General features: G+C 60.5%; 204 protein-coding genes, 1 tRNA gene and 1 pseudogene (2 of these 206 cut by a window edge). 120 read left to right on the top strand and 86 right to left on the bottom strand.

The features are described 5' to 3' along the window. From BLU46_RS11125 to BLU46_RS11100, 6 genes are all read right to left on the bottom strand, one after another. Positions 1–4804: the 5' portion of an RHS repeat-associated core domain-containing protein gene (locus tag BLU46_RS11125; RefSeq protein ID WP_172834531.1), read on the bottom strand. Its footprint begins 389 nt before the window's first position; 4804 of the gene's 5193 nt are visible here — the first part of the coding sequence; the start codon lies at positions 4802–4804; its stop codon lies beyond the left edge, outside the window. Positions 4805–5085: 281 nt separating this feature from the next. Next, positions 5086–7932, bottom strand: coding sequence for a valine--tRNA ligase (locus BLU46_RS11120; protein WP_093201562.1), 2847 nt, complete (start codon positions 7930–7932; stop codon positions 5086–5088). Positions 7933–8115: 183 nt separating this feature from the next. Continuing rightward, complete coding sequence (locus tag BLU46_RS11115; protein WP_093201557.1) at positions 8116–10044, bottom strand: hypothetical protein; 1929 nt, start codon at positions 10042–10044, stop codon at positions 8116–8118. Between the two features lie 127 nt (positions 10045–10171). Next, positions 10172–10582, bottom strand: a complete 411-nt coding sequence (locus tag BLU46_RS11110) for a hypothetical protein (protein WP_063033055.1) — start codon at positions 10580–10582, stop codon at positions 10172–10174. Positions 10583–10589: 7 nt separating this feature from the next. Beyond that, a complete protein-coding gene (locus BLU46_RS11105; RefSeq protein ID WP_063033054.1) occupies positions 10590–11018 on the bottom strand; it encodes a DNA polymerase III subunit chi in 429 nt (142 codons plus the stop codon). Positions 11019–11211: 193 nt separating this feature from the next. Continuing rightward, complete coding sequence (locus tag BLU46_RS11100) at positions 11212–12702, bottom strand: leucyl aminopeptidase (RefSeq protein ID WP_093201553.1); 1491 nt, start codon at positions 12700–12702, stop codon at positions 11212–11214. Between the two features lie 282 nt (positions 12703–12984). Here BLU46_RS11100 and lptF point away from each other — a divergent pair, with 282 nt between their 5' ends. The 10 genes from lptF (at position 12985) to tadA (ending at position 23472) form a co-directional block, all read left to right on the top strand. Beyond that, positions 12985–14103, top strand: coding sequence for an LPS export ABC transporter permease LptF (gene lptF / locus BLU46_RS11095; protein ID WP_063033052.1), 1119 nt, complete (start codon positions 12985–12987; stop codon positions 14101–14103). Next, positions 14096–15175, top strand: coding sequence for an LPS export ABC transporter permease LptG (gene lptG, locus BLU46_RS11090; RefSeq protein ID WP_063033051.1), 1080 nt, complete (start codon positions 14096–14098; stop codon positions 15173–15175). The genes lptF and lptG overlap by 8 nt, the downstream gene beginning before the upstream one ends. Before the next feature lie 152 nt (positions 15176–15327). Next, complete coding sequence (gene lepA, locus BLU46_RS11085; RefSeq protein WP_003210439.1) at positions 15328–17127, top strand: translation elongation factor 4; 1800 nt, start codon at positions 15328–15330, stop codon at positions 17125–17127. 5 nt (positions 17128–17132) lie between these two features. Beyond that, the gene (gene lepB / locus BLU46_RS11080; protein WP_017476070.1) at positions 17133–17987 is read left to right on the top strand and encodes a signal peptidase I; all 855 of its coding nucleotides are present in this window, start codon (positions 17133–17135) and stop codon (positions 17985–17987) included. Positions 17988–18134: 147 nt separating this feature from the next. After that, entirely contained in the window at positions 18135–18824 is a 690-nt protein-coding gene (gene rnc / locus BLU46_RS11075) for a ribonuclease III (protein WP_003210434.1), read from the top strand. Continuing rightward, complete coding sequence (gene era / locus BLU46_RS11070) at positions 18817–19719, top strand: GTPase Era (RefSeq protein WP_003210432.1); 903 nt, start codon at positions 18817–18819, stop codon at positions 19717–19719. The genes rnc and era overlap by 8 nt, the downstream gene beginning before the upstream one ends. Before the next feature lie 164 nt (positions 19720–19883). Continuing rightward, the gene (gene recO / locus BLU46_RS11065) at positions 19884–20573 is read left to right on the top strand and encodes a DNA repair protein RecO (RefSeq protein WP_093201548.1); all 690 of its coding nucleotides are present in this window, start codon (positions 19884–19886) and stop codon (positions 20571–20573) included. Between the two features lie 52 nt (positions 20574–20625). Further along, positions 20626–21369 (top strand): pyridoxine 5'-phosphate synthase, encoded by a 744-nt coding sequence (pdxJ, locus tag BLU46_RS11060; protein WP_063033049.1) that lies wholly within the window; start codon positions 20626–20628, stop codon positions 21367–21369. Positions 21370–21595: 226 nt separating this feature from the next. Beyond that, complete coding sequence (locus BLU46_RS11055) at positions 21596–22975, top strand: multicopper oxidase family protein (RefSeq protein ID WP_093201543.1); 1380 nt, start codon at positions 21596–21598, stop codon at positions 22973–22975. Continuing rightward, a complete protein-coding gene (gene tadA / locus BLU46_RS11050) occupies positions 22975–23472 on the top strand; it encodes a tRNA adenosine(34) deaminase TadA (RefSeq protein ID WP_093201539.1) in 498 nt (165 codons plus the stop codon). The genes BLU46_RS11055 and tadA overlap by 1 nt, the downstream gene beginning before the upstream one ends. A 141-nt stretch (positions 23473–23613) precedes the next feature. Here the strand turns inward: tadA and cmoB are convergent, their stop codons facing one another. The 7 genes from cmoB to BLU46_RS11015 form a co-directional block, all read right to left on the bottom strand. Then, complete coding sequence (gene cmoB / locus BLU46_RS11045) at positions 23614–24570, bottom strand: tRNA 5-methoxyuridine(34)/uridine 5-oxyacetic acid(34) synthase CmoB (RefSeq protein ID WP_063033046.1); 957 nt, start codon at positions 24568–24570, stop codon at positions 23614–23616. After that, the gene (gene cmoA, locus BLU46_RS11040; RefSeq protein ID WP_093201534.1) at positions 24567–25310 is read right to left on the bottom strand and encodes a carboxy-S-adenosyl-L-methionine synthase CmoA; all 744 of its coding nucleotides are present in this window, start codon (positions 25308–25310) and stop codon (positions 24567–24569) included. The genes cmoB and cmoA overlap by 4 nt, the downstream gene beginning before the upstream one ends. A 142-nt stretch (positions 25311–25452) precedes the next feature. Beyond that, positions 25453–25884, bottom strand: a complete 432-nt coding sequence (locus BLU46_RS11035; RefSeq protein ID WP_093201529.1) for a hypothetical protein — start codon at positions 25882–25884, stop codon at positions 25453–25455. 145 nt (positions 25885–26029) lie between these two features. Beyond that, the gene (locus tag BLU46_RS11030; RefSeq protein ID WP_063033043.1) at positions 26030–26683 is read right to left on the bottom strand and encodes a lysoplasmalogenase; all 654 of its coding nucleotides are present in this window, start codon (positions 26681–26683) and stop codon (positions 26030–26032) included. Between the two features lies 1 nt (position 26684). Then, positions 26685–27077 carry a protease inhibitor I42 family protein gene (locus tag BLU46_RS11025; RefSeq protein ID WP_063033042.1) on the bottom strand — a complete coding sequence of 131 codons (393 nt, stop codon included), beginning with the start codon at positions 27075–27077 and terminating at the stop codon, positions 26685–26687. A gap of 202 nt (positions 27078–27279) precedes the next feature. Continuing rightward, positions 27280–29700 (bottom strand): endopeptidase La, encoded by a 2421-nt coding sequence (lon, locus tag BLU46_RS11020; protein ID WP_063033041.1) that lies wholly within the window; start codon positions 29698–29700, stop codon positions 27280–27282. Positions 29701–29922: 222 nt separating this feature from the next. Then, complete coding sequence (locus BLU46_RS11015; protein WP_017476082.1) at positions 29923–30912, bottom strand: GntR family transcriptional regulator; 990 nt, start codon at positions 30910–30912, stop codon at positions 29923–29925. A gap of 335 nt (positions 30913–31247) precedes the next feature. Between BLU46_RS11015 and BLU46_RS11010 the strand changes: the two genes are divergently transcribed. The 9 genes from BLU46_RS11010 to BLU46_RS10970 all read left to right on the top strand — a co-directional run bounded on the left by BLU46_RS11010 (position 31248) and on the right by BLU46_RS10970 (position 41518). Continuing rightward, complete coding sequence (locus BLU46_RS11010; RefSeq protein WP_093201524.1) at positions 31248–32591, top strand: amidase; 1344 nt, start codon at positions 31248–31250, stop codon at positions 32589–32591. Positions 32592–32602: 11 nt separating this feature from the next. Beyond that, positions 32603–33481, top strand: a complete 879-nt coding sequence (locus tag BLU46_RS11005; RefSeq protein WP_003234086.1) for a polysaccharide deacetylase family protein — start codon at positions 32603–32605, stop codon at positions 33479–33481. 42 nt (positions 33482–33523) lie between these two features. Further along, entirely contained in the window at positions 33524–34864 is a 1341-nt protein-coding gene (locus tag BLU46_RS11000; protein WP_063033039.1) for an MFS transporter, read from the top strand. Positions 34865–34875: 11 nt separating this feature from the next. Next, complete coding sequence (locus BLU46_RS10995; protein ID WP_093201519.1) at positions 34876–35637, top strand: SDR family NAD(P)-dependent oxidoreductase; 762 nt, start codon at positions 34876–34878, stop codon at positions 35635–35637. 144 nt (positions 35638–35781) lie between these two features. Then, positions 35782–36525, top strand: coding sequence for an SDR family NAD(P)-dependent oxidoreductase (locus tag BLU46_RS10990; RefSeq protein ID WP_093201515.1), 744 nt, complete (start codon positions 35782–35784; stop codon positions 36523–36525). A gap of 13 nt (positions 36526–36538) precedes the next feature. Continuing rightward, positions 36539–36838 carry a hypothetical protein gene (locus tag BLU46_RS10985; protein WP_017476087.1) on the top strand — a complete coding sequence of 100 codons (300 nt, stop codon included), beginning with the start codon at positions 36539–36541 and terminating at the stop codon, positions 36836–36838. Further along, entirely contained in the window at positions 36835–37809 is a 975-nt protein-coding gene (locus BLU46_RS10980) for a CobW family GTP-binding protein (protein ID WP_093201511.1), read from the top strand. Before BLU46_RS10985 ends, BLU46_RS10980 begins: the two co-directional genes overlap by 4 nt. Then, positions 37806–38978 carry an ABC transporter substrate-binding protein gene (locus tag BLU46_RS10975; RefSeq protein WP_063033037.1) on the top strand — a complete coding sequence of 391 codons (1173 nt, stop codon included), beginning with the start codon at positions 37806–37808 and terminating at the stop codon, positions 38976–38978. Before BLU46_RS10980 ends, BLU46_RS10975 begins: the two co-directional genes overlap by 4 nt. Positions 38979–39181: 203 nt before the next feature. Next, the gene (locus tag BLU46_RS10970) at positions 39182–41518 is read left to right on the top strand and encodes a putative bifunctional diguanylate cyclase/phosphodiesterase (protein ID WP_063033036.1); all 2337 of its coding nucleotides are present in this window, start codon (positions 39182–39184) and stop codon (positions 41516–41518) included. A 61-nt stretch (positions 41519–41579) separates the two neighbouring features. Here the strand turns inward: BLU46_RS10970 and BLU46_RS10965 are convergent, their stop codons facing one another. Both BLU46_RS10965 and BLU46_RS10960 read right to left on the bottom strand, forming a co-directional pair. Continuing rightward, positions 41580–43997, bottom strand: coding sequence for a glucose/quinate/shikimate family membrane-bound PQQ-dependent dehydrogenase (locus BLU46_RS10965; protein WP_093201507.1), 2418 nt, complete (start codon positions 43995–43997; stop codon positions 41580–41582). 101 nt (positions 43998–44098) lie between these two features. Then, entirely contained in the window at positions 44099–45436 is a 1338-nt protein-coding gene (locus BLU46_RS10960) for a carbohydrate porin (protein WP_093201502.1), read from the bottom strand. Between the two features lie 293 nt (positions 45437–45729). On the opposite strand from BLU46_RS10960, the gene BLU46_RS10955 reads away from it, so the two are divergent. Continuing rightward, positions 45730–45999, top strand: coding sequence for a hypothetical protein (locus BLU46_RS10955; protein ID WP_017476093.1), 270 nt, complete (start codon positions 45730–45732; stop codon positions 45997–45999). Beyond that, positions 45989–46372 (top strand): DUF1640 domain-containing protein, encoded by a 384-nt coding sequence (locus tag BLU46_RS10950; protein WP_093201498.1) that lies wholly within the window; start codon positions 45989–45991, stop codon positions 46370–46372. The genes BLU46_RS10955 and BLU46_RS10950 overlap by 11 nt, the downstream gene beginning before the upstream one ends. A 44-nt stretch (positions 46373–46416) precedes the next feature. Here BLU46_RS10950 and BLU46_RS10945 read toward each other — a convergent pair whose 3' ends face one another. Together BLU46_RS10945 and BLU46_RS10940 are read right to left on the bottom strand one after the other, a co-directional pair. Next, positions 46417–47667: a 2-aminoadipate transaminase gene (locus tag BLU46_RS10945; protein WP_093201493.1), complete on the bottom strand. Its 1251-nt coding sequence runs from the start codon at positions 47665–47667 to the stop codon at positions 46417–46419. Positions 47668–47756: 89 nt separating this feature from the next. Continuing rightward, positions 47757–48623 (bottom strand): LysR substrate-binding domain-containing protein, encoded by an 867-nt coding sequence (locus BLU46_RS10940; protein WP_207198318.1) that lies wholly within the window; start codon positions 48621–48623, stop codon positions 47757–47759. A gap of 194 nt (positions 48624–48817) precedes the next feature. Between BLU46_RS10940 and BLU46_RS10935 the strand changes: the two genes are divergently transcribed. Continuing rightward, a complete protein-coding gene (locus BLU46_RS10935; RefSeq protein ID WP_063033031.1) occupies positions 48818–49846 on the top strand; it encodes an amino acid ABC transporter substrate-binding protein in 1029 nt (342 codons plus the stop codon). Positions 49847–49851: 5 nt separating this feature from the next. Here BLU46_RS10935 and BLU46_RS10930 read toward each other — a convergent pair whose 3' ends face one another. The 5 genes from BLU46_RS10930 to BLU46_RS10910 form a co-directional block, all read right to left on the bottom strand. Beyond that, positions 49852–50865: a sensor domain-containing diguanylate cyclase gene (locus BLU46_RS10930; RefSeq protein WP_093201488.1), complete on the bottom strand. Its 1014-nt coding sequence runs from the start codon at positions 50863–50865 to the stop codon at positions 49852–49854. Positions 50866–51004: 139 nt separating this feature from the next. Continuing rightward, on the bottom strand, positions 51005–52924 hold the full coding sequence (locus BLU46_RS10925) for an alkaline phosphatase D family protein (RefSeq protein WP_093201483.1): 1920 nt from the start codon (positions 52922–52924) through the stop codon (positions 51005–51007). 113 nt (positions 52925–53037) lie between these two features. Beyond that, complete coding sequence (locus BLU46_RS10920; protein WP_093201480.1) at positions 53038–53244, bottom strand: hypothetical protein; 207 nt, start codon at positions 53242–53244, stop codon at positions 53038–53040. A gap of 112 nt (positions 53245–53356) precedes the next feature. Then, positions 53357–53635, bottom strand: coding sequence for a hypothetical protein (locus BLU46_RS10915; protein WP_093201476.1), 279 nt, complete (start codon positions 53633–53635; stop codon positions 53357–53359). Beyond that, positions 53625–54413, bottom strand: a complete 789-nt coding sequence (locus tag BLU46_RS10910) for an MlaA family lipoprotein (protein WP_093201471.1) — start codon at positions 54411–54413, stop codon at positions 53625–53627. Before BLU46_RS10910 ends, BLU46_RS10915 begins: the two co-directional genes overlap by 11 nt. A gap of 164 nt (positions 54414–54577) precedes the next feature. Between BLU46_RS10910 and BLU46_RS10905 the strand changes: the two genes are divergently transcribed. Next, positions 54578–55288, top strand: coding sequence for a response regulator (locus tag BLU46_RS10905; RefSeq protein ID WP_023659139.1), 711 nt, complete (start codon positions 54578–54580; stop codon positions 55286–55288). Next, a complete protein-coding gene (locus BLU46_RS10900; RefSeq protein WP_063033025.1) occupies positions 55285–56604 on the top strand; it encodes a sensor histidine kinase in 1320 nt (439 codons plus the stop codon). The genes BLU46_RS10905 and BLU46_RS10900 overlap by 4 nt, the downstream gene beginning before the upstream one ends. Positions 56605–56962: 358 nt before the next feature. On the opposite strand, the gene BLU46_RS10895 is transcribed toward BLU46_RS10900, so the two are convergent. The 4 genes from BLU46_RS10895 to BLU46_RS10880 all read right to left on the bottom strand — a co-directional run bounded on the left by BLU46_RS10895 (position 56963) and on the right by BLU46_RS10880 (position 61143). After that, complete coding sequence (locus tag BLU46_RS10895) at positions 56963–59191, bottom strand: ATP-binding protein (protein WP_093201466.1); 2229 nt, start codon at positions 59189–59191, stop codon at positions 56963–56965. Then, entirely contained in the window at positions 59188–59802 is a 615-nt protein-coding gene (locus BLU46_RS10890) for a biliverdin-producing heme oxygenase (protein ID WP_093201461.1), read from the bottom strand. The genes BLU46_RS10895 and BLU46_RS10890 overlap by 4 nt, the downstream gene beginning before the upstream one ends. Positions 59803–59903: 101 nt before the next feature. Next, complete coding sequence (locus tag BLU46_RS10885; protein WP_093201456.1) at positions 59904–60281, bottom strand: response regulator; 378 nt, start codon at positions 60279–60281, stop codon at positions 59904–59906. A 142-nt stretch (positions 60282–60423) separates the two neighbouring features. Beyond that, entirely contained in the window at positions 60424–61143 is a 720-nt protein-coding gene (locus BLU46_RS10880; protein WP_063033021.1) for an SDR family NAD(P)-dependent oxidoreductase, read from the bottom strand. A gap of 85 nt (positions 61144–61228) precedes the next feature. Here BLU46_RS10880 and BLU46_RS10875 point away from each other — a divergent pair, with 85 nt between their 5' ends. The 3 genes from BLU46_RS10875 to BLU46_RS10865 are packed head-to-tail and all read left to right on the top strand — an operon-like array spanning position 61229 to position 62677. Next, a complete protein-coding gene (locus tag BLU46_RS10875; RefSeq protein ID WP_404607097.1) occupies positions 61229–61789 on the top strand; it encodes a GNAT family N-acetyltransferase in 561 nt (186 codons plus the stop codon). A 27-nt stretch (positions 61790–61816) separates the two neighbouring features. After that, positions 61817–62200: a c-type cytochrome gene (locus BLU46_RS10870; RefSeq protein ID WP_003210355.1), complete on the top strand. Its 384-nt coding sequence runs from the start codon at positions 61817–61819 to the stop codon at positions 62198–62200. A gap of 30 nt (positions 62201–62230) precedes the next feature. Further along, positions 62231–62677 carry an NUDIX hydrolase gene (locus BLU46_RS10865; protein ID WP_093201451.1) on the top strand — a complete coding sequence of 149 codons (447 nt, stop codon included), beginning with the start codon at positions 62231–62233 and terminating at the stop codon, positions 62675–62677. On the opposite strand, the gene BLU46_RS10860 is transcribed toward BLU46_RS10865, so the two are convergent. Beyond that, on the bottom strand, positions 62641–63585 hold the full coding sequence (locus BLU46_RS10860; RefSeq protein WP_093201448.1) for an AraC family transcriptional regulator: 945 nt from the start codon (positions 63583–63585) through the stop codon (positions 62641–62643). The two genes, BLU46_RS10865 and BLU46_RS10860, sit on opposite strands and share 37 nt — an antisense overlap. Before the next feature lie 97 nt (positions 63586–63682). On the opposite strand from BLU46_RS10860, the gene BLU46_RS10855 reads away from it, so the two are divergent. Beyond that, positions 63683–64648, top strand: coding sequence for an oxidoreductase (locus BLU46_RS10855; protein ID WP_093201444.1), 966 nt, complete (start codon positions 63683–63685; stop codon positions 64646–64648). Positions 64649–64687: 39 nt separating this feature from the next. Here BLU46_RS10855 and phnX read toward each other — a convergent pair whose 3' ends face one another. From phnX to BLU46_RS10800, 11 genes are all read right to left on the bottom strand, one after another. Next, positions 64688–65515, bottom strand: coding sequence for a phosphonoacetaldehyde hydrolase (phnX, locus tag BLU46_RS10850; RefSeq protein WP_093201440.1), 828 nt, complete (start codon positions 65513–65515; stop codon positions 64688–64690). Positions 65516–65603: 88 nt separating this feature from the next. Then, positions 65604–66476, bottom strand: a complete 873-nt coding sequence (locus BLU46_RS10845) for a LysR substrate-binding domain-containing protein (RefSeq protein ID WP_017476113.1) — start codon at positions 66474–66476, stop codon at positions 65604–65606. A 36-nt stretch (positions 66477–66512) separates the two neighbouring features. Next, positions 66513–67808 carry an MFS transporter gene (locus BLU46_RS10840; RefSeq protein ID WP_093201435.1) on the bottom strand — a complete coding sequence of 432 codons (1296 nt, stop codon included), beginning with the start codon at positions 67806–67808 and terminating at the stop codon, positions 66513–66515. Between the two features lie 93 nt (positions 67809–67901). Beyond that, the gene (psrA, locus tag BLU46_RS10835; RefSeq protein WP_093201432.1) at positions 67902–68993 is read right to left on the bottom strand and encodes an iron-containing alcohol dehydrogenase PsrA; all 1092 of its coding nucleotides are present in this window, start codon (positions 68991–68993) and stop codon (positions 67902–67904) included. A 137-nt stretch (positions 68994–69130) separates the two neighbouring features. After that, positions 69131–69625 carry a hypothetical protein gene (locus tag BLU46_RS10830; protein WP_063033013.1) on the bottom strand — a complete coding sequence of 165 codons (495 nt, stop codon included), beginning with the start codon at positions 69623–69625 and terminating at the stop codon, positions 69131–69133. Positions 69626–69650: 25 nt separating this feature from the next. Continuing rightward, complete coding sequence (locus tag BLU46_RS10825) at positions 69651–70127, bottom strand: ImmA/IrrE family metallo-endopeptidase (protein ID WP_063033012.1); 477 nt, start codon at positions 70125–70127, stop codon at positions 69651–69653. Between the two features lie 276 nt (positions 70128–70403). Then, positions 70404–72422, bottom strand: a complete 2019-nt coding sequence (locus BLU46_RS10820) for an LTA synthase family protein (RefSeq protein WP_093201428.1) — start codon at positions 72420–72422, stop codon at positions 70404–70406. Beyond that, a complete protein-coding gene (locus BLU46_RS10815; protein WP_017476117.1) occupies positions 72422–73021 on the bottom strand; it encodes a hypothetical protein in 600 nt (199 codons plus the stop codon). Before BLU46_RS10815 ends, BLU46_RS10820 begins: the two co-directional genes overlap by 1 nt. Beyond that, positions 73021–74289, bottom strand: coding sequence for a sialidase family protein (locus BLU46_RS10810; protein ID WP_093201423.1), 1269 nt, complete (start codon positions 74287–74289; stop codon positions 73021–73023). The genes BLU46_RS10815 and BLU46_RS10810 overlap by 1 nt, the downstream gene beginning before the upstream one ends. Positions 74290–74312: 23 nt before the next feature. Then, positions 74313–74858, bottom strand: a complete 546-nt coding sequence (locus BLU46_RS10805; protein ID WP_093201418.1) for a cytochrome b/b6 domain-containing protein — start codon at positions 74856–74858, stop codon at positions 74313–74315. Next, positions 74858–75124 carry a PepSY domain-containing protein gene (locus BLU46_RS10800; RefSeq protein ID WP_017476120.1) on the bottom strand — a complete coding sequence of 89 codons (267 nt, stop codon included), beginning with the start codon at positions 75122–75124 and terminating at the stop codon, positions 74858–74860. The genes BLU46_RS10805 and BLU46_RS10800 overlap by 1 nt, the downstream gene beginning before the upstream one ends. Before the next feature lie 146 nt (positions 75125–75270). Between BLU46_RS10800 and BLU46_RS10795 the strand changes: the two genes are divergently transcribed. Together BLU46_RS10795 and BLU46_RS10790 are read left to right on the top strand one after the other, a co-directional pair. Continuing rightward, positions 75271–75933 carry a response regulator gene (locus BLU46_RS10795; RefSeq protein ID WP_063033007.1) on the top strand — a complete coding sequence of 221 codons (663 nt, stop codon included), beginning with the start codon at positions 75271–75273 and terminating at the stop codon, positions 75931–75933. Next, positions 75930–77303 carry a sensor histidine kinase gene (locus tag BLU46_RS10790; protein WP_093201413.1) on the top strand — a complete coding sequence of 458 codons (1374 nt, stop codon included), beginning with the start codon at positions 75930–75932 and terminating at the stop codon, positions 77301–77303. Before BLU46_RS10795 ends, BLU46_RS10790 begins: the two co-directional genes overlap by 4 nt. A 38-nt stretch (positions 77304–77341) precedes the next feature. Here BLU46_RS10790 and BLU46_RS10785 read toward each other — a convergent pair whose 3' ends face one another. The 5 genes from BLU46_RS10785 to BLU46_RS10765 form a co-directional block, all read right to left on the bottom strand. Beyond that, positions 77342–77965: a DUF3916 domain-containing protein gene (locus tag BLU46_RS10785; RefSeq protein WP_093201409.1), complete on the bottom strand. Its 624-nt coding sequence runs from the start codon at positions 77963–77965 to the stop codon at positions 77342–77344. 55 nt (positions 77966–78020) lie between these two features. Next, the gene (locus tag BLU46_RS10780; protein WP_063033004.1) at positions 78021–78275 is read right to left on the bottom strand and encodes a colicin E3-like toxin immunity protein; all 255 of its coding nucleotides are present in this window, start codon (positions 78273–78275) and stop codon (positions 78021–78023) included. A 6-nt stretch (positions 78276–78281) separates the two neighbouring features. Next, the gene (locus BLU46_RS10775; protein WP_093201404.1) at positions 78282–79436 is read right to left on the bottom strand and encodes a colicin E3/pyocin S6 family cytotoxin; all 1155 of its coding nucleotides are present in this window, start codon (positions 79434–79436) and stop codon (positions 78282–78284) included. A 125-nt stretch (positions 79437–79561) separates the two neighbouring features. Then, on the bottom strand, positions 79562–79882 hold the full coding sequence (locus BLU46_RS10770; RefSeq protein ID WP_063033002.1) for a DUF6966 domain-containing protein: 321 nt from the start codon (positions 79880–79882) through the stop codon (positions 79562–79564). A 37-nt stretch (positions 79883–79919) separates the two neighbouring features. Further along, on the bottom strand, positions 79920–80288 hold the full coding sequence (locus BLU46_RS10765) for a PH domain-containing protein (RefSeq protein ID WP_093201401.1): 369 nt from the start codon (positions 80286–80288) through the stop codon (positions 79920–79922). 158 nt (positions 80289–80446) lie between these two features. Here BLU46_RS10765 and BLU46_RS10760 point away from each other — a divergent pair, with 158 nt between their 5' ends. Beyond that, the gene (locus BLU46_RS10760) at positions 80447–81082 is read left to right on the top strand and encodes a LysE family translocator (RefSeq protein WP_093201396.1); all 636 of its coding nucleotides are present in this window, start codon (positions 80447–80449) and stop codon (positions 81080–81082) included. Between the two features lie 8 nt (positions 81083–81090). On the opposite strand, the gene BLU46_RS10755 is transcribed toward BLU46_RS10760, so the two are convergent. Together BLU46_RS10755 and BLU46_RS10750 are read right to left on the bottom strand one after the other, a co-directional pair. After that, positions 81091–81420 (bottom strand): hypothetical protein, encoded by a 330-nt coding sequence (locus BLU46_RS10755; RefSeq protein ID WP_093201391.1) that lies wholly within the window; start codon positions 81418–81420, stop codon positions 81091–81093. Positions 81421–81514: 94 nt separating this feature from the next. Next, positions 81515–81599: transfer RNA gene (locus BLU46_RS10750), tRNA-Leu, on the bottom strand. 108 nt (positions 81600–81707) lie between these two features. Here BLU46_RS10750 and queA point away from each other — a divergent pair. From queA to BLU46_RS10720, 6 genes are all read left to right on the top strand, one after another. Beyond that, the gene (gene queA, locus BLU46_RS10745; protein ID WP_093201386.1) at positions 81708–82757 is read left to right on the top strand and encodes a tRNA preQ1(34) S-adenosylmethionine ribosyltransferase-isomerase QueA; all 1050 of its coding nucleotides are present in this window, start codon (positions 81708–81710) and stop codon (positions 82755–82757) included. A gap of 5 nt (positions 82758–82762) precedes the next feature. Beyond that, the gene (tgt, locus tag BLU46_RS10740) at positions 82763–83878 is read left to right on the top strand and encodes a tRNA guanosine(34) transglycosylase Tgt (RefSeq protein WP_003210314.1); all 1116 of its coding nucleotides are present in this window, start codon (positions 82763–82765) and stop codon (positions 83876–83878) included. Positions 83879–83921: 43 nt separating this feature from the next. After that, positions 83922–84260 carry a preprotein translocase subunit YajC gene (gene yajC / locus BLU46_RS10735; protein ID WP_003175975.1) on the top strand — a complete coding sequence of 113 codons (339 nt, stop codon included), beginning with the start codon at positions 83922–83924 and terminating at the stop codon, positions 84258–84260. Positions 84261–84322: 62 nt separating this feature from the next. Continuing rightward, positions 84323–86191, top strand: a complete 1869-nt coding sequence (gene secD / locus BLU46_RS10730) for a protein translocase subunit SecD (protein WP_093201382.1) — start codon at positions 84323–84325, stop codon at positions 86189–86191. 9 nt (positions 86192–86200) lie between these two features. Beyond that, positions 86201–87115 (top strand): protein translocase subunit SecF, encoded by a 915-nt coding sequence (gene secF, locus BLU46_RS10725; protein ID WP_003210311.1) that lies wholly within the window; start codon positions 86201–86203, stop codon positions 87113–87115. Between the two features lie 123 nt (positions 87116–87238). Then, the gene (locus BLU46_RS10720) at positions 87239–87787 is read left to right on the top strand and encodes a glycine zipper 2TM domain-containing protein (RefSeq protein ID WP_003210309.1); all 549 of its coding nucleotides are present in this window, start codon (positions 87239–87241) and stop codon (positions 87785–87787) included. A gap of 51 nt (positions 87788–87838) precedes the next feature. On the opposite strand, the gene suhB is transcribed toward BLU46_RS10720, so the two are convergent. Beyond that, positions 87839–88654, bottom strand: a complete 816-nt coding sequence (gene suhB, locus BLU46_RS10715; RefSeq protein ID WP_003175971.1) for a type III secretion system regulator SuhB — start codon at positions 88652–88654, stop codon at positions 87839–87841. Between the two features lie 145 nt (positions 88655–88799). Here suhB and trmJ point away from each other — a divergent pair, with 145 nt between their 5' ends. The 21 genes from trmJ to BLU46_RS10610 all read left to right on the top strand — a co-directional run bounded on the left by trmJ (position 88800) and on the right by BLU46_RS10610 (position 107605). Next, entirely contained in the window at positions 88800–89570 is a 771-nt protein-coding gene (gene trmJ / locus BLU46_RS10710; RefSeq protein WP_003210307.1) for a tRNA (cytosine(32)/uridine(32)-2'-O)-methyltransferase TrmJ, read from the top strand. Between the two features lie 2 nt (positions 89571–89572). Further along, on the top strand, positions 89573–90358 hold the full coding sequence (cysE, locus tag BLU46_RS10705) for a serine O-acetyltransferase (RefSeq protein WP_063032995.1): 786 nt from the start codon (positions 89573–89575) through the stop codon (positions 90356–90358). A 303-nt stretch (positions 90359–90661) separates the two neighbouring features. After that, entirely contained in the window at positions 90662–91153 is a 492-nt protein-coding gene (iscR, locus tag BLU46_RS10700) for a Fe-S cluster assembly transcriptional regulator IscR (RefSeq protein WP_003210305.1), read from the top strand. Positions 91154–91203: 50 nt separating this feature from the next. Continuing rightward, the gene (locus BLU46_RS10695; protein WP_088423701.1) at positions 91204–92418 is read left to right on the top strand and encodes an IscS subfamily cysteine desulfurase; all 1215 of its coding nucleotides are present in this window, start codon (positions 91204–91206) and stop codon (positions 92416–92418) included. Between the two features lie 102 nt (positions 92419–92520). Then, positions 92521–92907 (top strand): Fe-S cluster assembly scaffold IscU, encoded by a 387-nt coding sequence (gene iscU / locus BLU46_RS10690; protein WP_003209682.1) that lies wholly within the window; start codon positions 92521–92523, stop codon positions 92905–92907. A 27-nt stretch (positions 92908–92934) separates the two neighbouring features. Beyond that, positions 92935–93258 (top strand): iron-sulfur cluster assembly protein IscA, encoded by a 324-nt coding sequence (iscA, locus tag BLU46_RS10685; protein WP_017478657.1) that lies wholly within the window; start codon positions 92935–92937, stop codon positions 93256–93258. 8 nt (positions 93259–93266) lie between these two features. After that, positions 93267–93788, top strand: a complete 522-nt coding sequence (gene hscB, locus BLU46_RS10680; RefSeq protein WP_008438289.1) for a co-chaperone HscB — start codon at positions 93267–93269, stop codon at positions 93786–93788. A gap of 51 nt (positions 93789–93839) precedes the next feature. Next, positions 93840–95702 (top strand): Fe-S protein assembly chaperone HscA, encoded by a 1863-nt coding sequence (gene hscA / locus BLU46_RS10675; RefSeq protein ID WP_063032994.1) that lies wholly within the window; start codon positions 93840–93842, stop codon positions 95700–95702. Between the two features lie 3 nt (positions 95703–95705). Continuing rightward, a complete protein-coding gene (fdx, locus tag BLU46_RS10670) occupies positions 95706–96047 on the top strand; it encodes an ISC system 2Fe-2S type ferredoxin (RefSeq protein ID WP_003209674.1) in 342 nt (113 codons plus the stop codon). A 14-nt stretch (positions 96048–96061) separates the two neighbouring features. Then, on the top strand, positions 96062–96262 hold the full coding sequence (gene iscX, locus BLU46_RS10665) for a Fe-S cluster assembly protein IscX (RefSeq protein ID WP_017478661.1): 201 nt from the start codon (positions 96062–96064) through the stop codon (positions 96260–96262). Positions 96263–96350: 88 nt separating this feature from the next. Then, positions 96351–96776: a nucleoside-diphosphate kinase gene (gene ndk / locus BLU46_RS10660; RefSeq protein ID WP_003175956.1), complete on the top strand. Its 426-nt coding sequence runs from the start codon at positions 96351–96353 to the stop codon at positions 96774–96776. Between the two features lie 30 nt (positions 96777–96806). Then, complete coding sequence (rlmN, locus tag BLU46_RS10655; protein WP_003209670.1) at positions 96807–97955, top strand: 23S rRNA (adenine(2503)-C(2))-methyltransferase RlmN; 1149 nt, start codon at positions 96807–96809, stop codon at positions 97953–97955. Between the two features lie 12 nt (positions 97956–97967). Beyond that, positions 97968–98726, top strand: coding sequence for a type IV pilus biogenesis/stability protein PilW (gene pilW, locus BLU46_RS10650; RefSeq protein WP_093201378.1), 759 nt, complete (start codon positions 97968–97970; stop codon positions 98724–98726). Continuing rightward, on the top strand, positions 98726–99709 hold the full coding sequence (locus BLU46_RS10645; protein WP_093201374.1) for a RodZ domain-containing protein: 984 nt from the start codon (positions 98726–98728) through the stop codon (positions 99707–99709). The genes pilW and BLU46_RS10645 overlap by 1 nt, the downstream gene beginning before the upstream one ends. A gap of 4 nt (positions 99710–99713) precedes the next feature. Beyond that, positions 99714–100823 carry a flavodoxin-dependent (E)-4-hydroxy-3-methylbut-2-enyl-diphosphate synthase gene (ispG, locus tag BLU46_RS10640; protein WP_017478664.1) on the top strand — a complete coding sequence of 370 codons (1110 nt, stop codon included), beginning with the start codon at positions 99714–99716 and terminating at the stop codon, positions 100821–100823. A 21-nt stretch (positions 100824–100844) separates the two neighbouring features. Then, entirely contained in the window at positions 100845–102134 is a 1290-nt protein-coding gene (hisS, locus tag BLU46_RS10635; protein WP_093201369.1) for a histidine--tRNA ligase, read from the top strand. A 40-nt stretch (positions 102135–102174) separates the two neighbouring features. Beyond that, a complete protein-coding gene (locus tag BLU46_RS10630) occupies positions 102175–102816 on the top strand; it encodes a YfgM family protein (protein ID WP_010176862.1) in 642 nt (213 codons plus the stop codon). Continuing rightward, positions 102809–103960 carry an outer membrane protein assembly factor BamB gene (gene bamB / locus BLU46_RS10625; protein WP_017478666.1) on the top strand — a complete coding sequence of 384 codons (1152 nt, stop codon included), beginning with the start codon at positions 102809–102811 and terminating at the stop codon, positions 103958–103960. The genes BLU46_RS10630 and bamB overlap by 8 nt, the downstream gene beginning before the upstream one ends. 139 nt (positions 103961–104099) lie before the next feature. Beyond that, the gene (gene der, locus BLU46_RS10620) at positions 104100–105569 is read left to right on the top strand and encodes a ribosome biogenesis GTPase Der (RefSeq protein ID WP_003209661.1); all 1470 of its coding nucleotides are present in this window, start codon (positions 104100–104102) and stop codon (positions 105567–105569) included. A 108-nt stretch (positions 105570–105677) separates the two neighbouring features. Continuing rightward, positions 105678–106826: a pyridoxal phosphate-dependent aminotransferase gene (locus BLU46_RS10615; RefSeq protein WP_063032990.1), complete on the top strand. Its 1149-nt coding sequence runs from the start codon at positions 105678–105680 to the stop codon at positions 106824–106826. Continuing rightward, positions 106814–107605: an amidohydrolase gene (locus BLU46_RS10610; protein ID WP_093201365.1), complete on the top strand. Its 792-nt coding sequence runs from the start codon at positions 106814–106816 to the stop codon at positions 107603–107605. The genes BLU46_RS10615 and BLU46_RS10610 overlap by 13 nt, the downstream gene beginning before the upstream one ends. A gap of 202 nt (positions 107606–107807) precedes the next feature. On the opposite strand, the gene leuA is transcribed toward BLU46_RS10610, so the two are convergent. From leuA to BLU46_RS10580, 5 genes are all read right to left on the bottom strand, one after another. Next, complete coding sequence (gene leuA, locus BLU46_RS10605; RefSeq protein WP_063032988.1) at positions 107808–109487, bottom strand: 2-isopropylmalate synthase; 1680 nt, start codon at positions 109485–109487, stop codon at positions 107808–107810. A gap of 399 nt (positions 109488–109886) precedes the next feature. Beyond that, entirely contained in the window at positions 109887–113645 is a 3759-nt protein-coding gene (locus BLU46_RS10595; protein ID WP_197680880.1) for a membrane-targeted effector domain-containing toxin, read from the bottom strand. A 398-nt stretch (positions 113646–114043) separates the two neighbouring features. Beyond that, entirely contained in the window at positions 114044–114865 is an 822-nt protein-coding gene (locus BLU46_RS10590) for a peptidoglycan DD-metalloendopeptidase family protein (RefSeq protein ID WP_017478670.1), read from the bottom strand. A gap of 3 nt (positions 114866–114868) precedes the next feature. Beyond that, positions 114869–116248: an exodeoxyribonuclease VII large subunit gene (xseA, locus tag BLU46_RS10585; RefSeq protein WP_093201360.1), complete on the bottom strand. Its 1380-nt coding sequence runs from the start codon at positions 116246–116248 to the stop codon at positions 114869–114871. A gap of 10 nt (positions 116249–116258) precedes the next feature. Next, complete coding sequence (locus BLU46_RS10580; protein WP_093201356.1) at positions 116259–117149, bottom strand: LysR family transcriptional regulator; 891 nt, start codon at positions 117147–117149, stop codon at positions 116259–116261. Between the two features lie 99 nt (positions 117150–117248). Here BLU46_RS10580 and BLU46_RS10575 point away from each other — a divergent pair, with 99 nt between their 5' ends. From BLU46_RS10575 to guaA, 4 genes are all read left to right on the top strand, one after another. Further along, positions 117249–118013 (top strand): sulfite exporter TauE/SafE family protein, encoded by a 765-nt coding sequence (locus BLU46_RS10575; protein ID WP_093201351.1) that lies wholly within the window; start codon positions 117249–117251, stop codon positions 118011–118013. 144 nt (positions 118014–118157) lie between these two features. Beyond that, on the top strand, positions 118158–118706 hold the full coding sequence (locus BLU46_RS10570; protein WP_003209647.1) for a hypothetical protein: 549 nt from the start codon (positions 118158–118160) through the stop codon (positions 118704–118706). Between the two features lie 250 nt (positions 118707–118956). Continuing rightward, positions 118957–120426 (top strand): IMP dehydrogenase, encoded by a 1470-nt coding sequence (gene guaB / locus BLU46_RS10565; RefSeq protein WP_017478674.1) that lies wholly within the window; start codon positions 118957–118959, stop codon positions 120424–120426. A gap of 82 nt (positions 120427–120508) precedes the next feature. After that, a complete protein-coding gene (guaA, locus tag BLU46_RS10560) occupies positions 120509–122086 on the top strand; it encodes a glutamine-hydrolyzing GMP synthase (RefSeq protein WP_017134673.1) in 1578 nt (525 codons plus the stop codon). Between the two features lie 184 nt (positions 122087–122270). On the opposite strand, the gene BLU46_RS10555 is transcribed toward guaA, so the two are convergent. The 3 genes from BLU46_RS10555 to treR form a co-directional block, all read right to left on the bottom strand. After that, positions 122271–125738, bottom strand: coding sequence for a membrane-targeted effector domain-containing toxin (locus BLU46_RS10555; protein WP_093201346.1), 3468 nt, complete (start codon positions 125736–125738; stop codon positions 122271–122273). A gap of 179 nt (positions 125739–125917) precedes the next feature. Next, a complete protein-coding gene (locus BLU46_RS10550) occupies positions 125918–126541 on the bottom strand; it encodes a DUF1120 domain-containing protein (protein WP_093201341.1) in 624 nt (207 codons plus the stop codon). Positions 126542–126681: 140 nt separating this feature from the next. After that, positions 126682–127386, bottom strand: a complete 705-nt coding sequence (treR, locus tag BLU46_RS10545; RefSeq protein WP_003209636.1) for a trehalose operon repressor — start codon at positions 127384–127386, stop codon at positions 126682–126684. Between the two features lie 236 nt (positions 127387–127622). Here treR and treP point away from each other — a divergent pair, with 236 nt between their 5' ends. The 5 genes from treP (at position 127623) to BLU46_RS10520 (ending at position 134953) form a co-directional block, all read left to right on the top strand. Then, positions 127623–129065 carry a PTS system trehalose-specific EIIBC component gene (treP, locus tag BLU46_RS10540; protein WP_008438268.1) on the top strand — a complete coding sequence of 481 codons (1443 nt, stop codon included), beginning with the start codon at positions 127623–127625 and terminating at the stop codon, positions 129063–129065. A 65-nt stretch (positions 129066–129130) separates the two neighbouring features. Beyond that, positions 129131–130777: an alpha,alpha-phosphotrehalase gene (gene treC / locus BLU46_RS10535; RefSeq protein ID WP_093201336.1), complete on the top strand. Its 1647-nt coding sequence runs from the start codon at positions 129131–129133 to the stop codon at positions 130775–130777. Between the two features lie 71 nt (positions 130778–130848). Continuing rightward, on the top strand, positions 130849–132069 hold the full coding sequence (locus tag BLU46_RS10530) for a maltoporin (RefSeq protein WP_093201334.1): 1221 nt from the start codon (positions 130849–130851) through the stop codon (positions 132067–132069). 48 nt (positions 132070–132117) lie between these two features. Further along, positions 132118–134649 (top strand): phosphoenolpyruvate--protein phosphotransferase, encoded by a 2532-nt coding sequence (gene ptsP, locus BLU46_RS10525; protein ID WP_093201329.1) that lies wholly within the window; start codon positions 132118–132120, stop codon positions 134647–134649. A 1-nt stretch (position 134650) separates the two neighbouring features. Further along, the gene (locus BLU46_RS10520; protein ID WP_093201325.1) at positions 134651–134953 is read left to right on the top strand and encodes a PTS transporter subunit EIIB; all 303 of its coding nucleotides are present in this window, start codon (positions 134651–134653) and stop codon (positions 134951–134953) included. 137 nt (positions 134954–135090) lie between these two features. On the opposite strand, the gene mltF is transcribed toward BLU46_RS10520, so the two are convergent. Beyond that, positions 135091–136551, bottom strand: coding sequence for a membrane-bound lytic murein transglycosylase MltF (gene mltF / locus BLU46_RS10515; RefSeq protein ID WP_063032977.1), 1461 nt, complete (start codon positions 136549–136551; stop codon positions 135091–135093). Positions 136552–136838: 287 nt separating this feature from the next. Here mltF and purL point away from each other — a divergent pair, with 287 nt between their 5' ends. The 3 genes from purL to BLU46_RS10500 all read left to right on the top strand — a co-directional run bounded on the left by purL (position 136839) and on the right by BLU46_RS10500 (position 141493). Continuing rightward, entirely contained in the window at positions 136839–140735 is a 3897-nt protein-coding gene (purL, locus tag BLU46_RS10510) for a phosphoribosylformylglycinamidine synthase (RefSeq protein WP_093201320.1), read from the top strand. A 4-nt stretch (positions 140736–140739) separates the two neighbouring features. Beyond that, entirely contained in the window at positions 140740–141051 is a 312-nt protein-coding gene (locus BLU46_RS10505; RefSeq protein ID WP_093201315.1) for an NGG1p interacting factor NIF3, read from the top strand. A gap of 148 nt (positions 141052–141199) precedes the next feature. Next, the gene (locus BLU46_RS10500; RefSeq protein WP_093201311.1) at positions 141200–141493 is read left to right on the top strand and encodes a DUF6124 family protein; all 294 of its coding nucleotides are present in this window, start codon (positions 141200–141202) and stop codon (positions 141491–141493) included. A 127-nt stretch (positions 141494–141620) separates the two neighbouring features. On the opposite strand, the gene nagE is transcribed toward BLU46_RS10500, so the two are convergent. The 7 genes from nagE to BLU46_RS10465 form a co-directional block, all read right to left on the bottom strand. Next, the gene (gene nagE / locus BLU46_RS10495; RefSeq protein WP_374106783.1) at positions 141621–143279 is read right to left on the bottom strand and encodes an N-acetylglucosamine-specific PTS transporter subunit IIBC; all 1659 of its coding nucleotides are present in this window, start codon (positions 143277–143279) and stop codon (positions 141621–141623) included. Positions 143280–143353: 74 nt separating this feature from the next. Continuing rightward, positions 143354–145861, bottom strand: a complete 2508-nt coding sequence (ptsP, locus tag BLU46_RS10490; RefSeq protein ID WP_093201301.1) for a phosphoenolpyruvate--protein phosphotransferase — start codon at positions 145859–145861, stop codon at positions 143354–143356. Positions 145862–145897: 36 nt separating this feature from the next. Further along, positions 145898–146920, bottom strand: coding sequence for an SIS domain-containing protein (locus BLU46_RS10485; RefSeq protein WP_093201296.1), 1023 nt, complete (start codon positions 146918–146920; stop codon positions 145898–145900). Further along, complete coding sequence (gene nagA, locus BLU46_RS10480) at positions 146901–148007, bottom strand: N-acetylglucosamine-6-phosphate deacetylase (RefSeq protein ID WP_093201292.1); 1107 nt, start codon at positions 148005–148007, stop codon at positions 146901–146903. The genes BLU46_RS10485 and nagA overlap by 20 nt, the downstream gene beginning before the upstream one ends. Positions 148008–148017: 10 nt before the next feature. Continuing rightward, positions 148018–148776 carry a GntR family transcriptional regulator gene (locus BLU46_RS10475; protein WP_003209609.1) on the bottom strand — a complete coding sequence of 253 codons (759 nt, stop codon included), beginning with the start codon at positions 148774–148776 and terminating at the stop codon, positions 148018–148020. A gap of 264 nt (positions 148777–149040) precedes the next feature. After that, positions 149041–149544, bottom strand: coding sequence for a L,D-transpeptidase family protein (locus tag BLU46_RS10470; RefSeq protein ID WP_003209608.1), 504 nt, complete (start codon positions 149542–149544; stop codon positions 149041–149043). Positions 149545–149586: 42 nt separating this feature from the next. After that, positions 149587–150135 (bottom strand): NUDIX hydrolase, encoded by a 549-nt coding sequence (locus BLU46_RS10465; RefSeq protein WP_093201287.1) that lies wholly within the window; start codon positions 150133–150135, stop codon positions 149587–149589. 146 nt (positions 150136–150281) lie between these two features. On the opposite strand from BLU46_RS10465, the gene BLU46_RS10460 reads away from it, so the two are divergent. From BLU46_RS10460 to purT, 5 genes are all read left to right on the top strand, one after another. Further along, positions 150282–150884, top strand: coding sequence for a CoA pyrophosphatase (locus BLU46_RS10460; protein ID WP_003209605.1), 603 nt, complete (start codon positions 150282–150284; stop codon positions 150882–150884). A 39-nt stretch (positions 150885–150923) separates the two neighbouring features. Continuing rightward, entirely contained in the window at positions 150924–151448 is a 525-nt protein-coding gene (locus BLU46_RS10455; protein WP_093201283.1) for a gamma carbonic anhydrase family protein, read from the top strand. Next, positions 151445–151660 (top strand): DUF1289 domain-containing protein, encoded by a 216-nt coding sequence (locus BLU46_RS10450; RefSeq protein ID WP_063032968.1) that lies wholly within the window; start codon positions 151445–151447, stop codon positions 151658–151660. The genes BLU46_RS10455 and BLU46_RS10450 overlap by 4 nt, the downstream gene beginning before the upstream one ends. Positions 151661–151824: 164 nt before the next feature. Then, positions 151825–152292: a hypothetical protein gene (locus tag BLU46_RS10445; RefSeq protein WP_003209599.1), complete on the top strand. Its 468-nt coding sequence runs from the start codon at positions 151825–151827 to the stop codon at positions 152290–152292. Between the two features lie 69 nt (positions 152293–152361). Next, entirely contained in the window at positions 152362–153543 is a 1182-nt protein-coding gene (gene purT / locus BLU46_RS10440) for a formate-dependent phosphoribosylglycinamide formyltransferase (protein WP_026078133.1), read from the top strand. A gap of 89 nt (positions 153544–153632) precedes the next feature. Here the strand turns inward: purT and BLU46_RS10435 are convergent, their stop codons facing one another. From BLU46_RS10435 to BLU46_RS10425, 3 genes are all read right to left on the bottom strand, one after another. Beyond that, entirely contained in the window at positions 153633–154943 is a 1311-nt protein-coding gene (locus BLU46_RS10435; RefSeq protein WP_008438242.1) for an MFS transporter, read from the bottom strand. Between the two features lie 221 nt (positions 154944–155164). Further along, positions 155165–156403 (bottom strand): transporter associated domain-containing protein, encoded by a 1239-nt coding sequence (locus BLU46_RS10430; protein WP_063032966.1) that lies wholly within the window; start codon positions 156401–156403, stop codon positions 155165–155167. Between the two features lie 12 nt (positions 156404–156415). Continuing rightward, positions 156416–157228 (bottom strand): cytochrome C assembly family protein, encoded by an 813-nt coding sequence (locus BLU46_RS10425; protein ID WP_026078135.1) that lies wholly within the window; start codon positions 157226–157228, stop codon positions 156416–156418. 234 nt (positions 157229–157462) lie between these two features. Between BLU46_RS10425 and ffh the strand changes: the two genes are divergently transcribed. The 12 genes and pseudogenes from ffh to BLU46_RS10365 all read left to right on the top strand — a co-directional run bounded on the left by ffh (position 157463) and on the right by BLU46_RS10365 (position 171465). Next, complete coding sequence (gene ffh, locus BLU46_RS10420; protein WP_003209589.1) at positions 157463–158839, top strand: signal recognition particle protein; 1377 nt, start codon at positions 157463–157465, stop codon at positions 158837–158839. 250 nt (positions 158840–159089) lie between these two features. Beyond that, positions 159090–159341, top strand: coding sequence for a 30S ribosomal protein S16 (gene rpsP, locus BLU46_RS10415; RefSeq protein ID WP_003209587.1), 252 nt, complete (start codon positions 159090–159092; stop codon positions 159339–159341). A gap of 5 nt (positions 159342–159346) precedes the next feature. After that, a complete protein-coding gene (rimM, locus tag BLU46_RS10410; protein ID WP_010565276.1) occupies positions 159347–159883 on the top strand; it encodes a ribosome maturation factor RimM in 537 nt (178 codons plus the stop codon). A 43-nt stretch (positions 159884–159926) separates the two neighbouring features. After that, positions 159927–160637: a tRNA (guanosine(37)-N1)-methyltransferase TrmD gene (gene trmD, locus BLU46_RS10405; RefSeq protein ID WP_231988895.1), complete on the top strand. Its 711-nt coding sequence runs from the start codon at positions 159927–159929 to the stop codon at positions 160635–160637. Positions 160638–160682: 45 nt separating this feature from the next. Then, positions 160683–161033, top strand: coding sequence for a 50S ribosomal protein L19 (gene rplS / locus BLU46_RS10400; protein WP_003175895.1), 351 nt, complete (start codon positions 160683–160685; stop codon positions 161031–161033). A gap of 84 nt (positions 161034–161117) precedes the next feature. Then, positions 161118–161530 (top strand): annotated as a pseudogene (locus BLU46_RS10395) (acyl-CoA thioesterase). A gap of 236 nt (positions 161531–161766) precedes the next feature. Further along, positions 161767–162663, top strand: a complete 897-nt coding sequence (xerD, locus tag BLU46_RS10390; RefSeq protein WP_017478700.1) for a site-specific tyrosine recombinase XerD — start codon at positions 161767–161769, stop codon at positions 162661–162663. A gap of 154 nt (positions 162664–162817) precedes the next feature. Continuing rightward, a complete protein-coding gene (dsbC, locus tag BLU46_RS10385) occupies positions 162818–163549 on the top strand; it encodes a bifunctional protein-disulfide isomerase/oxidoreductase DsbC (protein ID WP_063032964.1) in 732 nt (243 codons plus the stop codon). A gap of 126 nt (positions 163550–163675) precedes the next feature. After that, positions 163676–164980, top strand: coding sequence for a homoserine dehydrogenase (locus tag BLU46_RS10380; RefSeq protein ID WP_003209580.1), 1305 nt, complete (start codon positions 163676–163678; stop codon positions 164978–164980). A 67-nt stretch (positions 164981–165047) separates the two neighbouring features. Beyond that, the gene (thrC, locus tag BLU46_RS10375; RefSeq protein WP_003209579.1) at positions 165048–166457 is read left to right on the top strand and encodes a threonine synthase; all 1410 of its coding nucleotides are present in this window, start codon (positions 165048–165050) and stop codon (positions 166455–166457) included. A gap of 109 nt (positions 166458–166566) precedes the next feature. Next, positions 166567–170148 carry a transporter substrate-binding domain-containing protein gene (locus BLU46_RS10370; RefSeq protein WP_093201278.1) on the top strand — a complete coding sequence of 1194 codons (3582 nt, stop codon included), beginning with the start codon at positions 166567–166569 and terminating at the stop codon, positions 170146–170148. Between the two features lie 72 nt (positions 170149–170220). Further along, positions 170221–171465: an EAL domain-containing response regulator gene (locus BLU46_RS10365; protein ID WP_093201274.1), complete on the top strand. Its 1245-nt coding sequence runs from the start codon at positions 170221–170223 to the stop codon at positions 171463–171465. Here the strand turns inward: BLU46_RS10365 and BLU46_RS10360 are convergent. Further along, entirely contained in the window at positions 171434–172087 is a 654-nt protein-coding gene (locus BLU46_RS10360; protein ID WP_093201270.1) for a response regulator transcription factor, read from the bottom strand. The genes BLU46_RS10365 and BLU46_RS10360 overlap by 32 nt on opposite strands. Before the next feature lie 149 nt (positions 172088–172236). Further along, complete coding sequence (locus BLU46_RS10355; protein ID WP_010176820.1) at positions 172237–172437, bottom strand: hypothetical protein; 201 nt, start codon at positions 172435–172437, stop codon at positions 172237–172239. A gap of 292 nt (positions 172438–172729) precedes the next feature. Between BLU46_RS10355 and BLU46_RS10350 the strand changes: the two genes are divergently transcribed. After that, positions 172730–173014, top strand: a complete 285-nt coding sequence (locus BLU46_RS10350; protein ID WP_017478706.1) for a DUF3509 domain-containing protein — start codon at positions 172730–172732, stop codon at positions 173012–173014. 171 nt (positions 173015–173185) lie between these two features. Here BLU46_RS10350 and BLU46_RS10345 read toward each other — a convergent pair whose 3' ends face one another. Further along, entirely contained in the window at positions 173186–174064 is an 879-nt protein-coding gene (locus BLU46_RS10345; protein ID WP_093201267.1) for a TIGR02285 family protein, read from the bottom strand. Beyond that, positions 174064–175263, bottom strand: coding sequence for a CaiB/BaiF CoA transferase family protein (locus BLU46_RS10340; protein ID WP_093201263.1), 1200 nt, complete (start codon positions 175261–175263; stop codon positions 174064–174066). Before BLU46_RS10340 ends, BLU46_RS10345 begins: the two co-directional genes overlap by 1 nt. Positions 175264–175408: 145 nt before the next feature. On the opposite strand from BLU46_RS10340, the gene BLU46_RS10335 reads away from it, so the two are divergent. From BLU46_RS10335 to BLU46_RS10310, 6 genes are all read left to right on the top strand, one after another. Then, complete coding sequence (locus BLU46_RS10335) at positions 175409–175951, top strand: YaeQ family protein (RefSeq protein WP_003209567.1); 543 nt, start codon at positions 175409–175411, stop codon at positions 175949–175951. A gap of 186 nt (positions 175952–176137) precedes the next feature. Then, complete coding sequence (recJ, locus tag BLU46_RS10330; protein ID WP_076017504.1) at positions 176138–177847, top strand: single-stranded-DNA-specific exonuclease RecJ; 1710 nt, start codon at positions 176138–176140, stop codon at positions 177845–177847. 151 nt (positions 177848–177998) lie between these two features. Beyond that, positions 177999–179105, top strand: coding sequence for an NADH:flavin oxidoreductase/NADH oxidase (locus BLU46_RS10325; protein ID WP_093201259.1), 1107 nt, complete (start codon positions 177999–178001; stop codon positions 179103–179105). An 81-nt stretch (positions 179106–179186) separates the two neighbouring features. Next, on the top strand, positions 179187–179687 hold the full coding sequence (locus tag BLU46_RS10320; protein WP_063032958.1) for an AAA family ATPase: 501 nt from the start codon (positions 179187–179189) through the stop codon (positions 179685–179687). Beyond that, a complete protein-coding gene (locus BLU46_RS10315; RefSeq protein WP_093201254.1) occupies positions 179671–180207 on the top strand; it encodes a GNAT family N-acetyltransferase in 537 nt (178 codons plus the stop codon). The genes BLU46_RS10320 and BLU46_RS10315 overlap by 17 nt, the downstream gene beginning before the upstream one ends. A 197-nt stretch (positions 180208–180404) precedes the next feature. After that, complete coding sequence (locus BLU46_RS10310) at positions 180405–180590, top strand: hypothetical protein (protein WP_063034055.1); 186 nt, start codon at positions 180405–180407, stop codon at positions 180588–180590. Between the two features lie 45 nt (positions 180591–180635). Here the strand turns inward: BLU46_RS10310 and BLU46_RS10305 are convergent, their stop codons facing one another. The 9 genes from BLU46_RS10305 to BLU46_RS10265 form a co-directional block, all read right to left on the bottom strand. Then, positions 180636–182261, bottom strand: a complete 1626-nt coding sequence (locus BLU46_RS10305) for a glucan biosynthesis protein D (RefSeq protein WP_093201250.1) — start codon at positions 182259–182261, stop codon at positions 180636–180638. A 361-nt stretch (positions 182262–182622) separates the two neighbouring features. Next, positions 182623–184485: an NAD(P)-binding protein gene (locus BLU46_RS10300; RefSeq protein WP_093201245.1), complete on the bottom strand. Its 1863-nt coding sequence runs from the start codon at positions 184483–184485 to the stop codon at positions 182623–182625. 91 nt (positions 184486–184576) lie between these two features. Next, complete coding sequence (locus tag BLU46_RS10295; protein ID WP_093201241.1) at positions 184577–186001, bottom strand: gamma-aminobutyraldehyde dehydrogenase; 1425 nt, start codon at positions 185999–186001, stop codon at positions 184577–184579. A gap of 178 nt (positions 186002–186179) precedes the next feature. After that, positions 186180–186989, bottom strand: coding sequence for an ABC transporter permease (locus tag BLU46_RS10290; protein WP_093201236.1), 810 nt, complete (start codon positions 186987–186989; stop codon positions 186180–186182). Next, the gene (locus BLU46_RS10285) at positions 186979–187908 is read right to left on the bottom strand and encodes an ABC transporter permease (RefSeq protein ID WP_093201231.1); all 930 of its coding nucleotides are present in this window, start codon (positions 187906–187908) and stop codon (positions 186979–186981) included. Before BLU46_RS10285 ends, BLU46_RS10290 begins: the two co-directional genes overlap by 11 nt. A 1-nt stretch (position 187909) precedes the next feature. Continuing rightward, positions 187910–188944 carry an ABC transporter ATP-binding protein gene (locus BLU46_RS10280; RefSeq protein WP_003209551.1) on the bottom strand — a complete coding sequence of 345 codons (1035 nt, stop codon included), beginning with the start codon at positions 188942–188944 and terminating at the stop codon, positions 187910–187912. Between the two features lie 178 nt (positions 188945–189122). Further along, positions 189123–190274, bottom strand: coding sequence for a putative ABC transporter substrate-binding protein YdcS (gene ydcS, locus BLU46_RS10275; protein ID WP_063032952.1), 1152 nt, complete (start codon positions 190272–190274; stop codon positions 189123–189125). 72 nt (positions 190275–190346) lie between these two features. Next, complete coding sequence (locus tag BLU46_RS10270) at positions 190347–191804, bottom strand: gamma-aminobutyraldehyde dehydrogenase (protein WP_172834529.1); 1458 nt, start codon at positions 191802–191804, stop codon at positions 190347–190349. Between the two features lie 133 nt (positions 191805–191937). Next, positions 191938–192849 (bottom strand): LysR family transcriptional regulator, encoded by a 912-nt coding sequence (locus tag BLU46_RS10265; protein WP_003209548.1) that lies wholly within the window; start codon positions 192847–192849, stop codon positions 191938–191940. 168 nt (positions 192850–193017) lie between these two features. On the opposite strand from BLU46_RS10265, the gene BLU46_RS10260 reads away from it, so the two are divergent. From BLU46_RS10260 to BLU46_RS10185, 16 genes are all read left to right on the top strand, one after another. Continuing rightward, on the top strand, positions 193018–193731 hold the full coding sequence (locus BLU46_RS10260; protein ID WP_063032950.1) for a tellurite resistance TerB family protein: 714 nt from the start codon (positions 193018–193020) through the stop codon (positions 193729–193731). A gap of 950 nt (positions 193732–194681) precedes the next feature. Continuing rightward, positions 194682–196304: a methyl-accepting chemotaxis protein gene (locus tag BLU46_RS10255; protein WP_063032949.1), complete on the top strand. Its 1623-nt coding sequence runs from the start codon at positions 194682–194684 to the stop codon at positions 196302–196304. Then, a complete protein-coding gene (locus BLU46_RS10250) occupies positions 196304–196816 on the top strand; it encodes a chemotaxis protein CheW (protein WP_093201227.1) in 513 nt (170 codons plus the stop codon). The genes BLU46_RS10255 and BLU46_RS10250 overlap by 1 nt, the downstream gene beginning before the upstream one ends. Then, positions 196816–198063, top strand: a complete 1248-nt coding sequence (locus tag BLU46_RS10245) for a CheR family methyltransferase (protein ID WP_093201223.1) — start codon at positions 196816–196818, stop codon at positions 198061–198063. Before BLU46_RS10250 ends, BLU46_RS10245 begins: the two co-directional genes overlap by 1 nt. Then, the gene (locus tag BLU46_RS10240; protein ID WP_093201218.1) at positions 198060–198746 is read left to right on the top strand and encodes a chemotaxis protein CheW; all 687 of its coding nucleotides are present in this window, start codon (positions 198060–198062) and stop codon (positions 198744–198746) included. The genes BLU46_RS10245 and BLU46_RS10240 overlap by 4 nt, the downstream gene beginning before the upstream one ends. Then, positions 198743–201034, top strand: a complete 2292-nt coding sequence (locus BLU46_RS10235) for a hybrid sensor histidine kinase/response regulator (RefSeq protein WP_063032945.1) — start codon at positions 198743–198745, stop codon at positions 201032–201034. Before BLU46_RS10240 ends, BLU46_RS10235 begins: the two co-directional genes overlap by 4 nt. Next, positions 201031–202041 carry a chemotaxis response regulator protein-glutamate methylesterase gene (gene cheB, locus BLU46_RS10230; protein ID WP_093201213.1) on the top strand — a complete coding sequence of 337 codons (1011 nt, stop codon included), beginning with the start codon at positions 201031–201033 and terminating at the stop codon, positions 202039–202041. The genes BLU46_RS10235 and cheB overlap by 4 nt, the downstream gene beginning before the upstream one ends. Positions 202042–202092: 51 nt before the next feature. After that, entirely contained in the window at positions 202093–203094 is a 1002-nt protein-coding gene (locus BLU46_RS10225) for a diguanylate cyclase (RefSeq protein WP_063032943.1), read from the top strand. Between the two features lie 247 nt (positions 203095–203341). After that, a protein-coding gene (prfB, locus tag BLU46_RS10220; protein ID WP_108083577.1) for a peptide chain release factor 2 occupies positions 203342–204437 on the top strand; the annotation gives its coding sequence in 2 pieces (ribosomal slippage) (positions 203342–203413 and positions 203415–204437; 1095 coding nt in all). A gap of 80 nt (positions 204438–204517) precedes the next feature. Then, entirely contained in the window at positions 204518–206020 is a 1503-nt protein-coding gene (lysS, locus tag BLU46_RS10215; RefSeq protein ID WP_063032942.1) for a lysine--tRNA ligase, read from the top strand. Between the two features lie 151 nt (positions 206021–206171). Continuing rightward, complete coding sequence (locus BLU46_RS10210) at positions 206172–206888, top strand: TetR/AcrR family transcriptional regulator (protein ID WP_023659125.1); 717 nt, start codon at positions 206172–206174, stop codon at positions 206886–206888. Positions 206889–206904: 16 nt separating this feature from the next. After that, positions 206905–207453 carry a hypothetical protein gene (locus BLU46_RS10205; RefSeq protein ID WP_093201208.1) on the top strand — a complete coding sequence of 183 codons (549 nt, stop codon included), beginning with the start codon at positions 206905–206907 and terminating at the stop codon, positions 207451–207453. Between the two features lie 21 nt (positions 207454–207474). Then, on the top strand, positions 207475–208752 hold the full coding sequence (locus BLU46_RS10200; protein WP_017479451.1) for a flavohemoglobin expression-modulating QEGLA motif protein: 1278 nt from the start codon (positions 207475–207477) through the stop codon (positions 208750–208752). A gap of 157 nt (positions 208753–208909) precedes the next feature. Beyond that, positions 208910–209815, top strand: coding sequence for an alpha/beta hydrolase (locus BLU46_RS10195; protein WP_093201204.1), 906 nt, complete (start codon positions 208910–208912; stop codon positions 209813–209815). Then, entirely contained in the window at positions 209812–210138 is a 327-nt protein-coding gene (locus BLU46_RS10190; RefSeq protein WP_003219233.1) for a hypothetical protein, read from the top strand. Before BLU46_RS10195 ends, BLU46_RS10190 begins: the two co-directional genes overlap by 4 nt. A 102-nt stretch (positions 210139–210240) precedes the next feature. Beyond that, a complete protein-coding gene (locus BLU46_RS10185) occupies positions 210241–210489 on the top strand; it encodes a hypothetical protein (protein ID WP_063032939.1) in 249 nt (82 codons plus the stop codon). A 96-nt stretch (positions 210490–210585) separates the two neighbouring features. On the opposite strand, the gene BLU46_RS10180 is transcribed toward BLU46_RS10185, so the two are convergent. From BLU46_RS10180 to BLU46_RS10170, 3 genes are all read right to left on the bottom strand, one after another. After that, a complete protein-coding gene (locus tag BLU46_RS10180) occupies positions 210586–211371 on the bottom strand; it encodes an OmpA family protein (protein ID WP_063032938.1) in 786 nt (261 codons plus the stop codon). 55 nt (positions 211372–211426) lie between these two features. Then, entirely contained in the window at positions 211427–211855 is a 429-nt protein-coding gene (locus BLU46_RS10175; protein ID WP_003219226.1) for a DUF4398 domain-containing protein, read from the bottom strand. Positions 211856–212139: 284 nt separating this feature from the next. Further along, positions 212140–212484 (bottom strand): hypothetical protein, encoded by a 345-nt coding sequence (locus BLU46_RS10170; RefSeq protein ID WP_010176787.1) that lies wholly within the window; start codon positions 212482–212484, stop codon positions 212140–212142. Positions 212485–212671: 187 nt separating this feature from the next. On the opposite strand from BLU46_RS10170, the gene ppc reads away from it, so the two are divergent. From ppc to BLU46_RS10135, 7 genes are all read left to right on the top strand, one after another. Next, positions 212672–215317 (top strand): phosphoenolpyruvate carboxylase, encoded by a 2646-nt coding sequence (ppc, locus tag BLU46_RS10165; RefSeq protein WP_093201200.1) that lies wholly within the window; start codon positions 212672–212674, stop codon positions 215315–215317. A gap of 268 nt (positions 215318–215585) precedes the next feature. Further along, positions 215586–216233 (top strand): adenylate kinase, encoded by a 648-nt coding sequence (gene adk / locus BLU46_RS10160; RefSeq protein ID WP_017479444.1) that lies wholly within the window; start codon positions 215586–215588, stop codon positions 216231–216233. Positions 216234–216323: 90 nt separating this feature from the next. After that, complete coding sequence (gene tsaB / locus BLU46_RS10155; RefSeq protein WP_063032936.1) at positions 216324–217010, top strand: tRNA (adenosine(37)-N6)-threonylcarbamoyltransferase complex dimerization subunit type 1 TsaB; 687 nt, start codon at positions 216324–216326, stop codon at positions 217008–217010. A 160-nt stretch (positions 217011–217170) separates the two neighbouring features. Continuing rightward, positions 217171–217482 (top strand): hypothetical protein, encoded by a 312-nt coding sequence (locus BLU46_RS10150; protein WP_063032935.1) that lies wholly within the window; start codon positions 217171–217173, stop codon positions 217480–217482. Continuing rightward, the gene (locus BLU46_RS10145) at positions 217482–218342 is read left to right on the top strand and encodes a DUF72 domain-containing protein (RefSeq protein WP_093201196.1); all 861 of its coding nucleotides are present in this window, start codon (positions 217482–217484) and stop codon (positions 218340–218342) included. The genes BLU46_RS10150 and BLU46_RS10145 overlap by 1 nt, the downstream gene beginning before the upstream one ends. Positions 218343–218369: 27 nt before the next feature. Continuing rightward, on the top strand, positions 218370–219197 hold the full coding sequence (locus BLU46_RS10140) for an isocitrate lyase/PEP mutase family protein (protein ID WP_093201192.1): 828 nt from the start codon (positions 218370–218372) through the stop codon (positions 219195–219197). A gap of 6 nt (positions 219198–219203) precedes the next feature. Then, a complete protein-coding gene (locus BLU46_RS10135; protein WP_063032934.1) occupies positions 219204–219902 on the top strand; it encodes an extensin-like domain-containing protein in 699 nt (232 codons plus the stop codon). A gap of 3 nt (positions 219903–219905) precedes the next feature. Here BLU46_RS10135 and BLU46_RS10130 read toward each other — a convergent pair whose 3' ends face one another. Beyond that, complete coding sequence (locus BLU46_RS10130) at positions 219906–220526, bottom strand: energy transducer TonB (RefSeq protein ID WP_093201188.1); 621 nt, start codon at positions 220524–220526, stop codon at positions 219906–219908. A gap of 96 nt (positions 220527–220622) precedes the next feature. Between BLU46_RS10130 and BLU46_RS10125 the strand changes: the two genes are divergently transcribed. Then, entirely contained in the window at positions 220623–221405 is a 783-nt protein-coding gene (locus BLU46_RS10125) for a class I SAM-dependent methyltransferase (RefSeq protein WP_093201184.1), read from the top strand. 811 nt (positions 221406–222216) lie between these two features. Here BLU46_RS10125 and BLU46_RS10110 read toward each other — a convergent pair. Continuing rightward, positions 222217–222855, bottom strand: a complete 639-nt coding sequence (locus BLU46_RS10110) for a TetR/AcrR family transcriptional regulator (RefSeq protein ID WP_093201173.1) — start codon at positions 222853–222855, stop codon at positions 222217–222219. Between the two features lie 92 nt (positions 222856–222947). Here BLU46_RS10110 and BLU46_RS10105 point away from each other — a divergent pair, with 92 nt between their 5' ends. Together BLU46_RS10105 and BLU46_RS10100 are read left to right on the top strand one after the other, a co-directional pair. Further along, complete coding sequence (locus BLU46_RS10105; protein ID WP_063032931.1) at positions 222948–224048, top strand: efflux RND transporter periplasmic adaptor subunit; 1101 nt, start codon at positions 222948–222950, stop codon at positions 224046–224048. 6 nt (positions 224049–224054) lie between these two features. After that, complete coding sequence (locus tag BLU46_RS10100; protein ID WP_093201169.1) at positions 224055–227120, top strand: efflux RND transporter permease subunit; 3066 nt, start codon at positions 224055–224057, stop codon at positions 227118–227120. Positions 227121–227531: 411 nt separating this feature from the next. Here BLU46_RS10100 and BLU46_RS10095 read toward each other — a convergent pair whose 3' ends face one another. The 3 genes in view from BLU46_RS10095 to plsB are tightly spaced (at most 51 nt apart) and all read right to left on the bottom strand, a layout consistent with a single transcriptional unit that may run on beyond the window. Further along, positions 227532–228221 (bottom strand): DUF4197 domain-containing protein, encoded by a 690-nt coding sequence (locus BLU46_RS10095; RefSeq protein ID WP_093201165.1) that lies wholly within the window; start codon positions 228219–228221, stop codon positions 227532–227534. Positions 228222–228249: 28 nt separating this feature from the next. Then, a complete protein-coding gene (locus BLU46_RS10090; protein ID WP_093201161.1) occupies positions 228250–228651 on the bottom strand; it encodes a YbaY family lipoprotein in 402 nt (133 codons plus the stop codon). A 51-nt stretch (positions 228652–228702) separates the two neighbouring features. After that, positions 228703–230686 carry the 3' portion of a glycerol-3-phosphate 1-O-acyltransferase PlsB gene (gene plsB, locus BLU46_RS10085; protein WP_063032927.1) on the bottom strand. It continues 521 nt past the right edge of the window, so the window shows 1984 of its 2505 coding nt (coding positions 522–2505); the start codon falls outside the window, past its right edge; the stop codon is at positions 228703–228705.

Raw genomic sequence — 230686 nt, 5'->3', positions numbered from 1 at the left:
CGGTATTAGGCATAGGGGGGAGTTTATACTGGCTTTCCATCGCAAAGCCATGGGCGTCAATGAACAAGATGTTAGCGTTCTGGCCGCCGCTGTAAATTTCATAAGTGGAGCTTACGGGAGTTCCCAGAACAGAAGCATTGACAGTGCCGCTCTGGGACACGCCAGGAGGTAAGTTCCCTCTACGAGGGAGGACTTGCTGCACGGTTCTTTCCCAGATAGGGGTCGCCGGCCTTGAGCTAATATATGGCGTAACTCGTGCCGCTGCTTGCGCAGCCGTCCGAGCCGCTGCTACAGCGCCTGTGACAGCAGTTACTCCGCTTGCAATTCCCGTCCCGAATGAAACCCAGCCAAAAATACCAGACAACGCTGGGTCGCTTTCCTGGATGGCTACTGCTGCTATGCCGAACCCGGCGGAAGTGATTGCAAGCCCAGTTGCGACTATTGCCCAACCAATCGATGCGCCTCCTGTAAAGGGCGCCGCAACAACACCTATTATTCCTATGACTGCGGCTGTGACTATGCCTACCCCGATGCGATCCCACATGCCCCCAGGATGAGTGATAACAACCTCCTGATTGAAGATTTCTGATCTCCCGCTTGGGTCGCTATAGTTTACCGGGTCGTTGTGGCAGTAGCTGCGTGTGTTGGCTCCTCCTTGGCCAAAGGGGCTCAAGGTATCCGGGGACTGGAAGTTCTGAGTTTCGGGGTTATAAACCCTTGTCCCGTTGCCCAGATGGTAATTGCCGTTGACACGGTCGATGGGTTGACCGTTGAAACCGATCCAACTGTGGTGCTGCCAGTCATGAGGCCTGTACCCGAATGGCGTATAGGAAAATAATGACGAGCTATTATCGAGTGTGTTTAGGCTGGCAATGACTGTACCTTTGATATCTCTGATTTCGAAGGAATAGCTGACGGTCGCAGCTCCTGCGGAAACGCCAAGCGTATTTTGCTGCAACAAGCAGGCGCTGCTCTTGTTCAGCAGAACAGACAGCCTGTTATGCAACTGCCCCTGAATGTTTATGACGCCTTTGCGGGCATATTGAAAGTCGCCCTGATAGTAGAAAAAGTCGTAATAGTCAGGGCCTGCGCATCCGACGATCTGGCCAATATTATTATAGGAATAATCATAAGAACCTTTCGCCAAGTTCAAGTTGCCCAGGCGCCCACCGGCAGCGTATTTAAGCGTGCCGCTGGCGCCACCGCTCAGATAGCCCTCGCGGTCGTAGGTGAACGTAAATATCTGAGAAGTAGAATCGGGTTTCCAGCGGGTGACACTGATTAACTGATTCGGGTCTGTTGTTGAATACTGGTAAACATCCGGGAACATACGGCCGTTTGCCGTGTTGTCGCATTGTTTCAGGTTGCCGGCCAAGTCATAGGTAAATGACTGCCGATCCAGCACCAGACCTTCGGGCGTTACCGGTTTGCGCGGTCCTTGACATGTATAGGACGCCAGTCGACCTTGGGCGTCATAACCAAAGGTTTCTTCGCGCAAAAGCGTGCCGTCTTCATACAGTGCCATGCTGGCGATCTGATTAGTTCTTCCATAGCTTTGAGTGAGCCTGAGTGTCTTGAAACCGGAGGACTCGAACGTGCGCTCAATCTCTCGATCAGTGTCATCGTACGTATAACGCGTGAGTACCGCTCGACCAACCGCTATGGCAGTAACCGTTTCAGTCGACAGTCGGCCGTTCTCGTCATAAAGGAGGTTAGTTGTTGCATTAGCGCTGCTTGCCCTGATCACGCGTCCTTGAGTGTCGTAGCTCTGTGTTGTGGTATTGCCAAATGCGTCTGTCTCACTCAGGAGTATTCCGCGCAGTGAGCGGGTATATGTCACGGAACTGGTGGCTGAGTTACTGTTACGTTCGATACCACCGGTGATGGTTTCGGTGGCGAGGTTGCGTGTTACGTCATAGTCCGCATTTAGAGTAACCGGAATGGGTTGAGTAGACTCGCTGGCTCGTACAACGCTGGCTTTCGACCATGCGGAAGCGTCTTGGTAAGTAAAGCTCGTCGTCCGCCCACCAATGGTCGATTGGACCACGCGACCCATGCTATCTACTGTTCGTGTGCCCAATGTGATGCTCTGGCCGGCTGACTCGAGACGAGCAGCGCTCGCCGTAGCCGAGAGGGTATGGGGTGGATATTCGTTGACGGTGGTCTCACCTGCGGCGGTAATGCGCGTCATTCTGCCAAAAGCGTCATAGGTGTACAGGCGATCAGGGGCGTTGGATGAGGACTCCTGTGACAAGCGCCCCAGTGCATCGTAAGTACTGCTGTAAGAGTGCGTCAGTTGGCCATTGGCATGCAGATGGGTTTCAAATCGTTGCACTCCACCGCCATCATCACGCCGTGTCGTAGTGCTCGCAACATGACGTGTTCCGTAATTTGTCCACTGGGACTGTTGCAGTGTCACTGGATCATAGTCGAACCCCTGGGTCACGCCGCCAACCCATTCTATTTTGGAGATAGCGCCCCAGTCGTCGTAGCTCAAATTGCGCGTGCGACTTAGAAAAATCGAGCCGTCCGGACGGTAGTCATGTTCGGTGATCGTACTTTCACGGTTCCTGATGTCGTAGGTCATCGTGGCCATTGTCAGCCATCTACGTTCATCCGAGTGCAGTCTTTCACTTTGAATCTTCCGCCCGAGTTGATCAAGAGTCTCACGGGTTTGTTCTCCGAGTGTGCTGGTTCGGGTAACGGTGTTATGTGCCGATGAATTTGAATCGCTGTAAGTAAATCCTGTCGTGATTTTTGATGTGTCGTCCGCATAGCTTGTCTGCTCGGTCACGCGTCCTAGAGCGTCATACTTGTAATCAGTGGTGTTGCCTAGGGTATCGCTGGAGGACAGAAGTCGGTCGAAAAGAGTCAGGCGCGTCTCTTCAGTGGTGATTTCTGGCGAATTCCCCGGGGTCACTCGAGTTGCGGTGGTCAGTTCATTACCGGTGAGTGTGTAATCGAAACGGGTGCTGATCGTGGAGTTGGCAACCGTCTTGCCAGACGAGTCCAGAATACGTTGGGTGGTGGCGCTTACTCGTCCGTGATGTATTGAATTTACGTCCTCGTTATAACGGGTCTCTTCTACCGTCATGCTGCCATTTTGCCAAGCGTTGAGCCTGCCTGCTGGGTCTCCTACAGGATTGAAAATGGTCAATTTAATAGTGGGTTTGACGGTGGGTCCTCTGACCTCAGAGCCCCTTACCGGTACGTCACCGTAACCGTAGAACGTCCACTGCAAATCGAGCCGTTGGCCATTGCGTGTGGTATAGACCTTTTCGGATTCGATGAAGACCTTGAAGTAGTTGGAGTCGCCTGGGCAGCTCACATTCACGGGCAGATTCGCGGTCTGGGTTGTAGTTGTCGTGGGGGTGCGATGTGCAATGGTGGTACGTATTTCCTGAGTTCCCCAAGTAAGCCCTGAATTGCCGAAAAGCAGGCCGCCCCATCCGATAGGATTAACATAGTCGCCGATCCAGTCTCCGGCACTCGCATTCGGGTCTGTATATGTTTCCTTTCGGACTAATATCTCTAACCTGGGCGCACCCTGATAATAGGTCCATTCAGTAGTGACATCATTTTCTGTTCGGCTGAGTGGGTTCCCAAGAGTATCCATCGTTATCGTGCTGGATTCTGTGCGGGACTGCCCTGCTTTGTTTGTGAAGGTAGTACGAGTGGTAGACGTAAATGAAGTGTCGGTATTTGAAATGTCGGACTCTACCGTTTTGGTGTTGCTGCCGGAGGTCTGGACCTCTTTGAATTGGCGTTGGTTATTATCAAAGTAGAATTCTGTTTTCTCAGAAGTGGCACTGTCGATGACAGTGGTTTTGCCGTCAGTGAACGTATAAGTTTTATCGGTATAAGGCTGTGAGTTGAAGGTTTTAGTATGTTGGGATATTTTTTGTTTGTCGGCAGAGTAGCTCAGGGTGTCGTTCAGGCCAGAGTCGCGTGATATTTGGTTAATCCTGGATATCTGGATTGATCCAGGTATTGGGTTTACCGGTTCGTAGCTGTACCGAGCCACGTCGACTGTCCCGTTTTTGGCTGATTTTACCAAGCCTGCCGTAGTGATCTGAAAGTCATATGAATAACTTTGCGCTGTATCAGGATATACGGTGAAGGTCACGGCTCCATCAACCACAGGCCGGCGTGTGTAATTCGCATCGGTGGAGGACCTGTTGTGGTCTGGGTAGGCAATCTTTAATAATACCTGCGAATCATCCGAGACGGAGGTGAGGCGTGGAATGTCCCAATCAACGAGGCCGGAGGGACCTAATTGCTTATAGTCTTCCCAATTGAGCGTGAGCGCGTGACCTGTAGGAGTAATCACTTTTTTAAGGATGTAATAGATCGCATCTTCTCGGTTGTTGAGCGGATCCGGCACAATCAATGTGCTTATGTGTCTCTCAAGAACTTCTACGGTTCCGTCCTTCCAAATGACTTTCATGGTGTTGGAGCCGCCATCGGGAAAGTTGACGGTAAAGTTGGGTGTGCCTTTAAATTCGTTTTCAGAAAAGGACCATGCTTCTCCTCTGGATAAATACATTATTGATGTGGTCCGGCTTAGGCTGGTTGGACTCCATAGTAGGTAGTGACTTAGGCGCATGCTCCAATTTACAAAAGTCAGGTCTTGTAGTTCCGGTGAATAGAACAGGTTGATGTCAAGAGTCGGGCCTAGCCCGTTGTTGCCTTTCAGCTGGGCGATGGGGATGTAAGTATGGAACTTTCCCGACTGTTGAGCTACACCATGAATCATGGGGCTTAAGGTATCAAAGAGTTGATACGCTTCGGTCTGGGTGGTCATGACATTCGCCTCGCTTGAGTGAAAATGAAAGCCAGCCATATTTCTTCGTTTGAAATTTAATGTGGCTGTTTTCATACTACGAGGACAAGCGGGAGCCCTCTACTGTCATAGTTGACAGTTTTTTATAACTGATCGAAGTAATTGCTATGTTATTTAGTTTGTCTATCGTTTGTAGGGCACATGTTGGAAACGCTCAGCGTCCGGCACAAACCAAAAATGCCAAGACCAGATCAAATGATTGATCTGTCTTGGCATTCGGTTTTTCCGTAGATTCAGCTACCTCACAGGCTGGATATACGCGCGTGCTGCTCCGCCAGCTTGCCCAAAGCCTGTTCAGCTTCAGCCAGTTTGGCGCGTTCCTTGTCGATAACTTCAGCCGGGGCCTTGTCGACGAAGGCGGCGTTGGACAGCTTGCCGCCCACCCGCTGCACTTCGCCTTGCAGGCGCAGGATTTCCTTGTCCAGGCGCGCCAGTTCGGCACCTTTGTCGATCAGGCCGGCCATCGGCACCAGCACTTCCATCTCGCCAACCAGTGCGGTGGCGGACAGCGGTGCTTCGGCGCCAGCGGCCAATACGGTGATCGACTCCAGCTTCGCCAGCTTCTTGAGCAGCGCGTCGTTCTCGGTGAGGCGACGCTGATCTTCGGCGCTGGCGTTTTTCACGAACACGGCCAGTGGCTTGCCCGGACCGATGTTCATCTCGGCGCGGATGTTGCGCGTGCCCATCATCAGGGTCTTGAGCCACTCGATATCGCTTTCGGCCGCCTCATCAATGCGGGCTTCGTTGGCCACGGGCCAAGGTTGCAGCATGATGGTCTTGCCGTCTTTGCCCGCCAGCGGCGCGATGCGCTGCCAGATTTCTTCGGTGATGAAAGGCATGAACGGATGCGCCAGGCGCAACGCCACTTCCAGTACGCGCACCAGGGTGTGACGGGTGCCGCGCTGACGTTCGATCGGCGAGTTCTCGTCCCACAGCACGGGCTTGGACAGTTCCAGGTACCAGTCGCAATACTGGTTCCAGATGAACTCGTACAAGGCCTGTGCCGCCAGGTCGAAGCGGAACTGGTCGAGTTGACGGGTCACTTCGGCTTCGGTGCGCTGCAGCTGGGAGATGATCCAGCGATCCGCCAGGGACAGCTCGATGGCCTCGCCGTTCTGGCCGCAGTCTTCGCCTTTATCCAGCACGTAGCGCGCGGCGTTCCAGATCTTGTTGCAGAAGTTGCGGTAGCCTTCGACGCGGCCCATGTCGAACTTGATGTCGCGACCGGTGGACGCCAGCGAGCAGAAGGTAAAGCGCAGGGCGTCGGTGCCGTAGCTGGCGATGCCATCGGCGAACTCGTCGCGGGTCTGCTTCTCGATCTTCTTCGCCAGTTTCGGCTGCATCAGGCCCGAGGTGCGTTTCTGCACCAGGGTTTCCAGGTCGATGCCGTCGATGATGTCCAGTGGGTCCAGGACGTTGCCCTTGGACTTGGACATCTTCTGGCCCTGGCCATCACGCACCAGGCCGTGGACGTACACGGTCTTGAACGGTACCTGCGGCGTGCCGTCTTCGTTCTTCACCAAGTGCATGGTGAGCATGATCATCCGGGCAACCCAGAAGAAAATGATGTCGAAACCGGTGACCAGCACGTCGGTGGAGTGGAATTTCTTCAGGAATTCGGTCTGTTGCGGCCAGCCCAAGGTGGAGAACGTCCACAGGCCCGAGCTGAACCAGGTGTCCAGTACGTCGTTGTCCTGTTGCAGCGCCACGTCCGGGCCGAGGTTGTGCTTGGCACGAACTTCGGCTTCGTCGCGGCCAACGTAGACCTTGCCCGACTCGTCGTACCAGGCCGGAATCCGGTGGCCCCACCACAGCTGACGGCTGATGCACCAATCCTGGATGTCACGCATCCACGAGAAGTACATGTTTTCGTACTGCTTGGGCACGAACGCGATGCGGCCGTCTTCCACGGCGGCAATTGCCGGCTCAGCCAAAGGTTTGGTAGACACGTACCACTGGTCGGTCAGCCAAGGCTCGATGACGGTGCCGGAACGGTCGCCTTTCGGCACTTTCAGGGCGTGGTCGTCGACGCTTACCAGCAGGCCCGCGGCGTCGAAGGCGGCAACGATCTGCTTGCGCGCTTCAAAACGGTCGAGGCCCGCGTATTCAGCCGGGATCTTGCCGTCGATGCTTTCGTTCAGCGTGCCGTCGAGGTTGAACACCTGGCAGGCCGGCAGCACAGCGGCGTTCTTGTCGAAGATGTTCAGCAGCGGCAGGTTGTGGCGCTTGCCGACTTCGTAGTCGTTGAAATCGTGGGCCGGGGTGATTTTTACGCAGCCGGTGCCGAATTCAGGGTCGCAGTAATCGTCCGCGATGATCGGGATGCGACGGCCAACCAGCGGCAGCTCAACGAACTTGCCGATCAGCGCCTGGTAGCGCTCGTCGTTTGGGTTAACCGCGACGGCGGCGTCGCCAAGCATGGTTTCCGGACGGGTGGTGGCGACGATCAGGTAATCATTGCCTTCGGCGGTCTTGGCGCCGTCAGCCAACGGGTACTTGAGGTTCCACAGGAAACCTTTCTCGTCGTGGTTTTCCACTTCAAGGTCGGAAATTGCCGTGTGCAGCTTGGTGTCCCAGTTGACCAGGCGCTTGCCGCGATAGATCAGGCCGTCTTCATGCAGGCGCACGAAGGCTTCTTTCACAGCTTCCGACAGGCCGTCGTCCATGGTGAAGCGCTCGCGGCTCCAGTCGACGGACGAGCCCAGGCGACGGATCTGACGGCTGATGTTGCCGCCGGACTGATCCTTCCATTCCCAGATTTTCTCCAGGAATTTCTCGCGACCCAGGTCGTGACGGTTCTGGCCAGTGGCTTCCAGTTGGCGTTCCACCAGCATCTGGGTGGCGATACCGGCGTGGTCGGTACCTGGCTGCCACAGGGTGTTGCGACCCTGCATGCGGCGGAAACGAATCAGGGCATCCATGATCGCATTGTTGAAGCCATGGCCCATGTGCAGGCTGCCAGTGACGTTCGGTGGCGGAATCATGATGGTGTAGGCATCGCCCGCGCCTTGCGGAGCGAAATAATTCTCGGACTCCCAGGTGTTGTACCAGGAAGTTTCAATGGCGTGCGGCTGGTAGGTCTTATCCATGCGCGGCGGGACCCTATTGGCATTTGCTGAAGAAAAGCCGGTGAGTATAGCGGGGATGTGCCTATGGGCGTAGAGCCAGGTGATGATGAGGGGGGAAAGTCATCTCTGTTCTGTAGCACGTCACGCCATCCTGCTCATGGGATAGTACGAGCGTGATGGCGTGATGGCGTGACGGCGGGCGGCTCAGAAGTTATAGGTCACGGTTGCCCATGGCGACGCCCAGCTGGCGCCGTCGCTGGCGAGTTGAGCCACTATCACCACAGCGGTACCGTCAGGCTCAAGCCTCAGGTCCTGCGTCGGCGGGATACGCCAATTGCCATTGGCGTCTGCTTTTACGTTGCCATACGCCGGGTTGTAGTCTTTGCCATACGCATAGATATCCGTATTGGGGGCGGCCCTGCCTGAGAGCTGCGGCTGTCGAGTCGTCAGGCGTTCGTTGTTGGCGGGACTGTCAACAATGGGAGCGCTGCCGTAGGGCAGGGCTGAGCTGGTTGGTGCGGAAAGGTTATAGGTCACCGTCGTCCAAGGTGACGCCCAGCCAGCGCCGTCGCTGGCGAGTTGAGCCACTATCACCACAGCGGTACCGTCAGGTTCAAGTCTCAGGTCCTGCGTCGGCGGGAGACGCCAATTGCCATTGGCGTCTGCTTTTACGTTGCCATACGCCGGGTTGTAGTCTTTGCCGTACGCATAGATAACCGTATTGGGGGCGGCCCTGCCCGAGAGCTGCGGCTGTCGAGTCGTCAGGCGTTCGTTGTTGGCGGGACTGTCGACAATGGGAGCGCTGCCGTAGGGCAGGGCTGAGCTGGTTGGTGCGGAAAGGTTATAGGTCACCGTCGTCCAAGGTGAAGCCCAGCCAGCGCCGTCGCTGGCGAGTTGAGCCACTATCACCACAGCGGTACCGTCAGGCTCAAGCCTCAGCTCCTGCGTCGGCGGGAGACGCCAATTGCCATTGGCGTCTGCTTTTACGTTGCCATACGCCGGGTTGTAGTCTTTGCCGTACGCATAGATAACCGTATTGGGGGCGGCCCTGCCTGAGAGCTGCGGCTGTCGAGTCGTCAGGTGTTCGTTGTTGGCAGGACTGTCGACTATGGGAGCGCTGCCGTAGGGCAGGGCTGAGCTGGTTGGTGCGGAAAGGTTATAGGTCACCGTCGTCCAAGGTGAAGCCCAGCCAGCGCCGTCGCTGGCGAGTTGAGCCACTATCACCACAGCGGTACCGTCAGGCTCAAGCCTCAGCTCCTGTGTCGGCGGGATACGCCAATTGCCATTGGCGTCTGCTTTTACGTTGCCATACGCCGGGTTGTAGTCTTTGCCATACGCATAGATATCCGTATTGGGGGCGGCCCTGCCTGAGAGCTGCGGCTGTCGAGTCGTCAGGCGTTCGTTGTTGGCGGGACTGTCAACAATGGGAGCGCTGCCGTAGGGCAGGGCTGAGCTGGTTGGTGCGGAAAGGTTATAGGTCACCGTCGTCCAAGGTGACGCCCAGCCAGCGCCGTCGCTGGCGAGTTGAGCCACTATCACCACAGCGGTACCGTCAGGCTCAAGCCTCAGCTCCTGCGTCGGCGGAAGATGCCAATTGCCATTGGCGTCTGCTTTTACGTTGCCATACGCCGGATTGTAGTCTTTGCCATACGCATAGATATCCGTATTGGGGGCGGCCCTGCCCGAGAGCTGCGGCTGTCGAGTCGTCAGGCGTTCGTTGTTGGCGGGACTGTCGACAATGGGAGCACTGCCGTAGGGCAGGGTGCCACCGGTGACTGGAGGCACCGAAGGAGTGATCGGAGGCACTGAAGGGGTGATCGTATCTGTAGGAGGTACTACAGGGGGGCTTGGCGTTGGAGGCTGAACATTCGCCTCGATATAAACATTGGTGTTCGCCGCGTATTCGCCAGTTGACGTTGTATAAGCAGTGAAGGCGTATATGCCGGCCGGCAGCTCTACCGCTGACCGAACCAGCCAACTGCCATTTGTGTCGACTATGGTTTTCGCCAGGCCGATCCCGGTGTTGCTCTGACACACAGTAATTTCGGTACCTGGTGCCCCCTTCCCCAGAAAAATCGGTCTGTTTTGTGGAAAGATTTTTGTGATCGGCGAGAAAACTGTTGGTGCGCTCATGCCGTTTCTCCTGAAGAGTTAAGAGGCTGTTGCCACTTTCTCTCGCAGAAACGGGTTGAATCTACTGTTAGAAATAACAGTTTCGATGAGCGGTCTCGAATTCAAAACCGCTCTGATCTTTTACCGGTCAGGATTGGTACTGGCTCAACAACCGCTCCATGCGCGCATCCAGTCGGCGCTTGATCTCGGTTTCGATATGCGGGGCAAAATCGTCGATCACGTCTTGCATGATCAGTTGCGCAGCAGCGCGCAGTTCGTTGTCCAAGTGCAGCAGCAGGGCGTCGGGCGCTTTCTCCGCGGCAGGCACGGCAACCGCCGGCGCGGGTGCGGGTGCGGCTTGCTCCACGGGCGTTTCGACAGGGTCCGGCGCAACAGGCTTGCCACCGACCATATCGAACAGCAAGGGAATTTGTACGTCACCGTTGACCGCATCGGTCAGCAGCGGCGGTTGCAGGTCATCATCACCGAGCAGCTTGCGGATCGACTCAAGGTCGTCCAGCAGGTGGTCAGGGTCTTTTAGCGGGTTTGGAGTGTCCATCATGTGCTCAAAGTCGTTGTAGCCGGTGATCTTGCAGAGAATAGCCCTGTTCACGGTAGAAACGGAAACTCTCCCGTGCGGCCTGACGAATAGCCGGGTCTTCCACCACCACTTCCGCCACACGGGCGAAACTCTTGGCGAAGGCCGGTACTTTCAGGTCGAGGTTGACCAGCAGGTCTGTGTGATCGCCACAGTTATCGCCCAAACCCAGTACCACCAGGCCTTCCGGCTCTGATTCGGCGGGACCGTGGGGCACGAAGCTTTCGCCCTTGAAGCGCCACAGGCGGGCGTCGAGGTCATCACGCTGGGCGGCATCGCTGCAGTGCAGGTAGATGCGGTGGCCCATGCGCCAGGCTTTTTCGGTGAGCTTGCAGGCAAAGTCCAGGCGCGCGGAAGGATCGGCGCTGGGCAATATATAGAAGTCGACTTGGGTCATTGGGGGTCCTGATAGCCGCGCCGCATGTGTAAATACTGTCTGATCGACCACCACGAAAACCCCGTAGCAGCTGTCGAGCCTGAGCGAGGCTGCGTTGCGGTGTGTCAGATACTCCGCTGACGCAGCCTCGCCGGGGCTCGGCAGCTGCTACGGTCGGGGCGGCGTTGGAATCGCCGCCCCGGGGTCGTCAGTTTCAGGCTTTGGCGCGGTCCAGCAGGTACTGGGTCAGCAATGGAACCGGACGGCCAGTGGCGCCCTTGTCCTTGCCGCCGCTGGTCCAGGCAGTGCCGGCGATGTCCAGGTGCGCCCAGTTGAAGTTCTTGGCGAAACGCGACAGGAAGCACGCAGCGGTGATGGTGCCGGCTTTCGGGCCGCCAATGTTGGCGATGTCGGCGAACGGGCTGTCCAGCTGTTCCTGATATTCATCGAACAGCGGCAGTTGCCAGGCGCGGTCGTCTGCAGCCTGGCCGGCGCTGAGCAGTTGGCCGATCAGTTCGTCGTTGTTGCCCAGCAGGCCCGATGTGTGGGCGCCCAGGGCAACCACGCAGGCACCGGTCAGGGTGGCGATGTCGATCACGGCTTGCGGCTTGAAGCGCTCGGCGTAGGTCAGGGCGTCGCACAGCACCAAGCGGCCTTCGGCGTCGGTGTTGAGGATTTCCACGGTCTGGCCGCTGAGGGTGGTGACGATGTCGCCCGGACGGGTCGCGCCGCCGCTCGGCATGTTCTCGGCGCAGGCCAGGATGCACACCAGGTTGATCGGCAGCTTGAGTTCCAGCACGGCACGCAGGGTGCCGAACACGCTGGCGGCGCCGCCCATGTCGTACTTCATCTCGTCCATGCCCAGGCCCGGCTTGAGGCTGATGCCGCCGGTGTCGAAGGTGATGCCTTTGCCGACCAGGGCAAATGGCTTCTCGGACTTCTTGCCGCCGTTGTATTGCATCACGATCAGGCGTGGCGGCTGGTCGCTGCCCTGGCCCACGGCATAGAACGAGCCCATGCCCAGTTCCTTGATCTTCTTCTCGTCCAGGACTTCGACTTTCAGGCCCTTGAATTCCTTGCCCAGCGCCTTGGCTTGCTCGCCCAGGTAAGTCGGATGGCAGATATTCGGTGGCAGGTTGCCCAAATCACGGGTGAAAGCCATGCCGCCGGCGATGGCCTGGGCGTGGGTCACGGCGCGTTCGACTTCAGCCTGGGCGGCCTTGATGGTCAGCAAGGTGACTTTCTTCAGGGCGCGGGGTTCAGCCTTGGTGCTCTTGAACTGGTCGAAGATGTAGCCGCCATCCAGCAGGCTTTCGGCCAGCAGACGGGTCTTGCCGTAGCTGTCGCGGCCCTTGACCACGATCTCGTCCAGCGCCAGGGCTGCGTCGGTGCCGCCCAGGCCCTTGAGGGTGTTGAGGATGCCGGCGATGATCTTGCGGAACGGACGGTCGCCCAGTTCGGCGTCTTTACCGACGCCCACCAGCAATACGCGGTCGGCTTTAAGGTTAGGCAGGCTTTGCAGCAGCAGGCTTTGGCCGACCTTGCCGGCCAGGTCACCGCGCTTGAGGACTGCGCTGATGGCGCCGCCGCTCAGTTCGTCCAGTTGCTTGGCGGCAACGCCGAGCTTGCGGCCTTCGCCGACAGCGACCACGAGGGTGGCGGTTTTCAACGTTTCGGGGCTAACGCTTTTTACAACCAGTTCCATTTTCGGGTCCCTTATAAAGGTCAGTGAGCCAGGAGTCTGTACTCCGGCTTGTAAGCTTGGCAGCCTGTAGGCCGCCCGCGACAAAGGCCGCAGTTTGAACCTCGCCGCCCGAGCCTGACAACCCTTGTGGGCAGCTTTGTGCACGCGTATGAGCAAGCTCCGTGACAGGTGCGGTCAATCACAGGATAATGCGCCATCTTTTTAGCCGGCCTGCAGCATTGGGTCGACTCGATATGCTTGCTTGTTTGGCCGCCTTAGCCTGACAACCCTGGAGTGTCTGGTTTGATCGTCTTCCGTTATCTGTCCCGCGAAGTCCTGTTGACCCTGAGTGCCGTGAGTGCGGTATTGCTGGTCATCATCATGAGTGGTCGCTTCGTCAAATACCTCGCCCAGGCCGCCTCGGGCGCCCTGGATCCGGGCTCGCTGTTCCTGATCATGGGCTTTCGCCTGCCGGGCTTCCTGCAGCTGATCCTGCCGTTGGGCCTGTTTCTCGGGATTCTGCTGGCCTACGGCCGCTTGTACCTTGAAAGCGAAATGACCGTGTTGTCGGCCACCGGCATGAGCCAGCAACGTTTGCTGGCCATGACCATGGTTCCGGCCACCGGTATCGCGCTGGTCGTGGCCTGGTTGAGCTTGAGCCTGGCGCCCCAGGGTGCCCTGCAGTTCCAACTGGTGCTCAACAAACAGGACGCCATGACCGAATTCGACACCCTGGAGCCTGGCCGCTTTCAAGCGCTCAACGATGGCACCCGGGTGACCTATACCGAGCAAATGACGGATGACCGTGCCAACCTGGGCGGTGTGTTCATCTCTCAGAAAAACCTCGGCCAGAACCAGAAAGACCGTGGTATTTCGATTCTGGTGGCCGACAAGGGACGTCAGGAAGTGCGCCCGGACGGCAGCCGCTACCTGATCCTGGAGGACGGCTATCGTTATGACGGCAGCCCCGGCCAGGCCGATTACCGCGCAATCAAGTACGACACCTATGGTGTGATGCTGGCCCGGCCGGATGTCAGCGACGAGGTCACCGACCGTGACGCGATCCCGACGCCAGACCTGGTCGGCAGCAAGGAATTGCGTTCGATCGCCGAGCTGCAATGGCGGATTTCCCTGCCGCTGCTGGTCTTTATCGTGACCTTGATGGCCGTGCCGCTGTCCCGGGTCAACCCGCGCCAGGGCCGCTTCCTCAAGCTGTTGCCGGCAATCCTGCTTTATATGGCTTACCTGACCATCCTGATTTCCGCCCGTGGCTCCCTGGAGAAGGGCAAGCTGTCGCCGACCCTGGGGTTGTGGTGGGTCCACGGGATCTTCCTGGCGATTGGCCTGGGCCTGCTTTATTGGGAACCGTTGCGCCTGAAGATGAAGAGTCGTCGCAGCATGAAGGAGATGGCTCGTGGTTAAGCTCGACCGCTACATTGGTAGCAGCGTCCTGGTCGCAATCCTTGCGGTATTGGGCATTATTCTGGGGCTTGCCTCGTTGTTCGCTTTCATTGATGAAGTCGGCAACGTCAGCGATACCTACACCGTAACCGACGTCCTGAGCTACGTGGCATTGACGGCACCCCGTCGTCTCTACGACATGATGCCGATGGCCGCGCTGATCGGCTGCCTGATCGGCTTGGGCAGCCTGGCCAGCAACAGCGAGCTGACCATCATGCGCGCGGCGGGTGTTTCCATCGGCCGCATCGTGTGGGCGGTCATGAAGCCGATGCTGTTGCTGATGGCGGTCAGCGTGCTGATCGGTGAATACGTGGCGCCCCCTGCCGAATCCACCGCCCAGGCCAACCGCGCCCTGGCCCAGGGTTCGGGGGATGCCCAAAGCTCCAAGCATGGCCTGTGGCACCGCCAGGGTGAGGAATTTATCCACATCAACGCCGTGCAACCAGACGGCTTGCTGGTCGGTGTCACTCGCTACCGCTTCGATAAAGAGCGTCACCTGTTGTCGTCCAGTTTCGCCAAACGCGCACAGTACAGCGATGAAAAGTGGCAATTGAGCGATGTGACCACCACCTATTTCCGTGAAATCGGCAAGGGCGCGGCGTCGAGTACTGAAGTCATCAATGTGCCGACGGAGCAGTGGGACATTGCCCTCAAGCCCGAATTGCTGAACACCGTGGTGATGATCCCGGAAAGCCTGCCAATCTCTGGCCTGTGGAGCTACATCCATTACCTCAAGGACCAGGGCTTGAACAACGGTCGTTACTGGCTGGCGTTTTGGGTCAAGGTGTTGCAGCCGGTGGTGACCGCTGCGCTGGTGCTGATGGCGATTTCGTTCATCTTTGGCCCGTTGCGTTCCGTAACCCTTGGCCAGCGCGTGTTTACTGGTGTGCTGGTGGGCTTCACCTTCCGTATCGCCCAGGACCTGCTCGGGCCGTCCAGCCTGGTATTCGGCTTCTCGCCGCTGTTTGCGGTGCTGGTCCCGACGGCTATTTGCGCCTTGGCCGGCTTCTGGCTGTTGCGTCGGGCCGGTTGAGCCCGCGCTTATGAACAAAAAATGCCCCGTTCGAACGACCGGGGCATTTTTGTTCTTGGTCACCATGGATGACGTCAGGTCTGCGCATCAGGTACAATTCCCGGCTATTTTTCAGCGGGCAGTCTGCCTGCAGCCTTTTTGAGTGTTGATCCGTGAGTGATTTGAGTCATATCCGCAATTTCTCCATCATCGCCCACATTGACCATGGCAAGTCGACGCTGGCCGATCGATTTATCCAGATGTGCGGCGGCCTTGCCGAGCGTGAAATGGAAGCCCAGGTGCTGGACTCCATGGACCTCGAGCGCGAGCGCGGGATCACCATCAAGGCCCACAGCGTTACTCTGTATTACACCGCCAAAGACGGTATCAAGTACCAGCTCAACTTCATTGACACCCCGGGCCACGTCGACTTCACCTATGAAGTCAGCCGTTCCCTGGCGGCCTGTGAAGGCGCGTTGCTGGTAGTGGACGCGGGCCAGGGCGTTGAAGCCCAGTCCGTAGCCAACTGCTATACCGCCATCGAGCAAGGCCTGGAAGTGATGCCGGTGCTGAACAAGATCGACCTGCCACAGGCCGATCCGGACCGCGTCAAGGAAGAGATCGAGAAGATCATCGGCATTGACGCCACCGACGCCGTCGAGTGCAGCGCCAAGACCGGCCTGGGCGTCGACGAAGTGCTCGAGCGCCTGGTCAAGACCATTCCAGCGCCTACCGGCAACTACGAAGATCCGCTGCAAGCGTTGATCATCGACTCCTGGTTCGACAACTACCTGGGCGTTGTCTCCCTGGTGCGCGTGCGTCACGGCCGTGTGAAGAAGGGCGACAAGATCCTGGTCAAATCCACCGGCAAGATCCACCTGGTGGACAGCGTTGGTGTATTCAACCCGAAGCACACCGCGACCACTGATCTGAAAGCCGGTGAAGTGGGCTTCATCATCGCCGGTATCAAGGACATCCACGGTGCACCGGTAGGTGACACCCTGACCTTGAGCTCCACCCCAGACGTCGACGTGCTGCCGGGCTTCAAACGCATCCAGCCGCAGGTCTACGCCGGCCTGTTCCCGGTCAGTTCCGACGACTTCGAGGATTTCCGCGAAGCCCTGCAGAAGCTGACCCTCAACGACTCGTCGTTGCAGTACACCCCGGAAAGCTCCGACGCCCTGGGCTTCGGTTTCCGCTGCGGGTTCCTGGGCATGCTGCACATGGAAATCATCCAGGAGCGCCTCGAGCGCGAATACGACCTGGACCTGATCACCACCGCGCCGACGGTTATTTTTGAACTGGCGCTGAAGACCGGTGAAACGATTTACGTCGACAACCCGTCCAAGCTTCCGGATCTGTCTTCCATCGAAGACATGCGCGAACCGATCGTGCGGGCCAATATTCTTGTGCCGCAAGAACACCTGGGCAACGTCATTACCCTGTGTATCGAAAAGCGTGGCGTACAGCACGACATGCTGTTCCTCGGTACCCAGGTGCAAGTGACCTACGATTTGCCGATGAACGAAGTGGTCCTGGACTTCTTCGACCGTCTCAAATCCACCAGCCGCGGCTATGCTTCGCTGGATTACCATTTTGATCGTTACCAATCAGCTAATCTGGTGAAGCTGGATGTGCTGATCAACGGCGACAAGGTCGATGCCCTGGCGCTGATCGTGCACAAGGACAACGCGCACTACAAAGGTCGCCAGTTGACCGAAAAGATGAAAGAACTGATTCCGCGCCAGATGTTCGACGTCGCGATCCAGGCCGCCATTGGCGGGCAGATCATTGCACGGACCTCCGTCAAGGCACTCAGAAAGAACGTACTGGCCAAATGCTATGGCGGCGACGTCAGCCGTAAGCGCAAGCTGCTCGAGAAGCAAAAGGCCGGTAAAAAACGCATGAAGCAAGTGGGCAACGTGGAAATTCCACAAGAAGCCTTCCTTGCGGTGCTCAGGTTGGATAGTTAGGTCCTATGTCACTAAATTTCCCGCTGTTGCTGGTCATTGCCGTTGCCGTTTGCGGTCTCCTGGCGTTGCTCGATCTGATTTTCTTCGCCCCGCGTCGCCGGGCTGCCATCGCGGCCTATCAGGGCAGCGTCAGCCAGCCCGATGTGGCGGTGGTCGAGAAACTGAACAAAGAGCCAATGCTGGTTGAATACGGCAAGTCGTTCTTCCCGGTGTTGTTCATCGTGCTGGTGCTGCGTTCGTTCCTGGTGGAACCGTTTCAGATCCCTTCGGGATCGATGAAACCTACCCTGGACGTGGGCGACTTCATCCTGGTGAACAAGTTTTCTTACGGGATCCGCTTGCCGGTGATCGACAAGAAAGTCATCGAGATCGGTGACCCGCAGCGCGGCGATGTGATGGTGTTTCGCTACCCAAGCGACCCGAACGTCAACTACATCAAGCGTGTAGTGGGCCTGCCGGGTGACGTGATTCGCTACACCAGCGACAAGCGCCTGTTCGTCAATGGCGAGTCGGTGGCGGAAAAACTGATCGGTTCCGAGCCAAACACCTTGGGCAGCGCCGAGCTGTACCAGGAAAAACTCGGAGCGGTAGAGCACGAAATCCGCAAGGAAATGAGCCGCTACCGTTCGCCGCCTGACAACCAATGGACAGTGCCTGCCGGGCATTACTTCATGATGGGCGACAACCGCGACAACTCCAATGACAGCCGCTACTGGGATGACCCCAATATTCCCAAGGACCTGCTGGGCATGGTTCCCGACCAGAATATCGTCGGCAAGGCCTTCGCGGTCTGGATGAGTTGGCCGGAACCCAAGCTCAGCCACCTGCCGAACTTCTCGCGGGTCGGGCTGATCAAGTAATCCATGCGGCGCTGTGAACACAGCGCCGAATGCTTTTCTGGGGCTTGGACAAAGTCTGGTCCCATGCAGCAACCACCAGGATTTGAATTTGAACACAGCGTTAATCGTCGCAGGCCACCGGTGCCTCGAACTGAATGTGGGTAAACCGTGAGCGTTTCTCTAAGCCGTCTCGAGCGTCAGCTCGGTTACACCTTCAAGGATCAGGAATTGATGATCCTTGCCCTCACACACCGCAGTTTTGCCGGGCGTAACAACGAGCGCCTGGAATTCCTCGGTGATGCCATCCTCAATTTCGTCGCCGGCGAAGCCCTGTTCAATCGCTTCCCGCTGGCCCGCGAAGGCCAGTTGTCGCGCTTGCGTGCGCGCCTGGTGAAAGGCGAGACCCTGGCCGTACTGGCCCGTGGTTTCGATCTGGGCGATTACCTGCGCCTGGGTTCCGGCGAGCTGAAGAGCGGCGGTTTTCGTCGTGAGTCGATCCTGGCCGACGCCCTGGAAGCACTGATCGGCGCGATCTACCTCGATGCAGGCATGGAGGCAGCCAAAGAGCGCGTCGTCGCCTGGCTGTCGACCGAGATTGAAAGCCTGACGCTGGTAGACACCAACAAAGATCCGAAGACCCGCCTGCAGGAATTCCTGCAGTCCCGTGGTTGCGACCTGCCGCGTTACGAAGTGGTGGATATCCAGGGTGAGCCGCACTGCCGAGTTTTCTTCGTCGAATGCGAAATCACCTTACTGAATGAAAAAAGCCGAGGTCAGGGTGTGAGCCGTCGTATTGCCGAACAGGTAGCGGCCGCTGCAGCACTGATTGCCCTGGGCGTGGAGAATGGCCATGACTGATTCAACCGCAACTCGCTGTGGCTATGTTGCCATCGTCGGCCGTCCGAACGTGGGCAAGTCCACGTTGCTGAACCACATCCTGGGACAGAAGCTGGCGATCACCTCGCGCAAGCCTCAGACCACCCGCCACAACATGTTGGGCATCAAGACCGAAGGCGCCGTACAGGCGGTCTACGTCGACACCCCGGGCATGCACAAAGGCGGCGAAAAGGCCCTTAACCGCTACATGAACAAAACCGCTTCGGCTGCGTTGAAAGACGTCGACGTGGTGATCTTCGTGGTCGACCGCACCAAGTGGACCGACGAAGACCAGATGGTTCTGGAGCGCGTGCAGTACGTCACCGGCCCGTTGATCGTCGCGTTGAACAAGACCGACCGCATCGAAGACAAGGCCGAGCTGATGCCGCACCTGAGCTGGCTGCAGGAACAACTGCCGAACGCCCAGATCATGCCGATCTCGGCCCAGCACGGGCACAACCTCGAAGCCCTGGAGCGCGTGATCGCCGGGTACCTGCCGGAGAACGAGCACTTCTTCCCGGAAGATCAGATCACCGACCGCAGCAGCCGTTTCCTCGCCGCCGAACTGGTACGCGAGAAAATCATGCGCCAGATGGGCGCCGAGCTGCCATACCAGATCACCGTCGAAATCGAAGAGTTCAAGCAGCAGGGCAAGACCCTGCATATCCACGCGTTGATCCTCGTTGAACGTGACGGCCAGAAGAAAATCATCATTGGCGACAAGGGCGAGCGCATCAAGCGCATCGGCACCGAGGCGCGCAAGGACATGGAATTACTGTTTGATTCCAAGATCATGCTCAACCTGTGGGTGAAGGTTAAGGGTGGTTGGTCTGATGATGAGCGCGCGTTGCGTTCGTTGGGTTACGGCGACCTGTAACAGGTCTCCGGAACACCGCAGGACAAATGTGGGAGCGGGCTTGCTCGCGAATGCAGTGGATCAGTCACCAGATGTGTTGACTGACACTCCGCATTCGCGAGCAAGCCCGCTCCCACATTGGATAGTCGTTGTTTTCCAGACCGTGTTCCCGCAGCGAGAACCCAATGTCCCAAACCCCACCCACCGGCCAACCCGCCTACGTCTTGCACAGCCGCGCCTACCGCGAGACCAGCGCCTTGGTGGACTTCCTCACACCTCAAGGCCGCCTGCGCGCGGTCTTGCGCAGCGCCCGCGGCAAGGCCGGCACCCTCGCGCGGCCCTTCGTGGCCCTGGAAGTGGAGTTTCGTGGACGTGGCGAACTGAAGAACGTCGGCCGCATGGAAGCCGCCGGCGCTTCCAATTGGCTCAACGGTGAGGCGCTGTTCAGCGGCCTCTACCTCAACGAATTGCTGATCCGCCTGCTCCCCGCCGAAGACCCACACCCCGGCGTCTTTGATCACTACGCCGCGACCTTGCTCGCCCTCGCCGAAGGCCGTCCCCTGGAACCGCTGCTACGCGCATTCGAATGGCGCCTGCTGGATGACTTGGGCTACGGCTTCGAACTGAGCAACGACCTGCACGGCGACCCCATCGCTGCCGACGGTATGTACCGCCTGCAAGTGGACGCAGGCCTGGAGCGGGTCTACCTGCTGCAACCCGGCCTGTTCCAAGGCACCGAATTGCTTGCGATGAGCGAAGCCGACTGGACCGCCCCCGGCGCCTTGTCTGCCGCCAAGCGCCTGATGCGCCAGGCCCTGGCCGTGCATTTGGGCGGTCGGCCACTGGTCAGCCGCGAGTTGTTTCGAAAGCCCTGACATCCCCGTGTATGCTGTGCAGCGATTCCTTCCCTCTTCAGGAGCGCTTTTCGTGACCACCAGCAATCGCATTCTTCTCGGCGTGAACATCGACCACGTAGCCACCCTGCGCCAGGCCCGGGGCACCCGTTACCCGGACCCGGTCAAGGCCGCGCTGGACGCCGAAGAAGCGGGCGCCGACGGCATCACCGTGCACCTGCGCGAAGACCGCCGCCACATCCAGGAGCGCGACGTGCTGCTGCTCAAGGACGTGCTGCAAACCCGCATGAACTTCGAAATGGGCGTCACCGAAGAAATGATGGCGTTCGCCGAGCGCATCCGCCCGGCGCATATCTGCCTGGTGCCGGAAACCCGTCAGGAACTGACCACCGAAGGCGGCCTCGATGTGGCCGGCCAGGAAGCCCGGATCAAGGCTGCGGTGGAGCGTCTGTCGAAGATCGGCAGCGAAGTCTCGCTGTTCATCGATGCCGACGAGCGCCAGATCGAAGCCTCGCGCCGCGTCGGCGCCCCGGCCATCGAACTGCACACCGGCCGTTACGCCGACGCCACCACGCCGACTGAAGTTGCCGACGAATTGCAACGCATCATCGACGGTGTCAACTGCGGCCTGGGCGAGGGCCTGATCGTCAACGCCGGCCATGGCCTGCACTACCACAACGTTGAAGCCGTGGCTGCGATCAAGGGCATCAACGAGCTGAACATCGGCCATGCACTAGTGGCGCACGCGCTGTTCGTCGGTTTCAAAGGCGCCGTCGCCGAGATGAAAGCCTTGATTCTGGCTGCCGCCAAGGCCTGAAGTAACGAAGATCCAATGTGTGACTTGTGTGGGAGCCGGGCTTGCCCGCGATGGCATCACCTCGGTATTTCAGTTGCACCGAGGTGATGCCATCGCAGGCAAGCCAGCTCCCACACTAAGCCTGCTCCCACATGTGGCAATGCGAACCCTTACTGTTTAGGTGATGCCGGTGTATGGTATCTGCCCTTTGCGGGTCTCGGACCCGCGGCAGATACGTGAGGTTGTTGTGTCCCAATCGTTTTCCCGTCGACAAATCCTGGGTGGTCTTGCCGGTCTCGCGGTAGTGGGCGTCGGTGCCGGTGGCGCTTATCGCTATTGGCTGGGCAAGGTCGCCGAGGCTGAGGCGGGGCACGATTACGAACTGATCGCCGCGCCGTTGGACGTGGAATTGGTGCCGGGGCACAAGACCCAAGCCTGGGCTTTCGGCCCTTCGGCGCCGGGTACCGAGTTGCGGGTGCGCCAGGGTGAATGGCTGCGGGTCCGCTTTATCAACCACCTGCCGGTCGCCACCACCATCCACTGGCATGGCATTCGCCTGCCGCTGGAAATGGACGGCGTGCCTTACGTCTCGCAACTGCCGGTACTGCCGGGCGAATACTTCGACTACAAATTCCGCGTGCCCGATGCCGGCAGCTATTGGTATCACCCCCACGTGAACAGCAGCGAAGAACTGGGCCGTGGCCTGGTGGGCCCGCTGATCATCGAAGAGCGCGAACCCACCGGTTTCAAGCACGAACGCACCCTGAGCCTGAAAAGCTGGCACGTGGACGAAGAGGGCGCCTTCGTGGCCTTCAGCGTCCCGCGTGAAGCGGCCCGTGGCGGTACCGCCGGACGTCTGTCGACCATCAACGGTGTGTCCCAGGCCGTGATCGATTTGCCCGCCGGGCAAATCACCCGCGTGCGCCTGCTCAACCTCGATAACACCCTGACGTATCGCATCAACATCCCCGACGTTGAAGCGCAGATCTATGCGCTGGACGGCAACCCCGTCGAGCCACGCCCGTTGGGCAAGGAATACTGGCTGGGCCCCGGCATGCGTATCTGCCTGGCGATCAAGGCACCTCCCGCCGGTGAAGAACTGTCGATCCGCAACGGGCCGGTACGCCTGGGCACCTTTCGCTCGGTGGCCAGCACCGACACGGCGACCGAATGGCCGCCTGCGTTGCCCGCCAACCCGATTGCCGAGCCAGACCTGGCCAATGCCGAGAAACTCAACTTCAATTTCGAATGGGTTGGATCGGTTTCGGTGAACGTAGACAATAAGCCGCCGAGCCTGTGGCAGATCAACGGCCAGGCCTGGGACATCACCGACAAGACCTGCGCCGACCGCCCGATTGCCAAACTGGAAAAGGGCAAGAGCTACATTTTCGAATTGAAGAATATGACCCAGTACCAACACCCGATCCACCTGCACGGCATGAGTTTCAAGGTCATCGCCTCGAACCGCCACAAGGTGATTCCGTACTTCACCGACACCTACCTGCTGGGCAAGAACGAACGTGCCCGCGTAGCGTTGGTGGCGGATAACCCGGGTGTCTGGATGTTCCACTGCCATGTGATCGACCACATGGAAACCGGCCTGATGGCCGCCATCGAGGTGGCGTGATGCGCCAGTTTCGCCCCACGGCGATTATCGACCGCAGCCGCGACCAGGACTTCATGCGTGAAGCGCTGACCCTGGCGACCCAGGGCGCCGCGCTGGGGGAAGTGCCGGTGGGCGCGGTGCTGGTACAGGACGGAGAAATCATCGGGCGTGGCTTCAACTGCCCTATCAGCGGCAATGACCCCAGTGCGCATGCCGAGATGGTCGCGATCCGGGCCGCCGCCCAGGCTGTCAGTAATTACCGGCTGCCGGGCAGTACGCTCTACGTCACGCTGGAGCCGTGCAGCATGTGCGCCGGGCTGATCGTCCACTCGCGGATTGCCCGGGTGGTGTACGGCGCGCTTGAACCAAAAGCCGGGATCGTGCAAAGCCAAGGCCAGTTTTTTACCCAGGGATTTCTCAATCATCGGGTGCTGTATGAAGGCGGGGTATTGGCTGAAGAGTGCGGGACGGTGTTGAGCGAGTTCTTCAAGGCACGTCGCGCCAAACCAGCACTCTAAAGAACAGCGAGGGCTAATGTGGGAGCGGGCTTGCTCGCGAATGCGGTGTATCAGTCAATACATGTGCTGACTGACACACGGCATTCGCGAGCAAGCCCGCTCCCACATTTTTGATCTCCATTTAGTAAGGGAGAGTGGGGGTTATTTCCTGGCGACAATCACCGCCCGCATCGGCGCCGGCAGCCCTTCGATGGTCTTGCTGTGATCTTCAGGGTCCAGGAAGTCGCTGAGGGACTGATACTTCATCCACTCCGTGCCGCGCTGTTCCTCAATCGTGGTCACGCTCACATCCACACAGCGCACATCACTGAAGCCCGCACGCCGTAGCCACAGCATCAGCGCCGGCACCGACGGCAGGAACCACACGTTGCGCATTTGCGCGTAACGGTCTTCCGGCACCAGCACCTGCTGCTGATCGCCTTCAACCACCAGCGTTTCCAACACCAATTCGCCGCCCTTCACCAGGCAATCCTTCAGCGCCAGCAAATGTTCGATGGGCGAACGGCGGTGGTAGAACACGCCCATGGAAAACACCGTATCGAAGCCCTCCATGTTCGACGGCAGGTCTTCAAACGGGAACGGCAGGTGCCAGGCCCTCGGCTCTGACAGGTAACGCTGCACCGCCTGGAACTGGCAGAAGAACAGCCAGTTCGGGTCGACGCCAATCACGCTGTCCGCCCCGGCGCCGAGCATGCGCCACATGTAATAGCCGTTGCCGCAACCCACATCGAGAATGCGCTTGCCCTTGAGGTCCAGGTGCGGCGCGACCCGCGACCACTTCCAGTCAGAGCGCCATTCCGTGTCCACGTGCACGCCGAACAGGTCAAACGGGCCCTTGCGCCACGGGCACAATCCCATCAGCGCGGTACGCATTTGCGCACGGGTTTCGTCGTCGCAATCGGTGTCGAGCACCAGGCCATTGAGCAGGTCGATTTCGCTGGGCATGATTTTCGGCAGCGCATCCAGCGCACTCTGCCAGCGCTCCAGGTCGCCATGACCTTTTTCCATCTTCGCATCGAGTTGCGCTTGCAGGCCTTGGGCCCAAACGGCCAGGGGAGTGCCGACCAGATGGCGGGCGAGGGGAGACAGATCAATCATGGCAAGGCAATCAACGAGGCAAAGTTAAGACACTGGAACCACGGCACGACTTTGGAGAACCCGGCCGCCAACAGGCGTTCGCGGTGTTCTTCTAGGCTGTCGGGCTTCATGACGTTTTCGATGGCGCTGCGCTTCTGGGCGATTTCCAGTTCGCTGTAGCCGTTGGCGCGCTTGAAAGCGATGTGCAAATCGGTGAGCAGCGCGTGTTCTTCCGGGTCATTGAAGCGCAGCTTTTCCGAAAGGATCAGCGCGCCGCCCGGCAGCAGCGATTGGCGAATGCGCGAGAGCAACGCCAGGCGTTGTTCGGGGGCGATGAATTGCAGGGTGAAGTTCAGCGCTACTACCGACGCCGGCTGGAATTGCAGCGCGAGGATATCGCCCTCGATCACCTCCACTGGCAGCAACTCCTGGAACATCGAGTCCTGGCCATTGAGGTATTCGCGGCAACGCTCGACCATCGCCGCCGAGTTATCCACCGCGATCACTCGACAACCGTCGGTGCGCACGTGACGGCGCAGGGCCTGGGTCACCGCGCCGAGGGATGAGCCGAGGTCGTAGAGCACACTATTGGGCTGGGCAAACTGCGCCGCGAGCACGCCGAGGTTCTCGACGATGGTCGGATAACCGGGCACCGAGCGCTTGATCATGTCCGGGAAAACCCGCACCACGTCTTCGTTGAAGGCGAAGTCCGGCACCTGGGGCAGGGGCTGGGCGAATAGGCGATCGGGTTCTTTGCTCACGGCTGTTCCGGCGACGAAGGGGGAAAAGTCGCGTATTTTAGCGTACCTGCCCGTGGATGCAGTGAGCTTTTAGCCTTATAAATCTGATTTCCGGTCACGATCACCTCACCGTGTAGCAGAGGCGATCATGGGCTTGGAATTTTTAACGCAGGCCTGATTTCAAGTCGTACGCGCAGGTTAAATTAATTGTGTTAGTTGTATTTCCATGCAAGTAGCCGTCGAGGGTAATGCTTCCTTTGAAGTGGCCTTTTGTGAGGTCAAAATTGACGGTGAGTTTTGCCTGGGTCACTTCGTAGGGGCCACCACCGATCAAAGGGTATATGTCCAGGTAATGAATGCCTGGACTCCCCGGGAACTCATGCTCACCGTTCTGAATGTTTTTATCCAGTTGAAGGAATATCTCAGATATCGTACTCGGTGAATATAATTGCACCGCTCTAATGATAATGACGTCTTCGCTGGGGTGTACGTACGCTTCACTATAGTCAGGCACAAAGCTTGTTATAGCCTTGCCATTAAACGATCCGGTCATATGGGTGATTGATGTGATCTTTTTATGTTTGCGCGCAGTCATGATTAATTCCTTTACGTTGGATTAGTCCGTAAGGAAACTACCGAAGCTGGCGGTTGCCGAGAACTGTCATAATTGACAGTTTTTTAGAATTTTTAGTGATTACTTGTAGAGCGTAACGGAATAAACCTTTCTGCCTGGCTGTAAACTAGTGCGTTGTGTGTCTTTCACGAGTTGGTTGAGCAAATGCCGAGGCGGTAATCCCCCACTGCCCCAGCCAATAACTGACGATCAGCAAATACGGCGCCGCTTCAAACGAAACCACAAACCGGTTGATCCCAATCAGCGTGTCGGAAAACACGAACGATACTGCGCCCGCTGCCGCCAGGTACGCCGAGCGCTTGGGCACATCGCTGCCCAATCGCGCCAGTGCTCGCCACAACATGGCGCTGATCACCAGCGCGTAAACCACCACCGGCACCAGCAATGGGCCCAGGCCATGGGAAATCAAGATGCTCAGCAAGATCGCACCCACCGCCAGCGCCAACACCAGCGGCAAAATGGCCGGGCGGCGGCAGTCGCTCAAGTAGGCTTTCAGGTACGCCAGGTGCGCGAACAAAAATGCCCCCAGGCCGAAGATGAACAAGTCGCCGGGCCAGGCCAGCAGCACATCGCCCACCAGGGAAAAAATCAGCCCCAGGCTGATCCAGCGTCGATAGTCGGTGGGCGGCGCATCATGCAGCCAGCCCAGCAGCGCCAGTACCGGTAATGGCTTCACTAACAGGCAGAGCAGGGCTGCGTGGGTGCTCAGGCCGTAGATAAAGGTTACCGCCCCCATCAACGCAAGGATCATCCATGGCATATCAGTTCACCGTAATGGCGCAGTCGAAGGTCTCGGCCGGTTCTGCTTCCGGCTCCCAGGGTTGTTGTGAGGTGAGGCGCAAACGGCCCTGGCCGGCGTTGAAGGCCTGGAAGCGCCAGGTGGATTGACCGCCACTGCCGACCACGCCGGTGCCTTCGGTGTTGCTGTAGACCTCGGGGCTCAGGCTGCGCAGCACGCCGCCGGCGGAATCCTGGATGGCCCAGCGGTAACCGGTGGTGGGATTGCTGGGCAGGGTCAGGATCAGGTTTTGCCCGGTCTTGAGTTGCAGCGGGCAAGCGCTCTGTTTTTCCACGGTGACGTTTTGCTTCGGCGCACTGGCGCAGGCGGCGAGCAGGCAAAGGCTCAGGGGGAGAAGCAGGCGGGCAGCGGTCATGGGGGCTCCGTTGTTTGGCGACGAAGGGCGAGCATAACCGAAGATGAGACAAGGTGTGACAAGCGAGGAAGTTGTGTTGATAGGACGGGCGCCATCGCGGGCAAGCCCGCTCCCACATTTGACCGCGTTGTCATTAACAACACCGATCCCTGTGGGAGCCGGGCTTGCCCGCGATGGCGTCAGTCCAGGCACTACATAACTATCAGAACAACACCTTCGCCACATCCGCAAAGCGCTTGGCAAAGTGCACCGTCATCCCTTCCTTCAGGTACTCCGGCAGTTCCTCAAAACTTCCGCGGTTAGGCTCCGGCAAGATCAGCTCGTGAATCTTCTGGCGCCGCGCCGCAATCACCTTCTCGCGTACCCCGCCAATCGGCAGCACATGCCCGGTCAACGTCAGCTCACCGGTCATCGCCACGCCTTTTTTCGGCGGCTGGTTACGCGCCAGGGACAGCAGCGCACTGGCCATGGTCACGCCCGCGCTCGGGCCATCTTTGGGCGTGGCACCTTCCGGCACGTGCAGGTGTACGAAGGCTTCATCGAAGAACTTCGGGTCACCGCCAAACGACTTCAGGTTCGAGCTGATGTAGCTGTAGGCAATCTCGGCCGATTCCTTCATCACGTCACCCAGTTGCCCGGTGAGCTTGAAGCCACGGTTGAGGGTGTGAATGCGCGTCGCCTCGATCGGCAGGGTCGCGCCGCCCATGCTGGTCCAGGCCAGGCCGGTTATCACACCGGTGCCCGACAGCACTTGCTCGTTACGGAACACCGGCATGCCCAGGGAGGCTTCCAGGTCCTTGTTGCCGATCTTGATCACCGAGTCCGGCTCATCCAGCAGCTTGACCACCGCCTTGCGCACCAGTTTGCCCAACTGTTTTTCCAGCTGACGCACACCGGCTTCCCGGGCGTAGCCATCGATCAGCGCGCGCAGTGCACCATCGCTGATGGACAGGCTGTTTTTCGACACACCGGCTTTTTCCAGCTGCTTTGGCCACAGGTGACGCTTGGCAATCGCGACCTTTTCTTCGGTGATGTAGCCCGACAGGCGAATCACTTCCATCCGGTCCAGCAATGGGCCGGGGATCGAGTCCAGGGTGTTGGCGGTGCACACGAACAGCACTTTGGACAGGTCCAGGCGCAGGTCCAGGTAGTGGTCGAGGAATTCGACGTTCTGTTCCGGATCGAGGGTTTCGAGCAGGGCCGAGGCCGGGTCGCCCTGGTAGCTCTGGCCCATCTTGTCGATCTCGTCGAGCATGATCACCGGGTTCATCACTTCCACATCTTTGAGGGCTTGCACCAGCTTGCCCGGCATCGCGCCGATGTAGGTGCGGCGATGGCCCTTGATCTCGGCCTCGTCACGCATGCCGCCGACGCTGAAGCGGTAGAACGGCCGGCCCAGGGATTCGGCAATCGATTTGCCGACACTGGTCTTGCCCACACCCGGCGGCCCCACCAGCAACACGATGGAACCGGCGACTTCACCTTTGTAGGCACCCACCGCGAGGAATTCGAGGATGCGACTCTTGATGTCGTCCAGGCCAGCGTGGTGCTTGTCGAGCACTTTGCGGGCGTGCTTGAGGTCGAGTTTGTCCTCGCCATACACACCCCACGGCACCGAGGTGGCCCAGTCCAGGTAGTTGCGGGTGACCGCGTACTCCGGCGACCCGGTTTCCAGGATCGACAGCTTGTTCATTTCTTCGCTGATGCGTTTTTGCGCCTGGGTCGGCAGTACCTTGTCCACCAGGCGTTGTTCGAACTGCTCGACGTCGGCGCTGCGATCGTCCTTGGTCAGCCCCAGCTCTTGCTGGATGACCTTGAGTTGTTCCTTGAGGAAGAACTCGCGCTGGTGCTCACCGATCTTGCGGTTCACTTCGGCGGAGATTTCTTTTTGCAGGCGCGCGACTTCGACCTCCTTGCGCAGCATCGGCAAGACTTTCTCCATGCGCTTGAGCATGGGCACGCAGTCCAGCACTTGCTGCAGTTCATTGCCGGTGGCCGAGGTGAGGGCGGCGGCGAAGTCGGTCAGCGGCGACGGATCGTTGGGGCTGAAGCGGTTGAGGTAGTTCTTCAGCTCTTCGCTGTACAGCGGGTTGAGCGGCAGCAGTTCCTTGATCGCATTGATCAGCGCCATGCCGTAGGCCTTGACCTCATCGGTCGGCTGGGTCGGCTGGTGCGGGTATTCGACTTCCACCAGGTAAGGCGGGCGGTGGTGCTTGAGCCAGGTCTTGATCCGCACGCGGGTCAGGCCCTGGGCGACAAATTGCAGCTTGCCGTTTTCGCGGCTGGCGTGATGCACCTTCACCAGGGTGCCGTACAGCGGCAGGCTGGAGGTGTCGAAGTGGCGCGGATCTTCGGGCGGGGTTTCCATGAAGAACAGGGCCAGGGAGTGGTGGTCGGATTTGCTCACCAGCTCCAGGGTTTCGGCCCACGGCTCTTCATTGACGATCACCGGCAACACTTGCGCCGGGAAGAAAGGCCGATTGTGGATCGGGATGATGTAGACCTTGTCGGGCAGGTTTTGCCCTGGCAGGGCCAGGCCAGTGTTGGCGGAAGTGTGTTCAGCGTTTTCCGGGTCGGCGTAGTCGTTGAGGTCTATGTCCGGGAATTCTTGCTGGTCGCTCATGGGGCACCTGCATAAGGAAGTATGCAGGTTAGATGGGGCAGGTCGGCCGTGGTTTCAATGGGTGGGGTGAGATAGCAACATATTGCACAATATTTTCAAAAGCGCCGCTGAACAAATGTGGGAGCGGGCTTGCTCGCGAATGCGGCGCATCAGTCACAGATGCATTGACTGACAGAGCGCATTCGCGAGCAAGCCCGCTCCCACATTTTCGATTGCATTTCGTCAGCTGAGTTTGTGCAAGTAGGCCGGTAAAGGCTGTTCGGGTAGCACCGACAGCACCTTCAAACGCTGCAACATCCGCTGCCGGGCCCGTTGCAGGTGCTCGCGCAGGTTCAGCGCGGCGGCGTCGAAGGCGCCATGCAGCAACAGCTCCAGGATCAACCGGTGCTCGGCCAGCATCGCCGGATCGGCACCAATCCCCAGCAGGCGGTAGAAAATCCGGCTGATGATCATCGGGCTCTGACCCTGGCGAATCAGCGCGGCGATCTTGCGGTTTTGCAGGCCCGCCAGGCAGTGCTGGTGCAGGTCTTCCTCGATTTGCTCGATTTCCTCCAGGCTGCAGTGGGCGCTCTCTTGCGCATCAAGCACCCGCTGCAACATGGCTTGCAGCAGGTCGCGGTCGAGGTTCGGCGCGCTTTGGCGCAGGGCTTCCGGCTCCAGGCAGGCGCGCAGTTCGTAATCTTCGGTGACTTCCCGGGCGGTCAGTGGCCCGGCCAGCCATTGGGAATAGGGTTCCTTTTCCACCAAGCCACGGTCCCGCAGGCGCATCAGCGCTTCACGCACCACCGCGCGGCTGACGTTGTAGTGCTCGGCGGCGGCCTGTTCATCGAGGCGGTAATGCCCGAAGGCGATGCAGGTCGAGAGCGCTGCGCCGATTTCCTCGACGATCCGCTCCCCCAGTGGCCGGGTGTCCACCAGCTCATCTTCACCGTTGAGGCCCAGGTGCGCATGGCTCAGGGGCAGCCGCAGCGGCTCCATGTCCAGGCCGTCGGGGTTGATCAGGTAACCCCGGCCATCGAAGCGGCAGATCAACCCTTCGTCATGCAACAGGTTCAGGGCTTTGCGCACCGGCACCCGGCTGGTGCCGAACAGCTCGGCCAGCGGCGCTTCCAGCAACACCAGGCCATGGCGGGCGGTGCCGTGGGTGATGGCGTCGCGCAAAACCTGATGAATCATCGCGTAACGGGAAGCCGAGGCTGACACTGCTTTCATCGGGTTCTCTGGAGCTAACGGGTCGGTGGCCGGGGATTCTCTCATAGTTGCGCCTGTCACTCTGCGCCACGTCGGTGGCACTTTTTTGGGGCCTTAAGAGGGGGGTTGTTACCTTTCTGCACCAAAATGTACTTATTAATAAAAGATACATTATTTCATTGTGGGCGAGGATTAGAACTCAGCCGATATTTCTTTTGATGTCTGAAACCCATCTAGCCCGTGTATCTGCTCGAAGCTGTCGAATTCGCCCAAAAAGGTGTCCACAAGACTGGCACGAAAGCTGCCTTTGTAAAATGTACATTTTATTAATATGTACGTTTTAGAAGGTCATTCCCATGTCAGACGCCACTTCACTGGCCGAGGATTTTGCCAGCGGCCGCAGCGACCCGGTGCAGGCCCTCGAACAGGCACTTGCTCACGCGAGCCAAGTCCCCAGCGTATTCATCTCCCTGACTGCCGAGCGCGCCCGCCGTGAGGCGGAAGCGTCCGCTGCCCGTTGGCGTGCCGGCCAGCCGTTGAGCGTGTTCGACGGTGTGCCCCTGGCCTGGAAAGATCTGTTTGATGTGGCTGGCAGCATTACCACGGCGGGCGCGGCCTATCGCAGCCACGCGCCAGCCGCCTTGCTGGATGCGCCGAGCGTAGGCCTGTTGTGCCGCGCCGGCATGGTCAGCGTGGGCAAGACCAACCTCAGCGAGCTGGCGTATTCCGGCCTGGGCCTGAACCCGCATTTCGGCACGCCGCACAACCCGAGCAGCGTCGACCAACCGCGGATTCCCGGCGGCTCATCGTCCGGTTCAGCCGTCGCCGTGGCGGCCGGTATCGTACCGATCGCCATGGGCACCGACACTGCGGGCTCCATCCGTATTCCCGCTGCGCTGAATGGCGTGGTGGGGTACCGCAGCAGTTGCCGGCGCTACAGCCGCGACGGCGTTTTCCCGCTGGCTCACACCCTCGACAGCCTCGGCCCGCTGACTCGCAGCGTGCGCGATGCGTTGGCCATCGACGACCTGCTCAATGGTCGCGACCAGCGCCCGCCACGCCAGCCCCGTAGCCTCAACGGCCAGCGGTTCTGGGTCGAGCAAAGTGTGCTGGAAGACGCACGGGTTGAATCTGCGGTGCGCGACAACCTGCAACGTTGTGTGGACCGATTGAAGGCAGACGGCGCGCTGATTGACGTGCGCCCCTCGAAGACTTTCCAGGCCACCCTGGATCTGATCCAGCACCAAGGCTGGCTTGGCGCCTTCGAAGCCTTCGCGCTCCACGAAGCCCTGCTCGACAGTCCTGATGCCGAGCAACTCGACCCCCGGGTACGCCGTCGCCTTGAAGCGGCCCGCACACTACCGGCCAGCCAACTGCTGGCGCTGTACGACGCCCGTCGCCGCCTGCAACAACAGCTTGTCGACGAACTCGACGGCGCGATCCTCATCACCCCCACCGTGGCCCATGTGGCCCCGGCCCTGGCGCCGTTGGAGTCTGATTTTGAACTGTTCGTCAGCACCAACCTCGCCACCCTGCGCCTGACCATGCCCGGCAGCCTGCTGGACATGCCTGGCGTCAGCCTGCCCAGCGGCCGCGATGCCCTGGGCCTGCCCACCGGTCTGCTGCTCAGCGCCCCCAGCGGCGAAGACGCGCGCCTGCTTCGGGCCGCACTGTCAGTTGAAACCGCACTCACTTTTTAAGGAGACACATCATGGCTAAAGACATCCTCTGTGCATTTGGCGTCGACGTCGACGCGGTCGCCGGCTGGCTCGGTTCCTATGGCGGCGAAGACTCCCCGGACGACATTTCCCGTGGCCTGTTCGCCGGTGAAATCGGTGCGCCACGCCTGCTCAAATTGTTCGAGCGCTATGGCCTGCGTACCACCTGGTTTATCCCCGGCCACTCGATGGAAACTTTCCCCGAGCAAATGAAGGCGGTGGCCGACGCCGGCCACGAAATCGGTGTGCACGGCTACAGCCACGAAAACCCGATTGCGATGACCGCCGAGCAGGAAGAAATTGTCCTCGACAAGTCCATCGAGCTGATCACCCAGGTCACCGGCAAACGCCCCACCGGCTACGTCGCGCCGTGGTGGGAATTCAGCAAGGTCACCAACGAACTGCTGCTGAAAAAAGGCATCAAGTACGACCACAGTCTGATGCACAACGACTTCCATCCGTACTACGTGCGCAAGGGCGACAGCTGGACCAAGATCGACTACAGCCAGCACCCCGACACCTGGATGAAACCCCTGGTACGCGGCGAAGAAACCGACCTGGTGGAGATCCCGGCCAACTGGTACCTCGACGACCTGCCGCCGATGATGTTCATCAAGAAAGCCCCCAACAGCCACGGCTTCGTCAACCCGCGTCACCTGGAAGAAATGTGGCGCGACCAGTTCGACTGGGTCTACCGCGAGCACGAACACGCGGTGTTCACCATGACCATCCACCCCGACGTTTCCGGCCGCCCGCAAGTGCTGCTGATGCTTGAGCGGCTGATCGAACATATCCAGAGCCATGCCGGCGTGCGCTTCGTCACCTTCGACGAAATCGCCGATGACTTTATCCGCCGCCAACCGCGGACCTGAGACCCGTACCTAAACCCTGGCCAACCTCCCGAGGCGCGATTCATGTCTATCTACAACAAGCTTGATCTGACTGGCTGGAAACCCCGGCAACTGACGCCCAAGGAAGTGCGTTTCGCCACCTGGATCGCGTTTTTCGCCTGGGTGTTTGCGGTGTATGACTTCATTCTTTTCGGCACCTTGCTGCCGGAAATCGGGCGGCACTTTAATTGGGGTGAAGTGGAGCAAGCGGAGATAGCGACATGGGTGGCGGTAGGCACCGCCGTGGTTGCGCTGGCCATCGGTCCGATCGTTGACAAGCTGGGCCGGCGCAAAGGGATTATTTTCACCGTCGCCGGTTCGGCAATCTGCTCGGCACTGACCGCCATTGGCGGCGCGTGGGGCAAGTCGTCGCTGATCCTGATCCGTTCGCTGGGCGGCCTGGGGTATGCCGAGGAAACCGTTAATGCCACTTACCTGAGCGAGCTGTACGCCGCTTCCGATGACCCGAAACTGGCCAAGCGCCGTGGCTTTATCTACAGCCTGGTGCAAGGTGGCTGGCCGGTGGGCGCGTTGATCGCGGCAGGTTTGACCGCGCTGTTGCTGCCGGTGATCGGCTGGCAGGGCTGCTTTGTGTTTGCGGCGATCCCGGCGATTGTGATTGCGGTCATGGCGCGCAAGCTCAAGGAGAGCCCGCAGTTCCAGATTCACCAGCGCATCAGCGAGCTGCGCAAAAGCGGCTCGGTGAAAGAAGCGCAAAACGTCGCCGTGACCTACGGCGTGGACTATGACGAACACAGCAAGGCCGGCCTCAAGGCCGCCTTCCGTGGCCCGGCCCGCCGTGCAACCTTGGTGATTGGTGCGGCGTTGTTGCTCAACTGGGCCGCGATCCAGGTGTTCAGCGTGTTGGGTACGTCGGTGATCGTCAGCGTGCACCACATCTCGTTCGAGAACTCGCTGATCATCCTCGTGCTGTCGAACCTGGTGGGTTACTGCGGTTACCTCAGCCACGGCTGGATGGGCGACAAGATCGGCCGGCGCAACGTCATCGGCCTGGGCTGGATGCTCGGCGGGCTGTCGTTTGCCGGGATGCTGTTTGGCCCGAGCAACATGGCGATGGTGGTCGGGCTCTACAGCCTGGGCCTGTTCTTCCTGATCGGGCCGTACTCGGCGGCACTGTTTTTCATCAGCGAAAGTTTTCCCACCAGCATTCGGGCCACCGGCGGCGCGATCATCCATGCCATGGGGCCCATTGGTGCAGTGGTTGCCGGGTTTGGCGCGACCCAAGTGTTGTCGGCCGGCAGCGACTGGCAGACCGCTGCGCTGTGGTTCGGCGCGCTGCCGTGCTTCCTGTCCGGTGCGTTGATGTTTGCCGCGCGCCATGTGCGTCCGGAAACCGTCCAGTAAGGAGTCAGTTGATGAGTCGTAAAGTTGCATTGATTACCGGTGCCGCCAGCGGCATCGGCCAGGCCCTCGCGGTGGCGTATGCCCGCAGCGGCGTGGCGGTGGTGGGTGGGTATTACCCGGCCGATCCCCATGACCCGCATCACACGGTTGCGCTGGTGGAAGAGGCCGGCGGTGAATGCCTGATGTTGCCATTGGACGTGGGCGATACCGCGTCGGTGGATAACCTGGCGGCGCAGGCGGTCCAGCACTTCGGTCGCCTCGATTACGCGGTGGCCAACGCAGGATTGTTGCGCCGTGCGCCACTGCTGGAGATGACTGACGCGCTGTGGAACGAGATGCTCAACGTCGACCTGACCGGAGTGATGCGCACCTTCCGGGCGGCGACCCGGCACATGCATGAAGGCGGCGCGCTGGTGGCGATTTCGTCGATTGCCGGTGGTGTGTATGGCTGGCAGGAGCACGCGCACTATGCGGCGGCCAAGGCCGGTGTGCCGGGGTTGTGTCGGTCGCTGGCGGTGGAATTGGCGTCGTTGGGGATTCGTTGCAATGCGGTGATTCCGGGGTTGATCGAGACGCCGCAGTCGCTGGACGCGAAGAACTCCCTCGGGCCGGAAGGGCTGGCGAAAGCGGCGCGGGCGATTCCGCTGGGCCGGGTAGGGCGTGCGGATGAAGTCGCGTCTCTGGTGCGGTTTTTGACCAGTGAAGAATCGAGCTACCTGACCGGGCAGAGCATCGTGATTGATGGTGGCTTGACCGTGCGCTGGCCGGATTGATGCGGTTTCAAGTCTGATGCAATTCAAATGTGGGAGCTGGCTTGCCTGCGATGCATACAACTCGGTCCTTCAGATAAATCGAGGTGATGCCATCGCAGGCAAGCCAGCTCCCACAGGTAACACTCGACCCGTAGAGGAATAACAATGCCCCAACTCGCTAACCGCCGCGCCGTGATCACCGGTGCCGGCAGCGGCATCGGCGCCGCCATCGCCTACGCCGTCGAAGGTGCGCGCCTGCTACTGGCCGACCGCGACGCCGGCACCCTCGCCGAAACCGCCATCACTTGCCGTAACCTCGGCGCCGAGGTCCTCGAATGCGTGGCCGATGTCGGCACCGTCGACGGCGCCCAGGCCAGCGTCGATGCCTGTGTCACCCACTACGGTGGCATCGACATCCTGGTCAACAACGCCGGCATGCTGACCCAGGCCCGGTGCGTCGACCTCACCCTCGACATGTGGAACGACATGCTGCGGGTTGACCTCACCAGCGTGTTCGTCGCCAGCCAGCGCGCCTTGCCTCACATGATCGCCCAGCGCTGGGGCCGGATCATCAACGTCGCCTCGCAACTGGGGATCAAGGGCGGCGCCGAGTTGACGCACTATGCAGCGGCAAAGGCCGGCGTGATCGGCTTCACTAAATCCCTGGCCCTGGAAGTGGCCAAGGACAACGTACTGGTCAACGCCATTGCGCCCGGGCCGATTGAGACGCCGTTGGTAGGCGGCATCAGCGACACTTGGAAACGCGCCAAGGCCGCCGAGCTGCCGCTGGGCCGTTTCGGTCTGGCGGACGAAGTGGCGCCCACCGCTGTGTTATTGGCCAGCGAGCCCGGCGGCAATCTGTTCGTCGGCCAGACCCTGGGCCCGAACTCCGGCGATGTCATGCCATGAGCGGGCACTAAGCATGTGTGGACTTTGCGGCCTGCTGGGCGAAGACCTGCACTGGAGCGATCCCCTGGGGGATGAGTTGCCGCGCCGCCGCGAACGCCTGCGCCGCATCGCGGCGATCAACCAGGTGCTGGCGGTGTTCCGACTCAAGGTCGAAGACTTCCAGGGCGCGTCCTATCTGCTGCTGGGCGCCACCGGCAAACAGGAACTGGCCAGCGGCCTGGATCAACTGTGGCGGGCGGCAGAAACCATGCTCGGTCGGCCGTTGGACCCGTTGGACCCGCGACTGCTGGATCATCTGGAGCAACAGCCATGAGCATCGCCCTCAACGTCATCACCGGCTTCCTCGGCAGCGGCAAGACCACCTTGCTCAAGCGCCTGCTGCAAGGTGAAAGCCTCGGCGACACGGCGTTGCTGATCAATGAATTCGGCGACGTCGGCATTGACCATCTGCTGGTGGAAGAAGTGGCCCCGGACACGGTGCTGCTGCCCAGCGGCTGCGTCTGCTGTTCGATTCGCGGCGAGTTGAAAGACGCCTTGCTCGGCCTGTTGCAGCGTCGTGAGCGGGGCGAGATTCCGGCCTTCAAACGGGTGATCCTGGAAACCACCGGCCTGGCCGACCCGGCGCCGATTCTCGCCACCTTGAATAACGACGTGCAACTGCGCGGGCGCTTTCATATCGGGCTGGTGGTGACGCTGGTGGACGCCAGCCACGCCGCCTTGCAAGAGCGCCTGCACCCGGAATGGCTGGCGCAAGTGGCCGCCGCCGATCGCCTGCTGTTGAGCAAGACCGACCTCGTCGAAGACTGCGGCCCGTTGCGCACGCACTTGCAGGCACTGAACGCCGGTACGCCGATCCTCAATACCTGTGACATCGACAGCGGCGATCAACTGCTGCTGGGCGAAGGCCTGCGCAGCGCCGAACCCGCTGCCGAAGTCAGCCGCTGGAAACTCCATCAAACCACCGCCGCCAACCACGGCGCCGCACAAGTCTGCTGCCTGACCTTCGATCAGCCGCTGGATTGGGTCGGTTTCGGGGTCTGGTTATCGATGCTGTTAAGATGCCACGGCGAACGTATTCTTCGCGTCAAAGGACTGCTCAACGTGAACGCCAGTAACGCTCCCATCGTCATTCATGGCGTGCAGCATTGCCTGCATGCCCCGGTTCACCTGCCTGCCTGGCCGGGGACCGATCGGCAATCACGCCTGGTGTTTATCCTGCGCGGTCTCGACCCGGCGTTGCTGCGTCGTTCCTTCGAAGTGTTCTCCAGAAGGTTCGCCGCATGATCACGCTCCGCGTCCTCGGTACCTCGGTGACCTTGCTTGAATGCCTGCGTGTGCGAGCGGAAAAAGAGCTGGGTATTCGTCTGGTGTACCAAGTGCACGATGTGGAGCAGGCCCAGCGCATCGCGGTGATGCAGCCGGACAGCTACGACCTCTACGACCAGTGGTTTCACAACGTCGATTTCGTGTGGCCGGCCCGGGCGATCCAGCCGATCGACACCCGGCGCATCGCGCTATGGCATGAGATCAACGACCTGCCCAAGCGCGGACGTTTGTCCGCCAACGACCGCCTGGGCAGCGGCAGTGTGCCCAGCGAGCGCCTCTTCGTGCAGCACGATGGCAGCCTCGGCAGCACCGTGACCGAACGCATCAGCATGTTGCCCCTGACCCACAACGCCGACAGTTTCGCCTACCGCCCCGAGCGCTTGCCCGAAGGGTTCAACCGCGCCAATGAGAGCTGGGGCTGGCTGCTCGACCCGGCCTGGGGCGCACGCACTGCGCTGCAGAGTGACGCCGCCATCGGTGCCCTCGACGCGGCGCTGGCCGTGCAAGGCGCGGGGCTCGCGAGCTTCAAGGACATCGGCAACATGAGCATCGAAGAGATCGATGTGCTGGCGGATATCCTTGTACGCAAGCAGAAGGAAGGGCACTTCGCGGCGTTCTGGTCGGATGACGAAGAGGCGGCGCAATTGATGCTCAGCCCGAGCATCGACATCCAGAGTTTGTGGTCACCGACCCTGATGCGCCTGCACCGGGCCGGGGTCAAATACCGCTTGGCGGTACCCCGTGAAGGTTATCGCGCCTGGTTCGGCGGGTTGTCGTTGTCGCGCCATGCCAAGGGCCCGGTGCTGGATGCGGCCTATGCCTACCTCAACTGGTGGCTGTCCGGCTGGCCAGGTGCGGTGATGGCGCGCCAGGGGTACTACATCGGCAACCCGGCCCGCAGCCGTGATCACCTGAGCAGCGCCGAGTGGGATTACTGGTACGCCGGCCTGCCCGCGCGGGAAGAGCTGTTGGGCAGCGATGGCTTGCCGTTGATTGATGTGGGCGAAGTGCGCGACGGGGGCTCCTATGAGCAGCGCATGGGGCACATCGCGGTGTGGAACTCGGTGATGGACGAGCACAACTACCTGGTGCGGCGCTGGGGGGATTTCATGCGGGCGCGTGGCTGAGGCAGAGGCTTGTCGCCAATTTAATGACACCCAAGTTCCCGTATTTATTGGATGCACTTCTTCCTTTGCGCAGCTAGTCTGGATAGTTCGAATGTCCTTTTAAAAAGGACGTTTATTTGACGCCGGTTCAGCTGTCGCGAGGGACGCGTATGACGAAGGGACATTTCGGCTGGAGGGGACAGGCGCTGCCAGAGGGCAACAAAATGAGGTGGCGCCATACATTTCAAACCCGGATCGCCGGGGTGCTGGCGCTGCTGTTACTGGTGGTGGTGGCTGCGGTGTACTTCGCCGTGAAGACCGCGACCAATAGCGCCGTGGAAAACCAGGCCCAGGTGCAATTGGAAACCGGCAGCCAAGTGTTCGAGCGCTTGCTCGACCTGCGTGGCCGGCGTCTGCAATACGGTTTGAACTGGCTCACGGCAGACCTGCCCTTCCGCCAGTCTGTCGCCGAGGGCGAGCCCGCCGAGATTCTCGCTGCCCTGCGCCGGCATGGCACCGGCCTGACGTCCAGTGAAGTGTTTGTGCTGGGCCTCGACGGCAACGTGATGGTCAGCACGTTACAGGCGTTGACCCCCGGCCAGGCCTTTCCCTACAACGACGCCTTGCGCCAGGCCCGGCGCAGCGGCCTGCAAATGTTGATCGTGGCCCTGGATGGCCGGCCTTTTCTGCTGGTACAGCAGGAAGTCGTCGACCCCACACCGATTGCCCTTGTTGTCATGGGCTTGCCTATGGACGAAATCTTCGCCAGTGAATTGCGCTCCATGAGCAACCTGGAAGTGTCGTTCCTCAGTGTGCAGCACGGCCAGCCTGGCGAATTGTTCAGCACTCAGCCCGAGGCATTCCAGACATCAATTACCAGCGACTTGCAGGCTCCGTACATCAATCCTGAGGCGCAACTGAACCTGTTTCACGGCCAGCGTTATCTCAGCCAGGTGTTGCCTTTGGGCAACACCGCAGAGGGCGGTGAGGTGCGGGTGCTGCTGCAAAGTCCTCTGGACCACGCCCTTGAATCCTTCGCGCCGCTGGATCGGCAATTTCTCGCGATCGCCCTGGTGGTGCTGCTGGTGTCGTTGGCGGGCGCTTTGTTTTTGGCGCGGAGAGTTTCGCGTCCACTCAATGCGCTGGTGCAGGCGGCCGAGCGTATCGGTGCCGGCGACTACCGGACGCCGGTGCGGGTGCGCAGCCATGATGAGTTCGGCCTGTTGGCCGAGGCCTTCAACGCCATGCAAACCGGGATCGCGGTGCGCGAGCGGCAACTGGCCCACAACGCGCTGCACGACCCGCTTACCGGCCTGCCCAACCGGGCGCTGGCCATGGAACGCCTCGGCAGTGCCATCAGCGCCGGTCGGCCCGTGGTGTTGCTGTATCTGGGGATTGAGAACTACCGCGTGATTAACGAAGGCTACGGCCCGGAAGGCGTGGAAGAAATGCTCCGCGAAGCCAGCCGCTGCCTGCTGTCGAGCCTCTCGGCCAGTGACACCGCTGCGCGCATCACCGGCAGCGAGTTTTTGCTGTTGCTGGAAAACACCGAGATTGACCGCGTCGTGGCCCTGGCTGACCGCTTGTATGGGCTGCTGACCGAGCCCCAGCGCATTGGCGGTGATGAACTGCGCCATGAAGTGAGCATCGGCATCGCCGCGTACCCGGCCGACGGCCAGCAGGTTGAAGAGCTGATCAGCCGCGCCGCCATTGCCCGTCACGATGCGGCAGCGTTCCCGGGTTATTTACAGATTTACCAACAGGACCGCGACCTCGCTCACCAACGGCAGATCAGCCTGATCCGTGACCTGCGCCGGGCACCGGCGGAGGGCGAGTTGTACCTGTGTTATCAGCCCAAGCTCGACTTGCACCATGGGCATGTGAGCCAGGCCGAAGCGCTGTTGCGCTGGCAACATCCGACCCTCGGGCTGGTATCGCCCGCCGAGTTCATTCCCTTGGCCGAGCGCACCGGCAGCATGGGCAACCTTACCCACTGGGTGATCGAAGAAGCCATTCGTCAATTGGCCGAGTGGGAGGTGCGCGGGTTGCAGGTGCAGTTGTCGGTGAACATCTCGGTGGATGACCTGGCCGATGACAGCCTGGCCCTGCGGGTGACCGAGCTGTTGGCGCACTATGGCGTATCGGCCCGGCGATTGATCTTCGAAATCACCGAAAGCGCGATCATGCACAACCCGGTTCAGGCCCTCAGCGTGCTGGAGCAACTGCGCGGTTGTGGCATCAGCCTGTCGGTGGACGACTTCGGCACCGGCTATTCATCCCTGGCGCAACTGCAACGCCTGCCGGTGCAGGAGCTGAAGATCGATCAGTCATTCATACGCAATCTCGACAGTACCTCCGGCGACGGCGTGATCGTGCGCTCGACCATCGAAATGAGTCACAACCTGGGGCTCAAGGTGGTGGCTGAAGGCGTGGAGTTCGAGCCCAGCCTCAAGCTGCTCAAGCTCTGGAAGTGCGACACGGCCCAAGGCTATTTGATCAGCCGGCCCTTGAACGCCATGGCTTTCGAAATGTGGATGCGCCGCGAACGTGTGCCGGTGTGAAACGCACAAAAAAAGGCGGCTACCCATAAGGTAGCCGCCTTGTTATTACCACCGGTGTTACTTAATCCGGCAGTTTAAACGCCATCACATAGTCGCCCTGCTTGGTGCCCAGGGAACCATGACCGCCGGCCATGACCAGCACGTACTGCTTGCCGTCCTTGCCGGTGTAGGTCATCGGTGTGGTTTGCGCGCCTGCTGGCAGGCGGCCTTCCCACAGTTGCTTGCCGTTTTTCACGTCATAGGCACGCAGGTACTGGTCAAGGGTACCGCTGAGGAAGGACACGCCACCGGCAGTGGTGAAGGTCCCGCCCAGGCTTGGTACGCCCATGGTCAGTGGAATCGGGACCGGCGAGCTGTCACGCACGGTGCCGTTCTTGTGCATCCAGATGGTCTGGTGGTTGGTCAGGTCGACCGCGGCCACATAACCCCACGCCGGCGCCTGGCACGGCAGGCCCAGTGGCGACAGCATGGCTTCGAGGATCACGCCGTACGGCGCGCCTTTGTTCGGCTGCACGCCTTCGGTTTCGCTGACCCGTGGGCCTTGCTTGGCGATGTCGGCGGCCGGGATCAGTTTCGATTTGAACGCCATGTAGCTCGGGTTCACGAAGGCAATCTGGCGCACCGGGTCGACGGAAATGCCGCCCCAGTCGAACACGCCAAAGTTACCCGGGTAAACGATCGAGCCTTGCAGCGATGGCGGGGTGAACGGACCGTCGTAGCGCATGGATTTGAAGTCAATCCGGCACAGCATCTGGTCGAACGGCGTCACGCCCCACATGTCACGCTCCTTGAGGGGCGGTGGCATGAAGTTCAGGTCGGATTTCGGTTGGGTCGGTGCGGTGTGATCGCCGGCCACTGCGCCTTGCGGTACAGGGATTTCATTGATCGGCACCACGGGCTGACCGTTGGTGCGGTCCAGGGTGTAGATGCTGCCTTGCTTGGTCGACGCCATTACCGCTTTTTTCACGCCGTCAGCGGTCTTGATGTCGATCAGCGAAGGCTGGCCGCCCACGTCCATGTCCCACAGATCATGGTGAGTGAACTGGAAGGTCCATTTCACGTGGCCGCTATCGATGTCCAGGGCAGTCAGGCCGGCGCTGTACTTCTCGGAATCCGGAGTCCGGTCGCCGCCGTACTGGTCGGGCATCTGGTTACCCATCGGCAGGTAGAGCATGCCGAGTTTTTCGTCCACCGCGAACATCGACCACATGTTTGGCGAGTTGCGGGTGTAGGTCTTGCCCTCGGCCAACGGGGTAGTGTCGTCCGGGTTGCCGCTGTCCCAGTTCCACACCAGCTTGCCGGTGTGCACGTCGAACGCGCGGATCACGCCGCTAGGCTCGTCGGTGGAGACGTTGTCGGTCACGTGACCGCCGATCACTACCAGGTTCTTGGTAACAGCCGGTGGCGAGGTGGAGTAGTAACCGCCTGGGGCGAAGGTGCCGATGTTGGCACGCAGGTCGACCTGGCCCTTGTCACCGAAGTCTTCGCACATCTTGCCGGTGTCGGCGTTCAGGGCGATCAGACGGGTGTCGGCGGTAGGTACGAAGATGCGTTTCGGGCAGGCATTCGGCGCGGCGGCCGGGCTGGCGCTGCCAGTCGGGCTTTGCTCGGAGGCATACACGGCGTCATCGTGATACGACACGCCACGGCAGGTCATGTGCGCCCAACCTTTGAAGTTTGCAGCGCCTTCGGTGCTGATCTTCGGGTCGAAACGCCAGATTTCCTTGCCGGTGTCTGGATCCAGGGCAATGACCTGGCTGTGAGGCGTGCACACGTAGAGCATGCCGTTGACTTTCAGCGGGGTGTTTTCCGCGGTGGTTTCACCGGGATCGCCTGGGCCAGGGATGTCGCCAGTACGGAACGTCCAGGCTGGCACCAGCTTGTGGGCGTTTTCCGGAGTGATCTGCGCGAGTGGCGAGTAACGATCACCGAAGGCCGAGCGGCCATAGGAGTTCCAGTCACCATCGGCCTGAGCTGGCGCGGCGCTGGCCATGCCTGGCACCGCATCGCGGTCCAGTTGGCCTTTCTTGACCATGGCACCCGGGTCGGTGAATTGGCTGGCCAAGGCGGCGGCACCGGCCAGTACGACGGCGACGCTCAGGGCGCCAGTGCCTAGCGGCGAGGCTTGGCCACGCAGCAATGGACGGCGGAACCATGGGAGCAGCATGACGATGCCGAGGGCGAACAGCAGGGCCAGGCGCGGCACCAACTGCCACCAGTCCAGGCCGACTTCCCACAGCGCCCAGACGGTGCTGGCAAACAGCACCAGTGCGTACAAGCCCAGCGCCGCGCGGCGTGCTGCCAGCAGCAACAGACCGGTGACGGTGATGCCGAGACCGGCCAGCAGGTAATACAGCGACCCGCCGAGCATGCTCAGCTTGATCCCCCCGGCCAACAAGGCCAGGCCCATTATCAGCAGCAAGATCCCCAGTAGCCTGGGCAGCAGGCGACTTGGACTTGAAGCACCATCAGTGCTCATAGTGTGGTTCTCCGTTACGTTTTGAATTGGTTGCGCACAGTTCACTGTAGATGACGTTCCGGCGCAGGCATGGTTCAGGGCAAATTAGGTTTATTCAGAAATCAGAAGGAACTTTGCAGCTTGATCCCGCCAATCAGCGCGTCATCCACCTGGGCAACGGCCCCGGGGTGACGGATGTATTGCAGGTTCGGGCGTATCGTCAGCCAGTTGGTGACGTGCACGCCGTAATAGAGTTCGGCGCTGTATTCGGTGTGTTGCAGGGGCAGGTAGGCCGGGTCATCGAAGTCGAAGACGGCGCGGGCCTGGTTCGTCGCCTCGGCGTTTTTGCGATAGGCCGGGTTGACGTGCACCCGGGCGACGGCAAAGCCGATATCGTCCTTGGCGCGGGCATCGAACAGGCCCTTGTAGACCACACCCGCCTGCACGTAGTTATCCACAGCGTTGGTTTTCTTGTCGTGCATCGTGCCGTTGGCGAACACGCTCAAGCCTCGCGAATGGTCGCTGGCCAGGCTGGTGACTTGCTGCTGCACCCCCAGCCACACCCCGTGTTTACTGGAGGCGCTGCGATAGGCTTCGCCGCTGAGGGCTGCCGGCTGGTCGTTGCGGTCTTTATAGACGTCGCTGGCTTTGGCGCTGCTGTAGTAGTAACCGGCGCGGTATTCGCCGGGCAGACCGTTCAGGGTGGGCGTCCACACCAGTTCCACCGGGAGCAGGGTTCCTTGGGTGCCGCTGCCACTGAGCTTGAAGCCATTGCCGCGATCCAGGTTGGACGGATTCTGTTCATAGGCGCCGACCTGAGCGTACAACTCAGGCGTCAGGTGATACTTGATCCGCAACGCCCACTGGCTCACCGGCCAGTTGTACCAGATGCTGCCCACCCAGTTGCCGACCTGGGAGCCGCAGAACGCGAGGTTCTGGAAGTCGCAGGGGAAGCTGTTGAAATCTTCGCCTTCGCCAAAACGCCCGGCCTTGATGTCGAGTTTCTGGTCGAAGAACTTCTGCTGATACCACATCTGCGTCAGGCGCCAGGTCTGGCCACGGCCCCAGACTTCCTGGGACGAGGTGAACCCGCCCACACGCTGATCGTTAACGCGGTCGTTAGTGATGTTGTTGCCGCTGCGCTCGGTCACCGTCAACTGGAACTCCGCGTCATGCCAGCCGAGGATCTTCTGCAAATCCAGGTGCGTACCCAGGCCGAACTGATCGCTGTAGCGCGCGGTGCGGTCGTGGTCTGAGCCGCCGTGCAGGTTACTGCCCATCTCGCCGGTGTAGTCGAACTTGAAGTCGTAGCCTTGTTGAGACAGCGCTGTCCGAGTGCCGCCGAAATCGCCCAGCATCCACGGTGATTCAGCGTCAAAGGCAGGGCCGGCCTGGGCACAGTTGAACAGGCCGAACGGTAGCAGCGCAGCGCACAGGCGCAGGTTTGAGAAAGCAGGCATAGGCAAAATGGAGTCTTAATATTTATGGTTTTGAAACGCCAACAGCGGCCTGGCGCGTTCGCGCAAAGGCGTTGAACACGGGCGGTCGATGGTCTGATGGAATGATGAAACGTTTCACTTTGTTACTGACAAGGATAAAGCGCTGGCGAGGGGAGAGAAAGGGCTAAACGGAAGATGGATTCTTTCGGATTTGGTAATAGTGGGTTGGGTCGTCGGATTTGGTAGCAAACTGTTCATTGGTTTGCGTTTGAAGGCGTGGTTTTCTGCGTCACCAAAATGGATGGAGGGGCGACATGGACGGCGACGACATGGTGGGTGAGGCAGAGGCCGTAACGGCCCGGGAATTAGTCATTATTCTTGGCCAGTATCACAGTGCAATTGCGAGACTCGGCTCCGGCATCATCAGCCTGGCCGGCGTGCTCAGACGTAGTGAAGACGCCGATGTAAAACAGGCAGCAGATGAAGCATGGGCGAAGCTGAATGAGTTTATCGACTGCATGGAGGGTGTAGCTGATGGATTGAATGCTTTGACCCAGAAGAAGGAGGCCGGAAATGGCGAATGACCTCAAAGATAATGTGAGCTATCTTCGCCAGGAGTACCGTCAAGGTTCGTCATCAGGCTGCGACCGCAAAGGCGGCGCAGGCGGTGGGGGCAACGGAGGAGAAAACGATTTGGAAAAGCGTATTTCGCAAGTTGAGGCAAGGCTGGAGCGCGTCGAGACGAAGCTGGATGGCATGCAAGAGCACATGACTACCAAGTCCGATCTGATGCAGACCAAAATCGACCTGCTTGAAGCGACCTCTAGATTGGATCTTTCAATCGCCAATTTCAGAACGGATATGCAATCGTTGGAAACCCGGCTGTTGAAATGGTTTGTCGGAACGGCTGGAGCCTTGTCTGCCATCGCATTTGGCGTCGCCCGACTCGTTCACTGACGCTTTCCGTTCGAAGCCCGGCTCCCTGCCGGGCTTTCTGGCTTTTAAGCCAACTTCGCCAAACATCCCTCAAGAATATCCAGCCCTTCCTCCAGCACCGCCGCCTCAATCGTCAACGGCGCCAGCAGGCGGATGATGTGCCGTGATTTACCGCTGGGCATCAGCAGCAAACCCGCCTCGCGGGCCAGGGCCAGCAGTTGGGTCAGCTGTTGTGATGCCGGGCTGCCGTCGGCATTGGCCAGTTCGATACCACGCATGGCGCCCACGCCGGTCAAGCGGCCGAGGTACGGCGAGAGCTTTTTCGAATGCCATGATTCATAGCGGCTGACGATGGCTTCCTCCTGCTGCGTGCCCCAACTTTTCAGGTGTTCATCAGTCATTTCACCCAGGGTCGCCAACGCCGCCGCGCAAGCAATCGGGTTGCCGGAATAGGTGCCGCCCAGGCCGCCTTTGGGCAGGTTGTCGAGCAACGTTTTGCGACCGACTACTGCGCCGAGCGGCACACCGCCGGCGATGCTTTTGCCCAGCAGAATCAGGTCCGGCTCGATCCCCAGGCGTGAGAACGCGAAGCGCTGGCCGGTACGGCCGAAGCCGGACTGAATTTCATCGGCAATCAACAGGATATTTTTCTCGTCGCAAAAGCGGCGCAGGGCCTGGGCGAATTCCATGTCCAGGGTCAGGAACCCCCCTTCGCCCTGCACCGGCTCGATGATGAAACAGGCCACGTCGTCGACGTCGATTTCCACGCTGAACAGGCGGTCCATTGCCTTCAGCGCTTCGCCGCAGGTCACGCCGTTGTCGCGACTGGGGAAGGGCAGGTGGAACACCGGCCCCGGCAGTACGCCGACTTTTTGTTTGTACGGCGCGACCTTGCCATTGAGGTTCAAGGTGGCCAGGGTGCGTCCGTGAAACGCCCCGTCAAAGGCAATGACCGCGGTGCGACCCGTCGCGCCGCGGACGATTTTCAAGGCGTTTTCCGCCGCTTCCGCGCCACTGTTGGTGAGCATTCCACTGACCGGGTAGTCCACCGGAATGAACGCGGTGAGGCGGTCCATCAGTTCGATGTAGGGCGCGTGAGGCGCGGCGTTAAAGGCGTAGTGGGTGAGTTTGGTCGCCTGCTCGCGAATCGCCTCGACCACACGCGGATGGCAATGACCCAGGTTGAGCACGCCGATGCCGCCGACAAAGTCGATGTAGCGCTTGCCCGTGGTGTCCCAGACTTCGGCGTTCTTGCCGTGGCTGAGGCTGATGGGGTGGACGATGGAAATCGACTGGCTGATGGTTTCGCGGCTCATGGATCCGGGACTCAAGAATGGGATGCGTCCTTTTATCTAAGCCGTGAGCCGCCTTGTCCCGCAAACGAAATAAAGTCGCCGGGTCATTATTAAAAGTCGGGATGTGCTGTGAGGTACTCCACCATCCAGCTCAAAAAGGCCTTCACTTTCGGAATCTCCCCGGCATGTTCGGCATGGGCGATAAAGTGCGCGCCGGCGCTGGGCATCGTGTAATCCCAGGGGATCATCAGGCTGCCGTTCGCCAATTCCTCGGCCACCAGATACTGCGGCACCAACGCCACACCGTACCCCGATTGGGCTGCGCGAATGCACATGTAGAACGTGTCGAAGCGCGGCCCGTGGTAGCTGTTTTGCGAGTGCAGGCCTTGTTCCAGAAACCACTCGTGCCAGGCTTCCGGACGCGAGGTGCATTGCAGCAACGTGTGACGGGACGAGGCGTCGCTGCCAGCGGCAACAAACCCGGGGGCGCAGACCGGCACCACGGCTTCGCGAAACAGCTCGATGCAGGTCGCTCCCGGCCACGATCCCTGGCCGAAGAAAAACGCGATATCCGCCTTGGCCTGCAACACGTCGAACGGCTCCAGTTCGTTGCGCACGTCCAGGTGGATATTGGGATGGCGCGCGGCAAAATCCTTGAGCTTGGGCACCAGCCAGCGGTCACCGAAGGTCGGCTGTGTGGCAATGCGCAGCACTTCGGTTTCGCCACCGTAGGTCAGGATGTAGCGGCTGGAAATATCCACCTGGTTGAGGATCTTGCGTACTTCCTCCAGGTACAGCGAGCCTGCCGGCGACAGGTACAAACGCTGGCGCACCCGCTGGAACAGCGGGTGACAGAGCATCTCTTCCAGCTGCGCCACTTGCTTGCTCACCGCACTCTGGGTCAGGTGCAGCTCTTCGGCGGCGCGGGTGAAGCTCAAGTGGCGGGCGGCGGCTTCGAAGCACTGCAGGGCGGTCATCGAAGGGGTCAAGCGTTTTGAGATCACGGAATCGCAGATCCTTTCAAATAGCCGAGTTCATTCCAAATCGGAAGGAGCCTAAGCCTAAACGTCGTTTGTGGCCAAGGTGTAAAGCCGTTGATACTGACCGGCAACACTATAAACGGCGCGGGTTTGTGGCGCCGAATAATAAAGACCGACAGGGAGCGCCTTGCATGAAGCACATCAAATCCACGTTGGCGGCATTCACCGCCGCCGCAGTATTGGGCTTGGCCGGCAGCGCGCACGCGGGGGCGACCCTGGATGCGATCCAGAAAAAGGGGTTTATCCAGTGTGGGGTCAGCGATGGGTTGCCGGGTTTCGGCGTGCCGGACGCCAACGGCAAGATGACCGGCATTGATGTGGATGTGTGCCACGCCGTCGCCGCCGCGCTGTTTGGTGATGCGTCGAAAGTGAAGTTCAGCCAGTTGACCGCCAAGGAGCGCTTCACTGCGTTGCAGTCCGGCGAGATCGATCTGATTTCCCGCAACACCACTTGGACCAGTTCCCGTGATGCGGGCATGGGCATGGTGTTCACCGGCGTGACCTACTACGACGGCATCGGGTTCCTGGTGAACACCAAGCTCGGCGTGAAGAGCGCCAAGGACCTGGACGGCGCGACCATCTGCATCCAGGCCGGCACCACCACCGAGCTGAACGTCTCGGACTACTTCCGCTCCAACGGCTTGAAGTACACGCCGATCACCTTCGACACCGCCGACGAAAGCGCCAAGGGCCTCGAAGCCGGCCGTTGCGACGTGCTGACCACTGACCAGTCGGGCCTGTATGCCCAGCGAATCAAGATGGCTCACCCGGATGAGTTCGTGGTGTTGCCGGAAGTGATTTCCAAGGAACCGCTGGGCCCGTTGGTGCGCAAGGGCGATGACGAGTGGTTCAGCATCGTCAAGTGGACCCTGTTCGCCATGCTCAATGCCGAGGAAATGGGCATCACCTCGCAGAACGTCGAAGAGCAAGCCAAGTCCAGCAAGAACCCGGACGTTGCCCGCCTGCTGGGGGCCGACGGTGACTACGGCAAGGACCTGAAACTGCGCAAGGATTGGGTGGTGCAGATCGTCAAGCAAGTGGGCAATTATAGCGAAGTGTTCGAGCGCAACATCGGCCAGGGCAGTGTGCTGAAGATCAAGCGTGGCCTGAATGCGCTGTGGAGCAATGGCGGCATCCAGTACGCGCCGCCGGTTCGCTGAAGGTTTTACTCAGACACGGTGTCCTTGCCCGCCGCCTTGGAGCGATACAACGCCTGATCGGCCCTGGCCATCAGGCTTGTGGGTGATTCACCAATGCTTCGCTCCACCACGCCCAGGCTCAGCGTTACCTTGAAGTTGCCCACGGCGGGCAGCTTCTTGAGCGCACCGCGCATCTGCTCGGCCAATTTCCGCGCGGTTTCCAACGTGCTTTTGGGCACGATCACCATGAACTCATCACCGCCCCAGCGGGCCAGCAAGTCGCCGTGGCGCAAGCAGGCTTCCAGACGTTGCACCACATGCACCAGGGTTTCATCACCGACGGCATGGCCGTGTTGGTCGTTGATCGGCTTGAAGTCATCAATGTCCATGGCAATCAGCGACAGCGGCAGGCGAAAGCGTTGGGCGCGATCGCATTCTTCCAGCAAGACCCGCTCCAGCCGGTAACGATTGGCCACGCGGGTCAACGCGTCACGTTCGGCCAGGGAGCGATTCTCATCCAGTTGCAACTGCAGTTGTTGATTGACCCGCGACAGCTCGCGGGTGCGTTCGGCCACCAGGGCTTCCAGGGATTGATTGCGTCGTTCCAGCTGTTCGATGGACTGTTTGCGTGCCTGAATGCTGCGGTGGGCACCGACCATGCGCGCCACTGAACCGTCGTCGTTACGTGCGATCACGTAGCCACGGTCTTCGATCCACAGGTAGGAGCCGTCTTTCTTGCGGCAGCGGTATTCGGCTTGATAGTGAGTGGTGCGACGGTTGATGTAGTTATCGAACAGCACCATCACCTGAGGGTAGTCATCCGGATGAATCACGTTTTCCCAGGTGAATACGCTGTTTTCCAGGGAGTGATGGGCGTACCCGAGCATTTCGTACCAGCCGGGGTTGCGGTAGACGAAACCGGTGTTGGCGTTCCAGTCCCAGATCCCGTCGCTGACCAGCTCCATGATGGCGTGCAGCATGTCGGCGTTGAGGTCGGTAAAGTCGCTCCTTGAGGGTTCTTGGCCGGATGTATCGTCCATTGCGCGCTCCTTGCGTGGGCTGGCTCTCATGGCCAGTTACTGTTGACGCCGATACTCCGTGGCTGGCGGTACTGTACAACGGCGCTTTGGCGCTTAGAAAGGGGTGCTTTGGTCTAGCTGGGGTTGTGGCCTAGGGCCACTATTTATTGAGCGTCAGCCTTTGATTGGGCGCCACCATCCTCGTTTTGGGCGCCCCATTGGCATTGTGCTGATAGATCGCCTCAGGCTGCCCTTGCTGGTTAAAAAACACCTGGCCGATCCCGGCAGAGTTCCACAGCCGCTCGCCCGCCTCGGCGTGTTCCGGAATATGCGGCACAACCTGCATGGGCCTGCGTCGGGTCAGCCAGTTCAGCGGCGAGCGAGGCGAGTAGAGCCAGCGATTGAGGCGGTCGAACCATTCCAGCAACCGCGGTGGGAATTCATTCTTGATGCCGCTGCTGGTGATCTGCCAGATCTTCGGGCCCGCATTGCGGTGGCGGATCAGTACTTCGTAGACGAACGAGTAGTGCACGTCTCCGGACAGGATCACGTAGTTGCCCGGGGTGCGGGAATGGCGAAAGATGTTGAGGATCACCTGCGCTGCACCGCGATGGGCCATCCAGTTTTCCGCGTCCACCAGCAGCGGGTAGCCGCACCAACTGAAGGCCTTCTGCACGGTCTCGATCAGCTTGACGCCAAAGATGGGCGCGGGTGAAACGATGATCGCCGAAGGGTGATCCAGCAGTTCCTGTTGCAGTTCGCTTAAAGCTTCCCAGTCCAGCAGGCCCGACGGTTGCTTGAGGTTGAACTCACTGCGCCAGCGCCGGGTGCGAGTGTCGAGTACTACCAGCGCAGGCGTGGTGGGCAGCACGTAGTGCCATTGCTGGAACGTTAACAGTTCGTCTACCAGCTCATCCTGAGCGACCGCATCCAGGTAGTTGCCATGGGCTTGGGTGGTCAGGGCCAGGGTTTTGCCTAGCACTGTGTCAAACGCATCCGGGTTATTGCCCCAGCCCTGGCATAGCATGTAAGCCAGCAGCGCGTTGCCGATGATGCGCTTGGAGAACGGGTGGCCGTAGGCCGTTTCTTCCCATTGGGCGCTGAGGTTCCAGTCGTCGGTGATGTCGTGATCATCGAAGATCATCAGGCACGAAAGGTGGGCGAATACCCTGGCCACGCCACCCAGGCCGTCCCGAAACTTGTCGATCTGCACTTGCTCGTGGGCGTAGCGTACGTGCCCTTCGGCGCGCAGTTGAGGCGCTTGCGGGTTGATCAGGCCCCACGGCACGGGCGACCAGGCGAGCAAGTACATTGCCATGACTTCGGCGAAGGTCACCAGGTGGTTATCGGCGCTGCTGCTGGTAAAAATCGGCTTCTTCACGCCGCCAAAAAAACGCTCACGCAAGGTCTCGTTGCTCTCCAGGGCGGGCAACAGATCGGCTCGATGGTAGTAGCTGGCGGCATGCTCATAGAGTGCTGCGCTGTTGTCGACGACGGCACCGTCGAGGTGTTCGTCGAACAGGCCGAGGCGTGTGATCAGCGCATGAATGGCTCGCAGCATTGGCCCTGCGACATCGTCGGCATAGACCTGGTCGCCGCTCATCATCAACAGGGCCGGGCGTTCTTCGACAGTGGTCGACTCGGCCAACAGCCGGTCAACACATAGCAAACCTTCATCGGCGCGGTGGTGAGGCTTACGGCATGAGCCGTGTACCAATTGGTGGATATGGCTGTGCAGGACGAAGTTGGGGCCTGAGGCACCCGGGTAGAGCAGGTGGGGCGCCCACTCTGCGATGCCGGCCCCGTTTACCAGCAGGTCGTAGCCGATGCTCACGTCCTGAGGCAGTGCCTCGGCCAGTGGCACGTCGATCAGGTGGATAAAGGCCTGGCGCCCGACGGGCACGACCTGGCAGCGGCTGGCGTCCAGTTCGATATCCAGCGTCTCGCCCTGGGCGACTTGCAGTCTCAGGGTCAATGCCAGGGCACGACTTCCTACCAGCCACATCACGAGGCGCTGGGGCTCCAGGCGTCGTAGCAGCGGGCCAGCAAGTACGGCAGGAAGGTGGGCGGGTTGTAGCATGAAGGCCACGGCTCATTACAGGTTGGGGGCAAAGGGTAACGCAATGGATGTCAGTGTTTTGTCAAGGCATGAACCCAGTGAGAGGGCAGCGCTGCTGCCCTCCAGTTGGAGAGTCAGGGCAGGCGGCCGCCGCCGAGGTTGTCCAGGCCGCCGGAGTTTTTACGACCCCGGTCGTTGGACGAGGCGCCGTTGTAGTCAAGGGTATCCCTCGCTTCGGCGAACGGTTCAAGGCTTCGCTTGTTTCGTACCGGCGCAGGTTGTTCAGTGGGGACCGAGGGGGTGGGCAATTGTGCATAGGAGCTGTTCATAGCATCGATCATGGCGATGTTCCTTTTTAAAAGAGAGGCTGTCTGCATTGATAGCCAGCGCTATCAAGGAGAGCGAGAAATTACGCATCCCCTGGTTGCCTCGCTATAAACGTCTCGCGTCAAATTATGACGTTGTCAGGTCCACCTTCTTATGGGGTTCATGGGTCGTGACGGATGCTTCTCCCGACGTCATCAGCCAGCGCATTACATCGGCCAGTGCCACGCTGTGTTGGCGCTCGACCCATCGCACACCCTGCGGGCTGTACTGTTCAACATAGCGACTGAGGATCAGCCGATTCTGGTCGCCAGAGAGATGCAAGCGCGTTTCCCGGCAGAGCAGGGCGTTGGCGCCGCGTCTGCGGACCTGATGTTGCAGAATCAGGGAGCTTGAATCAGAAATCATCGCCCGCTCCCTTTGCGCAATCATCGGCCCGGGGCGACGTCGCCCCCTGCTTGCCCTCCAGCACAAAGGCCGCGCGGTGTTCGGCCACCACGTTACGCAAGGCGCTGTAGTAGTCCGGCAACTTTTGCAGGCTGTCGGTCAGCGGCAGCAACGACGCGCGCGTATCCACCGTACCGCCTACCAGGCTGATGGTGTCCAGGGTTTGTACGGTATCGCTGTCGCCCAGCGGCGCCACCAGGAAGTTCAAGACCTTGCCCGCCGCATCGCGGCTGTTGCCGGTGCCCAGCAAAGGCAGTTCCACGATCGGGCCGTTGCCAATCCCCCACACGCCAAAGGTCTGGCCGAAGTCGGCGGTGTGACGGGGAATGCCCAGCGGGTCCGACACATCAATCAACCCGACGATTCCCACGGTGGTGTTCACCGCAAAGCGTCCCAGCGTGTTGACCGAGCGCCGAGGGTTGCCTTGCAGCAGGTCGTTGATAAATACCTTGGGTTCGCTGAAGTTGCTGGCGAAGTTATGCACACCCTGCTGGAAAAAATCCGGCAGGTATCGGTAGCCGCGGGCTACAGGCGCCAGGGCATAGTCGTCCACCGCGCGGTTGAAGGCGAAGACGCCCCGGTTGACCGGCTCGGCGGGGTCATACACCGGGTAGGAAACCTGTGCGCAGCGTGTGGTACTCGCCAGGTTGGCCGGGCTTGCGCAGCCCGTCAGGTAAGACACGGTCAGCAACAGCACGGCCTGGCGAGCCAGGTGCTGGGGGTACGTCAGCGAACGCATAAGCACAGTCTCCGGAAAAAGGAGACCGATGCTGGCATTCGAGGCTTGCGCAAAGATGTCTGCTTTATTGCGCCGTTGACGCTTTATTGCACGATTGAAATATATGACGGGCCGCCTCGAATGGTTTTAGATGGCGCATCCACAAGACCAAGTGATGCCCACCGGTGAGCCATCTTTTAATCGTGGACGATGACCTTGAGGTCCTCGCCCTGCTGAAGAAATTTTTTCTGCAACATGGCTACACGGTCGAGACCGCCGCCAATGGCGCCGAGCTGTGGGCGGCCATGGAGCGTACGCCTGCCGACCTGATCATCCTCGACCTGATGCTGCCGGGGGATAACGGCCTGTTGCTGTGCCAGCGCCTGCGCCAGCAATACGCAACACCAGTGATCATGCTGACCGCCATGGGCGAACTGAGTGATCGCGTGGTGGGCCTGGAAATGGGCGCCGATGACTACCTGAGCAAACCTTTCGATGCCCGTGAATTACTTGCCCGGGTGCGCGCCGTACTGCGTCGGGCGGGTGAAAACCGACCGACGTTGGGCGACGTGTCGCGCCCGCTGATTCGTTTCGCCGGCTGGCAACTGGACCTGACGCGCCGTGAGTTGCGCTCGCCGGACCAGGTGATGATCCCGTTGTCGTCCGGGGAGTTCGACCTGCTGCTGGTGTTCGTCGAACACCCGCAGCGCGTGCTCACCCGCGAGCAATTGCTGAACCTGGCGCGGGGCCATAGCCATGACGCGTTCGACCGCAGCATCGACGTGCAGGTCAGCCGCCTGCGACGCAAGCTGGAGTTCGACACCAAGCGCCCGGCGATGATTCGTACCGTGCGTAACGGTGGTTACCAGTTCACCGTCGCGGTGACCCGCTCATGAGCCGCTTCAAACCCCGGGACACCGTGGCCCGCTGGATTGCCCTGACCATCCTGATTGCGATGCTCACGGCGCTGGCCTTCAACGCCTTGTTCGTGCAACTGGCCGGCGTTTGGGCCAGGCCGCCGTTGAGTGAAACGGGCCTGTTGGAAAAGGTCGCGGTGATCGTACGGATGATCGAAGCCGCGGAGCCTTCCCAGCGCCCACCACTGACACAGGCGGTGGGTGACGACAGTTTCAACGTGAGTTGGTCGGCCACCCGCGCAGGTATTGATGTGCCGATTCTGGAAGACCCGGTTTTTCATTCCGATCAGCTGTTTAAACAGCTACTCAAGGGGCCGGAACGGCGAATGGAGGTCTATGAGCCATCTGATTGGCCAGGCCCCGGCGGGCACTATGTGCTGATGGTGCAGCTGGTTGATCAATCGTGGCTGGTATTCAGCGCGCCGTCCCGCAGTTGGGGCCTGGCGGAGGGCCCGCGCAGCCTGGTGGTGCTGATGCTGGTGCTGATTTCCACCGCGTTGGTCACGCTGATTGCCACCCGGCGTCTGGCCCGGCCATTACAGCATTTCACCCAGGGCGTGCGCCGTTTCGGCGCCGACTTTCGTGCGCCGCCCGTTGAGCCGGTCGGCCCCCACGAAATTCGCCAGGCGATCCTCGCGTTCAACGGCATGCAGGCGCAGTTGCAGCACTTCATCCAGGACCGCACCCAGATGCTCGCCGCGATTTCCCATGACCTGCGGGCGCCGCTGACCCGCCTGCGCCTGCGGGGTGAATTTATCGAGGATGCCGACCAGCAGCACCGCCTGTTCCGGGATGTCGACGAGATGCAGGCGATGATCAACACCGCGCTGGAATTCTTTCGCGACGATGCGCGTCTGGAACAGGCCACCCAACTGGACCTCGCTGAGTTGCTGCAAACGCTGATTGACGATTACCGCGACCAGTCCATCGACATCACCTTCAATGGCCCGCCACGGCTGGTGTATTTCGGTCGCCCGCTGGGGCTCAAGCGAGTGATGACCAACCTGATGGACAATGCGATCCACTACGGGCGGGCGCCGGAAATCGAACTGCAACAGAGTCCGGGCGTGGTGACGATACGGGTACTGGACCGTGGCCCGGGCATCCCGCAGGAGCAGCATGAGCAGGTGTTCCTGCCGTTCTTTCGGCTGGAAGGCTCACGCAATAAAAGTACCGGCGGGGTCGGTTTGGGGCTCTCCACGGCACGGGCGATTGTCTTGGAACACGGTGGAACGCTGACGTTGGAGAATCGCCCGTGTGGCGGGTTGGCCGCCGTGGTGGTGTTGCCGGTTTAGGAAGGCTTAAACCCTCACGGCAAATTGCCTTTTCCCAGATCAGTCAGATTACCGCTATTCGACTGAAAACTTTGCTGGCTGGAGCTGCTACGCGAGGGCTCATCGTTTGGTTTGGGGGCCGGCTGAACAGGTTGGACGGGTTGAGTGGCTTGAGGCGAATGAGTGGGTTGATTGAAGGATTGGATATGGAAAGCGCTGCCAATGATTGGAAAGGACATAGATGTTGGCTCTCATTAGAAAGGACGTGAAGTGCGCATTCACCTCCCTTTGAGTGCGTCCTGATCAGTGGCCCTGGCCCGGTCCAGCGTTCCGGGCCTCTGGGTTTCCATTTGCTTCGCCGTCTCGATGAGGCGCAGTTTCAAGCCGGCTTGGGCACCGTAAACCGAAACTCACTGCCCCGCCCCAACTCACTTTCAGCCTCGATCCGCCCGCCGTGGGCCTGCACGATGCCTTGGGTGATGTACAGCCCGAGGCCGCTGCCGGTGGGATTGTTTTCGGTTTGAGTCCAGTAGCGATCAAACACATGAGGCAACTGATCAGGGGCGATCCCTTCGCCGGAGTCACGCACCGAAAACACAATCTCTTCGCCATTGCTCAACGCACTGATGCCGATATTGCCCTGGCGCGGGGTGAACTTGATGGCGTTGCCGATCAGGTTCGACAGCACCTGGAACAGCCGCTCCGGGTCGGCATTGATTTGCAGCCCGGGTTCGGCATTGAAGGACAGGTCGATGCCCTTTTCCATCGCCAGGGGCGCGAGCAGTGAATAGGCCTCTTCGAACATCTGGCTCACGTCCAGCGCCACCGGCTTGACGGTGTAGCGCCCGGCTTCGATCTTCGAGGTGTCGAGCAAATCTTCCAGCAGCACATTCATGCGCCCGGCGGCTTGTTGCATGGTGTCGATGGCCGAGGAAATCCGTCGCGAGGTGTGTGGGCCATCGGAACTGAAGGCCTTTTGCATCATGCCGCAGAGCATCGAGATCACCGTCATCGGGTTGCGCAGGTCGTGGGAAACCACCGCCACCAGCTCATCCCGAGCGCGCACGGCCTGTTGTTCACGCAGCACCTGGCGGGCCAGGTCATTTTCCAGGGCCGAGCGACGCAGGTCGTTCGCGGCGAAGCGGTCGCCGTGGCTCCATTTGGTGGAAATGCCGGCCATCTCCACCTTCCAGATTTCAAACGAAGTACGCGGGCGAAGGTGCAGGCCCGCGTCGGTGCTTTCCAGGTCCAGGGGTTTGTTCGGGTCGCCGCTCCAGTTGATGTTTTCCTTCACTTCGGGGCGAAACCACAACACACCGTTGTCCACCGGCTTGGGCAAGCTCATGGCCAGCACACCGCTGGCGACGTGCTGATATTCAGCTGCCGGTGGGTACACCGAGGACAGGTTATGGCTGGCAAACACCGGCTGCCCGGTTTCTTGCAGCCACTTGTGCAGGGCGCGGATTTGCGCAGGTTCCGGGCAGTTGCCGTAGCGGTGCAGTTGCTTGTCTTCGATGATCGCCACACCGCCAGCGAGGGTCAGGTCCATCAGCAGTTGCGGGCGCTGCGCCAGGCCGTCGAAGACGTTCGCGGGTGAGGCCTGCATGGCCTGGCTGAGCAAGGCCAGGGCTTCGACTTTTTCTTCGCGCTGGCGGCTGAGGTCCAGGGCTTCCATGGCACTGATCTGCAACGACAGCACTTGGCCAATGGTCTGGCACGCGGTGCGCAAGTCATTGGGCACCAGCAGCGGCTGGCGGTTGCCGCAACTGATCAGGCCCCAGAGTTTGTCGCCGGACATCAGGGAAATGCTCATGGACGACAGCACCCCCATGTTTTTCATGTACTGGCAGTGAATCGGCGACACGCTGCGCAGGGTAGCGAAGCTCAGGTCCAGTGGCTGGCCGGTGTCCGGGCGCAACCGGGGCACCAGTGGCACAGCCTCATAGTCGGCATTGGGGATGATCCGCAACCAGTTGGTGCGGTACAGCTCCCGAGCTTGTTCGGGGATGTCGGAGGCCGGGAAGAACAGGCCGTTGAAGAGCTCCATGGACGGGGCCGACGCTTCGGCGATCACCTGGCCGTGGCCTTCTTCTTCGAAGCGATAAATCAGCACGCGGTCGTAGCCGGTCATGGCCTGGATTTCGTTGACGCTGATTTCATACAAGGCTTGCAGGGTTTTCGCCGCCTGCAGGCGTTGCAGCATCTTGCCCAGGTTGCTGGTCCGGCCATTGAGCGCCCGCGGCTGGAAATCCTTGAGCCGTGGCTCGAACTCCAGCACCAGCACATCCTGATGGCGGTGCAGCAACCCTTCGAACTCCGAGCCGTTGAGGGTCATATGCAGCGGCGGGGCATCAAAAAAGCTGTTTTGCGTGACCATGGCCTGGACGGCTTCGGCATGTTCAATGCCGATCAATGTGTGCAGCGGCTGGCCCAGCAGGGATTCCGGTGAGTGGTTGAACAGTTCGGCTACGTTGGCGCTGACCTGCACGATATGCAGGTCCGGCTCGGACAGAGTCAGCAGTGCACCGTGGGGCTGGATGGCCCCCGGGAAGCGGATGGGTTCGTCTGCACAGTTGGCAAGCAGTTCTTCAAAATCTTCGGGTTTCATAGCAGTACCTCCTGGCTGTCGAGCCATTGCTCAAAGCAGCTGAATGTCGAGCGGGCCGCGTTCACGGCGCGCAGTTTGGCGTGCGCGTCGAGGGGCACATGGCTCAGGTAATTGAGAAAGTCTTTCCAGCGCCGGCCGGTTTCAGCGCCATACACATTGAGAAACGCGCCGCCATTGTCGGCATCCAGTCCCAGGCGCCCGGCCATTTCCCGGCGCAGGATCTGCCCACCCAGAGTGGCGCCTTCCACCACGTAAAGCGCGCCCAGGCAGGCGGCGGGTGTGTCCAGGGGTGGCAGCGATGAGCAGTGGGGGAGCACCGCGATGGCTTGGTCGTCCAGGCCCAGGGCGTGGAGATCCACCAACAAGGTTGGCGTCTTCAGACGCAGCACCTGATCAAATCCCGCAGGGATCAAACCGCTGTCGGTCAGCGTTGCTTCCAGAGGTTTGTAGAATCCGTAGTAGGCCTGGAGCAGGCGTCGGTAGCCGTCGTAATCCAGCTGCGGAGAGAAAAACGGCAAGCGCTTTTCCAGGGCGACGTGCAGTAACGCAGTACCCGAGCGCAGGGCTTCAAGTACAGGTGGCGCACCAACGTCATGGGCCTGTGAATGCATTCAGTAAACTCGAACTGGGGGCCTGCTGGCCATGTAGGGTTGCCTGATAACTGACCGCAGGAACTGCCGCGAAGTTCGGGTTAGCTGATATCGCGATGCTATCAACGCATGGGCGGGGCCTGTACCAGGGCCGACTGCACGCAATCGAGCAGGCGCTGGGTGGTCCATGGCTTGGGCAGGAACCGCACGGTGCTGCCCAATTGCGAAGCCATTGCGGTGTTGCCCGAAGTCAGTACCACGGGCAGCGTCGGCCAGCGATGGGCGACTACCTTGCTCAAATCGTAGCCATTGAGCAAGCCGGGCATCTGGATATCGCTGACAATCAAGTCTACCGGATCATTGGCCCGCTCCAGAAAAATCATTCCTTCGTCTGCGGAAGGGAATGAGGTCACCACCGCGCCGAAATCCTCCAGTACATCCACCATCAACGAGCGAATGATTTCGTCGTCTTCCAGCACCAATATCGATGGCTGAGCCATGATCCTTACTCCACCATCCGGGTTAAGTAAGGTGGAGTGGGGCGCCGTTGATTAGGTTCGATTGGATGTGTTTTATGCGATGGGTGGTCATTTGGTTGTCTTGGCGTTGCGTCAGGGTAGGGCGCTCCACTTGCGAAACCTGCTAGAAGCGTTCATCCAGCAGCGCCGGCAACGTCAGCTCCTTGACGAAACTGGCGCCGGACAGGCTCAAGACCATACGCACCACCTGCACCACGTCATGCACCGGAACCAATTGGCCCTCACCGCGCTGTTCGGCCTGGGTGCGTGAGGTGCTCAAGGAATCTTCGGTATTCAGATAGCCCAGGTTCAGGCAAGTGACGCCCAGGCGCTGCTGGCGATAGCCTTCACGCAGCGCATCGGCGATGCCGCGCAAGGCGAATTTCGAGGCGCCGAACGCCACTTCGGGCCGGCCGCTCTGAGGCAGTCCCGAGGTCGAGCCTGTGAGGATGATGCGCGGCTGGGAGCTCTTCAATAACACCGGCAGCAGCCGCTTGATCAACAACAGCGGTGCGGTGATGTTGCAACTGACGATGGCTTCCAATTGCGTGTCCTCGTCGGTGAGAAAGCTATAGGCCGGATCAAACGCCCGCTCCTCCCAGATGCCCAGGTTATAGATCAGTGTGTCCAGCCCGCCTGCCGCCACAGCCTGTTCGATGACGTGCGCCGCGTGGCCAGGCACGCCAAGGTCTGCTTCCACCCAGCGCACCTCGGCGCCAGTGCTGCACATCAAGGGATCAGGGCGACTGCGGGACACCCCGATCAGCGTATCCCCAACCCCGCCCAGCCCTTCCATCAAGGCCCTGCCCAATCCTTTGCTTGCACCGACCACCATGGTTTTCATCGCTTGTCTCCTGAACCGCTGTGCCGAGAGGAGCGGGCATGCAAGCAGAGTGGTGGGGTGATATCAATTGAGTGGCTGTTTCCAGATGTTAATCTCAGGTGTTTCAACGATCCCGGGTTGCCTCATGCTCACTGTTATCCGACTTGCCGCCGCGCCCGACGCAGTGTTTTTACCTGCAATAGAGCGCAGTGCGGCCCAGTCCTTTCGTGCGATCGAATCCTTGAGCTGGCTGGCCGATGCCGAGGTCATGAGTGTTGAACGTCATCTGCAGTTGATCGCGTTGGGTACGTGTTGGGTGGCGGTGGATGCTGCTGGCCAAATCCAGGGTTTTCTCAGTGCACAGATGTTTGATGACGACCTGCACATCCATGAACTGTCGGTGGCGCAGGTCATGCAGGGCCGTGGCGCAGGGCGGCAATTGCTTGAGGCCGTGATGAATGAGGCTCGCTCGCGCCGGTTGCGGGCAGTCACCTTGACCACATTTTGCGACGTGCCCTGGAACAGCCCGTTTTATCAGCGGCTGGGATTTGAGCAAGCACATTCGCTGGCGCCGGATCATCGTTTGGCAGAGGCTCTGCGTGAGGAGTATCGTCACGGTTTTGCGCCGGGCAGTCGCTGTGCCATGTCATGGCAGGTCCCCAGCTGAACCGGCACATCGGATGGAAAGTTACCTATGAAGTACGTCGTATTATTCAGCCTCGCCCTGATTGCCGGTCTCGTGAGCCTACCGGCAGCGGCGGCGGGAGATGCCGAAGCCGGTGGAAAGCTGTTCAGCAAAACCTGCGGCGGTTGCCATAGCGTCGGCGAAAATGCACGGGGCGGTTTCGGGCCGCAACTCAACGGCATCATTGGTCGACCGGCTGGCACCACCACTGACTATCAGTATTCAGATGCGATGAAAAATTCAGGCGTGGTCTGGACGCGGGACAAGCTGGCCGCCTATATCGAGGCGCCGAAAAAGGTGGTGAGCGGCACCCGGATGATTTTCTGGGGGATCAGCGATCAGGAGAAGATCGACAATTTGCTGGCGTACCTTGCGACATTTCAGGCGCAGTAAACACCGATCCCAAGACAAGGATTTCACCCCATGGTCGCACCGCGTATCCGGGCGCTTGCCCTTTGTATCTTTCACCGCAACGGTCGAATTCTGGTTCACGAATTCCAGGATGCGGTGAAACAGCAGACAGTCTTTCGCCCCATCGGTGGCGGCATCGAATTCGGTGAACACAGCGCCGAGGCCATCGTGCGAGAAGTCCAGGAGGAACTGGCGCAGCCGATTCACAGCCTGCGCCTGCTCGGCACGCTTGAAAGTATCTTCACCTACGACGGCAACCCCGGGCACGAGATCGTCCAGGTCTACGATGGCCAATTTGAGGACCAGAGCCTGTACGAGCAACCGTACCTCGACGGTGCCGAAAGCAATGGTTTTGCGTTCAAGGTGAGTTGGAAGGACAGTTCAAGCTTTACTGGGCAGTCGCCACTGGTGCCGGAAGGGCTTTACGCGCTGCTCAAAGGCGCCGCACTACTGGATTGACGGCACGCATCCCGATAATGCCTCGGGGCCTTTCCTGTTACTCGCTTGAAGGCATTGCTGAACGCGCTTTCAGACCCGTACCCCAACGACAGCGCTAACACGCCCACTGACAGATTCCCCTCGCGTAACGCTCGTTGCGCAAGGCGCATGCGCCACTCGGTCAGGTACGCCAGCGGTGGCACCCCGGCAACGCTCTTGAAGTATTGCGAAAAGGTAGTGCGCGACATTGCAGCCGCCGCAGCCAGTTCTTCCAGCGTCCAGGCACTCCCCGGCTCGCTGTGCATCAAGCGCAGCGCGGGGGCCAGGCGCTTGTCGCTGACCGTGCGCAGCCAGCCTTCGGGTAATACGCCCGAGGTCTCGACGTAGGCCCGCAGGATCTGGATAAACATCAACTGCGCCAGTTGCGCCGATGCCAGACTCGCCCCGAGCAAATTGGCTTGCCCCTCATGTGCCAACTGGCCGAGTAGCCATTGCACGATCGCCGCCTGCGGCGCCGTGGCCCGCACGTGGATCAGAGGAGGCAGTGCGTTGGCCAGCAGTCCGCCACTTTCCGGATCCAGTTGCACGTAGCCGCCGATTTGCACACAGCCCTGGCCGTCACCGATTTGCGGGAAGCGACCGGCGTCAGCGAATAATTGCCGCGCTTCCAAAGGCGTGACCGACACATCGCCCGCAAGCACAAACGCGCGTTGTGCACACAGCAGGAACACGTCGCCCGCCTCAATCAATACCGGCGCAGCCTCGCCATCCAGGCACAGCCAGCACTGCCCCTTCACCATCCCGAAAAACTTGATCTTGTCCGGCGCCGGAAAACGCAGGGCCCAGGCGCCGCCCGCGCTGAAGCCGCCGGTCATCACCGACTGAGCATTCACGAAGGTGAGAATCTCGGAAAACGGGTCGCTGTGCATATCCGTACTTTTACGCAGGTAAACGGGATGTTCGAGTATTCAGAGTACGGCTTTCCGGGCGTAGCGTGTTAACCACACGTCTAATGGAGGCTCTGTCATGCCCACAGCACAAAAACCGATCCATAGCGGCTATGGAGCGGCAACCACCGCTGCCGAAATAATCCGAGGCGTTGATCTCTCGGGCAAGGTGGCGATTGTCACGGGTGGCTACTCCGGCATTGGCTTGGTCACCGCCCGTACCCTGGCCGCCGCTGGCGCACACGTGATCGTCCCGGCGCGTGACTTGGTCAAGGCACGCGCCGCACTCAAACCTTATCCACAGCTGCAACTTGAACCCCTCGACCTGATGGACGCCCACTCCATCGAGCAGTTTGCCGAGCGCTTTCTGGCGACTGGCCGCCCGCTGCACCTACTGATCAACAACGCGGGCATCATGGCGCCGCCGCTGAGTCGTAACGCCCAGGGCTACGAGTCCCAGTTCGCCACCAACCATCTCGGGCATTTCTTGCTTACCCAGCGCCTGTGGCCGGCCTTGCAACGCGCCGAAGGCGCGCGGGTGGTGGCGCTGTCCTCACGGGGACACGTGCACGGTGCCGTCGACTTTGACGACTGGAACTTCGAGCGCCAAACCTACGATCCATGGAAGGCTTACGGTCAGTCCAAGACCGCCAATGCACTGTTCGCCGTGCATTTGGACACCCTCGGTGCGGCCAGCGGGGTGAGGGCGTTTGCGGTTCATCCTGGCGGAATCATTACCGACCTGGTGCGGCATATGAAGGCTGAAATCCTGCAGGCTTCGGGCTATGTAGACGAGCACGGGAAACCGGTGATCGACCCTGAGCGGAACATGAAAACCCCGGAGCAAGGCGCGGCCACCAGTGTGTGGTGTGCGGTGAGCGGGCAGTTGGCGGGAATGGGTGGGGTTTATTGTGAAAACTGTGATGTGGCGGTTGCGATGAGTACGGAATCGGAAGAACACCTGGGTGTCAGGCCGTGGGCAGTGGATGCGGGGTTGGCGCAGCGGTTGTGGACACTCAGCGAACAGCTTGTCGCAGGACGGTAGGCCGCGGTGTGGGGTCAGCGCGCTGACCCCATCGGCCCATCAAGAACCCTGCGGTGTCTCCCCGCGCGCCAAACGCGCATTGATGTCCTCGATCACCGCCGGCAGTTCGACGATGGTGTCGATCAGGTAATGCGGCCGAGAGCCCTCGAACATCTGTGTAATACGCGCGCGCTCCAGCGCCAGCTCAGCAGCGGGCAGTGCCTTGTATTGCTCATAGGTTAAACCCAGTGCATTGCCCGAACAGGTCAACGCCACCGTCCACATGCCTGCGCTGCGGCCTTCCAGAATCCCCGGCCAAGTGTCGTCGACCTTCACGCACGCGGCCACATCACTGATGCCCAAGGCAATCACGTTGGCCAACGCCTGCGCCGGATGCGGGCGCCCGTTGGGCACCTCGTCGGTCGCCACCACATGGTCGGCGACGTAGCCATTCTGCCGCGCCAGCTCGACCACCTTGGCCATCACTACCGCCGGGTACCCGGAGCAGGAGCCGATCTTCAAACCCTGTTCGCGCAGGTTTTTGATCGCCTCAAGAGCCCCGGGAATAACCGCCGAATGCAGCGCAATTTTCTCGATCTGCAACGGCATGAAGCGTTCATACAGTGCGGTGACATCCTCATCGGTTGGCAAGCGATCAAACACCGCCCGATAACGCTCGGCAATCTGCGGCTGGTTGCACAAGGTTCGGATGTGATCCCACTTGCCCATGCCCATCGGGCCGCGCGCTTCCTCCAGGGAAACGGCGACGCCGAACTCGCCGAACGCCTCGACAAAAATCTGCGTGGGGGCGAAGGAGCCGAAGTCGACGACGGTGCCGGCCCAATCCAGGACCACGGCTTGCAGCTTGGAAGGTTGTTGGTAGTGCATGGCAAGTCTCCATTTTCAGGTGTGAGCAGGCCGTCCCTCTGTCGAAGAAGAGGTAAGCGCCTGGTGAGGGTTTAAACGGGTAAGGCGATCAGGTCACCGGGATCGGGCTGGCCTCGAATAGCTCGGCGATCATGGGTCGGTTGCGTCGGATCCCCAGGCAACACAGGTGGTAGTCGATGAAAAACGGGTGGTCGACGAAGGTGATGGGGGTGGTGCCCGGGGTTTCGGCGTATTCCACCGCGGACACAAAACCGATGCCGATGCCTTTGGTGATTGCGTGCACGATGGCTTCGCGACTGTTCAACTGCATCACGCAGTTCACGGCGACGCCCTGGCGCTTGCAGCTTTCTTCCACCAGTTGCCGGGTGCGGGAGCTTTTCTCGCGCATCACCCACTTTTCGCGGCTGATCTGTTCCACGTGCACCTCTTTCTGTTGGGCCCATGGATGGTCATCGCGTACCACTGCAATGATCGGATAGCGCCGGTAAAGCTGGGTATCGAAGCGCTGGTCGAACTCCGAAAGGGCCAGGATCGCCACGTCGATATCGAAGTTGAAGAGTCGGTCCAGGGTTTCCTTTTCCGGGGAAAACGAGGTTTCCAGTTCGATGTCCGGGTGGCGCTGCATCAGCTCGTAGGTCAGGTTCATCGCGATCGGCGGCGACACCGCGCCCAGGCGCAGCAGCCCGGTCTTGCGCTGCTTGAAACTCTGCAACAGTTGCATGGCTTCATCCTCCTGGCCGAACAGCCCCTGGGTGATTCCATAGAGGGCGTGCCCGGCCGCACTCATCTCGATAAACCGCCCGCGACGGTGGAACAGCTCCACCGAGAACTGCTTCTCCAGCCCGTTGACCTGCTCGCTGACCGTCGGCTGGCCGACGCTCAGGTACTCGGCGGCGAGGGTGAAACTGCCGGTCTTCGCCACCGCATGAAACGAGCGCAGCCACTTGTGGTACTGGTACATAACGAGTCCTGTTCCTGAGGTCCGCCGGGCCGGCCATCAACGTCGGATAAACAACGCCACCGCCGCGCTGCACAGGCAGGCCGAGGTCACGACGATGAAGATCAGCGAGGTGTTGCCGGTACTGTCGAGCATACTGCCGATCAGCGGTTCCGCCAGGCCGGCGAACAGATAGGATGAGAAGTTCATCACGCCCGTGGCCGTACCCGCACGCTTGGCACCCACCAGGTCCGGGCACAACGCCCAGAAACTCGACGCCGGACCGTATACAAAGAACCCGCAGAGGAACAACGCCACCAGGCCGATTGCGCTGTGGGGCGGCAGGCTCCACATCCACAGGCTGGTGGCGGCGCCGAGGAACATGTAGAGCATGATCGCCAAGTAGCGTTTGGAGCCGAACAGCTTGTCCGAGACCCAGCCGTTGCTCAGGGCGCCGATGGCCATGCCCACCGGCAGGGCCACGGTGATCCACTTGGGGTCGATCATGCTGTCGCCGCTTTTCCAGTTGGCCCCGAGGAAGTGCACCGGCACCCAGACGATCAGGCCGTAGCGGGCGGCGTTCTGGAAACCCAGGGAGATCGCGGCGATGATCAGCCGCGGATTCTTCAGCACCGCCTTGTAGCGCTGCGCCGAGGATTCGACTTCGCCGTTGGCCACTTCATGATTCTTGTCTTCGGCATTCGCCACGCCGGTATCGGCCAGGGGCTCGAATCCCATGTCTTGAGGCCGCTCGCGGGCCACCAGGTAGAAAATGATGCCGCCCGCCAACATCAACAGCACCGGCAGGCGGAAGATCCAGCGCCATTCCAGTTGGAACACTTCCAGCACCACGATGGAGGTTACGTACGACAGCACAGAGGCGCATCCGGCGGCGAATACATAAAAGCCATACACCTTGCCGCGTTCGCCGGCGCTCCACCAATTGGAAATCAGCCGGCTGCCGGGCGCCCAACCGAGGGCCTGGAAGTAACCGTTGATGCCCCACGGCAGGATCAACCCGGCAAAGCCGCTGGCGAAACTGGTGACCCAGTTGGCCCCGCAGGACAGCACCGCGCCAAGGGTCATGATGCGGCGCCCGCCGAATTTGTCGGCGAGGTTGCCGTTGATGGCCTGGCCAATCGCGTAGGCCCAGAGCATCGCGGCCGAGGCCCAGCCGAGAGTTTCCTTGGTCAGGCCGAACTCGGCCTGGATCCCGGGGATGGCAAAACCAAAGGTCTGGCGGCCGGTGTAGAAAAACAGATAACAAAACATCGCTGCCAGCAGCATGCGCCACTGGGCAACGCGGAACGATGAAGTACGGACGGCAGGAACAGGCAGCACGTGTGCACGATTCATGATGTTTTCCTTATTGTTATTCGCCCCGGCGACCGCAGCCGCCGGGGGGCACTCTTGATAGGTGCAACAGGAAACGACCGAATTACGATGAGTCTAGGCCGCTTGCGCGCCGATGAAGTTCTTGCCGCGTGCGCCTTGCAGGGCAAAGCGGATCATCGCCTCGGCCTCGCTGGCATTCACGCCGTAGTCGGCAAACTCGGTCTTCACGTCCAGGCTATGGAGGAAGTCGCGCAACTGCGTCTGGGCCTGGTGCAGGTCGGTGCCGAATATGCGTTGCAGGGTGCGGTCACGCGCGGCGTCATGCCCCCATGCCAGGCCCAGCACCAGCGGCAAGGTGAAGGAGCAGGCGATGCCGTGGGGCAAGCCGTGGTGCAGGGTCATTTCGTAGGAGATGGAATGGGCGAGGGCGGTCTTGGTATTGGAAAAGGCCAGGCCGGCTTTCAATGCCGCCAGCGCCATCCGTGAGCGCAGCTCCTGGTTGCCGAGGTCGCGCCGCAAGCGGGGCAGGCATTCCAGGATGTCTTCGATGGCGGAGATGGCGAAGGTGTCCGAGATCGGATTGGCGTTGATATTCCAGATCGACTCCAGCGCATGGGACAAGGCATCCAGTCCGGTGGACACCGTGACTCCGGCCGGTACCGTCAACATCAACTGCGGGTCAATGATCGCGACTTTCGGCCAGGTACAGTCCAGGTGCAGCGAATACTTCTTGAGGCTCGCGGAATCCCAGATCGTCGCCCATGGTGTGACTTCACTGCCGGTGCCGGCGGTGGTCGGTGCGGCAATCAGTTGCTTGTGACGGGCCGGCACGAAAGGTTTTCCGGCGGCCAGTAACGCCAGCAACTCGTCGAAATCCCCCGATTCGGTGCCGACGATCAAGGCCTTGGCCGTATCAATGGCGCTGCCCCCGCCGACGGCGACCACCACCTGACAGTCACCGGCCTGCTGCCAGAAGCGCTCGTAGGTGTCGCGTAGTTGAGCCACGTCGGGGTTGGGCTGCACGTCTTCGATCACGTACACCAGGCGTTCACCCAGCAGGGCCTGGATGCGGTCTACCAAACCGAGCTCGCGGGCTTCGGGGAAGGTGACAAGGGCGACGCTCTGGCCTTCGGTGAGGGTGGCGAGTGCTTGCAGGCAGCCCCAGCCGAAGCGGGTGTCTACCGGGTTGTGGAAGCGGGCAGTCATGGCGGGTTCCTGGTTTTTGTTATTGGAAGTGCCGCCATAGTCGGGGAGGGTGAGGTGGACCTCAAATCGATAGATTGGGGGGATGGATTGGCTGGGCCGATATGAAAAAAAGGCTCAACGGAGACTGAAGTGCGGAGTTAACTTCCGTTGCCACTCTTTGGAGAAAGTTTATCCTTTACTACATCAGCTATGACATCGACTACTTTGTGGCCGATTTTGATCGCCTCTTCCGGCCACATGAGCGCTGCAGGTTTATTGGTTTCAGCGGGTTCATTCGATAATTTGACGAGTATGAAGATAGATCCCATTGGCATGACTGCCAATAGCCATAACACCATATGGTCTACATGCCGGTAAGGGTGGTTGTTAGCCCAATACAAGTAGTAAAGAAACGCTATAAATAACAGGCATGAAACAAAGGCTACTGAGCGAAACAACAGTTTTCGATGAAGGATTCTGGTTTCACCTTCCTTGAGCAGTTTTTCATTCCAGTCGGCTTGCGCCTTGTTTCTTTCAACAGGGTCGCCCGATGGCGGGACAAGGGAGCGCTTCATGGCCTCGTCAGGGTTGTCTTCTGACCCGCCCATATCTTCGCCTTTCTTTTGCGCATTGCTGGCGTTGCTTGGATTCATCGCGCCTCCTTGGCTGTTGTTTAGATTAGTAGTCTGAGAGGTAACCGAGGTTGATCAATCTATATCTCATCGCGGCCTCAGAAACCCCAAGCTCACGCGACATGGCCCCGACATCCCGGTTGTAGCGCGGGATGATCCAGTCGACCACTTCTTTTGGCATGAGCAGTTCGGCAGCGAATGCGTTGGCCTCCTGCTCTTTATAATGATCAGCATGAGTCGAGTAATTTGCGGAGTTATCCCGCATCGACCTACCATGGTTTAGCACCATATGACCCAACTCATGGGCAATCGTGAACCGTTGGCGCACCCACGCATCATCGGGGTTGAAGCGGATCGTGGGCCTTCCGTTTTCATAATCGAAACGTCCGCTCAGGTCGCTCCAGATCATGTCAGGGTCCGCAAAGACGTCGGCCCCCATACTTATCGCTAACGCTGAAGGGTCCACCGGGATCTGGCGATTCCAGTAGCGAGCCAGGATAGCCTGGGCTTGGCGAACTGGCATAAGCGACCTCCTCCTTACTGGTTGCCCCCTATGTCAGGGGGCGAGAATGATACAGAACACTGTGGGTAAATACAGGAATAGCGGGTGCGGGACCTCTATATAGGCATCGCGAAATCGAAAAGAAAATTGAGTGATGCTATGGCCCCGATGGGTTTCCAAGCAACGCTGGCTGCACACCACGACAAAGTAGTACCTCCTGCGGAACCCTGAAAGCGTGGCACTTTAGCCGGTGTATTGCAAAGAGTGTGGTTTACAGTGGCCTGGCTGCTGGTGGCTTCAACGAACGTTCCGGAACAACATCAACCGCGCACTCTCATGCAGCCCCCGAGTCAGTCCCTGCAGGCGCTGAAACTCTTCCGGGTATTCCTGGGCTACATCTTCCCTCGGTGTTTGCGACGCCAGGTCATGCAGGGTCGGCGAGCTGCCGTCGTGTTCCATTTGCAGCAGGAAGTCTTTAGTCACGCCACCGATCAGCGGGAACGTGCCCTCGCGCAATACCAGCGGCACCACGCGCTCGCCTTCCGGCGCAGGCTGTTGGATATCGCGCCCCATCGCGCCATTGCGGAACGGAATCCCCGCCATGCCGGCGACGGTCGGTAGCAGGTCCGCCAGGCCGACGGCTTCTTCGATCACCCGGGGTTGCAGGCCGGGGGCGTGGATCATCATCGGCACGTTGTTGCTTTCCAGGCCAAGCTGCTCGAACGCCGGCGCCATGTGTGGGATCTGGCTGATGCGGGTGTTGTGGTCGCCGAAGAACACGAAGATGGTGTTGTCGTAGTAACCGCCGGCCTTGGCGATTTCCATCAGGCGGCCGATGTTGAAGTCCAGCAGGCGTACGGCGTTGTATTGCTCGACGCTGCGACTGCCCGCGGCCTGGACTTGCTCCACGGTCAGGTCGTGCACCTTGAAGCCATCGTTGGTCTTGGGGATGGTGAATGGGCGGTGGTTGCCGGAGGTTTGCAGGTAGGCGAAGAACGGCTGGTCCTTGGGGATGGCGCGCAGCAGTTCGTCGCCTTCCTTGAACAGATCCAGGTCGGAAACGCCCCACACATCCACCCGTGGCGAGCGCCAGTGGCTTTCGTCATAGAGCTTCACGCCGTCGATGCTCTGGCGGATCAGCGCGTTGATATTCGCCCAGCCGGCATTGCCGCCGATCATGTAGAGCTTCTGATAATCCTCGAACGCGTTGATCAAGGTGTGTTGCCGGGTGATCAGCGGATTGCGGGTTGCCGTCTCCTGGCGGGTGACGTCGGGTACGCCGGTGATGCTCGCCCACACGGTTTTGGCGGTGCCGGTGACGGGCACGTAGAAGTGTTTGAAGAACCAGCTTTCCTTCGCCAGTTTGTCGAGGTTCGGCGTGGGGTTCAGCGGGTTACCGTAGGCGCCCACAGCGCTGGTGCCGAGGGATTCGAGCATCACGAAAATCACGTTCGGCGGGCGTTCGCCCTTGAGCCGATAAGGTTGCACGGCTTGTTCGCGGGCGAAGCTCAATTGCTCGGGATCGGGTTGGCTGACCCCCAGATAATTCGCAACTTCCGGGTAATACTCTCGCACCCGCGCCTCATCGAATTGAGACTGGCCGACCTTGAGGGTGTCGTACAGAAACAGCACCGGATTGAGGCCTACGGCAGCGATCTGGTTGTTGCCGGAAAAGAACGCATCGCTCCAGCGCAGGGGCACCGGGTTTTCGAGGTTGAGGTTGGCGACGCGGCCGAGCAGGGCCAGCAACACCGCGATCACGCCAACGGTGGCCACGGATGCAATGGTCAACTTGCCGATGGGTTTGCGTTCATCATCCAGGGTGATGCGTTCAAGACGAACCAGGGCATAGGTCCACAGGCCGACTGCGGTAAGCCAGCTAAAGGTTATCCACAGCACCGGGTAGGTTTCCCACACCATCTGCTGGGAAATCTGCGCGTCTTCCAGATAACGCAGCACCGTGGCATTGATGCGCACGCCGAGGTAGGCGTAGTGGCCGAAGTCGATGATGTACACCAGCCCGACGATGGTCAGCGCCAGCAGCAGATAACCCCGTGCCAACCAGCGCAGGGCGGGGACGGTCAGCAGGTTCCAGCGTGGCAGCCAGGCGAGCAGGGCCAGGGGCAGCAGGATCAGCACCGCCAGGCGCAGGTCGAAACGCAGGCCTATCCCGAAGGTTTCCAGCAGTGCAGGTTCCCTGAGGTCGACTCCGGAAAATCCCAATACAAACACCAGCCGCAGTGCGGCCAGCAACGCAAATACCAAACCGATCGCGCCCACGCCGTAGCGCAGGCGGCGCGAGTACAACCATCCCATCATTGACCTCTGTGCAGTTTTAAAAGAGGGCGCCAGGCAGCCATCGCCAGCATCCACAACCCGGCCACCAGGCAGTAGCCCGTCAGCAGTGGGTCGATCAGATAGTCCCAGTAGTTTTCCGAGGCCTTGAGCCGAAGCGCAAACGCCAGGGTGCCCGCCGCGAGCATCCACACCGCCAACGTATTACGCAGCCAGAGCATCAACAGCGCCGCCACGCCGATCAGCACAATCATCGGCCGAGGGTTGAAACCCCAGCGGTAGGGATCGAAATAGGTCAGGCCCATCGTCGCGGGGTACAGCACCAGGCTCAGGGCGCCAAACAGCAGCAACACCTGGACCTTCTGCGGGCGCTGGAGCGGTTGCACCACACCCAAACGGCACAGGCTGACCCATGCCAACAACACCAGGGTGCTGATGGCCAGGTCGTCGGTGAAGCTGCGCACATACGCCGCCAGCGGCAGCTCGTTGACCGGGATAAAACTCACCACCACCAACACCGGCAGCAACCACGGCCGCCAGGGCGTCGTTACGCGCAGCAGGCTCAGCAGTACAAAACCCAACAGCACAAAACTCAAATGCGCTTGCCATACAGAAACCATCACAGGCGCTCCGACAGCCAGGCTTCATTGAAGCTGACATGTTTGATAAAGGTGTTATTCCACGAGTACACCAGGTGGTACATGCCGTCCGGGCTGCGGCTGAAGTACGGGTACTCGTATTCGAAATCGCAGCCACGGGGCTTGCACACCCGGTAATCCAGGCTGCTGAGGAAACGTTGCTCCAGCGGCAGGCGCAGGGCACCGCTGGAGGCGCGGAAGCCTTCACCGATAATTTCCTTGTAGGCTTCGGGGGAGAATGGTTGGCCCAAGGGGTCGGGGGATTGGTCCAGTTCCACCACGGTGCGCCACTGGTTGAGCTTGGCATCAGTGCCGTACAGGCTCAGCTTGAAGCGACCGTCCTGCAGGTCGTTGAGGGCCACCAGCAAGCCGTCGCCTTCAGTGCTGACGGCTGCCAACGAGGAGTTGGGGTTGGACGGCTCCAGTGGGTAGGGCGCGCTCCAGGTTTGGCCCGCGTCTTCGGTGCGGCTGGCGAGGACCTTGTGATGGGTCTCGCCGGCGTAACGCAGCATGGCGATGGCGCGCTGGCCGTCCTGGGGCACGATGGTCGGTTGCAGCGAATTCTTCCCTCGGCTGATCCGGAATTTGTCGACCACCGCACCCTCGGGGCTCAAGTACAGGTACTCGGCGAATTTGCCCATGAACTCGTGGTACACCGGCAGGCCGATGGAACCGTCGGCGTGGAATACCGGCGCGGCGCGCACCAGCGTGCTGATGTTGAAAAACGGTGAAGTGACCAATTGCCGAGGTGCAGACCAGTGGGTGCCGAGATCGTCCGAGACCATCACGTTGATCGCACTGGTGGCCCAGCCGCCTACCGACACCGAGACGTAGAACATCCACAGGCGATTGTCCGGCGCCAGGGCGATCACCGGGTTGCCCAGCTTGCGGATGTAGCGGTGAGTGCCGTCGCGGGTGCTTTCCCGAGTGGCGAGTACTTGCTCCGGGCCCCATTCGGCGCTTTTGGCGTCAAAGCGCGCGGTGCGCACCTGCACATCGGCGGCACCTTCGCGGGAACCGGCAAACCACACGGCCATCAGGTCGCCGCCGGGCAGCGCAGTGACCGAGGAGGAATGCACAAAGTCATTGAGCTGCGAAGAGACAAAGCGGCTGCTGTATTGCGGGGCGGCCGCGGTTGGCGAGCTGTCCTTGGGGCCTTGGGCAAACGGTGCCAACACGTGGGGCGGATGGCTTTGCCAGGCGGCGAAAAATACCACCAGCAGACTGCAGATTATTAAAAGCGGGCGCATAGAGAACCTGTCGGGGAAAAGGATTACTGCGCACGGTCATCCGGCAGGCGCCTCCTGCGGCCGGTGAGCATGGATAAAGGCAGGTTGTCCCGCACCTGGATACTTTCAAACACCGCCGCCAGCACATGCACGCCCACCAGGCCGGCCAGCACATTGGCGGCGGTTTCGTGCAACAGTAGCGGCCAATCGGCGCCCCACAGGGCGTCGACTTCCTGCATCAAAAAGCCACTGACACCGAGGGTCAGCAGCGCCAGCAACATCAGGATCATCACCAGCGCGCCAATGGGCGAATGGCCCAGGCGATGCTGTGGTCGGCGGTTGAGCAGTGAACGTACGTGGCCCTTGAGCCGTTCCAGCGTTGGCCAGAAGTCCGACCAGCGCGCGCTGCGCGGTCCGAAAAATCCCCACACCAACCGCACCAGCAACCAGGCCATGGCGTAATAACCCAGCCATACATGCCAGTCGTCGCCTGCTTCGTTGAAGAAGTAATTGGCTACAAAGACGCCGGCGATGGAGAGGTGAAACACCCTCACCACCGGGTCCCAGAGGCGCAGGGAGGTTGCTGGCATCAGCCCTTGATCTCAGTCTTCACGGCCTTGCCGGTGACTGGATCGTGGTAGATCTCGACCTTGCGCTTGTCCTTGTCAAAGCCGTAGATCTCGTAGCAGTTGCCATCGGTGACCTTGAATTTGCTGATCTCGTAGCCCTGGGCTTTCAGTTGCTCCTGAAAAACCTTCTGGTCCTGCCATTGCGAGCGCTCGGCAGTGGTGCATTGCGGGCCGGCGATGGCCATGGGGCTGGCGATAATCAGCGACAGCAAGAGAATTTTACGCATGGAAACGCTCTCAGCAGATGTGGGAGATTTCACTGTGCAAAACCAACCTTAGCGAAAGCTTAGTTGGCAACGGCCCGTAACATCTTTCCCAAAATGGCCCCGACCGTTACGCGGCATCATGTGGCCGTTCCTACAGAGAATCAGCTATGCGCCTGCTCCTTGTCGAAGATGATCGTGCCCTTGGCCAAGGGATCCGCGTGGCCCTGGGCGCCGAAGGCTACACCCTGGACTGGCTGCAGGATGGCGTCAGCGCCTTGCACGCGCTGCGCACCGAAAGCTTCGACTTGCTGCTGCTCGACCTTGGCCTGCCACGCCTCGACGGCCTGACCCTCCTGCAAACCCTGCGCGCCGAGCAATACGACCTGCCGGTGCTGATCCTCACCGCCCGCGACGGCACCGCCGAACGCATTGCCGGCCTGGATGCCGGCGCTGACGACTACCTGGTCAAACCCTTCGACGTCGAAGAGTTCAAGGCCCGCGTCCGCGCCCTGTTGCGCCGCAGCCAGGGCCGGGCGCAGCCGTTGCTGGAACATGCGGGCGTCAGCCTGGACCCGGCGACCCAACAGGTCAGCTATCAAGGCGAGGACGTTGTGGTCACGCCGATGGAATACCAATTGCTCCATCAACTGATGGTGCGCCCCGGCAAAGTCGTCACCCGCGAGCGCCTGTCCCGCGCGCTGTACGGCTGGCAGGACCGCGTCGAAAGCAACACCCTCGAAGTCCTTATCCACAACCTGCGCAAAAAACTCTCCACCGAACTGATCCGCACCGTGCGCGGCGTTGGTTACGTGGTGGAACTCAAACCATGAACTCGGTCCGCGCGCGCATCCTCATCCCGGTGCTGGTGCTGATCCTGCTGGGTGATGGCCTGATCAGCTGGCTCGTCCTGCGGGACAGCCACCACGAAATCGAAGAAGTCTACGACGCCCAACTCGCCCAGAGTGCCCGCTTGCTGCAAGGCGTACTGCGCCAGCGCGACCCCGGCGATGCCGACTGGGAACGCCTCTACCAGGCCTTCGATCAAGCCATGAGCCGCGTCGGCGAAGACGGCGCGGCGCACCCCTACGAAACCCGCCTGACCTTCCAGGTATGGCGCACCGACGGCCAACTGCTGGTGCGCTCCACCGACGCCCCGATCCTTAACGCACCGCCCACCACCCTCGGGCCGCACGACCTGATGGAAAACGGCAACGACTGGTGCGCGTTCATGCTCGCCGACATGCAACAAGGCCTGCTGATCTGGGTGGGCGAACGCGATGACATTCGCCAGGACGTGATCCAGCGCATTATTCGCCACACCCTCTGGCCGATCCTAATTGGCGTACCGCTGCTGGCGGTGTTGATCTGGCTGACCATCGGCTGGGGCCTCAAACCCCTGCGCGCCATGGCCCAGGCAATTCGCGGGCGGGATAGCGAGACATTGCGACCGCTGCAACTTCAACCCTTGCCGGCGGACCTGGAACCCATGCAAACCGCGCTGAACCGCCTGCTGGTGCAGGTGGACGAGCTGCTGGAGCGCGAGCGACGGTTTATTGCGGATGCGGCCCATGAGTTGCGCACGCCGTTGGCGATATTGCGCATTCATGCGCAGAACGCCCAGAGCGCGGGTACCGAGGAGGAGCGGCGAGAGGCGTTGGACTTTCTGGTCAATGGCGTGGACCGGGCGACGCGCATTGGCAGCCAACTGCTGACCATGGCGCGGATTGAGCCACAGCTGAACAACACCGTTCGCCTGCGTATTTCGTTGACGGAGTTGGTACGCGAAGAGCTTGCGGAACTGACGCCCCTGGCGATGGAGAAGGGCGTTGAACTGGTGCTGGAAGGGGATGAGGAATGTTGGATTGAAACGGACCCGGTGGCGTTGGCGATTGCGCTGCAGAATCTGGTGACCAATGCACTGAATTTCTCGCCGGCGGGGAGTGAGGTGCGGGTGGTGGTACGGGGTTCAGATTCGGGAGTGGTGCAGTTGTGTGTGGAGGATGCAGGGCCGGGGATTGATGAAGGGGAGATTGAGCGGTTGTTTGAGCGGTTTTATAGTCGCGGGAATGCGAATGGGGCGGGGTTGGGGTTGGCGATTGTGCAGATGATCGTGGGGAAGATTGGAGGGCGGTTGGAGTTGTATAACCGGGAGGTGGGTGGGTTGTGTGCGCGGTTGAGTTTTACCGAGGGAGCGGTTTGAAACAGGGCATCCTTAGAAGCACAGCTGTTACGGCAAGACTATTTTGTCGTGCTGAATAAATGCGGATGCTCTGCCTGGAATGCTTTGAAAGTCTTGTACTTCCAGCGATCGCCGCCCGGATCTTCATCCGATGAACTGACCTCGCCGAAATACCAATGCTCTGACTCGAACTGTTCTCCTTCCGCATCTTCGTGGATGAAGTGAAAACCCACCTCGTGGAGCCCAGGTGGGAGGATCAAGCCCCATTCATTCGCAAGGCTTCTGCCCGTTATACGGGTTTGGCGAAAGTAGTCGTAGTCGAAGGGCAGGGTGGCGCCGAGATAGCGGCTTTTGTCGATGTAGACGCAGACTTCGCTGGAGAACATGTCGGGCACCAGAATGGCTGCTACGACCCAGCATTCGGGGGTGTGATCGGGTCGGGCCTGAATCAGGTGAGCGGCGGCGTTGATCAATTGTTGGGCATAGTGTGCCTGGATCGCCGGGGTGGTTTGCTTGCCTTCGACCAGGGTTTCAATGACGGGGATTTTGAAGTTTTCAAATCCTCGACTAATCGGGAAGTCTTCTAAAAACCAGCCTTCGAAACTGTCTGCCCATCGGCTGATTGCGCGCAGGCGCCTGGGGATGTTGCGGAGTTTTTTGTCTGAAAGTGCAAGACGACGCATAGGGTATGAATACTCTTGGTTTGCTTCTGTTTGTGAGGCCCGGGCTTATTTTTGATCAGCAGGACTTTCTATAATCGAGTGCGAGAAAGTAGTCACTTTCCGACGAAATAATTTTGTGGCTGAAGAGCGGCTGTATAGTTAATAGCCATTCTTCACGCAGCTGGAACATTCCGTTGTTAATGTCGTCTTCAACGGACAGTCCGAGCGAGTCGACAACGGTATAGTCCTCGCCCAAGTCTGCGGAGCGCTCTATTCCTAAACCAAGCTCTGTCGACTTATCGAACCATTCCAGTCTTAATTTCAGTCCCATATGCCCTCACAAAAATTTTTTGATATTTCGTTTTTTCTTAGGCTTTTTCAGCCGTTCACCAGTTATGTGGTTGAACGCCCCCAAGTGACTCCCATCGCTTGCTCTATACGCCTCTAGTTCGCCGTGCTGCGAGTCCCACTCGTAAATTATCCGTCCTTTGTCATCAATCCAGCGCTCTCTAAGCCCCGCCCCACCTTGCTTTGGGGTCTTGGGTTTTGCTTTGCTCAGGTTTAGGAAACCGGTGATTTCGTCTGTGCCGGGAGCGGAATGGTATTTGTGATCGCCCGCCTTAACGCTGACTACCACATAGAGTGGCCGAATCTCCGACTCCACCGGGAACACCAGAATAAAATCCCGATACTCCGGCGGATAAATCGGACTCACCAAAATCTGCTTGGCCGCCTCAGTCGGCGGATAAATCCACATCATTGGTGCTTGCGGTGCAGCCTCCAATGCCGGAATACCAAGGGTGTCGCCAGGATCAATGGCTGGCGTCCAAATCAGCTCTACACCCTCGCCGAGATCCGCCACGAACTGACTGTCACGACTCTGAAACTGCACCACATCGATCATCTGCCAGTCGGCATTGTTACCGGTGTAAAACCCATACCCCTTGAGCGTCCCGTCGGCTTGTTGCTCGATGTGCAAACGCATCCGCGAGCGAGCTTTTTGCAGGTGACGAAGCTGCTCTTCGCTATAAAGCGCACTGTCGCCAAGCTCCGACGGCCATGCCAGCGCCACCAGCCCTGCAAGCAAACCCCCAGCGGCGGTACCGACCGCCGCAGCCGCTGACTCCAATGCCGCTGTGCGCAGTACAAGCTGGCCAAGCCCCATGGGCAGGGCGCTACCGCTGATTTTTCGGAGGGATACACCGCCGTGGCTATCCACCTCCCGTCCGCCTAACAGCGTGAAGTGGCCGTAGTCCTTGATCAGCTCAAGCGGCACATAACCGGTGGGGTTGTTGTAGCTGATGATCCCGTCGGGCAGATGGCACGACTTGGCGAACACATGGCCTGGAATCTTCGTGGGTTCAGGCGTGGGCGCGGGAGGCGCCTCATACAAATCAATGAACGGTGAATACGGAATCTGCTTAGGCTGCGGCGTCAGAATTCGCCGTTTCAGCTGCTCTTCTTCGGTAATTGGATACGCGCGCTCTGTCATGACGACTCACTTCCTTGTGCAAGGAAGCGAGCCTATGAGAGCGGAGAAGAACCTGAAATTCTCGTTGTTCGATGGTATGCGTGGGAAAAGTCACTTTATCAATCGCTACATTGAGCCAAGCGCGCTTACTCTCCCTGATCGCGCTGTATCTCCGCGCCCAACTGCGAGGCTTTATTACGTAACTCCTCCAACCGGTCGTTCAACTCTTTGTATCCTGGCTTCCAGGAAAAGACGCCGTCTACGCTGCTTTGGCCAAGAATGAGGTCATTGAACGAGCCCATCCCACCGTATGCGGAGCGTAGATAGGTGATTCCGGAGTAATCGGATGCCTGCAACAAGGTTTTGGCCTTACGCATCCATCGGCTCCAGTGGTTGTCCCCGTCGCTTTCCAGCAGGATGGCAAGTTCCTCAAGAACATCAATTAGCTCTGCGGTTTTCGGACCCATAGTGGGAAATCCTTAAAAACGGAGGTTTCGTAACGGGTCAAAGCACATGCCTGGAAATCACCCTCGAGATCTCAACAATCGACGTCTTCCCCGTAAACTCAAACTTCACTTTCCCCACCGCCGAAAAGTAAATCTCCAGCTCCGAGTCCAGATCAAACGTCCCGGACGTTTCCACTGAATACGCGACGATATTTTTGTACGGCAGTGAAGTGAAGTCCTTCTTGCTGCCGGTAATGCCTTGCACGTTCACCGCGATGATGCGCTTGGTGGTGAACACCACCCCATCGCGCATGGCCTTGTAGGAGTCGATCACCTGTTCATCATCCAGCAGCAGGGACGAAACGCGTTCGGCGTATTCGTCGTTTTGTTTGAGTTTGAAGAAGCCTTTGTTGTTGAAGTCGATCATGTGCCTTTCCTTGGGTGAGCGGTGCGGTAAACGCACGCGCCGGTGTATGACGTTTTGCTCGCGGATCTGTATCTAACGGGCTCCTTTTTATCGCCCTACCATGACGCCCAACAATTCGCCGATCACTACAAAGTTTTACGTCATCAAGGAGCCACGCCATGCCCGAACTCTCCAGCCTGCTTGCCTACGGCCTGATCTCTCTCGGCATGGTGCTGACGCCCGGCCCGAACATGATTTACCTCATTTCGCGGTCGATCTGCCAGGGCCGAATGGCCGGGCTGATTTCCCTGGGCGGCGTTGCATTGGGGTTTGTCGTTTATATGTTCTGCGCGGCATTGGGCATCACGGCATTGGTGATGGCGGTTCCCTATGCTTACGACGCGCTGCGACTCGGCGGGGCGTTGTATCTGGTGTACCTGGCTTGGCAAGCGGTCAAACCGGGTGGCCGATCGCCGTTCCAGGTGCGGGACTTGCCCAAGGACAGCCCGCGCAAGCTGTTCATGATGGGCTTCGTCACCAACCTGTTGAATCCCAAAGTGGCGGTGATGTATCTGTCGTTATTGCCCCAATTCATCGACCCTGACGGGCATGCCAGTGTGCTGTCGCAGTCCTTGGTGCTCGGCTTTACGCAGATCATGATCAGTGTGAGCGTCAACGCGTTGATTGCCCTCATGGCGGGCTCGATCGCAGGTTTTTTCATCCGCAAGCCCGTCTGGCAAGCCGTGCAGCGTTGGTTGATGGGCTCGGTGCTGATGGGCCTGGCTGTGCGCATGGCGGTAGAAGGGCGGCGGTAACTCAGGCGTTACAGGATGGCTTTCAGATAATCCTTGAGTGCGTTGAGCGGGGCATTGAGTTCTTCGAGTGTCGTCGCTTGGCGCACATCCACCGCGAGCCGTTGCAGCTCGCGGCCCATCACGGTGTTTGCACCGCCCAGGGATTCGAGGGCCAGCGCCAGGCACTCGTCGATCTTTTGCAGGATGGCGTTGAGGTCGCCCTTGCGAACCAGCAAGCCAAACACTTCCCGCTCATAGCCGTCCATGACCGGGTCATCCCGCAGAATCGGGCTCGCGCCTTCGGTCTCGTGCACCAGCTTGAGCGCAAAAAGCGCAACAGCTTCCAGCGTCAGTTCCATGGTCAAGGTTCCTCTTCTCTCGCGTTCGCCCGCCCATCATCACTTTCCTGCAGGCGAAAAAAAAGACCTTGAATTTCAAGGTCTTTTTTTAAGATGGTGCCCCGAGGGAGACTCGAACTCCCACTCCTTTCGAAAACGGATTTTGAATCCGCCGCGTCTACCAATTCCGCCATCAGGGCTCAATGGCGGCGAAGTATAGAGATGAGATTACCGTTGGTCAATCACGTTTCATGGTCAATTTTCACTATTTCCGCTAGACTTCCCGGCCCTGCTAGACGAACCCCATCATGCGCGTTGCTGACTTTACTTTTGAGCTCCCTGATTCGCTGATCGCTCGCCACCCTTTGGCCGAGCGTCGCGCCAGTCGACTGCTGACCCTGGACGGGGTCAGCGGTGCCCTCGCACACCGTCAATTCACTGATTTGCTTGAGCATTTACGCCCGGGCGACTTGATGGTTTTCAACAATACCCGGGTGATTCCGGCACGGCTGTTTGGCCAGAAAGCGTCCGGTGGCAAGCTGGAAATTCTGGTGGAGCGGGTGCTGGACAGCCATCGCGTGCTGGCCCATGTGCGCTCCAGCAAGTCGCCGAAACCGGGTTCGAAGATCCTTATCGATGGCGGTGGCGAAGCAGAAATGCTGGCCCGTCACGATGCGTTGTTCGAGCTGGGTTTTGCCGAGGAAGTGTTGCCGCTGTTGGAGCGTGTCGGCCACATGCCGCTGCCTCCTTATATAGACCGCCCCGACGAAGACTCGGACCGCGAGCGTTATCAGACGGTGTACTCCCAGCGCCTGGGCGCCGTGGCTGCACCGACGGCGGGGCTGCATTTCGACCAGCCGCTGCTGGATGCGATCGCTGCCAAAGGCGTTGAAACTGCCTATGTGACCCTGCACGTGGGGGCCGGCACGTTTCAGCCGGTGCGTGTGGATAACATCGAAGACCACCATATGCACAGCGAGTGGCTGGAAGTCAGCCAGGAAGTCGTGGATGCGGTTGACGCGTGCAAGGCGCGCGGCGGGCGGGTGGTGGCGGTCGGTACGACCAGCGTGCGCTCGCTGGAAAGCGCGGCACGTGATGGCGTGCTCAAGCCGTTCAGTGGCGACACAGACATCTTTATCTACCCGGGCCGGCCGTTTCATGTGGTCGATGCCCTGGTGACCAATTTCCATTTGCCGGAATCCACACTGTTGATGCTGGTGTCGGCATTTGCCGGTTATCCCGAGACCATGGCTGCCTATCAAGCCGCCATCGATAACGGATACCGTTTTTTCAGCTACGGTGATGCGATGTTTATCACCCGTAATCCGGCGCCGCGCGGCCCAGAGGAACAATCATGAGTCGTATGTCGTTTGAATTGCTGGCCACGGATGGTAAAGCTCGCCGCGGCCGTTTGACTTTCCCTCGCGGTACCGTCGAGACCCCGGCCTTTATGCCGGTCGGTACCTACGGCACGGTAAAGGGCATGCTGCCACGTGACATCGTCGCCACCGGCGCCGAGATCATCCTCGGCAACACCTTCCACTTGTGGCTGCGCCCGGGCACGGAAGTGATCAAGAAGCATGGCGACTTGCATGACTTCATGAAGTGGCAAGGCCCGATCCTCACTGACTCGGGTGGCTTCCAGGTGTTCAGCCTGGGCGCGATGCGCAAGATCAAGGAGGAGGGCGTGACCTTCGCCTCCCCGGTGGACGGCGCCAAAGTGTTCATGGGTCCGGAAGAGTCGATGCAGGTCCAGCGAGACCTGGGCTCCGACATCGTGATGATTTTTGACGAATGTACGCCGTACCCGGCCGATGAAGACGTCGCGCGGATCTCCATGGAGCTGTCGCTGCGTTGGGCTCAGCGCTCGAAAAATGCCCATGGCGATAACACCGCTGCACTGTTCGGTATCGTGCAGGGCGGCATGCATGAAAGCTTGCGTAAGCGCTCGCTGGAAGGCCTGGACAAGATCGGTTTTGACGGCCTGGCCATTGGCGGCCTGTCGGTGGGCGAGCCCAAGCACGAGATGATCAAGGTGCTGGATTACCTGCCGGGCCTGATGCCGGCTGACAAACCTCGTTACCTTATGGGCGTTGGCAAACCGGAGGATCTCGTAGAGGGTGTGCGCCGCGGTGTGGACATGTTCGATTGCGTGATGCCAACCCGTAATGCCCGCAATGGGCATCTGTTCATCGATACAGGCGTGCTGAAGATCCGTAACGCGTTCCATCGCCATGATGAATCGCCGCTGGATCCTACCTGTGACTGCTACACCTGCCAGAACTTCTCGCGCGCTTATCTGCACCATCTGGACAAGTGTGGGGAAATGCTGGGTAGCATGTTGAATACCATCCACAATTTGCGTCACTACCAAGTCCTGATGGCTGGTTTGCGCGAGGCTATTCAACAGGGTACATTGGCCGCCTTCGTCGATGCCTTCTATGCCAAGCGCGGGCTGCCTGTGCCGCCCTTGGACTGAGTTTTCCGACCCTAAGATTCACTATTTGCAACTGGAGTGCTAAATGAGTTTTTTTATCTCTAATGCCATGGCTGATGCCGCTGCACCGGCCGCTGCCGGTCCTATGGGCGGTGGTTTTGAGTGGATTTTCCTGGTCGGCTTCCTGGTCATCTTCTACCTGATGATCTGGCGTCCGCAGGCCAAGCGCGCCAAAGAGCAGAAGAACCTGCTGGGCAGCTTGCAGAAAGGCGACGAAGTCGTGACCACTGGCGGCATCGCCGGCAAGATCACTAAAGTGTCCGACGCTTTCGTGGTTCTGGAAGTCTCCGACACTGTAGAAATGAAGTTCCAGAAGGGCGCCATCGCCGCCACGCTGCCAAAAGGCACGCTCAAAGCGATCTAAGTAACAACCTTTACCAATCGACGGGGCGCGCAAGGCGCCCCGCGTTATAAGCGGGCGGCGTGATGCTGAACAAATACCCTCTGTGGAAATACGTACTGATCCTGGCGGTGCTGGCGATCGGTTTTATTTATTCCGCTCCCAATCTCTATCCTGATGACCCGGCGATCCAGATCACGGGTGCCAGCACTGCGTTGCAGGTCAATCAGGCTGATCTGGACCGCACGAGCAAAGCGCTCACCGACGCGGGCATCCAGGTTAAAGCGGCAACCTTGGCAGCTGACGGCAAGGGCGGTTTGTTGCGCCTGACCAAGCAAGAAGACCAATTGCCGGCCAAAGACGTTGTGCGCAAGATCATGGGTGATGACTACGTCGTCGCACTAAACCTGGCACAGACCACACCAAAATGGCTGCGCGCGATTGGCGCGCACCCGATGAAGCTGGGTCTGGACTTGTCCGGTGGTGTGCACTTCCTGCTGGAAGTGGACATGGACAAGGCCCTCGACGCTCGCCTGAAAGTCTATGAAGGCGATGTGAAGAGCCTGCTGCGTAAAGAGCGCCTGCGTTATCGCAGCCTGCCGCAGCTCAACGGCGCCATCCAGCTGGGCTTTGCTGACGAAGCAACCCGCGAACAGGCCCGTGCACTGATTCGCAAGAACTTCAACGATTTCGACATTGTTCCGGCCGACCTCAATGGTCAGGCGGTACTGCGTCTGGCGATGACCCCGGCCAAGCTGGCGGAAATCCGTGAATACTCCATCAAGCAGAACTTGACCACGGTACGTAACCGCGTCAACGAGCTGGGTGTGGCCGAGCCTATCGTTCAGCGCCAGGGTGCCAACCGCATCGTGGTTGAACTGCCGGGCGTGCAGGACACTGCTGAAGCCAAGCGTATCCTGGGCAAGACAGCCAACCTGGAGTTCCGTCTGGCGGCTGAGCCGGGTGCTACCCGCGCGACTGCTGAAGAGTTCGAGTTCCGTGAAGGCAATCGTCCACCTGCACTGATCGAGCGTGGCTTGATCATCACCGGTGACCAAGTTACCGACGCCAAGGCCGGTTTCGGCGAACACGGCACGCCTGAAGTGAACATCCGCCTGGATGGCCACGGTGGCGAACTGATGAGCCGCGCAACCCGCAGCAACGTCGGTCGCAGCATGGCGGTGATCTTCATCGAGCAGCGTCCTGTCACCACCTACACCAAGCAAGTAGTCGACGGCGTAGAGAAAGACGTACCGGTACAGACCTTTAAAGAAGAGAAGAAGATCATCAGCCTGGCGACCATTCAGTCGCCGCTGGGTGCTCAATTCCGCATCACTGGCCTGAACGGCCAGGGTGAGTCGTCCGAACTGGCGCTGCTGCTGCGTGCCGGTGGCCTGGCGGCCCCGATGTACTTCGCTGAAGAACGTACCATCGGCCCGAGCCTGGGTGCTGACAACATCACCAAGGGTATCGACGCTGCACTGTGGGGCATGCTGTTCGTCTCCCTGTTCATCATCGCCATCTACCGCTTCTTCGGCGTCATCGCTACCGTCGCACTGGCGGGTAACATGGTGATGCTGCTGGCCCTGATGTCGCTGCTGGGTGCAACGCTGACCCTGCCAGGTATCGCCGGTATCGTACTCACCATGGGTATGGCGGTAGATGCCAACGTACTGATCTTCTCTCGGATTCGTGAAGAGATTGCTGCGGGCATGACCGTACAGCGGGCAATCAACGAAGGCTTCGGCCGGGCATTTACTGCAATTCTCGACTCCAACCTGACCACTCTGTTGGTCGGCGGGATTCTCTTTGCCATGGGCACCGGCCCGGTCAAAGGTTTTGCGGTGACCATGTCCCTCGGTATCTTTACCTCGATGTTCACGGCCATCATGGTGACCCGCGCAATGGTCAACCTGATCTTTGGCGGACGTGACTTCAAGAAGTTGTGGATTTAAGGGGCTGCCATGTTACGTACAATCAACTTCATGGGCGTTCGCAACGTTGCGTTCGGCTTCACCATGCTCCTTACCGTTCTGGCGTTGTTCAGCTGGTTCCATAAGGGCCTGAACTACGGTCTGGACTTCACCGGCGGTACGCTCATCGAGCTGACCTACGAGAAGCCGGCCGACGTTAGCCTGGTGCGCAACGAGCTGGTCAAGGCCGGCTATCACGAAGCCATCGTCCAGAGCTTTGGTGCAACCACTGACCTGCTGGTGCGTATGCCGGGGGAAGACCCGCAACTGGGTCACCAGGTAGCCGAGGCCTTGCAGAAGGTCGGCGGCGACAACCCGGCCTCGGTCAAGCGCGTCGAGTTCGTGGGCCCGCAAGTGGGTGAAGAGCTGCGCGACCAGGGCGGCCTCGGCATGCTGATGGCGCTGGTCGGCATCATGATCTACCTGGCTTTCCGCTTTCAGTGGAAGTTCGGTGTCGGCGCCATTGTGTCGCTGATCCACGACGTGATCGTGACCGTGGGCATCCTGGCCTACTTCCAGATCACCTTCGACCTGACTGTATTGGCGGCGGTGCTGGCGATCATTGGTTACTCCCTCAACGACACCATCGTGGTATTCGACCGGGTTCGTGAGAACTTCCGGGTGCTGCGCAAGGCGACGTTGATCGAGAACATCAACATCTCCACCACTCAGACCCTGCTGCGAACCATGGCAACCTCGATCTCCACCTTGCTGGCAATTGCCGCGCTGATGGTGTTCGGTGGCGATAACCTGTGGGGCTTCTCGCTGTCGCTGTTCATCGGCGTACTGGCGGGTACCTACTCGTCGATCTACATCGCCAACGTGGTACTGATCTGGCTGAACCTCAACAGCGAAGACCTGATCCCTCCTGCCAGCACCGGCAAGGAGGTCGACGACCGCCCTTGATGGGTGTTTGTTGATCTGCTGTTACAAATAAGGCGCGAGTATTGAACTCGCGCCTTTTTTTTTGCTCCAAGGCTGGGTATAGCGCGGATCGTTCGGTCCGTTTGTGATGGTCAGGAGGTTCACGTGAACAAGTCGTTACTGGTTGGTGCGGTATTGGGTGCTGTCGGTGTGACTGCCGGGGGTGCTGTTGCCACCTACAGCCTGGTAAAAAGCGGCCCTGAGTATGCGCAAGTGCTGGCGGTGCAGCCGGTGAAAACCCAGATTAAAACCCCGCGTGAAGTCTGCAAGGACGTTGCCGTAACCCGGCAGAAGCCTGTGCAGGATCAGCACCAGATCGTCGGTACGGTGGTTGGTGCGCTGGCGGGCGGCCTGTTGGGTAATCAGGTCGGCGGCGGCAATGGCAAGAAGCTGGCCACGGTGGCCGGTGCGGTTGGTGGCGGTTATGCCGGTAACAAGGTTCAGGAAGGCATGCAGAACCGCGATACCTACACCACTACGCAAACCCGTTGTAACACTGTTAACGACATCAGCGACAAGGTTGTCGGGTACGACGTGCGTTACACCCTGGACGGCAAGGAAGGCTCTGTGCGCATGGATCGTGATCCAGGCAATCAGATCCCGGTCGACAAGGAAGGGCGCCTGGTTATCGGTCAGAACCAGCCGCAGCAGTAATTCCAGATATAAAAAAAGCACCCCGAGGGGTGCTTTTTTGTGCTCGCTCGCTTAGCGCTTCAGCGAAGCCGGCAGGTGCGGCTGGATCGCCGTCAGTACTGCCTTGAAGCATTTGGTGTTGCCTGCAACCACGTGGCCCTTCTCCAGGAAGTCGTGACCGCCGGTGAAGTCGCTCACCAAACCGCCCGCTTCTTGAATCAGCAGAGCACCTGCAGCCATGTCCCACTCGGACAGGCCCGACTCCCAGAACGCATCAAAACGACCGGCAGCGACATAAGCCAGGTCCAGGCTGGCTGCACCGGCGCGACGGATGCCGGCGGTCTGGCCAACCAGGGCGCGGAACATGCCCAAGTAGTTTTCCAGGTTGTCCATCTGGTCATCACGGAACGGGAAGCCGGTACCCAGCAGGGCGCCGTCCAGGCTGGTGCGACCGCTGACACGCAGGCGACGACCGTTCAACTGGGCGCCACGGCCACGGCTGGCGGTGAATTCTTCCTGGCGAACCGGGTCCAGAACAACGGCGTGCTCCAGGCGGCCACGGTATTTGCAGGCAATGCTCACGGCAAAGTGCGGGATGCCGCGCAGGAAGTTGGTGGTGCCATCCAGTGGGTCGATGATCCACAGGTAGTCTTCGCCTTCGCCGCTACCTTTGTGCAAACCGGTTTCTTCACCGAGGATGCCGTGGGTAGGGTAGGCCTTGCGCAGCGCGTCGATGATTTTCTGCTCGGCGGCGCGATCCACCTCGGATACGTAATCCTTGGCGTCTTTTTCGTCGACCTTGATGGTATCCAGGCGCTCGATGGAGCGGAAGATCAATTCACTGGCGCTGCGGGCGGCGCGCAGCGCGATATTCAGCATGGGCTGCATGGATGTGTCACCTAAGGTTGTTAAAGAAAGCCGAGCATTCTAGCAGAAACTTTCTTCAGGTGAAGGACGACGTTACCTTTCATGGCATAACCTTAGGCTGTTCTGTAAGATTTGCTCCCCTTTCCCGTGTCCGAGAGCGCCTCCCTTGCTGCAAAACATCCGTGTCGTCCTCGTCAATACCAGTCATCCCGGCAATATCGGCGGCGTGGCGCGAGCCATGAAGAACATGGGGCTGACGCGCCTGGTGCTGGTGGAGCCGCGTGTGTTCCCGCACCACGAGGCCGATGCTCGCGCGTCCGGTGCCAATGACATCCTCGAAAAAGCCCAGGTCGTCGCCACGCTGGAAGATGCTCTGGTCGGCTGCAACCTGGTGCTCGGCACCAGCGCTCGCGACCGTCGCATCCCCTGGCCGCTGCTGGATCCTCGCGAATGCGGGACCAAAGTCGTGGAAGAGGCCGCCGGCGGCGCTGAAATCGCCTTGGTATTTGGCCGTGAAGACTCCGGCCTGACCAATGAAGAGCTGCAGCGATGTCATTATCACGTGCACATCCCATCAGACCCTGAGTTCAGTTCGCTGAACCTCGGGGCAGCGGTGCAGGTGTTGAGTTATGAAGTGCGCATGGCCTGGCTGGCCGCTGAAGGCCAGCCAAGCAAGGTAGAGAAGGACGAGGTTGCATCGACCAAGAGTGGCGAGTTGGCCACCATGGACGAGCTGGAGCGGTTCTATGAGCACCTGGAGCAAACCCTGGTGGCCATCGAATTCCTCGATCCGGAAAAGCCACGGCACTTGATGGCGCGCCTGCGTCGGTTGTACGGACGCAGCTCGGTCAGCCGGGCGGAAATGAATATATTGCGTGGCATCCTCACGGAAACCCAAAAAGCGGCCCGTGGCGAGCTTCTTAAGCGGAAGGATTAAAAATGTTCGAGCGTTTGCGAGAAGATATCCAGAGTGTTTTCCACCGTGACCCGGCGGCGCGCAACGCCTTTGAAGTGCTGACCTGCTACCCGGGCATGCACGCGATCTGGATCCATCGCCTGTCTGGTGCCTTGTGGAATATGGGGTGGAAATGGCTGGCGCGGCTGGTCTCCAACTTTGGTCGCTGGTTGACCGGGATCGAGATTCATCCGGGCGCCAAGGTCGGTCGCCGCTTCTTTATCGACCACGGCATGGGCATCGTTATTGGTGAAACTGCCGAGATTGGTGATGACGTAACCCTGTATCAGGGCGTGACCCTGGGCGGCACCACCTGGAACAAAGGCAAGCGTCACCCGACGCTGGAAGATGGCGTTGTAGTGGGGGCGGGCGCCAAAGTCCTCGGCCCGTTTACGGTCGGTGCGGGCGCCAAGGTCGGCTCCAACGCCGTGGTGACCAAGGCCGTACCGCCTGGTGCAACGGTTGTCGGCATTCCGGGGAGGATTATCGTCAAGCCGGAAGTCGGTGATGAGCAGGAAGCCAAGCGCAAGGCCATGGCCGAGAAAATCGGCTTCGATGCCTATGGTGTCAGCGAAGACATGCCCGACCCGGTGGCGCGAGCGATTGGCCAATTGCTCGACCACCTGCAAGCGGTGGATGGCAAGCTGGACGGTATGTGCGGTGCCCTGAAAGACCTTGGCAGCAACTACTGCGCCAAGGACTTGCCTGAGCTGCGCACCGAAGACTTTGCCGAGATCAAGGACGAAGGTGCCGCCACCAAGGCGGGCTGAAGTCTCGCAATCACTGCAAAACCCGTGTGGGAGCGGGCTTGCTCGCGAAAGCTGCGTGTCAGTCGCCGAATATATTGACTGATCCACCGCATTCGTGAGCAAGCCCGCTCCCACATTTTGACCTCCATTTGTCCAGCATTCCCGGCTTGGCCCTGTTCCCGCTGGTCCATCCCGCCCCACCCTGCTATTATTTGCGCGCCCTTTTTACGGGTATTCCTGACTAAAGTACTAGGTCTTATAGTTGACTTAAATACTCGGGAATCGCATACTTGCTCCCATTCTGAAACACCTTGGTACTTGTCCATGAGACTGACTACAAAAGGCCGATACGCGGTGACCGCCATGCTTGACCTGGCCTTGCACGCGCAAAATGGGCCGGTGTCCCTGGCCGATATCTCCGAGCGCCAAGGCATTTCCCTGTCCTACCTCGAGCAGTTGTTCGCCAAGTTGCGCCGCAGCAATCTGGTTTCCAGCGTTCGTGGTCCAGGCGGCGGCTATCAACTGTCCCGCGACATGCAGGGCATCCAGGTTGCCCAGGTGATCGACGCGGTGAATGAATCCGTCGATGCCACCAAATGCCAGGGCCTGGGTGATTGCCACGCAGGCGACACCTGCCTTACGCACCACTTGTGGTGTGACCTGAGCCTGCAGATCCATGAGTTTTTGAGTGGTATCAGCTTGGCTGATCTTGTGACTCGCCGTGAGGTGCAAGAAGTAGCCCAGCGTCAGGACCAGCGCCGTTGCAACACCAAGGCGCCGCGTCTGGACAAGATTGAAGCGTCCGCCGTCGAGTGACAGCCGAAGAGCTAACGGCACGCCAGCCAGCCTGATTTAGGAGAAAGTCCATGAAATTGCCGATTTACCTTGATTACTCAGCGACCACCCCGGTTGATCCGCGTGTCGCGCAAAAGATGAGCGAATGCCTGCTGGTTGACGGAAACTTCGGTAACCCGGCGTCCCGTTCCCACGTTTTCGGCTGGAAAGCCGAAGAAGCCGTGGAAAACGCTCGTCGCCAGGTCGCTGACTTGGTGAATGCCGACCCGCGTGAAATCGTTTGGACCTCCGGTGCCACCGAGTCCGATAACCTGGCAATCAAGGGTGCGGCGCATTTCTACGCGACCAAAGGCAAACACCTGATCACCACCAAGATTGAGCATAAGGCTGTCCTCGACACCATGCGCCAACTGGAGCGTGAAGGTTTCGAGATCACCTACCTCGAGCCAACCACCGACGGTATCGTGACCCCTGCGATGATCGAAGCGGCGATGCGTGAAGACACCATCCTGGTTTCCGTGATCCACGTGAACAACGAAATCGGCACCATCAACGACATCGCCGCCATCGGCGAGCTGACCCGCTCCAAGGGCGTGTTGCTGCACGTCGACGCTGCTCAGTCCACCGGCAAGGTCGATATCGACCTGTCGAAACTGAAAGTCGACCTGATGTCGTTCTCTGCCCACAAGACCTACGGCCCTAAAGGCATTGGCGCGCTGTACGTAAGCCGCAAGCCTCGCGTACGTATCGAAGCCACCATGCACGGCGGCGGTCACGAACGCGGCATGCGTTCCGGCACCCTGGCGACCCACCAGATCGTCGGCATCGGCGAAGCGTTCCGTGTGGCCAAGGAAGACATGGCTGCTGAAAACGTGCGCATCAAGGCCCTGAGCGATCGCTTCTACAAGCAGGTCGAGCACCTTGAAGAGCTGTACATCAACGGCAGCATGACCGCCCGCGTACCGCACAACCTGAATTTGAGCTTCAACTACGTCGAAGGCGAGTCGCTGATCATGGCGCTCAAGGACCTGGCGGTTTCGTCCGGTTCGGCCTGCACCTCGGCTTCTCTTGAGCCGTCCTACGTCCTGCGCGCCCTGGGCCGCAACGACGAACTGGCTCATAGCTCGATCCGCTTTACGTTCGGCCGTTTCACCACCGAAGAAGAAGTCGACTACGCCGCGCAGAAAGTCTGCGAGGCCGTCACCAAGCTGCGTACCTTGTCCCCGCTGTGGGACATGTACAAGGACGGTGTCGACATTTCCAAGATCGAGTGGGCGGCACACTAACTATAGAAGCCGCCACCCAAAAGGCTCTGTAAAGACGTGGCGGAAAACGCAGGCGTGTTTACAGGGTTCCAGAGCGGCCCTGATGAGTGAGGATTCAGTACCATGGCTTACAGCGAAAAGGTCATCGACCACTACGAAAACCCGCGCAACGTCGGCAAGATGAACGCGGAAGACCCTGATGTCGGCACCGGCATGGTCGGCGCTCCGGCGTGCGGCGACGTTATGCGCCTGCAGATCAAGGTCAACGAAGCCGGCGTTATCGAAGACGCCAAGTTCAAGACTTACGGTTGCGGTTCGGCCATCGCCTCCAGCTCCCTGGCGACCGAATGGATGAAAGGCAAGACCCTGGATGAGGCTGTGACTATCAGCAACACCCAACTAGCCGAAGAACTGGCCTTGCCGCCAGTGAAAATCCACTGCTCCGTACTCGCAGAAGACGCCATCAAGGCGGCTGTTCGCGACTACAAGCAGAAGAAAGGCTTGATCTAAGCATTTGGCGACGAGTAAGGAGTCACGATGGCTATCAGCATGACAGAAGCGGCGGCTAAACACGTGCGACGCTCCCTTGACGGGCGCGGCAAAGGTGAGGGGATTCGTCTGGGTGTTCGCACCACGGGCTGTTCCGGCCTTGCCTACGTGCTGGAGTTCGTCGACGAGGTGGTCGAGGAAGATCAAGTGTTCGAGAGTCACGGCGAAAAAGTGATCATCGACCCGAAAAGCCTGACCTACCTGGACGGCACCGAACTCGATTTCGTCAAGGAAGGGTTGAACGAAGGCTTCAAGTTCAACAACCCCAACGTACGCGGTGAATGTGGCTGCGGCGAAAGCTTCAACATCTGAGGCTGATTGTGGGTACTCCTTGTCATTTCGCTTTATTCGAGCTGCAGCCGAGTTTTCGACTGGACCTTGAACAGCTTGCCACGCGCTACCGTGAACTGGCGCGTGGGGTGCATCCGGACCGCTTTGCTGACGCTTCCGAGCGTGAGCAACGCTTGGCGCTGGAGCAATCAGCCAGCCTCAACGAAGCCTATCAGACGCTCAAGAACCCTCCCAAACGCGCGCGCTACCTGCTCGCCATGGGCGGTCGCGAGCTGCCGCTTGAAGTCACGGTCCAGGACCCTGATTTCCTGATGCAGCAGATGCAATGGCGCGAGGAGCTCGAAGAGCTGCAGGACGAGGCCGATCTGGCCGGAGTCGCGGTCTTCAAGCGCCGTCTGAAAGTGGCCCAGGATGAACTCAACGAAAGCTTCGCAGCCTGTTGGGATGACGCAGCGCAACGTGAGCAGGCCGAACGCCTGATGCGGCGCATGCAGTTCCTCGACAAGCTCACCTACGAAGTGCGCCAGTTAGAAGAGCGCCTCGACGATTAACCCAGTGCCGCCCAGGTTGCACGCCTGATATACAGATAAGTCCTGATTACCATGGCCCTACTGCAGATCGCCGAACCCGGTCAAAGTCCTCAACCGCACCAGCGTCGTCTGGCGGTCGGGATTGACTTGGGCACTACCAATTCGCTGGTCGCTGCATTGCGCAGCGGTCTTTCCGAGCCGCTGCCTGACGCGGATGGTCAGGTCATCCTGCCGTCTGCCGTGCGCTATCACGCTGACCGCACCGAAGTGGGCGAGTCGGCCAAGCTCGCGGCGTCTACCGATCCTTTGAATACCGTGCTGTCGGTCAAGCGCTTGATGGGTCGTGGTCTGTCCGACGTCAAGCAGCTGGGTGACCAACTGCCTTACCGCTTCGTTGGCGGTGAATCCCATATGCCGTTCATCGACACCATCCAGGGCCCGAAAAGCCCAGTGGAAGTGTCGGCCGATATCCTCAAGGTGCTGCGCCAGCGTGCAGAAACCACCTTGGGTGGCGAACTGGTGGGTGCGGTGATTACTGTTCCTGCATATTTCGATGACGCTCAGCGCCAGGCCACCAAGGATGCGGCGAAGCTCGCCGGCCTGAACGTGTTGCGCCTGCTCAACGAGCCGACTGCGGCCGCTGTGGCTTACGGCCTGGACCAGCACGCCGAAGGCCTGGTAGCTATTTACGACCTGGGCGGCGGTACCTTTGATATTTCGATCCTGCGCCTGACGGGCGGTGTCTTCGAAGTGCTGGCTACCGGTGGCGACACGGCCCTGGGCGGCGATGACTTCGATCATGCCATCGCGGGCTGGATCATCACCAGCGCCGGCTTGTCTGCCGACCTGGATCCGGGCGCGCAACGTAATCTGCTGCAAACCGCCTGCGCCGCCAAAGAAGCGCTGACTGATGCTGCGTCGGTGGAAGTTTCCTACGGTAGCTGGTCGGCTCAACTGACCCGCGAAGCGTTCGATTCCTTGATCGAGCCGATGGTCGCCCGCAGCCTGAAAGCCTGCCGCCGCGCCGTACGTGACTCCGGTGTCGAGTTGGAAGACGTGGCTGCCGTGGTCATGGTGGGCGGTTCGACCCGCGTGCCACGTGTTCGTGAGGCGGTAGCTGAAGCCTTCGGTCGCCAGCCGCTGACTGAAATCGACCCGGATCAAGTGGTGGCCATTGGTGCCGCGATCCAGGCCGACACCCTCGCCGGTAACAAGCGCGATGGTGGCGAACTGCTTCTGCTCGACGTGATTCCGTTGTCCCTGGGGCTGGAAACCATGGGCGGCCTGATGGAGAAGGTGATTCCACGCAACACCACCATCCCCGTTGCCCGCGCCCAGGACTTCACGACGTACAAAGATGGCCAGACGGCCATGATGATTCATGTGCTGCAAGGTGAGCGTGAACTGATCAGCGACTGCCGTTCCCTGGCGCGCTTCGAATTGCGCGGAATTCCGGCGATGGTGGCCGGTGCGGCGAAGATTCGCGTGACCTTCCAGGTCGACGCCGACGGCTTGCTCAGCGTTGCCGCTCGCGAACTGGCCTCCGGCGTTGAAGCCAGCATCCAGGTCAAGCCGTCCTACGGCCTGACCGACGGCGAAATCGCCAAGATGCTCAAGGATTCGTTCCAGTATGCCGGTGACGACAAGGTCGCTCGCGTGTTGCGAGAGCAGCAAGTCGACGCCCAGCGCCTGCTCGAAGCGGTGCAGGGCGCCCTTGAGGCTGACGGCGAGCGCCTGCTGGATGCCGAAGAGCGCATGGTTATCGACCTGCAGATGCAGGAGCTGGCTGAATTGATGAAAGGCACCGATGGTTACGCCATCGAGCAGCAGACCAAGCGTCTGTCGCAAGTGACGGATGCCTTTGCCGCCCGTCGTATGGACCAGTCGGTGAAAGCCGCCCTGGCGGGCCGCAACTTGAACGAACTTGAGGATTAACTGATGCCGCAGATCATTTTTCTGCCACACGCCGAGCATTGCCCGGACGGTATGGTCGTGGAGGCTGAGACCGGCAAGTCCATTCTCGAAGTCGCTCACGACAACCACATCGAGATCGAAAGCGCCTGCGGCGGCGTCAACGCCTGTACCACGTGCCATTGCATCATTCGCGAAGGTTTCAATAGCCTCGAAGAGGCTGATGAGCTGGAAGAGGACTATCTTGATAGGGCGTGGGGTCTGGAGCCGACATCACGCTTGAGCTGCCAGGCAAAAGTGGGAACAGAAGACCTCACTGTTGAAATTCCGAAATATTCGCTTAACCATGCCGCCGAAGCGCCGCACTGACTGGTAGAACTGTCATGAGTTACGGTTGGAATGATGTACAACGCATTGCTGAAGAACTGGCTGAATCCAAGCCCGATGTGAGCCCGCTCACTGTCAACTTCGTCGACCTGCAGCGATGGATCATGGAGCTTCCGGATTTCGACAATACCTCTGGCCGCTGCGGCGAGAAGGTATTGGAAGCGGTCCAGGCCCTCTGGATCGAAGAAATAGACTGATCATCCCCGCAGGTTAGGCAATACCCAAGAACCCGCGTATAATTCGCGGGTTTAATTTTTCGCAAATTACCGTTTCTGGAGTTACACCATGGCTGTTCAACGTACTTTCTCCATCATCAAGCCTGACGCTGTTGCAAAAAACGTCATCGGCGAGATCACCACTCGTTTCGAAAAAGCCGGCCTGAAGGTTGTAGCTTCGAAACTCAAGCAACTGTCCAAAGCTGAAGCTGAAGGCTTCTACGCTGAGCACAGCGCTCGTGGTTTCTTCGGCGACCTGGTTGCCTTCATGATCTCCGGCCCTGTTGTTGTTCAGGTTCTGGAAGGCGAAAACGCTATCGCACTGAACCGTGAGCTGATGGGCGCTACCAACCCTAAAGAAGCTGCTGCCGGCACCATCCGTGCTGACTTCGCTGAATCGATCGACGCCAACGCCGTTCACGGTTCGGACTCCGAAGCCGCTGCTGCCCGCGAAATCTCGTACTTTTTCGCTGCTACTGAAGTAACCGCTCGCTAAGCATTGGCTTAAAAGAGCGAAGGTGAATCCATGACTACATTGACTGCAAAAACCAACCTGCTGGGTCTGACTCAACAGGAAATGGAAAAATTCTTCGACTCAATCGGGGAGAAGCGTTTTCGTGCCGCTCAGGTAATGAAGTGGATTCACCATCTTGGCGTCGATGATTTCGACGCCATGACGAACGTCAGCAAGGCCCTGCGCGACAAGCTCAAGGCCATTGCCGAAGTTCGCGGCCCCGAAGTGGTCAGCGAGGACATCTCCACCGATGGCACCCGTAAGTGGGTGGTGCGCGTGGCGTCCGGCAGCTGCGTCGAGACCGTGTACATTCCCCAGGGCAAGCGCGGCACTCTGTGCGTTTCGTCCCAGGCAGGCTGTGCCCTGGACTGCAGTTTCTGCTCCACCGGCAAGCAAGGTTTCAACAGCAACCTCACCGCCGCCGAAGTCATCGGCCAGGTATGGATTGCCAATAAATCGTTCGGCAGCATCCCGGCGACCGCCGACCGTGCCATCACCAACGTGGTGATGATGGGCATGGGTGAGCCGCTGCTGAACTTCGACAACGTTGTTGCGGCCATGCATTTGATGATGGACGACCTGGGCTACGGCATTTCCAAGCGCCGTGTGACCCTGTCGACCTCCGGCGTGGTACCGATGATCGATGAGCTGGCCAAGCACATCGACGTCTCCCTGGCGTTGTCGCTGCACGCACCGAATGACGCATTGCGTAACCAATTGGTGCCGATCAACAAGAAGTATCCGCTTAAGATGCTGCTCGAATCTTGCCAGCGTTATATGGCGACCTTGGGTGAGAAACGTGTGTTGACCATTGAGTACACCATGCTCAAGGACATCAACGACAAGGTCGAGCATGCGGTCGAGATGATCGAGTTGCTCAAGAACGTACCGTGCAAGATCAACCTGATTCCGTTTAACCCGTTTCCCCATTCTGGCTACGAGCGGCCGAGCAACAACGCCATCCGCCGTTTCCAGGATCAACTGCACCATGCAGGCTTCAATGTCACCGTGCGCACCACCCGCGGCGAAGACATCGATGCGGCATGTGGCCAATTGGTAGGACAGGTGCTGGATCGCACCCGTCGCAGCGAACGTTATATCGCCGTGCGTGAACTGAGTGCCGCCGACGATATGCCGCAAAGCGCCGCGACTCGAACCTGAGAGAGGATCTCTATGCCCTTGCGCCTTGCGCTGCTTTTGCTTGTTGCCAGCCTTGCGGCTGGCTGTGTTTCATCGGGCCATGACAGCCCGTTGCAAACCGGCAAGGGCCGTGACGAGGCGCGTGCTGCCTATGTGCAGTTGGGCTTGGGGTACTTGCAGCAAGGGATGGCCGAACAGGCCAAGGTGCCGCTGAAGAAGGCCCTTGAACTAGATGGCAGCGACGCAGACGCCAATGCTGCGTTGGCCTTGGTGTTCCAGGCCCAGGCCGAGCCTGAATTGGCCGATCAATATTTCCAAAAGGCCCTGGCTATACGTCCTGGCGACCCAAGACTGCTGAATAATTACGGCAGTTTTTTGTTTGCGCAGAAACGTTATCAACAGGCGTCCGAATATTTCCAGCAGGCTGCGGCCGATACCCTCTATCCTGAGCGCTCGCGGGTTTTCGAGAATCTTGGGGTGACCTCAATGCTTCTCGGCCAGCGCGACACCGCCCGCCAGCAACTGGAAAAGGCCCTGCACCTGAACCAGCGCCAGCCTCGAGCCTTGCTCGAAATGGCTGAGTTGTCCTTCGAAGACAGGCATTATGTGCCGGCACGTGACTATTACGAGCGTTTTAGCCTGCTGAGCGGGCAAAATGCACGTAGTCTATTGCTCGGTGCGCGCCTGGCGACGGTTCATGAAGAACGCGACAAGGCCGCACGTTTTGGCCAGCAACTCGAACGACTCTATCCCGGTACGCCGGAATATCAGCAATACCTGTCGGAGCAATGATGAAAGCGGCGCACCCGGAAGTTGTAGCAGCTAATCGTGGAAACCCAGGCGAGACCTTGCGTCAGGCCCGCGAAAGCAATGGTTGGTCGCTGGCAGAAGTGGCCCTCAAGCTCAATTTGACCACGACTTCATTGGGCAACCTTGAAGCTGGCGCGTTCGACAAGCTGCCAGGGCATACCTTTGCCCGCGGCTATATCCGCGCCTATGCCAAGTTGCTTGGTATCGACCAGGCCGCATTGGTCCAGGAATTCGACCAGATCACCGGTACCGATTCCCAGGGCAGCAATGTCCATGGCCTGGGGCGCATTGAAGAGCCTGTGCGCGTTTCCCACACGATATTGCGAATTGTCAGCCTGTTGCTGCTGATCGCCGTGATCGGTGGTGGTTTTGTATGGTGGCAGGATCAGACCTCCCAGCGTGGCAAGGATCTGTCCACCAACGCCATGGAGCACGTCGAAGTCGAAAGCGCCGACGGCACCACCCAGATTCATCCGTTGGACGAGCCGGAAGACCAGGCCGTGGCCCAGGGCCAGGCGGCGCCTGAGGCAGAGCCGAGCGCCGAGCAGCCTGCTACTGAAGCGGTTACTGCACCTGCCACGACTCCTGTCGCTCCCGCTCCAGTGGTCGCCGCGACGCCAGTTGCTCCGGCTCATACGCCAGCCGCCCCGGCGCAGGCTCCGGCTCCAGCCGCTCCGGCCGCCCCGGCGATTTCCGCGCCAACCACCCCAGCGCTTATCGCCGGTGATGGCCGAGTACAAATTACCTACGTCGCTGACTGCTGGACGCAAGTCTCCGATGGCAACGGCAAAGTGCTGTTCAGTGGTCTGAAGCGTAAGGGAGATACACTTGACCAGGGCGGCAAGCCTCCTTTGACGCTGCGTCTGGGCTTTGCCCGTGGCGCGCAAGTGGCCTACAACGGCCAGCCTGTGGACGTGGCGCCGTTCACCAGTGGCGAGACTGCTCGCCTGAAGTTGGGACAATAAAGTCATGCACGGCGAATCTCCAATCAAACGTCGCGTATCGCGCAAGATCTGGGTCGGCTCGGTGCCGGTGGGCGGCGATGCCCCCATCGCAGTACAAAGCATGACCAACAGCGACACCAATGACGTGGCGGCCACTGTTGCCCAGATCAATCGCCTGGAAGCGGCGGGCGTCGACATCGTGCGAGTTTCCGTACCGGACATGGACGCTGCCGAAGCCTTTGGCCGCATCAAGCAACTGGTCAAGGTTCCGCTGGTCGCCGATATCCACTTCGACTACAAGATCGCGTTGCGCGTGGCCGAACTGGGCGTCGACTGCCTGCGGATCAACCCGGGCAACATCGGTCGTGAAGACCGGGTTCGCGCCGTGGTGGATGCCGCCCGTGATCGCGGGATTCCAATCCGCATCGGCGTCAACGCCGGTTCCCTGGAAAAAGACCTGCAAAAGAAATACGGCGAGCCGACTCCGGCAGCACTGGTGGAGTCCGCGTTGCGCCACGTTGAACACCTTGAGCGCCTGAATTTCCAGGACTTCAAGGTCAGCGTAAAGGCTTCCGATGTGTTCATGGCGGTAGAAGCGTACCGCCTGCTGGCCAAGGAAATCGTCCAGCCATTGCACCTGGGTATCACCGAAGCCGGCGGTTTACGTTCAGGCACAGTGAAATCTGCGGTGGGTCTCGGTATGCTGCTGGCCGACGGGATTGGCGATACTATTCGCATCTCCCTCGCGGCAGACCCGGTAGAGGAAGTGAAAGTCGGTTACGACATTCTCAAATCCCTGCATTTGCGTTCCCGTGGCATCAACTTCATTGCCTGCCCGAGCTGCTCGCGACAGAACTTCGACGTGGTGAAAACCATGAACGAACTGGAAGTACGCCTCGAAGACCTGCTGGTGCCGCTGGATGTTGCGGTGATTGGCTGTGTGGTCAACGGGCCGGGCGAGGCCAAAGAAGCCCATGTGGGCTTGACTGGTGGTACGCCAAACCTGATTTACATCGACGGCAAGCCGTCGCAGAAACTGACGAATGACAATCTGGTGGATGAGCTGGAACGGCTGATCCGCCAGAAAGCGGCCGAAAAGGTCGCGGCTGACGCAGCGCTGATCGCGCGCGGCTAAGAACGAATTTAAGGATTAGATGTGAGCAAGTCTCTGCAAGCCATTCGTGGCATGAACGACATCCTGCCTGAGCAGACGCCCCTGTGGCGCTACTTCGAGGGCACTGTCGCGCGCCTGCTGGATAACTACGGTTACAAGCAGATCCGCATGCCGATCGTCGAGTTCACCGAGCTGTTCAAGCGCTCCATCGGTGAAGTGACCGACATCGTCGAAAAAGAGATGTACACCTTCGAAGACCGCAACGGCGACTCCCTGACCCTGCGTCCGGAAGGCACTGCCGCATGCGTGCGTGCGGTGCTCGAGCATGGCCTCACCGGCGGCGGTCAGCCGCAGAAGCTCTGGTACATCGGCCCGATGTTCCGCCACGAGCGTCCGCAAAAAGGCCGTTACCGCCAGTTCCACCAGATCGGCCTGGAGGTGTTCAACCTCGACGGTCCGGACATCGACGCCGAGCTGATCGTGCTGACCTGGCGCCTGTGGGGCATGCTGGGCATCCGCGATGCGGTCAAGCTTGAACTCAACAGCCTGGGCACCAGCGAATCCCGGGGCCGCTACCGCGAAGCCCTGGTGGAATTCCTGTCGGGCCACCTGGACAAGCTGGACGAAGACAGCCAGCGTCGCCTGAAAACCAACCCGCTGCGGGTACTGGACACCAAGAACGCCGAGACCCAGGCCGTACTGGTGGACGCGCCGAAAATGGCCGACTACCTGGACGAAGAGTCCCGCATCCACTTCGAGGGCCTCAAGGCTCGCCTGGATGCAGCCGGTATTCCATACGTCATCAACCCGAAACTGGTGCGTGGCCTCGATTACTACAGCAAGACCGTGTTCGAGTGGGTCACTGACAAGCTCGGCGCCCAGGGCACCGTGTGTGCCGGTGGCCGTTACGACGGCCTGGTCGAGCAGATGGGCGGCAAGCCGACCACCGGTGTTGGTTTCGCCATGGGCATCGAGCGGCTGATCCTGCTGCTGGAAACCCTGGAGCAGGTCCCCGAAGAAATATCCCGTCAGGTGGACGTGTACTTCTGTGCCTTTGGCGAGGCGGCCGAACTGGCTGCCCTGGCCCTGAGCGAGAAGCTGCGCGACCAACTGCCGAACCTGCGCCTGCAAGTCAATGCCGGTGCTGGCAGCTTCAAAAGCCAGTTCAAGAAAGCCGACAAGAGCGGTGCGTTGTATGCACTGATCCTGGGTGATGATGAGTTGGCCCAGCAAGTGGTAAGTTTCAAACCCCTGCGTGGTCAGGGTGAACAACAAAGCATTGCCTTTGATGCGCTTACAGCGCACCTGGCCACCTGCATCGTGCAGGGTTGAAGCTGTCAAACAGCCGATTTAGCGATTAAGGAGTATTGGGGTGTCGAGTACTGATGATGACCAGCTGGCCGAGTTCAAAGACTGGTGGCAGCGCAACGGCAAGCCCCTGGTCACTGGCGGTTTGCTGGCTTTAGTAGTGGTGTTCGGCTGGCAAGCCTGGCACAAGTATCAGGCTAACCAGTCGCAAGGCGCCTCGATTATCTATCAGCAACTGCTGGAAACCACGCTGACGCCAAACGGCAAGCCTGACCTTGCTCAGGTTGCAGACCTGGCCGGCAAGCTGAAGAGCGAGTTCGGCGGTAGCACCTACGCGCAATACGGCAGCCTGTTCGTCGCAAAAGTTGCGGTCGACAACGGCAAGCTGGATGACGCAGCCTCCGAGCTGAAAGCCATCACCGACAAGCCGGCCAATCCGACACTGGGTGAAATCGCACGTCAGCGTCTGGCTCAGGTACTCGCGGCACAGAACAAGGCCGACGACGCACTGAAACTGCTCGACGGCGATGCTGACAAGGCATTCCTGGCCACTCGTGAAGAGCTCAAGGGCGACCTCCTGGTCCAATTGGGTCGTACCGACGAAGCCAATGCTGCGTACCAAAAAGCCAAGGCGGCGCTGTCTGATGAAGCGGCGGTCGGTGGCTTACAAATCAAGCTCGACGACTTGGCCAAAGGGGATGCGTGACGTGATCCGTTGGAAACATGCAGCATTGCTGGCTCTGGCCGTTTTGGCCGCGGGTTGCAGCAGCAACAGCAAAAAAGAACTGCCTCCGGCCGAGCTGACCAGCTTCAAGGAAGAAGTGGTCCTGCAAAAGCAGTGGAGCCGCTCCATTGGTGACGGTCAGGGCGATCTCTACAACCTGATGGTTCCGGCTATCGACGGCGACACCATCTTCGCTGCTGACTCCACCGGCGTTGTGGTCTCCATGGACCGCATGAACGGCGACGTCAAATGGAAGAAAGATCTCGACTTGCCTGTGTCCGGCGCCGTTGGCGTGGGTTCCGGCATGGTGCTGCTCGGCACGCTGAAAGGCGATGTGGTGGCGCTGGACGAGAGCACCGGTGAAGAGAAATGGCGCGCTCGCGTGACCAGTGAAGTGCTCTCGCCACCGGCTACCAACGGCGACATCGTTGTCGTGCAAACCCAGGATGACCGCGTGATCGGCCTCGACGCCGCCACCGGTAACCAGCGCTGGTTGTACGACAGCACGCCGGCGGTCCTGACCTTGCGCGGTACCAGCGGTCCGGTTGTGACCAGCAACCTCGCACTGGCAGGCCTGTCGACCGGTAAAGTGGTCGCCCTGGACACCCAGAACGGCGTGCCGGCCTGGGAAACCCGGGTTGCTATTCCTCAGGGTCGTTCGGAACTGGATCGCGTAGTGGACATCGACGGTGGCTTGCTTCTGTCGGGTGATACCCTCTACGTCGCCACTTACCAGGGCCGCGTCGCGGCGCTGGACGTGCAAAGCGGCCGGATCAACTGGCAGCGTGATGCTTCCAGCTACGCCGGTGTCGCCCAAGGGTTTGGCAGCGTCTACGTAAGCCTGGCGTCTGGCACCGTTGAAAGTGTCGACGAGCGTTCCACCACTGCATTGTGGAGCAACGACTCCCTGGCTCGCCGTCAGTTGTCGGCACCGGAAGTGTTCTCCAGCTACGTAGCGGTAGGCGACTTTGAAGGCTACCTGCACCTGCTGAGCCAGGTGGACGGTCGCTTCGTCGGTCGCGAACGTATCGACAGTGACGGCCTGCGTGCCCGTCCGCTGGTAGTGGGTAACATGCTTTACGTGTATGGCAACAGCGGCAAACTGGAAGCGCTGACCATCAAGTAATGGTTTGACTATGCTTGGGGTAACACCCAGGCGGCCCCGCTTCGGCGGGGCATGCGGCATTTGAATATGCTGCCCCGAGCACCAGCCGCTGCCTTGCAGCGGCTTTTGTATTTTCTGAAATAACGAAGTGGAGAGCCGCATGGTTCCCGTAATCGCCCTGGTGGGCCGACCGAACGTCGGCAAGTCCACCTTGTTCAACCGCCTGACCAGGACTCGCGACGCCATTGTCGGCGACTTGTCCGGTCTGACCCGTGATCGCCAATACGGTGAGGCAAAGTGGCAAGGGCGCTCCTACATTATTGTCGACACCGGTGGTATCTCCGGTGACGAGCATGGCATGGACGAAAAGATGGCCGAGCAGTCGCTGCTGGCCATTGAAGAAGCTGATGTCGTGTTGTTCCTGGTGGACGCCCGCGCGGGCTACACCGCTGCTGACCAGATGATTGGCGAGCACCTGCGCAAGCGCAACAAGCGTTCCTATGTGGTGGCCAACAAGATCGACAACATCGATCCTGAAATGGCCCGCGCCGAGTTCAGCCCGATGGGCCTGGGCGACGCAATCCCGATCGCCGGTGCCCACGGTCGCGGCATCACCCAGATGCTGGAAATCGCCCTGCGCGACTTCCCGCGTGATGACGTGGATGAAGTCGAAGGCGAAGAAGAAATCGTTGCCGAAGGCGAGGAAGCCAAGCGCATTCCTGGCCCAAGCGAAAAAGACGGTATCAAGATCGCGATCATCGGCCGTCCGAACGTCGGCAAGTCGACCCTGGTCAACCGTATGCTCGGTGAAGATCGGGTAATCGTCTACGACGAGCCCGGCACCACGCGCGACAGTATCTACATCCCGTTCGAGCGTAACGACGAGAAGTACACGCTGATCGACACCGCCGGTGTGCGCAAGCGCGGCAAGATCCACGAGGAAGTTGAAAAGTTCTCCGTGGTGAAAACCCTGCAGGCGATCAAAGACGCCAACGTGGTGATCTTCGTCATGGATGCCCGCGAAGGCGTGGTAGACCACGACCTGAACTTGCTGGGCTTTGCCCTGGAAGCCGGTCGTGCCCTGGTGATCGCGATCAACAAGTGGGACGGCATGACGCCAAGCGAGCGCGACTACGTCAAGGTCGAGCTGCAGCGTCGTCTGTTCTTCGTTGAGTTTGCCGATATCCACTTTATCTCGGCACTGCACGGTACCGGCGTGGGTAACCTCTACGCCTCGGTGCAGAACTCGTTCAAGTCCGCGGTTACCCGCTGGCCGACCAACCGCCTGACCCAGATTCTGGAAGATGCGGTCAGCGAGCACGCGCCGCCGATGGTCAACAACCGTCGGATCAAGCTGCGTTACGCTCACTTGGGTGGTGCCAACCCGCCGATTATCGTGATTCACGGTAACCAGCTGGAGAAGGTGCCGAAGTCCTACGTGCGTTACCTGGAAAACACCTATCGCCGTGTCTTGAAACTGGTCGGTACGCCGATCCGTATCGAGTTCAAGGGTGGCGAGAACCCGTACGAAGGTAACAAGAACAGCCTCACCGACCGCCAGGTCAACAAAAAGCGTCGGATGATGACGCACCACAAGAAAGCCGACAAAAAGCGCCGCGACAAGCGCTGATCCTGATCGGTTGAAAAAGGGCTCTTTAAGAGCCCTTTTTTGTGCCTGGCGGTTGACCCTTCGTGGCATGCAGCTTAAAACTTGGGGCTCACCGCAAGGGGCGCACCGATGATCACCAGTAAGCTGCCGAATGTCGGCACCACCATCTTCACCACCATGTCGCAACTCGCCGCCGAAACCGGTGCGCTCAACCTGTCCCAAGGCTTTCCCGACTTCAATGGGCCTCAGGGTTTGCTCGATGCGGTGGGCAAGCACATTGCCCTTGGCCATAACCAATACGCGCCCATGACCGGTCTGCCGGTACTGCGTCAGCAAGTAGCGGCCAAGATCGCCCGCAGCTATGGCGCCACGGTGAATGCCGACAGCGAAGTGACCATCACCCCTGGCGCGACTGAAGCGATCTTCTGCGCGATCCAGGCGGTGATCCGCAGCGGTGATGAGGTGATCGTGTTCGATCCGGCCTACGACAGCTATGAGCCCTCGGTTGAGCTGGCGGGTGGTCGCTGCATACATGTGCAGCTGGGCCTGAATGACTTCTCCCTCGACTTCGAACAGATCAAGGCGGCGCTATCCCCGCGCACCCGCATGATCATCCTCAACAGCCCGCACAACCCCACCGGTGCCCTGATCAGCCGCGCCGAGCTGGACCAGTTGGCCGAGTTGATCCGCGACCGCGATATCTACCTGGTCAGCGACGAGGTCTACGAGCACCTGGTCTTCGACGGCGTGCCCCACGTCAGCGTGCTGGCCCACGAGGAGCTGTACCAACGCGCCTTCGTGGTCAGCTCCTTCGGCAAGACCTACCACGTCACCGGCTGGAAAACCGGCTACGTGGTTGCGCCTCCGGCCCTCAGCGCCGAGCTGCGCAAGGTGCATCAATATGTCAACTTTTGCGGCGTGACCCCATTGCAGTACGCTTTGGCAGACTTCATGGCCGAACACCCGGAACACGTAGAGGAATTGCCGGCTTTCTATCAAGCCAAGCGCGACCTGTTCTGCGATCTGCTGGAACCATCGCGTTTCAGCTTTACCCGGGTGGCCGGAACTTACTTCCAACTGGTGGATTACTCACAGATTCGCCCGGACCTGGATGACGTCGCCATGTCGCTGTGGATGACCCGCGAACATGGCGTGGCGACTATCCCTGTCTCGGTGTTCTACCAGAACCCACCGCAAGGCCAGCGCCTGGTGCGACTGTGCTTTGCCAAACGCGAGGAGACGCTGCGTCAAGCAGCCGAGAAACTATGCGTGATCTGAGTGCACTGCCCAACCTGAACATTGCCCTGGTGCAAACCACCCTGGCCTGGCACGACCGCCAGGCCAACCTGGAGCATTTCGAACTGCTGCTGGACCAGGCCCAGGGCGCCGACCTGATCGTGTTGCCGGAGATGTTCACCACCGGTTTCTCGATGGAATCGGAAACCCTCGCCGAGCCTGAAAACGGCCCCACTCATCAATGGCTGCAGGCCCAGGCGAAGAAGTACAACGCGGTGATCACCGGCAGCGTGATCATCCAGACCGCCGACGGCAGCCACCGCAATCGCTTGCTGTGGGCGCGCCCGGATGGCGAGGTGCTGCACTACGACAAGCGTCACCTGTTCCGCATGGCCGGTGAGCACGACCACTACACCCCGGGCGAGCGTCAGGTGCAGTTTGAACTCAAGGGTTGGCGGATTCGTCCGTTGATTTGCTACGACCTGCGCTTCCCGGTGTGGAGCCGTGACGCCCAGGACACTGACTTGCTGCTGTACACCGCCAATTGGCCGGGCGCTCGGCGTCAGCACTGGAACCGCTTGTTGCCGGCACGGGCCATCGAAAACCTGTGCTATGTGGCGGCGGTAAATCGGGTGGGCACGGACGGGAAGGGTTTTGCCTACACCGGCGACAGCCAGGTCGTGGACTTCCAGGGCGAAAGCCTGCTGAGCGCAGGGGAGGCGGACGGGGTGTTCCAGGTGTGCCTGGATGCAGCGGAATTGGCGGAGTATCGCACACGCTTCCCGGCGAACCTGGATGCGGACAGCTTTGAGTTTGTCTAAAGGACCTCCATCGCCTGGGAGATCGCTATCGCGGGCAAGCCCGGCTCCCACATTTGATCTGAATCGTCTGGAGGAATGCATTCCCCTGTGGGAGCCGGGCTTGCCCGCGATGAGGCCCTGACAGTCACCACAAATTTCGAACTCCAATAAAAAGGCCCCTGGATTCTCATCCCGGGGCCTTTTGCATTTCAGCGGTCAGTGTTTACGCCGCTTTCGCTTCCAGCTGGCTCAACGAGCGGTTCAGCGCGCTGAACACTGCCTTGAAGCTCGCCGTGGTGATGTTCTCATCAATGCCCACGCCGTGCACCGGACGCTCACCGTTCACCCGCAGCTCGATGTAAGCAGCGGCTTTGGCATTGGTGCCGGCACCAATCGCGTGTTCGTTGTAGTCCATGATCTCCACACCAATCGGCAGGCCGGCCACCAGCGCTTCAAGGGCGCCGTTGCCTTTGCCGTGCCAGCGCAGGTTGGTTTCGCCCTGGCCCTTGCCGGAGACTTCAACTTCCACCGAGCTGTTGCCGTTCTCTTCCTGCAAGCGATGGCTGACCAGCGCGTAAGGAATGTTGGCTTGCAGGTATTCACGCTGCAACAAGCTGTAGATCTGCGAGGCGGTCATCTCCAGGCCCACGCGGTCGGTTTCGGCCTGTACCACCTGGCTGAACTCGATCTGCATGCGGCGCGGCAAGCTGATGCCGTATTCCTGCTCCAGCAGGTAAGCGATGCCGCCTTTGCCCGACTGGCTGTTGACACGAATCACTGCCTCGTAGCTGCGGCCAATGTCCGCCGGGTCGATCGGCAAGTACGGCACTTCCCACAGGGCGTCGTCTTTCTGCTGGGTGAAGCCCTTGCGGATGGCGTCCTGGTGGGAGCCGGAGAAGGCGGTGTGAACCAGGTCGCCGACGTACGGGTGACGCGGGTGAACCGGGATCTGGTTGCACTCTTCGACGACTTTGCGGATGCCGTCGATGTCGGAGAAGTCCAACTGAGGGTCGAGGCCCTGGGTGTACATGTTCAACGCCACGGTCACCAGGTCGACGTTACCGGTACGCTCGCCGTTGCCGAACAGGCAGCCTTCGACACGGTCGGCGCCGGCCATCAGGCCCAATTCGGTAGCGGCCACGCCGGTGCCACGGTCGTTGTGGGTGTGCAGGCTGATGATCACGCTGTCACGACGGTTGATATGGCGACCGAACCACTCGATCTGGTCGGCATAGATGTTCGGGGTGGCGCACTCGACGGTAGCCGGCAGGTTGAGGATCACCTTGTGCTCAGGCGTCGGGTTCCAGACCTCGATCACCGCGTCACAGACTTCCTTGGCGAACTCAAGCTCAGTAGCGCTGAACGTCTCTGGCGAGTACTCGAAGGTCCACTGGGTTTCCGGCTGCTGGGCGGCGTATTTGACGAACAGCTTGGCCGCGTTGACCGCGATGGCCTTGATGCCGTCCTTGTCCTGGTTGAACACGATGCGGCGGAACGACGGCGACGTGGCGTTGTACAAGTGAACGATGGCTTTCTTCGCCCCGCGCAGGGATTCGAAGGTGCGTGCGATCAAGTCTTCACGGCCCTGGGTCAGCACCTGGATAGTGGTGTCCTCGGGGATGTGATTGTCTTCGATCAGGGTACGCACGAAGTCGAAATCGGTTTGTGATGCGGCCGGGAAGGAGGCTTCGATTTCCTTCACGCCGACGGCGACCAGGGTCTTCCAGAAGCGCAGCTTTTTCACCGCGTCCATCGGTTCGATCAGCGACTGGTTGCCGTCGCGCAGGTCGGAACTGCACCAGATCGGCGCGGCGGTGATGGTCTTCGACGGCCAGGTGCGGTCCGGGATATCAATGGTCGGGAACGCGCGGTATTTCGAAGACGGGTCTTTGAGCATGCTCATCGGGAAATCCTTTGTTTAAGGGCCGAAAAAAGGCGGCCTGCCGTAAAACTGTTATTGGGGGAAAAGCGGAAGACGAGGCAGATCGATTCAGCCTGGCAGTCGTGCGCTGACGAGGCACAGGCTGCGGTGCTGGCGGAGCTGAATGAGGGTGTGAGAGGTTTTCATAGGTCCAACCCTAATCGTGGCCAGCGGAGATGGCAAGGGTTCTGGAAAAATTGATAGGATTTCTTCAGAAATCCAGTTTTAGGGATATTTATTGTTGTTTTTGTGAAAAATGGTTTTGTTTGTTGCGCCGCTTTACACGGCTTTGCAATTTAAAAGGGCGAGGTGTATCAGCATCGAGTGCTTGTGCGGTGGGACGCAATGGTGATGAATTCGCCCATGCGTCCCTGGATCGCCTCAAGTGACTTTCTGGAAAATCTGGTAGTCACCGGCCGTATGGTTATTCGCTACGCTGGCTCCGGCGTCTCGGCGGATTGAAGGGCCACTGATGGCAATGCTTTTGTCGGTTGTTGTTGCCGGGTAGACGCCTACTCCTATTCCGCCCGTGAGTTCGGCCACTCCTGGAACGTTGCGGGCCGTGTTCATATGAGACCTGCCGACCACGGCCAGCACCTTTTCGCCTGGCTGGCGGTTTTGCAGCATGCGCGTGGCGTAGTAGTTGAACTCCTGCAGGCGAGTAATGCCCCGATCGTTGTCTCCGACGTTTTTGTAGAAATCTGCCATATCCGAGCGTCGGGTCAGATAATGATGGTCGAGGGGTTTAATCTTTATGCCGTGTTCACGAGCAAGGTCATACAACTCGGAAAGTGTTGGCGATGCTCCCGCTGGTCGGCCATTGCCCATGCCCACATCGACGACTGCGCCCGCAGCGTTGTACTCGACATTTTCAAGGGCGAGGGTAGTGACGCCGGCTTCTTTGAGGGTCTGCATATTCTCTTTGATCAGTTGGAAGCTGGCGATTTCGGTGTGAAGCTCACCGAGTACGACCACGTCATTGGTTTTAAAACCTTCACGAAAGAGATCGGCGGGCGATGCGCCGGGCTCAAGCGCAAGACGAGGCGGACGTGGCGGCATTTGTCCGCCTGCGACCATGTTCTGATAGAAGCGCTGGGCATCCCGCCTGAACCAAAGCCTGGCGACGGGCAGACCTTTTTCAGTGAAATCGGCCTCGATCAGCCGCCCTTTGCTGCGGTTGACATACTCGGTTTCGGGTAATTGCTTTACTCCTCCCGGTAGTTCGTTGAGCCGCCATTCGCCTTCTCCTCCGGATTGCACGGAGGCCACGATTTTGCTGCTTTTGGGCGCCGTTGACGCGGCATTCGGGTCGACGATATTGACCCGTCCGCTGCGTGCGTGAAATGCCGAATCGATCTGGTACACCTTGTTCACCCCGGTGTTGTCGGTAAAGCGCACATACCAATGGTCGCCGACGTTGTAAGTGCCGTCCGGCCGCAGCGGGCGCCCCTGGATCAGCCTATCCGGCACGGCATAGCGGCTCAGGTCACGGCCTGTACTTGAGAGTGGTGCTGCTGGTGGAGTGCTCGTCGTGACGACGTGCGAGCGGCTCGAGCTTGGCGCCGGTGGCGGGATCACCAACGGCGGCGGTGCTGTGAGCATGGGGAGCTTTACCTCCGGTCGTAGTTGCGAGGTGCGAATCACCGGGATGCCCGTCGCCGACGTCGCAAAATCAGCATAGATCGCGCGCGCCAGCGCCGGATGCTTGATCAGTTTGGGCAGTACCCTTGCGTTGGCACGCAGCGCTGTTACCCCGGCCTTTCCTAGCCGGGCAGCTGTGGACACGCCTTTGCCCAATACCGGCAGCAGGTCGAGGAATATCGTAGCGACTTCAATGCCGAACTGGATCTTGTTTGCCGTCGATTGCGCCGCCACTTCAGCGCTGCTGACTGACTGGTGGTCGGCTTTATCGACCAGTAGCTGTACCTTTTGTTTGTACAACGCATCCTGAACGTTGCCGGTTATGGGTGTGAGGGTATTGGAGGCGCCCGTAAGCTTGAGAGTCTTGACGAATGCTTCGATGGTGGCGGCCGGATTGGTGCCCAGAGCGCTGGCTTGCTGTTTGAGCGCGTCCCTTGCCTTGGCGATGTCATCCTTATTGACTGGCGACTTCCGGTTCGCGGTGTAGAGCTTCCATTCGTTTTTATCCAGCAGGGTGTTGAGTGCGTTTTGGTCTGCCAGTTCGCGGAAGCTCAAACCGTCGGGCGCATCCGGTGTGTACAACACCCGCTCTGGGTCTGTGCCGTTGGCAATCACCATGACGCCCTGTACGGGCAAGCCCCTTTGGAGGAGGGTATGGGCGACGATGGACTGGCCGTCGACGGATGGGCGGTTGGCCGGGTCTGGGTGGTACACCACGGCCGCGACCCATTGCTCTGCGCGTTTGGTGTTTTTGTCTTCTTTCGCCTCAGTCTTATAGGCAGCAGGGTTGAACTCCGAGAGAAGCAACTCTTTATACATCTGGTTCGTCTGGCTGGTTTTCCAGGCCTTGCGTCTTTCCGCGGCGGGCCCCGACGTCGCGTCCGTCGCCAGTTCCTTCTTCAGCAGGCGGGTGTATTCGCCGCCTACATCGGCCGTATTGACCAATGCTTTGAGCTGATGGGTGTCCAGGACTACCCGATTGCCGTCAGTGCCCAGTATCGGGTTGCCCTGCCTGTCGACCAGCGGCAGTTTGAACGTGATCTGCGTAAATCCGGAAGGTTCGCCCGTGGGGAACCCGGTTGGGTTTTTCAGGGCAAGATCGGCCAGCGACAGGCGTGTGTGTGCGACTGATGGCTCTTGAGCGGGACCTGGCCGGCCCGTATGAATCCGGGTTCTGGTTTGCGCTTGGACCATCAACTGATCGGCATCCACCTCTGCCGTCGGGTATAGCTGTGTTATCACTGCGTTCATCCGGTCTCGGGCGAAGGTAGCCAGTGAGGGAATCGTCTCAAGCAGGGAATTCAGTGCGTTCGCGCTTTTTTCCTCGCCTTGTTCCAGATAGGCATAGAACGCTTCCTGACCCGGAGTCAGGTTTTTCATCCACTCGGGTTGCAGGCTCTCGGCCAGTTTCTGGTTGCGGGCCAGCACGGCATTGCTGCCGTCAAGCAAATAGGACCAGTCGGCAGCCTCATCAATGGCCTTGTGCAATGGGAGGGTGGATTGGGCGGGTGTTTTGGCCAGACTCGCGTTGATCTCGGCCTGCTGGCGCTTGAGCATCTCGGGTACTCCTGCGGCCAGCACGTCTCCTCGCAGCGGCTGGGCGCTGAGCATCAGGTCGTCCCCGGTGGGAGGATCAGGCCGGTTTTGCAGAGACAGTGGCAGGGTCTGCAACAGCAAATCCTTACTTGATCCGCCTTGATCCAGACGTTGCGCCACCGCCTCGCGTGCTTGGGCAGGTGTGGCGAACTCCTCGAATCCTTCGCCGGGTGTGTACAGCACGACTGGGCCATTGGCATCGTTGAGCGCCAGAGATCTGCCATTGGGCCAGGCCGGTGGGTTGGCAAAGGATCCATCCGTTTGAGTGATCAGAAAGCAGCCCGCGAGTAACGCACCGTGTTCGGTGCCGTCATCCAGGGTAAGCGGGTACACACCAGGGCGAGCGCCATTGGCAAAGACCTGCTCGCGTTCGGCCAAGGTGGGGTATTGCAGTGCCGTATCGATCAGTTTTTTGCTGGTCGGGCTCAGGGTGCTATCGCTTGCACGCAGCGCAGCCAGTGTCGACAGTTGTTGCTTGTGCAGGTGCAGCAATTCGTCCTGTGGCGCCTTTGGTACACGCGGGTCTGTGATTGATAGACGTGGTGTCGTCCAGAATTTCCGTACCGTCTCGGGGTATTGCTCGGTGATGCGCTGGGCGATGGTGCTTAACGAGTGCGTTGTGTTGATGTAAGTGGGCGGTTCACTGGTGCTGACTCGGGTGAATACGCCCGACAGTACGTTGGCGTCTTCGTCGGTATTGCTCGCCAGCCCTGCAATCTTTTTATCCAGCGCATCCAGGAGTGGTTGCTCAGAGAGTGTCTTGATACTGCCATCACTCTGTTGAATCCAGCGCTTGAAGGTCAACTCTGGTGGATTGAGTTGGGGCTGACCGGTAAACATTGTGGCCAGTTGCTGCAGCTGGAAACTCTTGAAGTTCGGTTGCTGGCTATGCAGCCGTTGCATGGCGGTCGTGAGGTTGTCGTGATCAGTGATGAAGGCTTGCTGAGCGCTGACTTTGAAATGTATTGCGAGCGCTGAGCGTCGGGCCGGCGGTATTCCGGGCGAGTTGGGCAACGGCAGGTCATTTGACGCTGAGTTCGAGTGAGACGCGGTGGGGGGCGGGATCGGCAGTGGAGGAGTGAAGGCGGATGTTGAGGTGGCGGTAAGTAAAACGGAGGGCTGGGGCGAGGGGGGCAGCGTGGGCGTTGTGACACGATCAAACATAAGGGAAACCTCACAGTATTTGAATGTCGTCGTTACGCTCCTTGTAAGTCGTCAGATGGGTGAGGGTTCACAGTGAGTTGGTTCCTGCGGGAAATGTAAGCAAAGAACGCCGCACCGGTGAGGGTGCAGCGCAGTGTTCAGGGCTGAAATGCGCCGATAAAGATCGCCGGGTCCACCCGTGCGTCGTTCAGGCTGATGTTCCAATGCATATGCGGCCCGGTCGCCCGGCCGGTGGAACCGACCTTGCCCACCACCGCACCACGGGCCAGTTGCTGGCCTACGCTCACGTCAATCTTCGACATATGGCAGAACATGCTGATGAAGCCCTGGCCATGGTCCACAAACACGGTGTTGCCGTTAAAGAAGTAGTTGCCGGTCAGAATCACCTTGCCCGCCGCCGGGGTCTTGATCGGCGTGCCGGCGCCTACGGCAAAGTCCAGGCCGGAATGCGGATTACGCTCCTCGCCATTGAAGAAGCGTCGCACGCCGAACTTGCTCGACAGCGGCCCGTTCACCGGTTTGTCCAGCAGCAGGTTGCTTGGCGTGTTCGGGCTGAAGCTGCGGTAGGCCTTGAGCTGGACCGCCAACTCGCCTTCGATGCGCTTGAGTTGCGCCGGGTCCGGGTTCACCTGGCTTTTGTTCTTCAGGGTGATGTGCTGCTCGGGGTACTTCTTGAACCCCACGACAAACGGCAGGTTCTGGCTGCCGCTGGTGATGCGTTGGGTACCGGGCTTGACCGTCAGCGGGATACCGACAATCGCCAGCCAGTTGTTCTGTTCCTTCACCACCAGCACCGGCCGGTTTAGGTAGGTGGCTTTGGGTGCAGTCGCCGAGGTACCGAGGTCGACCACCGCGACGCCACCGGGCACCGGCTTGTTCAGCAGCCGGGTGATGTAGCTGTCGGCATGGGCGTTAAAGGTCAGGCACAGCAGCATCAACAAACTTAAAAAGCGTGGCATCAATCAATCCAGTAACGAGAGGGTGACGGGCGTCAGGTGGTTGTCTTCCACCCGCACTTGCAATTGGCCTTCACCGAGGCGCGCGGTGAGACGCTGGCCGGTGTGGGTTTGCGCGGCATTGCGAATCGCCTGGCCGCGTTCGTCGAGCAGGATGCTGTAGCCGCGTCCGAGAGTAGCCAGCGGGCTGACCACGTGCAGCGTCTGCACCTGGCTTTGCAGTTGCAGGCGACGGGCCTTGAGGCCTTCGCGCATGGCGCGGGGCAGGCGTTCGGCGAGGCTGTCCAGGCGTTGGCGCAGCAGGGCCAGTTGACGGCCTGGATGTTGGCCTGCGAGGCGGGTTTCCAGGCGGATCAGCCGTTCACGACGGGTATTCAGGTTGCGCTCGAAGGCGCGGCGCAGGCGCATGTCCAGGTCGTCGAGGCGCTGGGCTTGCTGGCGCAGGCGTTCGCCCGGGTGACGCAGGCGACGGGCCATGCCTTCCAGGCGCAGGCGGTCGTGGGTCAGGCGGTTGCGCATCAGTATCACCAGGCGACGGTGCAGATTCTCTACCTGGCGAGTCAGGTGGCTGGAGTCCGGCGCCAACAGCTCGGCAGCGGCGGAAGGGGTAGGGGCGCGCACGTCGGCGACAAAGTCACTGATCGACACATCGGTCTCATGGCCAACGGCGCTGACGATGGGCGTCACGCAGGCGTCCACCGCACGCGCTACTGCTTCTTCGTTGAAGCACCAGAGGTCTTCCAACGAGCCGCCGCCACGGGCCAGGATCAACGCGTCGAAGCCCCGTGCATCGGCCAGCTTCAGTGCGCGGACGATTTGCGCGACCGCTTCACGGCCTTGCACGGCCGTCGGGATCAACGTCAGTTCCACGTTGGGTGCCCGGCGGCGGAACACGCTGATGATGTCGCGAATCACCGCGCCGGTGGGCGAGCTGATAATCCCGATGCGCCTTGGGTGGGCGGGCAGCGGCACCTTGCGCTCGGCACTGAACAGGCCTTCGGCGCTGAGTTTTTCCTTCAGCGCGTCGAAGGCCAGGCGCAAGGCGCCGTCACCGGCCGGCTCCACCGTGTCGAGAATCAGCTGATAGTCGCCACGGCCCTCAAACAGCGAGACCTTGCCCCGCACCTTCACCGCCAGGCCGTCTTTCAATGCCTGGCGCACCCGGGCGGCGTTCTGCCGGAACAGCGCACAACGCACTTGGGCGCCGCTGTCCTTGAGGGTGAAGTACACGTGGCCGGAGGCCGGGCGGGCGAGGTTGGAGATCTCGCCTTCGACCCAGATATTGGTGAACACGTCTTCCAGCAACACCCGCGCACGGCCGTTGAGCTGGCTGACAGTCAGGACTTCGCGGTCCAGGCCCAGACGGGCAAAGGGATCTTTAATCATGGGCGGCAGTTTATAGGCATTCGTGCAGGGTTTGACAGAACTGCTCCACCAGCGCGCTCGGCGTTTGCTGGCAGGCGAGGGCGACGGTGCTTTGGCAATCGGGATCGGCCAAGGGCAGAAAATGAATGTTGGCCGGCGCGATGTCCTGCATCGACGCCGGCAGCAGGGCGATCCCGAATCCGGCCTGGATCAGCTGCAACTGCGTGGTCTTGCGCGACATCACCCGGGCGGCCTTGGGGAAAAATCCTGCACGCATGCACAACTCGGCTGACAGGTAACTCAGCCCTCCGCGCTGGGGGTGAGGGATCGAGATAAACGCTTCGTTCTTCAATTGCGCCAAATCGATACCGGATGTGTGCCCGGCCAACCGGTGACTCGGCGGCACGGCCAGCAACAGTCGCTCGCTATATAAAGGCACGATGCGCACGCCTTCGCGCTGGCGCAGCACCGGCAAGCGCAACAGCCCGACCTCCAGCCGACCGTCGGCGATTTCTTCCAACTGGGCTTCGGAGGACAGTTTGGCGATGTCCATCGACACGCCGGGGCATTGCTCCAGCCAGGCACCGATGCCGCGCAGCAGGCGGCCACTCATCGGCACCGTGCTCGAATGGCTCATGCGCAGGGTACCGAGTTGGCCACTGCCCACTTGCGTCGCCATCTCACTGGCCTTGAGCAGTTCGCCCAGCAGGTTGCGTGCCCTTGGATAAAACGCCTCGCCTGCAGCCGTCAGCCGCGGCTGGCGCGCAGTGCGTTCAAACAGCGGCGTTTGCAGCAGGTTTTCCAGCTCCTTGATCTGCCGGCTCAGTGCCGATTGCGCCACAAACAGCCGCTCGGCCGCTGCGCTGAAGCTGCCGCTCTCGGCGATTTCGACGAAGTAACGCAATTGCCGGGTGGAAATCACAAGTCATGCCTTTTCGAGATGAGTGATGGGCTTTGAAGATATTAGTCGCAACGCTTGCCAATGGCTAAAGTGATGGCCATCTCTAATAAGGAATACCTCATGAGTCCGGTCGAGCTGTTGAGTCATTGGTCATTTGGCGGTGTGGACTGGCTGGTGATCGGCGTGGCGATTGCCCTGGCGTATATCGTGTTCGGCATTGCAGGCTTTGGTACCGCATTGGTGGCGGGGCCGATCCTGATTCTGTTCATGCCGCTGTCGAAGATCATCCCCTTGCTGGTGCTGCTGGATTTTGTCGCGGCCTTCGGCAACCTCCTGCAATCGCGCCGGGATGTAGTGAAACCGGAGTTGTTCAGGCTGCTGCCGTGCATGGCGATTGGCTGCACCCTTGGGGTGATTTTCCTGCTCAACCTGCACTCTGATTTATTGCTGCTGATGGGGCTGTTTATCAGCGCCTATGCGATCTACAGCCTGGCGGTGAAGGGCAGGCCCGCGCAGATGGCAGCCGGCTGGGCGATTCCCATGGGGGGTGTCGGCGGGCTGTTTGGCGCGTTGTTCGGCAGTGGCGGCTTTCTGTATGCGATCTACCTCAACAGCCGATTGCCCAAGGATGGCGCGCGGGCGACCCAGAGTGCGTTGATCAGTTGCAGCACGGTGGTGCGCCTGAGCCTGTTTCTGATCGCGGGCGTGTATGCCGAGCTACCCTTGTTGATGTTGGCGGTGTGCCTGTTGCCGGCCATGGCGCTCGGGCTGTGGGCCGGGCGGCGGCTGACCCTGCGTATGTCCCGCGAGGCGTTCGTGCGGTTGGTGACCTGGCTGGTGCTGGCCAGCGGCATTGCCTTGATTGCCCGTTACTTGAGTACTTGACCTGTGGGTGTCAGGGATTAAGCTGCCGGGCTCTGGGGCCCCCTCGCGGGCAAGCCCGGCTCCCACAGTTGATCGCATTCCAATGTGGGAGCCGGGCTTGCCCGCGATGAGGCCAGAAGCCACACCGCAGGACACCCAGGCACCATGAACTCCCAAAGTATCCTTGTCCCCAAGATCTCCACCTTGCCCGTCCACGAACCCCGCGCCCGGGCGATTGTGCGTTGGCTGGTGCGCAAGAACATCGTCAAGGAAGAACTCACCACCTGCGGGCGCACCGGCAACCGCATGGGCTACGCCCTGGCCGACGGTGCCCGCGCCGTGGTGCTGCACCCCGACGCGCTGCCGTTCAACGAGCCGATCAACGGCCTGGAAATTATCTACAAGCGCTGCATCTACACCCCGGCCAAGGGTTTTCTCGAAGAAGCCGGCTGCCCGGAATGCCTGAAGGAAGTCGGCGAAGCCCTGTTCGAAAGCCTGGAAGACTGGATGCCCGGCCACACCGATAACTTCACCTGCCCGTTGTGTGGGCATGAAGACGACATCAATGGCTTCCTGTTCCTGCAGGAATGCGGCTTTTCCAACCTGGGATTCATCTTCAATAACTGGGCGGAGGCGGGGTTCAAGCAGAGTTTTATCGACGAATTTGCCGACTGGCTGGACCAGAAGATGAGTTGGGTCAAGGTCGAGCTTTGACCCGATGTGATCGTTCCCACGCTCCCGCGTGGGAACGCTTCCCGTGACGCTCCGCGTCGCCCTGGCATGCAGCGCCTGCAGGACGCGGAGCGTCCAAAGCGGCATTCCCACGCAGAGCGTGGGAACGATCAGTGCTGCAAAAATCATCCATCTATCAGTATTACCAAGTTTGTCAGAGTTTTACATTGAACCCGAGGGGGTGTCTGACTATAATGGCGCGCTTCCATTTTCCCGCTCGGGAGCCCCCGCGATGCTGCGTATCAGCCAAGAAGCTCTGACATTCGACGACATTCTCCTAGTGCCCGGTTATTCCGAGGTGCTTCCTAACGAAGTCAGTCTCAAGACCCGCCTAACCCGTGGCATCGAGCTGAATATTCCTCTGGTTTCCGCTGCCATGGACACCGTCACTGAAGCCCGTTTGGCAATCGCCATGGCTCAGGAAGGCGGCATCGGCATCATCCACAAGAACATGACCATCGAGCAGCAAGCTGCCGAAGTTCGCAAGGTCAAGCGTTACGAAGCCGGTGTGGTCAAGGACCCGATCACTATCGAGGCCGATGCCACCGTTCGTGACCTGTTCGACCTGACCCGCCTGCACAACATCTCCGGCGTTCCGGTACTGCACGATGGCGACCTGGTCGGCATCGTCACTTCCCGTGACGTGCGTTTCGAGAACCGCCTTGAAGTCACCGTCCGCGAAGTGATGACGCCTAAAGAGCGCCTCGTTACTGTCAAGGAAGGCGCTGACAAGAACGATGTGCGCGAACTGCTGCACAAGCACCGCATCGAACGCGTACTGATCGTCGACGACAAATTCGCCCTCAAGGGCATGATGACCGTCAACGACATCGAAAAAGCCAAGGCTTACCCGCTGGCCAGCAAGGACGATCAAGGTCGTCTGCGCGTAGGCGCTGCGGTCGGTACCGGTAAAGACACCGGTGACCGTGTAGCGGCCCTGGTGGCTGCCGGTGTCGACGTGGTGGTGGTCGACACTGCCCACGGCCACTCCAAAGGCGTGATCGACCGCGTTCGCTGGGTCAAACAGAATTTCCCTGAAGTGCAAGTGATCGGCGGCAACATTGCCACCGGCGCTGCCGCCAAGGCCCTCGCCGAAGCCGGTGCTGATGCGGTCAAGGTCGGTATCGGCCCTGGCTCGATCTGCACCACCCGTATCGTGGCCGGTGTAGGCGTGCCGCAAATCAGCGCCATCGCCAACGTCGCCGCGGCCCTTGAAGGCACTGGCGTACCGTTGATCGCCGACGGCGGCATCCGTTTCTCCGGTGACCTGTCCAAGGCCATCGTAGCCGGTGCTTCCTGCGTGATGATGGGCTCGATGTTTGCCGGTACTGAAGAAGCGCCGGGCGAGATCGAACTGTTCCAGGGTCGTTCGTACAAGGCTTACCGTGGCATGGGTTCCCTGGGCGCCATGTCCCAGGCTCAAGGTTCTTCCGACCGTTACTTCCAGGACTCCTCCGCGGGCGCCGAGAAGCTGGTACCGGAAGGCATTGAAGGGCGTGTTCCGTACAAGGGCACCCTGAGCGCCATCATCCATCAACTGATGGGTGGCCTGCGTTCCTCGATGGGCTACACCGGCAGCGCCGACATCGAAGAAATGCGCACCAAGCCTGAGTTCGTGCGGATCACCGGTGCCGGCATGGCCGAGTCCCACGTCCACGACGTACAGATTACCAAGGAAGCGCCAAACTACCGCGTAGGTTGATGCTTCCAGCAAATAGTTAAGTAACCGGGGCTGTCTTATTCAGCCCCGAGTTGTTTCTGATTCATTAGACGAGACTGATCTCATGGCCCTCGACATTCACGCCCACCGCATCCTGATCCTCGACTTCGGTTCCCAGTACACCCAGCTGATCGCCCGCCGCGTGCGTGAAATCGGCGTGTACTGCGAACTGCATCCGTTCGACATGGACGACGAAGCGATTCGCGAATTCGCTCCAAAAGGCGTCATTCTCGCCGGCGGCCCCGAGTCCGTGCACGAAGCCAACAGCCCGCGTTGCCCGCAGGCGGTGTTTGACTTGGGCGTGCCGGTCTTCGGTATCTGCTACGGCATGCAGACCATGGCCGAGCAGCTGGGCGGCAAGGTTGAAGGTTCCGAACTGCGTGAATTCGGTTACGCCCGTGTCGACGTGGTCGGCAAGAGCCGCCTGCTGGACGGTATCGAAGACCACATCGACGCCGATGGCCTGTTCGGCCTCGACGTATGGATGAGCCACGGTGACAAGGTCACCAAGATGCCGGAAGACTTCCACATCTTGGCCAGCACCCCGAGCTGCCCGATCGCCGGCATGTTCAACGACGAGCGCGGCTACTACGGCGTGCAGTTCCACCCGGAAGTGACCCACACCAAGCAAGGCGGTCGCATCCTGTCGCGCTTCATCCTCGACATCTGCCAGTGCGAAGCCCTGTGGACCCCGTCGAAGATCGCTGAAGACGCCATCGCCAACGTACGTGCCCAGGTCGGCACCGACAACGTCCTGCTGGGCCTGTCCGGCGGTGTGGACTCCTCCGTGGTTGCGGCTCTGCTGCACAAGGCCATCGGCGACCAACTGACCTGCGTCTTCGTCGACAACGGCCTGCTGCGCCTGCATGAAGGCGAGCAAGTGATGGCCATGTTCGCCGAGAACATGGGCGTCAAGGTGATCCGCGCCAACGCTGAAGATCAGTTCCTGAACAACCTGGCCGGCGAGTCCGATCCGGAGAAGAAGCGCAAGATCATCGGCCGCACCTTCATCGACGTATTCGATGCCCAGTCCAACAAACTGGACAACATCAAGTACCTCGCCCAGGGCACCATCTACCCGGACGTGATCGAGTCGGCAGGCGCCAAGAGCGGCAAGGCCCACGTGATCAAGTCCCACCACAACGTGGGCGGCCTGCCTGAGGAAATGAACCTCAAGCTGGTAGAACCGCTGCGCGAACTGTTCAAGGACGAAGTCCGTCGTCTGGGCCTGGAGCTGGGCCTGCCGTACGACATGGTCTACCGCCACCCATTCCCGGGCCCGGGCCTGGGCGTGCGGATCCTCGGTGAAGTGAAGAAGGAATACGCCGACCTGCTGCGTCGCGCCGACCACATCTTCATCGAAGAACTGCGCAAGGCCGACTGGTACCACAAGGTCAGCCAGGCATTCGTGGTGTTCCAGCCGGTGAAATCGGTTGGCGTGGTCGGCGATGGCCGTCGTTACGCATGGGTTGTTGCCCTGCGTGCGGTGGAAACCATCGACTTCATGACCGCCCGTTGGGCACACCTGCCGTACGAACTGCTGGAGACTGTCAGCGGTCGTATCATCAATGAGATCGAAGGTATTTCGCGCGTTACGTATGACGTGTCGAGTAAGCCGCCGGCGACCATTGAGTGGGAATGATCCTGCGGTAGCAGGTGAGCGCTGAATAACAAAACCCCGGCCTGGTGCCGGGGTTTTGTTTTATCCGTCAGGCAACTGTTCGCCGAGGGTTTTTTCGCCGGGATGCAGCCAGGGCGTTTCCAATTGCAGGCGTACATCACTGGCGGCGTCTTGCTGCCGACGCCGCCCGCCCGTTCTCCGACAACTAGACCCGGTGGTCCGCCAGGACTTCCGGCGAGATGCCGTACGCGCTGAATGGCTGTGGGCGCACGGAGGAGGACGGCCCAGCGGTTGCCGCAGGAGGCGCGATCGAGACCGCCGGCTTGCTCTGGTTTTCCCCACCGCCCTTGAGGCCGGGGCTGTCGACGAGTTCCCATTCGTTGCGGGCGTTCAAGCGCACTGGCAGCGAGGTGTTGAAACCGTCGGGGTTGAGCGGGTCGACAATCGCCAGGTGACCTGGCCCGTTTATCGCGGTCTCAAAGCGCACATGGTAGGCCACGCCATTCATCAGGATGGCGTGGTTGGGCAGGCTGCCGGACGAGTGCAGGGTATAGGTCTGGAAAAACCGCCCAGGCTGGGTATTCACGCTCTCGCTTTCCAGCAACAGGTTGCTGGCATAGGACGCGGGTACCGGGCTGGATGGCAGTTCAGGAGAGAGTCGTGGGCCTGTCACCTCGACCATTCCTCGGGACTTGAGTGCCCGGCTCAGCTCTTCGAGGGTCTTGAAATGCTTGCCGCTGACCGACTTCCATTCCGGCCGGTCAACCAGATATCCCGCTTTATCATGCTGGATCAGCACACACTTGATAAATCCATCCCGGCTGCGAGCAACAAACATCGGGTAACCGGGTTCGACGTGGTGGATATACATGCCAGCCTCCGGCAGGTAGCGCGACAGCTGTTGGGCGACGCGCACGTCCAGGGGCGTGTCCATCTGCACGCGCAGGTCATTTTTGATTTCGACCGACGTCAGCCTTTTGTCAGTGGCTACATAGCCGGGATCCGGCTCGATTCCCCTGGGTTGGCCGGTTTCCACGTCCTCGATGCGAACACCGACAACGTCCTCCAACTCGCCGAGCCCCGGTACGCCTTGGTGCACGTTGGCGTGGCTGTTACCCACCAACGCTACCCACTTATGCGCGCCACGGGCCGCCTGGTCCGCATCGATCACAGTGCGTGCGAAGAAGTTCATCATCTGTTGCCGGTAGAAGGTTTCGACATCAGCGAGCCCCTTGCGATAGCTGGCCATGCAGTCGATGGCTTGCACGCGAATATGGTTGCGCTGCGCGCTCTTGACCACTTCGAGGAAGGTATAGCGCCCGGTGGGGTCGGTGCCAAAGCCGTTGTCCAGGCTGTTGAGATAGCGCTCAAGGCGCTCGGGCATTTTGCCGCTGCGGTTGAACAGCTCCAGGTCGGCCTGATGAAAATCCGTCTGCACATGCTCCAGGTATAAGGTCTTGACCTTCTGCTTGGCCAGCAGCGGCATATTCTCGATCAGCAAGCGCTTGCTGCCCACGCTGGAATGGTTCTCGCCGAATACGATACCGGGGCCTTCATTGAGCAGGCGCTGGATAAATTCCTTGATCGATGTGCCTGGCTTGAACGTGGGAATGGGCGCGCGGACAGTCGGCGGCCGGGCAGCAAAAAAATCCTTGGCGTCGTTGTAAAGCCGGCGGCGCAGGGCCTTGAAGTCGTCGTATTCATTCCCGGCAAAGTAGGTTTCGCTGAGGGCGTGGCGGTCCCCGTAGCCGTCTGCATGGTCTCGCAATGCCGGACGCTCGGTCACGGGCACGTCGTACGCAGTGGTCACTGGGTCAACCTGGGGCAAAGGGTCCGTCGCCCGGCCCCAGGGTTTGGGACCCATCCGCAACATGCCGCCCTTGAGACCGGGGGCTGGCAAGGGTTCCCAGCGTTTGTAGGCATTGAGCCGCACGGGAACGTTGCGCGAAAACGCGTAGGGGTTTTGCGCATCAATGATCAACCAGCCCTTGACCTCCTTGACGTAGCGCACCTGAAAATAGCCGGACGTAGTGCCCTGGCGCAGGTAGATGTAAGTCTTGCCGCTCAGGGTTTCGATAATGCCCTCCCTGGCCCCGGTGCCGGCACGCGTGCCTTCGGTGATGTCGGTGCGCAAGCTGTCCAGCAGGGTTTCTTGCTGGGCCGGGGCCACGACTCGGTCGGGGGCAATATCCGACAGCATTGGCGCGTCGGCCCTGGACAACGTGCCGGTCCCCAGTCGGGTTTCTGAACCCACTGTCTCTTCGGTCAGGGCGATGTCCGGCAAGTCGCCACCGCCCTTGAGAAACATGGCGTTGAACAGGGTGTCGATGCCCGCGAGGATCGCACCGGTCACGCCTGCCTTGCGTTCGGCCGGCGTGTTGCCTGTGATCGCCTGATCAATATTCAACCCGACATTCGCAATGCCCGCGCCCACCACGGCCAGCGCCACCGGCCAGCCGACCGCGGCCATCGGCCCGAACACCCGGCCGAAAGCATTGAGGTAGCCCATCCAGAGTTTTTTTCGCAGTTCGCCATTGGTGTGCATCATGAAGCCTGCATCGGCGAGCATGCGCGCGTGGGTGGTGTGCCGCAGGTGGGTGAAGGGGTCGTCGTTGACCCAGGCCTGCTGCACCTCGAGTAGCTGGTGGTTGTTGGTTTGCCAGGCACTGAACAGCAGGTCCAGCAGGTGGCTGAGGCCGACGTTTTCCCGGTGCGGTTCGTGGAACACGTGGGCCAACAGATCCGTCACCGGAAAAGCGGCCAGCAGCCATTCCTGGGTGGACGTGAGGGCGGCCGTGTCTTCCATAACATCGTGGTCCATCGCCTGGAAATGCGCCATGAAACGTTTGCGTGCGTCCGGTCGCTCGACCTGGGACATCACCCACCAATGCAGGTCGACCACGCTTTCCATCACATGAAAGCCCCAGAGCTCACCCGGCACGTAAACGATCTGGCGCTCGTAAGCGTCGACGATGCACAGGATATCGCTGGAGACGTAGCTGCCAATCTGCAAGCGCCGGATGCGCAGGGCTGGAGAAGGTTGGATTGAAGCATCGAGCATCGCCCGGGTCACCGGCCACTCGACGTTACTGGCTGCCGCTTTCACCACCGTCAGGAAGTGCGCATCCGACAGCCGCCCGGCTTCGCGGTCTTCGATGGCCTTCGCCAGGTACGTGCATTTGGCCAGACTGCGGAAGTGCTCGCTTTGGCTGCTCCAGAACGTGGCCACCGCTGTCTTGTAATGATCCAGGAAGTTGAAGGCCCAGAAGGCTTTCATCACCTGACTGCCCAGCAGCCGCACCTCGTTGCTCTGGTTGTAGGTGCCCACCTCCGGCCCGGCGGTGTAGAAGCCGCAATCGTTGTCGAGCACGTCGGCGTTGTCCTGGTCATGCACGGTGAAGCGGGTGATCACCAGTTGCGTCAGGGTCAGGGAATCGTGGGGATGTTCGAAGTGTTCCCAGCCGCTAAAGGTCTGGTCGTTGCTTTGGGACGAATGGAAACGGTGGAAGTAGATCTGCTCCGGATCAAGGTTGATCGCATGATCGGTGAGGATTTTGCGTGCGAACCGGGTGGCCATTTCGTAAAGGTCAGGGCAGGCCTCGACCATGGCCGGGACCAACGCCTTGAGTGCGACGGCCTCGGCGGCGTTGGGCTGCTTGGGTGCGTCTTGCATGGTAGCTTTCCTTGGGTGGAGTGATGTCGCCCGTACTATCCCAAGGGGCCCGGTTCAAGGCTGTCGGCCCTGCCTGTTGCTGCGCGTCGGACTCAACGCAGGGCAATGTCCGAGAAAGTTAAAAACGTGTCCGGGAACGCCACGATTTGATGTACTCGAACTGCCCGTGCCGAGACCGGCTAGAGGTATTTCATTTCCAGGGTGACGTCACCGTCCAGGGGCACTTCTTCGGTCAGGGTCAGCGTATTGGAGGGGGCGATGTAGGTATAAAACACAAGCTGCGCATCCAGCGTGGTGATTGCTACCGGAGTGTGACGCGGGTTTTCGGCGTGGGTGACGGAGGTCAACAAGCCATGGGTGACGGCGGTGCCGGTATTCCAGGTGGCCCCTTTGTTGCCGGATACAATGGGGCGCATTGGGCCGGACTCGCTGACCGGGTCGGCCAGGCTAAAGGCGAGGTAGCCAAGTTTTTCGCGGCCGTTGACCAGGCCGAGGCCATGGAGGCTAGGCACCAATGCGGAGCCTGCCTGATTATCGACGGTGTTCAGGGCCAGCAGTGTCGGTCCTTCGCACCTCACGCTTAATTGCCGGCGGTATTGGTCCAGGACTGTTATTTCTTCAATATTCAAGTCCTTGGCCGCCAGTTTGCCGTGATCAACCGCCCCGCCGTTGGCGAGTTGGAGCTGGCAGGCATTCGGAGTGATACGGCCTTTGACGGTCAGGTCTACGGTAGCGGCGGCAGAGGCCGTTGCACTGTTACCCAGCAATAACGCCGTGGTGAGTGAGGTGAATATCTTGTTCATTATCGGCTCGAAAATCGTTGCAGTGCGCAGGCGCGGACAATGTCGCGTCTGCCCCTTGGTTGGAGGGGCGCGACCTTAAAGATCCGTGTGTGCGAGGGAAATGCAACAATTGCGATAATGGCCAGGCCGCTTCAAGCGGCTCAGCGTCGCGCGATATCCGAAAAGTAAAACTTATCCAGCGTATGCCGCGACTCGGTGTACTCGAACTGCCGTCCATCCTGCAAAAACGTCTGGTTGCTCACCACGATCACATGGCTCTGACCTTCGAGGTCCAGGTGTGTCTGGTCGTCCTTCCCCCGCGGCAGCGCTTCGATGGTGCGCTGGGCATAGCTGATTTGCAGCTGCAGCGTCTGCTCGATAAACGCATAGATCGACTGCTCGGCAATCTCCCGGTCCAGCCCCGGAATCAGGTCGGCGACGAAGTGGTTGATGTCGAGGATCACCCGTTTGCCGTCGATCCGCCGCACCCGCTTGACCCGAGTAATCAGGCTGCCCGCTTCGGCTTCGATGTGTTGCATCAGCGGGCCTTCCAGGGGGAATTGGCTGAACTCCACCACTTCGGTGCTGACGTCATCGCCGAGGGCGGCATGGGTCTCGCGAAAGCTGACGATACCGCCGAGTTGGAACTCGATGGGGTTGGGCGACAGCACGAACGTGCCCTTGCCGTGGATCTTTTGCGCGAACCCGCGCTCCTGCAATTGCTCGATCGCCCGGCGCACCGTGCCACGGCTGGCCTGGTAGGCGTCCATCAGTTCGGTTTCGGAGGGCAGGCGCGTGCCGCGTTGCAGGCGTTCGGTGGTGATGCTGGCAAGCAGATCGGTATAGATCTGGTTGTATTTACTCATGGGGGAGGGCTCTGTGCCGCGTTGGCGTTCAAGGCAGGAACCTTAGTGGCAGCGATGGGGTTTGTCCATGCAACCCATTGTAGAACTCGGAAATATCTGACTCAAAAAACAGAAATTCAATCATTTTCAAACTCGTACATACGAGTTATTGCTTTAACTCGTACAGACGAGTACTTTTGGCCTCGGCGTGCTGCCTATGACCGCCCCAATAAAAAAAACCAAAGTGGATACCAAGCATGAGCCACGACTATCCGAATATTGCCCGCGAGATTCTCAAGAACCTCGGTGGCAGCGACAACCTTGAGCAAGCTGCCCACTGCGTGACCCGCCTGCGCCTGGCCCTCAAGGACCCGAGCCTGGCCAACAGCGGCGAGCTGAATCAGGTCGACCTGGTCAAGGGTTCGTTCTTCACCGGCGGCCTGTTCCAGATCGTGATCGGCCCCGGCGAAGTGGAAAAGGTCTACGCCGCCCTGCGTGAGCAAACCGGCCTCGCCGCGTCGACCATCGCTGACGTGAAACAGAAAAGCGCCGACAAAATAAACCCGATGCAGCGCCTGGTGCGGGTGTTCTCCGACGTGTTCATGCCGATTTTGCCGGCGCTGATCATTGCCGGTTTGCTCATGGGGGTGAACAACCTGATGGGCGCCAAGGGCATGTTCATCGCGGACAAGACCCTGCTCGACGCCTATCCGAACCTGGATGGCCTGTGGAGCCTGATCAACCTGATGGCCAACACCTCGTTCGTGTTCCTGCCGGCGTTGGTGGGCTGGTCGGCGGCCAAGCGCTTTGGTGGCAGTGAAATTCTCGGCATCGTCCTCGGCCTGATGCTGGTGCACCCCGATTTGCTCAACGCCTGGAACTACGGCAAGGCGGTCGCCGGTCTCGACGGCCAGAGCCTGCCGTACTTCGATATTTTCGGTTGGTTCAAGATCGAGAAGGTTGGTTACCAGGGCCAGATCCTGCCGATCCTGCTGGCCGCCTACGTGATGAGCGTGATTGAAAAATGGCTGCGGGCGCGGGTGCCGAATGCCATCCAATTGCTGGTGGTGCCGATCACCACCATCGTCGTCACTGGCGTGCTGGCGCTGGCGATCATCGGCCCGGTGACCCGTCACCTCGGCATCCTGATCACCGAAGGCGTGGTCACTCTGTTTGACCTGGCGCCCATGGTCGGCGGTGCCATTTTCGGCCTGCTGTACGCACCGCTGGTGATCACCGGCATGCACCACATGTTCCTCGCCGTGGACCTGCAACTGATCTCCACCCAGGGCGGCACCTTTATCTGGCCGATGATCGTCATGTCCAACCTGGCCCAGGGCAGCGCGGCGCTCGGCGTGTTCTACATGAGCCGCAATGCGCGGGACAAAAGCATGGCCTCCACCTCGGCGATTTCCGCTTACTTCGGCATCACGGAGCCGGCGATGTTCGGGGTCAACCTGCGCTTCAAGTTTCCGTTCTATGCCGCCCTGACCGGCTCGGCGCTGGGCAGTATTTTCCTGTCGCTGAACAAGGTCCAGGCCTCGGCCATTGGCGTGGGTGGCTTGCCCGGGTTCATCTCGATCATCCCGCAATACATCCCAAGTTTTGTCATCGGCATGGTCGTTGCGATTGTCGTGCCGTTTGTTTTGACCTGTGTGCTGAGCATGAAGATTGTTCGGCCTGGATACAGGGTCGCCTGACCTACCGCTATCGCAGGCAAGCCAGCTCCCACAGTTGATCGCATTTCAAATTGAAGGAACCCACCATGCAAAACTGGCAACACTCGGTGATCTACCAGATCTACCCAAAAAGCTTTCATAGCCACGCGGGTAACGCCACCGGTGACCTGCTGGGCATCGTGGACAAGCTTGATTACCTGAAGTGGCTGGGCGTTGACTGCCTGTGGATCACCCCGTTCCTGCGCTCGCCGCAACGCGACAACGGCTACGACATCAGTGACTACTACGCCATCGACCCAAGCTACGGGACCATGGCCGATTGCGACCTGCTGATCAGTGAAGCCGCCAAGCGCGGCATCACGCTGATGCTCGACATCGTGGTCAACCACACCTCCATCGAACACGAGTGGTTCCAGCAGGCCCGCAGCAGCCTAGACAACCCGTACCGCGACTTCTACATCTGGCGCGACCAGCCGAACAACTGGGAATCCAAGTTCGGCGGCTCGGCCTGGGAATACGAGGCGCAGACCGGCCAGTACTTCCTGCACCTGTTCGACCACACCCAGGCCGACCTGAATTGGGACAACCCCAAGGTGCGCGCCGAAGTGTTCAAGTTGATGCGCTTCTGGCGCGACAAGGGCGTGGGCGGTTTCCGCCTGGACGTGATCAACCTGATCTCCAAGCCGGCGGATTTCCCGGAAGACAACAGCGACGGTCGGCGCTTTTACACCGACGGCCCGAACGTGCACGAATACCTGAAGGAAATGCACCGCGAAGTGTTCGAGGGGCATGACCTGATCAACGTCGGCGAGATGTCGTCCACCAGCCTTGAGCACTGCATTCGTTATTCGAATCCACAGTCGAAAGAACTGTCGATGACCTTCAACTTTCACCACCTGAAAGTCGATTATCCGAACCTGCAAAAGTGGGTGGCGGCCGACTTCGACTTCCTGCAACTCAAGCAGATTCTTTCCGACTGGCAACTCGGCATGCAGGCCGGTGGTGGCTGGAATGCGCTGTTCTGGTGTAACCACGACCAGCCGCGGGTGGTCTCGCGTTTTGGTGACGACGGCGAGCACCGCGTGGTCTCGGCGAAGATGCTCGCCACCGCGCTGCACTTCCTCCAGGGCACGCCTTTTGTGTACCAGGGCGAAGAGTTGGGCATGACCAACCCGGGCTTCGACACCATCGACCAATACCGGGATGTCGAAACCCTGAACATCTACCGGCTCAAGCGCGAGGCGGGTGAATCCGAGGCGTCGAGCATGGCGGCGATCATGCAGAAGTCCCGCGACAACGGCCGCACGCCGATGCAATGGAATGCCGAGCAAAACGCCGGCTTCAGCCGCGGCGAACCGTGGATCGGCATCCCGGCCAACGCGGCGCAGATCAACGTGCAAAGCCAGCTGGATGACCCGCATTCGGTGCTGCATCACTACCGCGCGTTGATCGAACTGCGTCGGCACGAGCCGCTGATTCAGGAAGGCGTTTATCGCCAACTGCTGCCGCAGCACACCCAGGTCTGGGCGTACCTGCGCGAAGGCCACGGCGAGCGCCTGCTGGTGCTGAACAACTTCTACGGTACGCCCTGCCAGATCGAACTGCCCGATGGCCTGCTGACGGCGGCAAGTGAGCAACGCCTGCTGATCAGCAACTACGACGACTGCCCACAGCGTTCGAACCAGGTCTCGCTGCGCCCGTATGAATCGTTTGTGCTGCACCTCAAGGACTGAGACCCGCTTTACCCCCGGCGTGGGAGAGCCGGGGCGCTTAAAAAAACATAATAAAAATATCGGAGTGCTTCATGAAAACAACAATAAAGCTGGGCCTCGTTGCATCCTGCCTGACCTTGCCGATGGCAGCTCAGGCGTTGGAATTTGCCGGCTACTTGCGTAGCGGTGCAGGGACTTCAACCGGCAGTGGCAAGCAGCAGTGCTTCCAGTTGCCGGGTGCACAATCCAAATACCGTCTGGGCAACGAGTGCGAGCAGTACGCCGAACTCGAATTGCGCCAGGACCTGCTGACCCTCGACGACGGCTCGGTGTTCAGCGTCGATGCCATGTCCTCGCTGTACAACAAGTACGACCGGGCGCTGAAGTTTCAGGGTGAAGACAACGGCTCGGCACGCATGCCGCAGATGTATGCGCAGTGGTCGAACATCCCTAGCCTCAACGGCGGTTCGCTGTGGGCCGGCCGGCGCTACTACAAACGAAATGACATCCATATCTCCGACTTTTACTACTGGAACCAGAGCGCCACAGGCGGCGGTATCGAGGACGTGAAAATCGGCGACCTGAAGTACAGCTATGCACTGTCCCGCAAGGACAACCTGTACCAGAAGGAATACGCCACCCGTCATGACTTCAACGTGGCCGGCTTCAAGACCAACCCCGGCGGTGAGCTGGAACTGGGCTTGAGTTACATCGAAAAAGCCGGTGGTCGTGATACCAACAGTGGCTGGGCCATTACCGCCCAGCACGTGCAGAAACCCTTCCTCGGCGGGCGCAACAAGTTTGCCCTGCAGTACGGCGAAGGCCCCGGCACCGGCCTCGGTTACACCGGCGATACGTTCCTCGATAAAAGCAGCAAGAGCTACCGCGCGGTGGAGTTCTTCGACTGGCAAGTGACCCCGCGTTTTGGCGGGCAGATCGAGGCCGTTTACCAGAAGGATATTCGCCCGGGTAGCCAGGACCAGACCTGGATGTCGCTGGGTGTGCGCCCGGCCTATGCCATCTCCGAACAGTTCAAACTGGTCACCGAACTTGGCCATGATCAGGTCGAGGCCACCGGTGGTACGCGCAAGCTGAGCAAATTTACCTTCGCCCCGACCTGGTCCCCCAAAGGCCCGGACTTCTGGGCGCGGCCGGAAGTGCGCTTGTATTACACCTACGCGACCTGGAACGAAGCGGCCAAGCGTGCGGCCAATGAGCTGGCGGCAGGTTCGGCGTTGTCCGACACCGGCAGCTACGGCACGGCGTTGCATGGTTCCAATTTTGGTGTGCAAGTCGAATATTGGTGGAAATAAGTCGCCCCCATTCAATGATTTTTACAGAACAAAACAGCAGGTGAAGTCATGACCACAACTCAACCCCTGGAATTGCTGGCGCCGTTGTCCGGGGTGCTGCTCGCCCTGGACCAGGTGCCTGATCCGGTGTTCTCCAGTCGCCTGATTGGCGATGGTCTGTGCATCGATCCGACCTCGCAGACCCTCTGCGCGCCGCTGGCCGGGGTGATCAGCAATATCCAGGACAGTGGTCACGCGGTGAGTGTCACCGACGACAACGGCGTCCAGGTGCTGATGCATATCGGCCTGGACACCGTGAATCTTGCGGGCAAGGGTTTCACCCGATTGGTCGAGGAAGGCCAGCGGGTGGAAGCCGGGCAACCGCTGATTGAATTCGATGCCGACTACGTAGCGCTCAATGCCCGTAGTTTGCTGACCCTGATGCTGGTGGTCAGTGGTGAGCCCTTCAAGCTGCTGACGCCCGAGCAGGGTTTGGTCGATGTGGGGCAACCGCTGCTGCGAGTAACGCCGCAAGCTGTTGCCGACGAGGTAAAAGACGAGGAGGGTGACGCCCTGTTCTCCAAACCACTGACCTTGCCCAACGCCAACGGCCTGCATGCGCGCCCGGCGGCGGTGCTGGCGCAGGCCGCCAAAGGCTTCAAGGCGAGTATTTACCTGCACAAGCAAACCGAGAGCGCCAACGCCAAGTCGCTGGTGCGGATCATGGCGTTGCAGACGGTGCAGGGTGACACCGTGCAAGTCAGTGCGGCAGGTGAGGACGCCGAAGCGGCGATCCAGGCGCTGGTAACCTTGCTGGCCGAAGGTTGCGGGGAAGCCGTCACCGCTCATTCACCTGCTGCTGCACCCGTGGCGCCTGATTCATCGGCGACCATGCTGCGCGGTGTGTGTGCCTCGCCCGGTTCGGCGTTTGGCCAAGTGGTGCAGGTTAAAGAACCGGCATTGACCTTCGCCGAAGCCGGCAAAGGTGAGGCGCTGGAGCGCGCGGCCCTGACCCATGCCCTGAACAACGCCAATCAGGCGCTGCAAGCCTTGCAGGAAAAGGCCATCGGCACCGCCCAGTCCGAGATCTTCCGCGCCCATCAGGAGTTGCTGGACGATCCGGCCCTGCTGGAACAAACCCGCGATCTGCTGGACCAGGGCAAAAGCGCGGCCTTCGCCTGGAACAGCGCCACCGAAGCCACCGCCACGCTCTTCCAGGGCCTGGGCAATGCCTTGCTTGCCGAGCGGGCTGCCGACCTGGCAGACGTTGGCCAGCGGGTGCTGAAACTGATCCTCGGGGTTCAGGACCGCGCCTGGGATTTACCGGAGCAGGCGATCCTGATTGCCGAGCAACTGACGCCTTCGCAAACTGCCAGCCTCGACACCCGCAGGGTGTTGGGCTTCGTCACGGTGGGCGGTGGCGCTACCAGCCACGTCGCTATCCTTGCCCGCGCCCTTGGTTTGCCGGCCATCTGCGGCGTGCCGGCGCAGGTGCTGGAGTTGGTCAACGGTAAACAAGTGCTGCTGGATGCCGACAAAGGCGAGCTGCACCTGAACCCGGACCTGGCCGAGATCGAGCAGCTGCAAGTCACCCGCCAACAGCACGTGCTTCGCCGCCAGCGGGAAGTGGAACAGGCTTCATTGCCCGCCACCACTCGCGACGGTCATCACGTCGAAGTGACGGCCAACGTCGCGTCGTTGCAGGAGGTGGAGCAGGCGTTGTCCCTGGGGGGCGAAGGCGTCGGTTTGCTGCGTTCCGAGTTCCTGTATCTGGACCGCAACCGCGCGCCGAGCCCCGAAGAACAGGCGGGCACCTACAGCGCCATCGCCCGTGCGTTGGGCCCCGAACGCAATCTGGTCGTGCGCACCCTGGATGTCGGTGGCGACAAGCCGCTGGCCTATGTGCCAATGGACAGCGAGACCAACCCGTTCCTCGGCCTGCGCGGGATTCGCCTGTGCCTGGAGCGCCCGGAACTGCTGCGCGAACAATTCCGCGCGATTCTCGCCAGTGCCGGTTTCGCCCGTCTGCACATCATGTTGCCGATGGTCAGCCTGCTTTCGGAATTGCGCCTGGCGCGGAAGATTCTTGAAGAGGAAGCGTTGGTCCTGGGGCTGACGGAGTTGCCGAAGCTGGGAATCATGATCGAAGTGCCGTCGGCGGCGTTGATGGCCGATCTGTTTGCGCCGGAGGTGGATTTCTTCTCCATCGGCACCAACGACCTGACCCAATACACCCTGGCGATGGACCGCGATCACCCGCGGCTCGCCAGCCAGGCTGACAGCTTTCACCCCGCGGTGCTGCGCCTGATCGCCAGCACCGTCAAGGCGGCCCATGCCCATGGCAAGTGGGTCGGCGTGTGCGGGGCGTTGGCGTCTGAAGCGCTGGCGGTGCCGGTGCTGATCGGGTTGGGGGTGGATGAGTTGTCGGTCAGCGTGCCGCTGATCCCGACCATCAAGGCCACCGTGCGCGAGCTGGACCTGGCGGACTGCCAATCCATCGCTCGCCAGGTGCTCGGCCTGGAAGAAGCGGCGCAGGTACGTGACGCGTTGCGCCTTTACCACGCGGCTACCGTTGAAACCTCATTGGTTGTGGAGCACTGACATGTTCGAGAAATTTCAGCGGGCGTTCTGGAAGGCCCTGACGCCGGATCTGGTGCTTGAAACGCCACAGGCGGTTGTTGCGTCAGCGGGCGAAACAGCGCTGGCGCCGGCGGTGCTGAATGCGCTGGGCGGCGCGGAGAATCTCACGTCGCAGCAGCGGGTGGCACTGACCCGGGTGCGGGTGCAATTGAAGGATGCGGGGCGGTTGGATGCGAACGCGTTGAAGGTGGCAGGCGTGCCGGGCGTGATGGTGTTGGCGGGTGGGGTAGTGCACTTGCTTACCGGCCTGAACACCGCTCTATAAATCAACGGAGATCAAATGTGGGAGCGGGCTTGCTCGCGAATGCGGTGTGTCAGTTAATGCATTTGCCGGCTGACATACCGCATTCGCGAGCAAGCCCGCTCCCACATTGGTTTTGTGGTGTTTGGAGAATCGGGGGATTAGAGCTGCGGAGTTTCTTCAGTCGGTTTGGTCTTGTCCACACCCGGCACATGCAGGTTGCCTTCCACCACCTGATTGCCTTCCAGCTGCGGCTGCGTCACCCACGTCAAAATGTCGTAGTAACGCCGGATGTTCGCCACAAAGTGCACGGGCTCACCGCCACGCGCATACCCATACCGCGTCTTGCTGTACCACTGCTTCTGCGACAGGCGTGGCAGCATTTTCTTCACGTCCAGCCACTTGTTCGGGTTCAGGCCTTCCTTTTCGGCCAGCTTGCGCGCGTCATCCAAGTGACCGGTGCCGACGTTGTACGCCGCCAGGGCAAACCAGGTGCGGTCCGGCTCGGCAATCTTGTCGTCCAGTTCATCCTTGATCTTGGCCAGGTACTTGGCGCCGCCCATGATGCTCTGCTTGGCGTCCAGGCGGTTGGACACGCCCATGGCCTGCGCTGTGTTCTGGGTCAGCATCATCAGGCCGCGCACGCCGGTCTTGGAGGTCACCGCCGGCTGCCAGAGTGATTCCTGGTAGCCGATGGCCGCCAGCAGTCGCCAGTCGACCTTTTCTTCCTTGGCATAGGCGCGGAAGTGTTTCTCGTACTTGGGCAGGCGCTGCTGCAAATGCTGGGCGAAGGTGTAGGCGCCCATGTAGCCGAGTACATCCACGTGCCCGTAATAGCGATCTTTCAGACGCTGGAGGGTGCCGTTCTTTTCGACCTTGTCGAGGTAGCTGTTCACCTCGTTGAGCAGGCTGTTGTCTTCGCCGGAGGCGACCGCCCAGGCTTGATGGCTGGCATCACCGAGGTCAAAGGCCACCCGCACGTTGGGGAAGTACACCTGGTTCATCGCCACTTCGTTGGAGTCCACCAGGGTCAGGTCAATTTGCCCTTCGTCCACCATGCGCAACAGGTCGACCACCTCAACGGCATCGGATTCTTCGTATTCAATTCCGGGAAATTGCTTTTTCAACTGCGCCAGTTGTTCGGCGTGGGTGCTGCCCTTGAGCACCATGATCTTCTTGCCCACCAGGTCTGCTGCGGTGGTCGGGCGGGACTGGCCGTTGCGGTAGATGATCTGCGGGGTGACTTCCAGATACGGATGGGAGAAACGCACTTGCTGGCGGCGCGGCTCACTGCTGACCAGACCGGCGGCGGCCAGTACCGGGCCGTTGGGCTTGCCGATCTGTGAGAACAGGTCATCCAGGTTGTCAGCGGTCTCGATCTCCAGCTTTACCCCCAGCTCGTCGGCGAAACGCTTCACCAGTTCGTATTCGAATCCGGTTTCGCCGTTACGGTCCTGGAAATAAGTGGCCGGGCTGTTTCGGGTGACCACCCGCAATACGCCATCCTCCTTGATTCGCTCGAGCGTGTTGGGTTTATCCACACACGCGCTGAGCAGCAGGAAGAGTCCGGTGACGAAGAGCCATTTGGCGCATCGCGGGCGTAAAGCAGTAGGGGAGAACATCTGCGCAGTATACGCAAAGGACCCTCGGCGCCATATCTCGACAGCGGGGCACTTGTCTGCTAGCGCCCGTAAACCTTGGCTGCAGGCCGCAGAAACGGGGCTTGGCAGCCGATTGTGACGGTTAAAATAACTGCCCGGAATAGCCTGGATGGCCCTCTGATATCGTGCGATTTATGCCAACTGACGTCCGGCAGCGGCCATAGGTGCCGTTTCGGGTGCCGTTGGCGACGGTTTACGCTAGAATGCACGGCCTCAAAGCACACCCCCTTCCCGAGGCTGTCCCGAAGATGTTGATCCTGCGCGGCGCTCCTGCCCTTTCTGCCTTTCGCCACAGCAAACTCCTTGAGCAACTGAGCCAGAAGGTACCTTCTGTCAGTGGCTTGTATGCTGAATTTGCTCACTTCGCCGACGTTACCGGCGTTTTGACCGCCGACGAACAGCAAGTGCTGGCGCGCCTTCTGAAGTACGGTCCCAGCGTTCCAGTTCAAGAGCCTGCGGGCCGCTTGTTCCTGGTTTTGCCACGGTTCGGCACCATCTCGCCCTGGTCGAGCAAGGCCAGCGACATCGCCCGCAACTGCGGCCTGGAAAAAATCCAGCGCCTGGAACGCGGGATCGCCTTCTATGTAGCCGGCCAGTTCAGCGAGGCCGAGGCCGAGCTGATCGCCAGCAGCCTGCACGACCGCATGACCCAGATCATCGTGGGCCAGCTGGAACAGGCCGCCGGTCTGTTCAGCCACGCCGAGCCCAAGCCGCTGACCGCGATTGACGTGCTCGGTGGTGGTCGCGCCGCCCTGGAAACCGCCAACACCGAATTGGGCCTGGCCCTGGCCGAAGACGAAATTGACTACCTGGTCAACGCGTTCATCGGCCTGAAGCGCAATCCCCACGACATCGAACTGATGATGTTCGCCCAGGCGAACTCCGAGCACTGCCGTCACAAGATCTTCAACGCCAGTTGGGACATCGACGGCCAGAGCCAGGAAAAAAGCCTGTTCGGCATGATCAAGAACACCTACGTGATGCACAGCGAAGGCGTTCTGTCGGCGTATAAGGACAACGCCTCGGTCATCGTCGGCTCCGTCGCCGGCCGTTTCTTCCCGGACCCTGAGACCCGCCAGTACGGCGCGGTGCAGGAGCCGGTGCACATCCTGATGAAAGTCGAGACCCACAACCACCCGACCGCGATTGCCCCGTTCCCGGGTGCAGCCACCGGTTCCGGCGGCGAGATTCGCGACGAAGGTGCAACCGGTCGTGGTGCCAAGCCAAAGGCTGGCCTCACCGGCTTCACCGTGTCCAACCTGCAGATCCCGGGCTTCGAGCAGCCGTGGGAAGTGCCGTACGGCAAGCCTGAGCGCATCGTCACTGCGCTGGACATCATGATCGAAGGCCCGCTGGGCGGCGCTGCGTTCAACAACGAATTCGGGCGTCCGGCCCTGACCGGCTACTTCCGTACTTTCGAACAGTCCATCACCACTCCGCGTGGCGATGAAGTGCGCGGTTACCACAAGCCGATCATGTTGGCCGGCGGCATGGGCAACATCCGCGCCGAGCACGTACAGAAAGGCGAGATTCTGGTCGGCTCCAAGCTGATCGTCCTCGGTGGCCCGGCGATGCTGATCGGCCTGGGCGGCGGCGCCGCTTCCTCCATGGCTACCGGCACCAGCTCGGCCGACCTGGACTTCGCTTCCGTTCAGCGTGAAAACCCTGAGATGGAGCGCCGTTGCCAGGAAGTCATCGACCGTTGCTGGCAGTTGGGTGACAAGAACCCCATCAGCTTCATCCACGACGTCGGCGCGGGTGGTTTGTCCAACGCCTTCCCGGAACTGGTCAACGATGGCGACCGTGGCGGCCGTTTCGAACTGCGCAACATTCCAAACGACGAGCCGGGCATGGCCCCGCACGAAATCTGGAGCAACGAATCCCAGGAGCGTTACGTCCTGGCCGTCGGCCCTGCCGACTTCGAACGCTTCCAGGCGATCTGCGAGCGCGAGCGCTGCCCGTTTGCCGTGGTCGGCGAAGCCACTGCCGAGCCGCAACTGACGGTCACCGACAGCCACTTCGGCAACAGCCCGGTGGACATGCCGCTGGAAGTGCTGCTGGGCAAAGCCCCGCGCATGCACCGTTCGGCCGTGCGTGAAAACGAACTGGGCGACGATTTTGATCCGTCGACCCTGGCCATCGCCGACTGCGTGGAGCGCGTCCTGCACCACCCGGCCGTTGCCAGCAAAAGCTTCCTGATCACCATCGGCGACCGCACCATTACCGGTCTGGTTGCCCGTGATCAGATGGTCGGCCCGTGGCAGGTTCCAGTGGCTGACGTTGCCGTTACCGCCACCAGCTTCGACGTGTACACCGGTGAAGCGATGGCCATGGGCGAGCGCACTCCGCTGGCGCTGCTGGACGCTCCGGCGTCGGGCCGCATGGCCATCGGCGAAACCCTGACCAACATCGCAGCGTCGCGAATCGCCAAGATCTCCGACATCAAACTGTCGGCCAACTGGATGTCCGCTGCCGGTCACCCGGGTGAAGATGCGCGTCTGTACGACACCGTGAAAGCGGTCGGCATGGAGCTGTGCCCTGAGCTGGGCATTACCATTCCGGTGGGCAAGGACTCCATGTCCATGGCCACCCGCTGGAACGATGAAGGCGTGGACAAGAGCGTCACCTCGCCGCTGTCGCTGATCGTCACCGGCTTTGCGCCGGTCACCGACATCCGCCAGACCCTGACCCCGCAACTGCGCATGGACAAGGGCACCACCGACCTGATCCTGATCGACCTCGGTCATGGCCAGAACCGCATGGGGGCCTCGATCCTCGCCCAGGTGCACGGCAAGCTCGGCAAACAGGCCCCGGACGTCGACGACGCCGAAGACCTGAAAGCCTTCTTTGCCGTGATCCAGGGCTTGAACGCCGACGGTCACCTGCTGGCTTACCACGACCGTTCCGACGGTGGTTTGCTGACCAGCGCCGTGGAGATGGCCTTCGCCGGTCACTGCGGCCTGAACCTGAACCTCGATGGCCTGGCAGAAACTTCCGCCGATATCGCGGCAATCCTGTTCAACGAAGAACTGGGCGCCGTGATCCAGGTTCGCCAGGACGCAACGCCAGACGTACTCGCACAGTTCAGCGCTGCTGGCCTGGGTGACTGCGTGGCCGTGGTTGGCCAGCCGATCAACAACGGTGAAATCAACATCGTCTTCAACGGCGAAACCGTGTTTGAAGGCCAGCGCCGCTTGCTGCAACGCCAGTGGGCCGAGACCAGCTACCAGATCCAGCGCCTGCGTGACAACGCCGACTGCGCCGAGCAGGAATTCGACGTCATCCTGGAAGAAGACAACCCGGGCCTGAGCACCAAGCTCAGCTTCGACGTCAACCACGACATCGCCGCGCCTTACATCAAGAAAGGCATCCGCCCACAAGTTGCCGTACTGCGTGAGCAGGGCGTCAACGGCCAGGTGGAAATGGCGGCGGCGTTCGACCGTGCCGGCTTCAATGCGATCGACGTGCACATGAGCGACATCCTCGCCGGTCGCGTTGACCTCAACGAGTTCAAAGGCCTCGTGGCCTGCGGCGGTTTCTCCTACGGCGACGTACTGGGTGCCGGTGAAGGCTGGGCCAAATCGGCCCTGTTCAACAGCCGTGCCCGCGACGCGTTCCAGGGTTTCTTCGAGCGTAACGACAGCTTCACCCTGGGTGTGTGCAACGGTTGCCAGATGATGTCCAACCTCAGCGAACTGATCCCGGGCAGCGAGTTCTGGCCGCACTTCGTGCGTAACCGTTCCGAGCAGTTCGAAGCCCGGGTTGCGATGGTTCAGGTGCAGGAATCCAACTCGATCTTCCTGCAGGGCATGGCCGGTTCGCGCATGCCAATCGCCATCGCCCACGGTGAAGGCCATGCCGAGTTCGCCAGCGAAGAAGCACTGCTGGAAGCCGACCTGTCCGGTACCGTGGCCCTGCGTTTCGTCGACAACCACGGCAAGGTCACCGAAGGCTACCCGGCCAACCCGAACGGCTCGCCGCGCGGGATTACTGGCCTCACCAGCCGCGACGGTCGCGTCACCATCATGATGCCGCACCCGGAGCGTGTGTTCCGCGCCGTGCAGAACTCGTGGCGCCCGGAAGAGTGGAACGAAGACGGCGCGTGGATGCGCATGTTCCGTAACGCTCGCGTCTGGGTGAACTAAGACGGTGTACAAGCTCAGCTTCTTTGTGCCCGACAGCCATGTGGAGACGGTGAAAACCGCCGTCTTCGCAGCCGGCGGCGGGCGTATCGGCCACTACGACAGCTGCGCCTGGCAGGTACTGGGCCAGGGCCAATTCCGCGCGATGGACGGCAGCCAGCCGTTTATCGGGCAGGTAGGGCAGGTTGAAGTGGTTGAAGAATGGAAGGTTGAGCTGGTGGTGGCGGATGAATTGATCGTGGCTGTCGTGGCTGCGTTGAAACTGAGCCATCCGTATGAGACACCGGCGTATGAGGTATGGCAGTTGGCGGATTTTTGATCCGTCGGCTGCAAAACAAGAAACCCGCTGGGCCAGTTTGGTCAGCGGGTTTTTTGTTGCCTGTCAGGGCCTCATCGCTGCCAATTCAGTGACCGGGACTGCAAGCTCGTAAACATCACTAGGAGCGTATTCTTCTCGGAGTTTTACGATGGTCAACGAAAACACTTCATCTTCCATAGCCTCGCTTCAAGCTGCAGCCCGTCAGGCGACGAGTCAACCTGCCGATCAGTTATTCACCCTTGTACCTAATCTGGATAGCGAAACCCTGCTGGCCAACGCCTCTCAGGATCTTGCCTCAGTGCAGGCGCTGAAGGTTCATCTGGCGTTTGAAGTCGACGGTTCTCACCGTGATGTGGCGCTGGGGATTTGTCGGATGCTGGAGGGGATTCAAATGATGGTGGATCGGATACTGGACTTGTATGAGGTGCCTGAGCCTGAGTAATTCGGCGCCTGTGAGGGCCATTCGCGAGCAAGCCCGCTCCCACATTTGACCGCGTTGCCATGACGGGCACCGATCAAAATGTGGGAGCGGGCTTGCTCGCGAAGAGGCCCTGATGCTCAGTAAAGATTCAGGCTTTTACCCCAACCTCACGGCCACTGACCAACCGCTCCAACGCCTCACCCAACCCCGAAGCCTTGTCACCAATCAGCAAGTGCCAAACCCCACTCTCAAGCTGGCTAACCCCCTGGCAACCCAGCGCAGTCAGTTGGGATTCCGACAACACCGAACCATCCTCCAGCTCCACCCGCAGCCGCGTCATTGCCACCGCATCCAGTTGCAAGACATTGGCCCGACCGCCCAGCGCACTCAGCCATTTCTCGGCCTCATGCACATTCACCGGTGTGCTCTTCTCAACAGGCGCTACCACCACCGCAGGCGCCGCAACATACGAAGGCATCGCCAAGCGAATCTCATCGGCAATGCTGTCTGCCATCGGCCCGACCACTACCTGCAAACTTCCGCCATTGCCCGGCCGAACCACCGCCATGGCACCCAGTGCTTTCAGCTCGGCATCTACCGCCTTGTTGCGATCCACCATGTCCAGCCGCAGACGCGTCGTGCAAGCACCTACACTCAGCAGATTCTCCGCACCACCCAGCGCTCGAATGTAAGCTCCGGCCCGCTGGTTATCGGTCATGGCCTCGGCCTGCGCGACCTGAATATCCTCACGCCCCGGCGTCTTCAAATTGAAGCGACGGATGCAGTAATTGAACACGCTGTAGTAGATCACCGCATACGCCAGCCCAACCGGGAACACCAGCCAGCCGTTGGTGGATTTACCCCAACCCAGCACCATGTCGATAAACCCGCCGGAGAAGGTAAAGCCCAGGTGAATGTTGAGCATGTTGGTGACCGCCATCGACAAGCCGGTCAGTAGCGCATGGATCAGATACAGGAATGGCGCGAGGAACATGAAGGCGAATTCGATCGGCTCGGTGACCCCGGTCAGGAACGAGGTCAACGCCATCGACAGGAAAATCCCGCCCATGATCTTGCGCCGCTCCGGCAGGGCATTGCGGTACATCGCCAGGCACGCCGCCGGCAGGCCGAACAGCATCACCGGGAACATGCCGGTCATGAACTGGCCGCCTTTCGGGTCGCCGGCAAAGTAGCGGGTCAGGTCGCCGGTCACTACCGCGCCGGTCACCGGATCCGTGAAGCTGCCGAACACAAACCAGGCCATGTTGTTGAGGATATGGTGCAAGCCGGTGACGATCAGCAGGCGGTTGAACACGCCAAACACGAACGCGCCAAAGCTGCCGCTTTCCATCAGCAGTACGCCGAAGCTGTTGATGCCGTGCTGGATCGGTGGCCAGATCAAACCAAAGATCACCCCCAGCGCCACCGCCGAGAACCCGGTGACGATCGGTACAAACCGTCGCCCACCAAAGAACGCCAGGTACTCCGGCAGTTTGATGTCCTTGAAGCGGTTATACAGCGCACCGGCCATCAAGCCGCTGGCGATCCCCGCAAGCATGCCCATGTTGATGCTGGCGTCCATCACCTTGAGGGTGGAGACCATCACCAGGTACCCAATGGCACCCGCCAGGCCCGCCGTGCCGTTGTTGTCGCGGGCAAAACCCACGGCAATCCCGATGGCGAAGATCAGCGCCAGGTTGGCGAAGATCGCCTGCCCGGCGTCGTGCATCACCGCGATGTTCAGCAAGTCGGTGTCGCCCAGTCGCAGCAGGAGGCCGGCGATCGGCAAAATCGCGATCGGCAGCATCAGCGCACGGCCCAGGCGTTGCAGCCCTTCGATAAAATGTTGATACACGGCGTGTCTCCCTATTTTTGTTGTTTTCAGCTCAGCGGCCAGTGGTGTTGACAGGCTTGGCGAACGGCTTTGGCGCTGCTCAGGTTAAGCAGGCTTTGGCTCAGTTGCCGGCATTGGGCGGCGTCCAGGTGACGGACACGGTCCTTGATTTCTCCGATTTGCGGCGGGCTGACGGACAGCTCGCTGATGCCCAGACCGATCAGCACCGGCGTGGCCAGCGGGTCGGACGCCAACGCCCCGCACACACCGACCCAGCGCCCATGCTTGGCCGCACCGATGCACGTCTGGGCGATCAGCCGCAGCAGCGCCGGGTGCATGGCATCGACCCGGGCGGCGAGGCCGGCGTGGTCGCGGTCCATGGCGAGGGTGTACTGGGACAGGTCATTGGTGCCGATGGACAGAAAGTCCGCGTGCTCGGCCAGTTGCTCAGCCATCAGCGCGGCGGCGGGGACTTCGATCATCACGCCCAGCTCCGGGCGCTGGGTCAGTTCCAGCTCGGCGCACAGTTCATCGAGGCGCTGGCGGATGTGCAGCAGTTCGTCGACTTCGCTGACCATCGGCAGCAGGATCCGGCAGCGTTCCAGTGGCGAGACTTGCAGCAGCGCACGCAGTTGCTGGTCCAGCACTTCCGGACGCACTTGCGCCATGCGAATGCCCCGCAGGCCCAGCACCGGGTTGGTCTCGAACGGCAGCGGCAGGTAGTCGAGTTGCTTGTCGCCGCCGACGTCGATGGTGCGGATGATCACGGACTTGTCACCCAAGGCATCCAGCACGGCCTGGTAGGCCTGGCGCTGCTCTTGCTCGTCAGGCGCAGTGCGGCGATCAACAAAGAGGAATTCGGTACGCAGCAGGCCGACGCCATCGGCGCCATTCTCGAAGGCTAACTGGGCTTCGGCGCTGGAGGCGACATTCGCGGCCACTTCAATTCGCACGCCATCCTGAGTGCTGGCAGTGCCTTGAGCCTCCGCGTGCTGTTGTTGGCGCCGCAGTTTCTGTGCATCGCGCAACTGATGAACCTGAGCGTGGCGTGCATCATCCGGTGTCAGTTCCAGTCGACCGTTGGCGGCGTCCAGCACCACCCGTTGACCCTGTGGCACCTCCAGCACTTGCTCGCCCAACGCGACCACACACGGCAGGCCTTTGCCCCGTGCCAGAATCGCCACATGAGAAGTCGCGCCGCCTTCGGCCATGCAGATGCCGGCGGCGTTTTGCTTGCTCAGTTGCAGCAGGTCCGACGGGGTCAATTCATGGGCCGAGACGATCGCGCCGGCCGGCAACTCGAAGTGCCAGGCCTCGCCCAGCAGCGCCCGCAGCACGCGTTGTTGCAAGTCCCGCAGGTCGTTGGCGCGTTCGGCGAACAGTGGTTTGCCAAGGGCGAGCAGCACTGCGCATTGGGCCTGGATTGCATCGCGCCAGGCGTGAGTGGCGGCACTGCCATGTTCGATGGCGGTGGTGGCGGCTTCCAGCAGCGTCGGGTCTTCCAGCAATGCCAGGTGGGCGGCGAAGATCTCTTCTTCTTCCACATCCTTGCGCTGGCGGGCCTGGTCCAGGGTGTGGCGGATTTCGCTGCGCACCTGTTCCAGGGCACTGTCCAGGTGCTGCAATTGTTCATCCGGCACGTTGTTGCCCGGGTCCGCCGGCAGCTCGATTCCGTTCAGGCGGAACAGCGGGCCGCAGACCAAACCCGGTGCTGCGCAGACGCCCTGCAGCACCCCGGCTTCGGTATTTTCGCGTCGCGGGGCTGCGGCCACTGGGGCGTGATGTTCTTCGCTGACGGCCACCGACAGCGCGGCGATCAGTGCTTGCAGCGCCGCTTCACAATCCTTGCCGCGACAAGTGACCTGTACCTCGTCCTGCTCACCAATCCCCAGTCCCATCAAGCCGATCAAGCTGTCGCACGAGGCCGACTTGCCGGCGAAATGCAGCTGCGACTGGCTGCTGAATGCCTGTGCGGTCTTGCGGATCAAGGCGGCAGGGCGCGCGTGCAACCCGCCACGATGGGTGATGCGAATAGTCGCGCTGGCTTCGGCGACAGACTCATCAATCACTTTCGCCGCACCGGCCAACCGCGCAACCACATGCAGCAGCGGCTCGCCGACCTTCACTGTTTTCAAGGTGATCGGCCGTAGCTCAAACAACTCGCTGTTGGTCAGGATGATCAGGCTGACCAGGCTTTTGCACTGCCGCGCAATCAGATCCAGATCAAACTGCACCAGTGCCTGGCCCTTGCTGACTCGCGCCCCTTGCTTGACCAGCAGCGCAAAGCCTTCGCCATTCAATTCCACTGTGTCGATGCCCACGTGCATCAGCAGTTCGGCACCGTTATCGGCGCGAATGGTCAGCGCGTGCCCGGTGCGGGCGACGTGGATGATCACGCCGTCGCACGGCGCGTGCAGGCAATCGTTGAGCGGGTCGATGGCAATGCCGTCGCCCATGGCGCCACTGGCGAACACTTCGTCGGGAACGTTGCCCAGGGTCAGCACCGGCCCACTGAGGGGAGCGCTGAGGGTAAGGTCTTTATTATTGTGGGACATGGGCACGGTACTCATCAGGAAATCGCTGCAATCAACTCAGTGGGTACGGGTCACTTTGCTCAAGTGACGCGGTTGGTCCGGGTCCATGCCCCGGGCCTCTGCCAAACCGGCAGCCATCACGTAGAAACTCTGGATCGCCAGGATCGGGTCCAGGGCCGGGTGTTCGGCGCGGCTCAGGGTCAGGTCGCGTTCGGCGATGTCATCGGGAGCGGCCAGCAACACGCGGGCACCGCGCTGGCGCATGTCGGCGGCCAGGCTCAGCAGGCCGGCTTGTTCGGCGCCACGGGGGGCGAAGACCAGCAGCGGGTAGTTGTCATCGATCAGGGCCATCGGGCCATGGCGCACTTCGGCGCTGCTGAAGGCTTCGGCCTGGATCGCCGAGGTTTCCTTGAGCTTGAGCGCGGCTTCCTGGGCAATGGCAAAACCGGCGCCACGGCCGATCACCATCAGTTGCTGGCAGCCGCGCAGGGCTTCGATGGCCACGCTCCAGTCTTGCTTGGCGGCTTCACGCAAGCCTTCGGGCAATGCCTTACAGGCTTGAAGTAACTCGTCTTCCTGATTCCAGTGGCCGATCAATTGGGCGCTGGCGCTCAGGGTGGCGATAAAGCTTTTGGTGGCGGCGACGCTGCGTTCCGGTCCGGCGCACAGCGGTACGTGGAATTCGCAGGCGGCTTCCAGCGGTGAGTCTTCGGCGTTGACCATCGAGATGCTCAAGGCGCCGCGCTTGCGCAGCAGGCGCAGGCTGTTGACCAGGTCCGGGCTTTGCCCCGACTGGGAGAAACCGAACGCCACTTGCCCGCTGACTTTGAGCGGCGATTGCAGCATGGTCACCACCGACATCGGCAACGACGCCACCGGAATCCCCAGGTGTTGCATGGTCAGGTAGGCGAAGTAACTGGCGGCGTGGTCCGAGCTGCCGCGAGCAATGGTCATTGCCACTTGCGGCGGCTGGCGACGCAGGCGGCCGGCGACTTCCTCCAGCAATGGGTCCAGGCGTTGCAGTTGAGCCTCGACGGCCTCGCAGGAGGCCAGGGCCTCTTCAAGCATTTTTGAAGTCAATGGTTTCTCCTTCGACCACTACGTCGGTGAGGTGCAGGGAGCGGTCCAGGCGCACGCAGTCGGCAAAGCTGCCGGGCTGCAGGCGACCGCGTTCTTCGAGGCCCAGGTAGTCCGCAGGAAATTGCGACAGGCGTTGTGAGGCTTCGCTGATCGGCAGGCCGATCTTCACCAGGTTGCGCAGTGCCTGGTCCATGGTCAGGGTGCTGCCGGCCAGCGTTCCATCGGCCAGGCGTACGCCGCCCAGGCACTTGGTCACGGTGTGGCTGCCCAGCTTGTATTCACCGTCGGGCATGCCGGCGGCGGCGGTGGAATCGGTGACGCAGTACAGGCACGGGATCGAACGCAGGGCCACGCGCATGGCGCCGGGGTGCACGTGCAGCAGGTCGGGAATCAGCTCAGCGTATTTGGCGTGGGCCAGGGCCGCGCCGACGATGCCGGGCTCACGGTGATGCAGCGGGCTCATGGCGTTATACAAATGGGTAAAGCTGGTGGCGCCGGCGGCGAGGGCGGCGACGCCTTCTTCGTAGCTGCCCAGGGTGTGTCCGATCTGCATGCGCACGCCGCGTTCGCTGAGGGCGCGGATCAGTCCGTCATGGCCGGCGATTTCCGGAGCAATGGTGATCACCCGGATCGGCGCCAGGCGCAGGTATTCTTCGACTTCGGCCATCAAGGCGGTGTGGGCGAAGTTCGGTTGTGCGCCGAGTTTTCCCGGATTGATGTAGGGGCCTTCCAGGTGCACGCCGAGCACACGGGCGGTGCCGGTTGGGCGGTTTTCGCAATAGGTGCCGATCTCGCCGAGCACACGGGTGATTTCGTCCACCGGCGCGGTCATGGTGGTGGCCAGCAGCGAGGTGGTGCCAAACCGCACGTGGGTGCGAGTGATGGTGTGGAAGGCGTCGGTGCCTTCCATGATGTCTTTGCCGCCACCGCCGTGCACATGCAGGTCGATAAAGCCTGGCAGCAAATACGGCAGGTCGTTGTCTGCCGGGTCGCACGGGCTGCCTTCAACGGCAGTGACCTTGCCGTGCTGGTGCACCAGGCGGCCGCGAATCCAGCCGTTGGGCGTAAGAATGTTGTCTTCGGACATGGGCAGTTCTCTAAATTCGCAGTTCAGCGGAATAGTCGTGGCGGCGCAGTTCTGCGACGAAGTCGTAGTAGTCGTTGCGGCAATAGGTGTCGGTGATTTCAATCGGGGTGTTGTCGGCGGTGTAGCCCACCCGGGTCATCAGCAGCATGGCGGTGCCGGGGGCGATGCCAACCAGGGCTGCGAACTCGTCCGAGGCGTTGATCGCCTGGATGTGTTGCAGGGCGCGCACGATGGGCTTGCCGATGCTTTCCAGGTATTCGTACAGCGAGTTGCCGATGGCCTGCGGGTGGGGGAGGACGGAGGCGGGCATGGCGGTCATTTCAATCGCCATCACTGTGTCGTCGGCCTTACGCAAACGCTTGAGGCGCGCGACCTTGTCACTCGGCGACAGGCCCAGGCGGATCAGCTCTTCATGGGTCGGCGGGGTGATGTCGCGCTCGAGCCACTGGGACGTCGGCACAAAGCCCTTGAGACGGAGCATTTCGCTGAAGCCCGAGAGGCGCGACAACGGCTGTTCAAGGCGCGGAGTGATGAAGGTTCCGGAGCCTTGGCTGCGACGGATCAGGCCTTGTTCGAAGAGTACTTCCAGCGCCTTGCGGGCGGTCACTCGGGAAATGCTCAGTTGCTCGCTGAGGGCGCGTTCCGACGGCAATGCCTGCTCGGATTTCCATTGGCCGGCATGAATCGCGGCTTCAAGGTTACGGGCCAGTTGCAGGTACAGCGGCGTCGATTGTTTATCGTCGGGGCGCAGGGCCAGGATGGGGTTCATCGTGTCGGTTTCCGATGCGGTTATTGGAGTGTTGTCGCCCGGTAGTGATCGCAAGCTAATACCACTTAAATACCATGTCAATGCAGCGAAAACGGTGCAGGCGAGCGTTTACGGGCGCCTTAATAGTGCGCCAGTTCAAGTGGTATTAGAGAGGTCTTTCTGTCGGGCAGAAGCGCGCAGCTTGCCGGGGTGAACTGGTATTCACCGGCAAGCGCTGCGCGGGGCAGGAATTTTTTTTGAATTATTTTACGAGCGGCGGAAAAATTACGGACGAATCTCGATCATCGTGCCGTCCTTGACCAGGTTCCAGACTTCGCGCATGTCGACATTGCGCATGCCGATGCAGCCGTCGGTCCAGTCCAGGGTGTGGAACAGCTCTTCGGGGTAGTCCTCGGCGTCGGGGGTGCCGTGGATCATGATCATGCTGCCGGGCTTGACCCCTTCGCGGCGGGCGCGGGCGGAGTCGCTGATGTTGGGGTAGGAAATGTGCATGGCCAGGTTGAAGCGGTCGCTGGTCTTGCGCCAGTCGATCCAGTAGAAGCCTTCCGGGGTTCGGCGGTCGCCTTCCATCAGCTTGGTGCCCTTGGGGTTCTTGCCCAGGGAAATGCGGTAGGTCCTGAGGGGCTTGCCGTCGTTGATCAGTTGCAACTGATGGGCGGACTTGAGCACCAGGATTTTTTCGACGGGTTTGCCCCCCAGGATCACTTGGGTGGAGGCTGGCGACAGCGTGGCAAACGACAGGCAGATCAGAGCAAGCAACCAACGCATTAAAACGGTATCCCCTGAAAAGACTACGTGCCACCTGGATTGTTATTTGGCCAACTGGGTCAGCGGCGGCACCGACTCGCTGCGCACCGGATACGACTGTTGCCGGCGGTCAGCAAAAAAGCATTCTAAGGTACGCCCGACCGTGCGGAAAGCCAGCTCGGACCAAGGGATGTCGGCTTCATCGAATAAGCGCACTTCCAGGCTTTCGGGGCCTGCGGCAAAGTCCAGGTCGATCAGTTCGGCACGGTAGAAGATGTGCACCTGGCTGATGTGCGGCACGTCGATCAGGGTATAGATGCTCAGGTTGCGCACCCGGGCGCAGGCTTCTTCCATGGTTTCGCGCATGGCGGCCTGTTCGACGGTCTCGCCGTTCTCCATAAAACCTGCAGGCAGGGTCCAGAAACCCAGGCGCGGCTCGATGGCGCGGCGGCACAGCAGCACCTGGGCGCCCCACACCGGCACGGTGCCGGCGACGATATTGGGGTTCTGGTAGTGAATGGTCTGACAGTGATCGCAGACATAACGCAGGCGTGCGTCGCCTTCGGGAATGCGCTGGGTGACCGGTTTACCGCACTGGCTGCAGAAGTTCATGCTGGGGTTCCTGGAGAGTGCGCCTATCTTGGCGTGACCGGGTATGGCCTGCAAGTTGTCGTTTAGCGACATGGCCAGGGTTTTGGGGTTGGGCGTGCGCACGGTTTGGTGCATGATGCAAGGTAGCCAACAGACCGAGATGACTCATGCTGGACGAGCTACTTCGCCGGGTAAGCAATCATACGCCCCACACGCTGGAGACCGACGGTCGGTTCCCGGAAGCGGCGGTACTGGTGCCGATCACCCGCAGTGACGAACCCGAGCTGATCCTGACCTTGCGCGCCAGCGGGCTGTCGACCCATGGCGGCGAAGTGGCGTTCCCTGGCGGGCGCCGCGACCCGGAAGACCCGGACCTGATATTCACCGCGCTGCGAGAAGCCGAAGAAGAAATCGGCCTGCCGCCGGGCCTGGTGGAAGTCATCGGCCCATTGAGCCCGCTGATTTCCCTGCACGGTATCCGTGTCACGCCTTATGTAGGCGTTATCCCTGATTACGTTGAATACCTGGCCAATGACGCCGAGATCGCCGCTGTGTTCAGCGTGCCCCTGGAGTTTTTTCGCCAGGATCCCCGCGAACACACCCACCGTATCGATTACCAGGGCCGCAGTTGGTACGTGCCCAGTTACCGGTTTGGCGAATACAAGATCTGGGGCCTGACGGCGATCATGATCGTCGAGCTGATCAATTTGCTCTATGACGATGCCGACATCAGCCTGCATCGGCCGCCGAAAAGCTTCATCAATACCTAAGAGCCAGATGGCCATCGTTTCTGCCGTGAGGATCCACCTATGAAATACCGCCTGGGCGACGCCCGAGTCGAAACCCATCCCAACAGTTGGGTGGCCCCCAATGCCACGCTGGTGGGCAAGGTCAAGCTGGAAGAGGGCGCCAACGTCTGGTTCAACGCGGTGTTGCGCGGCGACAACGAACTGATCCTGATCGGCAAGAACAGCAACGTGCAGGACGGCAGCGTGATGCACACCGACATGGGTTACCCGCTGACCCTCGGCACCGGCGTGACCATCGGCCATAACGCCATGTTGCATGGCTGCACCGTCGACGATTACAGCCTGATCGGCATCAACGCGGTGATTCTTAACGGGGCGAAGATAGGCAAACACTGCATCATCGGCGCCAATTCGCTGATTGGCGAAGGCAAGGAGATTCCCGATGGTTCGCTGGTGGTGGGCTCGCCGGGCAAAGTGGTGCGGGAGCTGACCGACGTGCAGAAGAAAATGCTCGAGGCCAGCGCTGCGCACTATGTGCATAACGCCCAGCGTTATGCCCGTGATCTGGTTGAGCAGGAAGAATGACCGTATCTGAACGGCCGGTAGCGTCGCCTTGCGTGAGCATTTGCGCGCTGGATGACGATGATATCTGCACGGGATGCCAGCGCACGGTGGAAGAGATTACCCGCTGGAGTCGCATGGACAACGCCGAGCGCCGGGTGGTGCTGGGGTTGTGCCATGAGCGGGCGAAGGCGAGTGGGCTCATGTGGATGATTCCGGGGAAGTCCGGCGCCTGATAGACCGTTTTCGCGAGCAAGCCCGCTCCCACATTTGATTGCGTTTATCTTGGAGGAATGCGTTCAAAATGTGGGAGCGGGCTTGCTCGCGAAAGGGCCTGCCCAGACGACATATTTCCAAATGTGAAGTACCCTGTGCCCCTTGTTCACAGGTCCCTAGCCCCATGTTCTTCCTGATCGCCTACATCAGCAGCGTCGTGCTGATCAACTTTGCCTTTTCCACCGCTCCGCACCTGGATGTCATCTGGTCTGCCTGGGGCGGCTTGGTATTTGTCCTGCGGGACATGGTGCAAACCCGCTTCGGCCATGGCGCGATCATTGCCATGCTGGCGGCGCTGGTGCTGTCCTATATCACCTCCGATCCGTCCATCGCCCTGGCCAGTGCCACGGCGTTCGCGGTGTCCGAATGCATTGACTGGCTGGTGTTCAGCATCACCAAGCGCCCGCTCCACGACCGCCTGTGGATCAGTTCGGCGCTCAGCATTCCCCTCGATACCTTCATCTTTTTCGGCCTGATCGGCGCGCTCACGCCTGCCGTGGCCGGCACTGCCCTGGTCTCGAAGTTCGCCGGCGTCACCGTGGTGTGGCTGGCCATGGCCTGGCGTTTGCGCCGGCAGCGCGTCGCCAACTGAAGCCAATCCTTACAGTTCATGTAAAATGCCGGCCTTTCTCCACATGATCCGCTCCCCTGAGGACCTGAGATGACCCGAATCGGAACTCCATTGTCGCCAACCGCGACCCGCGTAATGCTGTGTGGCTGCGGTGAGCTGGGCAAGGAAGTGGTAATCGAACTGCAACGCCTGGGCGTTGAAGTGATTGCCGTGGATCGCTACGCCAACGCACCGGCCATGCAGGTTGCCCATCGTAGTCATGTGATCAACATGCTCGATGGCGCCGCCCTGCGTGCCGTGATCGAAGCCGAAAAGCCGCACTTCATCGTGCCGGAAATCGAAGCGATCGCCACCGCGACCCTGGTTGAGCTGGAAGCCGAAGGCTTCAACGTGATCCCGACCGCCCGCGCGACCTTGCTGACCATGAACCGCGAGGGCATCCGTCGCCTGGCCGCTGAAGAGCTGGACCTGCCGACCTCGCCGTACCACTTCGCTGACACCTTCGAGGACTACAGCAAGGCCGTCACCGACCTGGGCTTCCCGTGCGTGGTCAAGCCGGTGATGAGTTCGTCGGGCAAAGGCCAGAGCCTGTTGCGCAGTGCCGATGACGTGCAGAAAGCCTGGGACTACGCCCAGGAAGGCGGGCGTGCCGGCAAGGGCCGCGTGATCATCGAAGGCTTTATCGACTTCGACTACGAAATCACCCTGCTTACCGTGCGCCACATTGGCGGCACCACCTTCTGCGCGCCTGTCGGTCACCGTCAGGAGAAGGGCGACTACCAGGAATCCTGGCAGCCACAGGCCATGAGCCCGATTGCGCTGGCGGAATCCGAGCGCGTTGCCAAGGCGGTAACCGAAGCATTGGGTGGTCGTGGTCTGTTTGGCGTCGAGCTGTTTATCAAAGGCGATCAGGTTTGGTTCAGCGAAGTGTCGCCGCGCCCCCATGACACTGGCCTGGTAACCCTGATTTCCCAGGACTTGTCGCAGTTCGCCCTGCATGCGCGGGCAATTCTCGGCCTGCCGATTCCGTTGATCCGTCAATTCGGGCCTTCGGCTTCGGCGGTGATTCTGGTGGAAGGCAAGTCGACCCAGACGGCGTTTGCCAACCTGGGGGCTGCGTTGAGCGAGCCGGATACGGCGTTGCGTTTGTTCGGCAAGCCGGAAGTGAACGGTCAGCGTCGTATGGGCGTGGCGTTGGCGCGGGATGAGTCGATTGAGGCTGCCCGGGCTAAAGCGACCCGTGCTTCGAAAGCGGTTGTTGTAGAGCTGTAATCGAGTCGCGCCCATCGCGGGCAAGCCCGGCTCCCACAGGGAAATGCATTCCAAATGTGGGAGCCGGGCTTGCCCGCGATGGCGGTTTATCAGCTAACGCGATTCAAATCGTTATTGCGCGTCTCTTTCAGGCACAGCACAGCAATCAAGCTGATCACCGCTGCCGCCGACACATACCCGCCGACATAACTCAAACCGCCCATCGCCACCAGTTTGGTCGCGAAGAACGGTGCCGCCGATGCGCCCACGATCCCGCCCAGGTTATACGCCGCCGAAGCACCGGTATAACGCACGCGGGTCGGGAACAGTTCCGGCAGCATCGCGCCCATCGGGGCGAACGTCACGCCCATCAAAAACAGCTCCAGCGCCAGGAACAATGCCACGGCCCAGGTTGAACCGTGGGTGAGCAACGGTTCCATGGTGAAGCCGGAGAGGATGGTCAGAATCGCCCCCACAATCAGCACCGGCTTACGCCCGTAACGGTCGCTTGCCCACGCCGCCAGCGGCGTCGCCGCGCCCATGAACAGCACGGCGAAGCACAGCAGCCCGAGGAAGGTTTCACGGCTATAGCCCAGCGTGGACACGCCGTAGCTCAGGGAAAACGCCGTGGTGATATAGAACAGCGCATAACACACCACCATCGACGCCGCGCCCAGCAGTACCGGCAGCCAATGCTGACTGAACAGTTCCACCAGCGGCACTTTCACCGGAGCTTCCTTGGCTACGGCGTTCGCGAACACCGGCGTTTCGTGCAGTTTGAGCCGCGCATACAGACCCACCATCACCAGCGCTGCGCTGAGGATGAACGGAATGCGCCAGCCCCAGCTGCGGAATTGCTCGTCGCTCAGGCTCATGGCCAGGATCAGGAACAGCCCGTTGGCTGCCAAGAACCCTATCGATGGCCCCAGTTGCGGGAACATGCCGAACCAGGCGCGTTTGCCCTTCGGTGCGTTCTCGGTCGCCAGCAACGCCGCGCCGCCCCATTCGCCGCCAAGCCCGAGGCCTTGGCCAAAGCGCAGCACGCAGAGCAGGATCGGCGCCCAGGCTCCGATGCTGTCATAACCGGGCAGCAAACCAATCAGCGTGGTGCACACGCCCATCAGCAGCAGGGACGCCACCAACGTCGATTTACGGCCAATCCGGTCACCAAAGTGGCCAAACAGCGCCGAACCCAGTGGCCGCGCGATAAACGCGATACCGAAGGTCAGGAACGAGGCAAGCATCTGCGCCGTGCCGGAGGTTTGCGGGAAGAACACCGGGCCGATCACCAGGGCAGCGGCAGTCGCATAGATATAGAAGTCGTAGAACTCGATGGCGGTGCCGATGATGCTCGCGGTGGCGACCCGGGCCGTCGAATTGGTCGGGGCGGCGGTCGCCGTCTCGTTATAGGTGGTGCTCATTGAGGTATCCCTGACGGTCATTGCGCGTTTGGACGCGGATTATTATTGGTCGAACACCCATGGATCAGGGTTGTGCGCGGGGCGGCTCGGGATGGGAGCAAACACCGGTCAGACACGGTAAAACGATGCCTGGACGCGCTCAGTGCGGGTAGCACGCGGTCGGGCGGGGCTTGGGTAAGCCGCCCGATTATAGGAAGGGGTTTGCGGATCCAACAAGGGGCTTAAGCGGCGACCGGCACTGTGCTGGTGTGCCAGATCAGCACCTTGGCGACGCGGTTGTCCTCGGTCTCGAGGATTTCCAGGCGATAGCGGCCGATTTTCAGGCACACGGCGCAATCCGGGATGGTCTCCAGTGCTTCGGTGACCAGGCCGTTGAGGGTCTTGGGGCCGTCGCTGGGCAGGTGCCAGCCGAGGGTTTTGTTCAGGTCGCGAATCGAGGCGGCGCCGTCGATCACGTAGCGGCCATCCAGTTGGGGCTGGATGTGCGGGTTGTCGAGATGCTGCTCGTTTTCGAACTCACCGACGATTTCTTCAAGAATGTCTTCCAGGGTCACGATGCCCAGCACTTCGCCATATTCATCCACCACCATGCCCAGGCGGCGCTGCTGCTTGTGGAAGTTCAGCAATTGCAGTTGCAGCGGTGTGCTTTCCGGGACGAAGTAGGGCTCGTGACAGGCCTCCAGCAGCGCTTCCTTGGTCAGGCTGGCGTCCGGTAGCAGGTGGCGGATCTGCCGGGTGTTGAGCACCGCTTCGACCTGGTTGATGTCGCTGTGGAACACCGGCAGCCGGGTACGCGTGGAAACCCGCAGTTGCTCGATGATTTCCTCTACCGAGTCATCCAGGTTGATGCCGTCCACTTCGCTGCGGGGCACCAGGATGTCATTCACGGTGATGTTGTCCAGGGCATGAATGCCTGGCATGCCCGGTGCGCGGGTGTTGGGGATTTCGGCTTCCGGCTCGTCGTCCTGATCCGGCTGCGGCTCGTCGCTCTTCTTGACCACGCCAGGTTTGCGGGCAAATGGGCGCAGCAGCAACAGGCTGACGCCATTGAGCAGCCAAGCCAGCGGATAAAGGATTTTCAACGGAACGCTCAGCAACGTATTGCCGAAACCGAGGATGGTTTGCGGGTGGCGAGTGGCCAGGGCGCGGGGCAGATAGTCGGCCAGCACCAGCAGGACCGCACTGGAGATCACCCAGCCGAGCCATGGGCCGTTTTCCGCCCACGCGTAGATCGCCAGCAGGGTGCAGAGAATCACCACCACGGCGCGGCACAAGGTGTTGCAGAGGATCAGGCTATTGCGCGGGAAATTCAGGCGGGCGGCGGCTTTGTCACCCTGGCGGGTGCCAGGTCGCAGGGCCAGCAAATGTTGCTGGGCGGCTTCGATGGCGGTAAACAGCGCCGACCATAAAACCAGCAAGGCTACTACCGCAAGCATCGGCCCTAAGGGCAAGTTGTCCATGTCGGCTGCCCGTCAGATATGCAGGATGTATTCGCGAACCAGCTTGCTGCCGAAATAGGCCAGCATCAGCAGGCAGAAACCGGCCAGGGTCCAGCGGATCGCCTTGTGCCCGCGCCAGCCGAGGCGGTTGCGGCCCCACAGCAGCACGCTGAACACCACCCAGGCCAGGCACGCCAGCAGGGTCTTGTGCACCAGATGCTGGGCGAACAGGTTCTCGACGAACAGCCAGCCGGAGATCAGCGACAGCGACAGCAGCGTCCAGCCGGCCCAGAGGAAGCCGAACAGCAGGCTTTCCATGGTTTGCAACGGTGGGAAGTTCTTGATCAGCCCGGACGGGTGCTTGTGCTTGAGCTGGTGGTCTTGCAGCAGTAGCAACAAGGCCTGGAACACCGCGATGGTGAACATGCCGTAGGCGAGGATCGACAGCAGGATGTGGGCGAGGATGCCCGGCTCTTCATCAATGACCTGCACGGTGCCGGTCGGCGTGAATTGCGCCAGCAGCACCGTCAGCACCCCGAGCGGGAACAGCAGCACCAGCAGGTTCTCCACCGGGATCCTGTAGCAGGCCATCAGGGTCAGTGCGATCACTGCGGCGGCAATCAGGCTGGCGGCGCTGAAAAAATCCAGGCCCAGGCCGACCGGCGTCATCAAGTGTGTGAACAGGCTGGCCGCGTGGGCGAGCAGGGCAAGGACGCCAAGGCCTACCAACAGGCGTTTGTCGGCCTTGGCGCCTTGGGCCAGACGAGTGCCCTGATAAAGGGTCGCAGCGGCATACAAGATGGCGGCGGCGAGGCTGGGTAGCAAACTGGGTGACAAAGGGAGCATAAATCCTGTTAAGCAGGCCCGAAAGGCGCTGAGTTTGGCATACACCTGCGTAACACGAAAGACTCTCAGGCCAGACAGCGGGTGTGCATGGCGGCAGTCTTCGCTATAATCCGCGACCTGCCCACGCCGCAGGCTCGCCGAGCGCTGTTTTTAATAGCGATTTACCACAGCCTGGGCCGCCATTACCTCGGTCTAACAATGCATTTCGATGAATAGGGCCTGAAAGGATCGCGCATGTTTGAAAATCTGACTGACCGTCTCTCGCAGACGCTGCGCCATGTCACCGGCAAGGCCAAGCTGACCGAGGACAATATTAAAGACACCCTGCGTGAAGTGCGCATGGCGTTGCTGGAAGCCGACGTCGCCTTGCCGGTGGTGAAGGACTTCGTCAACTCGGTCAAAGAGCGCGCGGTCGGCACTGAAGTGTCCCGCAGCCTGACCCCGGGCCAGGCCTTTGTGAAGATCGTCCAGGCCGAACTCGAAAGCCTGATGGGCGCGGCCAACGAAGATTTGAACCTCAGCGCCGTGCCGCCAGCCGTTGTGCTGATGGCTGGCCTGCAAGGTGCGGGTAAAACCACCACCGCCGGCAAACTGGCGCGCTTCCTTAAAGAGCGCAAGAAGAAGTCGGTGATGGTGGTGTCTGCGGACGTTTACCGTCCGGCCGCGATCAAACAGCTGGAAATGCTCGCGGGCGAAGTGGGTGTGACCTTCTTCCCGTCCGACCTGAGCCAGAAGCCGGTCGATATCGCCCAGGCGGCTATTAAAGAAGCCAAGCTGAAATTCATCGACGTGGTCATCGTCGATACCGCCGGTCGCCTGCACATCGATGAAGAGATGATGGGCGAGATCAAGGCGCTGCATGCCGCGATCAACCCGGTAGAGACTCTGTTCGTGGTCGACGCCATGACCGGCCAGGATGCGGCCAACACCGCCAAGGCCTTTGGTGATGCGCTGCCGCTGACCGGTGTGATCCTGACCAAGGTCGACGGCGACGCTCGAGGCGGTGCCGCCTTGTCGGTGCGTGCGATTACCGGCAAGCCGATCAAGTTCATTGGTATGGGCGAGAAGAGCGAAGCGCTCGAGCCGTTCCACCCTGAGCGGATCGCCTCGCGTATCCTCGGCATGGGCGACGTGCTCAGCCTGATCGAGCAAGCGGAAGCGACCCTCGACAAGGACAAGGCCGACAAACTTGCTAAAAAGCTGAAGAAGGGCAAGGGCTTCGACCTCGAAGACTTCCGCGACCAGCTGCAACAGATGAAAAACATGGGCGGCCTCGGCGGCCTGATGGACAAGCTGCCGAACATCGGCGGCGTGAACCTGGCGCAAATGGGCAATGCCCAGGGCGCGGCAGAGAAGCAATTCAAGCAGATGGAAGCCATCATCAATTCCATGACCCCGGCCGAGCGCCGCGACCCTGAGCTGATCAGCGGTTCGCGCAAACGTCGGATCGCCATGGGTTCCGGCACCCAGGTGCAGGACATCGGTCGCTTGATCAAGCAGCACAAGCAGATGCAGAAGATGATGAAGAAATTCTCCGCAAAAGGCGGAATGGCCAAGATGATGCGCGGCATGGGCGGTATGTTGCCCGGCGGCGGCATGCCGAAAATGTAAAGAATTCGAGCAGAAGTTCGCTTCTGCTCCGACCCACACGGATGTGGGATCTCCAGCAAACCCGCCATTGGCGGGAGCTGACTTGCCGTTTTAACCGACGGCTCTATAGCAGATCTGAATGGCACGCTGATAGGCGCCAGAAAAAGACATTTGCAAAAGTCCGGATATTCCTTAGAATATGCGGCCTTTCGGGCACCTATGCCCGCTGTGCATTTAGATTTGCAGCACCGACTACAGGAACGATGTTCACATGCTAACAATCCGTCTTGCCCTTGGCGGCTCCAAAAAGCGCCCGTTTTACCACTTGACCGTAACTGACAGCCGCAACCCACGTGACGGCTCTCACAAGGAACAAGTTGGCTTCTTCAACCCGATCGCTCGTGGTCAAGAAGTCCGTCTGTCCGTGAACCAAGAGCGCGTAGCCTACTGGCTGAGCGTTGGTGCACAACCTTCTGAGCGCGTTGCTCAGTTGTTGAAGGATGCATCTAAGGCTGCGGCCTGAGCAATATGAACGCGACGCCAGCGGTTGCTGATGATTTGATCGTTATCGGCAAGATTTATTCTGTTCATGGCGTTCGCGGCGAAGTGAAGGTGTATTCCTTTACTGATCCGACTGAAAACCTGTTGCAGTACAAGACCTGGACGCTCAAGCGCGAAGGTAGTGTGAAACAGGTAGAGCTGGTCAGTGGACGCGGGAACGACAAGTTCCTGGTCGCAAAGCTCAAGGGTCTTGATGATCGTGAAGAAGCTCGTCTTCTGGCCGGTTATGAGATCTGCGTGCCGCGCAACCTGTTCCCTGAATTGACCGACGGCGAGTACTACTGGTACCAGCTGGAAGGTCTGAAGGTTATTGATCAACTCGGGCAATTGCTCGGGAAAATCGATCATCTTCTGGAAACCGGCGCCAATGATGTAATGGTGGTCAAGCCTTGCGCTGGCAGCCTGGATGATCGTGAACGCCTGTTGCCCTATACAGAGCAATGCGTGTTGGCCGTCGACCTGGCAGCGGGCGAGATGAAGGTGGAATGGGACGCGGACTTCTAACGTGGCTAACCTGCGCGTTGAAGTGATCAGTTTGTTTCCCGAGATGTTTTCCGCCATCAGCGAGTACGGCATCACCAGTCGGGCGGTGAAACAGGGGCTCTTGCAGCTCACCTGTTGGAACCCGCGAGACTACACGACAGATCGACATCACACTGTGGACGACCGCCCATTTGGCGGTGGCCCGGGCATGGTGATGAAGATCAAGCCCCTGGAAGACGCGTTGGTTCAGGCCAAGGCAGCCGCCGGGGAGAAGGCGAAGGTAATTTACCTGTCCCCTCAAGGCCGTCAGCTGAATCAGTCGGCGGTACGCGAGTTGGCGAATCTGGAAGCATTAATCCTGATTGCCGGTCGCTATGAAGGCATTGACGAGCGGTTTATTGAAGCTCATGTCGATGAAGAGTGGTCGATTGGGGACTATGTCCTGTCTGGCGGCGAGCTGCCGGCGATGGTCCTGATAGATGCGGTTACACGACTGCTGCCTGGAGCTTTAGGGCATGCGGACTCCGCGGAGGAAGATTCCTTCACGGATGGTTTGCTGGATTGCCCGCACTACACCCGACCGGAGGTGTATGCGGATCAGCGTGTTCCCGACGTATTGCTAAGTGGCAATCACGCACACATCCGGCGTTGGCGTTTACAGCAGTCCCTCGGGCGGACCTATGAACGACGCGCCGATCTTCTGGAAAGCCGCTCGCTTTCTGGAGAAGAGAAGAAGCTGCTCGAGGAATACATCCTCGGGCGGGACGATAGTTAACAACGTATCGATGGTAGGTCCGACGACTTACCTTAGGAGCACAGCATGACTAACAAAATCATCCTTGCACTCGAAGCAGAGCAGATGACCAAAGAGATCCCTACCTTTGCCCCGGGCGACACCATTGTCGTTCAGGTGAAAGTGAAGGAAGGCGACCGTTCGCGTCTGCAAGCGTTCGAAGGCGTGGTAATTGCCAAGCGTAACCGTGGTGTGAACAGTGCTTTCACTGTTCGTAAAATCTCCAACGGTGTTGGCGTAGAGCGTACTTTCCAGACCTACAGCCCGCAAATCGACAGCATGGCCGTTAAACGTCGCGGTGACGTACGTAAAGCCAAGCTGTACTACCTGCGTGACCTGTCCGGTAAAGCAGCTCGCATCAAGGAAAAACTGGCTTAAGTCCAGCTTCCCGATGCAGAAAAAAGCAGCCTACGGGCTGCTTTTTTGTTGCCTGAAATTTGTCTTTTTCCCCGGTATCTATTCATGACTACCCGCCTCGAAGAAATTCAGCGTCGTACTGACCTTTCCGTTACCCATGTGACCAAAGCCGTTTTCCCACCGACTACCAACCACCACAACACCCTGTTCGGCGGTACCGCACTGGCATGGATGGACGAAGTGTCGTTCATTACGGCTACGCGTTTCTGCCGCTTGCCGCTTGTGACGGTCTCCACCGACCGTATCGATTTCAATCACGCGATACCGGCGGGCTCCATCGTTGAACTGATCGGTCGCGTGATCAAGGTGGGTAACACCAGCCTCAAGGTCCAGGTGGAAGTATTTGTCGAAAGCATGAGCGCTGACGGACGAGAAAAGGCCATCCAGGGTGTGTTCAGTTTGTCGCGATTGATACTGACAAACGACCGGTGCCCGTGCTGCCAGGGTTTGCCGACTGATCCTGAGTCGAGTCGCTTTTGTGGCGAGGGAGCTTGCTCCCGTTGGGCTGCGCAGCGCCCCTGAAACCTGCAATAGAAGTCTCTCTGTTGGGCCTCATGGTCAGTCAGGGCCGCTTCGCGCCCCAGCGGGAGCAAGCTCCCTCGCCACAGATTATTTGCCCGCCTTCATTGATGTGTAGATGCCTGTGCTGCGATAGGATCTACCCGACACCGCCACTTTCCCAGCCTGAGCCCTCATGCCCGCCATTGACCATCCCCAGATAGACCGCTTCCTCGATGCCCTATGGCTGGAAAAAGGCCTGTCAGACAACACCCGCCAGGCTTACCGCAGTGACCTGGCGTTGTTCAATGGCTGGCTGCAGGAGAAAAACCTCGAACTGCTCAACGCCGGTCGCGAGCTGATCCTTGACCATTTGTCCTGGCGTCTGGAGCAAAACTACAAACCTCGTTCTACCGCGCGTTTTCTGTCCGGTGTACGTGGCTTTTATCGCTACCTGTTGCGGGAAAAGCTGATCGCTGTCGACCCAACCCTGCAAATCGACATGCCACAGTTGGGCCGGCCATTGCCCAAATCCCTGTCGGAAGCCGACGTCGAAGCCCTGCTCGCAGCCCCAGACCTGAGCGAGGCCATCGGCCAGCGCGACCGCGCCATGCTGGAAGTGCTCTATGCCTGCGGCCTGCGCGTCACCGAGCTGATCAGCCTGACCCTGGAACAGGTCAATCTGCGCCAGGGCGTATTGCGGGTGATGGGCAAGGGCAGCAAGGAGCGCCTGGTGCCCATGGGCGAAGAGGCGATTGTGTGGGTCGAACGCTACATGCGCGACGCCCGCAGCGAGTTGCTCAACGGTCGGCCCAGCGACGTGCTGTTCCCCAGCCAGCGTGGCGAACAGATGACCCGCCAGACCTTCTGGCATCGCATCAAGCACCAGGCCAAGGTCGCAGGGATCGGCAAGTCGCTGTCGCCCCACACCCTGCGTCACGCCTTCGCCACGCATCTGCTCAACCACGGCGCGGATTTGCGCGTGGTTCAAATGCTCTTGGGCCACAGCGACTTATCCACCACCCAGATCTACACCCACGTGGCCCGGGCGCGTTTGCAGGAGATGCACGCCAAGCACCATCCCCGTGGATGAAAAACCCTTCGGAAAAAGCCCAATTTCCCCGCGACTGGCTGCCCTGCGGCCCAACTGTGGTAGGCTTTGCCGGTTCGCAAAGGGGACGGCCCAAACCCGTGTTTGAAGATCGGTGTTCCTGCTCCCGTCCCTGCATCTGCCTTCAGGAGTTCCCATGCGCTTGACCCAGATTTTCGCCATCGCAGCCATTGCGTTGGTCTCCACCTTTGCCGTCGCCGATGACGCCGCAGAAAAGACTATCCGCAAGAGTCTGGAGGCCCTCCAACTCGATACCCCGATTGAAAGCATCAGTGCCAGCCCGATGGCCGGCCTGTATGAAGTCAAGCTCAAGGGCAGCCGCGTGCTGTACGCCAGCGCCGATGGCCAGTACATCGTCCAGGGCTACCTGTTCCAGTTGAAAGACGGCAAGCCGGTGAACCTCACCGAGAAAGCCGAACGCCTGGGCGTGTCCAAGCTGATCAACGGCATTCCGGTGGCTGAAACCGTGGTTTACCCGGCCATTGGCGAAACCAAGACTCACATCACCGTCTTTACCGACACCACCTGCCCGTATTGCCACAAGCTGCACGCCGAAGTGCCTGAGCTGAACAAGCTCGGCGTTGAAGTGCGCTACGTGGCGTTCCCGCGCCAAGGCCTGGGTTCGCCGGGTGACGAGCAGTTGCAAGCCGTCTGGTGTTCGGCCGACAAGAAAGCCGCCATGGACAAGATGGTCGATGGCAAGGAAATCAAGGCCGCCAAGTGCGCCAACCCGGTTTCCAAGCAGTTCGCCCTCGGCCAGTCGATTGGTGTGAGCGGCACGCCGGCCATCGTTTTGGCTGACGGTCAGGTGATTCCGGGCTACCAGCCGGCGCCGCAAGTTGCCAAACTGGCACTCAACGCAAAGTAAGCAAAATCGTCGAGCCTTGACGATCATGACTCGCCGACAGTTCGGCGGGTCATTAATAGAGAGCCGCAGTTGTGCGGCTGTTTTCACGGCCGACCTTGAGTCGGCCGTTTCATGGGGAGTTCTTCAGTGAAACCGGTCAAAGTAGGCATCTGTGGGTTAGGGACCGTCGGTGGCGGCACCTTCAACGTACTTCAGCGTAACGCTGAGGAAATTTCCCGCCGTGCAGGGCGTGGGATTGAAGTGGCACAAATTGCCACGCGTACGCCAAAGCCTCAGTTCCAAACGACCGGTATTGCGATTACCAACGATGTCTTCGAAGTCGCCACCAACCCTGAAATCGATATCGTCATCGAACTGGTGGGCGGTTACACCGTGGCCCGCGAGCTGGTGCTCAAGGCGATCGAGAACGGCAAGCACGTGGTCACCGCCAACAAGGCGCTGATCGCCGTACACGGCAACGAGATCTTCGCCAAGGCCCGCGAGAAGGGCGTGATCGTAGCGTTCGAAGCTGCGGTTGCCGGTGGTATCCCGGTGATCAAGGCGATCCGTGAAGGCCTGTCCGCCAACCGCATCAATTGGGTAGCCGGCATCATCAACGGCACCGGTAACTTCATCCTCACCGAAATGCGCGAGAAGGGCCGTACCTTCGAAGACGTGCTGGCCGAAGCCCAGGCCCTGGGTTACGCCGAAGCCGATCCGACCTTCGACGTCGAAGGCATCGACGCTGCCCACAAGCTGACGATCCTGGCGTCCATCGCCTTTGGTATCCCGCTGCAGTTCGACAAGGCCTACACCGAAGGCATCACCAAGCTGACCACCGCCGACGTGAACTACGCCGAAGCCCTGGGCTACCGCATCAAGCACCTCGGTGTGGCGCGCAGCACCCCGGCCGGTATCGAGCTGCGTGTGCACCCGACGCTGATCCCGGCCGACCGCCTGATCGCCAACGTCAATGGCGTGATGAACGCCGTGATGGTCAACGGTGATGCTGCCGGTTCGACCCTGTTCTACGGCGCCGGCGCCGGCATGGAGCCCACGGCTTCGTCGGTGATCGCCGATCTGGTGGACGTGGTTCGCGCCATGACCAGCGACCCGGAAAACCGCGTACCGCACCTGGCTTTCCAGCCGGACTCGCTGTCGGCCCACCCGATCCTGCCGATCGAAGCCTGCGAAAGTGCCTACTACCTGCGCATCCAGGCCAAGGATCATCCGGGCGTGCTCGCTCAGGTCGCCAGCATCCTGTCGGAGCGCGGCATCAACATTGAATCGATCATGCAGAAGGAAGTCGAAGAACAAGACGGCCTGGTGCCCATGATCCTGCTGACCCACCGTGTGCTGGAACAGCACATCAACGATGCCATCGCCGCGCTTGAAGCGTTGCAGGGTGTGGTTGGGCCGGTGGTGCGGATTCGCGTCGAACACCTGAACTAATCGTTTTGCGGCAAGGGCCCCACGCGTTCGGCGGCCCTTGTTCAAGCATGCTCTAGAGGAGCCAGTCATGCGTTATATCAGCACCCGCGGCCAGGCACCGGCCCTGAATTTCGAAGACGTTTTGCTGGCCGGTCTGGCCACTGACGGCGGCCTGTATGTGCCGGAAAACCTGCCACGCTTCACCCAGGAAGAAATCGCGTCCTGGGCCGGCCTGCCGTACCACGAGCTGGCGTTCCGGGTCATGCGCCCGTTCGTCACCGGCAGCATCCCGGATGCGGATTTCAAGAAGATCCTGGAAGAAACCTACGGCGTGTTTTCCCACAGCGCCATCGCCCCGTTGCGCCAACTGAACGGCAACGAATGGGTCCTGGAACTGTTCCACGGCCCGACCCTGGCGTTCAAGGATTTCGCCCTGCAACTGCTGGGTCGCCTGTTGGACTACGTGTTGGAAAAACGCGGCGAGCGCGTGGTGATCATCGGCGCCACTTCCGGTGATACCGGCTCGGCGGCGATCGAAGGTTGCAAGCACTGCGAAAACGTCGACATCTTCATCCTGCACCCGCACAACCGCGTGTCGGAAGTGCAGCGTCGGCAGATGACCACGATCTTCGGTGAGAACATCCACAACATCGCCATCGAAGGCAACTTCGATGACTGCCAGGAAATGGTCAAGGCCAGCTTCGCCGACCAGAGCTTCCTCAAGGGCACGCGCCTGGTGGCGGTAAACTCGATCAACTGGGCGCGGATCATGGCCCAGATCGTCTACTACTTCCATGCGTCCCTGCAGTTGGGCGGCCCGGCGCGTTCGGTGTCGTTCTCGGTGCCAACCGGCAACTTCGGCGACATCTTCGCCGGTTACCTGGCGCGCAACATGGGCCTGCCGATCAACCAGTTGATCGTCGCCACCAACCGCAACGACATCCTGCACCGCTTCATGAGTGGCAACCAGTACGTCAAGGAAACGCTGCACGCCACGCTGTCGCCGTCGATGGACATCATGGTGTCATCGAACTTCGAACGCTTGCTGTTCGACATGCACGGTCGCAACGGCGCTGCCCTGGCTGGCCTGATGGACAGCTTCAAGCAAGGTGGCGGTTTCAGCGTCGAGCAAGAGCGCTGGACCGAAACCCGCAAGCTGTTCGACTCCCTGGCCGTGGATGATGCAGAAACCTGCGAGACCATTGCCGAAGTCTACGCCCAGACCGGCGAGCTGCTGGACCCGCACACCGCCATTGGCGTCAAGGCCGCGCGCGAATGCCGTCGCAGCCTGGACATCCCGATGGTAATTCTCGGCACTGCGCACCCGGTCAAATTCCCGGAAGCGGTGGAGAAGGCGGGTGTTGGCAAGGCACTGGAATTGCCGCCGCACCTCACCGACCTGTTTGAGCGTGAAGAGCGTTGCACGGTATTGGCCAATGACCTGAAAGCGGTGCAGGCGTTTGTCAGCCAGCATGGCAATCGCGGCAAGCCACTCTGATCCAACGGCTTTACGTGGTAGCTCAAGCCCGTCTTCGTGACGGGCTTTTTCATTCTGGCGAGCCATACTTGCGCGGCGACCAACAAGAATAATCAAGGAAACCCAACCGGTGTATTTATCGACCCGCGCGTGTGTGTGGCTGGCAGGTGTGCTGTTGCTTGTGCAGGGTTCGGCAAGCCTTGCGGCTGTCAGCCTGCCGTTCAAGCTGGTACCGGCGTTCATTGCCCTGGAGCCCATGCCCCTGACGGCCAGCGAGCAGCAATGGCTGGCGGCGCATCGACCGTTGAAGGTGGGCATCTCGATTGATGACTATCAGCCAATTGATATCACCCGCGACCGCAATCGCTACCAGGGCATCAGCGCTGATTACCTGAGCCTGATCGGCGCGCGCCTGAATGCACCGATGCAAGTACTGGGGTTCGCCGAGCGGGCGCAGGCGGTGGAAGCCTTGCGTAACGGCACCATCGATATTCTCACCAGTGCCAACGGTTATGAGCGCGACGTATCGGGGCTGCGCTTTACCGAAGACTACATGCCGGATCGTTCGGTGGTGGTTGTGCGCCGGGATGACACCACCCAGAACGAAGACCTCAATGACAAGAAGCTGGTGTTGCTGGACGGCTACGCCAACGTCAAGAACGTCCATCTCGCATATCCCGGCAGCCACATCATGCTGGCACCGAATCTCTACAGCGGCCTGGAAGCGCTGAAGCAAGGTGATGCCGATGCGTTTATCGGCAACGAAGTGATCGTGCGCGCCTACAAGTCTTTGCGGCCCTACCTGGGCTTGCAGATCAAGGTGGAAAGCCGGCTGGCACCCATCGGTTTCGCCTTTGCCACACGGGAGGCCGACCCGCTGCTGGGGACGATGATGGATCAGGCGCTGGCGAGCATCGATGACTCCGTGCGGCGAGAGATCCTCGCGCGCTGGACCACCGGCCTGGGCGTCGGCATTGCCGCCGAGCGCATCGCCTTGTCGGCCCAGGAGCGGGCCTGGGTGCTCCAGCATCCCCATGTGGTGGTGGCATCCCAACAACTCTCGCCCTATGTATTCAAGGACAAGGACGGCCAATGGGTAGGGCTGAATGTGGACCTGCTCAACCGCATTTCACGCATGACCGGTTTGCAGTTCGTCATGGAGGAAGTGTCTTCCACGGCGCAAACCCTGGCGTTGCTGGAAACGGGCAGGGCGGATATGAACACCACGTTGGCCGAAAATCAGGAGCGCAAGGCATTCCTGAATTTCAGCCATGGTTTTGGGGGTTCCGGCTGGGTGTTTATCCAACGTGCGGACGCACCGCCAGTGGCCAGTTTGAGCGAGCTGTCAGGCAAGGTCCTGGCGCTGCCGGCACGCCATGTCCTGGAGGGGTACATTCGTCGCGAGCACCCCGGGATCAAGCTGCACCCGGTGGATAACTATGCCCAGGCCCGTGAGCTGGTAACGCAGGGCCGCGCGGCGGCGACCATCCAGAGTGAAGTGGAAGTTCAGAGTTACCCGGCCGATGAGCTGCGCATTGGTCGCAGTGTCGAGGGCAAGTGGTCGGCCAACAGCCTGTCGGTGCGCAAGGACCAACCGGAACTGTTGAGCATTATGAACAAGGCACTGGAAGCGCTGCCGGTCGCGGAGTTGAGTGCTTTGCGCTTGCGTTGGCTGGGTACCGTGCCGGTCCCGGTGCCGGCCTGGCAGCGCGTGCCGCCATGGGCCTATTGGACGGTCGCCATGGCGTTGCTATTTGTGCTGGTGTCCCTGGCCTGGAACAGCCGCCTCAAGCGCCAGATTCGCCAGCGCCTGCAGGCCGAGCAACGGCTCAACGACCAGTTGGCATTTAAACGCGCGTTGCTGGATGGCATGCCCAACCCGGTGTTTGTCCGTGATCTGGAAGGACGCCTGGTGACCTGCAACACCAGCTATGAACAACAGTTGAACACCCGGCGTGAGCACATCCAGGGCCTGACGCTGATGGAAAGCGGATTGATGCCTGACGCAACGGCCGCGCGCCTGCACGCCGGCCATATGGAACAGTTGGCGACCCAGCAGTCGCTGTTCGTCGATCGGCAACTGGAGTTCAACGGCGGGGCGTTTCATGTCTATCAGTGGACGGTGCCGTTCTTTGACGCCAAGGGCCAATTGCAAGGGTTGCTCGGTGGCTGGATCGACATCAACGAGCGCAAGGTCCTGGAGCACCAACTGATGGATGCGCGCCAGGCTGCTGATGAAGCGAACTACGCCAAAAGCGCCTTTCTCTCGACCCTGAGCCACGAGATTCGCACGCCGATGACCGCCATCATCGGTCTGCTTGAGTTGGAGCAAGAGCGTGCCCTGGCCGAAGGCAATCCGGTGTCTGAAGCGCTGCGGGTAGCCCATCGCTCGGCACGTGAGTTGATTGCCCTGATGGGTGACAGCCTGGACCTGGCGAAGATTGAAGCCGGTCATCTGCAACTGGCGCCGCAGACCACTGACTTGAAAGCATTCTTTGAGGGCATACAGCGGCTGTTTGAAGCCATGGCGCAGAAAAAAGGCCTGCACTTGACCCTCGCCTTCGATCCTGCGGCGCAAGGGCACTACTGGTTCGACCCGCTGCGCCTGCGCCAGGTGATCCATAACCTGTTGGGCAATGCGATTAAATTCACCCAGCACGGCGAGGTTCGGGTCAGTGTCGCGCGCAAGCTCGACCAGGCGGGAGCTGAATACTTGCACATCTGCGTGGAGGACAGCGGCCTGGGTATCAGCATCGAGCAGCAGGCGCGGGTGTTCAAACCGTTTATCCAGGTCAGTGCAATGACGGCTGCCGAGCACGGTGGCACGGGGCTGGGCTTGAGCATCTGCCAGCAACTGGTGGAGTTGATGGGCGGCAGCATCACCTTGAGCAGTGTTGTGGGACAGGGCACGGTGGTGTGCATCGAGCTGTACCTGGACCGGGTCAGCAGCGATGACGTGCCAGCGGCACCTGCGGTGTTGTTGCCCGTCGCCGGCCGCAGCCTGTCGGTGCTGGTGGTGGATGACCTGCCGGCCAACCGTCTGGTACTGGTTCAGCAGTTACAGTTCCTTGGCCATCAGGTGGTGGCCGTCGACTCCGCCGAGGCTGCCTTGCAGCATTGGCGCAACGAGGTGTTTGATCTGTTGGTCACCGACTGCAACATGCCGGGCATGTCCGGCTACGCCTTGAGCGAGGCCATCCGCCGGCTTGAAGCCCAGGAGCAACGGCCACGCCTGGCGCTGGTGGGGTGCACGGCAAATGCCCAGGATGACGAACAGCAGCGCTGCCGGGAGGCGGGAATGGATGAACTGCTGGTCAAGCCCGTGACCCTTGAACACTGGACACGCGTGCTCGCCCGGGTGGCGCCTGCGCGCTCTTTCAGTATCGAAACCTTGCGCACCATGACCCAGGCCGACGGGCCGGTTTTGCTGCGGATGTTGGAGGAACTGGCGAGGAGCCTTGAGCAGGAACATAACTTGATGGTCGCCGCTATGACGGACCACGACCAGGCCCGGCTGGCCGCTTCGCTGCACCGCCTGAAGGGCATTTGCTGCCTGGTGGATGCGTTGCCGCTGGCCAAGGCCTGTGTGGCGCTGGAAGGCTGTCTTCGGGAACAGCGCAACGCTGAGGTTGAAATGCATTGGTTAGCGCTGCGCCAGGCATTGGTCGAATTCCAGCGCGAGCTTGATACCTATCTGGATCGGTCCGAATAAGACATGTCCTATGGGGAATGCGCGGGGTTTTTACTAGTCTGTGCGCCCTCGCTTGTCCCCGGTAAAGTTTTCATGCGTTCCCTCAAAGTCCTGATCCTCGAAGATAACCCGTTCCAACTGATGGCCCTGCATCAGATGCTCAATGCCAACGGCGTATTCAATGTACGCACTGCCGAAACGGTTGACGCCGCTCGGCAGTCACTGGAGAGCAAGGGCGCGGTGGACATTGCGATTTGCGATCTGTACCTGGAGCAGGGCGATGGCCTGGAGCTGATCCGCGAACTGGCTGAACGTCGCCAGGCTCAGGTGTTGATCTTGTTGAGCAACGCCGAGCCCGAGGTGTTGGAGGGCGTGGCGAACATGGCGCGGCAGTTGGGGCTCATCGTGCTCGGCTGCTTGCCCAAGCCCGCATCGGCAAAGTTGATCGGGCAAGTCCTGACGGCGTGCCAGGAACGCCTGCGGCCCGGGCCGGCGGCGATGTCCTGGGAGCAGGTGCGCCAGTTGCTGGGTTTGAGCGAAATCGAGGTGTTGCCACCTTCAGCCGATCTGAGCCAGGCGGTTATCGCACGCTGTGGCACGGTCTGGTATCAGCCCATCGTCAGCCAGGCCGGTGCGTTGCAAGGTGTTGAAGCGCTGGCGCGCTGGCAGCTTCCTGAAGGCGGGCTGTTGTTGCCTGATGAGTTTCTACCGGTGCTGGAGTTTGCCGGAATGGAAGAGGCGTTTACCTGGCACGTGTTGGAGCAAGCGTTGGGCCTGGCGGCACACGTCATGCGCGAGACCGGCCAGGCGCTGCCGGTGGCGGTGAATATCCCAGGGCGAATGCTGGAGCGCGCGCACTTTCCCCAAGTGCTGCAAGGCTTGCTGCAACTTCACGGCGTGCCCGCTCACGGCCTGACCCTCGAACTGGTGGAAACCTCGCGCTTGAACACCGACAGCGCCCACGTCACCGGCTTGCTGCGTTTGCGGATGATGGGGTGCAAGCTGTCCATTGGTGATTTCGGCGTGGGTGGCACCAGCCTGCAACGCTTGCTGGAATTGCCCTTCAGCGAATTGAAGATCCCGCCGGCGTTTGCCAGCGGCATGGCCAAGGACGATCGCAAGGCCGCAGTGGTTGCCGGCGCCATGAGTATGGCGGGGCGACTGGGTGTAGGGGTGGTGGTGACCGGGGTTGAAAGTGCCGCCGATTATCACGCGGTGAGTGAGTTGGGGGCTGCGTGGTTGCAAGGCTGTTTTATCGCCCGGCCCATGGATGCCGAGGCACTGAAACAGTGGATCGCGTTTCAGGCTAGGCCAGCCCGTGTTCCTGCACATAGATAAATAACGCCGCGTCGTTGCTCAGGCCCAGCTTGCGCATGGCGCTGACTTTTTGCGCGCTGACGGTCTGCTTGCTGCGATGAAGATTCGCGGCGATCTCGCCTACCGTCAAGCCTCCGGCCAACAGGCGAATGACTTCCAGTTCACGGGGTGACAGTTGATCCTGGGAGTGCACGCGATCGACACCTGCCAGGTTCAGTGACTGGCTGATGGTCTGGGCCACGTAACGTTGCTGCCGGCGTACCTGGCGAATCGCTTCAGGCAATTCGTCCGCGAGACTGGCCTTGCTCAGCAGGCCCATGACGCCCAACTCCAGGATGGCGTGGAACAGGCCTGCGTTGTTCAGCATGGTCACCACCACAATGGGCAGGGCCGGGTGATGCCGGCGCAGTTGTTCAATCAGGCGCAAGCCATCGGCCTGGGGCTCGGCGGGCATCATGAAGTCGGTGACCAGTACGTCACAGGGGCAATGTTGCAGTAGCTCGGCAAGTGCCTGGGGTGAATTGGCTTCACCGACGATGGTCAGCCGTTCGTCACGTTCCAGGACCGCCCGCAGACCGATGAGGAAAATCGGATGGTCGTCGGCGAGTACGATGCGCAATGGCTTATCAGACGCTTCTTTCAATACAGGCTCCCGGGGTAATTTGGGGATTCTAGCCTGTTAATGGGAGGGATGGCCGGAGTGGCGTTTTAACGATCGGCAAAACAACGCCGCTTTCCCTTCCTTGGGTTAGCGGCGGTTGCGTTTCAGGCAGCCCTGGTCGTAGGGCGCGTTTACGCGAGTAGCTTTTGCGCGATTGCCATGACGGTCCCGACAGCCGTGAAGAAGCCTATGGCGATACCCACGGGGTACCAGAAATTCTCACGGGTTATCTTGTGGGATTCTGCGTTGAGCTTGCGTTGTTCGGCATAAATTCGTGATATGTCAGCGTGAATTTTCTCTAGTACAGCCTGCTCTTTGTTGTGTTCCAGCATGGTCGTCATCCTTCGAAATGGGGGCTTTTGATAGGCCTGTGTGGCAGCGTGACCCGTACTCACCGAGTATAGGATTCACCCTCGGCATCAGCGCCAAAACGGCAACTCATTGAGTAAGCAGTTATGTGCTGCCGTTTTTTGGTTGTCATGTTGCAAGCGCATGCTGGACACGTCATCCCCGGCAACCCTTGAAAGACGAAAAAGCGAACTTTCCTACGACACAAATAGTCACTTAGGATAGATGCAGCTCCCGTTTACACGATTGTTCCCGAACTATTGAGTGGTGATCGAGATGGAAAGTATCAGCCTATTGCTCGGTGAAGCACTGAGCCCTTATCAGGTCACGCTGACCACCTCGGGTGTGCAGGGCGAATGCCTGGTAACCGTAAAGAATCCGGCCGGTGCCATTGTGGTCGAACGTGAAGTCGACCAGGCGCAATTGACCGACAAGCGTGCATTGGTGGATGTGGTGGACTGCTTGCACCGCGACCTGATGATCGCCGAAGGACGCCTGGAACCCTCGGTCATGGCGGCCCTGCGCAATGCGGCCCTGACTCGGCCGAATGCCTGTGCATGAAGATTTATTTTTGTTGGGAACCTTCCTACGGTAAGGCGAGTCAGATTTTGTAACAGCGAGATCAAGCATTGTGCTCCGGTGCTTGTGGCTCGTTGTTACTGGTCTTTTTAGGCCCTTATTAACCCCGAGTTGTCTCCCCACTGCTCGGGGTTTCTTTTTGCCCGCGATTTGTCAGGGCCTCGGGGCCTCCTGGAAAAACGTCGGGTTGTCTTGCAGGTATCGATCACGCATGACCGGGTCGAGCCAAGAGGCGTAGGACTGCCGCAGTTGCTCCTGCGGGATTTCGCGCAGTACCTGATTGATCCGCCCGATAGCCTCGCGTCCTGCTGCGGTATCCGTGCAGCCGATATGGGTCAGTTGATAGGGCGGGGTGCCCTTGATGGGATAAAAGATCAGGTCCTGGGGATCGATGCCCTGTTGCAGGGCCTGATAGCGAACTTCTGTCCAGTAACCCAACACCGCCTCCAGCCGCCCCTTTCGCTGCATTTGCAGCAGGCTGCCGAGGGCGTCATTGCCGTAGTGCGGGGCCAGTTTGTGAACACTGGCGTGCTTGAGCGCTTCATCGATAAGGGCGCCATAACTGCGTTCGGCGATGATGCCAAGGCGCGCATCCCGGGCATTCAAAAACGCTTCCAGGTCAAACATTCCATCCACCACAAACGGCGCCAGCGCTGCCCGCTGACTTTGGCGGATGGTCACCCCATTGCTCACCGTCGCAAAGGCTTGGGCGGAAAATACAACGGTTTTGGCGCGTTCTGCTGTCCGCAGCAGGGACGGGTCGCACGTCAGCGTGTCTGGGTCGCGGAGCATTTGCATACCGCGGGCGCGGTTCACGTGGAGGATCCTGTGTCGATACTCCGGCATATGCTCGGCGAGTATCGGCAGCAGTTGGTCGAGGGCACCCTGGCCCTTTTGCGGGCCGTCGAAAATTGTCACGGGCGGCAGGTCACGCAGCAGCCAGATCAAGGTGCCTTGGGCCTGGCTTGATAGCGGCCACGCCCCGAGCAGTGAACCCAGCAGGCACAGGCGAATGATGAAGCGCCGGGCCATCAGATCGCGCCATTCTCACGCAGGCGGGTAATGGCGGCCGCGTCGTAGCCCAATTCATTGAGCACCACGGCGTTGTGCTCACCCAGTTGTGGTCCGACCCACTCACAACTACCCGGCGTGTCTGAAAGTTTGGGCACGATACCGGGCATCTTGAAGTCCTTGCCGCCTGGAAGCTGGGCCTTGAGGAACATTTCGCGGGCGAGAAACTGCGGGTCTCCCAGCATGTCCTCAGCGCTGTAGATACGACTGGCGGGCACTTCGGCCTTGTTCAGTTGCTCCACCACTTGCTCCAGCGGCAGCGAGTTGACCCAGCGATCAATCACCCCATACAACTCATCGCGCCGACTGTCGCGGCCATCGTTGCTGGCCAGGGCCGGGTCATTGGCCAGGTCGTCCCGACCAATGGCCGACATGAACCGCTTGAAGATCGCATCGCCATTGGCGCCGATCTGCACATGCTTGCCATCCTGGCTGGTGTGGATCGAGGACGGCGTGATGCCCGGCATGATGTTGCCGGTGCGCTCGCGGATAAAGCCAAATACGTCGAACTCCGGGATCATGCTTTCCATCATCGCGAAGATCGCTTCATACAGCGCCACATCCACCACCTGGCCGAGCCCGCCGTTCACTTCACGATGACGCAGGGCCATCAGCGCGCCGATCACGGCCCACAACGCCGCGATTGAGTCACCGATGGAAATCCCGGTGCGCACCGGCGGGCGGTCCTCGAAACCGGTGATGTAACGCAGACCCCCCATGGATTCGCCCACCGCACCAAACCCTGGCTGGTCCTTCATCGGTCCGGTCTGGCCAAAGCCCGAAAGGCGCACCATCACCAGTTTCGGGTTCAGGGCGTGCAAGGTTTCCCAGCTCAGACCGAGCTTTTCCAGCACGCCAGGGCGAAAGTTCTCAATCAGGATGTCGGCATCCGCCAACAGCTGCTTGAGGATCGCCAGGCCGTCAGGGTGTTTCAGGTTCAGGGTCAGGGATTTCTTGTTACGCGCCTGCACAAACCACCACAGCGAGGTGCCTTCATACAGCTTGCGCCACTTGCGCAGCGGGTCGCCGCCATCCGGGGATTCGACCTTGATCACCTCGGCGCCGAACTCGGCACAGATACGGGATGCAAACGGGCCGGCGATCAAGGTGCCAAGTTCGATGACTTTCAGGCCGGCAAGTGGTTTGGCGGTAAACGACATGAGGAACCTTTCGGGCAGGGCAGGGATGTGAGCCTTTTAACATAGGCGAGTCGCGCAGTGATAAGGATGATGCAGCGCAGGATTCGTTGAATCAGCTCGCCATCGGTTAGACTTGCCGCCTTTCCCTGTCTCTAGAAGTCCGTTCATGGCCCAGCCGTCCACGACCTACAAGTTTGAACTCAACCTCACCGACCTTGATCGTTCGGTGTACGAGAGCGTCAAGCAGACCATCGCCCGCCACCCTTCGGAAACCGAAGAGCGCATGACCGTGCGTTTGCTGGCCTACGCACTTTTCTACAACGAACAGTTGTCTTTTGGTCGTGGCCTGTCAGATGTAGACGAACCAGCGCTGTGGGAAAAAAGCCTGGATGACCGCGTCCTGCACTGGATCGAAGTTGGCCAGCCGGACGCGGACCGCTTGACCTGGTGTTCCCGCCGTACCGAACGCACCACCTTGCTGGCCTATGGCAGCTTGCGCGTCTGGGAAGGCAAAGTGGTGCCGGTGGCGAAGAACCTGAAAAACGTGAGCATCGCCGCCGTACCCCAGGAAATCCTGGAAGTCCTGGCCAAGGACATGCCCCGGGTGATCAAGTGGGACGTGATGATCAGCGAAGGCACGATCTTCGTGACTGACGACCGTGGCCAGCACGAAGTCCAGCTGGAATGGCTGGCTGGCGAGCGCGGCTGAAACGTCGATACCTGATTGGATGCTGGTCGAGTGTGGGAGCTGTCGAGCGTTAGCGAGGCTGCGATGCAGGCGCTGAGGTCTGACAGGTACACCGAGGTGATCCTGTTGCAGCCTCGCTGGGGCTCGACAGCTCCTACAAGGGATCACCGCTAATTTTCAACATTAAAGAGAAGCTTCCGTCACCCCATGCGTATCGATCCTCGCCCGTTGCCCGCCGTCCTGCCATTCCTCGGTGAATTGCCACCGTTGTTGACCCGTCTCTACGCCGCACGCGGGGTGCAATCGGAAGCCGAGCTGGATAAAAGCCTGGCCCGGCTGATTCCGTATCAGCAGCTCAAGGGCATCGATGCCGCCGTGGACCTGCTGGTGACGGCTCTGGAACAGCGCCAGCGGATACTGATCGTGGGTGACTTCGACGCCGATGGCGCCACCGCCAGCACCGTGGGCACCCTGGGCCTGCGTTTGTTGGGTGCCGCCCACGTCGACTACCTGGTGCCCAACCGTTTCGAATACGGCTACGGCCTGACCCCGGAAATCGTCGCCGTGGCCTTGCAACGCGAGCCACAGCTGCTGATCACCGTGGACAACGGCATCTCCAGCGTCGAAGGCGTGGCGGCGGCGAAAGCGGCGGGGCTCAAGGTACTGGTTACCGACCACCACTTGCCCGGCGATGAACTGCCGGCGGCGGATGCGATCGTCAACCCGAACCAGCCGGGCTGTGAATTTCCCAGCAAGGCGTTGGCCGGTGTAGGCGTGATCTTCTACGTGCTGATGGCCCTGCGCGCGCGTTTGCGCAGCCTTGGCTGGTACGAGAACAAGCCGCAGCCGAACATCGGTGAACTGCTGGACCTGGTGGCCCTGGGCAGCGTGGCCGACGTGGTCCCGCTGGACGCCAACAACCGCATCCTGGTCTATCAAGGCCTGGAGCGTATTCGTGCCGGTCGCGCTCGCCCGGGGATCAAGGCGATCCTCGAAGTGGCCAAGCGCGATCACGCCCGCATCACCTCCACCGACCTCGGGTTTATCCTCGGCCCGCGCCTGAACGCCGCCGGTCGCCTGGATGACATGAGCCTGGGCATCGAATGCCTGCTCACCTCGGATTTCGCCGCCGCCCGGGAAATGGCCGCGCAGCTGGACGGCATGAACCAGGACCGCAAATCCATCGAGCAAGGCATGCAGCGTGAGGCCCTGGCCCAGCTCAAGGACTTGCCGGTGGAGTCGATGCCGTATGGCTTGTGCCTGTTCGACCCGGAATGGCACCAGGGCGTGATCGGTATCCTCGCCTCGCGGATGAAAGAGCGCTACTTCCGCCCGACCATCGCCTTTGCCGATGCCGGGGATGGCCTGCTCAAGGGCTCCGGGCGTTCCGTGCCCGGCTTTCACATCCGTGACGCGCTGGCCGTGGTGGCCAGCCAGCACCCAACGCTGATCGCCAAGTACGGCGGCCACGCCATGGCGGCGGGGCTGACATTGCCCGAGGCCAACTTCCCACTGTTCGCCGAAGCCTTTGACGCCGAAGTGCGCCGCCAACTGCGTGAAGAAGACCTGACGGGCCGATTGCTGTCCGACGGCACCCTGGCGGTTGAAGAGTTTCACCTGGAACTGGCCCGCGCCCTGCGCAATGCCGGGCCGTGGGGCCAGCATTTCCCCGAGCCGTTGTTTCACGGGGTGTTCCAGTTGGTGGAGCAGCGTGTCGTTGGCGAGCGGCACCTGAAAGTGGTGCTCAAGAGCGAATGCGGTTCGGTGAAGCTCGATGGCATCGCCTTCGGCATCGACCGCGAGATCTGGCCCAACCCGACCATTCGCTGGGTGGAACTGGCCTACAAGCTCGACGTGAACGAGTTCCGTGGCCAGGAAACCGTGCAACTGATGATCGCGCATATCGAGCCACGCTGAACCCTGTGCAATCCTCTGTTGTCGACTAGTCTCTAAGCACTGTGTGATCGGTCTTGTGACCTTGTCTTATTTCAGCCCGCCGGGGACGGGTTTTTCGTCGACCTTTCAAACAGAACCCTGGAGCCTGCCCACTGCATAAAAGAGGTGCCCCATGAGTCTGCTGCTTGAACCCTATACCCTGCGCCAACTGACCTTGCTCAACCGCATCGCTGTTTCGCCGATGTGCCAGTATTCCAGTGTCGATGGCCTGGCCAATGACTGGCACCTGGTGCACCTCGGCAGCCGTGCCGTCGGTGGCGCCGGGCTGATCTTTACCGAAGCCACCGCCGTGACTGCCGATGGCCGCATCACCGCCCAGGACCTGGGCCTGTGGAACGACGAACAGATCGAACCCCTGCAACGCATCACGCGCTTCATCAACGCCCAAGGCGCGGTGGCGGGCATTCAACTGGCCCACGCCGGGCGCAAGGCCAGCACGCACCGGCCATGGATCGGCAAGCACGGCAGCGTCAAGCTGGAAGACGGCGGTTGGGTGCCGGTGGGGCCTTCGCCGATTGCCTTCGATCCGCAGCACACTTCACCCAAGCAACTGGACGAAGGGCAGATCCAGCAAGTGGTCGCTGACTTCGTCGCTGCCGCCAAGCGTGCGTTGACTGCCGGTTTCAAAGTGGCGGAAATCCACGCAGCCCACGGCTACCTGCTGCATCAGTTTCTTTCGCCCCTGAGCAATCAACGTCAGGACCAGTACGGCGGCTCGTTCGAAAACCGCATTCGCCTGGTGCTGCAAGTGACCACGGCGGTGCGTGAAGCCTGGCCTCAAGAGTTGCCGCTGTTTGTGCGGGTCTCGGCCACCGACTGGGTCGAAGACGGCTGGAACCCGGATGAAACCGTCGAACTGGCGCGCCGCCTGAAAGACCTGGGCGTCGACCTGATCGACGTCTCCTCCGGCGGCACCGCGGCCAATGCGGAAATTCCTACAGGCCCCGGTTACCAGACCCGCTTCGCCGAGCGCGTGCGCAAAGAGTCGGGAATTGCCACCGGCACTGTGGGCATGATTACCGAGCCGGCCCAGGCCGAGCACATCCTGCGTACTTGCCAGGCCGATATCATCTTCCTCGCCCGTGAGCTGCTGCGTGACCCGTACTGGCCGTTGCATGCCGACGACGACCTCGGTGGGCGCAAGGCGACCTGGCCGGCGCAGTATCAGCGGGCCACCCATCGCCACCAGCCGATTCATGAGTCCGATTTGCGGGATTGATCTGCACAGCAATCGTGGTAAACATGAAAGCCCGCCGTTGGACCGGCGGGTTTTTTATTGGCTTCAATACCGGAGAAACTCATGTTGCACCTGATCTGCGGCAAAATCGCATCCGGCAAATCGACCTTGACCCAGCAGTTGTCGCAGGCTCCCCAGACGGTATTGATCAGCGAGGATGAGTGGCTGTCACGCCTTTATCCCGGACAGATCCAGGCCCTGGGCGACTACGTGCGCTGCACCGGCCACCTGCGCGATGCGTTGACGGCCCATGTCATCTCGCTGCTCAAGGCTGGCGTCTCGGTGGTGCTGGATTTCCCGGCCAATACCCAGGCCAGCCGTCGCTGGATGCGGTCTTTGTTCGAGGGCGCGGGCGCCGATCACCAATTGCATTACCTGGACGTGCCGGACGAGGTCTGCAAGGCACGTCTGCGTGCACGTAATGCTGCTGGTACCCACGCGTTTGAAACCAGTGATGCCCAGTTCGATTTGATCACCGGCTATTTCGAAGCGCCAACGCCTGGGGAAGCCTTCAACCTTGTTCACCATCACCCCTCGGACGCACAGCATGTTGATCAAGCGTGACCTGGCCGAAAAAGATCTGCCGTTGCTGGCACTGATTGACCGCACCGAACGGGTCGATGAGTGCTATCGCGTGGAACACGGTGAGTTGCGGCTATACCCCGAGCACCACGACATGCAAGGCTGGCCTGAGGGCGAAGCCGAGCAGGATGCCGTGGCCCTGCACGCGTGCCTGAAGCGCGGCGGCTGGCTGCATGGGGTGTTCGACGGCCAAACGTTGCTGGCCGCCGTGGTGGTGGACAACCGGGTTATCCACAACCAGGGCCTGCACATGCGCCAGCTCAAGTTTTTGCATGTGAGCCATGGTGCCCGTGGTCTGGGCCTGGGTGGCCAGCTGTTTGCCCTGGCCTGTGAGCACGCCCGCACGGCGGGGGCCGAGGCGCTCTATGTATCGGCCACCGAGTCGCGTAACACGGTGGAGTTCTATCTCCGGCACGGCTGCCACCTGCTCAAGCAGCCGGATCCCGAGCTGTATCAACAGGAACCGGACGACATCCACCTCTACCGGCCACTTGTGGGATAAAGCTGTAGGTGACTGCCCTATAAGCATTTTTTTAAGTGATTACTCTAAAAAAATCACACGGCCGGCAAGATAGTTTCTACGCTTACAGTAAGTCTGGTTTCTGGCCCAGGAAGTCGGCTTGATGAGCCTCGCGGGTCGAACTGCGGGATGAGGTTATGGGCAACCAGGAGCAGTTGACTGATACGAGGAGACAGTCCATGGCCAAGTCTTATGGTGTTGCGGGTGTTGTGTCGTCCTTTCTGGCCCGACGCATGGCGTTGCGTGGCCGGCGGTTGAGTTCGGACGAGGCGGAATTGCTGGAACAGTACCGCGCCCTGACCGAGAGTGATCAGGTGGCGATGCGGTACTTGATCGGGGCGATGAAGAGTATTTCGCGGTTCTGAAAGCGCCGAAGGGATGTTCCCACGCGAGCGTGGGAACGTTCGGTATCAGGTGTACTTGCGCTTGTCTGGCGCGGGTGGGAAGTACTGGTACAGCCAGGTTTCGCTCAAGGTGCGGTCCTGGGTGCGGATGAACAGCCGCAGTTCAACCGGCTCGACACTGTCGCTGGTGGGGTACCAATCAAACAGGATTCGATAACCCTTGATTGCATCCAGCACCAACACGCTGAAGTCTTTGACCTCACCATGGGAGCACGTCACCACCGGTTCGATCCCGGTGCCTTCAGGCAGACGATCCAGCCCGCCGCCGTTGAAGTCCACCGCAAAGCGCCGCGCCCAGACTTCAGGGTAATGCTCCCCCGGTGCCCAACCTTCGGTAAAACCGCCCATGCCCGAACGGGTGGCGTTGACCTGCGCCAGTGGCGTGCTGACCGGCGGCAGGGCGCTCCAGTACAGCTTGTAGCCGTAGTTCAGGGATTCGCCGGCTGCCACGGGTTTCTTCGGGGTCCAGAAGGCCACGATGTTGTCCAGGGTCTCGCCGGTTGTAGGAATTTCCAGCAGGTCGATAGAGCCTTCGCCCCACGCAGTTGTAGGTTCTACCCACAGGCTTGGACGCTTGCTGTACCAGTCCACGGTGTCCTGGTAGCTGGCGAACTCATGGTCGGTCTGCACCAGGCCGAAGCCTTTCGGGTCTTTGTCGGCAAACGCGTTGAATTGCAGGGTGGCCGGGTTGTTCAGCGGGCGGCAGATCCACTCGCCATTGCCGCGCCACATGGCCAGGCGATCCGAATCGTGGATCTGTGGGTGGATGGTGTCGCACATCCGCCGCTCAACCGTGCCGCAGCTGAACATGCTGGTCATCGGCGCGATGCCCAGTTGCTCGATGGCGGTGCGTGCGTTGATGTGGGCGTCGATGCCCATCACCACCTGGTTGGCCTGGCAGTCGATATCGAAGCGGTAGGCACCGGTGGCGCTTGGTGAATCCAGCAGGGCGTAGACCACGAAGCGGGTGCTGTCCTTGTCCGGGGTTTCGAACCAGAACTTGGTGAAGTCGGGGAATTCCTCGCGCTTCTTCGCGTAGGTATCGATGGCCAGGCCGCGTGCGGAAAGGCCGTACTGGCCGGTGGAATCCACCGCGCGGAAGTAGCTGGCGCCGAGGAAGGACAGCACGTCATGGCGGTCCAGTTCCGGGGCCTTGAACAGCTTGAAGCCGGAGAAACCCAGGTCGCCGGTCAGCTGCTTGGTGTCTACCGTGGTTTTTTCATAGTTGAACAGCGAAGGGCGGAAGTGCACCTCGCGGGCCTGGCGGGTTTTCGGGTCGACGCTGTACATGCGCACCGGCGTCTTGAAACCCATGCCGACGTGGAAGAACTGCACGTCCAGCTGGCCGTTCAATTCTTTCCACAGCGAATGCTTGCCGTCGTAGCCGATGGCATTGAAGTTCTGTGGGGTCATGGTCGCCAGGGTCGGCGGCAATACCTGCTTGGTGTCCTGATAGCGATTGCCGGCCAACTGCTTGGCCTGGATCTTCAGCGCCTCGAAATCAAAGGCCTGGGCCTCGCCATCAGCGGCGCGATTGCCCGCCCAGGCTTGGGCGGCCAGCAGGCCACTGGCCGATAGACCGGTGTAAGCCGCAATGGCCATGGACGCTTTGAGCAAATTCCTGCGGTGCATAAATACAACCTGTCGTGAACAATCCCGCGCCGTTCCTGGCACGTGCTGGATCAAGGAAAACGGTTCGGACATGCCTTCGGCCAAACGCAACGGACATTAAACAGATGCCAAATAGCTTAAGCGGTTCGGTGCGGAAGGAAAAATGATTGATGGCGGGTTGATGGCGTTGCATGTGAAACAAGACGTTTCTGTGGGAGCCGTGTGGTGAGGGAGCTTGCTCCCGTTGGGTCGCGAAGCGACCCCGGCTCAGGCGATCGAAATCTTTCAGGAATATCTCGATCGCCTGGTTTGGGGCTGCTGCGCAGCCCAGCGGGAGCAAGCTCCCTCTCCACAACAACCTCTTTCTTCAGGAAAACCGGGATTAGCCCACTTCTCCAACCGCCCGATACGCCTCATCAATCGCCGCATGGGCATACGCACTCCACGCCGCATCCGAGTTGGCGATGCTCACATGCCCCAGCGGTTTACGCGCCAGGTCCTTCAGTTTTTCGCTTTGATCGGCATCGTCAAACAAGCTGTTGGAGAAGGTCGCATAGCCGTGTGACCAACGGTTGACAGTGATCGCCAGAATGTCGGTCTGGTGGTTGAAACCGCCCGGGCCGAGCATGCGCTGCAGCTGGTCCCGCAGTTGCGCTTCCAGTTGTTCAAAGGTCTGCCCATACAACTTGCCCCGGCCGGCGCGGGCCTGGTCGCGGCCGTTCATGCCGCTATTGGGGCTGGTGGGCACGTAGACCATGTGCAAACCAATCGGCTGCGTCGGGTCGCGTGGGTGCTCGTAGCCGCCCATGCTCACCGGGTAGTCGAGCTTGATCCGGCTGTAAGGCTGGGTCGCCGCATAAATCTCATGCACCCCCAGCTTCTGGAACGACGTCCAGTTGCGCACCACCACTTTGGTGTAGACCAGCGGGTACTTCACGTTCTGGCTCAGGGCCTGGGCTTGTTCCGCCGGCAGGTCCCGCAGCAGGTACGGGATCATCATGTTGTAGCAGGCCAGGATGCAGCGTTTGCCGCGGACCTGTGCGAGTTGGCCGCCACGGCTGTAGCCGATATGCACGCCGTCGCCGACGTTACGCACACTGACCGCCGTGCTGTTGAGGCGCACCCGTACCGGCGTCTTGGGCTGATCGAGCTTGGCGTAGTCAAACGGCGCCAGCACGATGTCATCCATGGTGTGCCCGGGCGCCACGGCCGGAATCAGGCTGCGCACCAGCAACCGAGCGAGGGACGCGTTGCCGTCGGGGAAGTGGTAGATGTAAGGCTCTTCCATTTCTGCCGCGGCTTCTTCGCTGATAGGCGCGAGGTTCATGCCGCCAAAGCCCGGGAAACCCACGCTGTAGGCATCCGCCGACGCAACGGCATCAATACTCAAGGCCATGAAGTCGTTGGTGCGGCTCTGGAAGTACTTCACCGCGCCTTCCGATAAGCCCACGTCCTTGAGCAGGAAATCGCGGTAGCTGGTGGCCGCCAGATACTCGGCTTTTTCTTCGGCGGACTTGCCCGGCAGGTAATCCTTGGGCGCGACGTGCAGGGCGATCAATACCTGGCGGTCCGCTTCCGGTAGCGGGAAATCATTGATGAAGTCGCTGATGGAGCGGGCGTGCAATTGGTCCGGGGCGATGTCGTCGGCCACCATTGGCGTCGGGTCGCCGGTGACCAGTTTGTCTTCGCCAAAGTTTTCCTTGTCGAAGAACACCCCGCGGGATAAACCCAGCCCCGGGTAGAACTGGCGGTCAAAGGCCGTCTCGAAGCGCTTGATGTTCACCCCGAGTTTCTTCAACAGCCCGTTTACTTCCTTGCTGTAAAGATGATTGGGCGATTGGAACGCTTCGCTGCCGCCGTAGCCGATGATCAGCCGGCCACCGGCCTGGAACTCATTGCGCTTGGCATGCCCGCCGAAGTCGTCGTGGTTCTCCAGGATCAGGATCTTCGCCTTCGGGTGCTTCTCACGGTAGAACCATGCTGCTGACAAACCGCTCAAGCCACCGCCGACCACCACCAGGTCGTAGTCTTCGGTGATCGGCAATTTATTGGTGTCGAAGGCCTTCTTTTCCCAGCCCATCTGGTGGGCAATTTCGAATGAGCCGGCATGACTGCCACGCAAGCCGGTGAGGGCGGGCGGGTAGTAGCGACCATCGGGAGCGGCCTGGAGGATTTGCAGCGGGGTCATACCGGCGGCAATCGTGATGGCGACGCCGTTGAGGAAGTCGCGGCGGGTGATGTCCATGGGAACCTACGAATTATTTATTGTTATTAGGAGACCCCCTGTGGGAGCGGGCCGTTGTGGCGAGGGAGCTCGCTTCGACAGGGGGAAAGGGTCAGTGCTTGAACATCACATGGCGAACGGTGGTGTAGTCCTCCAGGCCGTACATGGACATGTCTTTACCGTAGCCGGACAGTTTCTGACCGCCATGAGGCATTTCGCTGACCAGCATGAAGTGGGTGTTGACCCAGGTGCAGCCGTACTGCAAGCGCGCAGCCAGGCGGTGGGCGCGGCCGACATCGGCGGTCCAGACCGACGACGCCAGGCCGTAGTCCGAATCATTGGCCCAGGCCAATACCTGGGCCTCGTCGTTGAACTTGGTCACCGACACCACCGGCCCGAACACTTCGCGGCGCACGATCTCGTCGTCCTGCTGCGCGTCGGCCAGCACGGTGGGCTCAAAGAAGAACCCGTTGCCTTCCACCGCCTTGCCACCGGTGATCAGGCGGATATGGGATTGCGCCACGGCACGCTCCACAAACCCGGCCACCCGGTCGCGATGCTGCGCGGTGATCAGCGGGCCCAGTTCGGTGTCCGGATCATCCTGCAAACCGTATTTGATACTGGCCACTGCCGCGCCGAGCTTCTCGACAAACGCATCGTAGATATCGGCCTGTGCATAAATCCGACACGCAGCGGTGCAATCCTGGCCGGCGTTGTAGAAACCGAAGGTACGGATGCCTTCCACGGCCGCGTCGATATCGGCGTCGTTGAAGATGATCACCGGCGCCTTGCCGCCCAGCTCCATGTGCATGCGTTTGACGCTGTCGGCGGTGCTGGAAATGATATTGGCGCCGGTGGCAATCGAACCGGTCAGCGACACCATGCGCACTTTCGGATGATTCACCAGCGGGCTGCCAACGGTTGGCCCACGGCCAAACACCAGGTTGAGTACACCGGCCGGAAAAATGTCAGCGGCCAGTTGCACCAGGCGCAGCGCGGTCAGCGGGGTTTGTTCCGACGGCTTGAGCACCACGGTATTACCAGCGGCCAACGCCGGGGCGATTTTCCAGGCGACCATCATCAGCGGGTAGTTCCACGGCGCGATGGAGGCAATGACGCCCACCGGGTCGCGGCGGATCATCGAGGTGTGGCCCGGCAGGTATTCGCCGCCGGCCGAACCGCTCATGCAACGGCTGGCACCGGCGAAGAAGCGGAACACATCGGCCACCGCCGGGATCTCGTCATTCAGCGCAGCGCTGTAGGGTTTTCCGCAGTTGTCGGACTCCAGCTTGGCCAGCTCTTCGCCATGGGCTTCGATAGCGTCGGCGAGTTTCAACAGCAGCAGCGAGCGATCCTTCGGTGGCGTTTGCGACCAGCCTTCAAAGGCGCTGTCGGCGGCGCGCACGGCGGCGTCGACCTGGGCTTCGCTGGCTTCCTTGATCTCCACCAGCACCCGGCCCAACGCCGGGTTGAATACCGGCTGCGCCGGGCCTTCACCTTCGACCAGATGGCCGTTGATCAGCAGTTTGGTTTGCATGGTTCAGTCCTCTTAAAGCTGCATCGTTTCCCCTGCCGAAACCGGTTCAAGTGTGGGAGCGGGCTTGCTCGCGAATGCGGTCTTTCAGTTGATACATCACGTGACTGATACACCGCTTTCGCGAGCAAGCCCGCTCCCACATTTGAATCTCATTCCGTCAGTGGCAATGTGTTGTCAGTTATTTACCGCCACTACCGGCCACGCTTTCGCCGCCGCGGGTCAGGTAATAGGCACCGAGAATCGGGAACATCGTCACGATCATCACCAGCATCGCCACCACGTTGGTCACCGGCACATCCCGTGGTCGGCTCAACTGGTTGAGCAGCCACAGCGGCAAGGTGCGTTCGTGGCCGGCGGTGAAGGTGGTGACGATGATTTCGTCGAACGACAGCGCAAACGCCAGCATGCCGCCGGCCAGCAACGCCGAGCCGAGGTTGGGCATGATGATGTAGCGGAAGGTCTGCCAGCCGTCGGCACCGAGGTCCATCGAGGCTTCGATCAGGCTGTGGGAAGTGCGGCGCAAACGGGCGATCACGTTGTTGTAGACGATCACCACGCAGAAGGTCGCGTGGCCGACGATGATGGTGAACATCCCCGGTTCAATCCCCAGGGTCTTGAAGGTCGCCAGCAACGCGATACCGGTGATGATCCCTGGCAGCGCAATCGGCAGGATCAGCATCAGCGAGATGCCTTGCTTGCCGAAGAACTCCCGGCGATACAACGCCGCCGAGGCCAGGGTGCCGAGCACCATCGCAATCAGCGTGGCGATGGCCGCGATTTGCAGCGACAGCTTGATCGCTTCCAATACGTCCGGCCGCGAGAAGGCCACGCTGAACCACTTCAGGGTGAAGCCATGGGGCGGAAAGCTGAACGCGGCTTCTTCGGTGTTGAAGGCGTAGAGGAAGATGATCAGGATCGGGAAATGCAGGAAAACCAACCCACCCCAGGCCGCGATTTTTAGACTCCACGAAGCTTTTTCAGAGTGCATCGAAGGCCCCCAGACGTTTGACGATGGACAGGTAAACCGCGATCAGCACGATCGGCACCAAGGTGAATGCAGCGGCCATGGGCATGTTGCCGATAGCGCCTTGTTGGGCGTACACCATGCCGCCGACGAAGTAACCCGGCGGGCCCACCAGCTGCGGCACGATGAAGTCCCCCAGGGTCAGCGAGAACGTAAAGATCGAACCCGCCGCAATCCCCGGCACCGACAGCGGCAAAATAACTTGCATGAAGGTCTGGCGCGGCTTGGCGCCAAGGTCGGCCGAGGCTTGCAGCAACGACGGCGGCAGGCGTTCAAGCGAGGCCTGGATCGGCAAAATCATGAACGGCAGCCAGATGTACACAAACACCATGAACCGCCCCAGGTGCGAAGTGCTCAAGGTGCTGCCGCCCACGCCGGGAATGCCCATGATGAATTGCAGCGCCGGCTCCAGGCCCAGGTGCTGCACGAACCACTGCGCCACGCCACCCTTGGCCAGCAGCAAGGTCCAGGCGTAGGCCTTGACGATGTAGCTGGCCCACATCGGCATCATCACCGCGATGTAGAAAAACGCCTTGGTCTTGCCGGTGGTGTAGCGCGCCATGTAATAGGCGATGGGGAACGCGACGATGGCACTGGCGATGGACACCACGATCGCCATGCTCAAGGTGCGCACGATGATGTCGAAGTTCGACGGCTGGAACAGCGCGGCGAAGTTGGCCAGGGTCAGGTCCGGCGTGACCGCCATGGTGAAGTCATCGAAAGTGTAGAAGCCTTGCCACAGCAAGGTCAGCAGCGAACCCAGATAGATCGCACCGAACCAGATCAACGGCGGCACCAGCAGCAACGACAGGTACAGGTTGGGCTTCTTGTACAGCAGGTTGGAAAACCTGCGCATCGGGGGGTGGGACACGGCCAGGCTCATGTCACACCTCGCCTGCGATATCGGTCAACGGGGTCATGGCTTCCCGCGCCCAGCGCGCGGTGATGGACTGGCCGACCTGATGCCCGGCGGTGGTGTCCAGCCATTGATTGTTGGCCTGGCTGATGTTCAGGGCCTGGCCGTTTTCCAGTTTCAGTTCATAGCGGGTGGCGCTGCCCTGGTACTGGATGTCATGCAGCAGGCCGCTGACTTCCACCTCGCCGCTGCCCAGCGGGCCTTCGGCAAAACGCACGTGTTCCGGGCGGATCGAGAACGGCTGCGGGTTACCGCTCAAGCGTTGCGCCAGCTCGCCACGAATCACGTTGGAGGTGCCGACGAACTCTGCGACGAAGGTGGTGGCGGGCTTCATGTACAGGTTGCGCGGGGTGTCGACCTGTTCGATGCGGCCCTTGTTGAACACTGCCACGCGGTCGGACATCGACAGCGCCTCAGTCTGGTCGTGGGTGACGAAAATAAAGGTGATGCCGAGTTGGCGTTGCAACTTCTTCAACTCGCTTTGCATCTGCTCGCGCAGCTTCAGGTCGAGAGCGCCGAGGGGCTCATCCAGCAGCAATACGCGCGGACGATTGACCAGTGCGCGGGCCAATGCCACCCGTTGACGCTGGCCACCGGAGAGTTGCACCGGCTTGCGGTCGCCGTAGCCGCCGAGGGCGACCATGCCGAGGGCTTCTTCGGCGCGGTTGAGGCGTTCGGTCTTGCCCACGCCTTTGACCTTGAGGCCGTAGGCTACGTTGTCCCGCACGTTCATGTGGGGGAACAGCGCGTAATCCTGGAACACGGTGTTCACGTCGCGCTGGTAGGGCGGCAAACCGGCAGCTTCTTCGCCATGAATACGGATGGAGCCGGCACTCGGTTGCTCGAACCCGGCGATCAGGCGCAGGCACGTGGTTTTGCCCGAGCCTGAAGGGCCGAGCATGGAAAAGAACTCGCCGTCCTGGATATCGATGGAAACCCGGTCAACGGCTTTCACTTCGCCGAACTGACGGGAAACGTGGGTGAATTGGACTGCAAGCGTCATGGTGCGGTGCTCCAAAAAGGCGCGTCTTGTAAAAATTAAATCGGAGGTAGAGGTGATCGTTCCCACGCTCTGCGTGGGAACGCCTCCTGTGACGCTCTGCGTCACGACGTTAAAAGCGGACGCGGAGCGTCCAGACTGCGTTCCCACGCGGAGCGTGGGAACGATCAACTAGGGCGGGCTAGCGGCCGCCCATGATCGCGATGTAATCCTGGGTCCAGCGGCTGTACGGCACGAACTTGCCGCCTTCAGCCTGCGGGGTTTTCCAGAAGGCGATCTTCTCGAACTGGTCGAAACCGTTGGTCTTGCAACCCTCGGCACCCAGCAGTTCGCTTTCCTTGCACGCGGCGGGCACCGCCGGCAACGAACCGAACCACGAGGCCACGTCACCCTGGACCTTCGGCTGCAGCGACCAGTCCATCCACTTGTAGGCGCAGTTCGGGTGCTTGGCTTCGGCGTGCAACATGGTGGTGTCCGCCCAGCCGGTAGCGCCTTCCTTCGGAATGGTCGAGGCAATCGGCTGTTTCTCGTTGACCAGGCCGTTGACCTGATACGGCCATGCGCTGGAGGCCACCACGCCTTCGTTCTTGAAGTCACTCATTTGCACGGTGGTGTCATGCCAGTAGCGGTGGATCAACGGTTGCTGGGCGCGCAACAGGTCGAGCACGGCCTTGTACTGGGTTTCGGTCAGCTCGTACGGGCTCTGGATGCCCAGTTCCGGCTTGGTGGCCTTGAGGTACAGCGCCGCATCGGCGATGTAGATCGGGCCGTCATAGGCCTGCACACGGCCTTTGTTTGGCTTGCCGTCCGGCAGGTTCTGCGCCTCAAACACCACATTCCAGCTGGTGGGCGCGGTCTTGAACACGTTGGTGTTGTACATCAACACGTTCGGGCCCCACTGGTACGGCGTGCCGTACGTTTGCTGGCCGACCACGTACCACGGCGCATCTTTCAGGCGCGGGTCGATGTTCTTCCAGTTGGGAATCAGCGAGGTGTTGATCGGCTGTACGCGCTTGCCGACGATCAGCCGCAGCGAGGCATCGCCGGATGCGGTGACCAGGTCGTAGCCGCCCTTGGCCATCAAGCTCACCATCTCGTCAGAGGTGGCGGCGGTCTTGACGTTGACCTTGCAGCCGGTCTCTTTCTCGAAACCGGTGACCCAGTCGTAGTTCTTGTCGCTTTCGCCACGTTCGATATAGCCGGGCCAGGCGACGATATCCAACTGGCCTTCGCCGGCGCCGACCGCCTTGAGCGGTTCGGCGGCCTGGATACTGACACTGGCCAGCAGCGCGGTGGTCAGGGCACTGAGCAGTGCGGTCTTGTGCGCAGACATGGGGGTTCCCTCTTCTTTAATTATGGTCGGGGCAGTTTTTGCAGCAGGTGGTGCGTGAGCGTAGTTGTTGTTTTAAAGATGCTGGCCGTGGCGCGCCATGATGTGCCGCACCACGCTGTAGTCCTGTAGCGAATCACTGGACAGATCTTTCCCATACCCCGAACGCTTCAAGCCGCCGTGGGGCATTTCGCTGACCAGCATGAAATGACTGTTGATCCAGGTGCAGCCGTATTGCAGGCGCGATGCCACCTGCATGGCCTTGTCCAGGTTCTGGGTCCAGACGGAGGAAGCCAGGCCGTATTCCGAGTCGTTGGCCCAGTCCACGGCCTGCTCCAGTTCGTCGAAGCGGGTCACGGTGACCACCGGCCCGAACACTTCGCGCTGCACGATTTCATCATTCTGTTTACAACCGGCCAGCAAGGTTGGCTGGTAGAAGAACCCCGCGCCGGAATGCACGGCGGCGCCGGTAATGCGTTCGATATGCGGCTGGCCGAGGGCGCGTTCGACAAAGCTGGCCACACGGTCGCGCTGGCGCGTGCTGATCAGTGGGCCGAGTTCGTTATCGGCATCGCGCTTGCCGGCGAACCGCAAGCTGCTGACGGCGGCGCCGAGGTCGGCCACCAACTTGTCGTGAATGCCCGCCTGGGCGTAGATGCGGCACGCGGCGGTGCAGTCCTGGCCGGCGTTGTAATACCCGTAGGCGCGCACGCCTTCGACCACGGCTTGCAGGTCGGCGTCGTTGCACACGATCACCGGAGCCTTGCCGCCCAGTTCCAGGTGGGTGCGCTTGAGGGTCTTGGAGGCGGCCTGGAGGATTTTTTGCCCGGTGACGATATCGCCGGTCAACGACACCATGCGCACCTTCGGGTGGCTGACCAAATGGCTGCCGACCCCTTCGCCGCCGCCGCACAGAATGTTGATCACCCCGCGCGGCAACAGCTGGCTCAGTACGGGCGCCAGGGCCAGGATCGACAGCGGCGTATGTTCCGAGGGCTTGAACACCAGGGTATTGCCGGCGGCCAGGGCCGGAGCGATTTTCCAGGCGGCCATCATCAGCGGGTAATTCCAGGGCGCGATCGAGGCGACCACGCCAATCGGATCACGGCGCACCATGCTGGTGTAGCCCGGCAGGTATTCACCGCTGAGCTGCCCAGTCTGGCAACGCACGGCACCGGCGAAGAAGCGGAACACATCGACAGTGGCGCTCAAATCGTCCTGGCGTGCCAGGTGCAACGGCTTGCCGCAGTTCAGGGATTCCAGGCGGGCGAGGTAGTCGGCCTGTTTTTCGATGGCATCGGCGATGCCCAGGAGAATGTTCGAGCGTTGCTGGGGCGTGGTTCGCGACCAACCGGCAAAGGCGCGGTGGGCGGCGAGAATCGCGGCTTCAACCTGTTCGGTGCTGGCCTCGGCGATATGGGTGAGGATTTCACCGGTGGCCGGGTTGATGATCGGCTCGACAAAACCTTCGCCTGCGACCAGTTCGCCGTCGATCAGCAACGCAGTGAGCAGCGGTGTGGGCGCGCCAGACATTTTTCGCGATCTCTTTTCTTGTGTGGTCATGGCTGTTCTCTTACGAGGCGCCTGACCTTCTCTTATGGGATGAGCAGAGACTAGAGGTCAGGCGCGAGGTCAACAAATACTAAATACTGAAAGCAGCATTCGATTAAATAGATGGCTTGCGCGGGTGGGGCTGTTCGCGGGCTACCGTCAGGAACGGGTCCACCAACGCCGGGCGCGCCGTGCCCCGGCGCCAGGCCAGGCCCACATCGAGGGTTTGGCTGAGGTCGGCAATCGGCCGGGCTTCGATGATGTCGCCCTCCAGGGACCAGGGGCGGTAGGTCATGTCTGGCTGGATCGACACGCCGAGGCCGGCGGCTACCAGGCTTCGCACGGCTTCCGTCGAGGCGGTGCGCAAGGTGACGCGGGGTTGCAATCCGGCGCCGGTCCACATTCGTTGGGCGTTGTGGCCCATTTCATCGACGTTCAGTTGAATCAGCGGCTCGCGGGCAACGTCGGCGAGGTTGATGCTGTCGTGTTCCAGCAGCGGGTGCTGGGCGGGCAGCCATAAACGGTGGGGCGAGTGGGTGAGCACTTCGGTTTGCAGGGCGTGGCGGTCTTCGAGGTTGGAGAGGATCAGCACGCCGACGTCGATTTCACCGCTGACCAGCAGGTGTTCGATGTAGGGGCGTTCGTCCTCCATCACGCGGATTTCGACATTGGGATAGGCGCGCTGGAAGCGTGTGAGCAAATCCGCCAGGTAATAACCGGCGACCAGGCTGGTCACACCGATGATCAATTGCCCGGCCACCTGGTCGGTGCTCTGTTGCAGGCTGCGCTTGGCGTTGTCGACGGTGGCGAGGATCAAGTGCGCCTGGCGCAGGAACTGGTGGCCCTGGTGGGTCAGGGTCATGCCCTTCGCGTGGCGGTTGAACAGGTTGACGCCGATTTCCTGTTCCAGTTGCTGGATCGCCAGGGTCAGGGTGGACTGGGATATGAAGGCGGTCTGGGCGGCGGCGGAGATCGAGCCGGTCTCGGCCACGGCGATGAAGTGACGGATCTGACGCAAGGTCATCATGCTGGAATTACCAGTGGGGTGTTTTTATAGATTTGTTCGAGTGTATATCGTTTTAATTGAGGGGTAAGCGCGTTACATCTGGAAGCACTCTAGATCGGGGGTTTTTGGCACTTAGTTTTACGCTGGGGGCCTATTGGTCCTGTGAACCCTAGTTTCTGGAGGCTGTGAATGAATACCCGTGGATTGCTCGATCAACTGCTCAAATCCGGGCAGGACATGTTGCAGAACAAGGCTGGCGGGCAGCGCAAGTCAGATGACAAAGGTGCCCTTGGCGGCCTGCTGGGCGGCGGCGGGTTGGGAAGCTTGCTCGGCGGTGCCGGTGGTGGGGCCCTTGCGGCCGGTGCCATGGGGTTGTTGCTGGGTAACAAGAAAGCCCGCAAGTTTGGCGGTAAGGCGCTGACCTACGGTGGGTTGGCGGCGCTTGGGGTGATTGCCTACAAGGCGTATGGCAACTGGCAGGCGCAGCAGGCCAATGCGCCTCAGGGGGAGCCGCAGACCATTGATCGCCTGCCGCCGGCGCAAGTTGAGCAACATAGCCAGGGGATTTTGAAGGCCCTGGTGGCTGCGGCCAAGGCTGACGGGCATGTGGATGAGCGGGAGCGGGCGTTGATCGAAGGGGAGTTTTTGAAGCTGGACAATGATCGTGAGTTGCAGCAGTGGTTGCATGCTGAACTGAACAAGCCGCTGGATCCGGCGGATGTGGCTCGGGCTGCCAGCACTCCGGAGTTGGCTGCCGAGATGTATATCGCCAGTGTGATGTTGGTGGATGAGGAGAACTTCATGGAGAAGTCGTATCTCGATGAGTTGGCGCGGCAGCTTAAGCTGGAGCCTGGGTTGAAGGCTGAACTGGAGAAGCAGGTGCGGCAGGCTGTGGTGGTTTGATTGTGTACATATCCGTTGTTTAGGTAACGGCGGCTTATGGTTCCGCTCTTACAGCGGCTCACTTTGGAAAAGCCGGAATGCCGGCCCAGCCCAAAGTAAGCAAAGGGCTCTGCCCCGCCTGTCGGCGCCTCGCTGTGGCTCGGCGTTCCCTCACTCCGGCATTGCTCCGCGGGCCGCCGCTACGGGCCATCCATGGCCCGGCGCGGCTAAACCGGCGTCCTGCCGGTTTACCCGCTCCGCAATACCTGCGTTCGGCCTCGGGCTTATTGGGGCAGTCAGATCAAAATCAAAAGCAAGAGCACAGCGGCCTCCCGGCCGGCTTGAGTGTTAAAAGCCAGATCAAAAGCCAGAGCGAAAGCCAAATCTGAAGAGGCAGCTCTGCTTTTCTGTGGGAGCTGGCTTGCCTGCGATGCAGACAACTCGGTTTTTCAGATGCACCGAGGCGATGCCATCGCAGGCAAGCCAGCTCCCACATTTGACCGTGCCCGCTTTAGATTTTGATTTAGCTTTTGCTCTTCAACACTCAAGCCGGCCGGGAGGCCGCTGTGCTCTTGATGTTGATCTTGATTTTGATCTTAGGCGCCCCGTTAAACCACGCTGGCCGAACGCAGGCTTTGGAGCGTGGGTAACCTGGCAGGACGCCAGGTTAGCCGTCCTGGGCCAAGGATGGCCCATGACGGCGGCCCACGGTCCAAAGCCGGAGTGAGGGCACACCGAGCCTAGGCGAGGTGCCGAGTGGTGGGGCAAGAGCGTTTTGCTTACTTTTGCGCTCTTCAAAAGTGAGCCGCTGTAAGAGCGGAACCGTCAGCAGCCGTTACCGCAGCAACGGATATGCCCCCCCAAGAAAACTTTCCCCCCTGCGCGTGACCCAGATCCCACAACCCGTTGATTAATGATGGCACCCGCTCAGCTATACTCCCCTCCATTTGAATGGCCCTCGAGGAATTACTGTGAAGAACTGGACCTTGCGCCAACGGATATTGGCGAGCTTTGCGGTCATCATCGCGATCATGCTGCTGATGGTAGTGGTCTCGTATTCACGCCTGTTGAAGATCGAGGCTGGCGAAGAGTCAGTCCGCGACGACGCAGTCCCAGGGGTCTACCTCAGCTCGATGATCCGCAGCGCCTGGGTCGACAGCTACCTCGACACCCTCGATATCATTGGCCTGCGCAAAGACAAGACACTCACCGACGCCGACAAGGCCGACTACCAGTCCTTCGAAGCCCGCATCCTCACGCAAATGGCCAATTACAAGGCAACCATCAACGGCGGCGACGATCAGGCCGAGTTTGATAAATTCGAAGCCCTGCACCAGGCCTATAACAAGGCATTGGCCACCGTAACGGACAACCTGCAACGCAATGACGTCGCCACCGCCCGCAAAGTGTTCGACGAAGAGCTGACCCCGACCTGGACCGCAGGCCGCAAGAAGCTCAACGACATCATTACCGAAAACAAAAACGTCGCCGACCGCGCCACCAACGCCATCGACGACGCCGTGTCCGCCGCGAAAATCAGCATGGGCGTCTCACTGATCCTCGCGATCCTCGCCGCCGGCCTCTGTGGCCTGCTGCTGATGCGCGCGATCATGGCGCCGATGAAACGCATCGTCGATATCCTCGAAGTCATGCGCACCGGCGACCTGAGCAAACGCCTGAACCTGGAACGCAAGGACGAATTCGGCGCGGTGGAAACCGGCTTCAACGACATGATGACCGAACTCACCGCCCTGGTATCCCAGGCCCAGCGCTCCTCGGTACAGGTCACCACCTCGGTCACCGAGATTGCCGCCACTTCCAAGCAACAACAGGCCACCGCCACGGAAACCGCTGCAACCACTACGGAAATCGGCGCTACTTCCCGGGAGATCGCTGCCACTTCCAAGGATTTGGTCCGCACCATGACCGAAGTCTCCACCGCTGCCGACCAGGCCTCGGTAGCCGCCGGTTCCGGCCAGCAAGGCCTGGCACGCATGGAAGAAACCATGCACTCGGTAATGGGCGCTGCCGACCTGGTGAACGCCAAGCTGGCGATCCTCAATGAGAAGGCCGGCAACATCAACCAGGTGGTGGTCACCATCGTCAAGGTCGCCGACCAGACCAACCTGCTGTCCCTCAACGCCGCCATCGAGGCCGAGAAGGCCGGTGAATACGGTCGCGGTTTTGCCGTAGTAGCCACCGAAGTACGGCGCCTGGCCGACCAGACTGCCGTGGCCACTTACGACATCGAGCAGATGGTGCGCGAGATCCAGTCGGCGGTGTCGGCCGGGGTGATGGGCATGGACAAGTTCTCCGAAGAAGTGCGCCGTGGCATGTTCGAAGTGCAGCAAGTGGGCGAGCAGCTGTCGCAGATCATCCACCAGGTGCAGGCCTTGGCGCCGCGGGTGTTGATGGTCAATGAAGGCATGCAGGCCCAGGCCACCGGCGCCGAGCAGATCAACCATGCCCTGGTGCAGTTGGGCGATGCCAGCAGCCAGACCGTAGAGTCCCTGCGCCAGGCCAGCTTTGCCATCGACGAGCTGAGCCAGGTCGCGGTCGGCCTGCGCAGCGGCGTGTCGCGTTTCAAAGTCTGATGAGCGACCTCGCGGCTAAACGCGGTGCCGTTGCGGCAGTGAAGAAAGCACTGTTCCTGGTGTTTCACATCGGCAATGAACGCTATGCCCTCAAGGCCACGGAAGTGGCCGAGGTACTGCCGCGCCTGCCGCTCAAGCCCATTGCCCATGCGCCTGTGTGGGTCGCCGGGATCTTTGCCCATCGTGGGGCGATGGTGCCGGTGATCGACCTCAGTGCCTTGACCTTCGGCACGCCGGCCCAGGCGCGCACCAGCACGCGCCTGGTACTGGTCAATTATCAGCCGGATGCAGCCATTCCGGCGCGCTGGCTGGGGCTGATCCTCGAACAGGCCACCGACACCCTGCGTTGTGATCCGGCGGAGTTCCAGCCTTACGGCCTCGACAACCGCGAGGCTCCGTACCTGGGCCCGGTGCGCGAAGACGAGCATGGCTTGATGCAGTGGATTGGCGTGGCCGACCTGTTGACGGCTGATGTGCAGGCGCTGCTGTTTGCCGCCGGCGAGGAGGATTGATGAGCAGTGATCAACGCTTCTTCGACTTCCTGAAAGAACGCATCGGCCTCGATGTTGCCTCGGTGGGCGAAGCGATCATCGAGCGTGCCGTACGCCAACGCAGCCTGTCACTGAATGCGCAGACCGCAGATCAATATTGGCAACAGTTGCTGGCCTCCACCGACGAACAGCAAGCGCTGATCGAAGCGGTGATCGTCCCCGAGACCTGGTTTTTCCGTTACCCCGAGTCCTTCGCCACCCTGGGTCGGCTGGCGGTCGCACGTCTGGCCGAAATCAAGCACATGCGGGCCCTGCGGATCCTCAGCCTGCCGTGTTCCACCGGCGAAGAACCCTACTCGATTGCCATGGCCTTGCTTGACGTCGGTCTGGCGCCTCATCAGTTCAAGGTGCAGGGCATGGACGTCAGCCCGCTGTCGGTGGAGCGTGCCCGTCGCGGGGTGTACGGCAAGAACTCGTTTCGTGGGCAGGACATCGAGTTCCGCGATCGCCACTTTACCGAGCAAACCGACGGCTACCGAATTGCCGACCGAGTACGCGAGCAAGTGCGCCTGCAAGTGGGCAACCTGCTGGACCCGACGTTGCTGGCCAATGAGCCCAACTACGATTTCGTGTTCTGCCGCAACCTGCTGATCTACTTCGACCAGCCAACCCAGAAGCAGGTGTTTGAAGTGCTCAAGGGACTGACCCACGTCGACGGCGTGCTGTTTATCGGGCCTGCCGAAGGCAGCCTGCTGGGGCGCCTGGGCATGCGCTCGATTGGTGTGCCGCAGTCGTTTGCCTTCAGTCGCCACGCTGAACCTGCGCCTGAGCCGGTATTTGTGCCGCTGCCCGCGCCGATCCCTCAGCGCAGTGCCGCGCCAATCCCGACCAAGCCCCGGCCGTTCAGCACCCTCAGTGCTCAAGTGGTACCGATCAAGCCGCCGCCCCCACACTCGGACGCAGCCGATCTGCTCAGCCAGATTGCGACCCTGGCCAATGAAGGCAAAAGCCTGGAGGCCCGTGCCGCCTGCGAGCGTTATTTGCAGAGCCATCCACCGGCGGCCCAGGTGTTTTATTGGCTGGGCCTGCTCAGCGATGTGGCCGGCAGTGCCCTGGAAGCCCAGGGTTATTACCGAAAAGCCTTGTACCTGGAACCCCAGCACTCGCAGGCCTTGATGCACCTGGCCGCGTTGCTCGAATCCCAGGGTGATGTCGCCGGCGCCCGCCGTTTGCAGGCCCGTGCCGCCCGCAGCGAGCGTAAACAATGACCCTGGATACCGCGCTGAACCTGGCCCTGGCCGACACCCAAGCCATTGATGACTGCTGGAACCGCATCGGCATCCACGGCGACAAGTCTTGCCCGTTGCTGGCCGAGCACATTCACTGCCGCAACTGCTCGGTGTATTCCGCCGCCGCCACGCGCCTGCTCGATCGCTACGCCTTGCAGCAGGACGATCATCGTCACGTAGCGGCGCCGGAAGTCGAAGGCGATGTGGTCACCCGTTCGCTATTGGTGTTCCGCCTCGGTGAAGAATGGCTGGGCATCGCCACCCGCTGTCTGGTGGAAGTGGCGCCGCTGCAGCCGATCCATTCCTTGCCCCATCAGCGTTCACGCGCTTTGTTGGGCGTGGCCAACGTGCGTGGCGCGCTCGTAGCATGCCTGTCCCTGGTGGAGTTGTTGGGGCTGGACGGCACCAGCAGCGGCCCAAGTGGCGGGCGAATCATGCCGCGCATGCTGATCATCGCGGCGCAGGACGGCCCGGTGGTGGTGCCGGTGGACGAAGTGGACGGCATCCATGCCATTGATGAGCGCACCTTGAACGCGGCGTCTGCCTCGGGCACCCAGGCCAGCGCCCGCTATACCCAAGGCGTATTGCAGTGGAAGGGCCGCAGCCTGCGCTGGCTGGACGAGGCGCAATTGTTGTCTGCCGTGACCCGGAGCCTCACATGACCCCCGACCAAATGCGCGATGCCTCGCTGCTGGAGCTGTTCAGCCTGGAAGCCGACGCCCAGACCCAGGTGCTCAGCGCTGGCCTGCTGGCTCTGGAGCGCAACCCGACCCAGGCCGACCAGCTCGAAGCCTGCATGCGCGCCGCCCATTCTCTGAAGGGCGCGGCGAGGATTGTAGGGGTGGACGCCGGTGTCAGCGTCGCCCACGTGATGGAAGATTGCCTGGTCAGCGCCCAGGAAAGCCGGCTGTACCTGCTGCCGGAGCACATCGACGCGTTGCTGCAAGGCACGGATTTGCTGATGCGCATTGCCACGCCGGGCAACACCGTGGGCCCGGCGGACATCGAGGCCTACGTGGCGCTGATGGAGCGGTTGCTCGACCCGTCGCAAAAAGTCGCGCCGCCCGCTGCGCCGCCACCCACACCCGCACCAGAACCTGAACTGTCGATGGAAGCGCTGCTGACCCTGCCGCCGGAGCCCGAACCCGCGCCGCCCGTCAGTGCCGAGCTGCCACGTCAGAACAAGCGCATGACCGAAGGCGGCGAGCGGGTGCTGCGGGTCACCGCCGAACGCTTGAACAGCCTGTTGGACCTGTCCAGCAAATCCCTGGTGGAAACCCAGCGGCTCAAGCCATATCTCGCCAGTTTGCAACGCCTCAAGCGCATCCAGAACAACAGTGCCCGGGCCCTGGATAACCTCGACGGCCATCTCAAGACCGTCGAGCTGAGCCTGGAAGCCCAGGAAGCCCTGGCCGACACCCGCCGCCTGTTGAGCGAAGCCCAGGCGTTGCTCGCGGAAAAAACCGCCGAAATCGATGAGTTCGGCTGGCAGGCCGGGCAGCGCGCCCAAGTCTTGTACGACACCGCGCTGGCGTGCCGCATGCGGCCGTTTGCCGACGTGCTGGCCGGGCAGGTGCGCATGGTCCGGGACCTCGGCCGCAGCCTCGGCAAACAGGTACGCCTGGAAATCGAAGGCGAGAAGACCCAGGTCGACCGCGACGTACTGGAAAAGCTTGAAGCGCCGCTGACTCACTTATTACGCAATGCCGTCGACCACGGAATCGAAATGCCCGAGCAACGCTTGTTGGCCGGCAAACCTGCCGAAGGCTTGATCCGCCTGCGAGCGTCCCACCAAGCCGGCCTGCTGGTGCTGGAGTTGAGCGACGATGGCAACGGTGTCGACCTGGAACGCCTGCGCGGCACCATCGTCGACCGAAATTTGTCGCCAGTGGAAACCGCCCTGCGCCTGAGCGAAGAGGAATTGCTGACGTTCCTGTTCCTGCCGGGTTTCAGCCTGCGGGACAAAGTCACCGAGGTCTCCGGGCGCGGGGTCGGCCTGGATGCGGTGCAGCATATGGTTCGCCAGTTGCGTGGTGCGGTGGTGCTGGAGCAGACGGCGGGGCAGGGCAGTCGCTTTCATCTGGAAGTGCCGTTGACCCTGTCGGTGGTGCGCAGCCTGGTGGTGGAGGTCGGCGAAGAGGCCTACGCCTTCCCGCTGGCCCACATCGAACGCATGTGTGACCTGGCGCCCGACGACATCGTGCAATTGGAAGGCCGCCAGCATTTCTGGCACGAAGGCCGGCATGTCGGCCTGGTCGCTGCCAGCCAGTTGTTGCAGCGTCCACCGGGACAGGGCAATCAGGAAACCCTCAAGGTCGTGGTGATCCGAGAGCGCGATGCGGTCTACGGGATTGCCGTGGAGCGTTTTATCGGCGAGCGCACGCTGGTGGTGTTGCCCCTGGATGCCCGGCTGGGCAAGGTCCAGGACATCTCGGCCGGGGCCTTGCTGGATGATGGCTCGGTGGTGCTGATCGTCGACGTTGAAGACATGCTGCGCTCGGTGGACAAGCTGCTTAATACCGGTCGTCTGGAGCGCATCGCCCGACGTGCCCAGCAAACCCAGGAAGCAGCGCGCAAGCGTATTCTGGTGGTGGACGACTCACTGACCGTGCGTGAGCTGCAACGCAAATTGTTACTTAATCGCGGTTACGAAGTAGCCGTGGCGGTCGATGGCATGGATGGCTGGAACGCGCTGCGCTCCGAAGACTTCGACCTGTTGATCACTGACATTGATATGCCTCGCATGGATGGTATTGAATTGGTCACACTCTTGCGCCGTGATACTCGCCTGCAATCCCTGCCGGTGATGGTTGTTTCCTACAAAGATCGGGAAGAAGACCGCCGCCGTGGACTGGACGCCGGCGCCGACTATTATCTAGCCAAGGCCAGCTTCCATGACGATGCGCTGTTGGACGCGGTGGTAGAGCTGATTGGAGGAGCCCGGGCATGAAGATTGCGATCGTCAATGACATGCCCATGGCTGTGGAGGCGTTGCGCCGGGCGCTGAGCCTTGAGCCGGCCCATCAAGTGGTGTGGGTCGCCAACAATGGCCTGGAGGCAGTGCAGCGCTGCGCGGAACTGACTCCCGACCTGATTCTGATGGACCTGATCATGCCGGTGATGGATGGCGTGGAAGCCACTCGCCAGATCATGGCCGAGACGCCCTGCGCGATCCTGATTGTCACCGTCGACCGCCAGGCCAACGTCAGCCGCGTGTTTGAAGCGATGGGGCATGGCGCCCTGGACGTGGTCGACACCCCCGCACTGGGGGTGGGTAATCCGAAGGACGCCGCGGCGCCGTTGCTGCGCAAGATCCTCAACATCGGCTGGCTGATCGGCCAGCGTGGCAGCCGCGTGCGGGCCGAACCTGCGCCCCAGCGAACCATGGGCAAGCGCCAGAGCCTGGTGGCCATTGGTTCGTCCGCCGGTGGCCCGGCTGCCCTGGAATCCCTGCTCAAGGGCTTGCCCCGGGACTTCTCGCCGGCCATTGTGCTGGTGCAGCATGTGGACCAGGTGTTCGCCGCCGGCATGGCCGAATGGCTGAGCAGCGCCTCGGGCTTGCCGGTACGCCTGGCCCGGGAAGGCGAGCCGCCCCAAAGTGGCGTCGTGTTGCTGGCGGGCACCAACCATCATATTCGTCTGCTGAAGAACGGCACGCTGGCCTACACCGCCGAACCTGTGAACGAGATTTACCGGCCGTCCATCGACGTGTTTTTCGAGAGCGTCGCCAGCCACTGGAATGGCGATGCCGTCGGCGTGTTGCTGACGGGGATGGGGCGTGATGGCGCCCAGGGACTTAAACTGATGCGTCAGCAAGGCTACCTGACCATCGCGCAGGACCAGCAAAGCTGTGCTGTTTACGGCATGCCCAAAGCGGCAGCGGCGATCGACGCGGCTGTTGAAATTCGCCCATTGGACAGAATTGCGCCACGATTGCTGGAAGTATTCGCAAAATGACCGATATCACACGCTGTCCTGGCCTGCAGGTAGTAATTCAGGTGACCGTAAATGAATGATTTACAGCTCGACGACTTCAAGACTGACGAAAACGCCGCCATGGTGTTGCTCGTCGACGACCAGGCCATGATCGGCGAAGCCGTACGCCGGGGCCTGGCCCATGAAGACAACATCGACTTCCATTTCTGCGCCGACCCGCACCAGGCCATTGCCCAGGCGATCCGTATCAAACCGACGGTGATCCTGCAGGACCTGGTGATGCCGGGGCTCGACGGCCTGACCCTGGTGCGTGAATACCGTAATCACCCGGCGACGCAGAACATCCCGATCATCGTGCTTTCCACCAAGGAAGACCCGCTGATCAAGAGCGCGGCGTTTGCCGCCGGGGCCAACGATTACCTGGTCAAGCTGCCGGATAACATCGAGCTGGTGGCGCGCATCCGTTACCACTCGCGCTCCTACATGACCCTGTTACAGCGGGACGCAGCCTACCGGGCGCTGCGGGTCAGCCAACAACAGTTGCTGGACACCAACCTGGTGCTGCAACGGCTGATGAACTCCGACGGCCTGACCGGGCTGTCCAATCGCCGGCACTTCGACGAATACCTGGAGCTGGAGTGGCGCCGTGCCATGCGTGACCAGACCCAACTGTCGCTGCTGATGATCGACGTAGACTTCTTCAAGACCTACAACGACAGCTTCGGCCACCTGGAGGGCGATGAGGCCTTGCGCAAAGTGGCTGCGACCATTCGTGATGCCAGCAGCCGTCCTTCGGATTTACCGGCGCGTTACGGCGGTGAAGAGTTTGCCCTGGTGCTGCCGAACACCTCGCCGGGCGGTGCGCGGCTGGTGGCCGAGAAACTGCGCCAGGCGGTGGCGGGCCTGAAAATCCCGCACATTGCCCCGGCGGAAGGCGCGAGCCTGACCATCAGTATTGGTTTGGCCACCATGACCCCGTTGCAGGGCACCGATTGCCGGCAGTTGATCTCGGCGGCGGACAAAGGCTTGTACCTGGCCAAGCACAATGGGCGTAATCAGGTGGGGATCGAGTAGGGAATACGGTCTGTGGGATATCGCAGACCTAATGTGGGAGCGGGCTTGCTCGCGGATGCGGTGTGTCAGTCAATGCATCTGGCGACTGAACCACCGTATTCGCGAGCAAGCCCGCTCCCATATTTGATCTTCATCGCTGTCTGGATGGTGCATATCCCCGCCTTTTCGGCCAAGCGGGCTGCCGTTCCCGCCCGTTTGTCGTTATACTCGTCGGCTTTCAAAAGTTCGCCAACGAGTGCTGCCCGCCATGGAAATCAACCCGATCCTTAACACCATCAAGGACCTGTCCGAGCGCTCCGAAACTATTCGGGGGTATCTTTGACTACGATCAAAAGCATGAGCGTCTGACCGAAGTCAATCGCGAGCTTGAAGATCCGGCTGTCTGGAACAAACCTGAATACGCCCAGGAACTGGGCCGCGAGCGCGCTGCGCTGGCGCAGATCGTTGAAACCCTCGACGAACTGAACACCGGCCTGGCCGATTGCCGCGACCTGCTGGACATGGCCGTCGAAGAAAACGACGAAGGCGCAGCGGGCGATGTCGTCGCCGAGCTGGCCCGTCTCGAGGAAAACCTCGCCAAGCTCGAATTCCGCCGCATGTTCAGCCATGAAATGGACCCGAACAACGCCTACCTGGACATCCAGGCCGGTTCCGGCGGCACCGAGGCCCAGGACTGGGCCAACATCCTGTTGCGCATGTACCTGCGCTGGGCTGACAAACGCGGTTTCGATGCCACCATCATGGAGCTGTCGGCCGGTGAAGTGGCCGGTATCAAGGGTGCGACCGTGCACATCAAGGGTGAATACGCCTTTGGCTGGCTGCGGACCGAGATCGGTGTTCACCGCCTGGTGCGCAAGAGCCCGTTCGACTCCGGCAACCGTCGCCATACCTCGTTCTCCGCCGTTTTCGTCTCCCCAGAGATCGACGACAAGGTGGAAATCGAGATCAACCCGGCAGACCTGCGCATCGACACCTACCGTTCCTCCGGTGCCGGTGGCCAGCACGTAAACACCACCGACTCGGCCGTACGTATTACCCACGTACCGACCAACACCGTGGTCAGCTGCCAGAACGAACGTTCCCAGCACGCGAACAAGGACACCGCCATGAAAATGCTGCGGGCCAAGTTGTACGAGCAGGAAATGCAGAAACGTAACGCCGCGTCCCAGGCGCTGGAAGACACCAAGTCGGATATCGGCTGGGGTCACCAGATCCGTTCGTATGTGCTCGATGCTTCGCGGATCAAGGATCTGCGGACCAACATCGAACGCAGCGACTGCGACAAGGTGCTCGACGGCGATATCGACGAATACCTGGAAGCCAGCCTGAAATCTGGCCTGTAAAGACTCTGTAGGAGCCGGCTTGCCGGCGATCCCCGGCCGCAGGCCGGGGGCAACGAACCTGTGATGGAATTTCAAAAGACATGAGCGACCAACAACTCGACCCGCAAGCCCTGCAACAGGAAGAAAACTCCCTGATCGCCCTGCGCAAGGAAAAGCTTGCTGCCGAGCGCGCCAAGGGCAATGCCTTCCCCAACGACTTCCGCCGCGAAAACTACTGCGATGCCTTGCAGAAACAGTACGCGGACAAGACCAAGGAAGAGCTGGCAGAGGCTGCGATCCCGGTCAAGGTGGCAGGTCGCATCATGCTCAACCGTGGCTCGTTCATGGTGATCCAGGACATGACCGGTCGCATTCAGGTCTACGTCAACCGTAAAACCCTGTCTGAAGAAACCCTGGCCTCGGTGAAAACCTGGGACATGGGCGACATCATTGCCGCCGAAGGCACCCTGGCCCGTTCCGGCAAGGGCGACCTGTACGTTGAAATGACCAACGTGCGCCTGTTGACCAAGTCGCTGCGCCCGCTGCCGGACAAGCACCACGGCCTGACCGACACCGAGCAGCGCTACCGCCAGCGCTACGTTGACCTGATCGTCAACGAAGAAGTGCGCCAGACGTTCCGCGTACGCTCGCAAGTGATCGCCCACATCCGCAGCTTCCTGATGAAGCGTGACTTCCTGGAAGTGGAAACGCCGATGCTGCAAACCATCCCCGGTGGTGCCGCAGCCAAGCCTTTCGAAACCCACCACAATGCGCTGGACCTGGAAATGTTCCTGCGTATCGCGCCGGAGCTGTACCTCAAGCGCCTGGTGGTTGGCGGCTTCGAGAAGGTGTTCGAGATCAACCGCAACTTCCGTAACGAAGGCGTTTCGACCCGTCACAACCCTGAATTCACCATGTTGGAGTTCTACCAGGCCTACGCCGACTATGAAGACAACATGGACCTGACCGAAGAACTGTTCCGCGAACTGGCGCAGTTGGTCCTGGGTTCCACCGATGTGCCGTACGGCGACAAAGTGTTCCACTTCGGCGAGCCGTTCGTGCGCCTGTCGGTGTTCGATTCGATCCTCAAGTACAACCCTGAGCTGACCGCTGACGACCTGACCGACATCGACAAGGCCCGCGCCATCGCCAAGAAAGCCGGCGCCAAGGTGCTGGGCTTCGAAGGCCTGGGCAAATTGCAGGTGATGATTTTCGAAGAGCTGGTTGAGCACAAGCTGGAACAGCCGCACTTCATTACCCAGTACCCGTTCGAAGTGTCGCCACTGGCCCGACGCAACGATGACAACCCGAACGTCACCGACCGTTTCGAGCTGTTCATCGGCGGCCGTGAAATCGCCAACGCCTACTCCGAGCTGAACGACGCGGAAGACCAAGCCGAGCGCTTCATGGCCCAGGTGGCAGACAAGGACGCGGGCGACGACGAGGCGATGCACTACGATGCCGACTTCGTTCGTGCCCTGGAATACGGCATGCCGCCTACCGCCGGTGAAGGGATCGGCATCGACCGGTTGGTGATGTTGTTGACCAACTCGCCGTCGATCCGTGACGTGATCTTGTTCCCGCACATGCGGCCACAAGCGTAACCGTAGCGAAATCCGAAGCCGCCTTTTATAAGGCGGCTTTTTTATGTGGCGTATTTAAGCGTCAAGCTAACAGCGCCAGATGATCGTCCCCACGCTCTGCGGGGGAACGCAGCCCGTGACGCTCCGCGTCACCCTGAAAGGAAGATCCGTCGTGAACCGCGTAATGGCTCAAAAGGGTGCTGCCGGCATCGCCGCTGCCGTGGCTGAAAGTGTTCAGTACCAGGGCCGCAAGGCCAGTCGCCGGGGCAGTGAGCAACGCCGGCAGGACATTCTCGATGCGGCGATGCGCATCGTGGTACGTGAAGGCGTGCGCGCCGTGCGTCATCGTGCGGTGGCGGCAGAGGCGGGGGTGCCATTGTCGGCCACCACCTATTACTTCAAGGACATCGATGACCTGCTCACCGACACCTTCGCCCAATACGTGGAGCGCAGTGCGGCGTTCATGGGCAAGTTGTGGGTGCGTAACGAAGGGCTGCTGCGGGAGATGGTCGCCTATGGCGACGGCAGCCCGCAGTCTCGTTCGCAACTGGCCGATGACATCGCACGCCTGACCGCCGATTACGTACAGCGCCAATTGCTCAACCGTCGCGAGCACCTGATGGCCGAGCAGGCGTTTCGCCAGGAGGCGCTGCTGAACCCGCGCCTGGCCGAGCTGGTACGTTCTCACCAACAAATCCTGCTGCAGGGCACTTGCCAGTTTTTCCAGGTATTGGGTTCGCGGGAACCGCAACAAGATGCCAAAGTGTTGACGGCGATTATCGGTCGGATGGAATATCAGGGCCTGCTGGGCGGTGCAGAGCCTCTGACCAGCGAAGAAATGCTTGAGATCCTCAAGCGTTACATGCATTTGGTGTTGGCTTCGGTCTGACACTGGGGAGTGTCCAATGAAAGCCTGGCGTGTCGTTGTGATCGCCTTGTCGTTCCTGTTGCTCAGCGGTTGCCTGGTGACTTTCAAGGACCCGTTGCCGGCCAGCGAGGCGGCGCCTGATGGTCTGCTTGGCAGATGGGCCAGCAAAAATGCCTGGGGCGAGCCGCTCAACTTGCAAATCAGCCGTGTGGGCGAACATCGCTACAAAGCCGTGAGCTACCCTAAAGCCAAGCCGGGCCAGCGGGATGAATACCTGTTCACGGTTTCCCGCCATGGCAGCCGCTGGTATTTGTCGGCGCCGTTGCCGACCAGGTTTGGCGGGCATTTCATCCTGGCAGGCTTCGAGCTCAACGATGAACACGAATTGGTGGTCTACAACCTCGACCTGGACCAGATCCACCAGGCTGTCGGCCAGAAAGTCCTTGGCGGCAGCACTGTCGAAACCGTCGAAGGCGACGGCGTATTGATCAACAGCCCCATGGCCCAGGTGTTTGCCTACCTGGATGACCCGGCCAATGCTGACGTGTTCGTCGAAGCCGTGCGCTACCAGCGCGCGAGCAAATAACGTTTAAAGAGGAAGTACCGGGTGGACGATTACCAGCAGACGATACGCACCTTGTCTGATCGCATTGTGCTGGCGCAAACACCGATTCGCGTCCTCGACGCCGTGAAGTGGGACGAGAATATTCGCCAGGGATTCCTCAAGGCCAAGGGCAAGGAAATGCCGGCGGTGGACCGCGATTACTACCTGAATCGACCGCTGTCGTTCGATTCCAGCGCGGTGAAGCTGGAGTTCCAGAACATCGAGCGTGACATCACCCGCCAACTGGGTCAGTTCAACCCGGTCGGGCAGATCATGCGGCGCATGTGCAAGGAATACCGCATGGTGGTGCGGATGCTCGAAGCCCGCGGCACCGAGGATTTCGGCCTGATCTCCCAGGAGCTGTACGGCGCCGCCTCCGATGCGTTCCACGCCGGTGACCCGACCCTGGCTGATCTGGGCCTGATGATGTCGGACTACCTGAACAATATTGATGGCCGTGGCGACCTCAAGGACGAAGCCAAGACCCTGACCGCCAAGGACGCCGTCAACCTGCTGCAAAGCCGCCTGAACAAGGTGTTCGGCGAGGCCGAGGAAACCATTCGGGTGTTCGAGTCCGACGGCATCGTGGCGGACGCAGCGGCAGGCGCCGACTACATCAAGATCCGCGCCGACGCGATGTTCAACGACCGCGACGTGCGTGCCCTGGAGGTCCATGAAGGTCTGGTGCATGTAGGCACCACCCTCAATGGCCAGAACCAGCCGATCTGCACCTTCCTGTCCAAGGGCCCACCCTCGTCGACGGTGACCCAGGAAGGCCTGGCGATCCTGATGGAAATCATCACCTTCGCCTCCTACCCCAGCCGCCTGCGCAAGCTGACCAACCGCACCCGCGCCATTCATATGGTGGAGCAGGGTGCCGATTTCCTGCAGGTGTTCGAATTCTTCCGCGAGCAGGGCTTTGAGATGGCGGAAAGCTACGGCAACGCCAGCCGGGTTTTCCGTGGGTCGACGCCTACGGGTCTGCCGTTTACCAAGGATTTGTCCTACTTGAAGGGCTTTATCATGGTTTACAACTACATTCAGCTGGCCGTGCGCAAAGGCAAACTTGAGCAAGTGCCGCTGCTGTTCTGCGGCAAGACCACCCTGGAAGACATGCGCACCCTGCGCCAACTGGTGGATGAAGGCCTGGTGGTACCCCCCAAATACCTGCCGGATCAGTTCCGCGACATGAATGCGTTGGCGGCGTGGATGTGTTTCTCCAACTTCCTCAACCATTTGAGCCTGGACCGGATCGAGGCGGATTACTCCAATATCCTTTAAGGGATTTCCCTGAAGGAACCGGGTCAAAATGTGGGAGCTGGCTTGCCTGCGATGGCGATGGTGAATCCAACACCGTTATCGCAGGCAAGCCAGCTCCCACAGTTGATCTCCATTAGCCATGGGACGCTATTCCAACCCACTCACGAGGCTTCAACGGATGAGAATCCTCGGCATTCTTTGCCTGCTATTGACCCTGAACGGCTGCAGCTCCCTGCTGTTTTACCCGGAGCGCGGCTTGCCGTTCACCCCGGAAAAGGCCCACCTGCAATACCGGGACGTCACGCTGACCACCGCCGATGGCCTCAAGCTGCACGCCTGGTGGCTGCCGGCCAAGGCCGGTGTGCCGCTCAAGGGCACGGTGCTGCACCTGCACGGCAACGGCGGCAACCTCGCCTGGCACCTCGGTGGCAGTTGGTGGCTGCCGGAGCAGGGCTATCAAGTGCTGTTGGTGGACTATCGCGGTTACGGCCTGTCCGAAGGTGAACCCTCGCTGCCGGCGGTCTACCAGGACATCGATGCGGCCTTCAAGTGGATCGACAACGCCCCCGAGACCCAGGGTCAACCACTGATCGTGCTGGGCCAAAGCCTGGGCGGTGCGCTGGTGGTGCACTATCTGGCAGAGCATCCCGAACGTCAGCCACAACTCAAGGCGCTGGTGCTGGACGGTGTGCCGGCCAGTTATCGTGACGTAGGACAATTCGCCCTCAGCACCTCCTGGCTAACATGGCCGTTCCAGGTACCGTTGTCGTGGCTGGTGCCGGACGCCGACAGTGCAATCAATGCCATGCCCCGCCTGACCGGGGTGCCGAAGTTGTTGTTCCACAGCCTCGATGATCCGATCGTGCCGCTGTCCAACGGCATCCGCCTGTATCAAGCTGCGCCGCCACCGAGGGTGCTGCAATTGACCCGGGGTGGTCACGTGCAGACCTTTGCCGACAAGACCTGGCAAACCGTGATGCTGCGCTACCTCGACGACCCGCAGCACTTCAACGGGCTGCGCCGCCTGGGGGAAATCCCCAATTACCCGACGGCCCCGAATTCCAACGCAGAGAGCCCGCAATGAGCGAAGAACGCAACATGATCCCCCTGATCCTCACTGGCATCGGCACCATCATCGGCACCGTCGGCTGCCTGTGGTACTACGGCTATTTGCACTTCGCCAAGCCCGAGGACGCGTTGCTGCTCAGCGACTTCACCATGCTCAAGACCGTGCCGGGCGAGGACTACAAAATCTCCCTGACCCCGGCTGCCCAAGTGGCGCAGTGCGTCGATGGCGTGCTGGTGCTATTTGATACTGAACAGAAAGGCCTGACCGGCGTACTGGTCAACAGCAAGAAACAGGCGGTGCGCTGCATGGGCCAGGAAACGCCGCAACTGGAGCAGTAAGGCCGGTCGCCGGAGCGTCGCTGGAACTATTCTGGATTGATTACCACAGATTTCGGACCGATCAGCGTCGCTGATTCGGTTACCTAATGTGGAGTTATCTATATGCAAGTTAATGATTCATCTTCTGCGCAAAGCTTTGGCAATTTTGGCAGCAAGGGTATCGAAGATTCCGGATCTCCCAAGGCTGAAGCTGGCCAAAGCGCCGGTGTCTCCAAGGGGATAGGGGGGGACGATCTTTTGGAGGTACTCAAGAAGTTGCTGATGCAAGCTGAGCAACAAAGCAGTCAAAGCCAGGGTGGTGAAGGCCAAGGCCAACAGGCTGGCAACGCCGGACAGATTCAGTTTGGTTGAGTGTGTGCAGGTGGTGAGAATATCGGTCTGATCCGCCTGTGCCCATAAGCAAAGAACCCCGCCAATTGGCGGGGTTCTTTATGGAGCATCAATCGATCAGTTGGCCATCGAAGAACGTGGCTTGACCGGCTGGTTGTCGTTGGAGATGGTCACTTCAACGCGACGGTTCATGGCGCGGCCCGAAACGCTGCTGTTATCGGCAACCGGGTATTCCTTGCCATAGCCCTGGGTCACGATGCGTGAGATGTCCACACCCTGGTTAGCCAGTGCGCGCTGTACAGAAGCGGCGCGGCGCTCGGACAGGCTCTGGTTGTACGAGTCGGAACCGGTGCTGTCGGTGTAGCCTTCGACAATCACTTTACGGTCCGGGTTGTCGCGCAGGAACTGCGCCAGCTTGGTGATGTTTACCAGGCCGCTGGACTTCAGGTCGGACTTGTTGGTGGCGAACAGCACGTCACCAAAGGTCACCAGCGTACCGCGATCAGTCTGCTTGGCGTTCAAGCTGTCTTGCAGTTGCTTGATCTGCGCGTCACGGGCTTGCAGCAGGGCACGGGCACGTTCGTCGCCAGCGTTTTTCAGCTTGGCTTCGGACTCACGCAGGACGATGGTGTCCTTGGCCACTTCAACACGCTGGTTGGTCAGGTAGGCCAGCTGGTCGACCTTCTTCTGGTCTTCCTTGTCGCGGTAGGCCTTGTCGGCCTTGTCCAGCCAGTCGCTGGCGTCTTTTGTTTCCAGCGCCGCTACTTTGGTGGCTTGCGGGTTGGCTTGCAGGGCCGAGAAGTTGGTCCGAGCGTTTTCCAGGTTCTGGTTCGGCGGGGTGGAGCAAGCCGCCAGAGCAACGCTCATCGCCAGCAGGGCAGGGATCATCAATTGTTTACGCATAGTCGTGTCGTCCTTTCAATTCGGTTTCGGGTGCAATGCAATCAGAAGCAGCGGCTTATTGTTGCGGCTGGATCACAGCCGGGCGCATGCCTTCCTGACGCAGCTCCTGAACAGCTTTCTGGGAATCCTTCACAGCCTGTTCGGCCTTGGCAGCCTGGGCTTTACGCTCTGCTACGCGAGCGTCCCACTCGGATTGCTCGGCCAGGCGACGGGCCTCGTCATAGTTCTTGTCGTGCATGGCGATTTCAGCTTGCTTCAGTTTGTCCTGGGCAGACTTCATCTCCACAGCTGCGAACTCGGTACCGCCGGCGCTGACAGCGCTGTTCACCGCAGATTGGGTGACAGCGTACTGCTCGGTCGGCGGGTTGCCGGCGCAGCCAGCCAGTACGAAGCTGGTGCCGATTGCCAGCGCGGCCAATTTAAGCCCGCGCAGGTGGTTAAACGAGGTTTTGGCAGTGCTGGTCTTCATCGTCTTCAACTCCATTAGGTAACTCCTGAAAAACATCAAATCCATCTCCGGCTTGCAGTGTCTGCGGGGCCCGGCGGTAAGCTCAGGACGCCTATTCAAACGGCTGTTCCAAGTGATGGCTTACTGGCTGTGACCGGAGGCTTTTTTGAATAGTTCAGCGAAGATGGCGATTTGCCTAAAAAAATATTTGACTGATTGGTCAGCGTTTAAAAGTTGGAACTTTTGCACTGCGCAGCGGTATCCAGAGCCTCTAGGAGGCCCTGAATACAGGGGGAAGCGATTTTTGTAGCGGAGGTTGACTAGTGTTTCTGCTTGTCGGACTGAGCTGACAGATCGTGCAGATAACGCCGTGACAGCGTGAGAAACCGTGGGGTTGGGCCGACGTCTTCGTACAGCGGATCGCCTTCCTCATCGGTGGCAATCACCTGCTTGCCCTTGATGTAGGGAAAGCTCGCTTCCAGCTCTTCGAGCGCTGCGCCGATCAACTCGCCGAGCAGTTCTTCGGTATGGCGCTTGGGGTACATCTCGGATATCGCCGCCAGTCTGGCAGCGGCTTCCACGTCCAGATGGATGGCGTATTCGGTTTTGGTCAGGCGACCCTTGGCGTTTTCTTCCCAATGCTGGGCCAATTCTCGGATTTTCATGGCAACCTCAATGGAGCCCACGGTACGCGGGCGATGATGAGTGACCAGCCGGCCAGCGCGGATAACGCTGCGGCTTACTGTTGAGACTAGCTGCAACTCACAAGGTTTAAAGTTCCTTGTAAGACGTCGCCGTGGGCGGCACTCTTGAAGATCAAAGCGTCCCGGATTTTCTGCTGGAGATTGGCTGATGAGCGATATCGATGCACGTTTGCGTGAGGATGTTCACCTGCTGGGTGAGCTGTTGGGCAACACGATTCGAGAGCAGTACGGCGATGAATTCCTCGACAAGATCGAGCAGATCCGTAAAGGCGCCAAGGCCGACCGCCGTGGCGCGGCCGCGGAGCAGGTGGCCGGCGAAGAACTGAGCGCCAGCCTCAATCAACTGAAAGAAGATGAACTGCTGCCGGTGGCGCGGGCCTTCAACCAGTTTCTCAACCTGGCCAACATCGCCGAGCAGTACCAGTTGATCCACCGCCGTGATGAATCAACGCCTGCACCCTTTGAGTCGCGGGTGCTGCCGGAACTGCTGGCGCGCCTGCAGAGCGAAGGGCACAGCAGCGAATCCCTGGCGCGCCAGTTGGGTCGGTTGGAAATCGAACTGGTGCTCACTGCTCACCCCACCGAAGTCGCCCGCCGCACCCTGATCCAGAAATACGACGCCATCGCCGCACAACTGGCCCTGCAGGATCACCGCGACCTCACCACCGCCGAGCGCGAGCAAATCCGCAATCGCCTGCAACGCCTGATCGCCGAAGCCTGGCACACCGAAGAAATCCGCCGCACCCGGCCCACGCCTGTAGACGAAGCCAAGTGGGGCTTTGCGGTGATCGAGCATTCGCTGTGGTACGCCATCCCGAATTATCTGCGCAAGGCCGATCACGCCTTGCATGCCGCGACTGGCCTGCGCCTGCCCCTGGAAGCCGCGCCGATTCGCTTCGCTTCCTGGATGGGCGGCGACCGCGACGGCAACCCCAACGTCACCGCCCCGGTCACCCGCGAAGTGTTGCTGCTCGCGCGCTGGATGGCCGCTGACCTGTACTTGCGCGATATCGATCACCTGGCCTCCGAGCTGTCGATGCAACAAGCCAGCCCGGCGTTGCAGGCCAAGGTGGGTGACAGCGTTGAACCTTATCGGGCGTTGCTCAAGCAATTGCGTGAGCGTCTGCGCGCCACACGCCAATGGGCCCACACCTCGTTGACGACCACCACGCCGGCGCCTGCCGACGTGCTGCAAAACAACCGCGAGCTGCTCGAGCCGCTGGAGCTGTGCTACGAGTCGTTGCACACCTGCGGCATGGGTGTGATTGCCGACGGCCCGCTGCTGGATTGCCTGCGTCGGGCTGTGACGTTTGGCTTGTTCCTGGTGCGCCTCGACGTACGTCAGGATTCCACCCGTCACTGCGCGGCCATGACCGAAATCACTGATTACTTGGGCCTCGGCCGTTACGAGGATTGGGACGAAGAGGCGCGCATCAGTTTCCTGATGAAGGAACTGGCCAACCGTCGCCCCCTGTTGCCGGGTTACTTCAAGCCGTCGGCAGACACCGCCGAAGTGCTGAACACCTGCAAGGAAATCGCCGCCGCACCTGCTGCGTCCCTGGGTTCCTACGTCATCTCCATGGCCGGCGCCGCGTCGGATGTATTGGCCGTGCAACTGCTGCTCAAGGAGTCCGGCGTACAGCGGCCGATGCGGGTGGTGCCGTTGTTCGAGACCCTGGCTGACCTGGACAACGCAGGCCCGGTGATCGAGAAACTGCTGCTGTTGCCGGGTTATCGCGCCCGTCTGCAAGGCCCGCAGGAAGTGATGATCGGCTACTCGGATTCGGCCAAGGACGCGGGCACTACCGCCGCCGCCTGGGCGCAATACCGGGCCCAGGAACAGTTGGTGGAAATCTGCCGCGAACAACAAGTCGAACTGCTGCTGTTCCACGGTCGCGGCGGCACCGTGGGCCGTGGCGGCGGCCCGGCTCACGCGGCGATCCTGTCGCAGCCGCCGGGCTCGGTAGCGGGGCGTTTCCGCACCACCGAACAAGGCGAGATGATCCGCTTCAAGTTCGGTCTGCCGGACATTGCCGAGCAAAACCTCAACCTGTACCTGGCAGCGGTGCTGGAGGCGACCTTGCTGCCACCGCCCCCACCGGAACCGGCGTGGCGCCACTTGATGGACGAATTGGCCGCCGACGGTGTCAGCGCTTACCGCGCCGTGGTGCGGGAAAATCCGCAATTTGTCGAGTATTTCCGCCAGTCCACGCCGGAGCAGGAGTTGGGCCGCTTGCCGTTGGGCAGTCGCCCGGCCAAGCGCCGGGCCGGTGGTATCGAAAGCCTGCGGGCGATCCCGTGGATCTTCGGCTGGACCCAGACACGCCTGATGCTGCCGGCCTGGCTCGGCTGGGAAGCGGCGTTGAGCAAGGCCCTGGAGCGGGGCGAAGGCGAGTTGCTGGGGCAGATGCGCGAGCAGTGGCCGTTCTTCCGTACGCGCATCGATATGCTGGAAATGGTGTTGGCCAAGGCCGACGCCGACATCGCCCGCCTGTATGACGAGCGTCTGGTGCAGCCCGATCTGCTGCCATTGGGTGCGCACTTACGCGACCTATTGTCGCAGGCGTGCAGCGTGGTGCTTGGCCTGACTGGCCAGTCTCAACTGTTGGCCCACAGCCCCGATACCCTGGAGTTCATCCGCTTGCGCAACACCTACCTGGACCCGTTGCACCTGCTGCAGGCCGAATTACTGGCCCGATCACGGCAACAGGAAGCGGCGCAGGACAGCCCTCTGGAACAGGCGCTGCTGGTGTCTGTGGCCGGTATTGCCGCTGGTTTGCGCAACACCGGCTGACATTTATGGCGTGTTCTCAATAGCTTGCAGATACATCGCGCCGGTCGCCGTCAAAAAGGCGACCGGCGTTTTGCTGTCAGGGTTGTACCTGCCTATAAAGCCAGCGCGGCGCGGGTTTCTCCTACTTTCGGCGGCTTGTGTGGTTTGGGCCTGCTGTGTATCTTGATCAGCCTTTGGCCGTTTGTGCGGCCTGGACCCAAAATTTCCGAGATTGGCCCCATGCGGCGAATCCGAGCGTCATCTTTATAAAAAATTGAGGAGCACATCGATGCGCGTCATTCTGCTGGGAGCTCCCGGGGCCGGTAAAGGTACTCAGGCAAAGTTCATCACTGAAAAATTCGGCATTCCACAAATCTCCACCGGCGACATGCTGCGCGCGGCCGTCAAGGCCGGCACCGAGCTGGGCCTGATCGCCAAGAGCGTGATGGACAGCGGCGGCCTGGTCTCCGATGACTTGATCATCAACCTGGTCAAGGAACGCATCAGCCAGGACGACTGCAAGAACGGTTTCCTGTTCGACGGTTTCCCGCGCACCATTCCCCAGGCTGAAGCCCTGGTGAAGGCCGGCGTCGAACTGGACAACGTGGTGGAAATCGCCGTTGAAGACGAAGAGATCGTGCAGCGTATTGCCGGTCGTCGTGTTCACGAAGCCTCGGGCCGCGTCTACCACATCGTCTACAACCCGCCGAAAGTGGCGGGCAAGGATGATGTCACCGGCGAAGACCTGGTGCAGCGTAAAGACGATACCGAAGAAACCGTGCGCCATCGCCTGTCGGTCTACCATTCCCAGACCAAGCCACTGGTGGACTTCTACCAGAAACTCTCGGCCGCCCAGGGCAAGCCGAAGTACAGCCACATCGAAGGTGTGGGTTCGGTTGAAGCCATCACTGGCAAAGTACTGCAAGCGCTGAGCTGATCGTTCACCCGCTTGATTGACAACGGCCCGCTTGCGGGCCGTTGTTGTTTATACTGACGCACTTTTTTTTCAACGTGGATGCATACACCGATGAGCACCTTGCTGGCCCTGGACACCGCGACTGAAGCTTGCTCCGTTGCCCTGCTGCACGATGGCAAGGTCACAAGCCACTACGAGGTGATCCCGCGCCTGCACGCGCAGAAGCTGTTGCCGATGATCAAGCAATTGCTGCTGGACGCAGGCACCACCTTGTCGGCGGTGGACGCCATCGCATTCGGGCGTGGCCCGGGCGCGTTTACCGGTGTGCGCATCGCTATCGGTGTGGTCCAGGGCCTGGCGTTTGCGCTGGAGCGTCCAGTGTTGCCGGTGTCCAACCTGGCGGTGCTGGCGCAGCGGGCGTTTCGCGAACACGGCGCCAGCCAGGTCGCGGCGGCCATCGATGCGCGCATGGACGAAGTGTATTGGGGTTGCTACCGCGAAACCGCTGGCGAGATGCGCCTGGTGGGGGCTGAAGCCGTGCTGCCGCCTGAAACGGCGGCCTTGCCGGCTGATGCCAGCGGCGACTGGTTCGGGGCCGGCACCGGCTGGGGCTATGGCGAGCGCATTGGCGTAACGCTTGCCGGCCAGGATGCCGCAATGTTGCCCCATGCCGAAGACCTGCTGGCCTTGGCACGCTTTGCCTGGGAGCGGGGCGAGGCGATTCCCGCCGACCAGGCAGCGCCTGTGTACCTGCGGGATAAAGTGGCGCAGACCAAGGCTGAACGCGGCATTATTTGACGTCAAAAATGCGGGCAAATTCAGGCAAAAATAGCCAATCGTCAGAATTTTCCCGCGCTTTTAAACCTTTTACCAATTATGTGTTCTAGTTATCACCAGAGCATTTGCGCGCCATGGAAAGCGCCACTAAAATGCCATCACCGATACCGAGTTCGCATGTATGCGCATAGACGGCTTTTCATCACAGTCCTACCCCCTCAAGCGTAAGCCTCGCAAGGCGAACGTGACGGTAGACGACTCCGTCGAAGACTCGCCCGACTTTGTTGAAATCCAGTCCGACACCTCCGCTGTTTCAACGCGTTCCCAAGCGTCCAGCAGTGCACGCACCAGCGGTGTTCCTGCCCGCCAGCAAGATATGGTCTTCCCGCGCTCCATGAGCAAAAACGTCGCCAATGCCCTGGCCAGCTACCTGACCACCGCCGGCTTTGTCGAATGGGATATGGAAGTGCTGGGCCTCGATATCCATATCTGATGCGGCTGCCTTACTTTCTCGGTTGTCCGTCCTGGAGTGAAAACGCCTGGCGCGACTACCTGTATCCCGCCGACGCCCGTTCCAGCGATTACCTCGCCCTGTACTCCCACGTCTTCAACGCCGTTGAGGGCAACACCACGTTCTATGCCCGCCCCTCCGTCGCTACCGTGCAGCGCTGGGCTGAAATCATGCCCGAGCATTTTCGCTTCACGGCCAAGTTTCCGGGTGACATCAGCCACAGCGGCAACCTGATTGAGCAGTTGCCGGCGGCGGAAAGTTTCCTTGGCTTGATGAGCCCGTTGGGGGAGCGCATTTCGCCGTTGTGGCTGCAAATGCCGGCCAGTTTTACCCCGCAGCGCCTGGGCGAACTGGCGGGTTTCATTGACGGCGTGGAGCGACCGTTGGCAGTGGAAGTGCGCCACTCGGAGTTCTTTGCCAAAGGCGACGCCGAGCGCAGTCTCAACCGCTTGCTGCGCGACCGCGGTGTCGAGCGCATCTGCCTGGATCCGCGTGCGCTGTTCAGTTGCACGTCTACCTCCGCGGCCGTGCTGCATGCCCAATCGAAAAAGCCCAAGGTGCCGCCTCGTCCGGCGGCGCTGACGCAGTTTCCGCAAGTGCGCTTTATTGGCCATCCGGAGCTGGAAGCCAATGACCCGTTCCTGGTGCCCTGGGTTGAAAAGGTCGCCGGCTGGATCGAAGAGGGTCGCACGCCCTATGTTTTTCTCCACACCTCTGACAATCGCCTGGCGGCCCAACTGGCCCTGCGCTTTCACGAAAAGCTGATGGTGCGTTTGCCCGGCTTGCCGGCCTTGCCGCAGATTCATCGAGAACCCGAAGCGGAGCAACTGGGGTTACTCTAAGGCTCCTTTCCCCGACAGGAGTCAGTCATGGATGCCCAAACCCTTCGCGCCGAAACCTTCAAGGCCCTGCATGAGCGTGACCGTGCCTTCGTGATGCCCAATCCGTGGGATGCCGGCTCCGCAAAAATGCTCGCCAGCCTGGGTTTCGAAGCCCTGGCCACCACCAGTGCCGGCTTCGCCTTCAGCCTCGGCCGCCCGGATGCCGAAGGTGCGCTGTCGCTGGAAGACACCTTGGGCAACGCCGGGATGATCGTCCAGGCCACCTCGCTGCCCGTCGCCGCCGACCTGGAAAACGGCTTCAGCGATACGCCCCAAGGTTGTGCCGAGACCATCCTGCGCGCCGCAGCGACTGGCATTGTCGGTGGCTCCATCGAAGACGCCACCGGGATTGCCGTCGACCCGATCTATCCCTTTGACCTGTCCGTCGAGCGCGTCGAAGCCGCGGTCGCCGCTGCCCGCAGCTTGCCATTTCCTTTCACCCTGACCGCCCGCGCGGAAAACCTCCTGCATGGCCGGCTGGATTTGCCCGACACCATCCGCCGCCTCCAGGCTTACGCCGAAGCCGGTGCCGACGTGCTGTATGCACCGGCCCTGCGCAGTGCCGAGGAAGTGTTGGCCGTGGTGAAGGCGGTCGCGCCAAAGCCTGTGAATATCTTGATGTCAGGCGCCCTGAAACTCAGCGTGGCGCAGTTGAGCGAGATGGGCGTCAAACGCATCAGCGTCGGCTCGGCGATGGCCCTGGCGGCGTATGGAGAGTTCTTCAGGGCGGCCCAGGAGATTCATGAACTGGGTACGTTTAACTTTACCGAACGCTCGATGCCGTTCAGCCAGGCCAATCAACTGTTCAAGGCTTGAGGCATCGTGCGTTCCTTCAAGGTACTGGGGGTGTTGCTCGTGTTGGCGGGTGGTCTGCTGGTCGGCGTGTGGCGGGGCTGGGTGCCGCTGCCCGATGACTGGAACCCGTGGGCGCCGCTGGACGTGCGCGCAAGCCCGAACCTGCTGACCCGATTCAAACTGGGGCGCCTTCAGGATGATCCTGCGCTGTGTGACCAGGTGCTGAAAACCTCTGGGTTGCGGGTCACCCATCAGGCCGACAGCCCTGTCGATGCCGCTTGCCCGCTGCGTAATACCTTGCGGGTTCAAGGCGCTGATGTCGGCTTGAGCAGCAGCTTTCTCGCCAGTTGCCCGCTGGCCGTGGCATTCGCCCTGTTCGAGCGCCACAGCTTGCAGCCGGCGGCCCAGGCGGTATTTGGCCAGGCCGTGACGCGGGTCGATCATCTCGGCAGCTTTGCCTGTCGCAATATCTACAACCGTGCCGATGGGCGACTCAGCCAGCACGCATCGGCCAACGCCCTGGACATCGCCGGGTTTCGCCTGGCGGACGGGCGCACCATCAGCGTGCTCAAGGATTGGCCGGGTGACGGCGAAAGTGCGCGTTTCCTGCGGCAGGTACGCGACGGCGCCTGCAAGGATTTCAATGTGGTGTTGAGCCCGGATTACAACGCCGCCCACCGAAACCACTTTCATCTCGACATGGGGCGTTGGTGGGTGTGTCGCTGAGCGTCAGGCGGCCAGGCGCAGGTTGTGGATAATCAGCGGGCGAGCCCAGCGGCTGTCGAAGTCCAGGGCTTTTTGTTGCTCAACCAGCTCTTCTGCCGGGAACGGCGGCGGCGGTGGTGGCAGCAGGTCCAGTTCGAATTCGGCAATCGGCAGGTGCAATGGGCGTGGCTGAGGCGCCGGGCCAGGCTCGGGCAGCGGTTGGCCGGCGGTCAGCACAATAGGGCGCACCCAACCGCTTTCGAAGTTTTGCTGCTTTTGCTGGGCGACCAGTTCTTCCGCCGGATACGGTGGCGAGGCCGGTGGCAGCAACTCCAATTCGAATTCGGCGATGGGCAGGAACAGCGGCTCGGGTGGGGCGATCTCGGTGTCTTTCACGTCACATGCGCGCTGGGTGACGATCTGCGACAACAGGTCACTGCCTTCACTGGGTTCAACCGATGGATCTACCGGGATTGCCACGGACTTGGCGAGCGCGCCGGGCGTGTCGCCGAGCTGTTCGGCCAACGCCTGGGCGAAGAAGTCCTGCCACACATGACTGACCCCGGCCAGCGCTTGGGTATTGCGCAGGCCGAAGTGGTTGTGGGTCGGCAGTACACCGGTAAATAGCGAAGGAATGTCTGACATTTCTCTCGATCGTCGCTCAGCTCTGGCAAAATGCCTGATCCTTTTTTCTATCGGCCGCTTTTCGCCGATCCTTAATATTTTTGAGCGTAGTCACCGATGAGCGAACAACCAGCGGCCAGCCGCATTCGGGTCGAGGCCTTGGCCGAAGGTTTTCAGGCCCGCGCCCAGCACTGGGCCGAGCAGCTTGGGTTGCCTTTGCAGCTGGATGAGGCGGACTTTGCCTTGCAGGTGGGGGAGCAGGGCCTGCAGTTACAACAGCTGGGACCTGATGCGCCTGGGCCGGTGCGGGTGGATTTTGTGGAGGGTGGTGCGGCGCACCGGCGTTTGTACGGTGGTGGCAGCGGGCAGATGATTGCCAAGGCGGTGGGCGTAGCTCAGGGCGTGCGGCCGCGGGTGTTGGATGCTACGGCGGGGTTGGGCAAGGATGCTTTCGTACTGGCCAGTTTGGGGTGCGAGATGAGCCTGATCGAGCGGCAGCCGTTGATTGGGGCATTGCTGGAAGATGGTCTGGCGCGCGGGGCCGAGGATTTTGAGGTGGCGCCGATTGTGGCGCGGATGAAGTTGCTCAAGGGCAACTCCATCGAGGTGATGCGCAATTGGGAGGGGGAGCCGCCTCAGGTGATTTATCTGGATCCGATGTTTCCTCATCGGGAGAAGACTGCGTTGGTGAAGAAGGAGATGCGGTTGTTTCGGCCCTTGGTGGGGGATGATCCGGATGCTCCGGCGTTGTTGGCGGCGGCGTTGGCTTTGGCCAGTCATCGTGTGGTGGTTAAGCGGCCGCGTAAGGCGCCTTGCATTGAGGGGGTGAAGCCGAGTCATGCGTTGGATGGGAAGTCCAGTCGGTATGATATTTATCCGAAGAAGGCGCTGAAGTCATGAGGGTTGAGTACATATCCGTTATTTAGGTAACGGCCACTTATGGTTCCGCTCTTACAGCGGGTCACTTTTGGCAAACGCCCGGAATGCCGGCCCAGCCAAAAGTAACCAAAAGGTCTTTGCCCCACCACTCGGTGCCTCGCTTAGGCTCGGCATGCCCGCACTCCGGCACGGCTCCGCGGGCCGCCGCGACGGGCCATCCATGGCCCGGCGCGGCTAAATCGGCATCCCTGCCGATTTACCCGCTCCACCGTGCCTACTTGCGGCCATCGTGGTTGACGGGGCCCGCAGATCAAGATCAAAAGCAGATCAAAAGCACGCAGCCTCGCTGGCGCTCGACAGCTGCTACGGGCGGGGTGGCTCTGCTTTTCTGTGGGAGCTGGCTTGCCTGCGATGCAGACACCTCGGTGTATCAGGTACACCCAGTTGATGCTCTCGCAGGCAAGCCAGCTCCCACACTTGACCGTGCCGGCTTTGGCTTTTGATTTTGCTCTTCAACACTCAAGCCGGCCGGGAGGCCGCTGTGCTCTTGCTTTTGATTTTGATCTTAGGCGCCCCGTTAAACCACGCTGGCCGAACGCAGGCTTTGGAGCGTGGGTAACCTGGCAGGACGCCAGGTTAGCCGTCCTGGGCCAGGGATGGCCCATGACGGCGGCCCACGGTCCAAAGCCGGAGTGCGGGCACACCGAGCATTAGCGAGGTGCCGAGTGGTGGGGCAAGAGCGTTTTGCTTACTTTTGCGCTTTTCAAAAGTGAGCCGCTGTAAGAGCGGAACCCTAAGTGGCCGTTACCTAAATAACGGATATGTACTCAGTTCAAAAAGCCCGATAAGCCCGCATAAACAACCCCACAACCTCCTGCACATGCTCCTCGGCTGCCTCAGCGCTCAGTTGCCCCCCGCATCCATACAGCAAACAAAAATTCGCCGTCCCCTTGAGCAAGCAAAAAAAATGCTCCGCCGCGGTGAACGGCTTAGCAATACGCAATGCGCCACTCTGGTCGATCTTACAGAGCAGCCGCTCCATCCCCTGCAACATACGCATCGGCCCGGCTTCGAAAAAGATCTGCGACAACTTCGGATCCTGACTCCCGGAAGTCATCATCAACCGATGCAGGTTCACCGACTCCTCGCTGTTGATCAGCACATGAAACCCGCGCGCGATATTAAGCAGCACCTTCTCCACCGGCATACCTTCGGGCAGCTCGAAATACATCACCGGTAACTGCTCTTCGCACTTGGCGACCACCGCCGCCGAGAACAGCGTCTCCTTGTCGGTGAAATGGCTGTACACCGTCAGCTTCGACACCCCGGCCTCCACCGCCACCGCATCCATGCTGGTACTGGCATACCCATTACTCAAAAACAGGATCTTCGCCGCATCGAGGATCGCCTGGCGTTTTGCCATGTCCTTGGGACGCCCGGGGCTATTGGTGTTTACAGGATTGTCGGACATTTTCACTTTATTACTGGACTGGTGAGTTTGGTATTAATAACATACTGGCCAGTATAATTATTACTAGCACTATTAGCGAAAGGTCCTTCAGCATGCGCAGCTATTTCCTGCCACTCGCGTTGCCTGCCAGCTTGTTATTCCTGTTGGCTGCCTGTGGCCATGAAGAAGCCGCGCAAACCACCGTCCGCCCGGCCATGGTGGTTCAGCCAGAGCCTTCGGCGCAGGCTTCCGACAGCTATCCCGGTGAGGTGCGTGCCCGTTATGAACCCGACCTGGCCTTTCGCATTGGCGGCAAAGTCAGCCGACGACTGGTGGAAGAGGGCGAGCGCGTCAAGGCCAACCAACCTCTGGCAGAACTCGATCCCCAGGACGTACGCCTGCAACTCGAAGCTACCCGCGCCCAGGTCGCCGCCGCTGAGGCGAACCTGAGCCTGGTGCGCGCCGAGCGTGATCGCTACAAGACCCTGATGGACCGTCAGATGGTCAGCCGTTCCCAGTACGACAATTCCGAAAACCTCTACCGTTCCGGTGAAGCTCGCCTCAAGCAGATCAAGGCCGAATTCGACGTGGCCAATAACCAGGCCGGTTACGCCGTGCTGCGGGCGCCGCAAGATGGCGTGGTCGCCAAGCGTGCGGTGGAAGTCGGCCAGGTGGTGTCTGCCGGCCAGACCGTATTCACCCTCGCCACCGACGGCGAGCGGGAAGTGCTGATCAGCCTGCCGGAGCAAAGCTTCGGGCGCTTCAAGATTGGCCAGCCGGTGTCCGTGGAGTTATGGAGCCAGCCCGACCAGCGCTTCAACGGCCGCATCCGCGAACTGTCGCCCGCCGCCGATCCAAAGTCGCGAACCTTCGCTGCCCGTGTCGCGTTTACCGGCGGCAAGGTGCCTGCGGAACTGGGGCAGAGCGCTCGCGTATTCATACAGGCCGACGGCGTGATTCCTTTGGCGGTGCCACTGTCTGCCCTCAGCGCGGAGAACGGGGCGTCCTACGTCTGGGTGGTACAACCCGACAACACCCTCAAGCGCACACCGGTGCGCATCGGTGCCTTTGGCGAGAAGACCGTGCCGGTGCTGGAAGGCCTGAACCCTACCGACTGGGTGATCGCTGCCGGTGTGCATGTACTCCATGAGGGCCAGCAAGTGCGCCCGGTGGATCGCTCCAACCGAGTGGTAAGTCTGGCGGCCAAGGAGTAGTCCCCGATGGGTTTCAATCTTTCCGAATGGGCGTTGCGTAATCGCCAGATCGTACTGTTCCTGATGATCCTGCTGGCAGTGGTCGGCACCTTGTCCTACACCAAACTGGGACAAAGCGAAGACCCGCCGTTTACCTTCAAGGCCATGGTAATCAAGACCAATTGGCCGGGGGCGACCGCCCAGGAAGTGTCACGCCAGGTCACCGAGCGTATTGAAAAGAAACTGATGGAGACCGGCGACTACGAGCGCATCGTTTCCTTCTCGCGCCCCGGCGAATCCCAGGTCACCTTCATGGCCCGGGACTCGATGCATTCCGCGCAGATCCCGGACCTCTGGTACCAGGTGCGCAAGAAGATCAGCGATATTCGCCAGACCTTGCCGCCGGATATCCAGGGCCCGTTTTTCAACGATGAATTCGGCACCACTTTCGGCAATATCTACGCCCTGACCGGCGACGGCTTCGACTATGCCGTGCTCAAGGACTACGCGGACCGTATCCAGATTCAGTTGCAACGGGTGCCGGATGTCGGCAAGGTCGAACTGCTGGGTTTGCAGGACGAGAAGATCTGGATCGAGCTGTCCAACCTCAAGCTCGCCACCCTCGGCTTGCCGCTGGCTGCCGTTCAACAGGCGCTGCAAGAGCAGAACGCAGTGTCGACCGCCGGCTTCTTTGAAACCCCGAGCGAGCGTGTGCAGCTAAGGGTTTCCGGCAACTTCAAGACCGTTAAAGAGATTCGCGACTTCCCGATCCGCGTCGGTGATCGCACGTTCCGCATCGGCGACGTGGCCGAGATTTATCGCGGCTTCAACGATCCACCGGCACCGCGCATGCGTTACATGGGCGCCGATGCCATCGGCCTGGCCGTGGCCATGCGCGACGGTGGCGACATCCTGGTGCTGGGCAAGGCCCTGGAAAACGAATTCGCACGCCTGCAGAAGAACCTTCCTGCCGGCATGGAACTGCGCAAGGTGTCGGACCAGCCGGCAGCGGTAAAAACCAGTGTCGGCGAATTCGTCCAGGTACTGGCGGAGGCCCTGGCGATTGTACTGTTGGTGAGCTTCTTCTCCCTGGGGGTGCGCACCGGCATGGTGGTCGCCCTGGCGATTCCGCTGGTGTTGGCCATGACCTTCGCCACCATGTATTACCTTGGCATCGGCCTGCACAAAATCTCTCTCGGCGCATTGGTGCTAGCACTGGGCTTGCTGGTGGACGACGCGATCATCGCCGTGGAAATGATGGCGATCAAAATGGAACAGGGGTACGACCGGCTCAAGGCTGCGAGTTTCGCCTGGACCAGCACCGCCTTCCCGATGCTGACGGGCACGCTGATTACAGCGGCGGGTTTCCTGCCGATTGCCACGGCGCAATCGAGCACCGGTGAATACACCCGCTCGATCTTCCAGGTGGTGACCATCGCACTGCTGGCCTCGTGGGTCGCCGCGGTGGTGTTCGTGCCGTACCTGGGGGAAAAACTCCTGCCGGACCTGGCGAAGATTCATGCGGCCAAGCATGGCACCGACGGACCGGATCCCTACGGCACGCCGTTCTATCAGCGCGTAAGGCGCCTGGTGGAATGGTGCGTGCGTCGGCGCAAGACGGTGATCGTCTTGACCTTGCTGTTGTTTATCGGTTCGGTGGCGCTGTTTCGCTTTGTGCCTCAACAGTTCTTTCCGGCTTCCGGGCGACTGGAGCTGATGGTCGACCTGAAACTGGCGGAAGGCGCGTCCTTGAGCAACACGGCGGACCAGGTCAAACGCCTTGAAGCGTTGCTCAAGGAACATGCGGGTATTGAAAATTACGTGGCCTATGTCGGTACAGGTTCGCCACGTTTCTACCTGCCGCTGGACCAGCAACTGCCGGCCGCCAGCTTCGCCCAGTTTGTGGTATTGGCCAAAACCATCGAGGAGCGCGAAAGCCTGCGCACCTGGCTGATCGAGACCCTCAACGAACAATTCCCGGACCTGCGCTCGCGGGTCACGCGCCTTGAAAACGGCCCACCCGTTGGCTACCCCGTGCAGTTCCGGGTAACGGGCGAGCACATCGAAGAAGTCCGGGCCCTGGCGCGGAAAGTGGCGGCCAAGGTTCGCGAAAATACCTACGTGGTCAACGTGCACCTGGACTGGGAAGAACCGAGCAAGATCGTCTACCTCAACGTCGACCAGGACCGCGCCCGCGCCCTCGGCGTGAGCACTGCCAACCTGTCGAAATTCCTCCAGAGTTCCCTCACCGGTTCCAGCGTCAGCCAGTACCGCGAGGACAACGAGTTGATCGAAATCCTGCTGCGCGGCACTGTTCACGAACGTACTGAACTGTCGCTGCTGCCAAGCCTGGCGGTGCCGACCGACAACGGCAAGAGCGTTGCGCTGTCGCAGATCGCGACCCTGGAATACGGCTTTGAAGAAGGCATCATCTGGCACCGCAACCGCCTGCCGACGGTGACCATCCGCGCGGATATCTACGGCAAGGAACAACCGGCGACCCTGGTCCAGCAGATCCTGCCGACGCTGGAAGGCGTGCGCGCTGAACTGCCGGATGGATATCTGTTGGAAGTCGGCGGCACGGTCGAGGATTCCGCCCGTGGGCAGAACTCGGTCAAGGCCGGTGTGCCGCTGTTTATCGTGGTGGTGTTGACCTTGCTGATGCTGCAACTGCGCAGCTTCTCGCGCACGGCGATGGTGTTTCTCACCGCTCCGTTGGGCTTGATCGGGGTGACACTGTTTCTGCTGGTGTTCCGCCAACCCTTCGGGTTCGTGGCGATGCTGGGGACAATCGCGCTGTCGGGGATGATCATGCGCAACTCGGTGATTCTGGTGGACCAGATCGAACAGGACATCAAGGCGGGCCTGGCACCCTGGCAGGCAATTATCGAGGCGACGGTACGACGCTTCCGGCCGATTGTGCTGACCGCGCTGGCGGCCGTACTGGCGATGATCCCGCTGTCCCGCAGTGTGTTCTTCGGGCCGATGGCCGTGGCGATCATGGGCGGTTTGATTGTGGCGACGGCGTTGACGCTGTTGTTTCTGCCGGCCTTGTACGCGGCCTGGTTCAGGATCAAGAAGGACGTGGTGTAAGGCGGGCAGCCTTCATATTCCAAGGCTGGGCAGGGAACGCTTTCGGACGTTCCTTCCACTTAGGGACTACCTGATTGCAGGTATTTTGAGCTGCCGGTTCTGGCGGTCGCTGGAGCTGGTAAGTGAAGACGTCTAAATGGATTGAAGGATTGCCCTATGTGTATTTGTTCCATCATACGAATGATTGCCCGCCCTCCTAAACCGCCACAGCCCGAGTGCTCGAAGCCAAAGCCGTGCGAGACAAGGCCGCCAGAGCCCGCATGCCCGCCGAAACCCTGTTCAACGAGTTCTGACTACCACGTAGGAAAAATCAACTTCGGGCTGGTTGCGATGGGGTCGTTATCCCTCGTTCGCAGCGCATAGCAACAGAGAAAGGGATCGCCCCCCGGGCAGAGGGGCGATTCTGTTGGCTTACAAGCTGCCAAACACCTTCTTTGCCAAGCTGGTAGCCGCGGCTGCCGGGTTCTTGCGAATGGTCTCTTCCTGCTGCGCAATCATCTTGAACAGCCCGTCCAGCGCCTGTTCGGTCACGTAGCTTTCGACGTTGGCACTCTTGGCATCAATCGCGCCAAAGGTCGCCGCCTTGCCCGCCAGGGCGTTGTACTGCTGGGCAACGCCAACCTTGTCGGTGGCCGCCTTGACGATCGGCAGGAACTTGGCCCGAATCTCGTCACGGCTGCTTTTGTTCAGGTACTGGGTGGCCGAGTCCTGGCCGCCGGTGAGGATGCCCTTGGCGTCGGTCACGCTCATGTTTTTCACCGCATTTACCAGGATCGGCTGAGCCTGGGTCACGGCAGACTCTGCCGCCTTGTTCATGCTGGCTTCCAGTTGGTTGACCTGGTCACCCATGCCGAACATTTTCAGTTTGTCGGCGACCTTGCCCAACTTGCCCGGCAGGCCGATCTTCACTTCGGGGTTGTTGCTGAAACCGCCGGGCACGCCCAGTTGTTTCACGGCAATCTGCGCGCCTTGGGTCAGTGCATCCTTGAGGCCGCCGGCGGCGTCGCCCTGGGACAGGCTGCCGAGGGACAAGGCCATGGCGTTGGCACCGAGCAGCAGGCCGGCGCACAGGGCCGTTAGGCGAAGGGAGTTACGGAGCATGGACGCTTCCTTATGTTCGAATTTTTAATCAGTGTGCAACCGCATCCACGCGTACGCGCAGCGGTTGAGAGTCCTGGCCATTCAACTGCACAGAGTGTCGTTCGGTGGTGATAAACAGTAGCTTGCCATCCAGTTCGATGCGAGCGCTGACCGAGTAACTGTGGCCAGGCTTGACCTGGGCCGGGTCGTAGCTCAGGTGGAAGGGCAGCGGCACCTGGCCTTTCACCGGGCCTTTCTGCTCGGCCAGGGTCACGGCCGGGGCGTCCATCAAGGACACGTCTTGCAGGGTCACACTCAAGGTGGCGGCGGGCGGCAGGGCGATGCGTTGCAGGTAGAACACTTCGCCGTCGAGGCTGGCTTTGGGGGCGGGGCTCATGGTCTGGCAGGCTCCCAGCAGGGCGGTGAGGCCCAGGAGGATGATTTTTTTCATGGTACAGCTCCTTGTCAGCGGCGCCAGAAACACCCTGGCGCCTCGGTCACTCTAGTGTGTTTCTTCGGGGACGACGGGCTTGTCTGCCGCGTCTTCGCTGCGATGCAGGGCCACCTGGCGAATTGACAGGCGAATATCTGCCGGCAATACGCGCTTGGCCGCGCCCTCGGCCAGCTCGCCCAGCAGCGGGTGATAGCTCAGCTTGCCGGCCTCGTCGCGGCGCAGCACATCCTGCTCCAACAACGTCTGGATGAAATGTCGGAAAAGGCTCTTGTCGAAGAACTCCGGGGCATTCAGGCCATGGAGGATCGACAGGCGCTGGGCCATGACCGTGCACAGGTCTTCCAGCTCTTCGGCACTGATGCTGTTCTGGCCGCTGTTGAGCAGCAGCGAGATGGCCATGTAGAAACGTTGCAGGGTCTGGGCGATGCTCTTGGACAGCAGCGTCAGCAGTACAAAGTGCCGCGAACTCGGGGCCGGGCGCAGGTACACCTCATTCTCGAAGCGCAGCAGGCCTTGTTCGACGAAGGCCTCCAGCCACTGGTCGACCACCGCGTCCAGCTCGTCCAGGGACCAGCGGATAAACAACTCCGATTGCAGGTACGGGTAGAGCGCACGGGTGTAGCGCAGGATCTGTTCGCGGCTCATGCGCGAGCTGCTCTGGAAGAAACTCGCCAGCAGCGCGGGCAGGGCGAAGATGTGCAGCACGTTGTTGCGGTAGTAGGTCATCAGGACGGCATTTTGCTCGTCCAGATAAAGGATTTTGCCCAGGGCATCGCTCTGCTCCGACAGCAGTTTCATGTCCTTTACATGTTTGATCAGCGCCAGGCCGTCCCCTTCGGGCAAGGTGGTGTGGGGCGAGTAGGGCACCTTGCGCAGCAGCGCCAGGTACAGATCCAGCTGGCGTGCCATGGCCTGTTCGTCCAGGGCCAGGCGGGTGGTGGACAGCAGCGCCAATGCCACCAGGTTCACCGGGTTGATCGCTGCTGCTTCGTTCAGGTGTTGCGCCACCCGCTCGCCGAGGCGGTTGGTGGTTTCGTTGAGCCACGCCGGCTTGTAGTTCGGGCCCAGCTCCTGGGCGCGCCAGTCGGGCTGCTCGCTGTCGAGGAATTCCGCCAGCTTGATCGGTTCGCCGAAGTTCACCGCGACCTGGCCAAAGCGCTGCTTGAGGGCGCCGACCACTTTGAAAATATCGAAAATCGACTCTTTCTTCTTGCTCGCGCCGCGCAGTTCGCCGAGGTAAGTCCGGCCTTCCAGCACTCGCTCATAGCCGATGTACACCGGCACAAACACGATGGGCATGCGCGAGGAGCGCAGGAAGCTGCGCAGAGTGATTGCCAGCATCCCGGTCTTCGGTTGCAGCATGCGCCCGGTGCGCGAGCGTCCGCCTTCGACGAAGTACTCCACCGGGAAACCCTTGGTGAACAGGGTGTGCAGGTATTCGTTGAACACCGAGGTGTACAGCGGGTTGCCCTTGAAAGTACGGCGCATGAAAAACGCCCCGCCACGGCGCAACAGGCTGCCGATCACCGGCATGTTCAGGTTGATCCCGGCGGCGATGTGCGGCGGGGTCAAGCCATTCTTGAACAGGAGGTAGGAGAGCAGCAGGTAGTCGATATGGCTGCGATGGCACGGCACATAGATCACCTCGTAACCCTGTGCGACCTTTTGCACGCCCTCGATGTTGTTGACTTTGATGCCGTCGTAGATCTTGTTCCAGAACCAGCTCAGCACCACTTCCAGGAAGCGGATGGCGGTGTAGGTGTAGTCCGAGGCGATCTCGTTGCCGTAACGCAGGGCCTGGGCCTTGGCTTTTTCGGGGGTGATTTTCTCGCGTTCGGCCTCGTCGAGGATCGCTTGGCGCACCAGTGGCATGTTGACCAGGCCTTTCACCAGGTTGCGCCGGTGGGACAGGTCGGGACCGATCACCGCGGTTTTCAGGTTGCGAAAGTGCACCCGCAGGATGCGTTGGGCCATGCGCACGGTGCGTTCGTGGCCTTTATTGTGTTCGATCAATTCACGCAGGTTGATGGGC

The sequence above is a fragment of the Pseudomonas yamanorum genome, assembly GCF_900105735.1.
Lineage (GTDB): Bacteria > Pseudomonadota > Gammaproteobacteria > Pseudomonadales > Pseudomonadaceae > Aquipseudomonas > Aquipseudomonas yamanorum.
Note: the sequence above shows the minus strand (reverse complement) of the source record. Positions and strands in the feature narration are given on the sequence as shown.

Bases quoted from the DNA above. Each gene is read 5' to 3' on its own strand.
- nagE (WP_374106783.1), bottom strand. From the start codon at position 143,279: ATGCTGCCGATCGCGATTTTGCCGATCGCCGGCCTCCTGCTGCGACTG.
- BLU46_RS10100 (WP_093201169.1), top strand. From the start codon at position 224,055: ATGGGTTTCAATCTTTCCGAATGGGCGTTGCGTAATCGCCAGATCGTA.
- psrA (WP_093201432.1), bottom strand. From the start codon at position 68,993: ATGACTGCCCGCTTCCACAACCCGGTAGACACCCGCTTCGGCTGGGGC.
- BLU46_RS10335 (WP_003209567.1), top strand. From the start codon at position 175,409: ATGGCCCAGCCGTCCACGACCTACAAGTTTGAACTCAACCTCACCGAC.
- BLU46_RS10945 (WP_093201493.1), bottom strand. From the start codon at position 47,667: ATGAGCCGCGAAACCATCAGCCAGTCGATTTCCATCGTCCACCCCATC.
- BLU46_RS10880 (WP_063033021.1), bottom strand. From the start codon at position 61,143: ATGAAAACCATGGTGGTCGGTGCAAGCAAAGGATTGGGCAGGGCCTTG.
- BLU46_RS10300 (WP_093201245.1), bottom strand. From the start codon at position 184,485: ATGGACATCACCCGCCGCGACTTCCTCAACGGCGTCGCCATCACGATT.
- BLU46_RS10465 (WP_093201287.1), bottom strand. From the start codon at position 150,135: ATGAACTTCTGCAGCCAGTGCGGTAAACCGGTCACCCAGCGCATTCCC.
- BLU46_RS10960 (WP_093201502.1), bottom strand. From the start codon at position 45,436: ATGCCTGCTTTCTCAAACCTGCGCCTGTGCGCTGCGCTGCTACCGTTC.
- xseA (WP_093201360.1), bottom strand. From the start codon at position 116,248: ATGATTAAAGATCCCTTTGCCCGTCTGGGCCTGGACCGCGAAGTCCTG.
- ispG (WP_017478664.1), top strand. From the start codon at position 99,714: ATGCACGGCGAATCTCCAATCAAACGTCGCGTATCGCGCAAGATCTGG.
- BLU46_RS11100 (WP_093201553.1), bottom strand. From the start codon at position 12,702: ATGGAACTGGTTGTAAAAAGCGTTAGCCCCGAAACGTTGAAAACCGCC.
- BLU46_RS11115 (WP_093201557.1), bottom strand. From the start codon at position 10,044: ATGAGCGCACCAACAGTTTTCTCGCCGATCACAAAAATCTTTCCACAA.
- BLU46_RS10125 (WP_093201184.1), top strand. From the start codon at position 220,623: ATGAGCGAACAACCAGCGGCCAGCCGCATTCGGGTCGAGGCCTTGGCC.
- BLU46_RS10170 (WP_010176787.1), bottom strand. From the start codon at position 212,484: ATGAAAATCCGAGAATTGGCCCAGCATTGGGAAGAAAACGCCAAGGGT.
- BLU46_RS10350 (WP_017478706.1), top strand. From the start codon at position 172,730: ATGGAAAGTATCAGCCTATTGCTCGGTGAAGCACTGAGCCCTTATCAG.
- BLU46_RS10920 (WP_093201480.1), bottom strand. From the start codon at position 53,244: ATGATCGATGCTATGAACAGCTCCTATGCACAATTGCCCACCCCCTCG.
- BLU46_RS10110 (WP_093201173.1), bottom strand. From the start codon at position 222,855: ATGTCCGACAATCCTGTAAACACCAATAGCCCCGGGCGTCCCAAGGAC.
- thrC (WP_003209579.1), top strand. From the start codon at position 165,048: ATGCGTTATATCAGCACCCGCGGCCAGGCACCGGCCCTGAATTTCGAA.
- BLU46_RS10785 (WP_093201409.1), bottom strand. From the start codon at position 77,965: ATGCGTCGTCTTGCACTTTCAGACAAAAAACTCCGCAACATCCCCAGG.
- BLU46_RS11000 (WP_063033039.1), top strand. From the start codon at position 33,524: ATGTCTATCTACAACAAGCTTGATCTGACTGGCTGGAAACCCCGGCAA.
- purL (WP_093201320.1), top strand. From the start codon at position 136,839: ATGTTGATCCTGCGCGGCGCTCCTGCCCTTTCTGCCTTTCGCCACAGC.
- BLU46_RS10990 (WP_093201515.1), top strand. From the start codon at position 35,782: ATGCCCCAACTCGCTAACCGCCGCGCCGTGATCACCGGTGCCGGCAGC.
- BLU46_RS10555 (WP_093201346.1), bottom strand. From the start codon at position 125,738: ATGCAAGACGCACCCAAGCAGCCCAACGCCGCCGAGGCCGTCGCACTC.
- BLU46_RS10260 (WP_063032950.1), top strand. From the start codon at position 193,018: ATGAATACCCGTGGATTGCTCGATCAACTGCTCAAATCCGGGCAGGAC.
- BLU46_RS10885 (WP_093201456.1), bottom strand. From the start codon at position 60,281: ATGGCTCAGCCATCGATATTGGTGCTGGAAGACGACGAAATCATTCGC.
- BLU46_RS10870 (WP_003210355.1), top strand. From the start codon at position 61,817: ATGAAGTACGTCGTATTATTCAGCCTCGCCCTGATTGCCGGTCTCGTG.
- nagA (WP_093201292.1), bottom strand. From the start codon at position 148,007: ATGTCCGAAGACAACATTCTTACGCCCAACGGCTGGATTCGCGGCCGC.
- BLU46_RS10475 (WP_003209609.1), bottom strand. From the start codon at position 148,776: ATGAACCCCATCCTGGCCCTGCGCCCCGACGATAAACAATCGACGCCG.
- BLU46_RS10765 (WP_093201401.1), bottom strand. From the start codon at position 80,288: ATGATCGACTTCAACAACAAAGGCTTCTTCAAACTCAAACAAAACGAC.
- BLU46_RS10930 (WP_093201488.1), bottom strand. From the start codon at position 50,865: ATGGACGATACATCCGGCCAAGAACCCTCAAGGAGCGACTTTACCGAC.
- BLU46_RS10355 (WP_010176820.1), bottom strand. From the start codon at position 172,437: ATGCTGGAACACAACAAAGAGCAGGCTGTACTAGAGAAAATTCACGCT.
- iscX (WP_017478661.1), top strand. From the start codon at position 96,062: ATGAGTTACGGTTGGAATGATGTACAACGCATTGCTGAAGAACTGGCT.
- BLU46_RS10345 (WP_093201267.1), bottom strand. From the start codon at position 174,064: ATGGCCCGGCGCTTCATCATTCGCCTGTGCCTGCTGGGTTCACTGCTC.
- BLU46_RS10315 (WP_093201254.1), top strand. From the start codon at position 179,671: ATGTTGATCAAGCGTGACCTGGCCGAAAAAGATCTGCCGTTGCTGGCA.
- BLU46_RS10900 (WP_063033025.1), top strand. From the start codon at position 55,285: ATGAGCCGCTTCAAACCCCGGGACACCGTGGCCCGCTGGATTGCCCTG.
- BLU46_RS10795 (WP_063033007.1), top strand. From the start codon at position 75,271: ATGCGCCTGCTCCTTGTCGAAGATGATCGTGCCCTTGGCCAAGGGATC.
- BLU46_RS10365 (WP_093201274.1), top strand. From the start codon at position 170,221: ATGCGTTCCCTCAAAGTCCTGATCCTCGAAGATAACCCGTTCCAACTG.
- BLU46_RS10295 (WP_093201241.1), bottom strand. From the start codon at position 186,001: ATGCAAACCAAACTGCTGATCAACGGCCATCTGGTCGAAGGTGAAGGC.
- BLU46_RS10845 (WP_017476113.1), bottom strand. From the start codon at position 66,476: ATGTACCAGTACCACAAGTGGCTGCGCTCGTTTCATGCGGTGGCGAAG.
- BLU46_RS10455 (WP_093201283.1), top strand. From the start codon at position 150,924: ATGAAATACCGCCTGGGCGACGCCCGAGTCGAAACCCATCCCAACAGT.
- BLU46_RS10340 (WP_093201263.1), bottom strand. From the start codon at position 175,263: ATGTCGTTTACCGCCAAACCACTTGCCGGCCTGAAAGTCATCGAACTT.
- BLU46_RS10530 (WP_093201334.1), top strand. From the start codon at position 130,849: ATGAAAACAACAATAAAGCTGGGCCTCGTTGCATCCTGCCTGACCTTG.
- BLU46_RS10425 (WP_026078135.1), bottom strand. From the start codon at position 157,228: ATGCTCCCTTTGTCACCCAGTTTGCTACCCAGCCTCGCCGCCGCCATC.
- BLU46_RS10800 (WP_017476120.1), bottom strand. From the start codon at position 75,124: ATGCGTAAAATTCTCTTGCTGTCGCTGATTATCGCCAGCCCCATGGCC.
- ffh (WP_003209589.1), top strand. From the start codon at position 157,463: ATGTTTGAAAATCTGACTGACCGTCTCTCGCAGACGCTGCGCCATGTC.
- BLU46_RS10985 (WP_017476087.1), top strand. From the start codon at position 36,539: ATGTGTGGACTTTGCGGCCTGCTGGGCGAAGACCTGCACTGGAGCGAT.
- BLU46_RS10190 (WP_003219233.1), top strand. From the start codon at position 209,812: ATGAGCGAAGAACGCAACATGATCCCCCTGATCCTCACTGGCATCGGC.
- BLU46_RS10285 (WP_093201231.1), bottom strand. From the start codon at position 187,908: ATGAGCCTGGCCGTGTCCCACCCCCCGATGCGCAGGTTTTCCAACCTG.
- tadA (WP_093201539.1), top strand. From the start codon at position 22,975: ATGCGCCAGTTTCGCCCCACGGCGATTATCGACCGCAGCCGCGACCAG.
- BLU46_RS10575 (WP_093201351.1), top strand. From the start codon at position 117,249: ATGAGTCCGGTCGAGCTGTTGAGTCATTGGTCATTTGGCGGTGTGGAC.
- BLU46_RS10840 (WP_093201435.1), bottom strand. From the start codon at position 67,808: ATGAATCGTGCACACGTGCTGCCTGTTCCTGCCGTCCGTACTTCATCG.
- yajC (WP_003175975.1), top strand. From the start codon at position 83,922: ATGAGTTTTTTTATCTCTAATGCCATGGCTGATGCCGCTGCACCGGCC.
- BLU46_RS10935 (WP_063033031.1), top strand. From the start codon at position 48,818: ATGAAGCACATCAAATCCACGTTGGCGGCATTCACCGCCGCCGCAGTA.
- BLU46_RS11025 (WP_063033042.1), bottom strand. From the start codon at position 27,077: ATGACCGCTGCCCGCCTGCTTCTCCCCCTGAGCCTTTGCCTGCTCGCC.
- iscU (WP_003209682.1), top strand. From the start codon at position 92,521: ATGGCTTACAGCGAAAAGGTCATCGACCACTACGAAAACCCGCGCAAC.
- BLU46_RS10150 (WP_063032935.1), top strand. From the start codon at position 217,171: ATGCGCATAGACGGCTTTTCATCACAGTCCTACCCCCTCAAGCGTAAG.
- era (WP_003210432.1), top strand. From the start codon at position 18,817: ATGACTGATTCAACCGCAACTCGCTGTGGCTATGTTGCCATCGTCGGC.
- BLU46_RS10235 (WP_063032945.1), top strand. From the start codon at position 198,743: ATGACCCCCGACCAAATGCGCGATGCCTCGCTGCTGGAGCTGTTCAGC.
- BLU46_RS10770 (WP_063033002.1), bottom strand. From the start codon at position 79,882: ATGGGTCCGAAAACCGCAGAGCTAATTGATGTTCTTGAGGAACTTGCC.
- BLU46_RS10095 (WP_093201165.1), bottom strand. From the start codon at position 228,221: ATGCTCCGTAACTCCCTTCGCCTAACGGCCCTGTGCGCCGGCCTGCTG.
- BLU46_RS10805 (WP_093201418.1), bottom strand. From the start codon at position 74,858: ATGCCAGCAACCTCCCTGCGCCTCTGGGACCCGGTGGTGAGGGTGTTT.
- BLU46_RS10140 (WP_093201192.1), top strand. From the start codon at position 218,370: ATGGATGCCCAAACCCTTCGCGCCGAAACCTTCAAGGCCCTGCATGAG.
- BLU46_RS10915 (WP_093201476.1), bottom strand. From the start codon at position 53,635: ATGATTTCTGATTCAAGCTCCCTGATTCTGCAACATCAGGTCCGCAGA.
- BLU46_RS10975 (WP_063033037.1), top strand. From the start codon at position 37,806: ATGATCACGCTCCGCGTCCTCGGTACCTCGGTGACCTTGCTTGAATGC.
- BLU46_RS10810 (WP_093201423.1), bottom strand. From the start codon at position 74,289: ATGCGCCCGCTTTTAATAATCTGCAGTCTGCTGGTGGTATTTTTCGCC.
- BLU46_RS10875 (WP_404607097.1), top strand. From the start codon at position 61,229: ATGTTAATCTCAGGTGTTTCAACGATCCCGGGTTGCCTCATGCTCACT.
- lon (WP_063033041.1), bottom strand. From the start codon at position 29,700: ATGAGCGACCAGCAAGAATTCCCGGACATAGACCTCAACGACTACGCC.
- BLU46_RS10470 (WP_003209608.1), bottom strand. From the start codon at position 149,544: ATGCGTTGGTTGCTTGCTCTGATCTGCCTGTCGTTTGCCACGCTGTCG.
- BLU46_RS10280 (WP_003209551.1), bottom strand. From the start codon at position 188,944: ATGACGCTTGCAGTCCAATTCACCCACGTTTCCCGTCAGTTCGGCGAA.
- dsbC (WP_063032964.1), top strand. From the start codon at position 162,818: ATGCGCTTGACCCAGATTTTCGCCATCGCAGCCATTGCGTTGGTCTCC.
- BLU46_RS10780 (WP_063033004.1), bottom strand. From the start codon at position 78,275: ATGGGACTGAAATTAAGACTGGAATGGTTCGATAAGTCGACAGAGCTT.
- BLU46_RS11035 (WP_093201529.1), bottom strand. From the start codon at position 25,884: ATGACTGCGCGCAAACATAAAAAGATCACATCAATCACCCATATGACC.
- secD (WP_093201382.1), top strand. From the start codon at position 84,323: ATGCTGAACAAATACCCTCTGTGGAAATACGTACTGATCCTGGCGGTG.
- BLU46_RS10225 (WP_063032943.1), top strand. From the start codon at position 202,093: ATGAATGATTTACAGCTCGACGACTTCAAGACTGACGAAAACGCCGCC.
- ptsP (WP_093201329.1), top strand. From the start codon at position 132,118: ATGACCACAACTCAACCCCTGGAATTGCTGGCGCCGTTGTCCGGGGTG.
- tgt (WP_003210314.1), top strand. From the start codon at position 82,763: ATGTCGTTTGAATTGCTGGCCACGGATGGTAAAGCTCGCCGCGGCCGT.
- BLU46_RS10185 (WP_063032939.1), top strand. From the start codon at position 210,241: ATGCAAGTTAATGATTCATCTTCTGCGCAAAGCTTTGGCAATTTTGGC.
- BLU46_RS10290 (WP_093201236.1), bottom strand. From the start codon at position 186,989: ATGCACTCTGAAAAAGCTTCGTGGAGTCTAAAAATCGCGGCCTGGGGT.
- BLU46_RS10775 (WP_093201404.1), bottom strand. From the start codon at position 79,436: ATGACAGAGCGCGCGTATCCAATTACCGAAGAAGAGCAGCTGAAACGG.
- BLU46_RS11030 (WP_063033043.1), bottom strand. From the start codon at position 26,683: ATGCCATGGATGATCCTTGCGTTGATGGGGGCGGTAACCTTTATCTAC.
- pilW (WP_093201378.1), top strand. From the start codon at position 97,968: ATGCCCTTGCGCCTTGCGCTGCTTTTGCTTGTTGCCAGCCTTGCGGCT.
- BLU46_RS10180 (WP_063032938.1), bottom strand. From the start codon at position 211,371: ATGCGTAAACAATTGATGATCCCTGCCCTGCTGGCGATGAGCGTTGCT.
- secF (WP_003210311.1), top strand. From the start codon at position 86,201: ATGTTACGTACAATCAACTTCATGGGCGTTCGCAACGTTGCGTTCGGC.
- BLU46_RS10950 (WP_093201498.1), top strand. From the start codon at position 45,989: ATGGCGAATGACCTCAAAGATAATGTGAGCTATCTTCGCCAGGAGTAC.
- adk (WP_017479444.1), top strand. From the start codon at position 215,586: ATGCGCGTCATTCTGCTGGGAGCTCCCGGGGCCGGTAAAGGTACTCAG.
- suhB (WP_003175971.1), bottom strand. From the start codon at position 88,654: ATGCAGCCCATGCTGAATATCGCGCTGCGCGCCGCCCGCAGCGCCAGT.
- guaB (WP_017478674.1), top strand. From the start codon at position 118,957: ATGCTGCGTATCAGCCAAGAAGCTCTGACATTCGACGACATTCTCCTA.
- BLU46_RS10145 (WP_093201196.1), top strand. From the start codon at position 217,482: ATGCGGCTGCCTTACTTTCTCGGTTGTCCGTCCTGGAGTGAAAACGCC.
- BLU46_RS11110 (WP_063033055.1), bottom strand. From the start codon at position 10,582: ATGGACACTCCAAACCCGCTAAAAGACCCTGACCACCTGCTGGACGAC.
- cheB (WP_093201213.1), top strand. From the start codon at position 201,031: ATGAAGATTGCGATCGTCAATGACATGCCCATGGCTGTGGAGGCGTTG.
- BLU46_RS10755 (WP_093201391.1), bottom strand. From the start codon at position 81,420: ATGGAACTGACGCTGGAAGCTGTTGCGCTTTTTGCGCTCAAGCTGGTG.
- BLU46_RS10435 (WP_008438242.1), bottom strand. From the start codon at position 154,943: ATGAGCACCACCTATAACGAGACGGCGACCGCCGCCCCGACCAATTCG.
- BLU46_RS11105 (WP_063033054.1), bottom strand. From the start codon at position 11,018: ATGACCCAAGTCGACTTCTATATATTGCCCAGCGCCGATCCTTCCGCG.
- BLU46_RS10195 (WP_093201204.1), top strand. From the start codon at position 208,910: ATGAGAATCCTCGGCATTCTTTGCCTGCTATTGACCCTGAACGGCTGC.
- BLU46_RS10520 (WP_093201325.1), top strand. From the start codon at position 134,651: ATGTTCGAGAAATTTCAGCGGGCGTTCTGGAAGGCCCTGACGCCGGAT.
- BLU46_RS10610 (WP_093201365.1), top strand. From the start codon at position 106,814: ATGCGTGATCTGAGTGCACTGCCCAACCTGAACATTGCCCTGGTGCAA.
- cysE (WP_063032995.1), top strand. From the start codon at position 89,573: ATGTTCGAGCGTTTGCGAGAAGATATCCAGAGTGTTTTCCACCGTGAC.
- BLU46_RS10615 (WP_063032990.1), top strand. From the start codon at position 105,678: ATGATCACCAGTAAGCTGCCGAATGTCGGCACCACCATCTTCACCACC.
- rpsP (WP_003209587.1), top strand. From the start codon at position 159,090: ATGCTAACAATCCGTCTTGCCCTTGGCGGCTCCAAAAAGCGCCCGTTT.
- BLU46_RS10270 (WP_172834529.1), bottom strand. From the start codon at position 191,804: ATGTCTGGCGCGCCCACACCGCTGCTCACTGCGTTGCTGATCGACGGC.
- BLU46_RS10830 (WP_063033013.1), bottom strand. From the start codon at position 69,625: ATGAATCCAAGCAACGCCAGCAATGCGCAAAAGAAAGGCGAAGATATG.
- bamB (WP_017478666.1), top strand. From the start codon at position 102,809: ATGCGTGACGTGATCCGTTGGAAACATGCAGCATTGCTGGCTCTGGCC.
- BLU46_RS10205 (WP_093201208.1), top strand. From the start codon at position 206,905: ATGAAAGCCTGGCGTGTCGTTGTGATCGCCTTGTCGTTCCTGTTGCTC.
- BLU46_RS10130 (WP_093201188.1), bottom strand. From the start codon at position 220,526: ATGTCAGACATTCCTTCGCTATTTACCGGTGTACTGCCGACCCACAAC.
- BLU46_RS10240 (WP_093201218.1), top strand. From the start codon at position 198,060: ATGACCCTGGATACCGCGCTGAACCTGGCCCTGGCCGACACCCAAGCC.
- recO (WP_093201548.1), top strand. From the start codon at position 19,884: ATGTCCCAAACCCCACCCACCGGCCAACCCGCCTACGTCTTGCACAGC.
- ndk (WP_003175956.1), top strand. From the start codon at position 96,351: ATGGCTGTTCAACGTACTTTCTCCATCATCAAGCCTGACGCTGTTGCA.
- BLU46_RS10320 (WP_063032958.1), top strand. From the start codon at position 179,187: ATGTTGCACCTGATCTGCGGCAAAATCGCATCCGGCAAATCGACCTTG.
- phnX (WP_093201440.1), bottom strand. From the start codon at position 65,515: ATGCACTACCAACAACCTTCCAAGCTGCAAGCCGTGGTCCTGGATTGG.
- leuA (WP_063032988.1), bottom strand. From the start codon at position 109,487: ATGAGCATGCTCAAAGACCCGTCTTCGAAATACCGCGCGTTCCCGACC.
- BLU46_RS10980 (WP_093201511.1), top strand. From the start codon at position 36,835: ATGAGCATCGCCCTCAACGTCATCACCGGCTTCCTCGGCAGCGGCAAG.
- BLU46_RS10550 (WP_093201341.1), bottom strand. From the start codon at position 126,541: ATGAACAAGATATTCACCTCACTCACCACGGCGTTATTGCTGGGTAAC.
- treR (WP_003209636.1), bottom strand. From the start codon at position 127,386: ATGAGTAAATACAACCAGATCTATACCGATCTGCTTGCCAGCATCACC.
- BLU46_RS10820 (WP_093201428.1), bottom strand. From the start codon at position 72,422: ATGGGATGGTTGTACTCGCGCCGCCTGCGCTACGGCGTGGGCGCGATC.
- BLU46_RS10500 (WP_093201311.1), top strand. From the start codon at position 141,200: ATGGTCAACGAAAACACTTCATCTTCCATAGCCTCGCTTCAAGCTGCA.
- BLU46_RS10955 (WP_017476093.1), top strand. From the start codon at position 45,730: ATGGACGGCGACGACATGGTGGGTGAGGCAGAGGCCGTAACGGCCCGG.
- BLU46_RS10265 (WP_003209548.1), bottom strand. From the start codon at position 192,849: ATGATGACCTTGCGTCAGATCCGTCACTTCATCGCCGTGGCCGAGACC.
- lepB (WP_017476070.1), top strand. From the start codon at position 17,133: ATGTCACTAAATTTCCCGCTGTTGCTGGTCATTGCCGTTGCCGTTTGC.
- ydcS (WP_063032952.1), bottom strand. From the start codon at position 190,274: ATGTCTGCGCACAAGACCGCACTGCTCAGTGCCCTGACCACCGCGCTG.
- BLU46_RS10250 (WP_093201227.1), top strand. From the start codon at position 196,304: ATGAGCGACCTCGCGGCTAAACGCGGTGCCGTTGCGGCAGTGAAGAAA.
- hscA (WP_063032994.1), top strand. From the start codon at position 93,840: ATGGCCCTACTGCAGATCGCCGAACCCGGTCAAAGTCCTCAACCGCAC.
- BLU46_RS10860 (WP_093201448.1), bottom strand. From the start codon at position 63,585: ATGCACAGCGACCCGTTTTCCGAGATTCTCACCTTCGTGAATGCTCAG.
- iscA (WP_017478657.1), top strand. From the start codon at position 92,935: ATGGCTATCAGCATGACAGAAGCGGCGGCTAAACACGTGCGACGCTCC.
- BLU46_RS10695 (WP_088423701.1), top strand. From the start codon at position 91,204: ATGAAATTGCCGATTTACCTTGATTACTCAGCGACCACCCCGGTTGAT.
- BLU46_RS10590 (WP_017478670.1), bottom strand. From the start codon at position 114,865: ATGCCACGCTTTTTAAGTTTGTTGATGCTGCTGTGCCTGACCTTTAAC.
- purT (WP_026078133.1), top strand. From the start codon at position 152,362: ATGACCCGAATCGGAACTCCATTGTCGCCAACCGCGACCCGCGTAATG.
- xerD (WP_017478700.1), top strand. From the start codon at position 161,767: ATGCCCGCCATTGACCATCCCCAGATAGACCGCTTCCTCGATGCCCTA.
- BLU46_RS10570 (WP_003209647.1), top strand. From the start codon at position 118,158: ATGAACTCCCAAAGTATCCTTGTCCCCAAGATCTCCACCTTGCCCGTC.
- BLU46_RS11015 (WP_017476082.1), bottom strand. From the start codon at position 30,912: ATGAAAGCAGTGTCAGCCTCGGCTTCCCGTTACGCGATGATTCATCAG.
- BLU46_RS10895 (WP_093201466.1), bottom strand. From the start codon at position 59,191: ATGAAACCCGAAGATTTTGAAGAACTGCTTGCCAACTGTGCAGACGAA.
- treP (WP_008438268.1), top strand. From the start codon at position 127,623: ATGAGCCACGACTATCCGAATATTGCCCGCGAGATTCTCAAGAACCTC.
- BLU46_RS10430 (WP_063032966.1), bottom strand. From the start codon at position 156,403: ATGGACAACTTGCCCTTAGGGCCGATGCTTGCGGTAGTAGCCTTGCTG.
- BLU46_RS10825 (WP_063033012.1), bottom strand. From the start codon at position 70,127: ATGCCAGTTCGCCAAGCCCAGGCTATCCTGGCTCGCTACTGGAATCGC.
- BLU46_RS10310 (WP_063034055.1), top strand. From the start codon at position 180,405: ATGGCCAAGTCTTATGGTGTTGCGGGTGTTGTGTCGTCCTTTCTGGCC.
- BLU46_RS10890 (WP_093201461.1), bottom strand. From the start codon at position 59,802: ATGCATTCACAGGCCCATGACGTTGGTGCGCCACCTGTACTTGAAGCC.
- BLU46_RS10090 (WP_093201161.1), bottom strand. From the start codon at position 228,651: ATGAAAAAAATCATCCTCCTGGGCCTCACCGCCCTGCTGGGAGCCTGC.
- mltF (WP_063032977.1), bottom strand. From the start codon at position 136,551: ATGTTCTCCCCTACTGCTTTACGCCCGCGATGCGCCAAATGGCTCTTC.
- BLU46_RS10995 (WP_093201519.1), top strand. From the start codon at position 34,876: ATGAGTCGTAAAGTTGCATTGATTACCGGTGCCGCCAGCGGCATCGGC.
- trmD (WP_231988895.1), top strand. From the start codon at position 159,927: ATGTTTTCCGCCATCAGCGAGTACGGCATCACCAGTCGGGCGGTGAAA.
- BLU46_RS10645 (WP_093201374.1), top strand. From the start codon at position 98,726: ATGAAAGCGGCGCACCCGGAAGTTGTAGCAGCTAATCGTGGAAACCCA.
- ppc (WP_093201200.1), top strand. From the start codon at position 212,672: ATGAGCGATATCGATGCACGTTTGCGTGAGGATGTTCACCTGCTGGGT.
- BLU46_RS10865 (WP_093201451.1), top strand. From the start codon at position 62,231: ATGGTCGCACCGCGTATCCGGGCGCTTGCCCTTTGTATCTTTCACCGC.
- fdx (WP_003209674.1), top strand. From the start codon at position 95,706: ATGCCGCAGATCATTTTTCTGCCACACGCCGAGCATTGCCCGGACGGT.
- BLU46_RS11005 (WP_003234086.1), top strand. From the start codon at position 32,603: ATGGCTAAAGACATCCTCTGTGCATTTGGCGTCGACGTCGACGCGGTC.
- guaA (WP_017134673.1), top strand. From the start codon at position 120,509: ATGGCCCTCGACATTCACGCCCACCGCATCCTGATCCTCGACTTCGGT.
- rimM (WP_010565276.1), top strand. From the start codon at position 159,347: ATGAACGCGACGCCAGCGGTTGCTGATGATTTGATCGTTATCGGCAAG.
- cmoB (WP_063033046.1), bottom strand. From the start codon at position 24,570: ATGATTGATCTGTCTCCCCTCGCCCGCCATCTGGTCGGCACTCCCCTG.
- BLU46_RS10970 (WP_063033036.1), top strand. From the start codon at position 39,182: ATGAGGTGGCGCCATACATTTCAAACCCGGATCGCCGGGGTGCTGGCG.
- BLU46_RS10305 (WP_093201250.1), bottom strand. From the start codon at position 182,261: ATGCACCGCAGGAATTTGCTCAAAGCGTCCATGGCCATTGCGGCTTAC.
- queA (WP_093201386.1), top strand. From the start codon at position 81,708: ATGCGCGTTGCTGACTTTACTTTTGAGCTCCCTGATTCGCTGATCGCT.
- BLU46_RS10325 (WP_093201259.1), top strand. From the start codon at position 177,999: ATGAGTCTGCTGCTTGAACCCTATACCCTGCGCCAACTGACCTTGCTC.
- rlmN (WP_003209670.1), top strand. From the start codon at position 96,807: ATGACTACATTGACTGCAAAAACCAACCTGCTGGGTCTGACTCAACAG.
- der (WP_003209661.1), top strand. From the start codon at position 104,100: ATGGTTCCCGTAATCGCCCTGGTGGGCCGACCGAACGTCGGCAAGTCC.
- BLU46_RS11120 (WP_093201562.1), bottom strand. From the start codon at position 7,932: ATGGATAAGACCTACCAGCCGCACGCCATTGAAACTTCCTGGTACAAC.
- BLU46_RS10940 (WP_207198318.1), bottom strand. From the start codon at position 48,623: ATGACCGCCCTGCAGTGCTTCGAAGCCGCCGCCCGCCACTTGAGCTTC.
- lysS (WP_063032942.1), top strand. From the start codon at position 204,518: ATGAGCGACCAACAACTCGACCCGCAAGCCCTGCAACAGGAAGAAAAC.
- BLU46_RS11010 (WP_093201524.1), top strand. From the start codon at position 31,248: ATGTCAGACGCCACTTCACTGGCCGAGGATTTTGCCAGCGGCCGCAGC.
- BLU46_RS10910 (WP_093201471.1), bottom strand. From the start codon at position 54,413: ATGCGTTCGCTGACGTACCCCCAGCACCTGGCTCGCCAGGCCGTGCTG.
- ptsP (WP_093201301.1), bottom strand. From the start codon at position 145,861: ATGTCCCACAATAATAAAGACCTTACCCTCAGCGCTCCCCTCAGTGGG.
- BLU46_RS10460 (WP_003209605.1), top strand. From the start codon at position 150,282: ATGCTGGACGAGCTACTTCGCCGGGTAAGCAATCATACGCCCCACACG.
- BLU46_RS10760 (WP_093201396.1), top strand. From the start codon at position 80,447: ATGCCCGAACTCTCCAGCCTGCTTGCCTACGGCCTGATCTCTCTCGGC.
- BLU46_RS10790 (WP_093201413.1), top strand. From the start codon at position 75,930: ATGAACTCGGTCCGCGCGCGCATCCTCATCCCGGTGCTGGTGCTGATC.
- recJ (WP_076017504.1), top strand. From the start codon at position 176,138: ATGCGTATCGATCCTCGCCCGTTGCCCGCCGTCCTGCCATTCCTCGGT.
- treC (WP_093201336.1), top strand. From the start codon at position 129,131: ATGCAAAACTGGCAACACTCGGTGATCTACCAGATCTACCCAAAAAGC.
- BLU46_RS10965 (WP_093201507.1), bottom strand. From the start codon at position 43,997: ATGAGCACTGATGGTGCTTCAAGTCCAAGTCGCCTGCTGCCCAGGCTA.
- BLU46_RS10595 (WP_197680880.1), bottom strand. From the start codon at position 113,645: ATGCAACGGCTGCATAGCCAGCAACCGAACTTCAAGAGTTTCCAGCTG.
- iscR (WP_003210305.1), top strand. From the start codon at position 90,662: ATGAGACTGACTACAAAAGGCCGATACGCGGTGACCGCCATGCTTGAC.
- BLU46_RS10445 (WP_003209599.1), top strand. From the start codon at position 151,825: ATGTTCTTCCTGATCGCCTACATCAGCAGCGTCGTGCTGATCAACTTT.
- BLU46_RS10245 (WP_093201223.1), top strand. From the start codon at position 196,816: ATGAGCAGTGATCAACGCTTCTTCGACTTCCTGAAAGAACGCATCGGC.
- BLU46_RS10175 (WP_003219226.1), bottom strand. From the start codon at position 211,855: ATGGAGTTGAAGACGATGAAGACCAGCACTGCCAAAACCTCGTTTAAC.
- BLU46_RS10815 (WP_017476117.1), bottom strand. From the start codon at position 73,021: ATGGTTTCTGTATGGCAAGCGCATTTGAGTTTTGTGCTGTTGGGTTTT.
- BLU46_RS10855 (WP_093201444.1), top strand. From the start codon at position 63,683: ATGCCCACAGCACAAAAACCGATCCATAGCGGCTATGGAGCGGCAACC.
- BLU46_RS10925 (WP_093201483.1), bottom strand. From the start codon at position 52,924: ATGCTACAACCCGCCCACCTTCCTGCCGTACTTGCTGGCCCGCTGCTA.
- tsaB (WP_063032936.1), top strand. From the start codon at position 216,324: ATGAGCACCTTGCTGGCCCTGGACACCGCGACTGAAGCTTGCTCCGTT.
- BLU46_RS10450 (WP_063032968.1), top strand. From the start codon at position 151,445: ATGACCGTATCTGAACGGCCGGTAGCGTCGCCTTGCGTGAGCATTTGC.
- rplS (WP_003175895.1), top strand. From the start codon at position 160,683: ATGACTAACAAAATCATCCTTGCACTCGAAGCAGAGCAGATGACCAAA.
- BLU46_RS10105 (WP_063032931.1), top strand. From the start codon at position 222,948: ATGCGCAGCTATTTCCTGCCACTCGCGTTGCCTGCCAGCTTGTTATTC.